The following is a 230,686-nucleotide window of genomic DNA, read 5'->3' as shown; positions in this document are numbered from 1 at the left end:
ATAGAAGTAGCAGAAATAATAGGATTAAAGCATTTAACTGACGAAGAAAAAGATCCATATAGAACAACGACTGCTGGATTAGGAAAACTTATAAAATATTTATTAAAACAAGGAATAAAGCATTATATAATAGGATTAGGTGGATCAGCAACTAATGATTGCGGAATAGGAATGTTAACCGAACTTGGTTATAAATTTACTGATGAAAATGGAAAATACTGTAAACACGGAATCAGTGATTTGAAGAGAATAGTAAGCGTTGAAGAAGATATTAATAATGAATTGAAAGAAGCTAGCTTCACCATAATATGTGATGTCACTAATCCCTTACATGGTAAAAAGGGAGCTACCTATATTTATTCTAAACAAAAAGGATTAAAAGATGATGAATTTGAAATTGTAGATAATTATGTGAAGAATTTTTCAAATATAATTAAGGAAAAATATTCTAAGGACTTGTCTCATATAGCAGGAAGTGGTGCTGCTGGTGGGTTAGGATATGCTTTTCTCATGTTTACTAATTCTAACCTAAAAAAGGGTTCTAATTTTATGATAGATTATCTTAATCTAGAAAAGAAAATATCGGAAGTTGATATTCTTATTACAGGTGAAGGTAAGTTAGACAGACAAAGTTTTATGGGGAAAGCACCTATTGAACTTGCAAAAATTGCAAAAAAATATAATAAAAAAGTAATTTTTTTAGCTGGAAGTATTAGAGATGATGAAATAGATTTACTAAGCCATGAAGAAAAAACTATTATTGATGCATCATTTTCTATACAAAGGGGTATTTGTACACTAGAAAAAGCAATGATAAAAGAGAATGCAGCAAAAAATGTAGAAAGGACTATGGAGCAGCTTTGTGCTTTATTAGGGTTTATTTATGAAAAAACAAAATAATATTTTAATGGGGATTTTTTGCATTATAATGGCAGGGTTTGGATTTTCGCTTATGTCTTTATTTGTAAAACTTTCAGGAGATTTACCTTCTATGCAGAAGGGAATATTCAGAAATATTATAGCAGCTATTATATCTGCAATTCCATTATTTAAACATCGTTTTAATATAACTACACCAAAGAGCAAAGAAGAATGGGCTGTTTTAGTAGGACGCTCTATATTTGGAACTATAGGTTTAGTTTTGAATTTTTATGCAATTACTCATATAAGCTTAGCAGATTCTTCAATAATTCAAAAGTTATCTCCTTTTGTAATTCTAATCTTATCTTATATATTTTTTAAAGAAAAAATGACTAGTTTTCAAATAGGAGCGGTAATAGTAGCTTTTTTGGGAGTAATGTTGGTAATAAAACCTAGTGGAAGTGGATTAATAAGCACAGGTGCATTAGCCGCATTAGTCGGAGCTCTTTTTGCTGGTATGGCATATACTTGTGTAAGATACTTAGGAACACATAATATATCTGGAGAATTTATCATATTCTTTTTTTCATTAACATCAACATTAATGTTATTACCATATTTAATTTTTGATTATCATGTAATGACGTTTTATCAGCTCTCAATGTTGATTTTAGCAGGTGCAAGTGCATCTATTGGACAGTATGGAATAACTTTTGCTTATAGATATGCGGCGGCAAAAAATATAGCAGCTTTTGATTATTCACAAGTTGTATTTTCAGGTATTTTAGGATTTATTGTTTTAGGAGAAATACCTGATTTTCAGAGTTTTATTGGTTATGTTATTGTTATTAGTGTAGGTATAGTTTTAGTTTTAAGATCGAAATAGAAAGGTAACATATGTATGAAGAAAGACAATATTATTAGTATAATTTGCGGAATAGTTTTATTATCGATTATTTTATTTTTTTATCATAATTATAAAAACTTCTTTCAATATAATAATACTCAAACAAATGAAAATTTAGTCAAAAAAAATATGGAAAAAATAAAAGCGAGAGATGGAATACGAGGAGCACAACATCCAACACCGTTTATTGTAAAAAGTGAAGAAGTTGATCAAAATCTTTTTGAAAATACGCATTATAACTTATTAGGTCAACTTATATATTTACAAAAAAATCAATTACCTGATACTGAAAAAAAATTATATGCTAATAACAAAGATACCAAAGAATATATATTAGGATATTTAAATGGCCAGCAGGGGACTCCTTTTGAATATGGAGAAACTGTTGAACTGAAAAGAAAATATCCATATTACGTACAATGGGATAGACGTTGGGCATATGATGCTCTGGGTGGAACTAATGTTGCTATAGGAGGATGTGGACCCACAGTGGTTGCTATGGCATTAAGTGGTATGTTAAAAGATGAAACTATTACACCAAAACAAATTTCAGAAATAGAAAATGCAAATGGATACTTTACATCATTAGGCACGAAATGGAGTTTCTTTGATTTCATAGCAAACAAGTATAATTTAAAATCAATAAAACTATCATTATCAAAAGTATCAATTGATGAGGCTGTTGATAGAAGTAATCCTATAATTACATCCGTTCGGCCTGGAAAATTTACTACTGTTGGACATATTATTTTAATAGTAGGTAAAGATAATAATGGGAATTATATAATAAACGATCCGAATAGCTATAATCGTACGCTAAAGACATGGTCTTATGATGAATTACAAACTGAAATAATAGCAATGTGGGAATTCTCTAAATAGTAATATTTTAAATTATTGGGCCATACCTATGTTATTATGAAAATAGATAATTTTATGAATGAAAATGGTATATTTTGTTTTAATTTAGTTATGAATTTTTAGTTTGTAAAACGCTATATACTTGGTAAACCAATAATTTGATAATTAATACAAAAAAGTTTATAATAAAACATGTTAATATGGAGTAACAATTTAAAATTTTAACTAAAAATTTTATTTGGTGACTAAATTTTATAGAATATGGAGGAATAAACATGTCAGTTCTTGATATTAAAGATTTACAAGTATCAATAAATGAAAAGAATATACTAAAAGGATTAAACTTAGAAATTAAATCTGGAGAGATTCACGCGGTTATGGGACCGAATGGAGCTGGAAAATCAACGTTAGCATCTGCAATAATGGGGCACCCTAAGTATGAAGTAGATGGTGGAAGTATTTTACTAGATGGGGAAGAAGTTCTTGAGATGGAAGTTGATGAAAGAGCACGCGCAGGTCTTTTCTTAGCAATGCAGTACCCATCAGAAGTGCCGGGAGTACCAACCTCTGAATTTATTAAATCAGCTATTAATGCACAACGTGATGAAAATATGCCATTGATGAAATATATTAAAAAATTAGATCAAACAATGGAATTTTTAGAAATGGATTTAAAAATGTCTCAACGTTATGTTAATGATGGTTTTTCTGGTGGAGAGAAAAAACGTAATGAAATCTTACAAATGATGATGATAGAACCAAAATTTGCAATTTTAGATGAAATTGATTCTGGATTAGATATTGATGCTTTGAAAATAGTTTCTAAAGGTGTTAATAAAATGCGTGGAGAAGATTTTGGTTGTCTAATTATTACTCACTATCAACGATTATTAGATTATATCGAACCGGATTTTGTTCATGTACTAATGGATGGCAAAATTGTAAAAACAGGTGGACCTGAGCTTGCACTTCGCTTAGAAAAAGAAGGATATGATTGGTTAAAAGAAGAGGTCAAGTAATATGGAAAATAACAAATTAAAACTTAGTATAAAAACTTTGCAAAATATTTTTTCTAATACAGAAGAACCAACTTGGTTTTTAAACACTAGAAAATTAGCGTTATACAGAAGTTATACATTACCATTTCCTAAATTAGAGTCTATGAATTTAGATAGCTGGAATTTATTTAATATAGATTTTTCTACATTACGTCTAGAAGAGATGAATACACTTGATATTTCTAATTATGGTCTTGAACAAGATGATTTTGCAATAGTTCAAAAAAACAATACAGTAGTTCATGTTAGTATTCCAGAAAAATATAGAGATAAAGTAATTATTAAAGATATTTTTTCTGCAATGAATGATGATCATATAAAAGATAGCTTTATGAGTGTGGTAGATTATGCTGAAAACAAAGTAACAGCTGTTCATTATACATTATTGAATGCGGGATTATTTATTGATGTAAAGGAAAATATTGTTATTGAAGAACCACTTCAATATATTGTGATTTCTGACAAAGAACAAAGTTTATTTAATCATGTTACAATTAATGTAGGAGAAAATTCAACATTCAATTTTATTGAAAATTATATTAATACTACAAAAGAGGATAAAGCACCATTTAGCTTTGTAGCAGAAGTTGTAACACATGAAGGAGCTAAAATAAACTACAGTTCTATTACAAATCAACCTAGAGAAAAACGTGGCACTATTTTACGACGAGGATTAACATTTAAAAATTCTTTAATTAATTGGAATGTGGCTGCAATGGACGAAGCTGATGTTTATCATGATAATACTACAAATATTTTAGGAGATGGCTCAGAAGCTAATCTTAAAATTGTGACATTAGGAGTAAAAGAGCAAAAAACTTACTTTAATAGTGAGGTAGTTAACCAAGGTTTAAGTTCTAAAGGTGATATTCTTCAACATGGTGTACTTTTAGATAAATCACATATTGTTTTTAACGGTGTAGGTTTTATCGTGAAAGGAGCAACTGGTTCTAATGCGTATCAAAGTTCTAGAATGTTAACTTTATCATCTGATGCGAAAGCCGATGCTAATCCAATGTTATTAATTGATGAAAATGACGTTATGGCCGGTCATGGAGCATCATTAGGGCGTATTGATGAAGAACAATTATACTATTTACAAAGTCGAGGTTTAACAAGAAAAGAATCTAGTAGATTACTAGTACATGGTTTTTTATCGCCTGTTATTGCTGAATTAACAGTCGATAAGATTAAAGACTTGGTTACTGTATTAATAGATCAAAAAATCAATAATAACGAGAGTGAATAAAATGAGAAATTTATATAGTTATAGGGAAGATTTTCCTATATTGAAGAGAAAAATTCGTAATAACAATTTAGTATTTTTGGATAACAGTGCTACGACACAAAAACCTATCCAAGTAATTGATGCAATTAGTGATTATTATAAAAATTATAATTCGAATATCCATCGTTCTGTCTATACTTTAGGAGATGAATCTGAAAAAATATATGAAGAATCTAAAGAGTTAGTTAAAAACTTTATAAATGCTCAGAGTTATGAAGAGATAATTTATACAAGTGGGACTACAGAAAGTATAAATTTTATTGTACGTATGTTAGAACAAGATATAAATGAAGGCGATGAAGTTATATTAACATATATGGAACATCATGCAAATATTATTCCTTGGCAACAAATGGCTCTTCGTAAAAATTTGACTTTAAAATATTTAGAGTTTGATAAAGAAGGGAAAATTAACTTAAAACAGTTAGAAGAATATATTACTGAAAAAACAAAAGTAGTTTCGATTTGCCATGCATCAAATGTACTAGGCACTATTAATCCAGTATATAAAATTGGAGATTTACTGAAAGATAAAAATATTTATTTTGTAGTAGACGCTGCCCAATCAGTACCACACTTGAAACTTGATGTATCTGAAATGAATTGTGATTTTCTTGCTTTTAGTGCTCATAAAATGTGTGGGCCTACGGGAATTGGAGTTCTTTATGGTAAAAAATCTTTACTAAAAAAATTCAATCCTGTAGAGTTTGGTGGGGGAATGATAGGCATTGTTGATGAAACTTCAGCTACTTGGGCTCAGCTTCCTGATAAATTTGAAGCAGGTACGCCTCTTTTAGCGCAAGCTGCAGGTTTAAGTGCCACAATTAAATATCTAGAAGCTGTAGGTTTAGATAATATTGAAGAATATACAAAAGAGTTAACAGAATATATGTATTCTGAATTATCTAAAATTGAGAATATAGAAATTTATGGTCCAAAAAATGCAAAAGATAGAGTGTCACTAGTATCATTTAATTTATCAGGTGTTCATCCCCACGATCTTACAAGTTTTTTAGATGAGAAAGGAATTTGTATTCGTGCAGGACATCAATGCACTCAGCCTTTACTAAGAAAATTAGAAGTGTATTCAGTTGCACGTGCTAGTTTATATTTCTATAATACACGTGAAGAAGTTGATTTCTTTATTCAAACTCTAAAAGAAACAAAGGAGTTTTTTGAAAATGAGTTTTAGTAATTTAAAGGATTTATATAAACAAGTAATAATGGATCATAGTAAACATCCGCGTAATAATGGGGAATTAAGTGATAGTTATAAGCTAGAAATGCTGAATCCTTCTTGTGGTGATAAAATTACTGTGAGTATGAAAATAGAAAATAATGTCATTACAGATATTAAATTTACAGGTACAGGATGTTCAATATCATTAGCTTCTGCTTCAATGTTGACAGAAGAGTTAAAAGGTTTATCAGTGCAAAAAGCAAATGAAAAAATTCATGATTTTCTAAATATGATTATGGGAACTGAATTCAATGAAGAAAATCTAGAAGATAGTATTGCTTTGCAAAATATATCGCAACTTCCAGCTAGGGTAAAGTGTGCTACGCTAGCATGGAAGATTACAGAAAAAATATTAGAAGATAATAAGAAATAGAAAAAGGAGTGATAGGATTGAATAAAAATGAAGAAATGTTTACCGAGTATCAGTATGGATTTCATGACAGAGATGTTTCTATATTCAAAACTGAAAAAGGACTTACAAAAGAGATAGTAGAAACTATTTCTAAAAGAAAACAAGAACCACAATGGATGTTAGAATTTCGTCTTAACGCTTTAAAAGAATTTTATAGAATGCCAATGCCGACTTGGGGTGGAGACTTATCGGAAATAGATTTTGAAGATCTGACATATTACGTAAAACCTTCAGAAAAGACAGAACGTTCTTGGGATGAAGTTCCAGAAGAAATCAAAAATACTTTTGAAAAACTTGGTATTCCAGAAGCTGAACAAAAATACTTGGCAGGAGTATCTGCTCAATATGAATCTGAAGTTGTTTACCATAACATGCATAAACAATTTGAAGAGCAAGGTATTATTTTTGAAGATACAGATACAGCGCTTAAAAATCATGAAGAAATTTTTAAACAATATTTCTCAAAAGCGGTTGATTTTAATGACAACAAATTTGCAGCTCTAAATTCTGCAGTTTGGTCAGGTGGTTCATTTATCTATTGCCCTAAAAATGTATCTATAGAAGCACCTCTTCAAGCATATTTCAGGATTAATAGTGAAAAAATGGGACAATTTGAGCGTACATTAATTATCATAGAAGAAAATTCTTCTCTTCATTATGTAGAAGGATGTACAGCTCCTACATATTCTGCAAGTTCACTACATGCTGCTGTAGTAGAAATTTTTATTAAAGAAAATGCTCGCTTTAGATATACAACTATTCAAAACTGGTCAACTAATGTTTATAATTTAGTTACAAAACGTGCAATTGTTGAAAGAAATGGAACAATGGAGTGGGTTGATGGAAACCTAGGTTCTAAACTCACTATGAAATATCCAGCATGTGTATTAGTAGGTGAGGGCGCAAGCGGAAGTACATTGTCTATTGCAATGGCAAGTGAAGGACAAGTTCTTGATGCAGGTTCAAAAATGATTCATTTAGCCCCACGTACATCTTCGACAGTTGTTTCAAAATCTATGTCACGTCGTGGTGGTAAAGTCAACTATCGCGGGTGGATTCACTTTGGAAAAGATTCTGAGGGCTCTCGTTCTAATATAGAATGTGATACATTAATTTTGGATGAATATTCAACCTCTGATACGATACCGTATAATATAATTAAGAACTCTAATGTTTCACTAGAACACGAAGCCAAAGTGTCTAAAGTTTCTGAAGAGCAACTATTTTATTTAATGAGTAGAGGACTTGATGAAGGACAAGCTACTGAAATGATTGTTATGGGATTCATTGAACCATTTACAAAAGAACTTCCAATGGAATATGCTGTTGAATTAAATAGATTAATTTCATTTGAAATGGAAGGATCAATAGGATAAAATAGTCTAAGAATTTTCATAAATACTTTTGTAAAAGAGATAAACAGACTAATATTTTAAAAATCGATAACTAGAATAAAGTAAACGTATTCCAGTTATCGATTTTTATTATTTAATTTAACAAAAAGTCTTGTAATTGTATGTAATTAATGAGATAATAATAAATATAATGTAAAAAAGTAAGAGGAGATATATACTTATGACAAAGATACTTGCTATTAATTCAGGAAGTTCATCATTAAAATTTCAATTATTCGAAATGCCTGAAGAAAAGGTTATTACTAAAGGATTAGTTGAAAGAATAGGAATTGAAAATAGTATGTTTACTATTGAATACAATGGTGAAAAAATTAAAGAAACACTAGATATTCCTAATCATGATGTAGCAATAGAAATGTTACTTGAAAAATTAACTAAACTAGGAATAGTTAATGATGTTAAAGAAATTGAAGGAGTTGGACATCGTGTAGTTCATGGTGGGGAATTTTATGATTCATCAGTATTAGTTACAGATGAAGAATTAGCAAAAGTTGATTCTATAGAGGATTTAGCGCCATTACATAATCCAGCTAATATAAAAGGAGCACGTTCATTCCAAAAAGAACTACCAGGAGTACCAAACGTATTAACATTTGATACAGCATTCCACCAAAGTATGCCAAAAGCAACATATATGTATGCAGTTCCTCGTGAATTTTACGAAAAATACGGTGTTCGTAAATATGGTGCACACGGAACAAGTCACAGATACGTTAGTGAGAAGGTGGCAGAATTATTAGGAAAAGACCCTAAAGAACTTAAAACTATCTCATGCCATATCGGTAATGGAGCTTCAATATGTGCTGTTAAATATGGAAAATCATTTGATACATCAATGGGATTCACACCTCTTTCAGGGCTTGTAATGGGAACTAGAACAGGGGATATTGATCCAGCAACTATACCATATATTGCTAAAAAAACGGGATTATCTTTAGAAGAAATCGTTCGTATTTTCAACTTTGAATCAGGACTTAAAGGTATTTCAGCTTTATCATCTGATTTACGTGATATAGAAGATGTAAGAGATACAAATCCATATGCAGCAGAAGCTGTTGAGGTTTATATTAATAGAATTAAAGAATATATCGGAGCTTATGCAGCAGCAATGAATGGAGTAGATGCCATTGTATTCACAGCAGGTGTTGGAGAAAACGCAACGTGGGTACGTGAAGAAGTATTAGAAGGTCTAACATTCTTAGGAGTAGAAGTAGATAAAGAGAAAAACAACGTTCGAGGCAAAGTTGCAGAAATTTCTACAGAAAATTCTAAAGTAAAAGCATTTGTTATTCCGACTGATGAAGAGGTTATGATCGCTCGCGATACATATAACTTATCTAAATAAATTTTAAAATGATAAGGCTGGGGGATTTTCTCCAGCCTTTTTAAATTAAGAAAGGATAGTATGCAAAATATATTTGAACAAAAATTTGGTAAAGCTATAGATATTTTAAAAATAATTGAAAAAAATGGCTATGAAGCATATTTCGTAGGTGGATGTGTTAGAGATTATTTACTGGATGTAGACTTTTCAGATATAGATGTAACTACCAATGCATTACCCGAACAGGTAAAAGAAATATTTGGGAAAACTATTGATACAGGCTTGCAACATGGGACTGTTACAGTAATATTCAAAGGAGAAGCTTATGAAATTACTACGTTCAGGACTGAATCTGATTATAGTAATCATCGTGTGCCGGATAAAGTAGAATTTGTGAGAAATCTAAAAGAAGATTTAGATAGAAGAGATTTCACCATAAATGCTATGGCAATGGATTCTAGAGGGGGAATATATGATTTTCACAATGGTGTAACTGATTTGAAGAATGGAGTAATTAGAACGGTAAATAACCCAAGTGAGAGATTCTATGAAGATGCGCTTCGTATGTTGCGCGCATTTCGGTTTTCATCGAAACTAAATTTTGAAATAGAAGAAAGTACTTTTTTTGCTATTAAAAAAAATGCAAAGTTAATTGAATTTGTATCAGTAGAGAGAATAGTAAGCGAATTTAAAAAGTTATTAGCTGGTGTGGGATGTAAAAATTCTTTAGAAAAATTGATTTCAAGTGAAATACATAAGTACATTCCTTTTTTAAAATATATAAAAACTTATCAAGACTTATCTCCTTATACTTTTACTCAGAGTTTATATTATTTATCTTATTTTAACAATATTGATTCAGTTGAGCTGAAAAAACTGAAATTATCAAATATTGAAATAAAACAAATTAAGAAATATGAAAATATAAAATATGCTTTAGATAGTAATACGCCTTTAGAACTTATTTTGTATAAACATGAAAAAGAAGATGTTCAATTTGTTTCAGAATTATTTAAATATTATACAACAGAATATATAGCTAATATTAGATTGAAAATACATTCTTTTTATGATGTTGAAATAACTTCAAAAGAGATTATAGATACAATTAATTTAAAACCAGGGCCATGGATTAAAGATATAATAAGTCAAATAGAAAAAAATATACTTTTAAACAAGCTGAATAATAGAAAAGAAGAAATTATAGATTTTCTTTTAAAAATAAAGTGATAATAAATAATTAGCAAGAGAGTGTGGTGAGAGAATTGAAAGGAAAATACTTTTGTATTGTAGATATAGAGCTGACTGAAGAAAAGGAGATTATTCAGTTTGCTGCAAAAAAGATAGATTTTAATTTTAGAGTTATTAATAGTATAAATTATTACATAAAACCTATTCAAAGTGACATAACTAGTTTTGTAACTGATTTAACAGGAATAACAAATGAAATATTAAGGGATAAACCTAGTTTTAGAAAAGTTTCAAAAGTATTATATGAATATATAAAAGATGGTATTTTAGTATGTCATGGACTACAATCAGATTATTTAATACTAAAAAAACATTTTCAAGATATAGGTATTGAATATTCTCCTTCAATGTCTTTGGATACTGTAGAATTAGCTAGATTATTTTTACCAACACAATCAAGCTATAGATTATCAGATTTAGCCGCTTCTCTTAACATTTATTCTAGCGATAATTATCACAATGCAGTTATTGATGTAAAAGCTACCGCTAAACTATTAGAAACAATAGCTTTAAAAATACCATTGATTCAGAAAGAAAACTATAATAAAATTTGTAAATTATTAAAAAAAGTAGATAGTAATATAGCTTTGTTTTTAGAATATTACAAAAATAATAATTTAACATCAGATATTATTTGTGATAAACGGGATTATATAGTTTATGACGGTGTTAAATTTAACAAACTTAAATTAGTAATTAAAGAGAAAAAAAATAACGGTAGAATATTGTTTTCATCAATTGACGTAGATGATTATATAAGTAAGTTTAACATTGATGACTATACAGTTCTTAAGAAAAAAAGTGATTATATATCTTTGGACATTTTTTCTTTATTATCTAAAAAGAAGGATTTAAATCTATACAAATTACTTGTAAAATTATATATATGGATATTAGAAACTACTAACGGAGATTTATCAGAGTTAAATTTGCTTTACCTGGAAAGACTATATTTAGAAGAGTGTAGAGAAGCTTTGGAATTATCTTCTAATTCTTATTATTTTGATGAAAAAAAACAGTTAGCAAAAGGATCGTCTAATGTTATTGTTAATTATAATAATTTAGAATATATACTTAACAATGATGAATTTTCTAATTATACACTAATTTTTGAAAATAAAAAAATACTGGGAAATGAATTAGATTCAAACAATATAAAAGAGTATCGGTATAAATCAGTAATAACTGAGTTAAATATTGCTATTTCTCAAAATCCAAGTGATAAAAAGTTGAAAGTAATTAAAGAAAATTTAGATAGTCTTATTAAATTTTTACACGAAATGTATATTTCAGAAAGTTTAGTTTTATATAATGAAAGCTTAGAGTATATTTTACAAGACATAGCAGTTCTTCAAGATAGTTTAAAAAATATTAAAAGATATCTTCCAATTACACGTGATTTTTGTAAACAATTAACGAATGCTTTATTAAATAATAAAAATAGTTATACATTTGATATTCTCTACCAAGAATCTACACTAGTATTATTGGTAATAGATGACAAAAAAGTTAAAACTCTTATAAATACTATTAATAGACACGACTGTCAATATTTAGATATGCCAAACAAAGTATCTTTGATTTATATTAAAGACGAAAAAGAATTAATGTCTTCAAAATTTTCGGGATCGGTACTTTATGTTTTTGAGAGTACTAAGTATAAAAATCTCTACTTTAGTAAGAGAGAGAGAAAAACGTATGTTAAATATATTAATTTTTCATTAAAAGATAGTTTTGCTCAATTATACATGGATGTTATTAAAAATAATAAAGTAATATGTAGGTGTTATGCCACTAGAGATATTTTAAATTATAAGTATTATCTGAAGAATCTTTTTGATACTATTGTTGTTCTTAAAGATTTAGAATATTAATCAAAAACTTAAAACAGGACCATTTAAAATTCTTTATTTTTGTGGTATAATTTGTGTAGTTTGTATATAACTAATAATATTAAAATTTGTAAAAATTTCTTTTAATCAAAATAATTTAGAAGAAATTGTAATTTAAAAAATATTAATAATGGAGGAGGTATTCTAAGTTGAATATCAGTAACTTAAAAGAGAAATTAGGAGAAAAAGTGACTCTTGGAGCTTGGATTGCTAACAAAAGAAGTAGTGGAAAAATTGCCTTTTTCCAATTACGTTATGGAGCAGGATTTGTTCAAGCTATTGCCTTAAAAGAGAGTCTTGGAGAAGAAAAGTATCAACAATTACGTCATTTACCACAAGAGACATCTTTAAAAGTGACTGGATTAGTTAAAGAAAATGATCGTGAATTATCAGGAATTGAGTTGGAAATCGAAAGTTTTGAGGTCATTTCAGAAGCTATTGATTATCCAATAACTCCAAAAGAGCATGGAGTAGAGTTTTTAGCGGATAATCGTCATATTTGGATTCGTTCTAAAAAACAACACGCTATTTTGACAATAAGAAATCAAATTATAAAAGCAACATATGATTTCTTTGAGAAGGAAGGTTTTATTAAAACAGATCCACCTATCCTTACTTCTTCAGCGCCAGAAGGAACAACAGAACTTTTTAATACTAAATATTTTGATGAGGAAGCCTATCTTTCTCAATCAGGTCAACTGTATCTTGAAGCGACTGCAATGGCGTTTGGAAAAGTCTTTTCATTTGGGCCTACATTTAGAGCTGAAAAATCTAAAACACGTCGCCATTTAATTGAATTTTGGATGATTGAAGCAGAAATGGCATTCTGTAATCATGCAGAAAGTTTAGCTCTACAAGAAGCATATGTAAATTACTTATTAACAGAAGTACTTGAAAAATGTCAAGAACAACTTAAAATTTTAGGACGTGATTTAGAGGCTCTTAACAATGCTCGTGGAGAATTCCCACGTATAAGATATAAAGATGCTATAAAATTATTAAAAGATAATGGTTTTGATGATATAGAGTATGGAGATGATTTCGGTTCACCTCATGAAACATTTATTGCTAATAGCTATAATAAACCAGTATTTATTACTCACTGGCCACTAGATATAAAACCATTTTATATGATAGAAGATCCAGAAGAACCAGGTGTAGTATTATGTGCAGACCTTATTGCACCGGAAGGATATGGTGAAATTATTGGTGGTTCTCAACGTATAGATGATTATGATAAACTATTAGAAAATATTAAAAAACATGACCTTAATCTTGATGCATATGGATGGTATTTAGATTTACGTAAATATGGTTCTGTAGAACATGCAGGATTTGGTTTAGGTCTTGAAAGAACGGTAGCTTGGATTACTGGAAATGGTCACGTTCGCGAAACAGTACCATTCCCTCGTTTATTAAACAGGCTGACACCATAGGAGTATCTAGCTATGATCAATATCAATACAAACGGTTTGTTAGTTGATGCTGATTTTTTAATGAATTATAAGAATTTTAACTTATCTGAAGAAGAGGCTATGTTCCTTCTTCAGATAAATTATTTAACAGAACAGGGAAAAAAACTATTTTCTGTTAATTCCTTTGCGGTCGCGTTAAATTTATCTGAACAAGATATTTTTGAACAAATAAATAATTTATTAAATAAAAAAGTTATCAGATTAGCTAATGATAATAAAATAGAGTTTCTTATTTTTACTAAAGATGATAAGTACTATACGTTAAGAGAACTTTTAAAATTAGTGGAAAGAGTAACAATAAAAGTGTTAACATCAAAGGAATTAGATATAGTTACATCATGGTTTGATAAGAAATATACAAAAAAAGATATAGATGAGGCTCTAAGTATTTCTAGGAATATAAGCTATGTTAATGGAATTTTAAATAATAAGGTATCTCAAATTGATGATGAAGATCAAGGAGGTAGTAAGTTAGGTTATGACTGGTTTAACAAATAAAGAAAAAAAGATAAAAGCACAACAAATTATTGAATATCTCGATAAAGTTTTTCCAAATGTAGATTGCGAACTAGATTTTTCTAATAATTTAGAACTAATTATAGCAGTTCTTTTATCTGCGCAATGTAAAGACGAATATGTAAATAGAGCTACAGTTAGTTTATTTAAGCACTATAAAACAATAGATGATTATGCGGATGCTAGAGTAGAAGATATAGAAAAACACATACGAACACTCGGGCTATATAAAGCTAAATCAAAAAATATTGTGGGTATGGCTAATATGTTAAGAGATGTATATAACTATGATATTCCAAAAACTAGAGAAGAATTAGAAACCCTTCCTGGAGTTGGGAGAAAAACGGCAAATGTTGTACTTGCTGTTGGATTTAATGTACCAGCTATAGCTGTTGATACACATGTAGAGCGTGTAGCGAAGATGTTTGGATTAGCAGACAAAAAAGACAATCCTCTTCAAGTTGAGAAAAAGCTCATGTCAATATTTCCTATGGAAAGTTGGGGACGTATACATCATCAATTAATTCACTTGGGTCGATATAAATTACCTGCAAGAGGTGAAAAAATTATTGACCCTGAATTAGAGAAATTATTAATTTAATTATAATAAGGAGAAGTGAAATTATGCTATATATTTTTATATTCGCGCTTGCTTTTATTTTATTTGATCAAGGAAGTAAGTACTATATTGTAGAAAAAATGACTTTAGGCCAAAGTTCAGAGATTATATCTAATTTTTTTAGTATTACTTCTCATAGAAATAGAGGCGCTGCTTGGGGAATTTTACAAGATAGCAGATTATTTTTTTTAGCGGTAACAGTACTATTTTTAGCAATACTTCTTTACTATGTGTACAATCGAAAAAACATATTAACTAAATTTGATATTTTAACTTTTTCACTTATTATGGGTGGTGCAATCGGTAATTTTATTGATAGACTAATCCGTCATGAAGTGGTAGATTTTTTAGATTTTAGAATTTTTAGTTATGATTTTCCAATATTTAATCTAGCAGATTGTTATATTTGTATTGGGGTAGTATTTTTATTAATAAAAATATATAAAGAAGAAAATTAATTATAAGAAGTGATGTTTATTGAAATAAGTTTCATAAAACATCATTTTTTGATTGAAAGGAAGATATATGTATTATAAAATTTATCATAGTCCAATTGGAAAACTTTATTTAGTTTCTGATGGAGTATATTTAACAGGCTGTTATTTAGAAAATCAGAAATATTTTCCGAATAAATTAAATTACTGGAAAGAAAATAAGGATTTAATGATATTCAAAAATAGCGAAGACTGGTTGAAAAAATATTTTAATAAGGAAAATCCAGATATTGATAATGTTGATATAAAATTTGAAGGAACTGATTTTAGGATATTAGTATGGGAGATATTAAGAAAAATACCGTATGGAAAAACTACAACATATAAAGATATTGCAGATGAGATAGTTAAAATAAAAGATTTGGATAATATGTCAGCTCAAGCAGTGGGAAATGCAGTTGCTCACAATCCACTATTAATATTTATACCATGTCATAGAGTTGTAGCGAAAAATAAGTCTTTAGTAGGATTTGCAGCAGGAATTGAAAATAAAAAAATATTGTTAGATTTAGAAGGAAATAATTAGTATGCATAAATGCTTTTAATACTTCATTATTAGAAGAATAGCTTAAAATATGGTATAATTAATTGATTATACTGTTTATAGGAGAAACAAATGGATAAGAAAAAAATAGTATTTATGGGAACTCCCAAGTTCGCTGTTCCTGTATTAGAAATGTTAATAGAAAAATACGGAGTAGATTTAGTAATAACTCAACCTGATAAAAAAGTAGGAAGAAAAAAAGTTTTAACTGCACCACCAGTTAAGGTTATTGCTGAAGAAAAAGGTATAAAAGTATTACAGCCCGAAAAAATTTCGAATGATGAAAATGTTTTATCAGAATTAAAAGAATTAAATCCAGATATTATTATCACTGCAGCATATGGGCAATTAGTACCAGAGACTATATTAGAAATACCTAAATATAAATGTATAAATGTTCATGGTTCATTGCTTCCAAAATTAAGAGGGGGGGCGCCAATTCAGTATTCAATTTTAGAAGACCATGGAAAAACAGGAATTACTATTATGTATATGGTAAAAAAATTAGATGCTGGAGATATGATATCTAAAGTAGAAGTAGATATATTAGATAGCGATAATTATGAAAGTCTACATGATAAACTTTCAATTGCAGGAAGGGATTTATTAAAAGAAACTTTACCGAATATATTTACAGGAAATATTGCTCCAGAAAAACAAGATGATTCATTAGCAACATTTGCTCGTAATATTCTCAGAGAAGATGAGAAGATAGATTGGAATAAATCAGCAAGACAAATATTTAATCAAATTCGAGCATTAGATCCTACACCAGGAGCATTTACATATTTGGATGAAAATGTACTTAAAATTTGGAATAGTGAAGTAGTTGACTTAGAAGAAAACTTTTCATCGAAAAAAGTAGGAACTATAATTAAACAAGATAAAAAACATATTTACCTTCTTTGCGGAGAAAATACAGTACTTAAAGTTAAAGAATTACAAATATCAGGGAAAAAACGTATGCCAGTTGTTAATTTTTTATCAAATAAAAAAGATTATGTTGGAACAATTTTAGGTGGAATTAATGAGTAATATAAATACAAGAAAGATTTCATATGAAATTCTTTATGATATATTTCAAGAAGATGCCTATAGCAATATTACGTTAAATAAGTATTTTAATAAATATAAACTTGAAGAACAGGATAAACGTTTTATTAGCGAGGTAGTATACGGTACTATCAAAAATAAAATGTACTTGGAACATATATTAAAAAATTATTCAAAAGGTAGGGTTAAGTCTAAGGCTAAAATAATCATAATAATGGCTATTTATCAACTTTTATATATGGATAAAACTCCTAGTTTTGCAATAATAGATGAAGCGGTAAAACTATCAAAAAAAATATTAGGGAATATAACAGGGAATTTTGTTAATGGTATTTTGCGTAACATTGAGCGTAATTTAAATGATTTAGCATTAAAGTATAAAAATAAGGAAGAAAAGTTTTATATAGAGAATAGTTGTCCGGAAGAGTTATACAGTATTTTGAAGCGACAATATGGGAAAGAAAAAGCACAGAGTATTGTAAAATCGTTTAATTCTAAGAGTAAGAATAGTATTCGTTATAATCCTTTAAAAATATCAAAAGAGAGTTTAGTAGAAAAATTAGGTTCTAATGCTTTATCTAGTGATATATGTGAGGATAGCTTATTATTAAATAAATTAGACATAAATAATAAATATTTTAAAGAAGGATATTATATTGTTCAAGATGAGGCTAGTTCACTTGTTGCTTGTGCTATAGGAGAGAATGTTAGTACTAAATATAACATATTAGATACATGCGCTGCTCCAGGTGGAAAAAGTCTACATATTGCAAGTAAGTATTTTAATTCAAGTTTAATTTCATGTGATAAATATATACATAAATTGAAACTAATCCAAGAAAATATAAAGAAACTAGAAATAGATAATATTAAAACGTATGAGCAGGATGCAACAAAATGTAATATCGATTTTTTAAATAATTTTGATATTGTTATTTGTGATGTTCCGTGTTCTGGTATAGGTGTTATCAAAAATAAACCTGAAATTAAGTATAAAATTACTGATAAATACATAGAAAGCATAGCAGCTTTACAATATAAGATTATAGAAAATAGTAAAGGCTACGTAAAAGTAGGTGGGGTTCTTGTCTACTCTACATGCACAATCGATAAGAGAGAAAATATAGAAAATATAGAACGGTTCTTAAATGAAAATAAAGATTTTAGACTAGAGAAAATAACTTTAAATAATAGTAAAGTGAAAGTTCAAGATAATGGTACGATAGAAATATTACCAGATGATTATGAATGCGATGGATTTTTCATCGCTAAATTAAGAAAAATGGAGGAAAAATGTTAATTACAGATTTTAAAGGCTATAAAAAGTCTAGATGGTTAAAAGATTTCGAAAAGATGTCTATATACTCTATACGCCTAGATCAACTAGAAGAGTATTTAGTTAGCATAGGTGAGAAAAAATTCAGAGCAAAACAAATTTATGATTGGTTATATAAAAAACGTATTACTAGTTTTACAGAAATGAAGAATGTTCCAAAATCTTTACAAGAAAAACTAGCAGAAGAGTTTGAGATAACAACCCTTAATACGATTATAAAGCAAGAATCAATAGATGGTACGATGAAGTTTTTATTTGAATTGCAAGATAAGTATACTATTGAAAGTGTTCTTATGAAGAATAAATATGGAAATTCTTTATGTGTTACAACGCAAGTAGGTTGTAGAATTGGATGTACATTTTGCGCTTCAACGTTAGGAGGACTAAAGCGTAATTTAGAAGCGGGTGAGATAGTATCACAAGTTCTGAAAGTTCAACAAGAACTGGATAAAAGAGGAGAAAGAATTTCTAGTATAGTAATTATGGGAATTGGGGAACCTTTTGAGAATTATGATGAAATGATGGACTTTATAAAAATTGTAAATAGTGATGAGAGTTTTAATATTGGTGCTCGCCATATCACAGTTTCTACATCAGGAATAGTTCCTAAAATTTATGATTTTGCAAATGAAAAAATTCAGATTAATTTTGCAGTTTCACTGCATGCACCAACAAATGAATTACGTAGTAAAATAATGCCAGTTAACCGTGCTTATAATATTGACAAACTTATGGAAGCATTAAAATACTATCAAAAAACTACAAATCGCCGTATTACATTTGAATATGGCCTTATGGGTAAAGTAAACGATCAACGAGAACATGCGGAAAAACTATCTGAAATTATTAAAGATTTAAATTGCCATGTAAACCTAATTCCTATAAACTATGTTCCAGAACGTAATTATGTAAGAACGAGTAAAAATGATATTTTCGCATTTGAAAAAGTATTGAAAAAAAATAGAGTAAATGTAACTATAAGAAGAACACAAGGAGATGATATAGATGCAGCTTGTGGACAGCTTAGAGCGAAAGAACGTAAAGACGAGGTAAAAGGAGGAATTCCAGATGCCACTAGTATATTCGTATAATAGTAATAAAGGTAGAAAATTAAAAAATGAAGATGCAGTAAGTGTTGTTAAAAATAAACAAGGCGAGGCACTTGCTATAATTTGTGATGGTGTTGGAAGTCACAGCAATGCAGCATATTCAAGTAATTATATAGTTTCTACTTTGGAAAAAGATTGGCAAAACTTAACATTTGCTAATTTTAATAATATGAAAAATTGGTTGTATGACAAAATTGAAAAATTGAATAAAGAATTATTTGAAAAATCTAAATCTAAAAATAAAAAAATGGGTACAACAATTGTTGCAGTAGCAACTTTTGATGATCAAGTAGTGGTCTATAATATCGGAGATAGTAGAGCATATGGAATTACTAGTGACAATGAAATGAGTGTTGTTACTATCGAAGATTCATTTGTAGGTGCCTTGATTCATGCAGGTGTAATTACAGAAGAGGAAGCCAAAACTCATCCAGAAAAGCATGTACTTACACAAGCACTAGCTACTAGGGAAAGAATAGATTTGCATACTTTCATAGATGATTTATCAAAATATGATTACTTTTTGATTTGTTCAGATGGTTTAACTAACATGTTAGATGAGGAAGAGATTAAAGAAATAATTCGCCAAGAAGAATTATCTATAGCTGTTGAAAAATTAATAAATCTTAGTGTTGAGCGCGGTGGCGTAGATAATATATCTGTAGCGATATTAAAAAATTTAAGGGGTGACAATAGTGATAAATAATATAATATGCAATAGATACAAAATACTAGATCATCTCGGAACTGGTGGGATGGCAACGGTATGGTTAGGGTATGATACGATATTAGATCGTAAAGTAGCTATAAAGACATTTAAAATAGATGCTAATGATACAGATGCGGTAAAAAGGTTTAATAGGGAGGCTAAGGCTGTTACTAGTCTTTCACATCCTAATATTGTTTCAATTTATGATGTTGAAAATGAAGGGGATTTTTATTATCTTATATTAGAATATGTTGAAGGGATGACACTAAAAGACTATATGGCAAAAAATCCTAAAATGCCTGTTGAAACTATTGTCCATATTGCAAAACAGATTGCTGATGGACTTAGTCATGCTCATCAAAATGGTATTATTCATAGAGATATAAAACCTCAAAATATTTTAATGAATAATGATTTAACTTGTAAAATTACAGATTTTGGTATTGCAAGAGCCTATGGAGATACTACTCTGACACAAACTAATCAAATGTTAGGAACTGTTTATTATTTATCTCCAGAACAGGCACGTGGGAATGTTGCAACAGCACAGAGTGATATTTATTCTTTAGGTATTTTAATTTTTGAAATGATTACTGGACAGATTCCATTTAAAGGAGAGTCTGCAGTTGCTATTGCATTAAAACATTTACAAGAAGAATTACCTGATATTGACAGATATAGAGAGAATGTGCCTCAAAGTGTAAAAAATATTGTATTAAAAGCAACTATGAAAAATCCAAATGAACGTTACATTAGTTCTAAAGAATTAGCAGTTGACTTAAGTACAGTTTTAAATCCAGAACGATTGTATGAAAATAAATATACTGGATTTAAGATTTCAGATACTAAATATTCTAACACGCAAAATTATAACCAAACTCAGTATGTTGATGTACGTGATATCGAATCTAGTTATGCAAATACTAGTTATCAAAACCAAGAGTTTTACGATGACTATAATGATAATGAAAAACATACACAGGATAGATATAATAAAAATAAGGGGAGCTATAAAAATAATTATCCAGATAAAAAAGAGAAAGAAAAGACTTCTAGAGCGAAACATATTATTTTAGCAATTTTAGCTATAATAGCGATAGTTGTTGGTTCGTTCTTTGCGTATAATTATATTATAGGAGCAGATAGTGTGTCTGTGCCCGATGTAAAAAATAAAACAGTTGAAGAAGCTAAAGTGTCGATTGTAAAAGCAGGATTAGAAGTGGGGGATATTACTGAAGTCGCAAGTGACGATGTCAAGGAAAATACGGTAATAGAAACAGATCCTAAAGCAGGTAAAAAAATAAGAAAAGGATCTAAAGTAGATTTACGTGTTTCTTCTGGAAAGAAAACAGTTGATATGCCAAATTATATTGGGTTGGATGAAGATACAGCAAAACGAAATGCAGCAAAACTTGGTTTTAAAAATATAACAGTAGAAAAAGTTGAGAGCGATAAGTATGATGCAGGTAAAGTTGTTTCTCAAAATATTACAGCAGGTACAGAAATAGTTCCAAAAGATAGAGAATTAATTATTAAAGTTTCTACAGGTAAGAAAAAAATAACAATGCCTAATCTAATTGGCGAGGATAGAAGCACGGTTGAGAGCTTAGTTTCTTCATATGGTTTTAGAAATGTATCTTATAAAGAGGAATACTCTGATCAAGAAGAAGGAACTGTTATTTCTCAAAGCATTAGAAGTGGAACTAGTATTATTCCTAGTGAGGAATCATTAGAGATAGTTGTGTCTAAAGGAAAAAATAGATTGAAACCATCAAATCCTAACGATAGTAATGGAAATGACTTTGGTAATACAAATAATAATACAGGTGGAAATAGATCAGGAAGAAATAATAATTAGTATTAATGAGTGATGACTGAAAATCACAATTTTCTCATCACTCTCTTTTATATGGTGATTATATGAATATGACATTAAAGAAAAAATTAGAATCTTTACCTAGTAATCCAGGTTGTTATTTATATAAAGATAATATCGGAGAAATTATTTATGTAGGTAAAGCTAAAAATTTAAAAAATAGGGTTAAAAGTTATTTTACAGGCTCTCATAATAAAAAAACTCAAATACTTGTTTCTAAAATAGAGGATTTAGAGTACATTATTGTAAATTCAGAAAAAGAAGCTTTGATTCTCGAAAATAACCTAATTAAAAAATATAGACCTTATTATAATATAAGACTAAAAGATGATAAAAGTTATCCGTATTTAATGATTACAAAAGAAGAACATCCACGACTTGTTTTAACGAGGAAGTATAAAAAAAATAATAAAAATATTTATTTTGGACCTTATGTTGATAGTAAGTCAGCATCTAGGGTAAAGCAAATACTTGATAAAATCTATCCTTTACGTCGATGCAATCCTGTAGAAAAACGCCCATGTATGTATTATCAAATAGGAGAGTGCATAGGACCATGTGCAAAAGAAATATCGCAGGAAGAATATAAAAAACAAATTGCTAAAATTCGTAGTTTTTTAAATGGTGATACTAAAGAAATATTAAATGATCTATCTGAAAAAATGAAAAATCATATAAATAATTTGGAATTTGAATCAGCTGCACAGATTCACAATTTTATAAAATCAATTGAAGTATCAATAGAAAATCAAGTTGTATCAGATAGTGGCAAAATTGATAGAGATTACATAGGTTTTTGTTATAATTCAGAATATATTTGTATACAAATATTTATTTCTAGACTTGGTAATATAATAGAGAGAAAGGTTGAATATTTTTCGCTTTATGATAAGCCAGAACAAATTGTATATTCTTATTTGATGCAATATTATACAGTTAATAAGCTCCCTAAAGAGATTTATATTAATATCGAAAATATTGATTTATTAAGTGAAGTTATTGGTGTTAAAACAATTATACCAAAAAGAGGGACTCATCGTAAAATTTTAGATACAGTTGAAGAAAATGCAAAATACTTCTTAAACAATAATCTTGAGACTGAAGAACTAAAAGAAAGAAAACTTCAAGTTACACTTAATAACATAGCAGAAAAATTAGGGGTGAATTCTATCAATAGTATAGATGCTTTTGATAATTCAAATATAATGGGGGTGGATGCGGTCTCTGTTAAAGTTAATTTTACAAATGGTAAGAAAAATCCCTATAAATATAGAAAATTCAAAGTTAAAGAAACTCAAGGAATTAATGATGTTGGTACTATGAAAGAAGTTCTGTATAGAAATTATAAAAATGGGAAAACTAATACAGAATTACTTATTATAGACGGAGGAAAGAGTCATTTAAATGCTGCGATAGAAATTGTCCATGATAAATTAAAATTATACGATGTGAAGATAATAGGATTGGTTAAAAATGATAAACATATTACAGAATATATAATAACAGATGATTATGAAATCATTGAATTCCCAAAAAAATCTGCAGAATATCTATTTTTCAAACAAATTCAAGATGAGGTGCATAGGTTTGCAATAACATATCATCGTGCTACAAAAACTAAAAATATGTTTACTTCTAGTTTAGATAATATTTCAGGTATAGGAAAAGCAAGGAAACAAGTGCTCCTAAAATCATTCTCATCTATTGAGGAGATAAAGAATGCTCGAGAGGAGAAGTTAATAGAGTTAGGTATTCCTAAAAATATTGTAAAAAAATTAAAAACGGAATTATAATAACAATTCCACTTATAATAAAGTTATCTTAATTTTTTCTAAAAAAAATATACGGATAACTTTATTTTTTTGAAATATTCTATAGTATTATATATAAAAATATGGTATAATAACATAAATGATAATAAAATGAATCGAGGAGGCAACTATGAAATTTTTATCTTTCAGTTATAACGATAAGGAATTATACGGAGTAAAAGTAAAACGTGAAGAAAGTGCTTGGGATTTAATAAAAGTATTAGAAGATTTTGATAATGAAAACATAATTCCGAAGACATTAAGAGAAGCTATAGAAGTATATGGTGTTTCTTTTATTGAAAAAGTAAGAAAAGTATTAAAAGTCGTAGAAGAAAGTGGTAAAGCAAATGATTATAAAGTACCATTTGATAAAATAATTTGGCGTTCACCTATTACAAGAACACCTAAAAATATTTTATGTGTAGGACATAATTATGAAGCTCACGTTAACGAACTAGGGGATGAACTTGCGAAAACTCCAAAAGATGTTCTCATCTTCACAAAAGCTACAACAGCATTGGCAGGAAATAATGAGGTGGTTCCTTCTCATAAAGATATCACTGATAGTTTAGATTATGGAGCAGAACTAGCTGTTGTTATTGCTAAACCAGGGAAAAATATATTAAAACCCCTTGTCCTTGATTATATCTTTGGATATACAATTATGAATGATATCACAGCTACTGATTTACAATATAAACACGGTCAATTTTTCCTAGGAAAATCGTTAGAAAAATCTGCGGTTGTAGGTCCATATTTAGTTACTAAAGATGAAGTTAGTTCTCCGGAATCAATGGGAATTGTTACAAAACTTAATGGGGAAATTAAACAAAACGCAATGACATCAGAAATGTTATTTAGAGTAGATGATGTATTAGCAGAAATTAGTAAAATTGTTCCTTTAGAAGCAGGGGATATTATTGCAACAGGTACACCAGCGGGTGTTGGTGCTGCGCAAAATCCACCTAGATTCTTAAAAAAAGGAGACGAAATAAAAATTACTGTTGAAGGTATAGGTACTTTAACAACAGTTATTGGAGAATAGAAAGGATAAATCATGGCTAAAAAAGCAAAAGATAAATTCGTTACACATATAGAAAAAGATGATATAAAAGCACGTCAAGCAGCCATTAATGAAGCTATAAAAGTAATTGAGAAAGAGTACGGTAAAGGTGCAATAATGGATATTTCATCTGAAAATCCAATTAAAGTTGAAGCTGTATCTTCAGGGTCATTGGCTATTGACTCTGCATTAGGTATTGGTGGATATCCAAAAGGGCGTATAGTAGAAGTATATGGTCCAGAATCATCAGGAAAAACAACTATAGCGTTACATGCTATAGCAGAAGTGCAAAAAACAGGAGGAATTGCAGCATTTATCGATGCTGAAAATGCTCTGGATATTGAATATGCAAAGGCTCTTGGAGTTGACTTTACACCTGGTAAATTTTTCTTATCACAACCAGATAGTGGTGAACAAGCATTAGATATTGCAGAAAAATTAATTTTATCAGGAGCAATTGATATTATCGTAATAGACTCTGTAGCAGCATTAGTACCAAAAGCGGAAATAGACGGTGTAATGGGAGCTAATCATATAGGTCTTCAAGCAAGACTTATGTCTCAAGCACTACGCAAGTTAACAGGACAAATAAATAAAGCTAATACTATAGCATTATTTATCAACCAGCTACGTGAAAAAGTTGGTGTTATGTTTGGAAGCCCTGAAGTAACAACTGGAGGACGTGCATTGAAATTCTATTCTACAGTACGTATCGATGTACGTAAGGGAGAAGCGATTAAAGGCGCTGACAGTGAGATACTTGGTAATAGAACTAAGATTAAAATAGTTAAAAATAAAGTGGCGCCTCCATTCAAGATTGCTGAAGTAGATATTATGTTTGGTGAAGGTATTTCTAAAATCGGAGAAACGCTTGATTTTGCTGTAGATTTAGACATTATTAATAAATCGGGTTCTTGGTTCTCTTACAATGGAGAGAGATTAGGGCAAGGTCGTGAAAACATAAAAAAAGTATTTGAAGAGAACGAAGAATTGTATAACGAAATCTATCATCTTGTCCGTGAAAAAATTATGAATAAGTCTAATAAATCGGATACTGCTGATGAAAATATTAATCATGATATAAATGAGTTAGATTTAGGAATAGAAACTTTAGGTGAGGTAGAATAGTTAGAAGATGAATAAGAGAATTTTTAAAATTGTATTGTGGATTATGATTTTTGCAATTTTAGCAAGTGGTTTTATATCAGCGATTGCAATTTTCTTATAGTGATTTAGAACATAAAAAAGCAAAAACTCAGATTTAATCTGAGTTTTTGTTTTGAAAATATGTTAAAATAAAAGTATATCAAAACTAGGAGAAATATAGTGGAATTAGTACAAAATATGAATGAAAATCAGCTAAAAGCTATTTTAAAAACTCAAGGAGCAGTTATGGTAATAGCGGGTGCTGGTAGTGGAAAAACACGCGTCTTAACTAATAGAATTGCATATTTGATAGCAGAAAAAAATGTTTTAGAAAGTAATATCCTTGCAATTACTTTTACAAATAAAGCTGCTAAAGAAATGAAAGAAAGAGTTTATAGTCTTGTAGGAGAAACTTCTAAATATATTTGGATAAATACATTTCACTCTATGTGTGTAAGAATTTTACGTCAACATATAGATTTGTTAGGTTATAATAAAAACTTTACAATATTAGATACAAGTGAACAAAAAACAATTATTAAAAATATTGTCAAAGAACTTAATTTATCAGAGGATTCTTATCAACCAAATACTATTTTAAAAATTATATCTAATTCAAAAAATAGTATGATAAGTGTTAATGAAATGAAAGCACAAGCAAGATTCGGATTTATGAAAAATGTGGTTGAAATATATGAATATTATCAAAAATATTTGAAAAAAAATAGTGTTCTTGACTTTGATGATTTGATGTTAAAAACTATAGTTCTTTTTGAAAAACATCCAGAAGTACTGGCTATTTATCAAAATAAATTTGAATACATTCATGTTGACGAATATCAAGATACTAATGTTATTCAATATAAACTTATAAAAATGTTATCAGAAGTTCATAAGAATATCTGCATTGTTGGTGATGATGATCAGAGTATTTATAGCTGGCGTGGAGCTTGTAGCGACAATATTATTAATTTCGAAAAAGATTATGAAGATGTAGAAGTTATTTTTTTAGACCAAAATTATCGCTCTAATTCTACAATATTAGATGCTGCTAATGCTGTTATTAAAAATAATACTGATAGAAAAGATAAAGCATTGTGGTCCGAAAATAAAGGTGGAGACAAAATTACAGTATATGCTGCCACAAACGATAAAGATGAAACTGATGATATTGCTAAGAAAATTTTAGATTTAAAAGCTCAGGGTGTCGATTATAAAGATATTGCCATTTTATATCGAGCTAACTATTTATCGCGTTCTATGGAAAATTCATGTATGGTTTTTGGGATTCCTTATAAATTAATAGGTTCTTTAAAATTCTTACAGCGTCAGGAAATTCGTGATTTATTAGCTTATATGAATGTTATTGTAAATAAAAATGATGAATTTAGTTTAAGAAGAATTATAAATGTTCCAAAACGTGGAATTGGAGCGAGTTCAATGGCTAAGATAGATAATTATGCAGAACAATATGGGTTAAGTCTGTTTGAGGCACTTAAAAATATTGATATGATTGGTGTTTCTAAAAAAATTATAACAAATATACATTTATTAACACAATTAATAGAGAAATATTCACAAACAGAACAGTATTCAATTGAAGATTTAATAGTGGGTATATATAAAGATTCTGGTTATGAAAGCATGTTAAAAGAATCAGCAGATGCGTATGCAGAAAGCAGAATTGAAAATATCTCAGAATTAGTATCTTCTGCAAAACAATTTTCAAGTATGAATGACAATTTAATAGATTTTATTTCAGAAATGTCATTAACATCTGATGCTGATGATGAAAATGAAGATGATTCTGTAGTTCTTTCTACAGTACACGCAGCAAAAGGTCTTGAATATAGAGTTGTCTTTATTATGGGATTAGAAGAAAACTTGTTCCCATCTATTCGTGATGCAGAAAGTAGTGAAGATGAACGCAATAAAATGGAAGAGGAGCGTCGTCTAGCGTATGTTGCAATTACACGAGCAAAAGAAAAATTATTTATGTCATACGCTAATCGTCGTATGCAATTTGGTTCTATTAAAAATAATAAACGCTCTCGTTTTTTAGACGAAGTTCCGAATAAACTTATGCACTTTGAGTCTGGATTCGGTGCAACTGCAAATGATAGCGGAGAGTCTCAATTAGAAAGTGTCACAAAATTTATAAGTAGACTTAGTCCGAAAATAAAAATTGCAGATAAGCCTAAAACTGATGTTAGAACGAATTATGTAGTTGGGGATATAGTAGTTCATAAAAAATTTGGTGAAGGTAAAGTTTTAAGTATTGAGAAAGATAGTGTTAAGGTAGACTTTGAAAAAGTTGGACCGAAAATACTACTTATAGAGTATGCAAATCTTACGAGAAAGGAATAATCTGAAGTGGAACACATAAAAGAGGAAATTTTCAAACTGGTTGCACTGTTAAATAAGTATTCGTATGACTATTATGTAGAAGACAATCCACAAATTAGCGATACTGAGTATGATACATTATACAAACAACTAGAAAAATTAGAACAAGAATATCCAGAATTCATTCTAGACAATTCTCCAACACAAAGAGTGGGAGATAGAGTACTAGATGAATTTGAAAAAGTTATACATAAAGTTCCTATGTTGAGTTTATCAAATACTTTTTCAATAGAAGACTTAAGAGACTTTGATAGTAGGATAAGTAAGTTATCTTCAGATAACAGTATAGAGTATATTTGTGAATTGAAGATAGATGGATTGGCAATTTCAATTAATTATGAAAATGGTAAATTGGTGAGTGCCGCTACACGTGGAGATGGTATGGTTGGAGAGAATGTTACAGAAAATATTAAGACTATATTTTCTATTCCAAAAACTCTTAAAACTAAAAAATCATTTGAAGTTCGAGGAGAAGTATATCTCCCTAAAAAGTCATTTGAACTTCTTAATAAAGAACGTGAAGAAAACAATGAAGTTTTATTTGCTAATCCACGTAATGCTGCAGCAGGATCGCTTAGACAATTAGATTCTAAAATAACGGCTAAAAGAAGATTATCGGCATTTATTTATTCTGTTGTTGGTGATGAAAATATTAACTCACAAAAAATGGCATTGACAGTAGCAGCTGATTTAGGTCTACCAGTTAACCCTAATTTTAAGTTGTGTAAAACTATAGATGAAGTAGTAGATTATATTATGTATTGGGAAGAGCATAAACAAGACTTGCCATATGAAATTGATGGGATTGTTATAAAAGTAAATTCTTATTTATTACAAGAAGAGATTGGAAGTACACAAAAAAGTCCGCGTTGGGCAACAGCATATAAGTTTCCAGAAGAAGAACTCGCGACAAAATTACTGGATATAGAACTGAGTGTGGGAAGAACAGGAATTATAACACCAGTAGCAGTCTTAAATCCTATTAATATTTCTGGATCAACTGTATCTAAAGCTTCTCTGCATAATAAGGATATCATAGATGAATTAGATATTCATATAGGAGATATGGTTGTGGTAAAAAAAGCAGGAGAAATTATTCCGAAAGTAGTTCGAGTAGTCGAAGAATTACGTCTTGCTAATAGTGAAAAATATGTTATGCCTAATATATGTCCATCTTGTAAAAGTAAAACTTTTACAAAAGAAGGCGATCCATTTACAAGATGTTTAAATCCGGATTGCCCAGAACAAAATATTAGAAAAATTATTCACTTTGCATCACGAGAAGCATTAAATATTGAAGGTCTAGGCGATAAAGTAGTAGCAACACTGTATGAAAAAGGAATTATAAAACATACTATAGATTTATTTTCTTTAGATCGTAATAAACTTGTCGAATTAGAACGTATGGGAGATAAATCGGTAGATAATCTTTTAAATGCAATAGAGAATTCAAAGCAAAGTTCACTGGATAAAGTTATTTTTGCGTTAGGTATTTTAAATGTAGGTAAAAAAGCAGGTAAAATTCTTGCAGAATATTATAAAAATTTAACTAACTTTTCTAAAGCAACAGTTGATGAATTATTAGAATTACCTGATATAGGGTTAATCACAGCAGAATCAATAGTAGATTACTTATCAAATGATAATAATCTTAGATTTATTAATGAGTTAATTGAAATTGGTATGAATCCACAATACGAGATACAAAATAAAAATACTGACAATATATTTTCAGGGAAGACAATAGTTCTTACTGGTAAATTAGTTGAACTTACTCGTAATGAAGCCAAAGAATATTTAGAACGTTTTGGTGCTAAGGTAACAGGTAGTGTCACTTCAAAGACAGATTATGTAATTGCTGGAGAAAAAGCAGGATCAAAACTTGCTAAAGCAGAACAACTAGGTATTCAAGTGTTAAGTGAAGATGAATTTATAGATATAATGAAGGAGGTACAATAAATGGATAATAAATTACCATATAAAGTATTTGGGATTGTAATAGCATTTGTATCTGTTGTTACATTTTTTATTATGAATTATAACTCTGTGCCGGTATCATTTATATTCTTTACTTTAAAATTACCTTTAACATTGTTATTCTTTATTTGCTTTTTTATGGGGGGGATTGCTGCTAGTTTTTACTGGTATCAACGTTATAAATCTCTTGCAAAAAAATATGAACGAACTGAAAAATTACTATTTACAAAAGAAAAATTAGAGGATGATTCAGAAGAATAGACAGGTGGTGAAATAATGGGGATTAAGTATAAATGGCTCTATCCTATAAATAATGAAAACTTTCTAATGCAGCTTGAGGAGTACAATATTTCAAAAAATATTGCCAAAATTCTTGATTCTAGAGGAATTCATGAAATAAGTGAAGTAAAAAAATTTTTTTCTGACGATTACGAAGAAGGATATGATCCGTTTTTAATGCACGACATGAAACGTGCAGTTGATCGAATCAACGATGCAATAGAAAATGAAGAGAAGATTCTTGTATATGGGGACTATGATGCTGATGGAATCACCTCAACAGTATTATTAGTGGAAACATTGATATCACTTGGTGCTAATGTTTCGTCATATATTCCTAATAGATTTGATGAAGGATATGGTCCTAATAAAGAGGCATTTACAAAAATTATTGAATCTGGTATTACATTAATTATTACAGTTGACAATGGTATTGCAGGTGTGGAAGAAGTAAACCTTGCAAACGAGCTTGGTTGTGATGTTATTATTACTGATCATCACAAAATTCAAGATGTTATCCCTAGCGCTTATGCAGTTATTCATCCAGAGCATCCAGATGGTAATTATCCATTTGGGAAACTTGCTGGAGTAGGAGTTGCATTTAAACTTGCTCATGCTTTATTAGAAATTTTCCCGGATTTTCTTTTGGATTTAGTTGCAATAGGAACAATTGCAGATATGGTATCATTAACTGATGAAAATAGAATCTTTGTTAAACAAGGATTAGAATTAATTAATGAAGATCCTCGTATCGGGATAAAAATGTTACTAGAATTATCAGGTATTACTTCAAAAGTTGATGAACAAACTATTGGTTTTTATATTGCACCTAAGCTGAATTCTATTGGTCGTATGAGTAGCGCTAAGTTAGGTCTATCTTTTTTAATGGCAGAAGATGCTTACGATGCAAAAATTCTTGCGGAAAAAATAGAAGAGTATAATATTCAGAGGAAGTCTGTTACAGAAGATATAGTGAAGGATATTATTTCAAAAATAGAAAATAGTGATAAGAAAAATAAAAATGTTATTATGATTTATGGAGATTATCATGAGGGTGTTTTGGGTATAGTTGCCTCTAATATTGTGGAAAGATATCAAAGACCGGTTCTTATTATGACTAATAAAGATGGAATCTTAAAAGGGTCTGCGAGAAGTATTTTTGATTTTAATATTTATACTGCCGTAAACAAAATTGGAGATAAATTTATTGCTTATGGTGGACATACATTAGCTGCCGGTTTTTCTTTTGAAGAAAATAATTTTGAAACAATTGAAGAAGAACTTAATAAAGATTTTGCAGAATATAAAAATACAAACGAGTTAAAATCAACAAAAACTATTGATATAGTAACTTCATTAGAAGAAATGAGTTATCAATTTTTAAATTCGTTAGATGCATTGAAGCCTTATGGTATGGACTTTGAGAAGCCAACAATTTTATTAGAGAATGCTAAGATTTTAGATAAAGCATATTTTGGCGCAGAGAAACAGTATATGAGATTAACTATTGCAGACGAGGTTGGAAGTTTAGAATGTATAAGTTTTAAAGAGAATTCGGCTTTCAATTCTATAGAAAAGAATGATATTATTGATTTACTTTGTACTTTAGATAAAAATAATTTTAATGGTCGCACTAAATTACAAGCACATATTATTGATATGGAAATTAAAGAATTTTTATTCGAAGACTTACGTGGAATAAACTTTAATATAGATAATATTCCAAATAATTGCTTAAAACTTTCTAAGCACTTAGTAAATAAAGAGAATAATTTTTATAGTTACAAAGATTTAGCAGATATAGATGAGACATTTGAAAACATTTATTTATTAGATATACCACAAAATCGTAAACAAGTAGAAGAATTATTGGAGTTAAAACCTAAAAAAATACACCTAGTTTGTTCAGAAAGTAAAGTAATGTCTGATATTTATAAAATAGATAAAAATAGATTAATAAAGCTATTTAACCTTCTTATAAACTCATCCAACAAACAAATAAATATATCTCAACATTTGGATTCTATATTAAAAGTGCTGGTTACCAATGTTGATAGTCTTAAAATAATGATACAAATTTTTCAAGAGTTAAATTTAGTTACGGTTGAAAATAATACAATTATTTTAAATCCTGATTATGAAATTGTAGACTTAAAAAAATCTTCAAGTTTTGTTAGAATGGAAAATATTTTCGAAATGGAGAGAATTTTCCTAAAAGAAAGTATAGAGAATATTAATAAAGTATTTTCATAACAACAAATTATTGAACGAAAAAACACTCCTTACATGATAACGAGGAGTGTTTTTTACTTATTTAGACGTTTGTTTAACATCATAAGAGACAAAGCTGTTTAGTAAAGAATGGATTTATATTTTTCTACTTTATTTAATATTTCATCTAAACTGAAATATCCGCTTCGTTGAATGAATAGCTTTCCTTCGATATAAACTTCGATAGTAGGGGTAGATAAAATCCCATTTTGAGCAGCGAGTTCTATATTATCTTCAATAGGTATATAATAAACTTCGATATTAGAATTTTCTTTTTGCCACTGAGTGAGTTTATATTTTAGTGAATGACATGGCGCGCAGGTGATAGTTCCATATTGAAAAATCACAATTTTATTATTTTCTAATATTTTATTAAAATCATTTGTTAAATTAAAATTTTTCATTTTATTCTCCTAACTTAAATAATAAATTTTATATAAGATATATATTGAACACCAGAATAAAATTATATTCATATATAATCTAGTTTTACTTCTAAAAATTAAACTTATGATTCCTATAAGGATAGATCCAACTGATCCTCCTAGTGTATTATCTATAATATCAGTTATATCAGGGAAACCTATAACAAAGATGTATTGAGTAAGTTCATATACTAAACTAAGAAGAAAGGCTAAAAAAGTAGTTAAAAGTATACTATTTTTATTTCTTAATAAATATATAAATATACCTAGAGGGATAAAGAATGCAATATTTAATAGAACTTCCATGTAGTCAAAATAAGCATACGGAGTGAGATTAATAGTTTGCCATGTTGTACCTGGATGAAGCAGTAATCTAGGGTTTTCTAGCCAATTAGTATTTATGGTTTTTATTAGTGACCAATCCATTTTTGCAATTATTATCCATGATAAAATACTGATATAAATTATAAATAATAGCCATGATAAAAATTTACTTTCAAAAAACTTCTTCATGATAATTCCTTTCATTTTTTCGAACTATGTAAATAAAGAGAGGTTAATACTTACTGAAATAATTTATTATAATTTTATTATATAATAAATTGTTTAATATATCTATTTAATATACTTTACCTATTTAAAAGAAAGTTAAAACACATAGTATAAATTATAAATGATTAAATAAGTTTATTGATTAAACGTTTTTCCAAAGAGATATTTTTTGAATAATAGAATAAAGCCTTTTTCTAGTTAAAATAATAATGATTTCATAGGGAATAAAGTGCTGTAAAAATTGCTTATTCTCATGAATTATAGTATAATATATGAGTTAAGAAAACTTTTAGGAGATTAGAAAATAAATGAATTTAGAAAAATATATTTCAATTGTACCAGATTGGCCAAAAGAAGGAATTAGTTTCAAAGATATTACAACATTAATGGCTGATGGGGAAGCTTATAAATATGCAACTGATCAAATTGTTAACTATGCTCGTGAAAAAAAAGTTGATGTAGTAGTCGGTCCAGAAGCACGTGGATTTATTATTGGTTGTCCAGTATCGTACTCACTAGGAATAGGTTTTGTACCAGTAAGAAAACCAAATAAACTACCTCGTGAAGTAATTAGCTACAAGTATGATTTAGAATATGGTAGTAACACACTAACAATGCATAAAGACGCAATTAAGCCAGGGCAACGTGTTTTAATCACAGACGATTTACTTGCGACTGGTGGAACTATCGAAGCAACTATTAAATTAGTAGAACAACTAGGAGGAATTGTAGTAGGTATCGCATTTTTAATCGAATTAGATGGTCTAAATGGAAAAGATAAACTAAATGGTTATGATGTGCTTACATTACTAAAAATGTAATCTACTACTAAATTAAATATGACATTTGAACTAAAAGAAACAAAATATCTAAAAAATATAAATACAACTGCTTATTTATATGAGCATGTTAAAACAAAAGCATGTCTAGTATTCTTTAAGAATGATGATATTAATAAAAGTTTTAGCATAAGTTTTAAAACTATTCCGTATAATGACAATGGTATTTTTCATATTTTAGAACATTCTGTTTTATGTGGTTCAGCGAAATATCCAGTGAAAGAACCTTTTGTAGAATTACTTAAAGGTTCTTTTAATACGTTTTTAAATGCAATGACATTTCCTGATAAAACCATGTATCCAGTATCATCTAAAAATGAGAAAGACTTAGAAATTTTAATAGATATTTATTTAGATGCCGTTTTTAATCCTAAACTTGTTGAAAATAAGAATATTCTTGCTCAAGAAGGTTGGCATTATCATTTAGAAAATAAAGATGACGAGCTTATTTATAAAGGTGTTGTATATAATGAGATGAAGGGTGTTTATTCTTCTGTTGATGAAGTTCTTGATCAATATATATCAGAACATCTACTTAGTGAGACACCATATAAATATTCATCTGGTGGGAAACCAGAAGCTATTCCATCAATAACTCATAAAGAATTTATTGAAACGTATGAATATAACTATCACCCAAGTAATAGCTATATTGTTCTTTATGGAGATTTGGATGTAGAAAAATATTTAGAACATATTGATAGTTATCTAGATAATTATGAGTATAAGGATTATAACGATTATAAGCTGGAACGACAAGAAACATTTTCTAGTGATATAGTTAAACATACATATTTTAACGAAGATGTTAAAGATAAATCTTATGTTGCTTATAACTATATACTTGGAGATAGTAGTAATTTTGCTAAAATTGAAAATATTGATATTATTGATGATATTTTATTAGGAAGCAGTAACACAAAATTTAGAAAATACTTTATAGATAATAATATCTGTGAAGATGTATATAGTTATCTGCAAAAAGACCGCAAAGAAGCAGTATATTCAATTATTTTTAAGTATGTAAGAGATGACAAATTAACAGAGCTTGATAAATTATACAAAGAGTTATTAAGTGATATTATTAATACTGGCTTTGATTATGAACAGGTTCAAGCATCTATTAACAAAAAGAATTTTTCAATAAAAGAAGAAGTTAATAAAACATCATCTCCAAAAGGTGTATCTTATGCAATAAGATTACTTCGTACTTGGTTGTACGACGAAGAAAACATATTAAAAGCCTTTGATTTAGATGGTATAGTTAATAGTTTACAGCAAAATTGCAATGAAAAAAACTTTGAGAAATTAGCTAAAAATTTTATTTTGAAAAATAATAAACAAGCTGTTATTCATTTATTGCCGACTACTGAAAAGGAAAATAAGGAAAAAGATTTAATAAGTTATAAGTCAAAACTTAGTGAAAAAGAAGTAGAAGAAATCTTAGAAGAAACTAAGAAACTTCAAGAGTGGCAAGCTAGTACAGATAAAAAAGAAGATTTAGAAAAAATTAAAAGTGTTGATGCCCGTGAAGTAGAGTTGAAAAATCCATTTAACAAAACTAATTTTGAGACTATAAATAATATTAAATACTCGCATTTCAATACAATAACTAATGGAATTTCATATTCCAAACTATTATTTGATATTACAGATTTTAGCGTTAAACAATTGCAATACGCATCATTACTGACATATTTACTGTTTAACTTTAATACAAAAGAAAAGACAGAAGCAGAAGTTGTTAAAGAGATTTCTGCAAACTTAGGTGGACTTAGTTCACATATAGATGTGTTTAGAAAGTATAAAAGTGATAAATGTGAGGTTAAATTTATTGTAGGAGCTAAGAATTTAGTAGAAAAAGCTGAAAAACTTGTTACTATAATGGAAGAGACGACGTTAAATGCTGACTTCGATAATAAAGAAGCATTATATAGCGTTCTTTTAGAAATTAAACTAATGCTAGATAATAAATTCAAAAATTCTGGACATGCTTTTGTAGCCCGTAGAATTAGCAGCTACAACAGTATACATGGTAAACTAACAAGTTATCATAGTGAGTATGATTTTTATCTGTTTATAGAAGGTTTATTAGATAACTTTGAGCAAAATATAACTAATATACAAGATAATTTGTATAAAGTTGTAAAATTAATTTTTAATAGGTCAAGACTATTAGTAAACTTTGTTGGTGATAATGAAGAATATATAAATTACAAAAAAATAATTTTATCATATATTAATAAATTACCAAACGATATTAATAAACAAGATGGATTTAATATAGTGTTAAAAGAAGACAATTATTCAGAAGGCTTCTACTTTGATTCATTAGTTCAATATGTTGGAGTAGGGTATAATGTTGGGCATTATAGTGGAACGCATTTAGTATTACGCCATATATTAAGTCTTGACTACTTATGGAATAATGTTCGTGTAAGAAATGGAGCATATGGCTCAGGTGCTATATTTAGTACTTTTGGTGATTTTACATTATGGTCTTATCGTGATCCAAATCTCACAGAAACACTAGATATTTATTATAATATTGCGGAGTATATTGCTAATTTTGACGCTGATAATAATGAGCTTAATAAATATATCATAGGTGCGCTTAATACATTGGATGTTCTTATGTCACCAAGTGCTCAAGCATCATATTCGCTAGCTCAGTATTTAACAGAAAGTCCATATGAGAAATACGATGTTATTGTATCAGAAATCAAAAATACTACAGTTACTGATTTGAAAAAATTGTGTTCAGAATTTGAAAATAGAAGATTCTCTAGTTTTAAATGTGTTTTAGGTGCGAAAGAAAAAGTACTGGAAAATAAAGAATTATTTACACAAACAATAGAATTAAAATAGAAAGGAACATTAATGAGAGTTCGTAATAGAGCAGACGCTAGAGAGCGTCTTGAAAATAGTCCCGTTGTATTTTTACAACCAAAATACAATAAAGGAAAATGGAAAGAAATTTTTGGTAATAATAACCCGATTCACTTAGAAATAGGAAGTGGAAAAGGGAAGTTTATCCACACACTAGCAGAAAGATATCCTGATATTAATTTTATTGCGATGGAAGCTCAGCCAACAGTGTTAACTTTTTTACTTGATAAAGTAGAAGAAACACATAGACAAAATCTTAAATTAATTTCAGGAAATGCAGAAGACCTTCTTGAATACTTTGCCGACGGAGAAGTAACGCAGCTTTACTTAAACTTCTCAGATCCTTGGCCAAAAACTCGTCATGAAAAACGCCGTTTAACGTTCCATACGTTTTTAGAAAAGTATGAGACTATTTTAAATAATAAGAAGAAAATAGTTCAAAAAACTGATAATCAAGGATTATTTGAATACAGTTTAATGAGTTATGCTAAGTATGGCTTTACATTTAATAAATTATCGCTAGATTTAACTAATAGTATCTACGAAGAAGACAATGTTCATACTGAGTATGAGGACAAGTTTATAAAAAAAGGTAATAGAATTTATATGGTAGAAGCAATAAAAGAAAAATAAGTATTGTTTACATATTTTATATTATGTAAACTAAAACTTAATTTCTTATCTTAAGTAATTAAGTTTTATCTTGATTTTAAAAAAATTTTTATTTATAATAATATTAGTATAAATTAAAGGAGAAATATAAATAATGATATCAGTTAATGATTTTAAAACTGGTGTGACTATCGAAGTTGATGGTAACATCTGGAAAGTTATGGAATTCCAACACGTTAAACCTGGTAAAGGAGCTGCCTTTGTACGTTCTAAATTAAGAAATATGCGTACTGGAGCTGTTAATGATAAAACTTTCAGAGCTGGAGAAAAAGTTGCTAAGGCGCAAATAAATAATCAAAAAATGTCTTATCTATATTCTACAGGTGAAGCATATGTATTTATGGACAATGCTACATATGAACAAATCGAAGTACCAGAAGCACAACTACAATATGAATTAAACTTCTTAAAAGAAAATATGGAAGTTTCAATCTTAATGTTTGGTGATGAAATTTTAGGAATCGATCTACCAACAACGGTAGAACTTGAAGTTACTGAAACAGAACCAGGTGTTAAAGGTGATACTGCACAAGGTGCTACTAAAGCAGCTACAGTAGAAACTGGATACACATTACAAGTACCTTTATTCGTAAAAGAGGGAGATGTATTAGTAATTAATACTTCTGAAGGTACTTATGTTTCAAGAGCATAAGATAAAATACATTAAAAGACTCTCTATTTTTTAGTAGAGAGTTTTTTAAAAAGAGGTGAATAAAATGAAATATGTACTTTTACTTCGTGGGATAAATGTCGGTGGAAAAAATAAAGTCGTAATGAGCGATTTAAAAGATATGATTTCTAAATTAGGATACGAAAATGTCATCACATACATTAATAGTGGAAATATAATATTTGAGTCTAATGACAAAAAAGAAATTGTTAAGGAGAAGATATCGCAAATGTTAGATACTTTTTCTTTTCCTATAAATAAAGTAATACTGACACAAGAAGAATATTTGGACGAGATTTCTAATTTACCTGAATGGTGGTCAGAGGAACTTTTTAGAAGAGATGTCCTTTTTTATAGTGATGAAGTCGACTATTCTACAATGAAAGAGCGAATAAAGATGATGCCATTAAATAATGAAATCGTCTATTTCGGGAAAAAAGCTGTCTTTTTGGGGAAATCCGATGAGAAAAACTATTTATCAACTTCATATCATAAATTACTTATGAAAGAGAGTTTTTATAAATCTATTACTATAAGGAATGCTAGAACATTTGAAAAAATTATAGAATTACTTACTAAATAATAATAGAAAGAAATCCTACAACTGTAGTTGTAGGATTTCTTTCTATTTAAATTTCTTAATTGCTTTAATATAAAGGAATATGCTGATAACTATAATAAAGATATCTATTATTGGAGGGGTTAGCCAAATAGCATTTAGTCCTAAAAACATAGGGAGTATAATCATTGCAGGGACAAAGATAACTATTTGTCTCATTATAACAAGATTACCTGCAGATTTGGCGTCTCCAATTGCTTGAAAGAAAGTTAGTGTCATAATCATAATACCATAGCCTAAAAATACACTATAAAAAATTCTAAAGTATAAAATACCATTTATTAAAGCTGTATTTGATAGGCCAAATAAACTTAATAAGTTTTCTGTAAATAGCATAGCTGGTATCCAAAAAATAGCGGCTAGAAGAATAGAGGATAGAAGAAAAATTTTAAAAATATGTTTAACACGAATATATTCTTTTGCTCCAAAATTAGTTCCAATAGCTGGTTGTAATCCTTGACTCATGCCCCAAAGTGGTATGAATGAAAATGCCATAATTCTTAGAGTTGCTGCCATAATTGACCCAGCTTCATCTCCTCCATACCTAAATGCTTGACTATAAAGAATACTTTGCTGAATAATGGTTAAAACTTGCATAAGCATAGCTGACACACCAACAGCAAAAACCTCTTTGCTTATAGTTATTTCTTTTTTAATTTTTTCTATTTTTATAGTATTGCTTTTATATTTAAAGTAGTAATATGTAACAAACGCTTGAATAATTTGAGCTAAAACGGTCGCTATTGCAGCACCTTCAATACCTCTGTCAATATTTCTCATAGCTATCATTAATAAAGGATCTAGTATAATATTAAGTCCAGCACCTAAGGTCATTATAACCATGGCTTTTTTCATGAGACCTTCACCACGTAGAAGCATATTAGCAGACTGGGCAAAGTTTACAAATAGAGAACCTGTAAAAATAATAGTTAAATATCTATTTGCTAAATCTAGTATTATTCCTTCAGCTCCTATAAGACTAAGTAATTTCTTAGAAAAAATAAAGCCTAATATAGTAATTATTAATGATAATATTAACACCCAAAATAATAAGTTGTTCATTATCTTCTTAAAAGTATCTTTATTATTTTCTCCAATTGCACGAGATAATATAGATGATGAACCTACTCCTATTAATGTAGCGACCCCAGTATTAAAATACGTGAACGGCATTGAAACACCGATAGCAGTCATTGCATCTTGTCCTAAAAGTTGGCCAGCAAATATTCCGTCCATCAATGGATATAATCCTATAACCATCATCCCTATTATTGCTGGAACTGATAATTTAAGCATAATTTTAAATGGAGTTTCAGTAAGTAATTCTTTGCTATTTGTATTCATAATATTTTTCCCCTTAAGTTATTTTTATATATTTTTCTAGTAAAATTTCAATCATTTCTTCAAGTATATTTCGCTCATTTTTAAAATTTTTTCTAGCTTCTAATAATTCACATCCCAAAAGAAAAGAATTTATTATATTGGTAAGAATATCAAACATATCATCAGAATAACAGATGGATTCATCAGCTTTTGATAAAATAGAGTTCAGTTTAATTTTTGATTCAGTTTTTAATTGTTCGTTAAGAGCTCTCAGAGGCTCGTTTTCTTTTATTTGCTTTAAAAACATAATATAAAGAGAAACAAATTCATTGTCAGCCAAGATTTTATCTACAATAATAGAAGAGAGTAGTTGAAGTGTAATTTTATTATTAGTCAGTTTTTGTATTATAGCAATTTCTCTAAGAGTATTGGCTTGTGTCATGATATCATGAAATATTTCTGTTGTATTTTTATAATGATGGTATAAACCACCAATAGACATGTCTGTAGCAGTTACAATATCCTGCATTGTAGTATTTTCAAACCCTTTTTTTAAAAATACATTTTTTGATATATCTTGAATTATTTTTTTTCTTTCTTCTTTTTTTAATCTTTTTTTAACCATAGAATTTACCTCGCTAATTACCGAGTTAACCCTCGGTAATATTATGATAGCATTTTTAAAAACTTTTTTCAAGGTTATAAAAAGCATATAAAAAATCTTAAAAAAATAGTTTTTTATTTTTGAAACGTAATATTATTTGTAAAATCAATATAAAACTAATATCTTTACTTACTCTATTTATCAGTGTTATAATAAACTGATGAGATTATGAGGAGAGAGTGATGAAAGTAGATAAATTATTAATTCACCTAGTTTTTATTGTATATTTTATAATGACAGTTTTTTTAAGTATATATTCTTATAGACTCCTTATCGTATTTTTAGGGATAAGCATATTAATATTTTTTATTACAAAATTACGTTTTGAACCATTTCTTTCTATATTGATAGTGGCATTTATTTTGGGATTATTGTTAGGATTATCTCCTACTAATTTGATTGATTCGATAGAGAAGGGGACCGGGACATTATTAGGTCATTTATCTTTAATATTAGCTTTAGGAGCAATGTTCGGAAAAGTTTTAGAAGAACTAGGGGCAGTTGATATAGCATCAAAAAAATTAATTAATTTATTTGGTGTAAGTAAAATTCAATTAGGTTTATTAGTTGCGGGTATGTGCATTAGTTTTTCATTGTTTTTTGATGTAGCTTTTATTTTGGTTATACCAATAATCTTATCTGTTGCTCGTGAATTAGAATTAAATAAACTGTATCTAGCTCTTCCGACAAGTATTGGAGTTCTTACTGTTCACGCGCTATTTCCACCACATCCAAGTCCAAGTATTATAGTAAGAACTTTTAATTTGAATATGGGGGAAGTCTTTTTATATGGTCTTATAGTAGCAATTCCGACAGCGATTATTGGAGGAATACTGTTAACTAATTCGAAATTAATAGATATAAAACCAAAGAAAAAAACGAAATTTATAGATAAAACCTTATTCGAAATAAAAAATACAGCAATTAGTCCTATATCTTCAATATTATTGATTTTGCTACCAGTTATTTTAATAACTCTACCAACGATATTGTTAAATATACCTAATGTATCACCAAATACAATAGCTTTTTTGACCGTTATTAGTAATCCTGTGACAGCATTGTTGATAAGTTTAGTAGTAACAATTGCTATATTAATGAAATCTAGAGATAAAAAAATCTTTGAGATAACCCCTATATTAAGTTCATCTATCAAGAATATTGCTGTGGTACTTTTGATTAACGGTGCAGCTGGTGGTTTAAAGCAAGTTTTAGTTGATTCAAAAATAACTGACGAAATTGTTACTCTTACAAGTAATTTAAACCTATCGCCTTTAGTTATAAGTTTTATAATAGCTGCAGTTCTTAGAATAGCTTTAGGTAGTGCTACTGTTGCTGCTATAACGACATTAGCAATTGCAGAACCTTTTATTTCAGCTGTTACATATTCTCCAACATTTATTATGTTAAGCATAACTGCTGGAAGTATATTTTGCTCACATGTAAATGATCCCGGCTTTTGGTTATTTAAGCAATACTTGAATCTTGATTTTAAAACTACATTCAAAACATGGACACTAGGTACCTCTGTGGCATCTTTAATAGCATTTTGCATTATTTTAATTATGACATCGATTATTTAAAGATTTTCTAACTTTATTAGCTTTTTTGCTTGATATTTATGTTAAGGTATGTTATATTATATCTTGTGTATGTAGTAAATGTTATGAATAAACTATTTCCAAAAGGAGGATTAATTCATGGCAAAAGTTTGTTACGTTACTGGACGTAAAGCTCGTTCAGGAAATACTCGTTCACACGCGATGAACGCAACTAAAAGAAAATTCAAAGCTAATCTACAAAAAGTAACAATTTTAGTAGACGGACAACCTAAGAAAGTTTGGGTTTCTGCTAGAGCTTTAAAATCTGGAAAAGTTGAGCGTGTATAATTAAAAGCGATGAACTTTAAACTATCTAAGTTTTACTTAGGTAGTTTTTTACTTTATCTTATGGTTTTAAATTATAAAATAAAGACTTTATAAATATTCTATCTGAATTTTATAAAAATTCTTGAAAAGTTATTTGAAAGTGACTAAAAATGGGTAATTTTTAGTAAAAAAAGAAAATTAGACGTTTAAACGGCTTCTGAGCGTTTTGTTTTGAATTTTGAATAATTATACCAAAAATTATTTTAAGCGTCTTATATTTGATTTTATGAGTTGTTTTTTTGATATTTTAAAAATCTATGCTGAAAAATAAAATTTAAGTGATAAGTACTAAGTTATATAAAAAATTTGCAAGTGGAGTATATATGAACGAAATACTCGATTAGAAAATTTAAAATTAATAAGTGTAGTATTAACAATTAGTTAAAATAAGTTTTCTAAAATCAATAATTAAAAAATTACGAAATTTTTAAAAGAGGAGTTAAAGTTAAAATTAAATGTTATTAAATAAATTTATTTTATTTGAAAGAGAAGCTTGTATATGATATAATATATTTGTTCGCATAATACATATTATATGTATAAATAATAAATAGAGGAGAATACTGTAATGGCGATGAATCAACGAGATTATTACAAACAAAAAATAAATAAACTTCTTCCAGAATTCCCAGAATATATTGAAGATTTTGTAGACACTCATTATGATAATTTGTCTCCATTAACATTACATAGATACTTAGAAACATATAAAAACTTTTTGACTTGGACTATTCAAGAAACAATTTCAAGTGCTGAAAATATTAAAGATGTTAAGCTTTCTACTCTGGAAAATATAACTAAAAAAGAAATGGAAAGTTATTTTAAAGATCTTTCACGAGAAGAAGTTAATGGTAAATATAGATCACAAACTACGATAAACAATTATAAAGCTGCTATGCGTTCACTATATAAATTTTTAACTGTTACTAGTGAAACCGAGCAAGGCCACGCTTATTTTGAACGTAATGTAATGCTAAAAATTCCCATCAGTCGTGTAAAAGAAACATTATCTTCACGTTCTAAAAAAATATCAGAAAAAATATTCTTTGATTCTCAAGATGAGGAGTTTTTAAACTTTGTTGAAAGTGAATATGAACAAAGTTTATCTAAACATGCCAAAACGTTTTTCTTGAGAGACAAGGCTCGCGATCTTGCAATACTCACCCTCTTTTTAAAAAGTGGTATTCGGGTTAATGAACTTGCGAATTTAAAAGTAAAGGATATTGATTTTCGTAACAGTGAAATAAATGTAATTCGTAAAGGAAACAAAGTTGATACCGTTATTATAACAAAATCTGCACTAGAGAGAATCAGTGAGTATTTTCAATCACTTCCCTTCTCATTAAAACGCGAGGATTTTGTCTTTGTTACCAAAAATAAAACAGGATTATCAATTCGTGCTATTCAAAAACTTGTTATGAAGTATACAGATGCGTTTAATGTACCTATGTCACCCCATAAATTACGTCATAGCTATGGTACAAAACTTGCCCTTAAAACTAATGGTAATATTCCGATTATTATGACTCAAATGGGACATTCGAACAGCGATACATCAATGCTATATATAAATGAGTCTAAGAAAATTATTAAACAGTCTATTGATAAATTAGATGATTAGAATATGTAGTTTACATACTTTTAATTATGTAAACTACATATTCTTTGTTTTTTAAAATTTCATTAAAATTCATTTTTGATATTTTGTAGAACTGTAACAAGCTTACAAATATATAAGTTGTTAGTGTTAAAATAATAGATAATATTATTGTTTTTGTAGATATATATAGTTCTAAATACCCTGAAAATTTTAGCATAGAATAATACATTATTTCTTTTACTGCATATAATTCAAGTGGTATAAGAACTATTAAACTTATTAATATTGTTATAGTTATAGGATGTATATAAATTTTTGATATTTCGGTATTAGTATATCCAAAAATTTTTAAATATGATATCTGTATTGTATTTTTATCGGTTATTATTTTCATAAGGCTGTATATAAAACCTGCTAAGAAAATGGTAGATAAAAATATAAATGTATTAATAAGAGGCCCCATAATTTCATATAATTGTTTAGAAATATTGGTTATAGAAGTTTCATTTATTGTAGTTACAATATATCTTTCATCAATATCCAACTTTTCTTCACTGAAATATCCATTAAAGAAATCTTTTTCTTGCTCTATTTCTTCATTTAAAAATTCTTTTTTTACAAAAGCAGAAAGATTAGATGATTTATTGTATATATCAACAATCTTATAAGTTTTTCCTTTATCTAATAATTTACTTTTTATGGTTATCTCATCCCCTATATATTTTCTAAGTTTTTTTGAAAGATATTCACTTATAATTATTTCATCTTTATTTTTGGGTAATTTTTTGGTGTTAAAGTATTTTGAATTTTCATTAATTCCTAATAGTAGTATATCTTCATCTGTTTTTCTTACTTTATGATAAACACTAGCAGGTATTGTTGTGTATTTTTCAGCTGTTTTACTTTCAACTTCTGTTGGAGTTTTTAATATGTATTGATAACTACAAATCAAGTTTTCTTTTAATTTATTTCCGTAATCTTCAAATGTTGGTTTTGCCGAAATTCCAAAGATGAACAATATTGAAGTAATAAAGATTCCAAGTACTATTGCTATATAATCACCTTTATTAGATTTTATAATTGATTTTCTAAATTTACTTAAAAAATTTTTATGTGTTTTTAAATTTTTTTCGTTTTTTTGTTTTGTATAATTTTTATAATGTTTTAAATTTTTTCTTAAAAAATCTAATGGAGAAAAATTTAATTTTTTATAAATATATAAGTAATTAAAAATCAATATTATAGAAATGGGTATTATGGTTGTAATTATCAATGCTTCTAGATTAAAAGTAGGAGTAAAGTTTGGTAAATTAAAAGATTTATAATAAACTTCTTTGAAAGAATTTGTAAAGTATGTGTATCCTAAAATATTTCCTAAAATTGCTGCTGAAAAAGTTATTATTATTGGATTTGCTATGTAATTAAAAACAAGTTCCGATTTTTTATATCCATTTGAGAGAAGTATTCCAATTATTATAGATTCTTCTTGTATCTTACTTACAATAGAAAGCGCAAATATAAATCCAATTAAGATTACCATAAGGCATAACATAGCAATCATCATAGGTCTATCTCCACCCATATCACTTATGAGATAATTTATGGAGTTATTATCTTTTCTTGAAATTTGTTCCAAAAGGGTTTTTGATTTATTTGCAGATTTTACTATGTCATTATTTTTTTCATCAATTTTTTGTTCATTGAGATTTCTGTCATTAAATCTGTAAGAAACTTGATACTTTAATTTGCCTTCATTAAAAATATCTTTTTCTCCTTCGGATATCAGTCCTATACCAAAATCTATGGCATTAAACATCAAATCATTATTTTTTTGAAATGATGAGTTATAGTCAGGTAAAGAAACAAGTCCAACTATTTTAAATGTGTGTTCCTTTTTATCTTTAAAATAATCTTTTTCAAATGTAATTGTATCACCTATTTTTAAATTATTATTTTTTGCAAACAATTTATTTAAGGCAATTTCATTTTTGTTTGTTGCAAGAACACCTTCATTTACAACCGGAATATTTATATTTGTTCTGTTTTTATAAATTCTAATTTCTTTGTGAGCTTTATCATTTTTTACTTCTTTGATTTGGGCATCAATATAAGGTGATTTTTCAGTTTTTACATTTGTCTCTTCAATAGATTTTATAATTTCCTCTGTTGGATTAAATGCAAATAATATTTTTCCATCTTCAACGATTCCTTTAGACATAAGGTCATAATATAAAACCTTGATACTCCCTGATGAAACTAACATGCCTGAAGTTATGGAAATCATAGAAAACATAAGGATAAAGAGAAATAAATTTTTGGACCATTGAGCTTTTAAACTACGAAAAATTCTTTTATTTAAGTGTCTCATACTACCACTCCAGTTCTTGTGCATCTATTACTTCAACATTTTCAATATTTTTATATATAATACCATCTTTAAGTCTTATGATTATATTTGCCATTTTAGTTATTTCCTCATTATGTGTTGCTATTATAATGGTAGTTTCATATTTTTTATTTATTTTTTGAAGAAGGGATAAAATGTCTTTTGAGGTTTTATAATCAAGAGCACCTGTAGGTTCATCACAAAGTAATATTTCAGGTTTTTTGATAAGTGCACGTCCTATTGCACATCTTTGCTGTTGTCCTCCTGATAATTGTCTTGGATATTTGTTTCTATGCTCCCATAAACCTAAATCTTTTATCAATTTTTCAATATCCATGGGATTGTTATGTATAAAAGAACCCACCTGAATATTTTCTATTACTGTTAAATCTGGAATTAGATTATAGAACTGAAAAATAAAACCTAAATATTTTCTTCTAAAATTTGAAAGATCTTTTTGCTTAAGATTTGAAATTTCAAATTCATTTATTACAATAGAACCACTATCAATTTTTTCGAGTCCACCAATTGCGTTAAGCAAAGTTGATTTACCAGATCCTGATGGACCTAAAAGTGTACAAAGTGAGCCTTTTTCTAAAGAAAAATTTATATCTTTTAAAACATTAATTTTATTTTCTTTTGTTCCATATGCCTTGTTCAAATCTTTTACAACTAAAAACATAGTTACCTCCTATATATTTGAAATAATAAACAATAACTAGTCAACAGAAAAGAATTCTCATTATCAAGTATATTATAACACAAGATTATCTAAGAAATAAAATTTTTTATAAAACAAATTCTAGGAGGTAAAAAATATCCTTGAGTTTATTTTATAACTTATCATAAAAAAAATTAGTGTAGATATAAATCTATCACTAACTTTTCAAATAATTATTTAAATACATGAATTGAATTTTTAAAATATTCTATTCCTGAAAGAATAGTTAATATTACTGAAATCCATAATAAAATATAATCTAGTTCAAAATGCCACATATTAAATACTGGATTACCTAATAAAATTAATATAATTGCAACCAACTGACTAATAGTCTTTAATTTTCCTAAAATACCTGCAGGGATTACCTCTCCCTTTTCTACAGCAAGTAGTCTAAGCCCTGTAACTGCAAATTCTCTTGCTATTACTATAACGACCATCCAGCTATGCATCATACCTAGTTCAACCATTACAATAAAAGCACTTCCCACTAAAAGTTTATCAGCAAGTGGATCTAAAAATTTGCCCATATTTGTTATTAAATTATATTTTCTCGCAAGATAGCCATCAATGAAATCAGTAACTGATGCAAAAATAAAAATAACAGCAGCTATAAATATATTTATTTTCATCGGACGACTGTTTAATATTGTTATTGTACTATCTCCCATATCAAATAATAAAAAGAAAATAAATACAGGAATTAGAATTGTTCTTAATAAGGTTATTCTATTTGGTAAATTCATTTGTAAATAAAAACCCTTCTATAATTTTTATAACTATGATACATTAATTATATCATAAAGTATGTGAGTGAACAATATAAAGTTTAGACAGATAATGAATAGGTCTTCATTTAAGTTTACATATTTAAAAGTATGCAAACTTAAATGTTGTCTTCGGCAAATTCTTTTTCTAGAAATACTTTTCTTGGTTTGCTTCCATCCACTGGCCCTATATAGCCATCTTCTTCTAACATATCTATAATTCTAGCAGCACGATTGTATCCTATTTTGAACCTCCTTTGTAGCAGTGAAGCAGATGCTTTTTGAGTTTTAGCTATAAACAGTAAAACTTCTTTATATAATGGATCTACTTCTTCAGTTGAAAAATCACCACTTTGTGAACTAACTTCACTTGGAGTCATATTAGGATCGTACTGTGCTTCTGATTGACTTTTAACAAAGTCTACTACCTTTTCTACTTCCTCATCAGAAAGGAATGCGCCTTGAATACGTAATGGTTTGCTTGAATCTGCAGATAAATACAGCATATCTCCTTTTCCTAGTAATGTTTCGGCGCCTGATTTATCTAATATCGTTCTTGAATCTACACTTGAACTTACTGCAAATGCAATACGTGATGGAATATTTGTTTTTATTACACCAGTTATGACATCAACAGATGGTCTTTGTGTAGCTATAATCATGTGAATACCTGCTGCACGAGCTTTTTGAGCAATACGAGCAATAGATTCTTCTACCTCTTTAGAAGAGACCATCATTAAATCTGCGAGCTCATCAATTATGACAACAATATAAGGTAATTCTTTATAATCTGGATCTTGTGCTGCAATCTTATTGAATCCTTCTATATTTCTAACTCTTGCTCGAGCAAATTCTCGGTATCTATTTTCCATTTCCAGTACTACTTTATGAAGAACATCAGCAGCTTTAAGAGGATCTGTTACAACAGATGTTAGTAAGTGTGGAATACCATCATATATAGAAAGTTCAACCATTTTTGGATCTATCATAATTAACTTAACTTTATCTGGTTTATTTTTAAGTAAAATACTTGTTATAATCGTATTAACACAAACAGATTTACCGCTACCTGTAGAGCCTGCAATTAATAAGTGAGGTGTTTTATCAATTCTTGTAAAAATAGCTTCTCCTGCTACATCTTTTCCTAATGCCACAGATAATGGCGAAATATCTTTATCATTGACAAACACTTCTTTCATCGAAACAAGTTCATTTACTTTATTTGGAATTTCAATTCCAATTAGCGATTTACCAGGTATAGGAGCTTCAATTCTGACATCTTTAGCAGCAAGGTTTAATGCTATATCATTGCTTAAGTTTACTATTTTACTCACTTTGGTTCCTGGAGTTGGCAATATTTGAAATTGCGTTATTGATGGACCGACTATAGCTTTTACTATTTTTACTTCTATTCCAAAATTATTAAATGTACTTTGTAATATTTTTGACTTTTCCACAATGTCGCTTTTTGTTATTGTTTGTTTTTTTATAGGGTTATTTAACAATGTTATAGGAGGTAATTTATAATTATCATAAGAAGTATCTTGACTATTATCAAATTTAGTTACTTCTTGCACATCTTTATTTATAGCTTTAGTTACTTTCTTTCTGTTTTTTCGCTCTTCTATAACTTCATTAGCTTCTTCTTTATAGTCTCGAATATCTACAATTAAATCTTTTTCTTTTATATCATTGTAACGTTGTTCATTTGAATTTTCTTCATTTTCAAAAATTTCAAATTCTTTATTATATATATTCTCTTCGTTGTCATCCTCATAAATATTTTTGTCAAAGGCATTCATAACATGATACTTAATTTTTAATACAAAATCACGATGATTTTTATTTAAATATAAAAATATAAGAGTTATGATTGCTGATATAATAACTAATAGTGAACCATAATACGATAATAGATAAATTAGTAATTTCACAGGGTAATATGCAATTAATCCTCCCCCATAATTAACTACATTGTTATTATAGATGCTTGCAAAACTTATATAATCTAAATTTTTGCTACCAATCAAAATTAATTGGAATAAAAAGTCTATAAATAATAAACAACTAGCAACTATTATTGGAGAATTTAATTTTTTATTCATTATATAGTAAATAGGTGCAGCGATAAGCATCAAATATATAATATAACTAAAATTTCCGAATAAGTACTTAAATAATGAATCAAAAAATCTTCCTATAACCCCCATTTGAAGAATAGAAAAAATAACAATGACGATTGCTACAACAAAAAATATCGCATGATAAGCTTCTTTAGTTAGTTTAGGAAGCGATTTTTTATTTATACTTTTTTTTGTTTTTGATTTACTTTTAGCTTTTGTTTTCTTTTTTGTACTCAATGTATTCTCCTTTCTACTAATCTTCTACTATAATAGCCTCAGTTGGGCAATTTTTATATGCATCTAGCACTAAACTTCTAAACTCTTCATCTATCTCTTCAGTCATTTCATTATTATCAATATGACAGTATGCTATCCCATCTTCATCATAATCATATATATCAGGACAAATTGCGTTACAATTTCCGCAAGCTATACAATTATCTCTCACTACTTTAGTTTTCATTGTCTTGCTCTTTTAAAAATTTTGCAAATTTTTCTAAAGATTTTTTACGATGACTTATTGCATTTTTTTCATCAGAAGAGATTTCAGCGAATGTTTTATTTAATTCAGGTACATAAAATATGGGATCATAACCAAAACCATTAGTTCCACGCTTTTCAAAGATAATTTCTCCTTCACATTCACCTCTAAATGTAAATTCATCACCTTCAGGTGTAACCATAGCGATAACCGAAACAAATTTAGCTTTTGATTGTTCACCTGCTAATTCAGTAAGTACTTTTTCAATATTTTTTTCATCTGTCTGTTCTGGAGAATAACGAGCTGAATAAACACCAGGCCGACCATTTAACTTATCAACACTGAGACCACTATCATCTGCAATAGCAGCTTTCCCAGAATATTTCGCTATAGTTCGAGCTTTGATTAGTGCATTTTCTTCAAAACTATCACCATCTTCTATAATATCTTCAGTAAAATTGACTTCTTTCAATGTTAAAATATTATAATCAGTTAAAATTTGTTTAATTTCTTTTACTTTATGAGCATTATTTGATGCTAATATTAAATTTTTCATAATTCTTATTTTTTACTCCTATATATCTACTACTTCAGCTTTAATAGTATGTTTTAACCATTTAGATGCTATATTATTAAAATGTTCACTTTCTTTTGAAATAAAAAATTTATGATCGGTTTTATTAAGTTTTTTCTGAAGTAGTTTTGCATAACCTAATACGGTACTCACATCACGCGCCGCTTCATGTCCTGACGATATGACTTTTATATTGTTTCCATAATATTCTTCAATATCTTTTTTTAAAATTGGATAGTGAGTGCAACCTAATACAACTGTGTCTATATCTAATAATTTTGTATCAAATAATACGTCTTTAAGAAGCTTTTGTGTAGCACCTTCTACTAGATTACCTTCGGCTTCTATAAAAGGACAAAAAGTTGGGCATGCTTTATCATAAACAACTATATCAGAATTAATATTTTTTATTTCTTTATCGTAAACTTTAGAATCTGCTGTAAACTGCGTTCCTAGTACTAAAACATTATTGTTTTCTGTTGCCTGTATCGCACGTCTTGCTCCTGGCTGAACAACCCCTATTATCGGCAAGTTATATCTATCTTGTAAATATTCTAAAGCTGCTGCAGTGGCAGTATTACAAGCAAGAACAATCATTTTAACTCCTTGGTTAATTAGAAATTCAACAGCTTTTTCTGTGTTTTTTATAATTTCATCTTTGGTTTTATCACCATAAGGACAGTTCTTTACATCTCCAAAATAATATATAGTTTCATTTGGAAGTTGTCGCATAATTTCTCTAGCAACGGTTAATCCCCCCACTCCACTATCGAATACGCCTATAGCATTTTTCATTTAAATCCTCTTTCTATTTAGAACTTAACATTTCTTCAAGGTCCATTATTTTTTTATATGATTTAGTTTCGATTCCTATATATTCTTTAAATAAAAGATTAAAGAAAGAAAAAAGTTTAATTAAATCTTTGTTACTTAACTCTAAACCTTCTAAAAAATCTATATTTTTTATACTTATATAATATGTTAGCTTGACAAGATTATCATTAATACCAAAAACACTATAATCGATATTAAATTTATCAACAAAACTGTTTTTTAAAAAACTATAACCTACATACTCATAGTCTGTCTTTTGATATTTAAATATAAAGCCGTGATCTTTTAATATTTGCATAAAAAAATAACAACATACTATTTTTTCGCTTACATCATTATTAATTGAGGTTAAGGCAAGTTTTAATAATTTATATAAATTAAATGAGGAATCAATACCATAATTAAGACATTCTAGCATATTAGCAACATAGCTGTTTTTCAGTACATCATAGACTATATTTTGGTATGTGTTTTCTATTTCTAAATTAGTTATTTTATTCATACCACTTGTAGAGAAAAAGTTAATAGTAACTTCACTCGCTGTACTAACTTTAACTTTTTTTTTGCTTTTATGCACATTTTCATAAAAAAAACTTTCTATTTTTCCATGTTCAGTAAGAACATGAAGTATTTCATGATAATCACGATATCTTATTTTTTTTATGATTATACCTTTGATAAAATTTCTATTAGTCGAAGACATCATCTCTGTAACCTAAATCACGAATTTGGTTTGGTTTAGAGCGCCAATTATCGATTACTTTTACCCAAAGTTCAAGAAATACTTTTTCTCCCAATAAGACTTCAATATCTTTTCGTGCTCGTGTTCCAATTTCTCTAATCATCTTTCCTTGTTTTCCGATAATCATACCTTTTTGAGATTTTCTCTCTACAACAATTGTGGCTATAATATTTTTCTTTTTGCCATCTTGTTTTTCTATTTTATCTATAATCACGGCAATAGAATGTGGTATTTCTTGATTGGTAAGTTGTAAAACTTTTTCTCTAATAAATTCAGAAATTACAAAGTACTCCGGCGAATCAGTAATAACATCATCTGGATACATTTTATAGCTTAATTGCAGGTATTTTTTAGTCACATTTAATAAATTATCTACATTAATAGATTTTAACGCTGAAATAGGAACGATTTCTACGAAGTCATATAAATCTTTATAAAATGATATAATTTCAATCAATTTTTCTGGACTAATTAAATCTATTTTATTAATTAATAAAAATGTTGGCACATTCAATTCTTTAACGATATTAATTAAATGTTGATCCCCTGGACCAAATTTTTCTCCTGCATTGATTATTAGATAAACTATTTCTGATTCTTGAATAGCACTACTAGCAAGCTTCATCATATAATCACCTAAACGATGTTTAGGTTTATGTATTCCTGGTGTATCAATAAAGACAATTTGTGAATCTTGGTCGGTATATACTCCATTTATTATGTTACGTGTAGTTTGAGGTTTATCAGACATTATTGCAATTTTTTGTTTTAATATATTATTTAACAATGTAGACTTTCCTGCATTAGGTCTACCAATAATAGTGACAAACCCTGTTTTTATTTGTTCATCAAACATAATTATCTCCTTAATCCAAATTCTTCAAGAATCGCTTCTTGTTTATCAAACATCTCTTTTTCATCTTCTTCATTCATATGATCATAACCTAATAAATGTAAAAAGCCATGAACTGCTAAAAATCCAATTTCACGATCAAAGCTATGATTATATTCTTGTGCTTGTTCACGAGCAATATCAACACATATTATTATATCCCCAATAGAATTAAATTCATCTTCTAATCCTATAATATGAACTTCATCTTCTATTTCGTCGTTTAAAGCAAATGATATAACATCTGTAGGTACATCTTTTCCTCTGTAATCACGATTTATCTCTTGAATTTCTTCTTTACTTACAAAAGATAAAGACATTTCGGTGATTTCAGTGTTAATATTTTCATGTTTTGCAGCACATTTTAAAAGCTCTACCAACATATCTTTCGTAGTATCTTCAATCAAATTGTTGTCATCAATAATATCAACAAAAGTCATAATTATCTCCTTGTTTTTCAAGTTTATAGGGGATCGTCTAAATAGACTACTCCTATTACTTAATTTAATTTGCTAAAATTTTGTTGCCTAAGTGCTTCATATATTATTAAAGCAGCAGTATTAGATAAGTTAAGTGAACGAACGTTTTCGCTCATAGGGATACGAAGAGCCTGTTCACTATATTTTTCTCTAAATTCTTTAGGTAATCCTTTAGTTTCTCTTCCAAAAATAAAATAGATTTCTTCATCGTTTTTATTAGAAAAGTCAAAATCAGAATAAGTTTTTTGTCCAAATTTAGTTATTAAAAAATAATTTTTATCGCTAGTTGCTTCTAAAAACTCATCAAAACTATCCCAAACTATTAGGTCTAGATGTTCCCAATAATCCAAACCAGCTCGTTTAACGTGTTTATCATCAATAGAAAAACCTAATGGCCTTATTAAATGCAACCTTGTATTTGTACCTACACAAGTACGTGCAATATTCCCTGTATTTGCAGGAATTTCTGGTTGAAATAAAACTATATTATTCATATTACATTAGAATGGAAGTTTGCCACCAAACATTCTCCCAAGACCCTTTCTCTTAGATTTATCATTCATTAAACCACCAAATTGTTTCATCATTTTACGCATTTCTTCAAACTGCTTAATAAGTTTATGAACTTCACTAATTGGGCGTCCACTACCAGCAGCAATACGCTTACGACGTGGTACATTTATAATATCAGGATTTTGACGTTCTTCAATAGTCATAGATTTGATGATAGCTTCAACATAAACAAATTGTTTTTCATCTACAGCATCCAAATTCATGTTTTTCATTTTTCCCATTCCAGGAATCATTCCAAGAATATCTTTAAAGCTACCTAATTTTTTAACCTGTTCTAGTTGTGATAAAAAATCTTCAAATGTGAAACTTTGATTAAGTAACTTTTCTTGCATTTTTTTTGCTTCATCTTCATCGATATTAGCTTGGGCTTTTTCAATCAGGGTAAGAACATCGCCCATACCTAAAATACGTGATGCCATACGTTCTGGGTGGAATAACTCAAGGTCATTCATTTTCTCACCCATACCTACTAACTTAATAGGTTTTCCAGTAATTGATTTAATAGACAATGCTGCTCCACCACGAGTATCACCATCAAGTTTTGTAAGAACAAGACCTGTAATATCCAACTGTTCATCGAATGATGTTGCGATATTGACAGCTTCTTGCCCTATCATTGCATCCACAACAAGTAGAATTTCATCTGGATTTACTGCTGATTTTATATCTTTTAATTCATCCATAAGCAGTTCATCAATATGAAGACGCCCTGCAGTATCTATAATAACATAATTATAGTAATGTTCTCGAGCGAACTCTAAACCTTCTTTAACAATGTCAACTGGATCTTTGTCAACGTAAAAAACTTCTATGTCTAATTGTTTTCCAAGAGTTTTAAGTTGTTGAACAGCAGCAGGACGATAAACATCGGCTGCAATAAGAAGCGGTTTTTTCTTCATAGTTTTTTTAACTTTAAGTGCAAGTTTCCCTGCAGTAGTAGTTTTCCCTGCACCTTGAAGTCCAACCATCATAGTTGTTGTAATTTTCCCACCTTGGTTAAGTTCAACATTAGTACCACCAAGTAATTCTATCAACTCTTCATTAACAATCTTGACAATTTGTTGAGCAGGAGTTAGTGATTTCATAACTTCTGTCCCTACTGCACGTTCACTTATTTTTTTAACAAAGTCTTTTACTACTTTAAAATTAACATCAGCTTCTAATAATGCAAGACGAACTTCTCGCATCATTTCTTTAACATCAGCTTCAGATACCTTTCCTTTTCCTGTTAATTTTGCAATAGTATTTTGCAATCTTTCTGATAAATTTTCAAATGCCATACAACACTCTCCTAGTTTTCTAATTTACTTAACTGCTCAATGTAATCTAATATTTCTTCATTATCAGTTAATTTTCTAATTTCATTTAATAAAAATAACCTTTCATTATTTAATTTAATTAAATTTAATTTTTCTTCAAATTGTTCTAATTCTATTATTGTTCTTTTAATATTATTAGAAACTGCTTGTTTTGATATCTCATAATTTTCCGAAATCTCTGTAAGAGATAAGTCATTAAAAAAGTAATCATTCAAGTACTGTTTTTGTTTTTGACTTAATAATTCAGAGTAAAAGTCATAAAGTTGTGAAACTTTTATAATCTGTTCTATTTCCACAATCTTCCTCCAGTAAAATATAAATCTATATCTTTATATTATACGATAAAACCGCGTTTTTTTCAAACTTTTGAGGTGTTTTATTGTGTGAAAAAGGCGAAGCTAATTTATTAGCTCGCCTTTTTTTATTATTCAGTTAGATATAATCTTGCGCAAAATTGTCAATAGTTATCGTTATTTTTTCAGTAGAAAAACTATCTGCAAAATAATTGTTTATATATTTTAAAAGTGGATACAGTTGTTTATACTCATCCTCTTGATATTTTACAGCTACATTATATTTATATTCATTATTTATTTTATAAAATACATTTCTATTTGGACCTAAGATATCTAAAGTTTTATTTTTTTCTCTTAAAAAATTGTAAATAGTCTTTGCGGCATATTCGACTTTTTTTTCATCGTACCCTTTAATAGTAATAAATGATATTTTACAAAAAGGTGGATAATTTATGAGTTTCCGTCTATTTACTTCATATTTATAAAAATCTAAATAACTTTGCTTGATAGCGTAATCTATGATATTGCTTGATATATTAGTTTGGAAGACCACTTCTCCTTCTTTATCGCTTCTTCCTGCTCGACCTGCTGTTTGCACCAATAATTGAAAGAGTTTTTCGTTTGCTTTAAAGCTTGGAATAGCCATAAGACCATCAATAGATAAGACTCCTACTAAAGTAATATTAGGAAAATCTAATCCCTTAGAAATCATTTGTGTTCCTAGTAATAAATCTGCTTTATGTTCTTTGAAATTTGTTAGTAGTTTTTCATACGAACCTTTTCTGGTTGTTGTATCTGAATCCATACGTATTATTCTTAATTCAGGAATTTTTTCTAGTAAGTACTCTTCTACTTTTTGGATGCCAAAATTCCCGGCAACCAGTTCTGGATTAGAGCAACATTTTTTTATATTTGAAATTTTCTCATGGTACCCACAAAAATGACAATGTAATGAATTATCGTATTTATGATAATTTAAGCTTATATCGCAATTAGGGCATTTGTATAGATGTCCGCATAAGTAACAGCGAATAAAATTGGTATATCCACGTTTGTTAATAAGTAATAAAATTTGCTCTTTTGCGTCTAGCTTTTCACGTATTTTTTCTAATAATTTTAGAGAAATAACTTCCTCTTTGTTATCGTTATGAATAACAGAAATTTTTGGTAACTTATTATTAAATCTATGAGAAAGTGTTAGTATATTATCGACATTTTTTTGTTTAAAGTTGTAATACAAATCAATAGATGGAGTCGCACTAGCATAAATTACACTGCATTTATTGTATACCCCACGCTTTTTAGCTATATCTTTTGCATCATATCTAGGAGAATCTGTTTGTTTATAACTATTTTCATGTTCTTCATCAATAATAATTAAACCAAGATTTTGAAAAGGGGCAAAAATAGCTGAACGTGTTCCTAAACAAATTTTAACTTTCCCGTCACGAATTTTTTTCCACTCGTAGTATTTCTCGCGTGTTGACAAACGCGAATGTAATACGGCGATATTATCTCCGAAGATACCTCTGAATTTTTTTTCTATTTGAGGTGTTAAAATTATTTCTGGGACAAGTACTATAGCTTCTTTATTTTGTATCAAAATATTCTCAACTAATCTAATATATATCTCTGTTTTACCTGATCCAGTAACACCATGTAATAAATACTCATTAAATTTTTTTCCACTAAAATTTCGGGAAATTTTATCATATACATCTTTTTGATAAATACTAAGATTGTTAGTATTAGTCATTATTGAAGAATTAATATGTAATTCTTCATCTTCTTCTATTACGGTTAATGTGCTACTATCTATTAATTTTTTTATGACACTAGTCCCTATATTAAGCTTTTGTTTAACATCAGATATCTTAATTTTATTGTGCGCTAAAAGATAATCGATTAGAATTTTCTGTTTAGTAGTTAATTTCTTATTTTTAAAATCATTTAAGACTAAATAACGTTCAGTAGTTTTATTATTTCTTTCTTTAATTTTACTTATTAGTCTTATTGCCTTTAATGATATTAAGTAGCCTATTTGCTCAACAGTGAAAATTTTTTCAAATTTTTTCTTTTCAATTAAATCTTCAGCATTGAAATATTTTTTGTAATCCAAGAGCAAAGTTTTATTTCCATCTAATAACTCATAGTATTCAATATATTTATTTTTAAAAATAGTTGGTATCATAGTTTCCAACACTTGTATTCTTGTACAAAAAAGTTCTTCTGCCATAATTTTAGATAACAACAACATCTCTTTAGTAAAAACTGGAAAGTTATCTTTTAATTTTTTAATATATTTAAACTTTGATAAATCTGCATTTCCTGTGTATGTTTCAAATATATTCGTTACATATCCTTGTACTATTCTTGTTCCGAACGGTACTTCAACTCGATAACCTACTATATCTTCATTTTCAAATTCTTTTGGAATTATATAATAAAAACTTTGATTAACATTATGATTATTTACATCAACTATAATCTCTGCATACATTTATTATCCTCCTTTCTTAATTTGAAAATTTTATTTTATATTGACTATATTATAGTATCCAATAATTCCTTTGCTATATTTTCTTTGGTAGTTTTCTCTACTTTTTTGATATTTCCATTTTTTGCGATAATATAAACTTCATTATCATCACTACCAAAACCGATGCCTTGCTTAGAAATATCATTGGCAACTATATAATCTAAATTCTTCTTCTTAATCTTTTCTTTAGCATAATCTAATAAATCGTTTGTTTCAGCAGCAAAGCCTACAACTATTTGATTTTCTTTTTTGTGTTCTCCGACATATTTCAAAATATCTGGCGTACGCTTAAATTGAATTGCTAGATCATCAGTTTGTTTTTTCACTTTTTTATCAAAAACTTCTACAGGTGTGTAATCCGAAACAGCAGCGGCTTTTATTATAATATCACAGTCTTTATAATTTTCTTTAACTACTTCATACATATCCTGTGTGCTAACAATTTTTTTAACTTTTATGTTTTCGTGACTTTCTTTTATTCCTACTCCGGTTACTAAAATTACTTCGCCTCCACGTTTTGCTACTTCATTTGCTATTGCTATTCCCATTTTTCCACTCGATGGATTAGTTAAACATCTAAATGGATCTATAAATTCTTTTGTAGGACCAGCTGTAATTAGAACTCTTTTCCCTAAAAGCTCTTTCTTGTCATTATTAAACAGCTCTGCTAGTATTTTTTCAGTTTGAGGAAATTTCCCTTGTCCGACATCTCCACAAGCAAGCAAACCACTGTCGGGTTCTATAAAATTGAAGCCTAATTTAGAAAGCTTAGCAATATTTTCTTGAATAATCAGATTTTCGTACATTGTTGTATTCATAGCAGGAACAATATATACTTTGGAAAAATCTTTTACTGCCAGCATAAGTGATGTAGCTAAATCATCAGCAATACCATTTGCAAATTTAGAAAGGATATTAGCTGTCGTAGGTGCGACTATTATTTTATCAGCCCATTTTACCAGGTCTATATGCTGAATCTCATTCTCATTTAATTCTATAAAAGTATCAGTATATACTCTATTTTTTGTTAAAGTTTGAAATGGCAATTCTGTTACAAATTTTTGTGCATTACTAGTTAAAACAACTTTAACATTATGCCCTTTTTTTACTAAGGAACTAGATAAATCAATAGCTTTATATGCAGCTATTCCCCCTGAAACGATTTGTAATATGTTCATCTTATACTATCTCCTTATAAAACGTTAATAGATTTCATTCTCTTTATTATTTGGACCGAACACAGCAATTTCCAATTTAGACAATCTCTTTAATATATCCAGATTTGTCACTTGGTTAGGTTTTTCATCCTTTGTAACATTTTTTAAAGCATCAATTTTTATTTTTAGATTTTGATTCTCTATTTCTAGCTCTTTAATACGAGTTAATAGTTTATCTAATTTCATATAATCTTCGATAATTAAATCTAAATAGTCATTAACATCGTCTTCGCTATATCCCTTTACCCTACTCTTTTTAAATTCTTTTTCATAAATATTTTTTGCTGTTAAATTCAATTCAACACTCATGTCATAACTCCTTTATTTAAATTCACTAAAATATGATACACAACTTGTCAAATACAAAGGTGCCGTTTCAGCCCTTAATATTCTTTTACCTAAGCTTATAACATCAAACTCAGATGAAGTTAAAGTATTTATTTCTTTTTCTGATAAACCACCTTCGCTGCCGAACACTGCTATAACTGATTTATTCTCTAACGGCCCATTTAAAATTTTTTTTAAATTATAGTTATCTTCATTTATTGATTCTTTTTCATAAGCTACCATTTTATAGTCTAGCGATTTAGAATATTCTATAAGCTTTTCGAAACAATCTATATATGTAATATCAGGTATAAGATTACGTTTTGATTGTTCTGCTGCCTCTTTAATTATTTTTTGCCAACGATTTAATTTAGATTCAACTTTATCTTTTTTAATTTTCGCAATATTTCTTTCAGAATTAAATAATACTATGCTACTAACACCTAATTCAGTTAATTTTTGTATTAAATACTCTGTCTTATCATTTTTTAATGGCGGAATTGCAATTGTAATCTTTATAGGTAACTCATTACTCCCTCTTACTTCTTCATAAGGTTTAACAATAACACTTTCTATGTTGTCGTTTATGATACTACAAATATATTTGATTTCATCAGTAAAAACAACATAAATTTTATCATTTATTTTTTTTCTCATAATTCTAACAATATGATTACTATCGTCTTTGGATAGGTTGTATGTAGAGTTTATATCAAATTTATCATTAACAAAATACTGTTGCATAAAGTCTCCTAAAATATTATTTTCATATATAATTTTACCTTATTCTTTTAAGTAAAGCAATAGCTAGTACTTTTTGGTAAACTAAAAAGAGGTTACTTAAGTAACCTCTTTTTAAATTAACTTCTGCTCGGGATATATCCTTCTATATGCTCCTTAGCTAAGTTTTCATGTTCTTCATAAGTTTTAGAAAAATATGCTTTCCCATCTTTTGAAGCATGTAAGAAATATAAATAATCTGTAGTTTCCGCGTTATTCAGTGCTTCATATGAAGCCACTCCTACTGAAGCAATAGGCCCAGGAGGTAGTCCTACTGTTGTATATGTATTATATGGTGATTGTAGAGATAGTTCTCTTTGTGTAGGTGCACCTGTTAATTTATCGGCTGCATAATTAGCTGACGGATCAGTTTGTAGTTTCATTCCTTTTGCTAAACGATTAAAGAATACACTGGCGATAAGTTTATTTTCATCTGTCTTAGTTGATTCTTTCTCTAAAATACTTGCCATTGTAATGTAGTCATGAATAGAAATTTTTACTTTTTCATTATTAATTATCCATTCTCCACTATTTTTTTTGAACAATGGAACGACTCTTTCATTAGTAGTTTTAACCATTTTTGTAATTAATGATTCTACAGTTTCATTTTCTTCTATGTTGTAAATTGCTGGATATAAATATCCTTCAAGCGCATATTTAATATCTTTGCCATATATATCATCTGTAATAAGTTCAGGAAATTGTTTTTGTAATTTTTTTATAAATTCAGCATCATTAACTTTCTCTAAAAATTCTTTACTACTTAATTTAGTTTTTTCTAGCTTTTGAGCAAGTTTCAAAATACTATCACCTTCAATAACCGCAAAACTATTGGCTGATTTAGCTTTGTCTTTTGAACTAAGTTCATCAATTATTTTAGCCATGCTCATGCTAGGTTTTAGTGAAAAGCTACCAACATAAAATGTATCTGATTTTATTCTTGTATATAGCTTAAAGACTGCCTGATTTCGTATTAGTCCTTTATTCTTTAATTCCTCTGCAATTTTGGCACTACCATAATTTTCTTTAATCTCTATTGTTATATCATTATTATTACTTTTATCTACAGGTGTTGTCATGTAATAAAAGAATGATAATACTGAAATAGCTGCAACTAATATTACTGTTAGAAAAATTGGTAGTATAGGGGCTTTCCCTTTGTTTTCTCTATTTTTTTTTCGCAATTCTTCTCTGCGTTTTCTTACTTGTTCTTCGTTCATTCTTTACTCACTCTCATCATAATAAAAAGTATCTAATACTTCTGAAATCATATCATATTCTTCATCAGTTTCTACTGGTTCAAAACGAATATTATCTTCATCATCTTCTACGCATACCATAGGGAAAATGCTGATTTCCTCTTCATCAATAGTTTCTTCTTCCGCGAAAATATAATATAGGTTACCATTAGTCGGGTTTGTAAACTCTAAAATTTTACGATATTCTTTCTCTTCTCCTTCTAATGTACTAAGCGTGTATACTTCCTCTGTATTATCTATGCTAATATTTTTTAAATCTTTCTCTTGCATCTTGTTATCCTCCATAATTTTTAAAATTTATCTAAATAAGTTTGTAATATAAGAACTGCTGCCATTTTATCAATAACATCTTTACGTTTTTTTCTTGAAACATTAGCTTCAAGAAGTACTCTTTCCGCCCCCATTGTTGTAAGACGTTCATCTTGCAAAATAACTTCAACACTTTTTATTTTTTTCTTAAGAACTTCCACAAAATATAGTGTTGCTTCTCCTCTAAACCCAATACTATTATCCATGTTTTTCGGTAAACCTACAACTATTTTGCCTATATTATATTCATTAACTAGTTCTTTTATACGTTTTATCTTAAAATCTTTTACCTGCTCATTAATATTAATAGTCTCTACTCCTTGTGCAGTCATTCCTAATAAATCACTAACAGCAACTCCAATAGTTTTAGAACCGTAATCTAGGCCCATTATTCTTTTATCTAACATTTATGACTCCTGTATAAAAAAGTATAGTAAGTATTCTAATATATCATCTATTTCTATTAATCTTATTTGTTCTCTTGCATGGTTATCGCGCGGAATATATATAGGATCGCCTGTTTTTATATATCCCATAAGTTGATTAATAGGATCATAGCCACGCTGCTTTATAGTTTCCACAACATTTTTTAGTATGCTATGAATATCATTTTTATCATAAAAATTGTTATCAAATAATCTTGTTTCATCAAAATTTGTCATAATCTTATCCTCCGATTATACTAATTCTATTAAAATACCTACTGCATTTTCACCAGTATGAGTTGAAATTATTGGTGTAGTCGTAAAAATATCATTATCATTCACTGTATAATTATATTCTTCTTGCAATTCCTCTTTGATTAGTTTAATATACTCATCTGCCAAAGTATTAGGGAGACATATGTGTTTAATATTTTTATCACCTTTTTCATCATTAATGTGTTTTATTAATGAGTGTACTAACTTTTTCTTCCCTCTTACTTTATCTATTGCAACAAGTTCAGTTTCTTTTAATTGTGTTAAAACTTTTATATTAAGCAATCCACCAATCAATGCTGCTGACTTGCTAAGTCTTCCACCTTTTACTAAATTGTCTAGATTATCAATAGTAACAAACGTTAAAATATTCTTAGCTTTTTCACGTAAATTTTCAGAAATGGTATTTATATCTAATCCAGTTTTCAATTGTTCAATACAAGAATCTAAAAGATAAACCATCCCTCTTGTTGTTGTTTTAGTATCAACAACTTCAATATTATCAAAACCAGCAGCTGCAGCTAGTGCCGTATTGTAAGTTCCGCTTAATGCTGAAGAAATAGTAAGAACAATTATTTTATACCCTCTATTAGTCCATTTTTCAAATGCTTCTAAAAATTTACCGATAGCCGGTTGACTTGTAGAATATTCATTTGCAGTACGTATACGTAGTATATATTCGTCATTATCCATACTTTGATAATCATATTCTTGTCCATCTATATTAAAAGTCAATGGGACAACTTCGACATCATATTTATTTATTTCTTCATTTGTTAAATCGCTTGATGAATCAATAATGATTTTTACTTTTTCCATATTTTACATCTCTTTCTTTTTTATGTAATGCATAAAAACATAATCGTAATCATTGTTTTCGTCTTTTTTAAATTCTTCACGACTAATGAGTTCCCAATTATTTTCATCGAAATTTGGAAACTTAGTATCCGCCTCCACTATGGTGTCAACTTCAGTTATGAACATTTCATCACATTTATCGAAATATTTTTCATAAATTGTACCACCACCAAAAATAAATACCTTTTGAGTAGTTGTATTTTCTAAAATACTATCATCTGTATAAATTTCAATATCATTGTAATCTTTCAATAATTCTGGATTCTTAGTTAACACCCTATTTATTCTATTTGGAAGAGCTCGCCCTATGCTATCAAGTGTTTTTCTACCCATAATTATAGTTTGATTCGTCGTTAGAGCTTTAACTCTTAACATATCTGCACGAAGGCGCCACGGTATAGTATTCTCATTTCCAATAGATTTATTTTTATCATATGCTACAATTAAAGATAACATAAAATTCATCCTCCTGACTAAACTGCTATAGGAGCTTTTATAAATGGATGGCTTTCGTAATCTATTAGCTCCACATCACTAATTTCTAAATTAAAAATACTATCAAACTCGTTTAGTCTAAGACTAGGAAGTTTAAAGGCATCTCTTGACATTTGTTCTTTAACTTGTTCAAAATGATTTACATAAATATGAGCATCTCCTAGTGTATGAACAAATTCGCCTACTTCTAATCCACATTCCTTAGCAATTAAAATAGTAAGTAACGAGTATGAGGCAATATTAAATGGGACTCCTAAAAAAACATCTGCACTACGTTGATAAAGCTGACAACTAAGCTTACCATCACTTACATAAAATTGAAACATAGTATGACATGGTGGAAGAGCCATAGTATCCACTTCACTTGGATTCCAAGCTGAAACAATTAGGCGACGTGATAAGGGATTTATTTTTATTTGTTCAATAACATTTTTTAATTGATCAATACCATTAAAATTTCGCCATTGTTTACCATAAACATTTCCTAAATCGCCGAATTTTGTAGAAAAATTGTCATCATTAAGGATATTTTCTTTAAAAATATTCATTTGTTTTTTATATTCTTCTGCAAAATCTTTGTCTTTAAGTACTCTATGTCCAAAATCAGTCATGTCAGGGCCTGTATATTCTTCACTTTCAATCCACTTTTTAAACGCCCATTCATTCCAAATATTATTTTTATTTTCTAATAAAAATTTGATGTTTGTATCACCTTTAATAAACCATAGCAATTCAGACCAAACTAAGTTAAAATTGATTTTTTTTGTTGTTAATAAAGGGAATCCCTTATTTAAATCAAACTTCATTTGATATCCAAAAATACTTTTAGTTCCTACGCCTGTTCTATCATCTTTGGTGATTCCATTTTCTAAAATAGTTTTACATAAATTTAAATATTCTTTATCTGCCACGCCATTTCTCCATTATGCTTTATAATTATTTTTTTTAAGATAGTCCATAAGTTCTTTTATTTTTTCAAGAGAACTTCGTCCAAAATGGTGTTCTATACCTTCAACTTCTTCGTAGATTTTATCTTTATCTACCCCTATTAAAAGTAAAAATTCTTCTAATAATTCATGTCTAGTAAGAGCGTATTCTCCCATTTTTTTTCCTATATCAGTTAGTGCTATCCCGCGATATTTTTCGTAGACTATGTACCCTTCAGCATCAAGTTTTTTTAACATTTTTGTTACAGTTGAAGGATAAACTTCTAATTTTTCTGCTATATCCGCACTTCTTGCATAACCTTTAGTTTTTACTAATGAATAAATGACTTCTATATAGTCTTCCATAGTTGGTGTTGCTTTGGCCATGTATGTTCCTCCTTATAGTGTTTTAAATGGCGATTGTTCGACTTTAGATTTTTGTACATTTATAGACAATTCGCCTATGTATTCAAGAAGTAAGTCTTTTACAAGATGTTCTGTAAAATGTCCCACATCTATGATATTTTTTTTCATTTCTAATGTATCTAAAGCTACATGATATCCTACATCACCTGTTAAGTAAATATCTACTTCAGGTAATGTATAGATAAAATCAGCTCCACTTCCACCTAGAAGGGCTACTGTTTTTATATTATCGTTATTTCCTAATACCGCCGAAATAGTCTCCAAATTGAACTTTTCTTTTATATATGTAATAAACTCCTTTTGAGTAAATTCTTCTGATAACTCCCCTATTCTACCTAGTCCAGCATTTTTATATGTTTCATGTTCAAAAAGTATGCGTATATTTTTCAATTCTAATTTTTTCGCGAGAAAATCATTTAAACCATATGTCGCTGAATCTAGATTAGTGTGAAATGAAATAACTGAAATATCATTTTTAACTAAAGATTTTATGATATTAGATTTGAAATCAACTGTAAAATCAAGTGATTTCAGTGGTTTAAATATTAATGGATGATGAGAAATAATTAAATCGATATTATTTGTTATTGCTTCATTAACTACTATTGTTGTTACATCTAGACAGACCAACACATTCTTAACTTCACTATTAAAGTCTCCTAGCATCAAACCGACATTATCCCACTTTTCAGCGAGTTTTATATCTGCGAGTTTATTTAAATGATCAAATACATTCCTTACAGTAATCACAAACCTAATCCTCCTTTTTTATTACCATATAATTATAACACTTTATAAAAAAAATTGCCATAACGAAACTTATTTTGTAATTAAAATAAAATATCTACTTCTCTTTTAAATACTAGAAGTAGATATTTTTTAATTTCAGATTATTTTTTAAATTTTTTATGTAGTTCAGTATAGAATAGCAATCCTATTAATGTTAAACCAATTCCTCCGAGTGCTAATGTAATTTGAGATGTTAATGTACTAATTAAGGTATATAAACCTCCTAAAATAGCTATCATAGGGATAATAGGATATAACGGCACTTTATATGGGCGTTCTAAATCAGGGTCTTTCTTACGTAATATTATAACTGCAAAGAATGTTGCAGTATAGAAGAACCACATTACAAATACTAATAAATCTGTTAACATATCAAAGCTTCCTGTTAACATCATAATTCCAGACATTACTAAAAGTAGTAAACCTGAATTTACAGGAATTGCACTTTTATTTAATTTTGTCCAAACATGTTTAAAAGGTATTTGATCGCTCAATGCCATAGCGTATGGAATACGAATACCAGCCATAGTGAATCCATTTATAGCTCCGTAAACACTTATTAAAATACCAATTGTTAGTATTTTACCACCTAGCCCACCAAACAATTTAGCAGCAACTTCACTGGCTACTGTTTGGTTCCCAGCAACTCTATCTAGAGGTAAACTCATTAAATATGCAATATTTATAAGAACATAGACTGCCATTACGACTGCTAGACCTAAAAAGATAGCTCTAGGTAAGTCTTTTTTAGGATTTTTCATTTCTCCTGCCATGCTTCCTACATTAGTCCAACCTTCATATGCAAACATTGCAGCAAGTAGTGCTCCACCTAAACCTCCAACAAATGAAATATCTTTTCCAGCTTCTATTGGGAATAATTGTAAAGGTTGAGAATTTTCTTGGAATAACCCAAAAATTATAATAGCTCCCAATGGTATCAATTTACAAATGGTAGCTACTGTTTGTATAATTCCCCCCGTTTTCCCACCTAAAAAATTTAAAAACATAAGTGAAGCAGCTGTTATAAATGCAATAGGTATATGCCATGTTTTATCTAAATTTAATAAACTAAGAACTTGAGTAGAAAATATAACAGCTAGCGCTGCTATCATTGCAGGAAAGTAAATAATTGATTGCGCCCATCCAAGAAGAAAGGCAGCTGTTTTCCCGTATGTTTTTTCTATCCAAACAACCATCCCTCCTACTTCAGGAATAGAAGCGGCAAGTTCTGCTACAGTAAGGCCTGCACAAATTGTAATAACTCCAGCCAATACCCATGCAAGTACCCCTAAACTCATAGTTCCGGTAGTTTTATAAATAACAGCGGCTTTAAAAAATACCCCTGCCCCGATTACCGATCCAATAACCGTCATAAATGCAGGCATAAAGCCTATAGTCTTCTTTAATTCATTCATAAAAATATCTCCTTTGAAATCGTTTTATTTGTAATTACATTATATCCTATTTTTATAAAAAAATAAAGAGAAAACAAAATAAATAAACTGTAACAGTTTATTATTTTTTATAAGTTCATTATATTCTTGCGATTATATATAATAACAAAGTAAAAACACATATTTTTTTAATATATATTACAGATATTGAATATAATTGAAAATAAAAAATGTTTATATATAATTTTTTACTAAACTAGACTTTTTCAAAATTATATATTATTATTAATATAATTAAAATGTGTAGGAGTTTATTATGAAGAATGTAGAAGGTTATCTAAGTAAGATTATTTTTCATAACAAAGAAAATAATTATTATATTTTATCAATTTTTTTAAATGATAATTATGATTTCGTAGATGGTGACTATCTTAGTGTCGTAGGAACTTTCGATGATATTGATTTTATTGAAGATGATTTATATTCATTTAAAGGTCAGATAGTTCAACATAGAAAATATGGAACACAACTTTCAGCGATTGTTGCGGAACCTGTAATTGAAAAAGATAAAGATGCGATTGTTTCTTATTTATCTAGTTCCATTTTTCAAGGTATCGGAAGAAAAACCGCAGAATTAATAGTCGATAGTTTAGGTGTAGAAGCATTAGATAAAATTTATGATGATAAAACTACACTATACGATATTAAAGGTATTCCAACTTCAAGAAAAGATATTATCTATAACACAATAATAGCCAACAAACAAACTCAAGATATCATTTTGAAATTAAACGAATATAATCTTAGTAATAATCTTATTTTAAAAATCTATAACTTTTACAAACATAATACACTACGCACAATAACAGAAAATCCATATTCTCTTATTAAAGATATAAAAGGTATTAATTTTAAAACTGTTGACAAAATAGCTGAAATTAATAATATAGAAGCTAACGATCGTGAAAGAATATTATATGGTTTTATTTATACGGTAAATACATTTTGTTTTTCTACTGGAAATACATATATAATGAAAAACGCATTACTTTATAATACATTTAATGTTCTATATTCATCACGTAATATAGCAGTAGATAAAGAAGATATATTAAACGCTCTTACCTATTGTTTAGATACAGGAAAACTAGTAGAACTAGAAGAAAAAATCTTTCTTCCAGAAATTTACTATTCAGAATATGCAATATACAATGATATAGAACGCCGACTTGACAAACAAAATTCTGTAGACATTAGTGATGAACTTTTAGATAAGTATATTGGCGAAATTGAAGAAGAACTTGGAATCGAATATGACATCGTACAAATAGCTGCTATTAAAAACTCTATAATTAATAACTTTTCTATATTAACTGGAGGGCCTGGAACGGGAAAAACAACAATTATTCTTGCAATAATAAAGGTATTTCAAAAACTTAACAATTATAGCCTTTCAGACCTTCAAGATGAAACCAAAAGTATATTGACACTATGTGCTCCGACTGGTAAAGCTGCAAAACGTATGGCAGAAAGCACAGGTCTTTACGCTTCAACAATACATAAGGCTATAGGTTGGACGGTAGAAGATGAGGATATGGAAGAGTTTGTTAGTGAAAAAAGGATAAAATCAGAATTAATCATAATTGATGAAACTAGTATGATTGATGTATTTTTAATGTATAATTTACTTAAAATAATTCACCCTGATGCAAAAATTCTTTTAGTTGGAGACAACGATCAATTACCATCAATTGCTCCAGGAAATGTCCTTAACGATTTAATTAACGCTCAAGTAATTCCAACTGTTAAATTAAATAAAGTTTTTAGACAAAGTGAGCATTCAAGCATAATAAATATTTCCCACTCTATTAGAAATAATATTCCTTTTGATATACTTGAAAATTTTGATGATAAAGAATTTCTATTAGCAACTAAAAATGAAGTACTGGATGTCATTACTACCACATATGATAGTATATTAAAAGAATCAAAAAAGGAAAAAATTCAAATATTAGCACCTATTTATAAAGGAGGCGCTGGTATCAATGAAATCAATAAAACAATTCAAACTCTCTTTAACCAAAATGAACTTCAAGTTGAATATGGAGATTTAATATATAAGGTGGATGATAGAGTTATGCAGCTTGTAAATCGTCCAGAAGACAATATTTTCAACGGGGATATAGGTTATGTTTATGATATTTTTAAAGAGGCTGGAAAAATAAAAATAGTTATTGATTATGATGATAACTTTGTAACATATGAAAAACAAGAACTTAATCAAATAACCCTATCATATGCTTGTTCGATTCATAAAGCCCAAGGTTCGGAATTTGAGAATGTAATTATACCGTTTATTGATAGTTATAACTTTATGTTAAATAAAAATCTAACGTATACCGCTATAACTCGTGCTAAGAAAAAATTAATTTTATGTGGGAATCCAAATGTGTTTTATAAATCAATAGAACCTACTAATACAGTAATAAGGCAAACAGCATTATCTACTTTCTTTACTAATGAGAAAACAAAAAAAATAAATATAGAACTAAATGAAGACTATATTTTAACGTATAAAAACCTTAATACCATTGACCCTATGATAGGAATGAATGACATAAAACCTGAAGATTTTATTTAAAAAAACTTTCGAATTATTTCGAAAGTTTTTTAAATTTTAGCTAATTCACGAGCTAGTCTATCTATATCATTGATAATTAAAAATGCAGAAGCTATCGCTGAACCGTTCTTAGATGCAATTGAACTATTTACTGCATTAATAATTACTGGAGTTAATTTTTCAATTCTTGATAAACGGCTGGTTAATTCGTTGAGTTTATCATATTCAGTGTTTTCAATAGATAATGATTTAAAAAAAGTGATATCTGAGGTTATACGTTCTTTCACTTCATTAAAGCTATTGACTTTATTCTCTAAGCCTCTTCCTTTGTTAAGATCTGTTTCAATCGTTCCTGCAAGTTCATCTAATGCTATCAAATCTTTTGTAAAATTTAATAGTTTATTTTTTATATAGTCAACTGAATATTTTTTGTTATCAACACTATATTTTTTGTTATCAACACCACTAGTATTAAATGATATACTATTGCTATTTTTAGTGACTATCTCTATATTGAAATCTTTATTATCAAATTCTTTTGAATTAATTGATTTTTCAACAAGTTGCTTTCCAGAGAAATTATTAATTTTTAATGTTGATAATAATTTATCTAATTCTTCTTTGGTTACAACCTCTTCATTAGTAGTAATAACCAGTTTATTCTCTCCTACGTTAAATTCAGTTTTTTCTAGCTGGTTAATCGTTACTGAATTTGTAAGATTTTGGAGCTGTTCTGTTGAGAACTTTTCTTTAGGACTACAGCCCTGCAATAAAAGCAAGGCTGTAATCATTATAATTAATTTTTTCATATTCTTAATTAGAATAACTCTGGTGCTGAGATGATGTTTAAGTTTTCATCGATTTCAAATACTAATGGAGTACCTGTTGGTAAATTAAGATCTAAGATTTTTTCGTCCGAGATATTTAATAAGTATTTGATTAACGCTCTTAAACTATTTCCATGAGCAGAAATAAGAACATTTTTACCAGCTTTTATTTGTTTAGATATATCGCTTTCCCAATAAGGAAGCACTCTATCAATAGTAAGTTTTAAACTTTCTCCTGTTGGGATTTCTCCTTCTGGAATATCTTTGTATCTATCAATATTTCCAGGGTACATATCGCTATTTTTATCTACTTGTGGAGGTGCTACATCAAAACTTCTTCTCCAAATGTGTACTTGCTCATCTCCATATTTTTCGGCAGTTTCAGCTTTATTTAATCCTTGAAGAGCTCCATAGTGTCTTTCGTTTAGTCTCCAACTTTTATAAACAGGAATCCATAATAAATCTAATTCCTCTAAAAATAAGTTTAATGTTTTAATTGCACGTTTTTGATATGAAGTATAAGCTACATCAAAAGTAAGACCTAATTCTTTTAAAGTTTGTCCACCTTTAATAGCTTCTTGTCTTCCTTTATCAGTGATATCAACATCAACCCATCCAGTAAATCTATTTTCAAGATTCCATTGACTTTCACCATGTCTAGTTAATACTAATTTCATTTAAGAAATCCTCCTAGTTAATTATTATATTTTTCATTATACAATAATTTTAAACAAGTGTACATACTTTTAAAATAAAAACTATTAAGAAAACGTTATACACTTTTTTGATAAAATAAAAAACAAATAGATATTAGTTCTATACATAACGTAATACAGTATATCTATTTATTTTTTATTCTTTATTGGTATTGTTAAACTATACATAAATTTTTCCGTATAAAGTTTTCTTAATAAACTTTACGATTAATTTTGTTTCTTTTTACAACTTTTAACTTATTAGTTTCAAAGAAAGTAAATACTTTCGCTAATAAAAATACAATAATCACCCAATATATAAACATAAAATTACCTTCTTTCTTTTTGTACGTAAATCTTAATTTATTCTCTATTAATATAATAACATACGGAAAACCGAAAATCAAGTATAAAATTCATATTTCTTAATTTTTTTATAAATATACTTGATTTTTACTACGGATTACTTTATAATTTAAGATAAGAATAAAGTGAAGATTGGATAGATTATTATGACAACTACATTTAGTATCAGATTCAAACAGTGTTTAAAAGAAAAAAATATAAAACAAGCAGAGCTTGCCCGCTCTACTAAAATCACTCCTTCGTCTATTAGTGATTGGTCAAAAGGAAAATATGTTCCTAAAAGAGATAAACTCCTTGCTATTGCTGAGTATTTATCTGTTAATCCTGATTGGTTAGTGGGTGATTGTGATAATATGTTTGTGGAAGAACATATAACTTCCTCTTCTGATGAAGATTCAGATGAGTATATCGACAACACTTCTAAACTTCCAATACTGGGAACTATTTGTGCTGGAGATGGGGTTTATATAGAAGAAGAATATGATGAACATATTTTTATAGATCAAGGAATGGGTGCTGATTTCGCTCTTCGAGTCAAAGGAGATAGTATGATCGAGGCTGGAATTTTTGACGGAGATTTAGTTTTTATCCGTCAACAGTCTTCTGTCCGCAATGGTAAAATTGCAGCTGTTCGTTTGACTGAATGGAATGAAGCATCGTTAAAAAAGATTTTCGTTAAAAATGATAATGTAATTCTTTATCCTTGCAATCCAGATTATGAGCCTATAGTCACTCGAAATGTTGAAATCATAGGGGAATGCGTTGGGGTTTATAGAGAATTATAATAATACACTAATAATATAAAGAATACGAAGTTTGACGCTTAATTTTTAATATGGTCATACTTCGTATTTTTTTATATTTGTGATTTCAATACCGCTATTCTATCTCTACCATTTATATCTTTATAAACGACAGTTTCAAACTTATTATTTTCTCCTAAGGTAATTATTTTTTCTTTTTGATCATAGCCTATCTCGAAAAACATAATTCCTTTTTCATTTAAATATGGTCTAGATTTCTCTATTATATTTCTATAAAAGTACATTCCTTCTTCATCAGCGAATAATGCTAAATGAGGATCATAATTTAAGACATTTTCTTTTATAGTTTTCTTATCATCATGTGCAATATACGGGGGATTAGATACTATTATATCAAACTTATCTTGTATATTAGAAAATAAATCTGATTCAGCAAAAGATATATCTACTTCCAAAGAACTAGCATTTTCTTTTGCGACCGTTAGTGCTCTACTACTAATATCGCTTGCTAAAATTTTGACATCAAATTCTTCTAATTCTTTTTTTAATGTAATACCTATAATTCCACTTCCAGTACAAAGATCTAATATCTTTATATTAGTTAGATTATTTTTTCTAATATAATCAATTACTTTGTAAACAAGTTCTTCTGTTTCCATTCTTGGAGATAATACATCACTTGTTACCTTGAATTTTCTATCATAGAAATATTCAAATCCCACTAAATGACTAAGTGGAGTATCATCTTTTATGTGTTTATTAATTAATTGAAAATATTTTTGTTCATCTTCTTCTGTTAATTCAAGTGCTAAATTCTCATTAAATTCACGCATTTCATCTAACATATACATTAGTAAAAATCGTGCTAAACTCTCTTCTTTTGCTTGTCTTCTCAAAAGAAGACAAGCCTTTGTTATAGCTTGCCTTCTGTTCATTATAGTTCTTCACCTTTATTAAGTTCTGCCATTTTTTCAGCTTGTTCAGCTATACGAAGTGCTTCTAGTATCTCATCAAGTTTGCCTTCCATAATTTGGTCCAGTTTTTGAATTGTTAAACCAATTCTGTGGTCAGTAACACGATTTTGAGGATAGTTATATGTTCTAATGCGTTCAGAACGATCTCCTGTACCTACTTTAGATTTACGTTCCGCATCAAACTTAGCTTGTTCTTCTTGTTGATATTTATCATAAACACGCGCACGAAGTACTTTCATGGCTTTTTCTTTGTTCTTAATTTGAGAACGTTCATCTTGCATTGATACTACTACTCCTGTAGGAATATGCGTTAAACGAACAGCAGACATAGTTGTATTAACAGATTGCCCTCCTGCACCACTAGATGCAAAAGTATCAACACGAATATCATTTTCGTTAATATCTATTTCGATTTCTTCAGCTTCTGGAAGAACAACAACAGTTGCTGTAGAAGTATGAATACGTCCACTTGATTCAGTTGTAGGAACACGTTGAACACGGTGTGCTCCACTTTCAAATTTCATCTTAGAATATACATCCTCACCTGAAATAATAAAGATAGCTTCTTTAATTCCACCAATACCTGTTTCAGAACGTTCTAATACATCAACTTTCCATCCTTGAGATTCTGCGAATCTAGTATACATGCGAAGAAGATCGCCTGCAAATAATTGTGCTTCGTCCCCTCCGGCTGCTCCACGAACCTCAACAACAACGTTTTTACCATCATTCGGATCTTTTGGTAATAATAAGATTTTTAATTCTTCTTCCATAGGAGCAAGACTAGGTTCTAACTCTTTAATCTCCTCCTGCATCATTTCTTTCATTTCTTTATCTTCTTCGATTTCAAGCAGCTCTTTTGTGTCTGCTATTTGTTGGACGATATTTTTATATTCTCTAAATACCGCAACAGTTTTTTCGATAGAACGTTGTTCTTTTGAGTATTCCATAAGTTTTTTCGTATCGCTAACAACATCTGGATCACTTAATAGTTCATTAAGTTTCTCATAACGTTCTTCTACAACTTCCAGTTGTCCTAATATCTCCATCTGGTCCTCCTAATAATTTATTTTCTTATTTCATGACAGTGTCTACATCTTGCTTCGTATGATTCACTAGCCCCTATCACTACTATTGGATCATCAAAACGCGCAGGCTCACCATTAATTAATCTTTGACTACGACTTGCCTCTTGGCCGCACTTATTACAAACAGCATGTAATTTTGTAACCATTTCGCTTATCGCCATAATTTCAGGCATCGGTTGAAATGGTTCAGCTTTAAAATCCATATCTAACCCTGCGACAATTACACGAACACCACTATCAGCAAGTGTATTTATAACACTAACTATTTTGTTATCAAAAAATTGTATTTCATCAATACCTATAATATCATATTTTTTATCTTTTACATAGTCATAAATTTGCTCAGCACTATCTATACTAACAGATTCATAGCTATTTCCATTATGTGTTGAGACTTTGTTTTCATCGTATCTGTTATCGATACTTGGTTTGAATAACAAGACATTTTGTTTTGCTATTACTCCTCGTTTAATCCTTCTTAATAATTCTTCTGATTTACCAGAGAACATACTTCCACAAATGCACTCTATCCAACCAAATTTTCTATTTTCTACCATAAATTATTTCTCCAAATTAGATTAGTATAAATACTTTACTGTTTCAGAATTTTATACGTAATATATAGAATAAAAACAGACAATCCGAAAAGATATGTCTGTTTTATTTTTCTTACTTGATACCGTATTTTTTGTTGAAACGTTCGATACGACCATCTGCTTGAGCGAATCTTTGACGCCCTGTGTAGAATGGGTGTGTGTCTGAACTGATCTCAACTTTTAATAATGGGTATGTATTTCCATCTTCCCACTCGATAGTTTCTTTAGATGGTTTTGTAGAACCACTTAAGAATTTGAAACCACTAGTAGTATCCATGAATACAACTTTACGGTAATCTGGGTGAATTCCTTCTCTCATTATTATCGTCTCCTTCTGCCCTGAACGCTTTTAATACGAACAGAGTTATTTTTGAAGTGATCTAATCACATACCTATTTATTATAAATAATTATTACAAAAAAATCAAGTAGTTTATTAAAAAAATGTCAAGTTTTTTTGTTGACCTCTTTACAAAAATAAATACTGTTTATTTTTTAGAATAAGTTGCACATTTTTAAATTTTATACATTATGTTTTAATAATAAATATTATAACTCCAAAATAAACAAAACCTCTTATTTTACTAAGAGGCTAAATAACTATTATTTATTTAATTTTGAATCGTGGAATTTTTTCATAATTCCTTCTTTTGATAATAAACTTCTAACAGTGTCAGAAGGTTGAGCTCCATTACCTAACCATTTTAATGCTAACTCTTCATCGATTTTAACTTCTGCTGGTTCTTTAACAGCATTGTAAGTACCGATAGTTTCGATAGAACGTCCATCACGTGGAGATCTTGAATCAGCAACAACGATACGGTAGAAAGGTGATTTTTTAGCACCTAATCTTTTTAAACGGATTTTTACTGCCATGTTTGTACTCCTTATGTTTCAACTTTTTATTAATTTTTAATGTGTGTGTTTATGAAGTGTTTAATGAAAAAGTTGAATCTATAACGCTAAGTTTTATAAGCTAGATATTATTCTAACATTAAAATAAATATCTGTCAATACTTTTCAAAGAAAAATGTCAACTTTTTTTCTTGACTCTTCTAATAGCTATTCTACCAGTATATATTAATCATGTAAAGAAAAAATATTTATAAATAATTATTCAGATAAAAGCAAGATATACGATCTTACCTTTATCTGAATATTTTAGTCCTCTAATACCTTTTCGATTTCTTTTAATACTTTATCTTTTCCTAATTTAGTAACTGATGAAAATGGAATTACCGCCATACTATTTGTTAAATCTAGTTCACGTTTTATAATAGCTGTATTTTTAGCAAGTTCATTTTTTGAGATTTTATCTATTTTTGTTAAAACTACAACAAATGGAATTTCATAGTAATTTAAAAATTCATTCATTTCTATATCATCTTGCGATGGTTTATGACGACTATCAATAAGATGTAGAACAAAACCTAGATTTTTACTAGTTGTGAAATATTCTACAATCATATCATATAATTTTTCTTTTTCTGACTTTGATAATTTAGCATAACCATAACCTGGGACATCAACTAGAACTACTTTATCATCAATGTCAAAAAAATTTAATGTACGTGTCTTACCAGGTTTCGCTGAAACACGAGCATAATTTTTACGTTCTAGTATAGTATTAATAAATGATGATTTTCCAACATTAGAGCGTCCGCACATCGCTACTTCTGGCTTAGTATGCTCTGGATATTGTTTCTTTGAAACCGCACTGATTAATAAATCTACATTATGTGTATTTAACTTTGTCATTATTTTTCTCCAAATACTATATTGAATACTTCACTTATATTATCCACAGTATAAATAGTAAGTTTTGCCAAAATATCTTTTGGTATATCTATTAAGTCCTTCTTATTTTTTGTAGGAATAATAATTTTATTAATATTCATTTTTTCTGAACTTAAAATTTTCTCTTTAACTCCACCTATTGGTAATACTTTACCGTGAAGTGTCATCTCGCCTGTCATCGCAATATCATTATTAACTGCTTTTCTAGTTAGAGCAGAATATACTGATGTTGTTATAGTAATCCCTGCTGACGGTCCATCTTTCGGAACTGCACCTTCTGGAACATGAAGATGAATATCTATCTCAGAAAAATTAATTTCAGATAATCCTAAATATTCCGCATTAGAACGTAAATAAGAAATCGCCATTTGAGCTGATTCTTTCATTACATCCCCTAGTTTCCCAGTCAAAATGATTTTACCAGTTCCTTTAGATATACTTGTTTCTATTTCAAGTGTATCCCCTCCAACAACAGTGTACGCTAAACCATTAACCAACCCTATTTCTGGTTGAGAGTTTTTATCTTTTGAACTATATTTTTCAGGACCAGCAAACTCTTCTAAATTATTAACACCGATTTTAATCTTTTCTTCACCTTTAAGTATTTTTAAAGCAACCTTACGACAAATCGAGCCCAGTACACGCTCAAGATTCCTTACTCCTGCTTCATAAGTATAACCATTAATAACTTTATTAATTGCTTGTTTCGTAAAAGAAATTTGTTCTTTTTTAAGCCCATTTTCTTTAATTTGACGTGGAATTAAATATTTAATTGCAATATTTTCTTTTTCTTTTACAGTATAAGATTCCAATTCAATAACTTCCATTCTATCACGTAATGGCGCTGGAATTAGACTTAGATTGTTAGCTGTAGCTATAAATAATACTTTCGATAAATCAAATGGAATATCCAAATAATGATCAACGAATTCATTGTTTTGAGCAGGATCTATTACTTCTAACATTGCAGAAGCTGGATCACCTTTAATATCAGATGCCATTTTATCTATTTCATCTAATAAAATTACTGGGTTTTTTGTCTTTATTTTCTTCAGTGACTGAATAATTTTTCCAGGTAAAGCTCCTAAATATGTTCTTCTATGACCTCGAATTTCCGCCTCGTCTCTTACTCCACCTAAAGAAATACGTACAAAGCTACGCCCCATAGATCTTGCTATAGACTTAGCAAGAGAACTTTTTCCAACTCCAGGAGGTCCAGATAAACATAAAATTGGTGATTTCATATCATCTCTAAGCTTTTTAACAGCAAGAAATTCCAAAATTCTTTCTTTTATTTTATCTAAACCATAATGATCTTCATCGAGTATTTTTTCAGCTGCTTTTATATCAATCTCATCTTTTGTTAATATGTTCCAAGGTAGTGCTACAACTGTATCTAGATATGTTCGTATAATAGAATGCTCTGGACTCATGACAGGAGTTTTTTCTAATCTATCTACTTCTTTTAACAATAGTGTTTTATCTTCATCTGATAATCCAATTTCAATAATTGCTTTTCTAATCTTTTCTACATCATCATCTTCTGGTGAAATTTGTTTCAATTCATCTTGAACTACTTTCATTTGCTCACGTAAAAAGTATTCTTTTTGTTGCAAATCAAGATTTGTTCGAACTTTATCATCAATCTCACGTTTAAAGCTATTTCCTACTAAAAATGCTTCTAGGCTTCTACTTAAGAAAATCGCTTTTTTTTCTAAATCTAATAAATACAAAATACGTTTCTTTAATAATCTATCCAAAGGAAAGAACTTCATATTTTTATTAATAAATTTTTCCAAATTATCTGTTTTATAGTAATCTATTTCAAAATTCTCTCTAGCAAGATATTTCTTAAATAACTCTTCTATATTGTTAAGCATGGTATTTTTATCAAAACCATTATCTTCTGTATTTTTTATAGTAATATCTAAATACTCTACGTGCTTGTCATTATATACGCCGCTTTTCACTTCGGCAACACCATAACAGTGATACTCATATTTATTAGCTTTTTTATCTATTGTAAGTTGACCATATGTTCCAAAGAAAACGTTGAATCCTTGGTTATCAAACATGTCATCTTCTGAAAACTTTTCATCATATGTATCTATTGGTTTTCTTTTACTAGTAACAAATACAGATATTTTATCTTTCTTCAAGCCTTTTATAGTCTTTAAGAATTTTTTGTCTGTTACATCAATATTATATGTATTAGACGGAAAGAATATATCTCTATTTTCTAATAAGTAATATTTTGTCAAAACAAACTCCTTTCGTTATATTATTATTTTAGTTTAGGTGTAGTTTTATTAACTATATTATCCTTGGTTATTGTACAAGTTTTAACACCTTTTGTACTTGGAAGTTCAAACATAACATCTAAAAGAGCTTCTTCTATAATTGAGCGTAATCCGCGCGCTCCAGTTTTTCGTTTTATAGATTCACGAGCAACTTCTTCCAATGCATCTTTTTCAAAAACAAGATTTACTCCATCTAACTTAAATAAATATTCATATTGCTTAACAACTGAATTTTTAGGTTCTGTTAAAACTCTTACTAAATCTTGTTCATCTAATTCTTCTAGGTGGCATAGCACTGGTATACGCCCAATAAATTCGGGTATTATACCGAATTTCACCAAATCTTCATGTTTTACTTTAGAAATAATATCAGAATCATCATTGAGTTCATCACTCTTTGAAAAACCTATTATTTTATCACCTAAACGACGTTTTATTATTTCTTCAATCCCTGAAAAAGCACCACCTATAATAAATAATATATCTTTAGTATTGATTTTTATCATTTCTTCGCCAGGGTGTTTACGTCCACCTTGCGGAGGTACACTGGCTATAGTTCCTTCTAGAATTTTTAGTAATGCCTGTTGCACCCCTTCTCCAGAAACGTCACGCGTAATTGATACATTTTCACCTTTTTTAGCAATTTTATCTATTTCATCAATATATATAATTCCTTTTTCTGCTCTTTCTATATCATAATTAGCATTTTGAATAAGACGTAATAATATGTTCTCAACATCTTCTCCTACATATCCTGCTTCTGTAAGTGTTGTTGCATCAGAAATCGCAAAAGGTACATCTAACATTTTAGCTAAAGTTTGAGCGATTAAAGTTTTTCCTGAACCTGTGCTTCCTATTAATGCTATATTACTCTTTTGTAATTCTATAGTTTCATCATTTTGCTTAGCCATAATACGCTTATAGTGATTATAAACCGCTACAGCTACTGATTTTTTTGCTTTATCTTGACTTATCACATACTCATTAAGGTAATCCATAATTTCTTGAGGTTTTAATAACTTAAATTCTGGTTCCTTTGTTATATTTCTATATTCAATCTCTTCATCTATTATATCTGAGCATAGTTCCACGCATTCATCACAGATAAATACATCGTTTCCTGCTATTAATTTAAATACTTCGTTTGGATTTTTACCACAAAAAGAGCATCTCATATCTTTTTTATCATTTACCATAATTACACCTCACTTGTCTTGAACTTTATTCTATATCTTATTGTTATTTCAATATAAAGCCCAAAAAGATACATTATATTATAACATAAATAGATGTTTTTTTCTAGTAAATGAATTTTTATAAACCTTGATATAAACACTTTTTTAAAATTTATACACTTAGAATTTTTTTTGAAAGAAAAAGAAAAAATATTACCATAATTAGGAGCTACTTTTTCACAATGAAATAATAGGATTTATAATCAAATTAAAATATAAAATGAAAAGTTAATTATAAGTATTAATTTTACTTTTACAGGTTGTAATTTAATGTTATAATTAAAATATAAATTTTAGGAGGAAACATTATGTCATTTTTTTCAAAATTAGGTGAAAACATCATACTTCCGCAAGATGTCCTTATTCAATCAAAAGAAACATCTATTGTTCCAAACGCTGTTAATGCTACGATAGGGATTGCAACAGATAACAAAAAAGCATTATCACTTCCGACAATTAATGAAGTTATAAAGGAACTAAGTACAGCAGAATATTTGCCATATTCTCCTACTCCAGGTTTATTAAAAATAAGGGAGTTATGGAAAGAAAAAATTCTTAAAGAAAATAGCACTATTAACTCAAAATATTTGAGTTTACCTATGGTTACTACTGGTATTACCCAAGGGATTGATATTGTAGCAAATTTATTTAGTGAAAAAGATGATGCGTTGCTATTACCTAACCTATTTTGGCAAAACTACGCCCAAATATTTACTATTAAATTGGGAAATAATATTTATAAATACAATCAATTTGATAACGAAAATAATTTTAATCTAGCTGATTTTAAACATACACTATATAATATTAAAGAAAACAAAATTTCTATAATACTTAATTTTCCCAACAATCCAACTGGTTATACCCCATCAACAGAAGAATTAACACAATTGGTTAGCATCATAGATGTGTTCGCAAAAGAAAATCCAAATAAAAATCTAATAATAATTTCTGATGATGCTTACTTTGGATTATTTTTTGAAGAAAATCACAAAACTCCTACTTTAAGTGCAACATACAAACTTGTAGATAACAACAATTGTCTAGTAGTCAAATTAGACGGAATAACTAAAGAGTACTACGGCTGGGGTCTTCGTGTCGGATTTATAACATATTACACTAGTGATGATGAATTAAGAAAAATTGCATTAGAAAAAACTCAAGGTTACCTTAGAAGTACTACATCATCACCATCAAATCTATCTCAACAAATTGCTCTTAGGTTATTGGAAAGTTCACAAGTAAAACAAGAAAAAACATATAATGACAGTATAATAGAAGGGCGCTATCGCATTTTAAAAGAAGCTATAGCTAAATATAATTTAGATGATGATGTAACTATATTGCCATTTAATTCGGGATACTTTTTCACTATCAAAATGCCAGAACACATTGATGCACATAAATTCAGATTAAAATTCCTTAATGACTATAAATATGGTGTTTACTCTATGGATGATTCTCACATAAGAATAGCTTTTTCATGTCTTGATAAAGAATTAATACCAGATTTAATTAAAAATTTTAAACTTTGTATTAAAGAATTTTCTAAATAACATAAATAACTCCTAAATTAAAACTTTAGGAGTTATTTTATTAAATTCCTTTTTTTAATAGTTCTGCCATAAATTTATTAGCATTATACTCAACCGAATCGTCCAACTTTGGAAAATCATATGAAGAGTATTTGTTATCTAATGCTGCTTTTATTAAATAATCTGTAACACGAGGGTTTTTAGGTAAAATAGGACCATGTAAATAAGTTCCAATTAAATTATTGTATAGTAATCCTTCCTTTTTATCATCATCGTTGTTTCCAAATCCAACAATTACATTACCTAATGTTTCATAATCATGATAAGTTCTTCCTCCATGATTTTCAAAACCAACTATGTTTCCAAATTTCTCTGATTCAAGCAAAATATTACCAATTAAACGAGGTTTATTAGGTAAAGACTCAGTGTAAAAATCGAGAATATTTAAACCCGGTAACTTAATTCCATCGACCGTCTTATAATATTCTCCTAAAAACTGATATCCTCCACAAATTGTTAGTGCAGGAGTCCCATTTTCTATAGCTGCTTTAAATTCATTTTTTATTTTACTAAATTGCTCTGTAGCTATACACTGTTCTCTATCTGAACCACCACCTATAAAGAACATATCGCAATCAGATAACTTTATACCTGATGTAGAGGTGATATTTTCAATTTTTAAATCTATTCCACGCCATTCACAGCGTTTTTTCAAGGAAATCACATTTCCTATATCACCATACAAATTTAATTTATCTGGCATGAAATGATACAATTTTAATTCCATATAACTATTTCTCCAATTCCTTTTGAGTTTCAGTTAACGCTGTATAATTTGGTATAGCAATAGCATATCTCTCAGGGTATTTTTTTAATTCTAAAACTGCCTCTGTAATATTCTCATTGACTGTTATATTAGCTTTAATATCACTATATTTCAAACGTAATGCTAATTCTTTAGCTCGCTTTCCTGAGCAAACAATATTTTTAATATTTTGATTAAGTAAAATATTAAAATCAGTATCCCAAATCCATGATATATCTAAGCCGTCAGCTCCATTATCATTTAATACTAAAAGATAATTTATATCTTCCTTAATCCCATTACCAATTGCTAATGATGCATTAAGTCCTGCTGGATTTTTCGCTAAGTTAAGCAACGCTGTAGCATCTTTTGATATAATAATACTTTGCATACGTCCATTCTTAGATGTATAACTGCTTAATCCCTGCTGAATTTCTTCCTCAGTTAGCCCTAGCTCTTTTAATAGTGAATATGCAGCAAGTAGATTATATATATTATAGTCTCCCGCCAATCTTGTCTCAATGATTTCACCATTATTAACACTAAATTTTATAAATGGTTCAACAACTGCATTGGTTACATTATATTTTGCTTCGGGGTGTTTAAAGCTACACTGTGTACATTTATAAAAACCTAGCTGACTATAATGAATATAATCATAATCTAATTCATGCCCACAATTAGGGCAAAATTTTGATTCTGGAATACCATAATCAACAAAGCTATATGCATCATTATTTATTCCAAAACAAACATTATTTTTGCCATATTTTGATAATCGTGTAACAAAAGGGTCATCACTATTTAAAATAAGCTGTATATCTTTTCCTTCTAATTGATTACCGATTGTTTCAATTAAAGTATCTATTTCTCCAAAACGATCAATTTGATCTCTAAAAAAATTATTAATAACAAATTTTGTTGGTGTTATATAATTCATAACTTTTGGAATAGAGCCCTCATCTATTTCAATGATAGCTAATTTTGTATTGTTTTTTGACTGGATAGCAAACGTAGATATGATCCCATCTAACATATTAGCCCCTTCAAAATTATTAATAAAATTTTTATTACATACTTTTAATGTATGTCCTATTAAATTTGAAGTTGTTGTTTTACCGTTTGTTCCAGTTACAAAAACAATTTCATCATAATTAGTAGCTAGTTTAGAAAGCACATTATTATCAAGTTTTCTCAATACTTTTCCTGGTAAATCTGTTCCTTTTTTACCTGCTACTCTACTGGCTTTTCTTGTCAATTTAGCCAAAAGTTTGTAAAATTCTAACATAACGTCTCCTGTTAAATCTTTTAAAGATTATTTTGTGATGTATCAAATTTATATCCTATTCCCCATACAGTAACAATCATTTTCGAAACTTTTGGAGAAATTTTATCAAATTTTTTCCTTACTCTTTTTATGTGAGTATCTACTGTTCTAAGATCAGAGTAAAAATCGTAATCCCACACAGCTCTAAGAATTTCATTTCTTCTAAACGCTTTATCTGGTGATTTAGCTAAAAACAATAATAAATCAAACTCCTTTGGTGTAAGAAGGACTTCTGTATCTTCAACTATAACTTTATGTGAATTTACATCTATTATCAATCCTGGAAAAACCAATACATCTTTTGTATATAATTCTGGTGTATAAAAAACACTACGTTTAGTTCTTTGTAATATTGCATTTATTCTTAACATAAGTTCTCTAGGACTAAATGGTTTAATTACGTAATCATCTGCACCTAATTCAAATCCTTCTACACGGCTTTGTTCATCGGCCTGTGCTGACATTATTATAACAGGCGTCGCTTTAGTTTTTCTAAGTTCAGCTAATATTGACTTACCATTCAGTATAGGTAAGTGCACATCTAAAAGAACACACGAATAATCCATGTATTTCAAACGTTCTAAACCATCTTGACCATTACTAGCTTCATCAACAATATACCCTTCTTTTTCAAGGTACATTATTAATAGTTTTCTAATTCTCTCCTCATCATCTATTACTAATACTCTCTCTGCCACTAAATATCACTTCCTATAAATTACTTATCTCCATTTTTAGCTTTATTAATTAATCTTTTTACCTCATGAATAGTAAGAACCCTGTACTCACCCTTACGTAATCCATCTAGTGTCAAATCTTCAATAGATTCTCTTTTTAATTTCATTACTTCATAACCTAACGCTTCAAACATTCTACGTACTTGTCTATTTTTACCTTCATGAATTGTTAGTCTTACTAGTGTGTTACCACTCTTATTTTTATTTTTTACAATATTAACCTCTGCTGGAGATGTTTTATAATTATCAATCCTTACACCAGAACGTAATATTTTTAAATGGTGCTCTTCTAGCTTTCCATTAATTTTTGCTACATAGGTTTTCTTTATTTTGTGTTTTGGATGGGTAATCAAGTTTATAAACTCCCCATCATTAGACATAATTAAAGCACCAGATGTATCATAATCAAGACGCCCTACCGGTACTACTCTTTCATTCACTGCTTCAAAGAAATCCTTGACACAAACTCTATCTTTTTCATCAGACATAGATGTAATAACCTTTTCAGGTTTATAAAATAGATAGTATTTTTTATTTTCTTTTAATAAACGTACCCCTTCAACAATTATAACATCGCTTGGTTCAGCCTTAACACCTAATTGCTTAATAACCTCACCATTTACACTAACCTTTCCCTCTAATATTAATTGTTCAGCCTTTCTTCTAGATGTATATCCAGAAGCTGCTATTAACTTTTGCAATCTTTCCGCCATGTCATCCTCCTATTTCTCTAAAAATTTACTTATCTCGCTTTCGCTTATATCATCTGATTTTGGTAACTCATCTAAACTTTCTATACCGAAAACATCTAAAAACATTTCTGTTGTTTCGTAAAGTTTTGGTTTACCTATTGTGTCCAATGTTTTAGTTGATACAATTAATTCTTTAGATATAAGGGAGTGTAATATAGAGTCACTACTTACACCCCTTATTTTATCTATTTGAACTTTTGTTATCGGTTGATTATAAGCAATTATTGCCAGTGTCTCTAATGAAGCTTTAGATAATTTAATAAGATTCTTGGAAACAATAGCTTTTTTTATCATTTCAGACATTTCTTCATTTAAAAGCATTTTATAAGTCATTCCGAATTTCTTTATTATTAGAGGATTATCTCTTAAATTATATTCCTCCAAAAATATATTAAGCATATTTTCTGCTTCATGATACTCTACTTCCATAAAAGTAGAAAAAAATTCAACACTCAAGCCTTCTTCTCCTTTCATAAAAAGTAAGGCTTCAATAGTTTTTTTAATTTTATCTAATAACATAGCTTATTCCTTTAATTTATATTCCAGAATTATTTCATTTTCATTATCTATACATATCAATTCCTGATCTCTAATCATTGTTAAAATACTAACAAATACTAAAACAATTTCATTTCTTTTAGTATAATTTTTTATTAGTCCAGAAAAAGATAATTTTTTATTTTTATTGAATCTTTCAGTCAATTCTTGTTTTATATCTTCAAATGAAATCTCACGACGATAGCCGACGAATGCTTTATCATTCTCATTATTATTAAAAGTTTTTAAAACATTTTCCATAGCTTTCAGCAACTTTATTGAAGGTATTCTTAAAGATCCTATATTATCTTGTATATCTAAATCTATACTTTCTTTTTCTAGGTATTGAGCTCGCTCTTTTTGCAAAATTTCCAATTTAGTACTAAGTTCCTTATAGTTTTTATAATCCAATAACTGTTGTACTAAATCTTCTTCCTCTTCCGCAACATCTTCTTCAAATTTTGGTAGTAGATTTTTACTCTTTATATGGAGTAAAGTTGCTGCCATTACTATATATTCTTCTGCAATTTCAAGAGAAAACTCTTCACTAGTATTTATATACTCTAAATAACTCTCTGTTAATTTTGCAATAGGTATATTATATATGTCTAACTCCATTTTTTCAATTAAATGCAATAATAAATCAAGTGGTCCTTGAAAAATCTCTAAATTAACATTATACATTTACTATTATTCCTTTAATTAATTGTTCTTCTTGGATGATTGATTAGAGTTCTCTTTTGCCCTGGTTTTTTTAGATTATTAAAATACAACTTTAAACTATGAATATTTTTTAATCCTAGAAGTTCTTGTACTTCTTCTGCTGGAACCTTATCTTCTAAAAGATGAATAGCCAATGAGTTTCTAAAATTCATTGTATTGAGTTCTTTCTCAAGCCCTAAATCTTGTTGACGCTTTTTAAAAATTTTCCAAAAGCCTTGACGACTTATTCCTTCACCATCATGATTTAAAAATAACTTACTTTCATCCTCAATATCAGGATATTCTTTTTTCAATTCTTCAATATAGTTTTTAATTGCATCCGTTGATTCTTTATTTAATGCAACTGTTCTATACCCTTCTTTTTTCTTATACTTCAAGTATCCTATTGTTGTATTAACATCCTTCAATTCCAAGTTAATACATTCTGTGGGTTTTATACCTATAGAGTATGATAGTTCAAAAATAGCTTTATCTCTATAATCCATCCAATTTTTTGTATCAATATCTAAAATTTTAGATATTTCTTGCCTTGTAAATATAATAAGATTATGTTGGTCATCTTTATCTACATGTACATCTATGTTTATCTTATTAGAAATTAACCTTGTATTATAAAGATATTCAATAAAAATATGTACTGTTGAAATTGTTCTTGATAATGTCGCAGATGAATAGTCTTTTTCCTTTAGATACCCTAAATATCTTGTAATTAATTCCTCATTCAGCCAAGAATATTCCTCTATTGAATATCCCATTTCAACCAAATACAGAAAGATTTTTCTCAAATCTCTATCATAAGAATTAATTGTATTCATAGAGAATTTTTTCTTGTTTTCTAAATATTCTCTAAAATCATTCAGTAACTTTTCACTCATAAAAATACCCCCTTAGTATTAAAATACTCCCTAAATATTTATCTCTATAATGATTATATCATCTATAAAACTTTATGTAAATGTATTTGTAGCATTTTGACATTCACAATTAAAAAACCTTGAACAGTTTTTTGTAATAAACAAAAATCTCTCAAAGTTTATATTTATTAACTAAATTTATTATACTAAATTCTTTTTTTCCCGAATTTATTTTGAATTCCAATTACAAAAAATAAATTGACTATCATTATTGCGACTGGAGCTAAGATGGCATTATGGAAATAATACTTAGACATTGCTGCTCCAAAAATAACACCAAATAAAAATACTAAAACTACTGTTAAATAAATTAAAAACGGATATCTGCTTTCACTTTTTTTTAGGAAAATATATTTATATAAATGTTCACTCATAGAGCGTAAATTTCCAGTACAAAATACACTAGCAAAAACAAGATTATTAACTTTTCTAAATCCATCAAATTGAATAGCGCAAACAAATGAAATGACAATTGGTCGGATATCTAAAGCAAATAATGAACCTTTAAAAAATATAAATGTTAATGCTATAATTTGAATAAATAATAGCATATAGATATGTTTGAAAATAGACAATTCTTTATACTTTGATTCTATATATTTACTAACTAATACCCCAACTATGAAAGATAATACCGGAATAAGATAATGTCGAACTTCATATAGGTCCCCGTTAATCAAACCTATCCCAACAAAAATTAAATTTCCTGTTTGTGCATTAGCAAAAATTCCCCCACAATTAACAAAAGTATATGCATCAAAAAAACCACCTACCAAGGTCAGTAGCAAACAAAACATCAATTGTTCATGTACAGGCAGATTTTTATTAATCAACGTCTCACGAATATTCATATATTTAGCCTCTCCTACATCATTACAAGTTAATCAAAAATTGTTTCCCAATTATCAGGATTTTCAGAACAAGAAAAACACATTTCTAATTGTTTTTTAGTGGTCCTCTGAACTGAAAGCTCTGGTAGATTATCTAAAGAAAAGAAATCTGCAGCCAGCGTCTCAGTATTTGCTTCAAAATCATGATTGATATATTCGCACAAAACAAAAATTTTAACCATACCAAGCGGAAAGCTGACTGGATGATGTCTATTATAATCCAACACCGCAATAATTTTTTTAGGTTTAATGATAGCTCCTGCTTCTTCTTTCGCTTCTTTTATAACATTTTCCCTCACACTTTTTAAAGCATCTTGATAGCCACCAGGAAGAGCCCATTTCCCATCTAACTGTTCCTTAACTAAAAGAATTTTATTATCCTTGATAATAGCAGCTCTAGTTTCTACCTTAGGAGTTTGATATCCTATTTCACTGGCAAAATGCTCTTTTATTTTTTCTGGAGATATATCATATTTATAAGCAAGCATTTCACAGGAAATTTCTCTAATTCTTTCCGAACGTTCTCTATCAAATTTATCTTTGCTATATGCAAGAGAGCATTGAGCTAAAAATTGCAACTCTTTTGCCCATGATTTCCAGATACCTTCCATATAAACTCTAACCACATCTTCTATTCTTCTTATAAAAATCGCATCTTTAACGTCTAGAAAATCATAATCATTACTCATTAAAAAAACATTAGCCAACTCAGGTTTAATATTATTTTTATCAGCAGTTAAATACAATACGTTATATTGAAAGGAGTCGGCCCCTTCTGAAAAAGTATAGTTAATATTATTATTACTAAATACTTTTTCTAAATCTTTTGATATTTTACATTCTAATTTTTTATCTATTAATAATTTTTGGTACATAAAACTACCTCCACGCTTATCTATATATTATAACATACTTATTTTTATTTTTTCTACTTAATTTTCTTATTAATTACTAACACTTACAAAGTTATGATTAATACAATATATTTTTTATTAATTATTTTATAAAATTATTATTAACGATTAAAAATTTTCTCAAATTTCTTGTAAGTTTTGATTATTAGTTGTATAATTATTATTGTAAGTATACGGTAAGGAGGGAATAGAATGAAATACATTATTTCTTTATTTTGGGCTTTCATTTTTTCATTTGTAACAATATTTATAATTACATCTATTTTAGGGAGTAACTCTGAAGTTAATACGCTTAGGGACTGCGCAATTTTATCTGTAATCTTTACAGTATTTGTTGCTCTACTTGATGCTATTGGTTTGGATAAAAAAAGAAGAGAAAATTAATTTATAAAAATAAAATTTATTATTAAAATAGGAATGGGACTTATGTTGCTTTCCTATTTTTTCTAAATAGGAGCACTACATATATGAATAATTTACTTGCAACTATGTGTTATATTGATAATGGTGACAGTTATCTTATGCTTAAGCGTAATAAAAAAGAAAATGATATTCATGAAGGGCTTACTATCAGTGTTGGCGGTAAGTTTGAAATTGGAGAAAGTCCCGAGGATTGCGTTATTCGAGAAGTAAAAGAAGAAACGAATCTTGATATCATTAAACCTAAACTTCGTGGCATAATCACTTTTCCAAATTTTGATGGAAATAAAGATTGGTATACATATGTATTTACAGCAAAAGAGTATACAGGTAACCTTACAAAAGATTGCAATGAAGGAGATTTAGTTTGGGTTAAAAAGAATGAAATACAAAATATAAAAACTTGGGAAGGTGATTATATATTTCTTGATTGGCTAGTACAAGATAAGCCTTTCTTTTCAGCTAAATTTAATTATAAAGATAATAAATTTATTGATTATGAAGTAACTTTTTACGACTAAAGGAGCAATATTATGAATATTGAATTAAATAAAATTTTTGAAACACACTATACTATCAAAGGTGAAAATAGTGCTAAAAGTATGGGGAGTGGGGATTTGGTAGTATTATCTACACCTAGTCTAGTAGCTTTTATGGAAAATTCTGCAAAAAATTACTTAAATAATTTTCTTAATGAGGAACTAGGTAGTGTTGGTAGTAATATTAATATAAATCATCTTGCTCCAACTCTTATCGGAAAAAGTATAATTGTCAAAGGTACAATTAAAGAAATTATCAAAGAAAAGATAATTATCTTTAGTCTTGAAGCATACGAAGGTGATAAACAAATTGCAACAGCTGATCATACACGTGTAATAATTAATAATAAGAAATTTATGAAAAAATTAATATCTAAATAAGCAAATAAAAACCTCCTAAATAGGAGGTTTTTATTTTACAATTTTACATTTAAAATTCATTAGAAAACATTAATTCTAAAAAATATTCTTTAAGTACTTTTATATAAGTACCTTTCATACCTAATGATTTTGACTCTATAATACCTGCACTTTCTAATTTTCTAAGTGCATTAACAATAACTGAGCGAGTAATTCCTACTCTATCTGCAATTTTACTTGCGATAAGTAGTCCTTCTGTCCCATCTAATTCTCTGAAAATATGTTCAATTGCTTCTTTTTCTGAATATGATAACGAATTAAGAGCCATATTCACCATATCTTTGTCTCTAGCTAGATTTTTTTCTTTATCTTGTTTTTCGTGAAGAATTTCAATTCCTACTACTGTTGACGCATATTCTGCTAACACCAAATCATCATCTTGAAAGTCATTATCCATTCTTCCTATAACAAGAGTTCCAAGGCGTTCTCCCCCGCCTCTTATTGGTAAAATTACAGTATAGGTATTCCCATCAAATCTTTCTTTCTCTTCATCTGGGAAAATAGAAAGCGGATCTTGAAATGGAATATTAACCTTCGTAGCATATACTTTTAATGTTGCATCTAAATAAGCTTTAGGCACTTTCCTCGCACGAATAATTTCTTCCATACGTTCGTTAGAATAATCTACAATAGAATCATACCCAAGAATATTACCTTCTACATCTAAAATATAGACAACAGAATCTAAAATAGGACTTAAGCGCATTGCCATTGCTTCAAAATCGACATTATCATGACGTCCTTCTTGTAAAATTGTACTTATTTTTCTTGTTTTTTGTAATAAACTCGCCATTTTTTTCTCCTTACAAAAATACTTCCTCGACCATTATACCACTATTCAAAGGAAATTGTAAGACTTTTCAACAAAATATTTTAATCAATTCTGAAATTTTCTAAAATTTCTAATGATCTTTTTGCGTATTTTTCATATTTTTCCTTTTTATCTCTAATTTTCTCTGGAAGAGGTTTTATTATACCGAAGTTTGCATTCATAGGTTGGAAGTTTTTACTAGTATTGTCTACTATATAATTTGCCATTGCTCCAATCATAGTTTCAGTTGGGAAAACTACTTCTTTTCCTTCAGTGTTGTATAATGCATTTAGTGCTGCTACAATTCCAGAAGCTGCACTTTCAACATAGCCTTCAACGCCTGTCATTTGCCCTGCAAAATAAATATTTTCCTTATCTTTTAGACGATATGTTTTTTCTAACAATTGAGGAGAATTTAGATATGTATTTCTGTGCATAACTCCATAACGAACAATACTAGCATTTTCTAAACCTGGAATCATATTAATAATTCGTTTTTGTTCACCCCATTTTAAATGTGTTTGGAATCCAACTATATTATATAGTGTTCCCTCACTATTATCTTGGCGAAGTTGCACTACAGCATAAGGGCGTTTATCAGTTTTTGGATCTTCTAGACCTACTGGTTTCATCGGTCCAAATAATAAAGTTTTTTCACCACGTTTAGCCATTTCTTCAAAAGGCATACAACCTTCAAAATAAATTTCTTTTTCAAATTCTTTTAACGGAGCTGCTTCTGCTATAATTAATTCATTATAAAATGCAAAAAATTCATCTTTTGTCATCGGACAATTTAGGTACGCAGCTTCGCCTTTGTCGTAACGCGATTTTAGATATACTTTATTCATATCTATAGAATCTTTTTCAATAATTGGGGCTGCCGCATCATAAAAATACAATCCATCCTGTTTTGTATATTCCTTAATGTTTTCACTCAGTGAATCAGATGTTAAAGGTCCTGTAGCAACAATAACAGGATTTTCTCCTTTAGGAATTTCTGACAACTCTTCTTCTATAACATTGATATTTGGATGGTTTTTAATAGTATTTGTAATCATTTCTGAAAACTTATCTCTATCAACCGCTAACGCTCCTCCTGCAGGAACTTGCGTAGCATCTGCACATTTCATGATTAAAGAATCAAGCATTCTCATTTCTTCTTTCAATAAACCTACAGCATTCGTAATATTATTAGCTCTTAATGAGTTTGAACATACTAACTCAGCAAAATTTTGCGTTTTATGTGCTGGGGTCATCTTTTTCGGACGCATTTCATAAAGATTTACTTTAATTCCACGCTTAGCAAGTTGCCATGCTGCTTCGCTTCCAGCAAGACCGGCTCCAATTATAATTATTTTCTTTTCCATTAACTATCTCTCTTTCTATTTTATAATAAATCCGAAAAATCTTCTTTTTCTTCTTTTTTCTCTTTGTTTTCTTTTATATCTTGTGTAATTATACGACCATTTTTATCAAAAAGATATGTCTCAATACTTGCTAATGTTTCATCAATAAGCTCTGAATAATCATCACGTGATTCATAAGCGACGATTTTTTCTAATCTCGGTTTTGTTTTTGGAGCTTTTGGCGTAAAAATTGTACAGCAATCTTCAAATGGAAGATTAGAAATTTCTAATGTGTCTATTTCTTTTGCAATTTTTATAATATCTACTTTGTCCATAGTCAACAGTGGTCGTAATATAGGTATATTTGTTACATTATTTATGCAATTCATAGACTCCAATGTTTGGCTAGCTACTTGTCCCAGTGATTCTCCAGTTGCAATAGCCAAACATCCCTCTTTTTTTGCTACTTCTTCAGCGATACGAAGCATAAATCTTCTTGTAGAAGTCATTGTATAATTTGATGGGATGCGTTTTACTATTTCAGTTTGTAACTTCGTAAAATTAACAACGTGTAATTTTATTTTCCCTACAACTTCACTAAGTTTAATAGTTAAGTCAAATATCTTTTGCATTGCTTCAGCTGATGTAAACGGTGGAGATTGAAAATGAATCATTTCTAATTCTACACCTTTAACTTGTAACATATGCGCTGCAACAGGTGAGTCTATTCCTCCTGATAAAAGAAGCAGTGCTTTTGATGAGGTGTTGACAGGAAAACCTCCAATACCTTTTACAAAGTCTGTAAAAATAAAAATTCCTTCACTACGAACTTCTATATTAATTATAAAATCTGGTTGTTTTACATTAACTTTTAAGTTTTTATAATTAACAAGAACATGGCTACCAAAAACATTGTTCATCTCGTTAGTATTATACTCAAAATTTTTATTAGCGCGTTTAGTTTGAATCTTAAACGTATATTCTTTATCTAATTTTGTTTTTAATAGATTATCAACTACTTTCTTCGCTTCTTCTATAACCAGTGGTGCACGTAATACTGGAGAAAAATTGTGAATCCCTGGAACATGTTTTAAACGACTCATTATTTCTTCTACATCATCATTATTATCTAAATGGATATACATTCTATCACGTTTTGTTTGAACATGAAATCCTTTTAATCCTTGAAGATTGTAACGAATATTTTTTGTAAGCTTTTTTAAAAATTCATTTCTATTTCCAGACTTCAGAGTAAGTTCTCCATATCTGACTATTATATGACTATATTCCACTTTCAATTACCTCTTTAAATTTTTTATAATATTCATCTTTAAATACTTCGATAAATTTTTTAACTTCTTCTAGTTTTGTCTCATATGAGAAACTAACTCGAATACTTCCTTCAATATTTTCTCTTGATAAACCACGAGCGTATAAAGCTTCATTCAAATGAAAAGTTCTTGACGAACAAGCACTCGTCGTTGAAACCATAATTCCACGTTCATTTAATGCATTGATAATGGCTTCTCCTTTTATTTTCGGAAGACTAATGTTAATTATTGAATCTACAAAATCATTTTGTAACGGAGAATTAATTATTACGTGCTCTATTGCGCTTAATTCATCAACAATTAATTTCTTATATTCATAATGTTTTTCTTTAACATCATTTACTTTCTCTTGAGTTAGTCTCAATGCTTTAGCAAGACTTACTGCTCCAGGAACATTTACAGTACCACTTCGAAGACCGTTTTCTTGCCCTCCTCCAAAAGTAATATTGTGCGTCGTTCTTCGTGATTTTAAATATAATGCTCCTACACCTTTCAAGCCGTGAAACTTATGTGCAGAAATAGAATAACTATCAATCATAGTTAAATCAATTTTTTCTTTCAGTACCCCTTGAACTCCATCAACATGAAAATGAATTTTCGGATATTCTTTTAGTATCTCTACAATTCCTTCAATAGGTTGAATTGCTCCAAAAATATTATTAACATGCATTACACTAACTAGAATAGTTTCTTTTGTTAACAATGATTTTAAATGTTCTAAGTCAATAAATCCATTTTCATCAACATTAACATAGTCTAAAATAAAACCACGATGTTCTAATTCTCTAAACGTCTCTAATACTGAAGGATGTTCTATCCTCGAAACTATAATTCTATTTCCAAAATCTTTTTTATGTTCAACACTTCCTAAAAGAGCTATATTATTACTTTCAGTTGCACAAGATGTGAAATATATTGTATCACTTTCCACACCTAATATATCTGCAACTTGCGTTCTAGCTGCATTAAGAAGTTTATTCACTGTTTTTCCATATTTATTAATACTAGCGGGATTCCCATAATAACTATTATTAACCTCAACAAAAGTTTTCAAAACTTCATCATAAGGTTTTGTAGTCGCACAATTATCTAAGTATATCATTTTTGACACCTTTCAATTACATATTTGTTGTTAACAAATCACTATAAAAGTATATAACAAATAGCTAGTTTTATCAATTGAAATCAATTTAATTTCAATTTTCTTTAATTAGTAAAATTGTATATATCTGGTTAACTTATGTCTATTTTTAATCAATAAATATAAAAACAGCTAAAAATAAATTACTTCCATTTATTTTTAGCTATTTCTTTATTCTCCATTAACTACATCTTTTAAAATCTGATCCCATTTTGGAAGATTTCTATCAATACGAACAGCTCGGTCGCTATCAGTCCCTAAAATATTATGTGATGAAGTTGCAAGTGCTACAACAACACCATCAACAGATAATTCATAAGAAAAAATAGTTTTTATTCCATTATGTTTTTCTATCCACGTCTTAATAAACATATCTTGATTCTCAAATCTGATGTTATTTTTGATAGAATATTTAACCTCTATATCAGAATAATATAGATTATAGTTAATTAGAGAATCTACATCTATCCCCAAACTATTTAGATAGTACTTTTTGGCTAAATTAAGCCAATCGTAAATATACTTATTATCTAAAAAGCCTGCTGAGTTAAAAAATTTTTTTTCTAATTTGAATTTTATAGTTTTTTCGTACATATTACTTCTCCTTTGCTATTATATCAGAAATAGCTTGCATTAAGATAGCTGTAATTTCGTCATGACTTTTTCCTTCTTCTTTCAAACTAGTGGCATCTATTTCATCACCTACAACTATTTTAATTTCTGAAAATAATCTAAAATTTTTACTTGGAATTATTGCAAACGGAATGATTTTCGTTTTAGCTCTTGTTGCAATAAAAGATGCACCGTTATGTAATTGACCTAGATCTAACTCTTTTGAATGGGAACGTGTACCCTCAGGGAAAACACCAACTACTTCTCCTTCTTTTAATAACTTAATACTAGAATTAATAGCTGCTCTATCGAAAGTTCCACGTTTAATAGGAATTGCTCCAGTTGCTTTTAATGATTGCTTTATGAATGGAATTTTAAATAATTCTTCTTTTGCAATAAATTGGATTTTTTTATCAAAAAATGCTGGAAACAATAATGGATCATGATTGCTCAAGTGATTTCCTGAAATAACAACACCTTTTGCATTCTCTATTTTTTCGCCATTAATTACTGTTACTTTATAAAAAATTTTATAAAACAATAATAACAACGTTTTTACAAAGTTATACATTCTTTTCTCCTTATCCTTCTGCCTTCTTAATTAATTCTGTCATCTTTTCTACTACTTCAGTTATAGTTAAATTAGTTGTATCTATCAACACTGCATCATCTACTTTTACAAGTGGTGCTATATCACGTTTTTCATCTTGATAGTCACGCGCCGCTATATCTGCTTTAACCTTATCGAAATCAATATCAACTACCCCTTGTCGTTCAAAATCTAAAACACGACGTCTCGCTCTTTCTTCAACGGATGCTGTCAAGAAAATTTTTACATCCGCGTTAGGTAGCACTACCGATGCTATATCTCGACCATCCATTATTATATTATTACTCATTGCAAGGTTTCTTTGAGTGTCAATTAAAAATTCGCGAACCGCAGGTGATTTAGCAAATAGTGACGTAAATTTTGACACTTCTGCAGTTCGAATTTTTTCACTAACATCTTCATCATTGACAAAAACATATTGAACCCTATCTATAAACTTCACTTCAAACTTTACTTTGCTCAATAGTAACTCTATTTTTTTTTCATCTAATTCTGTTAAATTATTTTTCAAAAAATCATATGTTAATCCACGATACATCGCACCTGTATCAACATAATTATATCCTAAATCTTTTGCTACCATTTTAGTTATTGTGCTTTTACCTGAACCAGCTGGTCCATCTACGGCTACTGATATGTATTTCATTATTTACCTCTCAGTCAAATTTTTTCATGATTAATTATAGCATAAACTCATACTAAACACTAGCTTTTAAAGAGAAAAATTCCATTTATAGTAACTTGAACTATACTCTTAGATTTGTTTTTTAACATCATAGTATAACATTAATTAAATTGTATAAAATCAAATATTTATTTTAATTTAAGTCCTAATAGTTTATCACGTAAGGCATTATTTTCCAAACTTTCCTGCTTCATATATTTTTTCATATCAACACGACTCGCCTTATCTTTTTTATTATTTTTTATACGTTTATCTACTTCTTTTTGTTTTAATGAATTTCCGCATACACATCTATAAGTAGAGTTTTCTCCACTTCCGAATAAAGTCATCTTCTTATGACAATTATCACAGCGAAGATTTGTCAAACGACTTATTACTTTTCTATTTCTACAAGTAGGAGATGAACATTTTAACATCTTTGTTCCTTTTTTATCTACCTCAAGCATATAGCTTCCACACTCTTCACACTTTTTTCCGCTAATATTATCATGTTTAAACTTATCCTGACTATCTTTTATTTCTAAAATACATTCCCTCGTATAATCCTTAATATCTTTTAAAAACTTATCTTTTGATAGTTTGTTTTTAGCAATATTATCTAATTGTTTTTCCCACGTTGCAGTAAGCGAAGGGCTTTTTAGATTTTTCGGTACTAAGTTTAACAGTTGCTTAGCTTTGTTTGTTGTTTTTATCCTACCGTTATCTAAAACCAAATAATCATTAGTAAATAATTTTTCTAGAATATCTGCACGAGTCGCTACTGTTCCGATACCATTAGTTTGTTTTAGAATTTTTCTTTCATTATCATCATCTACAAACTCAAAAGGATTTTCCATCGCATAAATTAAACTACCTTCTGTGTAATAACTCGGTGGCGTTGTTTGTTTTTTATTATACTGCAAACTATCCAAGCTAAATTCTTTAGTAGAAAAACTAATTTTTTTATCCTCAATCTCGCTTCTACTTAACTCTTTAAAACCAAGTTGAATTACTTTTGTACTTTTAGCGGTAAAGACTTTATTATCTAATTTAAAACTATAACTTGTCTCTTCATATTTATAATCAGGTAGAAGGTTTTCAAGGAATCTTGTTACTACTAAATTATAAATCTTAAGCTCTGTATCAGATAAAGACATATAATTTGGCTTTTGCTCCGTTGGAATAATTGCATGATGATCACTAACTTTAGAATTATTTATAATTCTCTTCGTGTTAAAATCTTTTTCACGTAGCAGTTTAGCAGTTATTTCCTTATAATCACCACCAATAGCTCGTAAGCGATCAGCTAAAGTATTTTTCATATCAGTTGTCAAATATCTACTATCAGTACGAGGATATGTCAGTACTTTATGAGATTCGTATAAACGTTGAATAATATTAAGTGTCTGTTTTGGAGACAATCCAAATAATGCACTTGCTGCTTGCTGGATATCAGTTAAATTATATAGTGGTTTCGGGATAGAAGTTTTAATCTTAACCTCTACCTTATCAAAATTAATAGTTTTACTTTTATTATCACTAACAAACTTTTCAGCATTAGTAAAATTATACTCACTTTCTCCACAGTTAAATCTAATACCATCAACTACTGCTTCAAAAGTATAATACTCACGCGGTTTAAAATTCTTAATTTTTTCTTCACGTTCAAACACCATCTGCAATGTTGGAGTTTGAACACGACCACAATTTAATGATGCATTATACTTCAATGTTAACGCTCTTGAAGCATTAATTCCAACTAGCCAGTCAGCGTTAGCTCGGGCAACACCAGAGTAATAAAGTCCAAGATAATCATCACCAGCTTTAAGATTTTTGAATCCATCTTTTATAGCTTTATCTGTAACAGAAGAAATCCATAAACGCTTAACTTTCTTTTTGCAATTTGCTTTTTCAAGAATATAACGTGCAACAAGTTCTCCCTCACGTCCAGCATCTGTTGCTATAATAACTTCATTAACATCTTTTCTATTAACTGCAGTTTCTATTATTTTATATTGTTTAAAAGTTTTCTTTATAATCTCTGTTTTCATATACTTTGGAATCATTGGCAAATTTTCTAAACTTACATTGCTGAACTCCTTATATTTATCAGGAGTTTGCAGCGTTACCAAATGCCCTAATGCCCAAGTAACGATGTACTTATCTCCTTCTAGACAACCATTCTTGTTATTTTTTGCACCAAGATTTCTCGCTATATCACGAGCAACAGATGGTTTTTCACACAATACTACACTTTTCATTATTATTCCTCACAAAATTTTGATAATTCAATTAAAATATTCATATTTTAGTATTTTTTATATTTTCTCTATGTATATTTATTATAATGGAAATTTATTTAAATATCCAGTAGCCACCTGATTAAAAAATTTGTATTTACTCTTATAAATATTAAATAATTAATTTAAATTTCATAAAACATATAATCATTATCAATATATAAAAACTTTAATTGTAAAATTCAAATAAAAATATTATAATTTACTTATATTACTATTGGAGGTCTTTATTTTATGAAACTTTATTTAGCTGGAGCATTATTTAATGAGGGAGAAATTTCTCAACGTTTGAAAGAAGGTCGTTTATTAAAGGAACGTTTTGGAGAAAAGTTATCAGTTTTTAATCCAATTGAACAACCGTTTAATGAAGATAAACAAACTTTACCTACTCCACAAGAAATTTTTCGTGGAGACACAGAAGCTATACATAACTGTGATATATTTTTAGTTGATATTACTAATGAAGATAGTGGTGTTATGGTTGAGTTAGGCTTAGCAATTGCCCTAAAAAAACGAATTATTGCCATCAATTCTGATATCCGTCTAAAATCTGCAAATAAATATGAAATTCCTAGTTATGCAATGAACCATTATGTTCTTGGTGGGATTTTAGAACATGGAAAACTTGTATATTCTTTTGATGAAGCATTAAAAGAATTAGAAGGACTATTTTGCTTAAGTAAATAGTCTTTCTACTGTAACAACATTATAATAAAAAACATCCTTAGCGTTAGTTTTGCTATAACTAACCTTAAGGATGTTTTATTTTAAATATTATCTTTTTCTTTATTATCTATTCTAATTTTAAATCTCATGCCGTGCTCATATGGTTTAAGGCTATATTCTAAATCATAACTTTCTAATATATTTTTTACAATATATAACCCTAGCCCAGTACCATTTTGTGGTTTATTAATTACTTGAGTATGATAGAAAATCTTGAATAAATTTTTTTGTGCTTCTTCGCTTAATGGCTTACACGGATTATCTATATATAAATATTCTTCATCGTCATATATTTGAATACTACTGTCTTCCGAAGAGTATTTAATTGCGTTACTAACAACATTAGATAATACTTTATCTAATGCTTGCTTACTCATAAGTATAGTTGTAGTATCTTTTACACCATTATTTATCTTAATGTTTTTCACCAAATACATTTCTCTATATCTATCAATCATAATTTCAACAGCGTTCTTTATATTTAATATTTGTTTATTTTCAGTCCATTCTTGAAACTTAGAAGATTCTAAAATCTCTCCTAATAATATACTTAGACTATCAATCTTTAAAATAGTTTCAGATAAATATTTATTATGATCTTTATAAACACCCACATTATACTTCATATTTTCTAAAATAATTCTAATTCCTGTTAAAGGTGTTTTTAGTTCATGAGAAGCCGCTCTCAAAAACGCAACTTTTTGTTCTTGCAATTCGATAATATTTTTATTCTTTATTTCCAAATCATTTATAGTAGTTAACAATTTACTGTATACTTTATTAATTTGTGAACCTACCTCTCCCAATTCACCTTTATTCCCTTCGTCAAATCTAGCATCTAACTCCATATTTTGCATTTTTTTAGTGACTTTTGAAATATATAAAAGTGGCTCTGCCAGTCTCTTAGAATAAACATATGAAAATATAAAACTAAATATTAACGTTAATACAAGTGTATATGGAAGATACACCAATACAATGTCTATTGCCTCATCTATTAAATTAGTGCCTGAAATAAACTGTACTGATAAGTTTTTATTATCTTTTGTTTTTAGTGTTCTTTCCTCAATAATAATATATGTAGATTCATTATTTTTATTAATGTTTAAATCCTTTACTATTTGTGAATCATCTTTAGGTGTTTCTTCCTTCAAATGTACAGAAATCCTCAAATTTTTTGAATATGATTCCAATAATAATGGAATCTCATCCGAATTTTTTTCTTCCAAATACTTTATTAAAATATCTGCACTCTCATTTATTTTATTTCTTTGATTCTCCGCGTAAAAAATCGGAAAAGTAAAGTATACTATTGCATGAATAATAATTATAGCTGTACCTAAAATTCCTAATGTCTTGAAAAAATTTCTTGAAAAAATTCCCATATTTTTTATCATAATTGCAACTTATACCCCACATTTTTTACTGTAACTATACAATCCAGTTCTAATTTTTTTCTTAAATTTTTAATATAGACATCTATTACTCTATCATATGGTACATCATCACTATTATTCCATACATAATCTAATATTTGTTCTCTACTCATTACTTGATTAGAATGCTTCAGAAGAAATTTAAGTACATCTATCTCTTTTGGCTTCACATCCACCTCTACATTAGCATATACAGCCTTATAACTTGTAAAATCTACTACAGCTTCTCTATATTTCCAAATTTCATGATTACCATAATGTCTTTTTAATAAGGCGTTTACCCTTTTTGCTAATAAAGGAAGTGAAAAAGGTTTAGTTACATAATCATCTGCTTCTAAATCAAATCCTTTTAATTGAGATATTTCATCTTCCATAGCGCTTAGTATAATAACAGGAATATTACTTTGAGTTCTTATTTCTTCTAATACTTCATAGCCATTTTTTTCTGGCATCATGAGATCTAGAACAATTAAATTTATTTCAATATCATTAAAAATATTTATTGCTTCCACACCATTTCCAGCTGTAAAAACATTATATCCATATTCTTTTAAATATTCTTCTACTCCTGTTAGTATTGTTTGTTCATCATCTACTACTAATATATTCATCGTTATATTTTCCTTTGGTATTATTCTCATATTTAAGAATAACATGTTGACATATTTTTTTCAACACTATTAATTAATTGCTAATCTTAGTAAACTAAAATTAGCAATTAATATGTTTTATATTGTTTTTAATTTTTTATCCTGTAATTGTAATACAACGTCCGCTTCTTTTGCTAGTTGATTACTGTGAGTTACTACAATTACACATTTATTTCTTTTCTTCGCTGAATCTTTTAATATATTAATAATATCCTCAGCCGTTTTTTCATCTAAGTTACCAGTAGGTTCATCTGCTAATATTATTGGTGCTTCTGAAACAAGAGCTCTCGCGATAGCAACACGTTGTTGCTGCCCTCCTGAAAGTTTCATAATATTTCTTTTTATTTGTTCTTCTTCTAATCCTAATTGTAATAAAATATCTTTATTCGCTTTTGAAGATACTAATTTTAAATTTTCTAACGGTGTTAAATAATCAATTAAGTTGTAATTTTGAAATACTAATGATATTTGGTGACTTCTATGGTAATTATATCCTTTCTCACTAATATCTTGATTATTAAACAAAATTTCTCCACTAGTAGGTGTATCTAATCCTGCAAGTAGCGATAATAGTGTAGATTTACCTGCCCCAGATTTACCTACTATTGCATAAAATTTTCCTTCTTCAAATTCAACATTCAAATTTCTTAAAACTTTTTCTTTTCTGTTTTCATATGAATAACTAACATTTTTAATTTTTAAAATTGACATATACTTTGTTCCTCTCTTAGCTCATTTTTGATAAAATTTCTTTTGGCTTCATTCTTAATGTTATTAAAGATGTTATTACAATAGAACACACTATTATTAAGAATAATATAGCTGATACTGTTAGAACATATCCTAACTCTACTTTTACATTTAAAATTTGTTGGGAAATTGCTTCTGGTAAATTATCTACCCCTAGCTTATCTATAGCATTTTTTACTCCATATTTTAAAATAACATTTTCTAAAACACTAGATAAGATTATGCTAAACACAGCGATATATACTAATTCTATTATCTGTTGCAATATAATTTTTGTTTTTGAAGTTCCTATAGATAATAATATCCCTATTTCGTGTAATCTTTCTCTTAGCCAAAATATTAGAACTAATGATAAAATTATCACACTTGCTATAATACTTCCTATTTTTACCATATCTATTATCTTTTCTATACTTTGTAAAGAAGCGATAACTGTTTGGAAATTTTTATTAGATTTTACTATTTCTGTATCTTCTATTGCTAGATTTTCTGCTGATTTGGCAACATCTTCTAACTTCTCTGGATTTTTTACAAAGTAATCTACAGACGTAACCTTTTTATCACTTTCAGAATATCCCATTAATTCTTGACTTGATTTATAATCTGTATAAACTGTGTTTTCTATGAAATCTGAACTCAATCCTTGAAATTCATTATTCTTTGTTCCTGAATAAATACCTACTACTTCATAGTCTTTGTTAGTAGTCTTTTGTTCAGAACTATTTGCTTTTTCTAATTTTATTTTACTTCCAATATCAAGATTATTTAATTTTGCAAATTCTTCATGAACCAGTACTTTATTACGATCTTCAGGACCTATATGTCTTCCTTTTTTCAATTTCAATACTTCGCTTTTAAAGTCTGAATTATCTGCAGTATTAGTATTTGCATTTAACATAACTAAATTGTTTTTATTTTTTTTCTCGTCTAAAATAAGGTTATTTTGTCCCTCAACAACCTTACTCCCTAAAAGATTAACAGGTGTTGCAAATTGATAATTTGCCCCTTTTATATCAGGTAAGTTTGTAATTTTATCCAATTTTTTCACAGATATTTCTTTATCAGTTTTTGATAAATTTTTAACAGTAAATCCGAAATTAGAGCTCTCATATATCTTGTTTGAAATACCCTTTACAGTATGATTTAAAATATTACTACTTAATAATACCGTTGATATAATTGTAAGTAGCATAAACATAATTATACTTCTAACCTTTTTTCTAGTTATATATAGATAGGCTCTTTTAAAAGTTGTCATAGCTATTACTCCTTTCTTTTACCATTTACTCATCTACAAAGTATAACTAGTTAATATTTTGTAACAATTCTTTTGGTTTTTTGTAAATTAATCGAATTGATGTAATACAAATCGCTATTACAATTACCGCTAATCCTATTCCTACAACACTCATCATATCTGTAAGGTTTACACTTACATCTAATGATGTTATCATTTTACTCGCTCCTTCTACCTCTGCATTAGCCCCTAGATTTAGACCTTTTGTTTGATTAGCAACACTCTCTGTAACAGATTTTATAGATTGTGATAAAATTTGATTCCCTATACTTTGACTTACTGCTTTACCTATAAAGTATGAAACGATAAAACTTGGAATACTGATTATAACTAACTCTAAAATAAATTGTCCTACTATTTTCGCCTTAGAAACTCCTAGAGCAAGGTTAACACCAATCTCTTTTCTTCTACCATTAATCCATAGGAATAATATTAGAGATAATATAATAATACTGAATGCTACTGTTCCTATAAATACTCCATTAGTAATACCATATATAGAATCAAGTGATTTTTGTAATACTGGGAAGTTTTGATTACTTTTCACTAGTTCAAATAATTTCCAGTTAATAGGTAACTTCTTAGCTTCTGCTATAACTTTATCTACATTATCTTTACCATCTACTAAAAATATAGCATCTTGATAAATTTCTTTTCCATCTTCGTAATTATATAAAGTCTTAGTCGTTGTTGTATCTGCTATAAATATATTATCATACAACTCCATGTGACTAGATGTGTTTCCTTTGTTTTGACCTGTGAATATACCTACAATAGTTACTTCTGTTTCTTTATCAGATTTTTTCTCGTTATCGGCATCATTCGGATTACCTTTTAATTTAATTTTGTCCCCTAATTTTAAATTATTCTTTTTAGCGAAACCTTCATGTATTAAAACGCTATTTTTATCAGAATCTCGTAAATGTCTTCCTTCTTTTAATTTTAATGTTTCTGCAGAAAATCTATCATCTAGTGAAGAGTCGTTAGTTCCACTTACAATTACTGTTTTACTAAATTTCTTTTTGTTTTCTGATTTATTTTCTTCTAATCTGTGATTAGCTAATTTCAATGGTTCTAATCCAATTAAATCAGCTGACACATTCATTCTTTTTATGTATTTTTTTATACCTGGTATATTTTTAATTTGTTCAATATCCTTACCAACGAGGTTACCAGCACCCCTCGCTGTTCCAGGATTTGTTCTTCTATTTATTTCCATAGAAAAACTACTTGTTATATTTTGGAATGTTTCTTTTGATACCTTATCTGTTGATTTTTTTATAGATATTGTACTTAAAATCATTGTAGACATACTTACTAAAATAAGAAATATGATCAATGTCTTCAATATCTTTCTTGTAATATAAAACCATGCTTTTTTTAATATTGACATACATGTTCACCTCATAAATTATTTTTTTGCTGATTTTAATATAACAAAGCAAAATGAATTGTAAATGAAATAGAGAGAACAAATTAAATTTTTATAATTTGTTCTCTCTATAATTTATTTATACTATTTCCATAAATCTTCTAATAAGTGTGTTTGTGTTCTATCCGGTCCAGTAGAAAAAATAGAAATCTTAACACCAACCAACTCTTCTATTTTACTTAGATAATTACGCGCATTTTCTGGTAATTCTTCTAAAGTTGTAACTCCTGTAATGTCTTCATCGAATCCAGGAAGTGTTTCGTAAATTGGTTTACATTCTTTTATAATATTTTCACTAGCTGGATATTCTGTTAGTATTTCACCTTTATAATCATAAGCTGTACAAATTTTAATTTCTTTTAGACCACTCAATACATCTAAACAGTTAACTGAAAGATTAGTCATACCTGATACACGCGCAGAGTGACGCATTACTACTGTATCAAACCACCCAATACGACGTGGACGTTTTGTAACAGTTCCGTATTCATGACCTACTTCACGAATAGTATCACCAATTTCATCGAATAACTCCGTTGGGAATGGGCCATCTCCTACACGAGAAGTGTAAGCTTTACTAATTCCTAAAACTTTAAGGCCATTTGTTGGGACAAATCCATTACCAACAGTAATTCCCCCAGCACTAGGATTTGATGATGTAACATATGGGTATGTACCATGATCAATATCTAACATAACCCCTTGTGCACCTTCAAATAGTATATTTTTATTCATTTTATGTGCATCTTCTAAAACTTTTGATGTATCTGTTACATATTCAGAAAGTTGTTTTCCATATTCAAAGTATTCATTGAATATTTCCTCAACAGTAAATCCTTCAACACCATAAATTTTCTCAAATACTTCATTTTTTTCTACTAGATTTTGTTCTAATTTTTTCTTAAATAACTCTGCATCTAATAAATCTGCTACACGGACACCACAACGTTTATACTTATCAACGTAAGTGGGTCCTATACCTTTTTTAGTAGTTCCTATCTTATTTTCTCCACGTCGTGCTTCTTCTACCTCATCAAGTTTTAAGTGATATGGTAAAACAATGTGCGCTCTATTAGATATTCTTAATCCTTTACAAGTAACTCCGCTTTCTTTTAATCGATCAATTTCACCACATAACCATTTCGGATCAACTACTAATCCATTACCGATTATTGATAATTTATCTTCATTAAAAATTCCCGATGGAATTAATTGAAGTTTATATGTTTTACCGTCAAATTTAATTGTATGTCCTGCGTTATTACCTCCTTGATAACGCGCAATAACATCAGCTTTTTCTGCTAAGAAATCGGTAATTTTACCTTTTCCTTCATCTCCCCATTGTGATCCAACTACTACTATTGTAGACATAAATTACCCTCCTGTAAAAGTAAGATTTATTTAATTATATTTTTATTTATTCAAGCAAAAAATCATTATGTTTCTTTGATTATTCGGTTAAAACACAAGTTACTTTATTATTCCTACTCAAACATATCCATTATAACATATTTTGCACTGATTTTGTATATTTTTGTGTTAAAAATTCGTAAAAAAAGAAGCCTTTCGGCTTCTTTTATAATTTTAGAATATCCCTAAAATTGTTTCTGTTTCTTCATCAATATCGATATTTAATGCACTAGGTACTTTAGGAAGACCCGGCATCGTTAAGACTTTGTTAGCATATGCAACTACAAAACCTGCCCCACTACGAAGTTTAACATCGTTGATCGTAATTTTGAATCCTGTAGGACGGCCTTTTATTTTTGCATTATCAGTTAATGACGCTGGTGTTTTAGCCATACAAACTGGTAAACTACCAAAACCTAATTTTTCTATTCTAGCAATTTCACCTTTAACTTCATCAGTTAGATTTACACCATCTGCTCCATACATTTCTCGACAGATTATTTCTATTTTTTCTGCAATTGGTGTTTCATCGCTATAAAGAAGTTTTAAATCTTCTTTATTGTTATCTATTGCACGAATCACTTTTTTTGCAAGGTCGAGTCCGCCTGCGCCACCATGTTCCCAAACTTCTGTTCTTGAAAGTTCAATACCTTGGTTAGCCGCCCACTCTTCTAAAAATGCTAATTCTTTTTCAGTATCTGTTACAAAAACATTTAAAGCAACTACAACTGGCAGATTATACTTTTTCATATTTTCTACATGTTTTTCTAAGTTAGCAACACCAGCTGCAAGTGCTTCTATATTCTCTTCTTTAAGATCCTTTTCTTCAATATTTCCATGAAGTTTTAAAGCTTTTACTGTTGCTACTACTACTGCTGCTTTTGGTTTTAACCCAGCTTTACGGCATTTGATATTTAAGAATTTTTCTGCACCAAGGTCTGCACCAAATCCTGCTTCAGTTATAACATAATCAGCATATTTTAAAGCAGTTTTTGTTGCTAAAATTGAGTTGCATCCATGAGCAATATTTGCAAACGGCCCACCATGAATGATGGCTGGATTATTTTCTAAAGTTTGAACTATATTAGGTTTAATAGCATCTTTCAATAAAGAAGTTATAACACCTTCAATTTTTAAATCTTTCAGATAAATAGGTTCACCTTTTGAGTTATAAGCGACAAGAATATTACGAAGTTTTTCTTTTAAATCAGCTATTCCTTCTGATAAACATAGAATTGCCATGATTTCACTAGCAACCGTAATATCAAAACCATCTTCTCGTTCTAACTCTGTTCCTGCATTTACTTTAATGTGACGTAAATCACGTGCATTCATATCCATAACGCGATTGAACACAATTTTATCAATATCAAGTTCGTTGCCTTGGAAAACATGATTGTTTACTAATACAGCAATAGCATTATGTGCCGTTGTAATTGCATGCATATCTCCAGTAAAATGTAAATTAATTTCTTCCATAGGTACTACTTGAGCATACCCACCACCTGCAGCACCACCTTTACGACCAAGTACTGGGCCTAATGATGGTTCGCGAAGCGCAACACATGATTTTTTACCAAGTTTGTTTAGAGCATCTGATAACCCAATAGTTACTGTTGATTTCCCCTCACCACTTGATGTTGGATTGATTGCAGTTACTAAAATTAATTTAGCATCTTCTTTTATATCATGCTTAATATTTTTTGTTTGAATTTTTGCTTTATAATTTCCATAAAGAATTAAATCTTCTTCTCTTAAACCTAATTTTGCAGAAACCTCCGCTATATGTTTTTTCTTACATTCATTTGAAATTTGAAAATCTGACTTCATATTTTACCTCATTGTAACGAAAGTTTCTAGGTAGTTCCTATATATCTTTCGCTTTTCTACTTTTATAATTCTCTGTATAAAACTTTTTAATCTATATATCACTTATTTTAGTCTTCTAAACCTGGAATACGTTTATAAATCTTATCAATATTAACCAAATGTACTTCTAGTGCAAAGCAGCTATCTAGTACTTCTTTAGAAACAGTGTTTTGAATAACTTCGTTTTCCTCTAAAAGTTGTCTAAATGGTATACCTTCGAACCAAGATTTCATGGCAAGTGGTTGAACTAAATCGTATGCTTCTTCACGAGAAAAATCATATTTTTCTATTAAATTACTCATTGTTCTTTGAGCAAAGATAACACCATTAGTCGCATAAATATTTTTTATCATATTATCTGTAAATACTGTTAAGTTTTTAACAACATTTGTAAATCTATTCAACATATAGTCTAATAATGTTGTTGCATCACTACTTAAAATGCGTTCTGCACTTGAGTGAGAAATATCACGTTCATGCCAAAGTGGAATATTTTCATATGAAGCTAACATATATCCACGCATAATTCTTGCACATCCTGCCATATTTTCACTTGAAATTGGATTTCGTTTGTGCGGCATCGCACTAGAACCTTTTTGATTTTTTGAGAAAAATTCTTCCGCTTCACGGACTTCAGTACGCTGTAAGTGACGAATTTCTACACCAATTTTTTCAATAGAACTTGCTATTAAAGCCAACGTTGAATAATAATCGGCATGACGATCACGTTGTAATGTTTGTGTTGAAATGTTACTTGACTGAATTCCTAATTTTTCGCACACATAATCTTGAACTTCAGGTGGAGTGTTAGAGAATGTTCCAACTGCTCCAGAAATTTTACCTACTTCTATTATTTTTCTAACTGCTTTAAAGCGCTCAATATGACGGTTGAATTCATCATAATATAAAGCAAATTTTAATCCGAAACTACTGATATCAGCATGTACCCCATGAGTACGGCCGATACATGGTGTAAATTTATATTCTAAAGCTTTTTCTTTTAATACCTCTTGGAATTTTAGTAAATCTTCCATGATGATATCGTTAGCTTGTTTGTATAAATAACCATATGCTGTATCAACAACATCAGTAGAAGTAAGCCCATAATGAACCCATTTTTTTTCTTCTCCCAAATAACTAGACACATTACGAGTAAATGCGACAATATCATGTTTAGTTTCTTTTTCTAATTCTAAGATTCCTTCTAAATCAAACTTAGCATTTTCAAATAATTTTTTTACATCATTTTCTGGAACAACTCCTAGTTTACTCCATGCTTCAGTTGCAAAAAGTTCTACTTCTAAATATGCTTTAAAACGATTTTCATCACTGAAAATACTACGCATAGGTTCTCTACTATATCTTTCTATCATTAAAGTATCTCCTAGATTCTATATTTTTACTTCATTTACATAATATTATAATGAATGATGACCTATATCTTTACGGAAAAACAAGTCATCGCATTCTATTTTTCCTATTTCATTATATACTTTTTCACGTGCGGCTTGCAAGTTTTCGCCACTAGCACAAACTAATAAGACGCGTCCTCCATTTATTACAATATTATCATCTACTTGTTTTGTTCCCATGTGAAATACCGGTGTTGTTAATTTTTCTAAACCATTTATAACCGCACCTTTTTCACTTTTTTCTGGATAACCTTTAGCTGCCATAACAACCCCAATAAATGCATCTTTATTCCATTTCAACTGAACATCCTTACCGTCGATGATATTGTTAGAAATTTCATATAAACTACTCTCTAGTTTTAATAGCAAGACTTCACTCTCTGGATCTCCGAAACGAACATTAAACTCAATAGTTTTCACACCATCAGCACACTTCATAAGACCAGCATAAAGTATTCCATAAAATGGCATCCCTTCACTACTCATAGCATCAACCATCGGTTGTACTACCTTCTCCAAGCCTTCATTTACATCATCTTGTGTAATCTTTTTAAGTGGACAATATGCTCCCATTCCCCCTGTGTTTAATCCTTCATCATTATCAAAAGTACGTTTATGATCTTGAGCAATTTCCATTGGATAAACTTTTCTATCGGAAACAAAGCACATTAGAGAAAATTCTTCTCCAGAAAGAAACTCTTCAATTACAACATTAGCTCCAGCTGCAGCGAATTTAGAATTACACATCATTTCTTTAAGTTCGTATTGAGCTTCTTCTAAAGTTTCAGCGATAATTACACCTTTACCAGCGGCAAGACCATCAGCTTTCAAAACGATTGGAGCTTTTTGCTGAGATAAATATTCACTTGCTTTTTCATAGTCGCTAAAACTTTCGTGTTTAGCTGTAGGAATATTATATTTTTCCATCATCATTTTGGAAAATACTTTACTTCCTTCTAATTGTGCTGCTTTTTTACTTGGTCCAAAAGCGCGAATACCTTTTTCTTGGAGTTTATCAACCAAACCATTTACCAACGGTACTTCTGGCCCAACAAAAACTAAATCAATATTATTTTCTAATGCATAACTCGGGATATCATCTTCTTTGATGTCAATACAAATCCCAAATTTTTCTACTGCTGGATTAATACCAGCCATATAAACTTCGTGTCCTTCTTGGTTAAACTTGTAGGCGATAGCGTGCTCTCTTCCACCAGCACCCACTACTAATACTTTAGCCATTAGTGTTTAAAGTGGCGTATTTTGCTGAAAAGCATCGCCATACCTTTCTCATTACAAGCATCTATACTTTCCTGATCACGTATTGAACCACCAGGTTGTACGATTGCTGCAATATTATATTCTGCTGCTAAATCAGCGCTATCTCGCATTGGGAAGAAGGCATCTGAAGCAAGAACTGCACCATCTGCAAGAGCACCAGCCTGTTCAAGAGCTATTTTACATGAACCTACTCGATTCATTTGGCCGGCTCCTATTCCTAATGTCTGACCATTTTTAACTACAACAATTGCATTTGATTTGACATGTTTAACTACTTTAAGACCAAATTCTAAATCCGACATTTGTTCTTTAGTTGGCTGTTTATCTGTAACAACTTCATAATTTTCAGCTAAAGCTGAGTTGAAATCTTGAACCAAGATTCCCCCACGAACACTCTTGATTTGTTGTTCATGATTATTATTTTTTTCACCAAGTTTGTAAATACGTAGATTTTTTTTCTTAGTTAGTATTTCTAGCGCTTCATCATCATAATCAACTGCTAAAATAATTTCTAAGAAAATACTATGCATTTTTTCTGCGGTAGCTTTATCTACAACGCCATTAACCGCAACAATCCCTCCAAAGATAGATACAGGATCCGCATCATAAGCGCGTGAATATGCTTCAAAAACATCTTTTCCTATTGCAACACCACATGGGTTCATATGTTTTACAGCGACACATGCAATCTCATCAAACTCTGCAAGAATATCTAATGCAGCAGAAGCGTCTTGAATATTATTGTAAGACATTTCTTTCCCATGCAGTTGTACTGCATTTTGTAAAGCATAGCTTTCATTATTGTCTTGTACATAGTGATATGCTTTTTGATGAGGATTTTCTCCGTAGCGTAAAGTATCTTCTAACGTATAAGATAATGTTAATTTTTCAGGGATCAAGTTATCAGCTTTATTAAAGTAATTTGCAATAGCTGCATCATAACTTGCAGTAGTATTAAACACTTTAATAGCTAATGAACGACGTGTCGCAAGAGTAATTCCACCATTTTCTAACTCATTTAGTATACGATCATAATCTCGAATATCAGTTACAACCGTTACATCATTAAAGTTTTTCGCAGCACTACGCAACATACTCGGTCCACCGATATCAATATTTTCTATAATTTCTTCTTCGCTTACTCCTTCTTTTTTAACAGTAGCTTCAAATGGATATAAATTAACACATACTAAATCAATGTATTCTATATTATTTTCTGCTACATGTTTATTATGAAGTTCATTTCCACGTTTTGAAAGTAATCCACCATGGATTTTAGGATGAAGTGTTTTTACACGACCTTCCAAAATTTCTGGAAAGTGCGTAACATCCTCAATACTAATACAGGCTACACCATTATTTTTCAAATAAGTAAAAGTCCCACCCGTACTGATAATTTCAAATCCATGTTTTTCTAGTCCTTTTGCAAATTCTACAATATTTGTTTTATCACTTACACTTATTAAAGCTCTTTTCGTCATAGTGCCTCCTCAACTAATTTTAAAATAACATTTGGATAAAGTTCATGTTCTAATTCATGAATCCTTGCAGTAACTTCTTTTAGAGTTTCACCATCTTTTACAATTAATGATTTTTGAGCGATAACTTCTCCACCATCTAACTCCTCATTAACATAATGAATACTAATTCCTACTTCACGTTCCTGCGCTTTATATGCTTGTTCTATCGCATCTTTACCTTTATATTTAGGTAAAAGAGATGGATGAAGATTTAAGATTGTTTTTTTGTAATTTTCCAGAAAATACGGAGAAATAATTCTCATATAACCAGCTAAGAAAATATAATCTAAATCTTTAACTTGCTCCAAAATAGCTGCTTCATAATCTTGTTTTGATGCAAAATCTTTTGTTGAAAAAACATAAGTATTTATGTTACGATCTTGCGCCTTTTTTATTACAGCTGCATTTGGTTTATCACAAACTAGAAGTGCAATATCCATTTTTTCTTTAAGTCTATTATCATCTGCAATTTTCTCAAAATTACTTCCGGTTCCAGATGCAAATATTGCTACTTGTTTCTTCATATTATTTCAATTCCACTTTCATTTACTACTTCACCTAGAACAAACGCATCATCTAACAATGATAAAGTTTTTTCTACATCTTCTTTATTAACAACAAGTGCCATTCCTACACCCATGTTAAAGATATTGTACATTTCTGCTTCATCGATGTTTCCTTTTTCTTGTAAGTACTTAAATATTTCTGGTACTTCATATGAATCTTTATTAATTTTCATGCCTAAACCTTCTTTTAGACAACGTGGTAAGTTTTCATGGAATCCTCCACCAGTTATATGAGCAATTCCCGCAACTTTCACTTCTTTTAGCACTTTTAATACTTCTTTAACATAAATTTTTGTCGGTGTTAATAAAGTCTTTCCTATTGTACTATCACCAAACTTTTCATCAAGACTAATATTATTATCACGAATAATTTTTCTTACTAATGAGAATCCATTTGAATGAACACCAGTCGAAGGAAGTCCGATAACTACTTGTCCAGCTTTAGTATTTTCTGGACTTAATAAATCTTCTTTTTCAGCTGCTCCAACACTAAATCCTGCAATATCATATTCTCCATCATCATAAAATCCAGCCATCTCTGCTGTCTCTCCACCAACAATGGCACATCCTGCTTGAACACAACCTTCTGCTACACCCTCAACAATCTGTTCTACTTGTTCAGGATAATTTTTTCCAACAGCTAAATAATCTAAGAAAAATAGTGGTTGAGCTCCTTGAGCAAGAATATCGTTAACGCACATTGCTACTACATCAATCCCAATTGTGTTATGAATATCAAGCTCAAAAGCTAGTTTTAATTTAGTTCCTACACCATCAGTACCACTAATTAAAACAGGATTTTTAAAGTTATAACTGCTTAAGTCAAATGCACCACCGAAGCCTCCAATTGCAGACATCATCCCCAAATTTTTAGTACGTGCTACATGTTTTTTAATAAGTTCTACTGATTTATATCCAGCCTCTAAACTTACTCCACTTTCTTCGTATTTTTTACTCATTATTTTTACCCCTTTCTTGCAAAAATTTCTTTTGGATATTCGTCATTGATTTTAAATAATCTTCTTCATAATCATATAGTCCAGCAGAATAATCACCATTGAAACAATCCATGCAAAGGCCAGTGTAAGGTGCATCATAATCTAAACCTATAGATTCAATTAAACCATCTTCACTCAAATACCCTAATGAATCTGCACCAATTATTTCACAAATCTCATCTTGTGTCTTATTAGCAGCGATTAATTCCTCTGTTGTGGAAATATCTATACCATAAAAACTTGGGAAAATCAAAGGTGGTGCCGAAATTCTCACATGAACTTCACGTGCCCCAGCTTCTTTCAAAAGTTGAACTATACGCTTACTAGTCGTTCCACGAACGATAGAATCATCAACTAGAACAATACTTTTACCACTAACAACACCTTTAACAGCAGATAATTTCATTCTTACACCTTGTTCACGCAACTCTTGCGTAGGTTGAATAAATGTACGTGCAACATACTGATTTTTTATAAGTCCCATTTCGTATGGCAATCCACTTTCTTCTGCATATCCACTTGCAGCTGATAGTGATGAGTTAGGTACACCAATTACCATATCTGCATCAGGTGCTGGTTGTTCAATAGCAAGACGACGTCCTGTTCTTTTACGTGCAGTATGGACGTTAACTCCAGCAATATTAGAGTCAGGTCGTGCAAAATATACGTATTCCATAGCTGCTATTGCAACTTTTGTGTCCTCTGTATATTTTTCAATACGAATACCTTTATCATCTATAATAACTAGCTCTCCTGCACCAACATTACATACAAACTCCGCTCCTACTACATCAATAGCGCATGTTTCACTAGCAGCAACATATGCACCATTTTTCATTTTACCGATAGCAAGTGGACGCAAGCTATTCGGATCAACAGCACCATACATAGTATCTTTTGTTAATACTAAGTAGGTAAAACCACCTTTAATTTTACAAAGGGCATCTTTAAGTTGTGCTTTAAATCCCTTTTCCTTACTTCGTCGAATTAGATGAATAAGTACCTCTGTATCAGATGAAGAATGGAAAATCGCTCCATCTTGTTCTAATTCACGACGTAGTGTTTTTGCATTAATAAGGTTACCGTTATGACATATCCCAACACTCATATCATAAAAATGAAATAAAAATGGCTGAATGTTTTGGATATTATTGCTACCTGACGTCGCATAACGAACATGCCCAATGGCACTACTCCCTAGTAGATTTTCTAACTTTTTTTTATCACGGAAAACCTCAGATATTAATCCAAGATCCCTATGCCCACGTAAAACTTCTTTATCGTTAGAAACGATTCCTCCACCTTCTTGACCACGGTGTTGTAAGCTGTGCAACCCAAAATATGTAACATTACTTGCTTCTGGATGTCCCCAAATTCCAAACACTCCACATTCTTCGTTAAGCCCTCGCATCTTCTAATCTCCTTAAAACTTCTTCGTAAGCTTCCATTACAGAACCTAAATCACGTCTAAATCTATCTTTATCTAATTTCTCATTTGTATCTTTATCCCAAAGTCGGCATGTATCTGGAGAAATTTCATCAGCTAAAATGATTTTACCGTTTTTATCTTTTCCAAATTCAATTTTGAAATCTACTAATACTAAGTTTGCTTTTAAATATAATTTTTGAAGTAAAGAATTAATTTTTAATGCTTGCTCACGTATATTCGCAAGTTCTTCTTCTGTTACTATTTCTAATGCCACAGCGTGGTCATCATTAATAAGAGGATCATTCAAATCATCATTTTTATAGCTAAGTTCAAAAACAGGTTTTGCTAATTTTTTTCCTTCTTCTATACCATACTTTTTAGCCATTGAACCTGCTACTATGTTTCTTACAATAACTTCTAACGGAATTATCGTAACATGTTTACAAAGTTGGTCTGTTTCATTAATTTTTTTTATAAAATGTGTTTCAACACCTTCTTTTTCTAAATACTCAAAGATTAAAGAAGTAATTGTATTGTTAAAAATTCCTTTATGTTCAAATTCTTCTTTTTTAACTCCATTAAATGCTGTCGCACTATTTTTATAATGAACATAAATTTCATCTTTATTTTCACATTCGAATAATTGTTTTGCTTTTCCTTCGTATAGTAATTTCATTTTATTTTTCCCCTTTGAAATAATTTACACCATTTTTAAATATATCTTGTTTGACTTTTATTGTATTTGTTTTATATAAACTTTCTCCAAAACGTTCACTGTGTCCCATCTTACCAAGGATAAGTCCATCTTCACTTATTAAACCTTCTGTTGCTAAGTAAGATCCATTAGGGTTAAATCTACCATTTAATGTTGCATTTCCATTAAAATCACAGTATTGGAAAGCAATTAAGTGTTTGAATTTGTCTATATTAAGACCAACTACTTTTCCTTCTCCATGACTAAATACCACTTCGTGTTCAGTTCCGATTGTAAAATCTTGTAACCAAGGTGAATTTGCATTTGCTACACGAGTAAATGCTGTTGTTGAAATATGTTCATAACTATCATTTCGGTATAACGTAAGGTCATCCTCATTCAATTCACGTATTTCTCCATAAGGAAGTAATCCTGATTTAAGCAATGCCTGGAATCCATTACAGATTCCTAATATAAGTTTTTTCTCAGCTAAATGTTTGTGAATAGCATTTTTTACCTTTTCATTTTTTAAGAAGTTAACAATATACTTAGCACTTCCGTCTGGTTCATCTCCACTAGAAAATCCACCTGGGAACATAATGATATGAGATTCTTTTACTGCATTTACAAACTCTTCTATTGATTCATTAATATCATTTTCTCGAGTATTTCTGATTACTACTGTCGTAGGAGTTGCTCCTGCTTCAATAAATGCTTTCTCACTATCATACTCACAGTTCGTACCAGGGAAGACAGGTATAACTACTTTTACATCCTCTACATATTCTGGATAATATTTTCGTCCTTTATTTTCTGTATGAAGATTTTCTACAGTTCCTTTATCTTCGTTTTGATACATCGGATAAATATCATTTAGAGTAGCTGTATAAGCTTCATATATATCATTATGTGTAAATAATTCATTGTTTATTATAATTCTACTGCTTACTTTACCAATACATTCAAATGGTAATTTTTCTTTTGCTTCCACTACTAATGATGCTGGATCAAAGTTTAAAATATTTTCTTTTTCTACTTCAAATCCTAAATCGTTACCTAATGACATTTTAACTAGAGAAGCGGCTAAGCTACCTTCTTCTTGAACATATGCTGAAACTACTTTACCTTCTTTAATATATTTATGAACAAGTTCATAATTTTCTAAAGTAGCTGCAATATCTGGATATCCTTTTTCATCTTTTACTACTGGCACATAATAAAGTTTGTTACCAACTTCTTTCAACTCTGGAGTTATAACATCATTTATTTTTACAGGCACGCAGGCAAATGAAATTAGTGTTTCTACAACATTAAGATCATTGAACGTTCCTGACATACTATCTTTTCCGCCAATACTTGGACGACCAATTTCACGTTGAGCATAAATACTTCCTAATAAACTTTGAGTAACTTTACCCCATTTAGAGCTATCTTTACCAAGTTTTTCGAAATACTCTTGGAATGAGAAGTAAAGACTTTCTCGTGTACCACCGACTGCATAAACTTTAGCTACTGATTCTAACACTGCGTAGATAGAAGATAAAAATGGTGAATAGTATGAAATTTTCGGAATAAATCCATATGTAAGGATCGTTGCCGTATCGCTTGTTGAGTGCAATGTTGGTAATGCTTGAACACTTGCTTGAACAGGTGTAAGTTTATGACGACCTGCAAATGGCATAAGAACTGTTGAAGCTCCAATTGAAGAGTCGAATTTTGAAGCTAATCCTTTTTGGCAAGTTACATTTAATTCTCCAAGTTCTTTTAACACAGCTTCTCTAGAAAATTCTTTATCTGTAAATGGATTTTTAGCTTTATTATCTACTAATGTTGCTTTAGTATGTTGTCTTACACCACTTGTTTCCAAGAAATCTGCACTCATGTCTACTACTTTTTCATCATTGTAATACATTTCTAAGCGGCGACGGTCTGTTACAGTTGCAACATGTGCATACTCAATATTTTCTTTTTCACATTCACGAACAAATGCATCATAATCTTTTCTGTCAATCGCAACAGACATTCTCTCTTGCGATTCACTAGTAGCAAGTTCCGTTGCATTAAGTCCTTTATATTTTGTTAGAACTTTATCAAGGTGAATTTCAATACCGTCTGATAACTCTCCGATAGAAACACAAACTCCGCCAGCACCAAAGTCATTACATTTTTTAATAAGTCTAGTAACTTCTGGTTTTCTAAACAACCTTTGTAATTTTCTTTCTTCAGGAGCATTACCTTTCTGTACTTGACTTGACATAGTTTCTAAAGAATCATTTGTGTGCTCAACACTTGAACCACTTGCGCCTTGGATACCATCACGACCAGTACGACCACCAATCATCACAACAATATCTCCAGCGACTAAAGTTTCACGTTTATAATCTCCTTCTTTTACAGCTCCTACAACAGCTCCAACTTCCATATGTTTAGCAACATAACTATCATCATAAATTTCACGAACAAACGTTGTTGCTAAACCAATTTGATTCCCATACGATGAGTTACCGTGCGCTGTTCCTTTTGCTATCTCTACCTGTGGAAGTTTATGTGCTAAAGTATCTTCATGTTTTTGGAGAATATTTCCACTTCCAGAGATACGCATAGCTTGATATACATAACTACGTCCTGATAGTGGATCTCGAATAGCTCCTCCTATACAAGTACTTGCCCCACCAAATGGTTCAATTTCACTTGGATGATTATGTGTTTCGTTTTTAAACTGAATTAACCAACGTTCTTCTTTACCTTTATTTTGAATAGTTGTAAAGAATGAACATGCATTAATTTCTTCACTCACTTCGATATTTTCATCATTTAATATACCAACATGATATTTACCAATAATACTTGCCATATCCATAAGTGTTAACGGTTTATCTTCACGATTAAGCTCTCCACGAACTTTTAGATAGTAATCAAACGCATCTTGCATTTCCTTTTTGAAAAGTTCAGACTCAATATTAATTTCATCAAGAACAGTTTCAAATGTTGTATGACGGCAGTGATCACTCCAATAACAATCAAGAACATAAATCTCAGTTTCAGTTGGAATACGTCCTTCTGTTTTAAAATAACTTTGAATAAATTCTAAATCTTCTATATTCATTGCTAGAGAAAACTCTTTTTTTACAGCTTCTAACTGCAAGTGAGAATATTCCAAAAATCCATCCAGTTTTTTAAGAGGTTTAGGTTCAGAATTTAGTGAAAATTCTAATACTGATAAATCCTTAACTCGTGCTTCAATTGGATTTACTAGATAATTTTCCACTAATTTCAATTCATCAGAATTTAATTTTTTATCAAAAATAACTAGCTTACCACTTCTAACAGTTGCTTCGCTTTTCGCATTAAGCAACTTTATACACTGAGTCGCACTATCAGCTCTTTGATCGTATTGAGCAGGGAGCACTTCATAAGCGAAATATTTTCCTTCTTCTAAATCAATACTCTCAAAAACTTCATCAACAACGACTTCAGAAAATACCGAAGTTTTAGCTAGTTTATAAGTTTCTTCATCAATATTGTAAATATCATAAATAACATACACCTGAACATTATCTAAATCTAGATTATACTCTAGATTTAGCGTATTTTTCAGCTGTAATTCTTCCTTATTATATCCTTGACGCTTTTTAATAAAAATTCTTTTGTTACTCATCGTGTCCTCCTAAATGTACATCACCATAAAAGTTAATATGACCTATTTTTCTATTTTCACGAGCTTCCTTTTCATAAAAATGTAAGTAGCCTTGTTTTTTAGTAATTAGATTTTTAAAATAATCTTCATCCTGCCCTAGTATATTGTATAAAGTTGTCTCACGGTTTTTAATCTTACCAACTCTTAAGCCACATATAGCTTCCACATGTGCTCTAAATTGGCTTTTAGTTGCACTTTGCATCGTTATATGTCCAGAGTTATGAACACGAGGAGCAATTTCGTTAAAAACTACTTTCCCATTACTTATAAAAAATTCAACAGTGAGTACACCATAATACTCAATATTATCTAATATTTTTTTTGTATATTCTATAGCAAGATTTTCTTGTTCTGTTGTAGCTGACGTTGGAACTTTCGAACGGTATAAAATATTATTACGATGTTCATTTTCAACAACAGCAATAATTTGAACTTCGTACTTATCTTTAACGGCAACAACCGATATTTCTTTATCAAGCTCTATAAGTTCTTCTAATATAGTTTGTTTTTCTATTTCTTCCTTCTTAGAAATTTTTTTCTGTCCCTTACCGTCATAACCAAAGCGTAAAGTTTTCATCAAATACACTTTATCTATCTCAACATCAGTATTATCTTCTATATGAATATAATCAACAGTTGGTATTTCCAAACTTCTCGCAAATTCTTTTTCATAATACCTATGTTGAGTAATACGCAATACTTCCGAACTTTGAACAAAATTATATTTTTTTTCTAATTTACTTAGTGCATCAGCATCAATGTTTTCGAACTCAAAAGTAATAACATCACTATGCTTACATAGTTCCTCTACTTTTTCGAAATCATCAAAATTTGCTTTAATAAATACATCGCTAAAAATTTTGGCGCAACACATATCACTTGGATCTAAAATAGCAATCTTGTACCCCATCTCTTTTGCACTCATAGCAAGCATTCGCCCAAGTTGTCCGCCACCAATTATTCCTATTGTTTTCCCTGGTAAAATTGTTTTTATCATATCTTCATCTCTTCCAATACTATACGTTCTTGTTCTTTTTTGAAATCTAAATATTTCTGTTCATAATTTTCATTCGTCATTCCCAAAATTGATAATGCGCTAATTGCTGCATTTTTAGCACCAGCAACTCCTATTGCCATAGTAAGAACAGGAACTCCTGCAGGCATCTGTACTATTGAATATAGAGAATCTACTCCACTAAGAGTACTAGACTTAATAGGTACTCCTATTACAGGCAATGTCGTCATTGAAGCTACCATTCCTGGTAGATGAGCCGCACCTCCCGCTGCAGCTATTATAAGAGAATAACCATTTTTTCTAGCATTTTTAGAAAAATCTACTAAAAGATCGGGTGTTCTATGAGCACTAACTACTTTTTTGTCATAAGGGATTTCAAATTGATCTAAAAGATTACACGTTTCCGCCATAGTAGTATAATCCGAATTTGAACCCATTATTACTGCTACTTTCATACATTTAACTCCTTTTTTCGATTGAAAGTTCGTCTTTAAAACTAATTATTATTAATTTTTATTCTAACGTCCGTTTATAATTCCATTATACTCCTTAACCAGTATTTAATCAAGTATTTATATATATTATTTTTGTTATATTCTCTTCGGTGAAATAAGAGTAAATAAAAAACAGTAAATTTTAAATTTACTGTTTTGATTACTTCTGGTTTAAATATATATTATTGTTTTTCCCTAATAAATTTATTTGCTAACATATATACTTGGTTAATTTCTTTATTTTCCAACTTCCAAGTATTTAATTCATCTTTAATTAATTCTGGGAACTTTTTACTTATGTCCCTTAGCGCGTTTCCCACTGATTTTCTTACATATTCACTCTTATCATCTTTTAAATTCGCTATTCTTCTGATAGCCTCTTTGGGATTTTCTTTAAAGTATGGTCTACTTGTCCATATTCTTAAACCTTCCATTACTGCTCTTCTTGTATTAGGATTATCATGATTTAGCCATTCATCAATAACAGTAAGTGTTTTTTCATACCCTATTGATTTACAAAATTCGTCAAACGACTTAGCTAATACTTCCTGAACCCTCCAATTATCATCTTTAGAAACTTCTTCTCTCATAAATGTCAAAATTTCTTTATCTGTAGACAAATAACCAAAAAGGAATACACCGTACATTCTCACTTGATAAACTTCAGAATGAAATGCTAGAAAAGCTAATTCTTTTATATATTCAATACCATTTAGTTTATAATCATTTATCGCTTTTTTTTCTTGCACTTTGAAGCCACTTTTTATTATAGAAAATTCTTTTTCTAAGTTTTTAATGTACTTATTCATTTTAGTCCTCCACTATCTACATCATACTAAATATTTTTTATATACTTATCAATCGCATATGCAACTCCATCATCATTATTAGATTTAGTAATAAAGTCCGCATATTTTTTCACATCATCTGTAGCATTTTCCATAACTACTATATGCCCAACACTTTCAAACATTGGTATATCATTTTGACCATCTCCAAAAGCTGCTAGTTCATTCTTCTCCAATTTTTCAAGTTTTTGTATGTATTCAATACCCTTTGATTTCTTTGCATTAATATGAGTAATTTCTAAATAACCACTTAAAGATTTTTGAATAGTTAACTGTTCTTTAGAATAGTTTTCTTCTACATAATCTATCAATTTTTTAAAAACTTCTTCGTCATGCTCAATAAATGATACTTTATAAATTGTTTTATTTGTATTTTCAAAATAATTTTTAAAATTTACAATCTTGTAACCTACTTTTACTATATAATATTCTCTTTTTATGCCCATAGTTTCTAAATCTGTATTCCAATATGATTCATCATAGAGACTAATACCAATATTTTCAAACTTATTTCTTATATCTAATACCAATCTTCTTGCTAAATTATACTCCAACGGTACACTATGTAATATTGTATTTTTTTTATTATTTTTCTCAAAAATCAAGCCGCCATTAAATGCAACATGAATTCCATCAATACCAAGATTATTTATTATTTCTTCCATTTTTTGCGGAGAACGAGCTGATACTAAAGTAAATAGCAATCCACTTTCCTTTATTGTTTTTATCGTAAATTTGCTCATTTGTCCGTTACTATTCAAAACAGTCCCATCCATATCAGAAAACAAATGTTTAATCATACAAATACCTCCATAACTACTTACAATTATATTTTAATATTATATTAATATTTTTCCAAGTTTTTTAGTAATATTCAAAATATTATTCTTATTTCTATATTCAGCCAAAGATACTTATATCAAAAAAGAACCATAATCTAATAAATTATGATTCCTCTTCTAAATTTTATTTTTCTTTAATTCTTGTTGCAAATATCGTTCCTACTAGCGCGATTCCTGCAGATACATAAAACACTAAGGATGAATTTATATCCCATATTGCCCCCATAATATAAAGACCAATGGTCATGCTAAGTTGGTAGCATATCGCTGTATATAAGATTTGCATATCAATTATTTTTTCTGTATTAAATCTATTATTTAAAATTAAAATAAAAGCTATATGACCAACAGCAAAAGTTATTGCATGAAAAGTTTGCATTACAACAAATACATATATATTATGAAATATCGCTAACATAAGCCATCTTATTATTGCTCCAATCCCGCAAAAAACTAACAGTTGAGTTGGTTTTATCTTCCCTATTATTTTTTTTGAAAAAATAAAAAACAAAATTTCAGCTATTACTGATATATTTAGTATTAGTCCCGACAACCACTTAGCGTTTATGTTCATGCTTTCTAAATATAATGCATTATAATTATTATACGCCGTATGTGATAGCTGATATAAAAATATAACTAGAATAAGTAATAATGCATTCTTATCTTTCAATACCCAACTATATAATCTACCAGTATTTTTATTATCACTTTTATTAACAGTAAGAGTACGAACTAGCTTAGGTTGAGGTAAAAACATAAAAACCACATATAAAACTAATAATATAATAAGTATATAATACAGCGCGACACTTCCTACATATCCTATAATACCACCTGCAGCTATTCCAACCAATGTAAAACTTACAGATCCCCATGTCCTTGCTTTTCCATAATCAATGCCTTCTTCTTTTAAAAATAAAGATGCCAAACTTTCTATAAATGGTGCAACTGTATAATAAACTAGACCAAACATAAATGTTATAAGAGTCAAGATTATTTTGTTATTTGTAATTCCATAGCTCAGTGCAAGTAAGATACCAGCTATCACCGATATCTTTAAAGATAAACTAATATTATATCTCTTTAACAAGTATGGGCTTAGAAAAATTCCACCCAAGAATCTCGCAAGATATAACATCGAAAATATTGAACTCGCCTCTAGTACAGTAAGATTTTTTACACCAGTAAGATATAAAATCCAAAATGGTAAAAATACTCCATTAACTGCAAATTGTAAAAAGTAATTCGTCGATAACCAATTTTTTGATGACATAATGCCTCCTCTACTGTATTGCGAGTTGAACTATTACTACCATCATATTCATAGCAATATGCGCTATCATCGGCGTAATGATACTTTTAGTTTTTAAATATAAAAAGCTAAAAACAAACGACATCATTATATATAATACCATGATTGGAGAAAATCCATCATGTGGAATAGCAAATAATATCCCCGTTATTAGGGCAGGAATAGTAAATCTAATCCATTGCTTACTACCTAACATAACATCATAAAAATATCCAAAAACTGCTTTTCTAAAGAATAATTCTTCCATTATCGGTCCTAAAAAAACAACATATCCTATAAATAACGGATTTAATTTTATTATTTGAACAACATTACTTGTATTTTTACTACTTGCTTGAAACTCAAAAATTTTAGCTAAGTATTGTAATAATCCATTTATAATACCTTGCACTAGCATCATCGCTACAAACCCTGCTAATCCTATTGCTATGATTATTAAAATATTTGATTCTCTTTTTCCTCGATCAATATCATTATGTGATTTAGATGCTATGAAAAACATAATGACAGTTGCTAATGTTGATAATCCTAAAGCAATATTTAATCGCAAATGCACACTTAATGTTTGTGGTAATAGTGTTGGTAGAAAAAATACTGCTGCAAAATAGATAACACCAGTTGTTATAAGGTTTTTTATATCGCCTCTTTGAAATGAAATTCTCATATAACCTCCTCAATAATTTAATATTAGTTTATTATAACACTTATACTTTATACTTACAATAAATCACGAACAATTAAAATATTTTTTTAGTATTATCCTTGAAAGTTTTTAAATAAGATGTTAGAATAAATATATAAACATAGTAGCGAGCTGTTGTTGGTGAAAGTTCAGCAAAATATTTGGCATGATATATATTACATATAAATATTAAAGATGAGTTTTTACTAATCAGGGTGGAACCGCGGAATTTATTTCGTCCCTAGGTATACTTTAGAGTATATCTAGGGATATTTTATTTTAAAGGAGGAATTTAATCATGGAGAAAATTTTATCTCTTGCAAAAAACAGAGGATTTGTATTTCAAGGATCTGAAATTTATGGTGGATTAGCTAATACTTGGGATTACGGTCCATTAGGTATCGAACTAAAAAATAATATAAAAAGAGCATGGTGGAAAAAATTCATTCAAGAGTCACCATATAACGTTGGATTAGATGCTGCTATCTTTATGAATCCGCGTACTTGGGAAGCATCAGGGCACGTTGGAAACTTTTCTGATCCAATGATGGACTGTAAATCATGTAAATCACGTCTTCGCGCTGACAAACTTATTGAAGAATATTACTTCAAAGAAAAAAATGAAGATGTCGTTGTTGATGGACTACCATTTGAAGAATTAGAAAATATTATCGAACGAGAAAATATTAAATGTCCAGAATGTGGTAAACATGATTTTACTAATATTAGACAATTTAACCTTATGTTCAAAACAAATCAAGGTGTTGTAGAAAATTCTACAAGCCAAATTTATCTACGTCCAGAAACTGCACAAGGTATTTTTGTTAACTTCAAAAATGTTCAACGTAGTATGCGTAAAAAACTACCATTCGGTATAGGTCAAATTGGTAAATCATTCCGTAATGAAATTACACCTGGTAACTTTATTTTCCGTACTCGTGAGTTTGAACAAATGGAACTTGAATTCTTCTGTGTGCCAGGGACTGAATTAGACTGGCATAAAACATGGAAAGATACATGTGAAAACTGGCTATTAGATTTAGGTATGACAAAAGAAAATATTCGTCTTCGTGATCATGATCCAGAAGAGCTTTCTCACTACTCTAATGCAACAACTGATATCGAGTTTAAATTCCCATTTGGATGGGGAGAACTTTGGGGAGTTGCTTCAAGAACAGATTACGATTTAAAACAACATATGGAGCACTCAGGGCAAGATATGACTTATCAAGATCTTCTTACTAATGAAAAATATATTCCATATTGTATAGAGCCGTCTGTTGGTGTTGACCGTGTTCTACTAGCATTCTTATGTGACGCATACAATGAAGAAGAAGTAGGAGAAAACGATACTCGTACAGTTCTTAAATTCCATCCAGCACTAGCACCATATAAAGCAGCTATTCTACCACTTTCTAAAAAATTAAGTGACAAAGCTAGTGAAGTTTATTCACAACTTGCAGCTGATTTTATGGTAGATTTTGATGAAACTGGTTCTATCGGTAAACGCTATCGTCGCCAAGATGAAATTGGTACTCCATTCTGTATCACTTATGACTTTGAATCTGAAAATGATGGTATGGTAACTGTCCGTGAACGTGACACAATGGAACAAACTCGTATCGCTATTTCAGAATTAAAACAATATATCGAAGAACGAGTTAAATTCTAATACTAAAACTAAAACCTCTAACTAATAAACTAGTTAGAGGTTTTTTCTACATTTAACATCCCTGCTTGAAGCTGGTACATTTTATAATATGTTCCTTTTTGTTGTAATAACTTAGTGTGTGTCCCACTTTCAATTATCTCACCTTTATCAAGTACATAAATACAGTTTGCATCTTGAATAGTGGATAACCTATGAGCAATTGCAATCGTCGTACGTCCCTTTCTCATTTTCTTTAATGAGTTTTGTATTATTTCTTCTGTTTCAGAATCAATATTTGCTGTAGCTTCATCCAAAATTAAAATCTTAGGTTGTGCTGCTATAGTTCTTGCAAAAGTAAGTAGCTGACGTTGTCCACTTGAAAAAGTTGAACCACGTTCTGTAACTGGACTTTTATATTTTTCAGGTAGCTGCATAATAAACTCATCAGCATCGACAAATTCAGCCGCCACTTTTATATCGCTTTCAGTTAAAGACTTATTATACATTTTTATATTAGATTCAATAGTGCCATGATATAAAAATGGATCTTGTAGTACTAAACCTATTTTATTTCGTAATTCTTTCATTGAATAATCTTTTATATCCCGTCTATCAACCAGAATTTCCCCACGGTCAAATTCATAAAATCTTAAAAATAGATTTATTATTGATGATTTCCCAGAACCAGTTGATCCCACAAATGCAATAGTTTCTCCTTTATTTACCTTAAACGAAATATTTTTCAAAACATCATTCTTCCCATCATAAGAAAAACTCACATTTTTAAATTCAATATTTCCTTCTTCAATTTTATAATTACTATCCTTTTGAGCAGGTTCATATTCCTTATTGTCAATAAGTTCAAAAACACGCCCTGCAGCTATCATAGATGTCTGTAAAACAGAAAAATTTTGCATAAGCTCTATAAGTGGATTGAACAGCTGGTTTGTATATTGAATAAATGCGTAAATTATCCCAGCTGTAAAACCTGCAGTTTGCCAACTAAGCCCAAAATAAGTCAATATTACTCCATAGGCCAAAATTTTTAACAATGCCATGGCTGGGCGAAGTAATAAACTATCCACCGATAAAGAACGACTCATGTAATGTAGATGTTCTTTATTTACTTCTTCAAAACCTTTTATTAAGCGTTCTTCTTGATTAAAAGCTTGAATAATTCGCATACCTTCTATCGATTCCGATAATTTTGTATTTAAATCACTAAGTTTAGCACGAGTAATTTTTACTAGCTTACTAGATAATCTTTGGTACAAATAAACCGAGCCTATCATTATTGGAAGAAACAATATCATTAAAACTGTTAATCCAGGGCTAAGAGAAATCATCGCTCCTATCGTTACAACAAACATCAAAATAGAGTTAAGAAAACTAGAAAAAATTGTTCCAAACATATCAGCAACTGCTTGTGTATCATTTGTTAATCTTGAAACAATCGAACCTACAGGAGTTCTATCAAAATAAGCCATTCTTAATTTTTGAAGATTTGTAAAGCTCTCCTCACGCAAATCGCTGACTATACTATACGCAACTTTTGAAAAGTAATATTCACCTATAAAGGTAGAAATAACTCTAAATAAAAACAACCCATAATAGATGATTAATAAACCAAGCCCTGCACTTGCAATACCTTTTGTTATATAGTTATCAATATAATATTGAGCTAAAAGAGGAATTGCAGTAGCTACAATACTTGTTAAAAGGATAAATGTTAATGCGACTGCTGTAAAAGTTTTATATCTTAGCATATAATTAAGCAATCTTAAAAAAGTATTATTTTTTTTCAACTTATTCTCCTCCTTTTAACTTTTCTTCTAACTGTTGGTTACTGTATGTTTCTTTATACCAACCATCTTGGGCTAACAACTCATCATGCGTTCCACGTTCAATAATTTTTCCGTTATCCATAACGATAATTAAATCAGCATGAACAATAGCTGATAACCTATGGGCAGTAATAATCGTTGTCTTCCCTTTTCTCTCTTCTTTTAGATTTTCTAAAATAATATTTTCCGTTTTTGCATCAACTGCTGATAGAGAATCATCAAGTATTAAAATATCCGGGTTCATAATTAATGCACGGCTCATCGCTATACGTTGCTTTTGACCTCCAGATAATGAAACACCTCTTTCACCAATAATAGTATCAATTCCATCTGGCATACTTTTTATATCATTATATAAGCCACAAAGTTTTGTAACTTCTTCTACTCTTTCATCCGAATATGCTGGATCAGCAAAGCGAATATTTTCTTTTATAGACATCGCAAATAATACTTGATCCTGTGGAACATACCCTATTAAACTACGCAAATCTTTTAATTTATAGTTTTTAATATTTTCACCGTTTAAAAGAATTTCTCCATCTACTACATCATATTCTCGTAGTAATAACTTCAGCAATGTTGTTTTCCCAGAACCTGTAACTCCAACAATACCTAATGTCTGACCCTGCTCTATTGAAAATTTAATTTCTGACAATACTGATTTATCTAAATATACAAAATTAGAAATATTATATTCTAGTCGGCCATTGACTGCTACTAATCCTTCTTTTGCCATTTCTTTTACAGAACTTTCTTCAGCTAGTAATTTTTCAATACGTCCATAAGAAACATCACCACGTTGACCTATATTATACAACCACCCTATTGCTTGAAGTGGCCAAACTAACATATCCAAGTATGTAACAAAGGTTACTAATTCTCCAACGGTCATCTCTCCATTAGAAATAAAGATTCCTCCAAAAATTAAAGTCAAAGTATACGAAAGTCCAATAAAAACAAGCACCATAGGATTAAATAGCGCATTATATTTAGAAGCGATAATGTTTTTAATAAAAACTTTCTTATTAATTTCTTTAAAACTTTCTATTTCATCATTACCATAACCAAATGACTTAGTAACACGAACACCCGAAGCATTTTCTTGAACTTTACTATTTAAATCTGAAAATGATTCCTGTGCCTCTTTAAAACTTTCATAGTTTTTATCACCTAATTTATTAACTGCATATGCCATAAACGGAAATGGTAATATCGCTATAAAACTTAACTTTGGACTTATTAATAACACCATTGTTCCTAAAGTTACCAATGCTGTAATAGACGCATCGACTGCCGACATCACTCCTGCACCTGCAACCATTACAACAGAGTTAATATCATTTGTAGCGTGCGCCATCAAATCACCTGTACGATATTTTTGATAAAACGATGGAGACATCTTTGTAAAATGTTGAAATAGTCTAAAACGCAATAATCTTCCAAGATTATACGCTGCACCAAAGATATAGACACGCCAAACATATCTCAGACCATACATTATTAAAGCTGCTGATACTAAGTAAGCTAGATTTATAAATAAATACTTATTTGTTAACTCTCCTGACGCAATATTATCAACAACATTTCCTATCACTCTTGATGGTATTAAATTAAAAACACTTACTAATGATAATGCAAGTATTCCTACTATATATCGTTTCTTTTCGAGTTTTAAAAACCATCCAATTTTTCTGATAATATTCATAAAATCTCCTTTCTCGTTTAGTTAATTATATTTCACTACTTTACATTATTTATCTTTTCGAAAACTTCCCCTATTTTTCCACTAATAACCAATGTTGCCATTCTGTCTTGAGAAGTTGAAGTTTTGTTTATAACTACTAAATGCTTTCCTCTAAAGTGTCTTATTAAATTTGCGGCTGGATATACACTAAGTGAGGTTCCTCCTATTATTAACACCTCTGCCTGCTCTATATACTTAATCGCAGAACTAAATACCGTCATATCCAATTCTTCTTCATATAATGTAACATACGGTTTTATAATACCACCACACTCACATAGAGGAATAATACTCTCTTTTGATAAAAACTCCTCTAAGTTATAATGCTTTCCACACTTACGGCAGTAGTTACTATCTACCGTACCATGAAGTTTTAAAATGTTTTTGCTTCCTGCTATTTCATGCAAAGTATCAATATTTTGAGTAATAACAGCACGAAGTTTTCCTTTAGTCTCAAGTTCTGCCAAAAAATAATGTGCTTTATTAGGCTTAGCATCTGGATATATCAAATGTTCTTTATAAAATTTAAAAAAATCTTCTGGGTACTTCTCGAACATCGTACGTGATACCAGTTGTTCTGGAGTAAAATGTCGTCCTAATTCTACACTAAATATACCATTAGCACTACGAAAATCTGGTATATTTGACTCGGTAGAAACTCCAGCACCACCAAAGAACACTATATTATTACTTTCTTGAATAATTTTTTTTAATTCCTCTATTTTTTTCATAAAACCACTCCACTTCTATTGCATAATTTAAGATAAGGAAACCTATACTATAAGTTTCCTTATCTGTTAAAATACTATTTCTCTTCTTTTTGCTTTTGAGCTTTTAACTCTTTAATACGTTGTTTTCTCTCAGCAATACGTGCTTTTTTCTCTTCGCGAGATGCACTTCTTACTGGACCACGAGAAATATGCTCTTTACTGTCATTAGTAACAAGATTTGTTTTTTCTTCTTTAAGCTCTATTTCTTCATGACGTTCAACCTTGATACGTAATAAGTTAGCGACTACTTCGCATTCTATCTCGTCTATCATATATTCAAACATTTCATGTCCTTCGTTTTTATATTCACGAAGCGGATCTATTTGACCATATGAACGTAAGAAAATACCTTTGCGCAGTTGATCCATTTGGTCGATATGGTCTGTCCAACGATCATCTATTACATTTAAAAGAATATATCTTTCAAATGAATTCATGGTCTCATCACCAAGAAGCTCGCGTTTTTGTTCATATTCATTATTAATTTTTTCAAGAGCAAGTTGTTTAATTTCTTCATCAGACATAACTTCACTATACTCATCTTCTTTTATAGGACATTGTCCTAAGAATTTTTCATTTAGTGATTTTACAATTTCTTCTGTTTCTTCTTTTTCACTATGTGCTTCTAATGTTTGAGTTGCATATTCAATAGTTTTCTCAACTGCTTCTTCTGTCATTCTATCAATAATATCAGTAACTACTTCATTTTCTAAAACTTCATTTCTTTCAGCATACATAATTTCACGTTGTTTACGTAAAACATCATCATACTGAAGAACTTGTTTACGCGCATCGTAGTTGTTACCTTCTACACGTTTTTGAGCACTTTCTACAGAGCGGCTGACCATTTTACTTTCAAGAGGTGTATCATCTGTTTTACCCATAAGTCTTTGTAATCTGTCAGCACCGAAACGAACCATAAGTTCATCTTCTAATGATAGATAGAATCTACTATATCCTGGGTCACCCTGACGTCCAGAACGCCCACGTAACTGGTTATCAATACGACGTGATTCATGACGTTCTGTACCAATTACAGCTAAACCACCTAGTTCACGAACTCCCTCACCTAGTTTAATATCCGTACCACGTCCAGCCATGTTGGTCGCAATCGTAATAGAACCTTTTTGTCCTGCTTGTTTGATAATTTCTGCTTCACTTTCATTTTGTTTAGCATTCAGTACTTTATGAGGAACTCCATATTTATACAGAAGTCTAGAAACCAATTCACTGGTTTCGATAGATACTGTACCTAAAAGGACCGGTTGTCCTCTATCGTAACATTCTTTAACCTCACGAGCAACCGCATTAAATTTGGCTTCCATAGTAGAGTAAATAAAATCCGGAGCATCTATTCTAATAATAGGTTTATTTGTTGGTATTGTCGTTACATACATATTATAAATATTTCTAAATTCTTCTTCTTCTGTTTTAGCTGTACCCGTCATACCGCTAAGTTTTTTATACATTCTAAAGAAGTTTTGGAATGTAATAGTCGCCATTGTTTTACTTTCTTTTTGGATAGCTACACCTTCTTTAGCCTCAATAGCTTGGTGCAATCCTTCAGAAAAACGACGGCCTGGCATTGTACGCCCTGTAAATTGGTCAACGATTAGAATTTCTCCATCTTCTGCAACCACATAATCTACATCAAGTGCCATAGTATAGTTCGCTTTTAACGCTTGGTTTATGTGGTGTGTTAAATCAACATTTTTCAAATCATAAAGATTTTTTAGTCCGAAGTAACTTTCTGCTTTATCTATACCTTTTTCAGAAAGTTGAATAGCTTTAGTTTTTACATCTAAAGTATAATCTCCATCGCTACCATCTTCTTCCTCGGCACGTTTCAATGTCTTAACAAAAGCATTAGCTACTTGATATAATGATGTAGACTCTTGTCCTTCTCCTGAAATAATAAGAGGTGTTCTGGCTTCGTCAATCAAAACAGAGTCAACCTCATCGATGATTGCATAATTCAGTGGGCGTTGCACACGAGCTTCTACAGATTTCACCATATTATCACGTAAATAGTCAAAACCTAACTCATTATTTGTTGAGTAAGTAATATCCGCATTATACGCAGCTCTTTTTTCTTCAGAATTCATTGAGTTTAGGTTCAATCCTACTGATAATCCTAGATAATTATATAAAACTCCCATTTCTTCTGCGTCACGTTTAGATAAGTATTCATTGACTGTTACTACGTGAACACCATCTCCAGATAAAGCATTTAAATATACAGGCATTGTAGCCGTAAGAGTTTTACCTTCCCCTGTTCTCATCTCTGCGATATCCCCACGATGTAATGCAATACCACCCATAACTTGAACTTTATAAGGTTTCATACCTAATGCACGGAAAGCTCCTTCACGTGCAGTTGCAAATGCATCTACCAATATATCATCTAATATATCAGCAACTGCTCTGCCTTTTTCTTTTTCTTCTTCAATATATTCTTTAAATTCTTCAGCCTTGTTTTGCAACTGTTCATCACTAAAACTAGCATATTCTTCTTCTTTAGCTAATACTTTATCAGCTAATTTTGCTAAACTTTTTACTTCTCTTTTATTAGCATCAAATAATTTTCCTAAAATAGCCATTAAAATTTTCCTTCCGACATATTTTCTGTGAAAATGATATTATATCATTTTTATTCATCATTTAATTATAACACTCATTTCATGGTAACGCAACAACAAAGTAACGATTTTAAGTTGGTATTAAGTACACTTTCAATACCTTAAAATATACCAAATGAATTTATATATTTTCAATTTTATTATCAAAAAATAGGAGTAACTATAAAAATTTAATTCATATGAGAATCAAATTTTCAAAATCACTCCTAATAATCTAAATTCCATTAAAAAATTATTACAAAATATATATACTTCTTAGGCTGTTAACACTAAAATTTTTTTTACAACCGTTCTTTTAGTTAAATTCTCTATTGTACTATCTGTAGTTTTTTAGTAAACCTTCTATTTCTTTCACATATAAATCCCTTACGCTTTGAGGGGCAATTATTTCAATATCACTACCTAAAGAAAAAATCCATCCTAGAAAATGCCTACTACACATCACTTCAACAGAAGTTTGATAAACATCATTTTTTCTATGAATAATAATATCTTTTCCAAATCTATCGACAACAACCCCAATTAATGATTCTTTAAACTCTAAAGTTACTTTTTCCAAAATTCCACCGTACATACCGAATATTTTCTTTGAATAACTAGATATATCTTCTTTTAGAAAATTTTCATGACCAACTCTATCATTTTCATCAATAACAACATGACGCATTTTGTCAACACGATAATGCTTAATCAAATCTTTTTTATTATCATAAGCAACCATATAATAATTTTCATCATTCCACACTAATGCAAATGGACTAATATTATAAACCTCACCATTTTTCCTGTCTATCATCTCTTTTTTATAATTCCATTGCCAATAATTAAAATTAATCTGCTTATTTTCTGCAATCGCATTATGAATTGCATCTACATTATAATAAATATTTTCATTAATATATTTATTTTCTTCAAACGAATATACCTGTCTTTGAATTTTTTGTGCTTGCTTTTTACTTGCTAATTTCTTAAGTTTTATAATTAAATCACGAGATTTTTTAGCAGTTAAAAACTTACTAGCCTGAATAACATCTATTAGCATCTTCACCTCTACAAGTTCAAACTCCCTCTCCACTAGAGCGTAAATATTCTCTCTACCATTTTTTTCGACTACAATATTAAATCCATAGTCTTGTAATAATTCTAAATCTTTATATAACGTTTTCCTCTCTACGACTATTTCATTTTTTAAGAGTAAATCCGTTAACTCCCTAACACTTAAATAAGTATTTTCATCACTATAATCTCTTAATATTTCTAATAAATATAATAACTTTAATTTTTGATATCTTCCTTTTTCCATAAAATTTACTCCTTATATACACTTATGTATATAATAACAATTATTTATGAATTTTTCTATTATTTTTGTGATTATTTTCATCTCTTTTTAATACTTCAACTATTACAGAAGTACCAGTAACAAAACATACTTTCGCATAGAACTTATCTCCTACTTTATCATAAATTCTTCCTGCACTTTTCGTACCTTTAGCTACTGTACGACTTGAATTAGCTACGTATCCAACTTTACCAAAAGTTTTTATCATAACTTTTATCGCTTCTTCATCATAGTCGTTATCAAATTCTTTTTCACAACTAATAACATCTCCTACTTTAAAAACTATATTTCCGAAGTAGTATTCCGTCCCTGTAATAGTAATATAATCTTTTTCCATTTTAAATCACCTCTTTGTTTTGTGATTTAATAATAACAAACTATCTGTACATTTTTTTGGACTCTTTTAAAAATATAAAAAGAACTTAGATCAAAATTTCAATCTAAGTTCATTAAAATATAATCTATTATTTATTTAAAATACCGTGACATCTGTGGCAAAGACTTTCTTCAGTCACTTCTTCCACAATGTTCCAACAACGTTCACAACGGTGTCCTTGGGCTTTTGTTACTTTTACAGTAGCTAAATCATAAGTTGCTCCGTCATTTTCTTTTACCTCTACACTACTTACGATAAATAATTGATGTAAGTTATCAACAGAGTTCAATAGTTCCACTACTTCACTATCGTTACTGTAAATTTCCACAGCAGCTTCTAATGATTTACCGATAACTTTTTCATTACGACTTTCTTCTAACGCTTTGTTAACATCATCACGTACTTCTAAAAGTTTGTCCCATTTTGCTTCTAATACAGCATCTTCAATTACATTTTTCTCAGGGAAGTCTAATAAATGTACAGACTCAGCATCTTCGTATGGCATATTGTCATAAATTTCTTCTGCAGTAAATGACAAGATTGGTGCGAATAATCTAACAGACTTGCTTAAGATAGCATAAAGAACTGTCAGCATACTACGACGTTTAGGTGAATCTTCACCTTCGATATAAAGAATATCTTTACCGTAGTCTAAGTAGAATGAAGATAATTCAACGTTGAAGAAGTTAGTAAGCTCACTAGTAATACTATTGAATTGGTAGTTTTCATAGTAATCAAGAACATTTGCTACAACTTTTTCAAACTTAATCATCATGTACTTATCTAATTCTTCTAAATCAGCATATTCTACCAAGTCTTTTCTGTTATCAAAACTTCCGTTGAATAAGTTTCCTAATAAGAAACGATAAGTATTTCTGATTTTTCTATAAGTTTCTGATACTTGTTTCAAGATATCATTAGAAATACGAACGTCTTGTGTATAATCAACACTTGCAGACCATAGACGGATAATCTCTGCTCCTAATTGTTTACCAACATCATTAGGTGAAATAACATTACCTAGTGATTTACTCATCTTGTTACCATTACCGTCCATAACAAATCCTGCAGATACTAACTCTTTATAAGGAGCAGCACCAGAGACCGCTACTGATGTAATTAACGAAGAGTTAAACCAACCACGATATTGGTCACTTCCTTCTAAGTAAAGGTCAGCTGGGTAAGTTAGATCATCACGAACTGCACAACATCCTTGGTGAGATGTTCCAGAGTCAAACCACACGTCCATGATATCCATTTCTTTAGTGAATTCACCATTTGGACTTCCTGGATGAGTATATCCTTCAGGTAATAATTCTTTAGCTTCTTTGTAGAACCAAACATTTGAACCTTCTACTTCGAAGATTTTCGCTACATGTTCGATTAATTCGTTATCAAGGATAGCTTCACCATTTTCAGCATAGAATACTGGAATTGGTACACCCCAAACACGTTGACGACTGATTACCCAGTCACCACGGTCACGAATCATGTTATATAATCTCGGTTTACCCCATTCACTGTAGAATTTAGTGTTATCTACAGCTTCTAACAATTCAGAGCGGAATGCATCTACAGAACAGAACCATTGTGGTGTCGATCTGAAGATAATTGGCTTTTTACTACGCCAGTCATGTGGGTATGAATGTGTAATATTTTCTTGTTTTAATAATGCTCCTGTTTCAGCTAAGTAAGCAATAATATCTTTGTTTGCATCAAATACGAATTTACCAGCAAATTGTCCAGCTTCTTCTGTAAGTACACCTTGGTTATCAACTGGTGATAATACACCAAGTTTGTATTTCCCTTGACCAACAAGATAGTCATCAACCCCGTGTCCAGGTGCTGTATGAACTAATCCAGTCCCCGAGTCAAGTGTTACATAATCAGCTAAGATTAATGTAGATGTTCTATCTAAGAATGGGTGTTGACATAAAAGATATTCAAGTTCTTTACCAAAAATTACTTTACCTTCTTCATAATTTTCCCAACCAAATTGTTCAGCTAAGAAGTTTACTCTTTCTTTTGCTAATAAATAGCTTTCTCCGTTATATTTAACTACTTGATATTCAAAATCAGGATGAACAGCAATACCTAAGTTAGCTGGTAATGTCCAAGGAGTAGTTGTCCAAATAACAAACTTAGTTCCTTTTTCTACGACTCCATCTTCACTTACTAAATCAAATGCAACATAAATAGATGGCGAAGTATGATCGCGGTATTCAATTTCTGCTTCTGCAAGAGCTGATTCAGAAGATGGTGACCAATAAATTGGTTTTAATCCTTTGTAGATATATCCTTTGTCTACCATTTTTCCAAATACACGGATTTGTTCTGCCTCAAATTTCGGGTCAAGTGTTAAATATGGGTTATCCCAATCACCAATAACTCCAAGTTTTTTGAAGTCTTCACGTTGTTTATCAACTTGTTTAAGAGCGTAGTCTTTACATTTATTTCTAAACTTAGTTGCTGGCATAGATTTTCTATCTACTCCATTGTTTACTAATACCTGCTCGATTGGAAGACCGTGTGTATCCCAACCTGGAACATAATTAGAAACAAAACCATTCATATTTTTATATTTAACGATAAAGTCTTTTAAAATTTTATTTAATGCATGCCCAATGTGGATATTCCCATTTGCATATGGAGGTCCATCATGAAGAACATATGTAGGTTTACCCGCATTTTTTTCTAATACTTTTCTGTATAAATCCATCTCTTCCCAACGTTTTAAAAAGTTAGGTTCTTTATTTGGAAGATTTCCACGCATTGGAAAATCAGTTTTTGGCATTAATAATGTATCTTTTAATTCTACCATTGTTTCTCCTTTCAATATAAAAAAGCTCCTAGTAAAAGTTATAGAGGGCGAACGATGTCCACGGTACCACCTCTGTTAACTCTTACTAAGAGCACTCGTTAAGTCATATTTTATTTTTAAATAAAGTGATAACTATCTATGCTTTTATGAAGCTTTTCACCTACCAGCTTCTCTCTAAATAATCCACATATTAGCCTTGTCTTTACTCACGATAGACTTATTATATTACATTAGTAATAAACTTTCAAGTGTTTTATGTGAATTTTATAGCAAATTATCAGAAAATAATTTATATAACTATAAATAATATTACGCTAACTAAATTTTTCATCTTCCAAAACGTCTTTTATTTTATTACCTATAAGCTAGCAACTGAGCATTATTAAGCGAAGCTGTGACAGTTATCTTTCCGCCGACTGTTTCTATTCCTTCAACTTTTAAAGGTAGTCCCGGTGATTTTATAGTAATTGTATTTCCGTTTATACTTACCCCTGTTCCTGTTAATACTTCTTTTAAATATTTTTCTAAAGCAAAATCAGGTATCGGAACCTTACCAATTTTCGCATCTTCTAAAATTAGTTCTACCTTATTATTAGCTCCTAGCACTCTTATTTTAGTAGATATTTGAGTATTCCACAGACCTAACTTGACTGGCAATTTAGCTTCTATTGCATTTCCTACCAACTTATAACTTCCTTCTAGTAATTGGGAATCTTTCCCAACAGAGTTTTGAAGAATTGATGCCAATAAATCATCATCAATTTTGGCAGTCGCTAATGCCTTTGAATTTTTGTAACTAACATTTCTCGCGAACTCACTATTCAAATCATTTATAGTTTTTGTTGATTTTATATTTTCTAGTTTTTCTGGTTTTTTTATATCTTCACTTGGCGTTAAAGCATATGTTACCCCTCCACCTATAAGTGCTAATACTATCACCAGAGATAGCAATTTTCTTAGTACTTTCATTTTTAGTATCTCCTTATTTCCATTACACTCTACACTATACTAAAACAAGTTAAAACATGGTTAATAAATACAAAAAATAAACCTAAAGTATTAGATAAAAACTAACACTCTAGGTATTTTTCGCTATTAATATTTTAATCTTAAAGTCATTATTTAAAATGGTAGAAAGGCAAATATTACCGCTATTATTATTGCTGGTAGCATATTAGCTATTCTTATTTTTAATTTCCAAATAATATTAGCACCTACACAAAATATTAAAACTGAACCAACTAATGACAAATTAGTTAATGCTGCTGGTGTCATAATAGGCTCTATAAACTTCGCAAGAACAGTTATTCCTCCTTGGAATATAACTAACGGAACTACAGAGAAAATACTTCCACGACCATTTGCAGCGGTGAATATTAAGATTGTTATCCCATCTAAAACCGTTTTTGCCATAAGAACGGAATAATCATGAAATAGCGCATCTTGAATAGCTCCCAATATTGACATCGCACCAATACAAATAGTTAATGACGCCATAATAAATGAATCCACAAATCTATTATCTTTACCACTCTTCGTAATTTTTTTTAAATAAATTCCTAACTTTTCAAAAAGGTGCTCAATGTTTAGCAGCTCGCCTATCAAAGTACCTAATGTTAAACTTACAACTAACATCATCGCCCCTTGAGAAACAACCTTATTTTCACTAATTCTAAGAGCATGTTCACACGCACCAATTATTCCTAAAAATATAACCGAAATAGCCGCAGCTTTCATAATAGCTTCTTGCATGTTTTTTGATATTCTATGCCCTATAAGCATACCGACGAAACCACCTGCTAGCACACCTAATGCGTTAATTAGAGTCCCTAATCCCATTAAATTATCCTCTTTTCTTAGTTTTATAATAAATATAAAATCATACTTCCCTAAAACTAACTATATCTTGCTTTGACAACTAATGTTTTATTTGTTATACAAGACATCCCTTATTTTCTATACACTATAATTTTATCATGCTTGGCATTTTCTCGCAATATATTTTGAAAATTGAAAAAACTTTTTATATAAGTTACTGCTAAAAAAACTAACTAAAAATGTACTTCTAGTTAGTTTTTTAGCTATTTACTTTTTAAGCTTTCTATCATAAAAATACCAACATCAATTATTGATAATTTTGTAATTTTTTCCAGTTCTTCTTTTATATATGGGAAATGTGTGCAACCTAAAACTACAGCTTCTACTTTTGTTTGTTCAAAATAATTAAATAGATTTTTAAAATCAAAATCAGCAACTATTTTATCTGGACTATTTTTATCCTCAATAGCTTTTACCAAGTCTAACATCGACAGGCCAAAAACTTTTAACTCTGGATTAGATAAATATAAATTATTTTCTACACCAGTCAGACCATGAGAATTCGCAGCCATAACAGCCAAATATTTATACTCTAATCCCAAATTTCTATACATCTGCATCGGTGTAATAATATTTATTTTGCTTTCAAGAGCTAATCTGTCAAAATCAACAACAGAACTCAAAGAATTACAATAAACAAAAATTGCACTACATTGCTGCTCTTTTATTTTATTTATAATTTCTACTATTATATCTTCTCGCTCACTGTCATCTAAGGCTTGAAACGTAGTTTGTTCTACAGGATTTTTCGAAATAGGTATTTTTACTATATCTTTATAACCATATTTTTTTAGCAAATCTTCACCAAGTTGCGAATCAATTGGCGTTCCAGCCATAACCGCTATTTTCATCAACCTTCCTCCTCATAACCAAAATTCAATTACATTTAATTATACTATAAACAAATCTAATAAAAAAGAGAATTCTATACAACATTATTATAAACCCATAAAAAGTAAACCTCGAACACTTTGATTTACTCATACTATATACCAAAGAATTCGAGGTTTATCTTAAAACTATTTTATATCAATTTTTAATTGGTCATCTACGTAATCAAGATGTATTTTCATTCCGTCTTCTATACCGTGACGTATTAATTCAACTGATAGTTTATTTTCGATTTGACTTTGGATAAATCGTTTAAGTGGACGAGCACCAAATTTCATATCGAATCCTGCAGTTGCCACCCAAGTAGAAACTTTTTCATCATATGTTAATTCAATATTTCTACTTGCAACACGTCTTACTAATTCATCAAGAAGTTTATTAGCAATTCCTTTAATATTATCTTCTGTTAATGGTTTAAAGATAATTATATCATCCATACGGTTAAGTATTTCTGGTTTGAAGTAACCGTAAAGTTGGTTAGTAACATTTTTACGAGTTTCTTCAGAAATAACACCGTCTTTTACTTCTTCTAATAGTTCTAATGAACCAATGTTAGAAGTCATAATGATAATTGTATTTTTGAAGTCTACTACTACACCTTTAGAATCAGTTAAAGTACCTTCATCTAATAGTTGTAATAAGATGTTAAATACATCTGGATGAGCTTTTTCTATTTCGTCCATTAAGATAATACTATATGGATTACGTCTTACACTTTCAGTAAGTTGTCCACCTTCTTCATAACCGATGTATCCTGGAGGGGCACCGATTAAACGGCTGACTGAGTGTTTTTCCATATATTCACTCATATCTATTCTAACGATATTGCGTTCATCATCAAATAAGTTAAGTGCTAAAGCTTTAGCAAGCTCAGTTTTACCTACACCAGTAGGTCCTAAGAATAGGAAGCTACCGATTGGTCTATTTGGATCGGCAATACCAGCACGAGAACGTAATATTGCATTAGTTACACTCTCAACAGCTTCATCTTGACCTATCACTTTTTCATGAATAGTATCCGCTAAGTTAAGAAGTTTTTCTTTTTCTGTTTCTACTAATCTAGTAACTGGGATACCTGTCATTTGACTTACGATAAAGCCAATTTCATCTTCAGTTACTTCTTGTTTTAGTAATTTATAATCTTCATGTTTAGATTTTTCTTCTAGTTCTTCTAACTCACGTTTTAATTTTGGTAAAGTTGAGTATTGTAATTCTGAAGCTTTTTCTAAGTTATAGTTATTTTGAGCTTGTTCTAATTCTAATTTAACTCTATCGATTTTTTCGCGAAGATCTTTTACCGCAGATAATTTTTCTTTTTCACTATCTACTTGCAATTGAAGTTTATTTTGTTCTTCTTTTAAGTTTGCAAGCTCTTCTTTTAAGTTTTCTAAACGACGTTGTGATACTTCGTCATCTTCGCTACTTAAAGCTTTTTCTTCGATTTCAAGTTGCATTACTTTACGATTGATTGTATCTAACTCTGCGGGGTTAGATGAGTTTTCAGTTTTAATAGTAGCACAAGCTTGGTCGATTAAGTCTATAGCTTTATCTGGTAAGAATCTGTCAGTGATATATCTGTTAGATAATTCTGCAGCTTCTACGATAGCACGGTCAGAAATTTTAACACCGTGATAAACTTCGAATCTTTCTTTAAGACCACGCAGGATAGATATTGTATCTTCCACAGTTGGTTCTTTAACTAGAACTTTTTGGAAACGACGTTCTAACGCAGAGTCTTTTTCGATATATTGACGATATTCATTAAGTGTAGTTGCGCCGATACAGTGAAGCTCACCACGAGCAAGCATTGGTTTTAAGATATTACCAGCATCCATTGCTCCATCAGTTTTACCTGCACCAACAAGCATATGAATTTCATCGATAAATAGAATTATTTTTCCTTCTTTTTCTTTTACCTCTTTTAGAACAGCTTTTAACCTTTCCTCAAACTCACCACGGTATTTCGCACCCGCTACTAAACTAGTAAGATCAAGTTCGAATACTGTTTTGTCTTTTAAGCTTTCTGGTACGTCACCACGAACTATACGTTGAGCTAATGCTTCAACAATAGCAGTTTTACCTACACCAGGTTCCCCGATTAATACCGGATTATTTTTTGTTTTTCTAGATAATATTCTAATTACATTTCTTATTTCTTCATCACGACCAATTACTGGATCGATTTTACCACTACGTGCAGCTTCTACTAAGTCACGTCCGTATTTTTCTAATACTTCGTAGTTGTTTTCTGGATTTTCATTCATAACTTTCTTACCTCCTCTTATACCATCGATAACTTCAGTTACGTGTTTAAGTGTAGTAACTTTATCGACATATTTTTTCACTATACTATTTTTTACATAACTTGCAAGAACAATATGCTCGCAAGAAATAAATTTATCTTCATATTTATCTTTATACTTATTAGCTTCTATTAATAAAGCATTTAAATCGTTACTCAAGTAACTGGCATAATTGATATTATCTCCTTCTACTCCACTTACTTTGTTGATTTCATTGTCTAACTCAGCTAGCAATGCAGCTTTATCAACATTTATTCTTCCCAATATATCACTATATAAATTACTACCAGTAAGCGCCGCTTTTATAAACATCTCACTAGTAATATTTTGACTTTTTTTCTCAGTTGCAAATTCGGAAGATTTCGCTAAGATTTCTTTCACACTATTTGTAAAACTATTAATATCCATTGTAAATCTCCTTTGTCTTTTTTGTAGGTCTATGCCCGTCTAATTAGTATTTTAATGTCAAATTTCATTTGACCTTTTTTGACCTTGAATAAATTATAACATGTTTGACCTTTTTTGACAATAGTTTTTTGAAAAAAATTTTAGAATATAATTTATCTTTTAAAAATAAAAGAAAAAGCATCTAGAATTAGATACTTAATACTATGATTTTCTTAATTGACTAATAAATTTTTCTTTTGAAATTGAAATACCCAATTCAGAATGGAAATTTCTAAGCGTACTATATTGATATGGCTGCAAAGTTCGTTTCGTTATTGGTTTCTCCAATTCAATCTTAGAACAAATGTTTATATATGTTTGAACATAATTTTTTACCCTTGTGAAAATACGATTTGAATTTTTTAAATAAAATTTCTTCTCCTCTATATCACTAAAGTGATAAATTCTTAAATAATCTATATGTTTTTTTTCTATGATAGTTAGCTTACTAAAGTCTAATGCTTTTAAACACTGTCTACCATCATTCCTTTCATACGTAACATAAGGAAATATATGCCTAGCATTTCTTAAATTTGCAGAAATTCTCGATCGTAGTGGTATAGCAATCAATAAATTCTTGATATCTAAAATCATAACTCCATAATCTCTCGCTACATCTTCTTGAAATTCATCTAAATTTTTATATGTATTAAAATAATCCTCCGTTAACAGATGAAAATATAAGCTGTTTTTATTTATATTTGCCATAATATATCCCCATTATTATATGAAAAAAGAGTCTTTATTTTTAGAGTCGCGACTCCTACGACTACATCAACTTTAGAGTATTTTCTTTTTAGAGTCGGTATTACTCTCCGACTTCCTCTACTATTATTATATAGAAAAAAATAATTTATGTCAAATATCTCTTTACTGATACTTATTGCTATTTCTTGCTCACAAATCCATTTTTCTCTAATAGTTTTCTTGTTACAGCTTCTATTCCTGAAGGTTGTGCATAGAAGTCTGCGAATTTCTTAGTCCATGTTTTAGTTTCGCGAGCTTCTGCAAAGTCAATCATAGTTTGACGATATTGTTTTAATACCTCTTCATTTGATTTTGGAAACTCATTATACCCAACATTAGCTTCATGCGGTAATCTTGGTTTAACTTTTTCTGTAGACTTTTCTTCATCTATTACACCAATACTTAGTCCACATAAGAATAATGCATTTTCTGGAATGTTTAGAAGTTCAGAAATACCCTTAGCAAAACCTCGCACTCCACCACAGTAAACTATGCCATATCCTAAAGACTCAGCAGCCAAAGCAGCATTTTGCATCGCAATACCAACATCCATAGAACCTATTAATAATGGTTCGTATTGATTAGAAATATCAAAATCTCCACCTTCAATATCAAATGACAACTTAATATTGCTAAAGTCAATACAATATACCAAAAATGCTGCAGAACTTTCAATGTGAGCTGCATTACCTGGTGCCTTATCTTTAATTAAATCAGCGATCTTTTGTTTTGTGTCCCCTGTTGCTACTATAATGCTGTAGTGTTGTCCATTCATCCAGCTTGATCCTTGCTTAGAACATGCGATAATTTGCTCAAGATGTTCTTTTGGAAGTTCTTTACCCTTTACAAAACTTCTTCTTGTACGGTGTTCCATCATTGTTTCTATTACTTTATTCATAATTGACCTCCGAATCTAATTAGTAATTATATTATATCGCGAAAAAAGCCAAAATAAAAGAAAGAAGATAATAAATATATAATTAATATATTTTAGACTCTTACATTTGAATTATTCGAAATCCATTTTGTTTATAGACATCTTCATTACATTATCACATATCTTTGCTAGTAGACGATGAATAAAATGAATATCAGAAAAATCTATATTTACAATATGGCAAATCCCATTATCACAAGCTTTTCCTGTCTCATCTAAGCCACAACCAAGATTTACAATTGTTGCTTCAGGGTATTTTTCAAGTACTCTTTTATCTCCCACATAATATCCAACTACATCAAATCCCTCATCAACTATACTATCCTCAAAATGTCCATCATGATCAAAAGACGAGAAAAAAAGCAGGTGATTTTTTCTATCCACCTGCTTCAAATATTTTTCATGATTTTTTTCTTGCCAGTAGACTTTATAAATCTCTTCACTAACCTCCACTTTTTTTCCATCTACAAACAAGAAATAATTTTTTTGTATTTTTATTTTCCTCCATTTCTTTGTTTCTTGTTTAAAACAAAAAAGGAGGACTTCGGCATTTATGCATACCGAATCCTCCATAATGGATGAAAAATATTAAATTATTTACATGGTAATCCTTATGATTTACTAAATTGAAAATATAAAAAAGGCCTTATATTAAGATATGTATCGTATTTAGTTCTTTGTGACACCATCTTTAAAAGTTCTCCTTAACCTTTTGTATTATTTCTATTTTCTAAAAATCAAATATACTAAGTTGCCTAGTTATCTCTCTTTCTTCAAATTCTTTCAAGTAGTCAAAAATAATATCATTATCATGCATTATTTTCTCTTTATCGCAAAAATCATGAAAGATCTTCATTAATTTAGAATTATTCTTGCTGTTAGCAATATAGCTATTTCCAAATGTTTTAATATATTTATCTTTAACCTTGGGGAATTTTTTATCTAATGCACAATAGAAATACTCCCTATTCCCTTCTCTTAGAGTGAGACCTATACCAAAGCAAATTATCCCCTTTACTTCTGCTTTCTTGCAATAATTTAAAATGCCTGTTAAATTCTCTTCAGTGTCATTGATGAAAGGTAAAATTGGACTTAACCATACAATTGTAGGTATTCCTTCATCTCTTAAAGCAAGCAAGGTCTCAAATCTTTCCTTCGTTGTAGAAACATTTGGTTCAAGCAATTTACATAGCTTTTCATCATAAGTAGTAAGTGTCATTTGAACAACACACTTAGTCTTGGCATTTATTTCTTTCAATAAATCTAAATCCCTTAACACATTTGCTGATTTTGTTATAAGCGTTATGCCGAATCTATATTTGTTCACTAACTCAAGTGCCTGCCTTGTATAATTTAATCTAAGCTCTTCTTTAATGTATGGATCTGTCATAGAACCTAATCCAATCATACATTTTTTGCGTTTTCTTCTTAAAGAATCTTCTAAAAGTTGTAGGGCATTTTCTTTAACTTCTACATCTTCAAATCTATGGTTTATCTGATAGCATTTACTCCTTGAGTCACAATAAATACAACCATGTGTACAGCCTCTGAATAAATTCATTCCATTTTTTGAAGATAATATTCCTTTTACCTTCGTAAAATGCATTCTATCATCTCCATATCTGCTTATTTTTTATTACAATTTTTTTGATGTGCTTTTAATTTCTTCATCGCCCAATCATAATGGCTTGAAGTAGTGCTTACAAAATACGAACCGAGTGCACTTCCTCCTACCCACTTATAGACATCTTTTGAAAACAATTCTTTGTTTGTAAATCTCTCAGCTAATTCTAAAATATCTTTATGGGATTTCTGAAACATTTCTTTTGCATCTTCAAGAGAAGTATTTTGATGTTTTTTCCAAAACTCTACATTCATATCTCCATAAGTTTTCCAATTATATGGAGCTGGAATAAAAGGTTTTGCCACTCCCTTTAAATTTGTATTTACCCAATTCAAAAGAAGCTGGTGCCATTCATATAAATGGATCAAAATATCTCTTAGATTTTTATCTCTTTTCCAATGAGCCTCTTTCTTTTTTTCATCACTTGAAAAGTCAAAAGGTGTGTTTAATTCTTCGTCAGATAGCTTAGCAATTAATACATTCAACTTATCATAGTTTTCTTTCGCTGCAATCATTAAATCTTCTTTTGTTCTTGGTCTTGGCATAATATTTCCTCCTACTTTACGCTATATCTCAATATGGTTTTTAAGTTTTCTTCTGATGTTCTATTCTTGTTGCTCAAATAGATTTCTGTATGACAATCAAATTTTCTTAAAAGACCATGTTTTTCCATAAAACTTTCTAGTTTTTCAAATGAATATGGTTCTGTGTCAAAACTTCCAATATGTAAAATCTGTACTGCTTTGCCACCTTCTACATTATCAAAAATGATTTCATCATATAATTTATTCGATTTTTTCTCTCTAACATTCTTAATAACTAAATCAAAAATATCTCTTGTAATAAAATCTGGCTGTTTAATCATAATTGCATATTTCAATTTATTTTTATCAAATTGTTCTCCAGAGTTTTTTCTCCAGATGCCTTCGAGTGGAAATACAGCAAAGTCTTTGTAAGAAGAATTATTTTCATCTATATTCGTCTTTTTAAATAACATTTTTATACCATATGCTAATGTAAACAATGCCGAAACTCTATCTGAAAAATCAGCTAAATTGGGATTACCTTCTCCATCTATCATAATGAACTTCTGATTAGGAACATCTATTATCTCCGCTTTTTGCTTTGCTCCATATAAGTATTTTTCTTCTTTTTTCCATTCATATTTCATAGCAAAATTCTCCTTTGTACTGATAAATATATTATACAAAAGTTAACTTGACACCATCTGTCATATTCTATATTTTTTAGCCATAATGTTTATTATGTTTTTAATTTTATCTCGAATTTCTTTCGGTTCTAACACCTCTGCCGCATCTCCATAGGAAAATATATAGTTATATAAATTGTAATCGTTGGGAAGTTCTACTGTAGCATATAAATTTCCATCTTCATCTTCTTCAATAGCACTGGATACTTCATCATATACTCTAAAAGCCATTTTTCTATCAAATTTTACTTTAACAAATACAGTTTCCTCATACTCGATTTCTTTTTTTAAGACAATACTATCAAAATCATCTTCAAAGGTATTTGGTAAAATTTCAAATTCTTTTATGCGTGACAGCTTAAAATATCTAAAATCATTTCTTGACAAACAAAATGCATACACATACCAATCCCATCCTTTAAATAGGAGTCTTATTGGCTTTACTTTTCTGCTTGTTTCTTTTTTATTACTGGAAAAATATATAAAACGAACAATATTTTTATTGATGATTGCTGATTTTATATCTTTAAATAATTCATCATAAGATTTACTTCGTTGCCAATTTGTAAAATCAACTTCTATCCAGTTAGTATTTTTCGTTTTAAATAAAGCGGTTAATTTGGTTAAAAGTTCATTTTCGTACTCCTTATTTGTCAGTTCTAAACCTTTTAAGGCAATCAAAATCTGTTCTTGTTCGTTCTCAGAAAGAAATGATTTTTTCAACACAAAATCATCCGCTATTTCTATTCCACCACCTTTCCCTTGGGTGGCGTAGATGGGAATTCCGGCACTGCTAAGGACATCAATATCTCTATAAATTGTCCTTATTGATACTTCATATTTTTCCGCAAGTTCATTTGCCGTTACTTTTCCTTTTTCCAGTACATAATACAAAATTTTAAACAATCTATTGTTTTTCATTATTTAACCACTCCTAGTAGTTACTATTATACCATAAATATGACATTTTTTGTCATGTTATAAATGTGTTTTAGATAAAACGCTGACATTAACTTCTATACTTGGTATAATTAAGACACAAACTCATATCTCGCTTAACGCTTGCTTTACAAATCATTCTTATGTAGCAAGCACAGTAAGTGTGTACCCACTTACGAAAAATCGATGAAGCAGCCCCTCGTGGAGTTGCTTCTTTTTTTATCAATTTTAACTTGTTAGGGAGAACCCTAAGACCCCAAATACATTAAGAAAGGAAGTTATAGAAATGGCAAATAGACTAAGAAATGTACAACTGAAAATAAACTTAACAGAAGATGAAAAGGCTCTTTTTGAAAAGAAAATGAAGATGGCAAGGTGTAAAGCAATGAACCATTTTTTAAGAAAAATAGTATCTGAATCAGATATTTATGTTGTCAATTTACAGCCATTTAGAGAAATACAAGGATTACTTTTTAGGTATGCAAGTAGTGTAAACCAAATTGCTAAACGAGTTAATTCTACTGGTGTTATCTATAGCGATGACATCAAAGATATGCAGTCCCAAATTGAACATCTATCAAAAGAAATATGGCAAATACATTCCCTACTGCTCAATAAAACTACCAACAAAGGAGATGACATATAAGTGGCAATTACAAAGATACATCCAATTAAATCTACTCTTAATCTTGCTATTGCTTATATAACAAATGAAGAAAAGACAGATGAAAAGATATTGGTAAGCACAAATAAGTGCTTTGCCTCAACTGCCCATACTGCTTTTATGAAGACTAGAGAAGATAATAAAGTTAATGGAACTGTACTTGCAAGGCACCTCATTCAATCATTTATGCCTAGTGAAGCTACGCCAGAAATAGCACATCAAATCGGAATGGAACTTTGCAATAGAATACTTAAGGATCAGTACGAGTTCGTACTTACTACCCATATAGACAAAGGTCATGTCCATAACCATATCATCTTCAATAATGTAAATATGATTACAGGCAAGTGCTACCAGTCCAACAAGAGAAGCTATCATCAAATTAGGTATCAAAGCGATAAATTGTGCAAAGAAAACAACCTATCTGTTATTGATGAGTTCTACGAAACATATAGAAAGAAATATAAGACTAATGGTAAGTCATGGTATGAAAATGACCAATTTAAGAAAGGTACTTCTTGGAAAAGCAGGCTTCAATTTGATATAGATAGAGCTATTAAACAATCCAACGATTGGGATAATTTTATAAAGAGAATGACTGCCATTGATTATGAGATTAAGTATGGAAAATACATTGCATTTAAGCACAAGGACAAAGAAAGATTTACAAGAGCTAAGACTATTGGAGAAGATTATACTGAGGATAGATTAAAAGAGCGTATCTTAGATAATACTAATCAAAGAACACATACTGTTAAAAAACGTGTAAGAAATATTATAGATACTGCAAATAACGAAAAGATAAAATCAAGCAAAGGCTATGAGTATTGGGCTACAAAACATAATTTGAAAACTGCTACCGATACTGTACTTTTGATGCGTGAAAAAGGATTTAAGTCTATATCCCAGCTTGATGAATCCATTAAGGGTAGTGCATTAAATAGACAAAATATACAGGATGAAATCAAAGTCATAGATAACAAAATTTCAGCTCTATCAAATACTATGGAACAAGTTCATACCGTAAAATTGTATCGCCAAATCTATCTGGAATATAAGAAAGATCCGTCTGATAAGGCTTTTTGGGAAGAACATAAATCAGAAATAACACTGTATCAAAACGCCCTTTCAGACCTAAAAAACTCTTACTCAAAACTTCCAAATTCCAAGGATATTTTGAAAGAGCTTGATTCATTGCATGAAAAAAAGAATACCCTAATGCAAGAGTATTCTTCCTCAAAATCCGATATGACCGAACTGTATCAAATCAGAAAAAATTATGAGAAATATATGGGTAAGGAGATGGAGAGGTAATTCATTCTCCTTTTTGTCCTCTCAAAAAATCTATAATGGCCATTGCAATTTTTTTAGATAGAATTGGTGGAACAGCATTTCCTATCTGTTTAAATGCAGCTGTTCGTGAATGTTCAAAATAAAAATCATCTGGAAATCCTTGTATTCTAGCTGCTTCTCTTACTGTAATTGAACGATTCTGTCTTAAATCTGGATGAATATAGTAATGTCCATCCTTCGCAATATGAGCAACAACTGTATGACTAACAGAGCCATAATCCAAAGCTTTATATCTATCTAAAAAAGATGTTGTATTAGAATGCGTTTGTAGTTCTTCAGGTATATCGATATACCTTAAATTCTTACCTTTTTTCTTAGCTTTTAGTACCAATTTATATATCTTCAAATCATTTTCATTATGAGGTCTCGCAGTATGTTGTGTTAAAATATCATCTTTTTTACGAATATATTTTTCAACGAACTGACTCGAAACATCACAACGATACTTATGAGAACTTCCTCCAGACTTTATACTTGACAAGTCCTCAAACAATTCTTTTATAGTTGGGGCAGCCTCAACATATTCAGCCAAACAGTCAAAAAATGAGTTATCGAACACTAAATCTTTTCGATGTCCGACAAGTATTAAACGTTCTCTTTTTTGTACTATACCATAATTACTTGCATCTACTATTTGATAATCTACCTCATATCCGCACTTATCAAATTCGCAAATTATTTTTGGCAAGAGTAATTCTCCTGATAAATCCTTAAAAGAAAGCAACCCTTTAACATTTTCAAAAACAAAGAACTTTGGTTTATATTTATCCAGAAAATCTAAGTAATGTTTATATAGATAAATTCTTTTATCAGTAGATTTTTTCGACTTGTTATTGGCTCTACCGATTGTAGAATATGCCTGACATGGTGGCCCGCCAATAATACCATCTAACTTATTATTGCCTAATCTTTGGTCAATAAATTCAAAAATCGAAGGTATGGTATCTTTACTGATTTCCTTATTCAATATATCTTTAGTTAGATCTCTTGGTATAATTGAATATAAATCATCTCTTGAGATTTTACCTTGAATATATTCAAAATATGGAAATAGGTTATTTTCTTTTTTTAAATAGTAATATATGTTTCTTAATTCTAAAGAAGAGCAAGCATCTTTGTCCATTTCTATATGACAAATAAAATTATAATAGTCTTTATACCTAAATCCTTCGGTTAATCCACCTGCTCCCGAAAACACATCTACTATATTTAGCATAACCACATCTCCTTTCAAGTTGTTTTATCACTATACTTCTTTATCTGGTTTATAAATGCTCTCAATCTCTTTATACCTAGTTATATAATCTTTATTGTATTGCTTTGCCTGCTGCAGTAAATCTGAATACGATTTAATATACAGTTTACCTGTATCTTCCAAAGACGAATAAAAATCTGTCGTCTCATCGTCCATTACAAAACTATCTGAGATTAAAAATGTTTTAACACCGTTTGCAATACTCTCTTTATGATTTTTCAGCAAAAATCTTTCGTATTCCCTTGCTTGTCTAATTTCTTTTAGCGAAATTTTTATTCTCGGTCTCTTTAATTCAATTATTATCAATTCGCCATTTACTAAATTGCAAAGAAAATCTAGTCTTCTATTTTTTTCTTCAAGTTCTGTATCTGGAAAATTTTCTTTTAATATCTTCTTGAAGGTAACTTCTCGTTCAAATGTTGTAATCCTTGGATCCAATATCCATGGAAATTTTTCCAAGAAAGGTTGAATAACTTTTGTTTCACTTGCATCATTTCTTACATACTTTTCGAACTGTTCAATTGCCTTAATACGTCCAATTGATATTTTAGCCAACTCTTTAGATTCTATATATTCCCAATCTGTAGTAATTTTTTCCACTTTATCAATCGTTAAATCTTCATCATCTAACTCAGCGATATAATTTTGAAAACTTTCAAATTTATATAATGTTTTCATGCTATCTAAGATTCGTCTCAACGAGTCAATATTGTCGGTTTCTATGGAGTTAGTAATTAAAGTATTTTTAACTTTATTTATACTAGATATTTCGAGTTTTGACATTCCTTCAAAAAAATTTTCAGGAAGTTGCAACTGTTCTTCTTTTTTATCTTTTCTCTTTTTTCTCCAAGAATTTGAAACTTTAGATACTAATTTATTAAGATATTGTTTTAATTTAGCTGTATCTTCATCCGCTTCCCATAAAATGTTTTTTCTATCTGTGGATATAAAATCAGCTTCATTTGAATCATCAATAAAATCTATATTAAAATATCCAGTAACATATCCATTAAACGTATCATTCGCTCTATCATCAAAAAAATCATTCTCAGCAGCAAGTTTATTTCTTACATAAATGTAAAAACCTGCTTCTGATTTGTTCAATGGTGTTTTTTTGGTAAAAATTTTGCCTGAAACATTATGAGATTTCAGCCATTCAAACCATTCCGTTTGACTTAACTCGCTTTCAAAATCATCTGGAAATGTCCAGTCAAATTCTTTGTCTAATTTCTCAAAATATATGGATTTAGTTATTTCAATGCGTCTATCCGATGTTAAATCAACTAACTCCACTTTAAAATCAGAATCATAGAACGAAAATCTTTTTGATAAATTATATGCTAGTGTGTCTATATCCATAATATTTTTTTGAGTTATCTCTTTAATAATTACTTGAGTTTGAGATAGCTCATCTGTTTTTTCATTTTCATATAATGCCTTTGGCTTATATTCATCCCTAATTTCGGCCTTAAGTTCATCGTAGTTCATACTAAATGCGTTTTTTATTCCTTCTTTTATCGAATGAACTTCAATTGTGTTTGCTATTCCAAATACTGCTAATTTCCCAAGTCCCTTTTTACCGGTTACTTTTCTTCCTTTAATTTTGGATAATCCAGTTCCCTCGGCTTTTCTTCTATTCCTACCAATTTTCAAGAAATTTTCATTCAATTCCTCGTGATTCATTCCAATCCCATCATCTGTAACTGTAACAATTTTATTATTGTAATCTATTTCTATTACAACATTTTCAGCATCTGCATCATATGAGTTAGAAATAAGTTCAGCAATTACTGGGGGGAATTTGCTATACAACTTAATACCTAGATGATCAATTGTATTCTTATCAAATTTTATTTTAAATCCACTATTTTCCATAACATTACATCTGATAAAACTATCAGACCCTCCTAGCATTCCTATTTCCATCTACAATCTATCGATATAATTGTTGTAGGCATACCTATGATTTGTATATCAAACTTCAAACTTGATTCAACCTTAGTCGAAGCATTATGAATTCTGAAACTAAATTGCCAACCACCATCAAGGTATAGTTCCAATGTATTCTTACTGTCTGGTTTATATTCCAAGCTAACAATCCTTGTTGGAAGTGTTGATATTGGCAATTCAACACTTCTTTTACGCTTTTTACCCTGTCTATTCAATGTTCCTCTCAAATTGTAGCTTTGAATTTGAGTTATCTTTTTATTATCAATCCCAATTACTTTATAAAAATCAAATTCTCCAAGCAAATACTCAACCATCAATCTAGGAATATCTTTACCAAACAAGCAATTTTGTCTCTCCAGTTCCCCTTTAAATGCATTTAATAAAGGAACATATACATCGTCTTCTTTGTTAGGTAATTCACTCCACTTAGAACCCTTTTGTTTTTCAGAATCAAGATATTCAAATATTGATTTAATATCCTTCCAATATTGTTCAGAACATTCTATTCCATACCACTTTTTCCCAAAATCTAAATTCTTAGATAATCTACTATGTTTTACAGCAAAATGGTTGTGTTTTACGCTAAGACCGATTTCCCACTCAATACCTCGTCTAATAATCAGTACATCTCTTACATCGCCTTCTTTGCCCTTGTCATCTGATTGAATTTTCAATTCCAGCTCATCTAATCCATCATCTAAAATCAAAGGTTCAAGTTCAAATATAGTATTTACTCCAGCTAATGCACTAATCTTGTATATAGCTTTTTCAGAATCGGTTAAAGTATTCCATGCACGTTCTGCAGCATAAAAACTACTGTTTTTTTCTATTTTTACCGGACGAACTTTTGATATTTCTTCAAACAATGTAGTTAAATAAGAAAACTCATATGCCCTTCCTTGATTATTACTTTTTTCACTCATAAATTACCTCCGCCTAATTATCTGTGCCTGTTTTTAGGCGACTCAAATTTGAACTAGAATTACGCAAAACTTCTATAATGGATTCAGCCATAACATACGCTAAGTTCACAGGAACAGCATTACCAATCATTTTATATGCATCGTTCAAATTCGTATAATAAAATTTAAAATTGTCCGGAAATCCTTGTATTCTTGCACACTCTCTCACGGTTAATCTTCTATATAGTGCTTCCTTACCAGGTTCAAATATATTTTTATTTTTTTCTACTTTAGGCATAACTGGTGCTTGTGGATGTAGTTGACACTGTCTACCAGATGCCTGGACCGTAAATGCCTGTTCATCCCATTGTCTAACTCTATTTCTACTCATAAATATTGGCGAATAGGCACCAATAAAGTATTCATGATTCAAAACTTTACATTTATCACCATTTGTCTTATTTTTTTCTAATGCTGGAATTGCCGAATCTTTTAAATCAAATATCGCATCTTTAAAAGTCAACTTTGACTCGTATGGTTTAGGCGGTTCAAATTTGATGTTTAAATCCTTCCTAAATCCAACATAGAAAACTCTTTTTCTATCCTGAGGAACACCATAATCACTAGCATTTAACAAATGACTGAAAACATCATAGCCAGCTTCCTCAAATTGAGAAACAATATTTTCAACCGCACTATTATGCCTTTTCGCCATCATTCCCTTAACATTTTCTGCCAAGAAGAACTTTGGTTTTTTATCTTTCAAAATGCGTATGTACTGATAAAATAATTGTCCTCTAGGATCGTCAATCCCCTTTAATGACCCCGCCTCACTCCAAGACTGGCATGGGGGACCTCCTATAATACCATCACATTCAGGAAACATCTCTGAAGGAATACCACAAATATCTCCCTTAATAAGTTTTGTATCATGATTTTTTTCATATGTTTCCCAAATTGTTTTATCGTATTCATTAGCAGCTACCACATTAAACCCTGCTTTTTCAAAGCCCAAGTCTAATCCCCCTGCTCCTGAAAATAAACTAATTAAATTCATTTTATATTTCCTCCGAAGAATCATTAACACATTCTACAATCTCTGAAATATCACATTCCAATACATTACAGATTCTTAGTAACACATCAGTTGTGACATTATCGCCATTTTTAATTTTATAGAATGTACTTTTACTTACTTTTGCTTTTTTCATCAGTTCAGTATTTTTCATATCTTTATCTATCAATTTTTTAAACAATTTTTTATAGCTGAATTTTGACATGACTAACCTCCAGTTATTTTCTTGTTAAAATCATATCGTTTCTATTATACCACAAAACTAGTACTTATAGTACACTTTTATTCTCTTTTCTCGAACCGATTTTACAAAAAAAATTAATCGGTGCAGCCCTAAGACCACACCGACATATTCTATCTCTCAGTTTCCTTTGAAGATTCTTTCTTCTCAATAGGTTTTGCTTTTTCTTCAGCCTTATATTTCTTTATTGCTCCAAGTACAGATTCTTTCTTTTCTTCTTGGTTCTTCATCTGTTCCTTTGCTTTTAAAAGCTTAGAAGATAGGATTCTGACATTAGTATGTTCCTTTCCGTTATCATCAATGGATGTTCTCACCTGACCAAAAAGCTTTACAAAGTCACCTTGCTTAAAATCCTTTGGTATATCTCCCTTATCTCCATAAGCCGAACAATTTGTATAAATCTTATTTCCCTCATCATCTTTTGACACAACCGAGAAATTAACTACTTTAAAGGCTCCTCCATTTTTATTTTCTCTTTCAATTGTTTCAACCTTACCTACGATATTCCCAACAATGTTCATCAGATTATTATATTATTTTTCGATGGCTGCACTTTCTTTAATCTGTCCATTTTCTCTAAGTTCGTCAATCAAGTAATCAAACTCATCATTGAGCAAGCTCATACTGTCGTTATCCATATACTTGTGGTATAACTTGTCCAAGGCATCTTTATCATTGATTCCTTTTTCAAAACTAATTAGTGCCTTAGCAAAATCTTCGTGATTTTCGTTTGCCATTTGTTCAAGTGTATTTCTCATTTCTTTGTAGTTCATAATATTCCTCCATATTTTCTACTAAAATTGAAAAGGAGCTTGAAATAAGCTCCTTAACGTTCATCATGCTCTTTTGATTTATTTTCTTTTATTTCTGTTTGTTTTTCTTCTGACTGATATGACCTAATCTGCCCCAGGATAGATGCTTTTTCAGATACCTTATCTTTGCTTTCTGCCTTTGTATTAAGGTTCTCCTCTACATCATAAGTAGTTTCAAAGTAGTCACTATCTCTAAAGTCATTATCGCATCTATCTGGCACACCATCATTGTCCAAATCTTTTGCAAGCGGATCATAGATATTACCATCGCCATCTCTTTCAAGACCTAATGCTTTTTTAAGGTCATTATCATCAATAGATACAAACTCTCCAAAGTCTCCATATTCCATTTCTTGTTTTAGAAATTCCAATGCCTTTTCTTTACTACCAAGGTCTTTGAGATAATCAATCTTTGTAATAGGTTCTCCATTGATATATTGAGTAGCTGTAAAGTCTTTTAAACTAATTTCATATTGAATTTCATGCTTTTCATCTGGTGTAGTTGTATATGCAATTCCAATATGAGCAATATCAGGAAATAAATTATTAAAGTTTTCATAGGTATAACTGTCTTCTTCATATTCCCTTTTACAAAAATCTACAATAGCTCTTTTTACATCTTCAATTAGTGGATTAGAATTTTCTTTTTCTTCCACTTCTCCCATATCAAGTAGCTTGTTTAATTCTGCAAGTCTTAATACTTTTGTCTTTAGCTCATCTACTTTTTCAAAAGGCTTTTTCAGTTCCTCTTTGGCATTTTCCAGTTGTTCCTTTGTGATAATGAGTTTTTCTTCAAGACGATTTAACCTTTCAGGCATTTTATCAATAGCATTATCTAGTCTTGTAATATTACCATCTGCACTTGTACCAAGCTCTCCTGAATGGTTTGTAGCACCTCTTAAAGTAAAATTATGTTCATTGGTGAAGAAATTATAGCTTACCTCTAAGTCCATATTTCGGTACTGTCCTATAACCTTACTTTCATTAATTTTTATGCTTTTAGTCGCTTCTAAGAGCTTTTCTCCAGCTATCTTTTTATCTCGAATTATCTCACCATTAATCATGATAGAAGTGAATTTATTTTCACCACTTCCTTGTGGTTCAACATTTTTAATATCTTTTTTCACTGCTTCAATTAGCTTTTCAGTCCTTGCTATTTCTTCAGGATATGTCTTTGCAACCTTATCCTCTAATCTATATCGATTGGACTTGTAGTTTGCTTCAAGCATTTTAAGTTTCGTGACTTCATTATCCAAATCCATCTTTTCTTTTATCTTTGGATCACCAGTAGCAAGTGCCTTAATCTCAGCATAGTTCAGACTACTTTCATCTACATCTTCTACAACACGAACAGGAGTCTTTGAAGTCATAATTTGTGAAATAAATTTCTGCTTATTCTCTATCGTCTGCCAAAGGTAAGCATCGAATGTATTCTCAGTGATGTAACGATAAATATTAACCTCTTTGTTTTCGTTACCCTGGCGAACAATTCTACCACTTCTCTGCTCAAGGTCAGCAGGTCTCCATGGTACGTCTAAATCGTGCATTGCAATTAGTTTATTTTGCACATTTGTGCCAGCACCCATCTTCTGAGTAGAACCCATTAAAATACGAATTTCACCTTTTCTTACCTTTGCAAAGAGTTCATCTTTTTGTTTATCAGTATTGGCTTCATGGATAAAAGCAATTTCTTCCTTTGGTATTCCTAAATCTACAAGTTTATCTCTAATATCATCATAGTTTTTACTAAGTCATCTTTGACAAAACTTGTTCTATTATCAATTAATACCACTCTTCATTCCCTCTCTTTTTAATAGATTTTCCTCTTGTATAATTTTTCTTTATTTATAATTTTCTATTTCTTTTTATCTATAGGAGCATCTTTTTTTATTTCAAGTGGGAATGGAATGCCATTGTGCATAATAATTTGTCTATAAAATAAATCTATCGCAGTTGCCCTTGTTAAACCTAATTTCTTAAGTATCGCTTCCGCTTCTACTTTAACATTTTCTTGTATTCTTACATTTACAGTTGCTGTCTTTATACTCGTCATAATCAACACCTCCGTGCGTCTCTTTTAATTATACACTTATGTATCTCTATTAGCAATACAAATGAGGTACAAAATACAATAAATCTAAAGATGGATATATTATTATTATCACAAAATATTAGTCTAGTATTTCTTCTATACTTGGATCAATTCCTCGTATTTTTAATTCCCTTATCATATCTTGTGCCGAAAATCTATTTATATCCTTCGCTACATATCTTAATATTCTAGCAGCAACTTCTTTTACTGAATAAGAATATTCAGGGTTATTTTCATTTAGTGCCGAGTAGCCCAATTCACCAAAAGGATCCCAAGCGATATATCCACCACTAATTCTCCAAATATAATTCTGGTAATTTTCTTCTATGCTTCTTATGATATCAAACGCTTTCGACTCATCATTTTTCATCATAGTTAATACAGCAATAGAAAAACCTTCCCTTCTCTCTACTAAATATTTACAAAGATCATCCCCAGATAATCCATAAATAAATTCCTCCACTTCAGTAGTTAGATTTCCTTTTTTTATTTCTTCAAATATTTTCAACTTATAACTTTCGTTCATATTAATTTCAATTCTATTTTGTAATGCATCATACATTTCTCCTGCATCTTTATATCTATATTCAGGAAGCTTATGTGTAGCTTTTTCTGAAATATATTTCAATTCATGAGACGCGTTTTCAGAATCTTTTGTGAATATATAATTAATTATTTTTCCCAACGAATATACATCACTTTTTTTATCACTATTTTTTAACCCGCTCATTTGCTCCGGAGAACAATATAAGTATTGTCCAACACCTAAAGTTTCGTTTGTTTGATGTGAATGAATAATATTTATATTTTTCCCTAAACCAAAATCTCCAATCTTCAATTTACTTCCCACTTTAAATATATTAGTAGGACTTAAATCCCTATGCAATATGTTTCTTTCATGTACTAACTTCATAATTTTTACTAATTTATTCACTATCCAAACTTTATTCTCAATTGAATAATCCTTATCTAAATCAATAAATTCTTTCAAAGCACAATCTGCTTTTTCCATTCTATAACTAAATGAATTCTCATTAAAATCTACTACTTTAATTACTCCTTCTATATTGCCTATAGATTTAGTTATTTCGAACTCCCTCTTAAATCTACTTCTATCTGCGCTATTTTTCAAATAATCTTTTCTCAATTTCTTTACTACATAACCTGTAGATTTTTGGATAAATACTTCTGCAAAACCACCTTCACCTATTTTTTGGAGATCCTCATCTATATTTTCTAATATATAATTCCCTTGAAATTCAACTAACTCAGATCCGTCTATTCTTAGTATTCTATTAAATTCTAGAAATAATTTTTGTTTTAAATCTAAAGCATCTATTTCTGCTATATCTGAATCGTTCATAATATATATTTCATCTAGTATTATATTAAAAAATATATTGATTCTTTTAAGATTTATTAATTCTTCTAATCTATCTGACACGTATATATATCGTGTTGGAAATCCTTCTGTACTTGGGTTTTCAGGAGAAACTCCATACTCATGATTATATCCAAAGTTCTTATTGAAAAATTTTACAAGTTCATATCCACTTTTTCTCTTATAATATCTCGCTTCGTCACCTATAAAAATCTTTGATATTCTTTCAATTGTCTTTCTTTTAATCAACTTTTATCTCCTAATTTTTTAATTTATTTTCATCTGATAATTTAGGTATTTCTCTAAATTTTATTCTATTATTTAAATTCAAGTCTTTTAATATATACTTTCTCTCATAATTCTCTTTTTCGTATCTTCCAAATAACCTTGAAATTCCTTCTCTTAATTTTATAATTTCATTCTTCTCTGTAGTTCCTTCAAATACTGTATAGCAAAATTCAAAACATACATTTTCTTTTTTTACATATTCATCAAATATCATCCGAAAATATCCATAGTCAGCATCAGATAAAGAATGGCCATAAAATACTACTCTACTTACACTTTTATCTAATATAACATTTATTGGAGTAGACATACTTTCTTTAATAGTATTCATTTCCATTATTCTAGATACTTTTGTAAATCTATAACTTTCACTATCAGCATCAATTATATTATCATCAACTCCAAAGATTATATTTTTATTCTTTAAAGTTCCATGAATATTTCTAACCAGATTTACATGTATAAAATTATCTCTAAAATTAAATTTTTGTCCCCATGGTTCAGTATAATTAAATGATAAAATATTACAATTTATATTTTTATTATTTGTTTTACTATTCTTCAACAAATTGCTAGCTAAAATATTTGAATTATTTAAGTAGGGATTATGCGTATTAATTTTATTATCTAAATACATAATAAAATCACTTTCTACTTCTTTTAATTCTTCTAATAAAAGCTCTGCAACACAGTTTAGTAAATCTCTTAATTTATCAACTTCTACTTTAACTTTTTCATTTGAATACTCACTAGATAATAATATATCTTCTATCTTTTTATCGATACCTCCCTTCCACTCATTTAACCCATTAATTATATTTTTATATACTATATTATTATTTTGCTTACTCTTAATTTTACTATATAAGTTATAAGCCAATGCATTATATATATTTGGTAATAAATTATAATCTAGATTACTAAAAACTAATTTTATATTACTCTCTAAATTATTGTCAAATATGTATCTGGTTAAAATTCCAAATGCGACCTTAGAAAATATGTTTAGACCAAAATTATCTACAGTTATCTCCTGCAAAATTTGTGCTTCTATAAAATTCCAATCTTTTTTCATTAATAATTTTTTATATAAAAAGATTAAATACCAAATGTTTAGTTCTTCAATTTGATAATTTCTTCTATAATTTTGACTAAGATTATTAATTTTAAATACGTCCGAACAGAATTCTATATAATCTAAATATTTATTTAATATCTCATTTTCTGGATTTTCATTTTCTTCATTACTTTTTAATATATACATTAAAAAATCGTAATATGAGCTTTTTAATTCACATTGACGATCAAATCCATTTCCTATCACCAGCAAAACATCTGGAGTTATTAAATGTTCCATTTTACACCTCTTGTTCTCTTATAATTCCCTTCTATCCAAAGCTTTCTACCCCTATATTTATTTATATTCCAAATTTTTATCCATCTTAATTTCTAACTCCCCCACTCTCAACATAACTATAAAACTGATTATGTAACACCCTCATTTCATCTAAAGCTTTCATTGAGTGTTGATACATAAATGTATTACCGAATTCACTTCGGAATGTAAAACGCAGTCCAATACTCAATATTTGTACTGGTAGCATGTGTAACACTTTCATTTTTTTAGGAGTTAGCATTACTCCTAATTTACATAGAGAGTCCAAATTTTTCTTTATACTTATTGCCGTTTTTTTCATTAGCTCTTTGTCTTCTCCTGCTTTTTCTGGAACACCAGCTTCATAATAGGCATCTGCAATCGGAACTATCATAGCCAAATGACACAATTGCCATGCATGCATATCTTTTTCTATTTTATAAGGTATATGAGATTTTTTAAAGAGAATAGCTAATTGCGATAATCTTTTTGATTTATTACCATTTATTTCACCAAAAGTCGTCGCTTGGATAATACTAGGCGTAAGAGCAGCTTTTAGTATATTTCCTTCAAAACTACCTCCTGCTCCTGGAAATGCAGGTATTATTCTCCCTTTACCGCATATTTTCCCCCACACATCATATTTTTCTAATGTATTAACCATTGTCACAATATTAGGACTATTATTATTTTTTAGTTCCTCTAATGCTACATGGATTTGATTTGTTTTTACTGTCAAAAATACAAAATCATAAATATCATTATCTTCTAGCTTATGAATAATATTCACATTTGCTTTTTTTATATTTTTATTTTTAAAATATAATAACCCATTTTGTTTAAAAGATTCTAACCTCCTACCTCTTGCATATATAGTTGTATCAAATCCCACTTTACTAAATAGTGTCGCATATAAACATCCAATTACTCCTGCTCCATATATTAAGATTCTCATTATCTTATCTCCCTATTTAAAATTACTCTATTGTTATTATATCAAATATATTCAGCAGTATGTGACTAAAAAAGCAATATTAAATTAAAAATTTCATCTTTCATATTCACTCCTCCATATATTAGCCATTTTATTAGCATCTATTTATTTCCACTATAAAAACCTCAGAACACTTATGATGTTCTGAGGCTATTTTTATATTTTATTATCTTTTCACTATTTCTTCTAATAGCATTTTGTTAATCATTTGTGGGTTGGCTTGTCCTTTAGAAGCTTTCATAATTTGTCCTACTAAGAAACCAATAGCACGGTCGCGTCCGTTTTTGTAGTCTTCGATAGATTTTGGATTGTTATCTAATGCTTCGTTAACCCAAGCAAGTAGTTGTCCGCTATCTGATACTTGTACAAGACCTTTTTCTTTAACGATTTGTGCAGCATCTCCACCGTGTTCGATAAGTTCTGCAAATACTTTTTTCGCGATTTTACTTGAGATTGTTCCATCAGTAATTAGTTTAATCATTCCTGCTAAACCTTCTGCAGTAAGTTCAGTTTCGCTAAGTTCTTTTTGAACTTTATTTAAATAAGCATTCACATCTACCATTAGATAGTTAGATGCTAATTTTGCATCAGCTCCTAATGATACAGTTTTTTCAAACATATCTGACATTTCTTTTGTTAGCGTCAGTACGTGTGCGTCATATGCTGGTAGTCCAAGTTCTTCTTGGTATCTTTTTTGACGAGCATCTGGAAGTTCTGGGATAGTTTTTCTTACTTCTTCCATCCATTCATCAGAGATAATCATAGGTACGATATCTGGCTCTGGGAAGTAACGGTAATCATCAGAACCTTCTTTAACACGCATTAGTTTTGTAGTTCCTGTTGTTTCATCGAAACGACGTGTTTCTTGCTCGATTTTTCCTCCTGATAGGATTACTTGTTCTTGACGTTTTTCTTCATACTCAAGACCTTTTCTTACGAAAGTAAATGAGTTTAAGTTTTTAAGCTCTGTTTTTGTACCAAATTTATCTTGACCATAAGGACGAATAGAAATATTCGCGTCACAACGCATAGATCCTTCTTCCATCTTAACGTCTGATACTTCGATATATTGAATAATTGAACGTAGTTTTTCTAAGTAAGCATATGCTTCTTCTGGTGTTCTAATATCTGGCTCAGATACGATTTCGATAAGAGGTGTTCCTTGACGGTTAAGGTCTACTAGTGAATAACCATTTTTGTGAGTTAGTTTACCAGCATCTTCTTCAAGGTGAGCACGTGTAATACCGATACGTTTTGTTTCTCCGTTTACTTCGATATCAATCCATCCGTTTTCCCCGATTGGTTGATCGAATTGAGAGATTTGGTATGCTTTCGGGTTATCTGGATAGAAGTAGTTTTTTCTATCAAATTTTGACTCGCGAGCTACTGTCATGTTAAGAGCCATTGCAGCTTTCATTCCCCATTCTACCGCTCTTTTGTTTACCACTGGAAGTACCCCAGGGTATCCTAAGTCGATTACGTTAGTGTTAGTATTCGGTTCTGCACCAAAGTGAGCTGGAGATGGTGAAAATATTTTTGAATCTGTTTTTAATTCTACATGGACTTCTAGTCCAATTACTGTTTCAAAATGCATCTTGTTTCTCCTATTATAATTCTATTTTTTTATCGTGTAAGTTGTAGTGTTGTTCGAAGTTGTACGCTACATCATACAATGTTGATTCTGCGAATGGTTTTGCGATTAATTGCATACCGATTGGACGTTTACCTTTAAATCCACATGGAATGCTTAATCCTGGTAGTCCAGCCATGTTAACTGGAATAGTCAGTATATCATTTGCGTACATTGTAACTGGGTCTCCGATTTCTTCTCCGATATTGAATGCAACTGTTGGAGCTGTTGGTCCGATGATTACATCATATTCTTTGAATACTCTATCGAAATCTTCTTTGATTAAAGTACGAACCTGTTGTGCTTTTTTGTAGTATGCATCGTAATATCCTGAAGATAATACATATGTTCCTAACATAATACGACGTTTAACCTCAGCACCGAATCCCTCTCCACGAGTTTTTTTGTAGATTTCTTCTAAGTTAGTTGCATTTGGACTTCTGTATCCATAGCGAATTCCGTCAAAACGTGAAAGGTTCGAACTTGCTTCAGCTGATGCGATAATGTAGTATGTTGAGATAGCATAGTCTGTATTTGGAAGGCTTACTTCTTCTACTATTGCTCCCTGACTTTCTAGGTATTTTACACCATCAAGAACTGCTTTTTTAACATCTTCATCAATTCCTGCACCAAAGTATTCTTTCGGAAGGGCAATTTTTTTACCTTTAATATCTCCAGTAATAATTTTGCTGAATTCTGGTACTTCTACTGGTGCACTCGTCATATCATGAGCATCTAATCCAGAGATGATTTCTAATACGCGTGCATTGTCTTTTACTGTACGTGTCATTGGCCCGATTTGGTCAAGAGATGATGCAAAGGCAACAAGACCAAAACGTGATACACGTCCGTATGTTGGTTTAAGTCCAACAACACCACAGTATGATGCTGGTTGACGTACTGATCCACCAGTATCACTTCCTAGTGTAAAGCTAACTTGCCCTGCAGCTATAGCTGTCGCACTACCACCACTTGATCCTCCAGGTACTGCATCTAAGTCATGCGGGTTACGAGTAAGTTTGTAATAAGAGTTTTCTGTAGATCCTCCCATCGCGAACTCGTCCATGTTTAGTTTCCCCATAAGGATTGGATTTTCCGCATTAAGTTTATTCATTACTGTCGCATCATAAATTGGATTAAATCCTTCCAAAATTTTTGATGCACATGTTGTTTGGATATCTTTTGTTACGATATTATCTTTGATTCCCATAGGAATACCGAATAATTTTCCAGTTGCTTGCCCACTTTCTTGGAGTTTATCCATAGCTTCTGCTTGTTTAAGTGCAATCTCTTCTGTAACTGTAATAAAAGATCCAACTTTTTCTTCAGTTGCTTTAATTCTGTCTAATGATTCTTTTACTAAATCACTTGGTTTAATTTCTTTGTTTTTCAGTTTAAGTTCTAAACTTTCTATTGATTCATGTATTAAACTCATCAAATTATCTCCTTATTATTAATCTATGATAGTAGGTACTTTGAATTGTCCTGCTTCTGTTTCGTGAGCATTTTTAAGAACTTCTTCTCTATCCATTCCAGGCTCTGCTACATCCTCACGGAAAACATTCACTAAGTCTAAAACGTGATATGTTGGTTTTACATTTTCTGTTGGTGCACTGTTTACTTCGTTGAATAAATCTACAACTTTTTCTAATTTTTCAATGTATCCTGCAACTTCCTCTTCTTTGATTTCTAATCTTGAAAGATGTGCAATATGATTTACTTGTTCTCTTGTAATTGTTGACATATATGTTCCTCCAATTTTGTATTGTTTTTCATTTACTTTATTTTAGCATAAAGTCTATTATTAATTAGGTAATGCTATCAAGATTTTTTCCATTTATATAAATTAAAAAGTCCCACATAGTTAATTAAAACTATATGGGACGATTACTAATTTCGTGGTGCCACCCTAATTCATATCAGAATACCGATACCTCAATAAAGTATATTTTATTTTATAAAAAGTGTTGCTTATTTCAATCATTTATATTTAATCTTTCAGCCTACGGATTAAACTCTCTTCTATAATAGAAACATGAAATAAAAGTCTTTTTACTAAATTTGTTACGGTTATCTTATAATAATATACTATACAGCCTATAATGTCAAGGAAATTACAGAACTTACACAAATATCATTTATAGTTTACTTTTATATTTTTATTAAACTTAGTTTTTACATAAAACGTATTAGTTTCTAAGTGTATATATTTTCCAAAATTATTTAGTTATTTATATTGAAACATTAATATTATTTTCTCCTTATTCATTAAGGTTATTCATTCTTTTAGAAACAACACACAAAATTATTTTGTCAAGCTGTTTTCGTAAAGTTAATTACATATAAAAATCTTCTATAAGTACGTCTGAGTGTTGATAAATTACTTAATATTTATCATAGTTAATTAATTTTTTACTAATTTTATTTTTTAGTACTTAATATACTTCCTTATACATTATTTCTTTAATTTAGAAGCTTTTTTACATCTTCAATATCTAGAACTTTCGCAAAGCGATTATTCCAAATATAATCTTGATAAAAGTCAATAATTTGCTGTGCTTTTAAATGATTATTATCAAAAGTTGTGATAGCATCTCTCACTAAAACTTGTTCAAAGCCATACTCAAAACCAATTTTTAATGAGGTATCAATACAAAACTCTGCTTGCATCCCCACCATAGTATAACTCTTAATTCCTTTACTATCAAGGTAAGCTTTTACATCTGTTTTTTTGAATATAGAGTTAAAATTTTTATTAAAAATTTTGTCCTGAGGTCGTGGACTTAATTCGTGATATATTAACCAGCTTTGGTCCCCTTCTGAAAGAAAACCTTCAGATTCTGTATGGCGGATATAAATAATATCTCTACCAGCTTCTTCAAAACTCGAAATAGTTTCCTTCACTTTCTTAATATAATTCTCTTTATTAGCAGGGCCAAGGTTAATTAATCCTTCCTGAATATCAATAACAATCAATGCTTCCATCATATTTATTCTCCTTTGGAGTCCATTATTTGTAAAAATTATAACAACTTTTACAATACCTGTCAATCAACATATTTTTAAATTTTTTGTTTGATTAAAAAGTATAAATAGTGTAATATATGTAGATATATTACATAGAATTTAATAACAAAATTATATTATTTTATATTCTAATTAACCCTATTAATAGTTTGATTCTTTTTAATTTTAGACTATAATATAAAATTTAAAATATTTGTGAGGTATAAAATGGAAAATTGGATTGAAATTACAATTCACACTACTAACGAAGCTAGTGAAATAGTTGAATCTATTTTGTTAGATTATGGTTCTACTGGTGTTGCTATCGAAGACCCTACTACACTAGAAGAAAATCTACACGATGACTTTGGTACTATTGTTGAACTTAGTCCAACTGATTATCCAGAAATTGGAGTTATAGTTAAAGGATATATTAATGAACTAAACTTTGATGATGAAACTTTTAATCGTTTTAAAGATGAATTAGAACAATTAGGAAAAAATATTAATATTGGAGAATTCTTCAAAATCGAAACTACTACTATTCAAGATAGCGATTGGGAAAATTCTTGGAAGGATTATTTCGATATTCTTAATATCGGAGAAAAATTTGTAATTGTACCAACTTGGCGCAAGTATGAGAATGAGGAAGATAAATATGTAATCAATATTGATCCTGGTATGGCTTTTGGTACTGGTGGGCATGAGACTACTTCTCTTTGTATTAAAAACTTAGAAAAATATGTTAAACCTCATGATAATGTTATCGATGTAGGTTGCGGAAGTGGTATTCTAAGTATTGCAGCCAGTTACCTAACTGACGGTAGTCTTAAAGCTGTTGATCTTGATAAACTTGCTGTTGACGTTTCTCGTGAAAATTTCGCCCTTAATAATCTTGAAAATCGTATTGAAGTTGAGGAAGCTAGCCTTCTTACTAAAGAAACAAAAAAATATGATGTTATAGTTGCTAATATATTAGCTCATATTATTGAACTTATGTTGAAAGATGCTTATAAACTACTTGAAGATGGCGGATACTTCATCACTTCTGGAATCATCAAAGATAAAAAAGATGAATTACTAGAAAAAATGTTAGAACAAGGTTTTAAACTTGTTGAAGAAACTTCAGATAACGAATGGTACTCATTTGTTGTAACTAAATAAAGTTAATTAGAAAGAGACTAAAAATAATTTTTTAGTCTCTTTTGTTTATTATTTTGCTTCTGGTAGTTCAATAGCGTTGCATGTTGAACCTTTAGTTAAGTCATTGTTTACATCTATAAAATGTTTTTATAGTATATGTTTAAAATATAACTAAACTTATATAATAATATTAAAAATTTATTCTTCTTAGCTATGTTTTGCACTTAATTATGAATTGATATTTACACATTGTTTTCATTATTTTCATGTTAATATTATTGCTTATTTTCAAGGACTTAATTATTGAAATATTACCATATAATATCAATAATATTACTTGAATATTTCAATATATTGTGCTAATATTATTTTTGCGGATAACGCAAAAAATAAAAATTAAATATATACAGGAGGAAAATTATTATGGAGAAAGAAGCTAAAAAGATATTTTGGTATACATTAGCTTTTATGGCCTTCTCTACTGTTTGGGCATTTGGTAACATCGTTAACGGTTACTCGGAATTTGGCGGGCTTAAATCTATTTTCTCATGGGTTTTAATATTTGCTATTTACTTTATTCCATATTCACTTATTGTTGGGGAACTAGGATCTACATTCAAAGACGCTGGTGGAGGTGTTAGTTCTTGGATTAGCGAAACACACAGTAAATTATTAGCTTACTATGCAGGTTGGACAATATGGGTAGTTCATATGCCTTATATTTCTCAAAAACCATCACGTATTATTGCGGCATTCAGTTGGGCTATATACAGAGATAACCGCATTAGTAAAATGGATATTACATTTGTGCAAATTATTTCACTTGTAATATTCTTAGTAGCGTTATTTTTAGCTGCAAGAGGAATCAACTTCATTAAAAAACTTGCAACATTAGCAGGTTCGTCAATGTTTATTATGTCGTTATTATTCATATTTATGGCTATTTCTGCACCATCTATTACGGGTGCAAAAACTTATAATATCGATTGGTCTTTAGATACATTTATGCCAACATTCGATGTTAAGTATGTAACCTCAATAGCTATCTTAGTCTTTGCCGTCGGTGGCTGTGAGAAAATTTCGCCTTATGTTAATAAGATGAAAAAACCTTCAACTGATTTCCCGAAAGGAATGATGACTTTAGTTCTTATGGTTGTAACAACAGCTATTTTAGGAACATTCGCACTTGCTTTAATGTTTGATACTAATAATATTCCAAAAGATTTACTAACTAATGGTACTTATTACGCATTCCAAACATTAGGTAACTACTACGGCGTTGGTAACTTGTTCTTAGTTATTTATGCAGTAGTTGATTTTATCGGGCAAGTTTCTATCGTTATTATCTCGATCGATGCTCCATTACGTATGCTATTAGGAAGCGCTGATGAGCAATATATACCTAAAAAATTACTAGTTAAAAATGAAAACGATGTTTACACTAATGGTCTAAAACTAGTTGGTGTAATCGTATCTATCCTTATCATAATTCCGATGTTTGGGATTAAAGAGGTAAATGAGCTGTTCAGATGGTTAGTTAAATTAAACGCTGTTTGTATGCCTCTACGTTATTTATGGGTATTTGCCGCTTATATTTTCTTGAAAAAAGCAGCAGAGAAATTCCAATCAGAATACAAATTTGTTAAAAATAAATATGTTGGTATTGGTTTAGGAGCATGGTGTTTCTTCCTTACTGCATTCGCTTGTATCACTGGAATGTATACACCAGGAAGTCCATTCCAAACAGCAATGAACATTATTACACCAATAGTTCTTATCTCACTTGGTTTAATTATGCCTCTTCTTGCGAAAAAAAATAATAGTAAATAAGTATATTTATCTCCCTACAACGTATGGAGTCCAAGATATACAATTATAAAATGCTAAGTAACGTTTAGATACTTAGCATTTTCTTTTTATTATTAGTTATTATATTTAAAATACTTCCTTCTTTTAATCCACCCTATTACACTTATACTAAATCTTATAATTATCATTATAGCAGTTAATACTAATAAAACTATATTTAATTTGAAATAAAATAATGTACTTCCATCATCTGTCGTAAAAATACTAACAAAAAAGCCAAGAGATGCCCACGGCATCACAATAAAACATTCTAACAATAAACTTACTATATTATATATTTTCCACTTTTTTGATAACCATATTTTTTCTTGTTTGTTTTTTCTTTTTATCAACATACGGATTAATATTAAAAAAAGTACTAACTCTATTAAAAAATATCCATTTAAAGCAAATAAAAGTACAACCTCTTCTTTTATATTCATAATTTCCTTAATCTCCAATACCCAATTTAAATTTCCAATTACCCTACATTATAATTTATATTAATATACTTTTCAAGAAATATTGAACTACTCATTTCTTATTAAAATCAAAGCACTTTTACTATTTGTACTTCTATTATATAATTATATAGAAATATATTTTAAAACACCTCAATTATTTGAAAGGAGTGAATTTTTTGGAAGTTAATAGATTACATGTTGACTTTGATCTTCAAAGTAGTTATGAACCAAAAGGAGACCAAGTAAATGCTATTCGTGAACTTACCGAGGGACTTAATAATGGTGAAAAATATCAAACTCTTCTTGGGGCTACAGGTACTGGTAAAACTTTTACAATTGCTAACATTGTAAAAAATGTTGGTAAACCTACTCTTGTCCTTGCTCATAACAAAACATTAGCTGGTCAGTTATACAATGAATTAAAAGAATTTTTCCCAAATAATCGTGTTGAATATTTTGTATCTTACTATGATTATTTCCAACCAGAAGCATATGTTCCATCAACTGACACATATATCGAGAAAGATTCTTCTGTCAATGATGAAATAGATAAACTACGCCACAGTGCCACATCTTCATTATTCGACCGTGATGATGTTATTATTGTTTCTAGTGTCAGCTGTATCTATGGTCTTGGATCTCCAGAGGAATATTCTTCACTTGTCCTGTCATTACGTGTTGGAGACGAAATTAATCGCAATAAAATATTAGAAAAATTAATTAATATTCAATATATGCGTAATGATATAGATTTTACCCGTGGAACTTTTAGAGTACGTGGTGATGTTATTGAAATCTTCCCTGCATCACGAAGCGAAAATTCAGTTCGTATAGAAATGTTTGGTGATGAGATAGAACGTATCCGCGAAATCAATTCTCTTACTGGAGAAGTTCTTTCTGAACTTAATCATATAGCTATTTATCCTGCGAGCCACTTCGTTGCAGGTGAGGAAAAAACTAAAGAAGCTATCAAACGTATTCGTGCTGAACTAGAAGATAGACTAAAAGTTTTTAATTTAGAAAACAAACTGTTAGAAGCACAACGTTTAGAACAACGTACTAACTATGACCTAGAAATGATGGAGGAAATGGGATTTTGTTCAGGAATAGAGAACTATTCACTACATTTAACATTGCGTGAACCTGGTTCTACTCCTTATACATTGTTAGACTATTTCCCTAAAGATTGGTTACTTGTTGTTGATGAATCTCACGTTACCCTACCTCAAGTAAGAGGAATGTTTAATGGAGACCGCGCTCGTAAACAAGTCCTTGTAGATTATGGGTTTAGATTACCTACTGCTTTAGACAATCGCCCACTAAACTTTACAGAATTCGAAAACAAATTAAACCAAGCTATTTTTGTTTCAGCTACGCCTGGTGATTATGAATTAGAACATAGTTCTAAAATTACTGAACAAATTATTCGACCTACTGGGTTACTTGATCCGATAATTGATGTCCGACCAGTTAGTGATCAAGTGTTTGATATAACTAAAGAAGCGGAGAAAATCATCGAAAAAGGTGAACGTGTTCTTATTACTACACTTACTAAAAAAATGGCAGAAGCACTTACCGCTTATCTTAAAGAAAATGGTCTTAAAGTAGAATATCTTCATTCTGATATTAAAACTTTGGAGCGTACAGAAATAATTCGAAACTTGCGTCTTGGAAAATTTGATATTCTTGTCGGAATAAACCTATTACGTGAAGGTCTTGATATTCCAGAAGTATCGCTAGTTGCTATATTAGATGCCGATAAAGAAGGGTTTTTACGTGGTGATAAGGCATTATTACAAACAATCGGACGTGCCGCTCGTAACGCTAATGGGCGTGTAATAATGTATGCTGATAATATTACACGAAGTATGCGTAAAGCGATAGATGAAACTAATCGTCGTCGAGAAATTCAAATGGCTTATAATGAAGAACATGGAATTACTCCACAAACAATTATTAAAGGTATTCGAGATAGCATTAGTGCGAAAAAAGAAGTTCTTCCAGATGAGTCTGTAGAACTTGTACAAGATACAAATATTACTGATGATAATATAGAAGAACACTTAGCAGAACTAGAGCAAGAAATGTTCGCTGCTGCTGGGAAATTCGACTTTGAGCGTGCAGCAGTTCTTCGTGATACTATCGCAGAGCTAAAAGAAAAATACAAAATTTAAAATAACAGCTAGATACTAATTTAAACATTATATCTAGCTGTTATTTATTATAACTTTATTCAAATTTATAAAATTTCAATTCCCACTGTTTATTTTTTAATCTCAACTAAATGCCCATCTTCCATGCGATAGACTCTATCTACTTTATCCAATAAACGTGTATCATGAGTAATCATAACAACACCTTTATTTTGTTTATGAGCAATTTCAGCTAATAAATCTGCCACCTGATGAGCACGATTAGTATCTAAACTCGCCGTTGGTTCATCTGCCAAAATAACTCTAGGATTATTGTATAGCGCACGTGCTATAGCTGCTCTTTGACGTTCTCCTCCTGATAATTCTTTCGGATAAGAATTTTTTAGCTTTTCTAGTCCTAACATATCAAATAGTTCTTTACGATTCATCTTATCTTTTTCTAGAGTGCCCAACTTATCTATCAAGTCTAATTGTTCTCCTACTTTCAGAAATGGAATTAGATTAGACGCCTGTAATATAAATCCAAATTCTTCAAAGCGAAGTTCTGTTTTTCTCTTTTCATTAAGATTAGTTATATTTTCTCCACAAAATGTTATTTCTCCACTTGTTGCTTCTTGTAAATTTCCAAGAATAGTTAAAAAAGTCGTTTTCCCAGAACCTGAAGGACCTATAATAGCAACAAATTCTCCTTCATTTAGATAAAATTCAGTTGGATATAATGCTGTAAATTGCATATCTCCATCATTATATACCTTAGTTATATTAGTCATTGTTATTAGATTCATTATATTCCTCCTATTCAGCTATTGCTTTAATTGGCGATATTTTTAAAATTTTTGGTAGTGAGATTAATCCACCAATTAATGATACTAAAATAATAGAAATACTAAGTATCGAATAAGCTAGCCAATTCACTTCAAAAAATAGTGTTTTAGGAATAATATATTTTGTTCCTAATACAGCAAGTAGAGCAGTTCCTACGCCAACACTTGATAAAATAAGAATCTGCCAAAATAACGCTGACACAATATCTTTAACTTTTATACCTTGGGCTCTCATAATCCCGTAAAGCCCTAATTTTTGGATAGTGATAATGTAAATAAAGATACCAATAACTAAACTTGTGATTAACACTAATGCTCCTATCATTCCTGCAAAAACACTCTTTTGCGCCGAGTACCCTGGTATACTCTTAATTACTTCATCTGTATTTAGTTGTAACAAGCCATCTCCAGCTACTTCCCCATCATTAACTTTTACTATCGCTGATATCACCTTACTACCATTTATAGTTCCTTTTATAGTCCAATATGTTTCCAAGTTTGTATATATTATAGTAGATGTTAAAAATTTATTATTTTTTGTTATTCCAACGATTGTATATTCATCTTTACTACCATTAATAAATATTTTACTTCCTAACTGTATTCCATAATTATTAATAGATTTATCTGCAACTATTTCATTATTGCTAGTAGGATACCTTCCCTCTTCTAATTTCGGAATAATTTTAGTATCCCATTCTTGTGCAAAGACAGAAACATTAATTTTTTTATCATTATTTTCTAAGTTCACTACAGCCGGAGTATATCCCAAAGGAATAGTATTTTCATCCAAATTATTTTCATATTGATTTTTAGGAATGAACGATGCCGTTAAATTTTTGTTAGCATATTCCGATAGTACTACAGAACGTGCTTGCCAACTGTCAATTGCTGACCTATTATCTTTCATTAGCCCTAACGCTAGACTTGTCATGAAAAAAACCATGTACGTTATAAGAAAGGTGATTGCCACAACTAATAAATAACGCAACTTATTGTATAATATTTCTTTTAATGCTAAATACATATATCAATAACCTCTTCTATTTTTATTTGTTTCTTAACATTAACATAAACCCATTCATTCAGCAATTAATTGAATTTTATATTTTAAAAAAATATTCCATTTTTATTTTTTATGGTATAATGTAATAATAGACTATTACTTTAGTCAACCTCATTTTTAGTTAGGAGATGTTAAAATGATAAAACAAAATATTGGAATTATATATGGTGGGAAAAGTGCTGAGCATTCTGTATCACTATTAACAGCAAAATCAATTATTAATGCAATCAACAAAGAAAAATATAACGTATTCCCTATCTTTATATCTTTAAATGGAGAATGGGCTCGCGGAGAACAAATAACATCTGAAATAAAAGATCACAAAGAACTTATCTTCTCTAACTTTGATAATGATATAAGTGGATTACTATTTGAAGATAATCATAAATTTGATATTGTGTTCCCTGTTTTACATGGACCAAACGGAGAAGATGGAACAATTCAAGGTTTACTAGAAATAATGGATATTGCTTATGTTGGCAATAATGTACTATCTAGTGCAGCTGGTATGGATAAAGTAATTATGAAGCAATTATTTGCAGCATATGATTTACCACAATTACCATACACTCACTTTATCGAGTATAACTGGAAAAAGAACAAAAATAAAATTATTAAAGAAATTAATGACAATCTAAAATATCCCGTTTTTGTTAAACCTGCAAACTTAGGATCATCTGTAGGTATCAGTCGTTGTAATGATGAAAAACAATTAATAAAAGGTATTGAAGAAGCTCTTAAATTCGACAAGAAAATTGTTATTGAACAAGGTGCTGTTGGAGCAAAAGAGATTGAAGTAGCTGTTCTTGGATACAATGAAGTAAGGACTACTGATCCTGGAGAAATCGTAAACATTTCTACAACTGAGTTCTATGATTATGAAACTAAATATACTGATGGCCAATCTCGTATGGATATTCCTGCTCCTATTGATACAGCTTTATACTCAGAATTTAGAGAAATGGCAGAAACTGCATTCCGTGCAATTAGTGGTTCTGGTTTAGTACGTGCCGACTTCTTCTATACTAAAGAAGGAAAAATCTTTATTAACGAAGTAAACACAATGCCTGGTTTCACTCCATTTTCTATGTTCCCATCACTTTGGGCAAATATGAATGTTACCTACCCTGAAATAATCGAAGAGTTATTCGATTTAGCATTAGAGCGTTACGAAGACCGCAAAAACTTATTAACAGAAGAATAGGAAATTACTATGAAATATTTTGTTAAAGACTTAGAAAATATATTAAATGCTAAAAAAATAAATTTAGTAGATAATAAAGAAATCACAGGAATTGCTATTGATAGCCGAAAAGTAAAAGAAGGAGACTTATTTATTCCTTTCTTAGGAGAAAATGTTGATGGCCATGATTATATCGAAAGTGCATTTGAAAAAGGTGCTGTCGCTTCATTATCTCTAAAAGATGATTTTGAAAGTGACAATAATATAATTTATGTGAATGATAGCTATGAGGCTATTCAAACACTGGCTAAACATTATTTAGAATGCTTAAATGTAAAAATTGTTGCTATAACTGGAAGCAACGGAAAAACTACGACAAAAGATATAGTTACAAGTATTTTAGAAACAAAATTCAAAGTTCATAAAACACAAGGTAATTTCAACAATGAATTAGGTGTTCCGCTGACTATTCTTGCTGCGCCAGAAGATAGTGACATTCTTGTACTTGAAATGGGAGCTGATAACTTTGGTCAACTTGACTTCTTGTCAAAATTAGTAAAACCAGATTATACGATAATTACTAATATCGGAGAAAGTCATATCGAATTTTTCGGCTCACGAGCAGGTATAGCCAAAGCAAAATTTGAAATTACAAATGGTATGAAAAAAGATGGCTTCTTCGTCTACAATGGGGACGAACCATTATTAAAAGAATTAGTAGAAAATTCTAGTATAAATGCTACTTCGTGCGGAGAAAATTCTTACAACCATATTATTCTAGAAAACTATACTATCACCCGTGATAAGATAGATTTCAAACTTAATATCGATAAGAATAGTTTTTTTACTACATTAAAAGGTAAGCATAACCTATTTAATATAATGTTTGCAGTAGCAATAGCTAAAAAAATTGGTCTAACGAATGAAGAAATTCGTCACGCAATAGATAATATTTCTAAAATTACTAATATGCGTTTAGAAAGTATCCCATACGCAGAAGATTCGTTAATTATTAACGATGCTTATAATGCCAGTCCTACTTCTATGAAAGCTGCTGTTGATGTTATTAGTGATTTGAATGATTTTGAATTCAAAACGCTTGTCCTTGGTAGCATGTTCGAACTTGGGCCAAATGAAGTTGAGTATCATAGTGGAGTTGGTACTTATATAAATAACAATTCTCGTGGTATTAATCTTGTTATTAGTGTTGGCGACCTTGCAAAAAATATTACAGACAATATTAATAATAAAGATATAAACACCCTTCACTTTTCAACTGTTGAAGAAGTTACTGATTATCTAAAAGCTAATAAACACAAAAACGAAGTAATCTTGTTTAAAGCAAGCCGTTCTATGAAACTAGAAACAATTATTAACGATATTAAATAAAAATAAAAGTTGAATACAGATAGCTTTTTATGGGCTATGTATTCAACTTTTTTATTTTGTCAGTTTTACTTATAACAAAATATTTTTTTAGATTCAAAATTTACATATCTCTCAAACAATAAAATACCGTATTTATGCTTTTAAACTAATTCTCTTTATTTGACAATGTAATTATTAAAACTTTAATAATTAGTTATAATGAATCGACACCGATTCAGCCAATGGCAATGAAGATAAATCTTTATTTGAACTTGATTGTAAAAATTAAACTCTTATATTTATTATAAAATTAGTTTTTAGAAAAATCAAGATTAAAAATATTATTACTATTATTAGTTAACTAAATCTACTAACTATAAAATTCCCTCTTTTTTCTTCTCTATTATTAACTTTTCTTTTTCATAAACTCCCGTCACAGATTGCTCTATTATTGAAAACTGAGATTGATTTGATAGATTAAAACTACATACTCCTCGACTGGCCGTTATACCAATTTCATTTAATTTAGATGTAAATTTTTTATTGGTTAAAAGATTTAAAATCTCTAACAATAATTTCACTTGTTCATCTATATCAATATTAATAAACTTATTCTTTACCTCTAATGTCAATAACTCAGTATATTTATTAGGTGTTTTTCTAATAAATATCCCAGTGTTCATTTTTTTCACGAGAGAATCATATAATTGAATATTTTTATCTTCAGTTATACTTTCCCATAATTTTCCATCTTTATTTTCTTTTTTCCAATTTAAATATTTAGCTAACTCTTTTATATATGACTCACTATCTTTATCTAATATCACTTGAACTGCACTATCGAAAGTGAAATTATTATTAGTCTTCCCACCTATATAGTAATTAAAGTTATTTATTTTTACTAGACTACCTATACATAATTTTCTGTATTTTATTTTCAAATCTTTTCCTGGCAATCCTATCTGTGCATATTCCAATAGAGCTTTGTCATCTTTAATATTTTGCGAAATATATATAGGAATTGGTACTATTCTAGTGATTTTTTGTTTCCCTTTTTTCCCATCTAGAGTGTACTCAAAAATAGAATAATATGCTATCTTTACTTTGGTGAATCCTCCATACTTACTAACATCTTTAATCTTGCTATCAGTTGTTTTTAATGGATAATATGTACCTTCTTTTGCCTTAGTAGCTATTTTTGCTTTATAGATTGTAGCATCGTATAATGCACCTTTTTGTTCGACAGCTCTTCTTGTTATTAAAATATTGTTATTGTTCATTGTTTTTTCTACTACGTAAACAGTTTTATCCATTTCCCACGCTATTGTATTAGCGTTTTTTACATCTGTATAGAATAAGCTATTTAGTGAATATTTTCGTACATCTTTTTTATTTTTTATAAAATTATAAACATTTTGCGTGAATTTAACATCATAGACATTTCCTACCACTATGTTTAAATAAGCGTCCTTTGCTCTGTGATAGTCATTAATTTCTTGAACTCTAATTAATTTTTCGTTATTTCCAGATTTTCTATTACCTTCTTTTATTTTTCCAAAGTTTTGTCTAAATGAACTTACATTTTCTGACTTTGAATAACAAACAGTAGTTTTTGGATTTAATTCTCCTAAAATATTTGACATTACTTTTATCGTTTGTGATGTTTCTCCAAATTGACGTTTGATAAATCCTGTTAATTCATCATCACTAAATTCTTCTGTTCTTACTAAGCGATTATATTTTTCTTCGGTTATTAATTTTTTCTCTTTTAAGAAGCGCCAAAGTCTCTTGTTTTCTTTTGTTTGGAACTTGCTTTTGAGAGGAAATACATCTGCTTTCATCTCATTACTAGCTTTGGTTACTAAAACTATATTATTAAAACTACCGTCCTTCACTTTGCTTTGCGGATAAATATGATCTATATCATATTTATTATTATCAAATAATTCACCTAGGTCTATTTTTTTACCAGTATACATACAACGGCCTAATTGTGTATAATATAAATATAATTTCGTTGCTTTAAGTTTTGAAGCTTCTTCATTAATCAACCTGTTTTTATTAAGAGTAAAATCTAATGAGTTATTTATTTCTTTTTCTAATTCAAAAATTTCTTGCTCTTTTATACATTTGTACTTAACGACTAAATCATTTCGATTTAGAGTTGGTACTTTATAAGGAGCATTACTTCTCTTTGTTGTTTCAACAAAGATTTTAGTAGGTGCACAGCCAATTATAGTTTTTAATTCTTCTACTATCCTAACTGTTTGCCAAATTGAACGTTTAACAGATGGGCTTGCATAAAGATTTTCTAAAATGTCTGGAGTTATTTCAGTTATATCATCTTTATTTTCTTTATTATGATTTTTGATTTTGCTCATATAATCGAACTTATCAGCCAACAATTCCATAAAAAGAATTGTACTTTGTCTCATAGCTCCTATTATATTTAAACATTCACCTGTTTCTTCATTATATAATTTTTCACTTACTAATCCTGTTAAAAGTTTTCTACTTAAAGTTCCCCAATCTTTATAAGTTAAGCGTGACATTTTTTCTATTTCATCAACTGTATAAAAATCCCCATAAACTTTTATTATTTTTTCTTTTATTAGCTTGCGTGATTCTCCATACAATGTAATCCACAAAATAATATTTTCTACACGTTCTTTGTCAAATTTATCCCCAAGAATTTTTTTGAAATCATGATATGATTTCAGGTCATTTTTCACAATATTATCTATTCCTGCAATTTCTCCCTTACCATCAATAAATCCTTCAGTTTTCAAAAGTTCTTTTATAGTTTTTTTAGTAACTTTTTTTCCTTGTTCTTTGAATAGCTTTGTTACTATAATATCACGTGCTTCTACACTGATTCTATTTCCTTCATATCTAAGCGCATTTAGTTCATTTAGTAAAGCATATTCAGAATACAATAATGAATTTTTTGGAAGAACATCTTCTCCGGAAAGATAAGTACACTTGTTTGTTAGGTTATTAACAAACGCCTCTGTGCTGGCACTTTCATCTATCACATCTTTGAAATTCCACGGAGTTACTGGTACGCTCTCCATACCTTTCTTACGGATTGCCCATGAATATCCTCCATTTTCCGTATTATGATGTGTATTCAACGGTCCTATATAATATGGTATTCTAAATTCGAATAATTGAACAACTTTTTCTCGTGTACTGTAGCCACTACCATCTTTTTCATCTAAAAAGCTATGGTATTTAGTTGCATTATCTAAAATTTTCACAAGTTCTTCTTTATGTATTTGATAAGGAACTACCGAATTATCTTTTGTTCTTTGTAGTGGTAAAAAAGTTTCTAAGTCAAGTTCTTCTAAAATTGTAGTTTTAGTAGGGCTATCTTCTAATTTTTCTAATTCTTTTTTCAAGAATTTCTTGAAATCCTCATATGAGCAACTTTTTCCTTCTTGGCTTCTATGTGTATAATTTACATAGTTTGTTCCTTTTTCCTTATCTTCTTTAAAAATTTCAAAATAAACTTCTTTTTTCTTATCCTCGGACAATTTGCTATCAGTTTTTACTAATTTTTTTAGATTTACTAAATCATCTTTATGTTTATTATATAATTCTACTTTTGATTCTGATATTGTTTTCCCTTCTTTTTTTATATCAGCTAAAACTATACTATCATATACTAATTTTGCTAAATCTAGCAACTCTATATAATTTGATAAGATTTGTTCATAATCCGGGCGTACTTCTTCATAGACTTTTTCTTTAAATGAAATACTTTTTACACTATTATCTAATTCTTTATATTCTTCTATATCATATAGTTTATCTAGTGATGTTTTACCACCAAAAACTAATTTAAAAATCTCTTGAAGTTGTTTTTCTTTTGGATAAAGTTTTTTTACATCATTGTTTTTATCTGATAAATTTTTCTTTTGTAAAGCAATTTCTTTCAAACTTTGTATAACTTCATCAGTAACTTCAATATTAGTCTTAACTATACTTAAATCCAATAGTTCTTTAATTACACTATCAATATTGCTATCGCTAAAACTTTGACCTTGAAGCAAAAAATGCCCACGGTTTTTTAGCATACTATGTATTGCCAAATATACTTTTCTTATATCTGGATTTTCCTCTGTCATAAGACTTGAACGAAGATGATAAATGGTTGGATACTCTTTATAATAGTCCTTATCTGTATAATCTTTATCATTAAAAAGTATATATTCATTCATTAAACTCTTATCTTCGAAATTATATTTACTTTCTTTTAGTCTTAAGAAGAAATTAGGATCATTTTTAGAAATTTCTTTAACAAAAAGTTCTTGTAGTAAATTAATTCGCCATTTCCTTCTTGCCAAGCGTCTGCGACCAGCTCTAAATGATCGTCTATCAGCAGCAGTTTTTGCTTCTTCAAACAAACGAGCTCCCCATAATCTCTTTTTATTTTTTCTCAACAATTTATAATTGCTGTCTGTGGCCGCCCATCCTATACTTGTCGGCCCAACTTCTAGTCCTAAATACCATGTTATATTTTTCATTTTTCTCTTCCTTTAGCTTGATAAGGATATTACTTATTATTTTAGCATATTTTGTTAAATAATTATACAAATTTTATCATATAAAAAACAATAATCCATAAAATTATGATATCGCATAACAATAATGTATTATGTCGTGTATCTATTTTTATGGATTATTATAAATTTACGCTTTATTTTATGATTTTATTAATTATAGAATCCTGAAACATCATCAGTTAAATCAATTAAAATATTTTTCATTTGTGAATAATGTTCTAAAATTACTTTGTGAGTTTCTCGTCCTATACCAGATTTTTTATATCCACCGAATGGAGCGTGCTCAGGAATTTGATTATAAGTATTTACCCACACTCTTCCTGTTTCTACTTTACGTGCGATATTTAATGCTCTTGTAATATTTTTAGAGAAGACCGCTCCTGCAAGACCATATTCACTGTCATTTGCTTGTTCAATAACTTCTTCATCATTTTTAAATTTAATCACAACTGATACTGGTCCAAATACTTCTTCTTGAGATATACGGCATCCATTGTGTACACCTGTTATAAGTGTTGGTTTAACAAATGCTCCTTTGTCACAACCATTTTCTGTATATCGTTCTCCCCCAACGAGTACTTCTCCACCTTCTTTTTTAGCAATCTCAATGTATTTAATAATTTTTTCTGCTTGTTTTTCATCAATTTGGCTTCCCATTTGTGTTTCTGGATTTAATGGATCACCAATTTTTAATTTATTGAAACGTTCTTTAATTTTTTCAACAAATTCATCGTAAATTCCTTCTTGAACAAAAATTCTAGATCCTGCGCAACATACTTGACCTTGGTTAAATAGAATACCTAATTGCGCTCCATCAAGGGCTTTTTCTATATCCGCATCATCTAATACTATATTTGCAGATTTTCCTCCTAATTCTAAAGTAGCAGGAATTAGTTTTTCTGCTGCTGCTATAGCGATTTTTCTTCCAACTTCTGTAGAACCAGTAAACGCTAGTTTATCTAATCCTGTATGATTTTTTAAGAATTCTCCCGATTTACTTCCACGTCCTGTAACAACATTTAAAACCCCTTTAGGAAGTACATCTTGGATTAACTCTACAAATGTTAATAAACTTAATGATGTTAAGCTAGATGGTTTTATAACAATAGTATTTCCTGCTGCTAAAGCTGGTGCAAGTTTCCAAGCTGCCATTAAAAATGGAAAGTTCCAAGGAATTATTTGTCCAACTACCCCAATAGGTTCTCTTAATACTATACTTAAAAATTTTTCTTCTAAGACTGTTGCTTGTCCTTCATCTGCTAGAATACATCCTGCAAAGTATCTAAAGTGTTTAGCACTAAGCGGTACATCTACTGCCATAGTTTCGCGTATTGGTTTACCATTATCTAGACTTTCAGTAGTAGCTAAAAGTTCTGTGTTTTCATCTATAATATCTGCTATTTTATTTAAAATAGTAGCACGTTCACTTACTGTTGTTTTTCTCCAAGCTTTAAATGCCTCCCTGGCAGCATCTACAGCCTTATTTACATCACTTTCGCTTGCATCTGGAAAATTTGCTAAATATTCTGAATTAGCTGGATTATATGCTTCAAGGATAGCTTTATCTTCTGCATTTACCCACTCTCCGTTTATAAACATTTTAAAATTATCTTTTTTTAATTTTATCATATTGTTTTCTCCTTTTTTTGGTTTATATATATACTACCATCTAGAGTTAACGTTTACAATAATTCTGTTTGACTCTTTAACATCTAACTCAAATATCATTTTATTTTAAAATTTTTCTATACTAAAAATAATTCTTCAACTTTATTTTTTTTCTAATTATTTCATGTTTTTACTAATAATAGGATTTATTATTTAAAATTATATTTCAATATTTTTTTATAATAAGTCTATAATTTTTTTGGATAATTCAATACTAAAATAAAATTAATTAAGGATTAAATTTTTTTATTAATACTTAGTTTTCTAAATAGTATCAATGATATTATATCTTTCAAATTATAAAAATACATGTTAAACTTAAAGTAAGAAATAAAGGGAGTATATATCATGAATAAAAAGAAAGTCTTTATAATCTGTTTTATTAGTTTTACAATTTTACTATCTAGTCTAATTGCTATATTCAACTATAAACAAGAAAAATATAATATAGTTAATATAAATGGTATACAAATAAAAGGGGATACTACACGTTATCCTGTAAAATTAGTAGAAAAAGTTGATGGAGATACTATTGTAGTGCTGTTTAATAATAAACAGTTAAAAGTTCGGTACTTACTTGTCGATACTCCTGAAACTGTAAAACCTGGAGTCTCCGTTCAAAAATATGGACCAGAAGCAAGTGAATTAAATGGAGAAATCCTAAAAAAAGCTAAAAATATAGAGTTAGAATTTGATGTGTATCAAAAAGAAGATAAATATCATCGAGCCCTCTGCTATGTGTATGCTAATGGTAAATCCGTTCAAGAACAGCTACTTATAGCTGGTTTAGCTGAAATAAAATATGTTAAAGAACCTGATACCAGATACTTGAAAACTTTTAAAAAAGCTCAAAATATAGCAAAAAGTAACAAGAGAAATCTATGGTCATAACTTTAAAAGCATATTTTAAGTATTAAAAAAACGACTACAATTTAACTTGTAGTCGTTCTTCTATTTACTTATTTTAATTTACTATTCTTATATGAGAAAGCAAAGTACACAACTATACCTATAATTACCCAAACGATGAAGATAATCCATGTTGTTAATTTAATACTGTATAATAATGCTGCGAATAGTACTATTGATATCATAGGTAATACTGGCATTCCTGGAACTTTGAATCCACGTTTTAAATCTGGATATTTTTTGTAGAATACAATTGTTGTATAACTTACTAAAGCAAATGCTATAATAGAAGCCACGTTAGCTAAGTCAGCTAATTGTCCTAATGGTAGGAATCCGGCTAGGATCGCTGTTGTTATTCCTAATCCCCATGTTACAGTTCCTGGAACATGGCTCTTGTTAACTTTTGTAAGGTTGTTTGGTAGTAAACCATCACGTGCGATTGTATAAGTAATACGAATACCTGCATAAATGAATGATAGAATACCTGCCATTAATCCAATTACTGCTCCAAGTGAAACAATACCTGCTACTCTATTTTGACCAACTTCCTCCAGTACGAATGCAAGAGCATCCCCTGTTCCTAATCTAGAATATTCAACAACACCTGTTAATACTAAACATACTAAGATATAGAATGCAGTACAAACAATCATAGTTATAATGATAGCTTTTGGTAATGCTTTTTCAGGATTAATAGTTTCTTCTGCTGATGTAGAAATAGCATCAAATCCAAGATATGCAAAGAATACCGTAGTTGCTGCAAGCATTACACCAGAAAATCCAGTTGGAGCAAAGTTATTTGTCCAATTAGTAGGTTCAACATAAAATGATCCTACAACTATAAATAAAATTACTATCCCCACTTTAGCAACTACCATTAGGTTATTTACAAGTTTACTACTAGATGTTCCTTTTGACAGAATAAATGTAATTAATAATACAACTATTACCGCTGGAATATTACCATATCCTCCTGCTGAAGGTAAAGTATAAATTTCCTTCGGAAGATTTAATCCTAATCCCGCTAATAGGCGAGAGAAATAACTAGACCATCCATTAGCGATTGTTGCCGCAGTAAGAACATATCCACCAATAAGTACCCAACCAATAGCATAAGCAACTATTTCACCTACTGACACATAAAGATAAGTATATGTACTACCACTAGATGGAATTGTAGAAGCTAATTCCGCATAGCATAGGGCCGCTAAACAACACGCTAACCCTGCGATTAAAAATGAAAATATCACGGCTGGTCCTGCTTCTGATGAAGCTTTCCCTGTTAATACCAAAATTCCCGAACCTATAATGGCTCCAATACCAAATAGAACCAAATCCATAGTTTTCATCGTTGGAGTTAACGTTTTATTTCTTGATTCAGCTAATATCGATTCAATTGATTTTTTTCTAAAAATATTCATGATGTCCTCCTCAATGTATTAATAAATATTATTCACTATTAATGCTATTTATATATTATAACATAATTATATATTATACACCAAAAGTGAGTTTTATACTATAGACATTTTATATAGTAAATAATAAATATATTAATAAAGTGTTAAAAATATTTTATATATCCCTAATGTAATTGACACTTTAAAAGAGGAAGTAGATAAACCATAGAGACTATTTTCTACTTCCTCAATAACATAACTATTTATGTTTGTTTATATTATATAATCCTATAAAGCTTCTTCTACTGGAGTATATTCATATCCTAAGTCATCTGCAATAGCTTTGAATGTAACTTTTCCGTTAGCTACGTTAATACCAGGTACTAATTCTGGGAATCTAGCAACAGCTTCTTTAACACCTAAATTAGCGATAACTTTAACATATTTTGCAGTAGCATTACATAATGCGAAAGTAGCTGTTTGTGCTACTGCTCCTGGGATATTAGCTACAGAGTAGTGAAGAACTCCTTCTTCTACGAAGATTGGGTTGTCGTGGCTTGTTGGACGGCCTTCTGTATATTCAGTTGTACCACCTTGGTCAATTGCTACGTCCACGATAACACCACCATCTGGCATATCTTTAATCATTTCTTTAGTTACAAGTTTAGGTGCTTTTGCTCCTGGAATTAATACTGTACTTACTACTAAATCAGCTGTTTTAATTGCATTAGCAATGTTTAATTTGTTTGAGTAAACTGTTTCTACTTTACCACCAAAGATATGTGATAATTCAGTTAAACGATCTAAGTTTACATCTAACATAGTTACACGAGCACCTAATCCAGATGCTGCAGTAGCCGCAGCTGTTCCTGCTACACCGGCCCCAATAACTACAACATGTCCTGGTTGAACTCCTGGAACACCTTGTAATAATTTACCTTTACCACCTTGTACTTTAGATAAGAATCTAGTACCTTCTTGAATAGCCATACGTCCTGCAATTTCACTCATAGGTCTTAATAATGGTAATGTTCTACCAACTTTAACTGTTTCAAATGCAATACCGATAGTTCCTGTTTCTACCATTGCTTTTGTTAATTCTTCGGCAGCAGCTAAGTGTAAATATGTATAAATAATTAACCCTTTTCTAAAATATTTATACTCAGATGGAATTGGTTCTTTAACTTTGTAAATTAAGTCTGATTTATTCCATACGTCTTCTGCTTTATCTAATAAAACAGCTCCTACTTTTTCATATTCAGCATCTGAAATACCAGAAGCAAGCCCTGCTCCTTTTTCCACGTATACAGTGTGCCCATCGTGCACTAATTCAGCAACAACTCCCGGAATTGCTGAAACCCTACTTTCATTATTTTTTATTTCTGTTGGTACTCCGATTATCATTTCCCTAACCTCCTAATTTTTTTTCTGTACTATTATCATAACATACATCGTTTCATAATGAAAGCGGTTTTCGAATGAAAGTCTTATTGAAAGTATTTTCTATGATTAAATACCATTTCACAATTTTTAAACACGCTGTATTATAAGGATTCAGCCTTTATTTTACTATATTTTAATAATTAATTTTATTTAATTTTCTTAATGAAAAGAATGATGAAAAACAGATGCTTTTCATAACAAAGTAATTGTTATAACTATATTTGCAAATCAGATATATACAAATTTATTTTTAGTTAAACACCCTTTTAATAACTTTTTAGAAAATTATATAAAAATTAATTTCTACTAATTTTAATATTTATCCCTTATTTTTTTTCAAATTTGTATTAATTTATATAATACAAAATTTATAAATGTGTTATAATAGTGCCATTATTATTTTTTATAATAAATAGCTTAATTATGGATATAATAATCGTCTTTTTTATTTTATCCTATAAAATTTATACTCAATTTCATACACTAGCATTCTGTACAATGCCAATAGATAATATGTTTAGAAAAAGATATATTAAATTTAAAAACTAAAACATAAAAAAACTTCACTGATATAAAATTATCAGTGAAGTTTTTTTATTAACGGCTATAGTACTCAACAATAAGTTGTTCGTTGATTTCTGGGTGTAATTCACTTCTTTCTGGTAGTCTTACTAATGATCCTTCTAATTTATCAGCATCAAAAGTTAAGTATTCAGGTACGAAGTTAGTTACTTCTACAGCTTCCTTAATAATTTCAAGGTTTCTAGATTTTTCTCTTACTGAAACTACTTGACCTGGTTTAACAGCGTAAGAAGCGATGTCCACTTTTTTACCATCTACAAGAACGTGTCCGTGGTTAACTAATTGTCTAGCTTGACGGTTAGTTCTTGCTAATCCTAAGCTATAAACTACTGAATCTAAACGTGTAGCAAGTAATGCCATGAAATTTTCACCGTGTAGACCTTGTAATTTACCAGCTTTATCGAATAATTTACGGAATTGTTTTTCATTCATACCGTGTAGGTAACGAAGTTTTTGTTTCTCCTGTAATTGTAAACCATACTCAGATAGTTTTTTTCTTAAGTTGGGACCATGTTGTCCTGGTGCGTAAGGGCGTTTTGCTAACTCCTTACCAGTACCGCTTAGTGAGATTCCTAAACGACGAGATTTTTTCCAAGTTGAACCTGTAAAACGAGCCATTGTTGTGCTCCTCCTTTTTCTTTTTGTTTTTATTTTGAGTAAAACAAAAAGCACGATTATCGTTGTTGTATATGTTATAAAACTGGAACTTCGCCTAGCAGCATAGGCTACGAGTTGCCACATTATAAAATGTATAACATAGAGGCAATAACAATTAATCCACTGCTATTATTTTACATAAGTAATAGTTTATCATTAATTCTAGTATTAGTCAACTATAAACTAGTGTTTTTTATTGTTTTTTCTATGCTTTCTGCTCTTACTAATATACATTTTATAATAAGCTATTCTTAAATATATTAAATAGAAGTATTTCTACACTAAAATTAAAACTGTAACTGTATATATAAAAAGACACCAAAGAATGTTCTTTGATGTCTTGACGTATTTGGTATATAAGACCAATATTAACGTTTTGAGAATTGAGGAGCACGTCTCGCACCACGAAGACCGTATTTTTTACGTTCTTTCATACGAGGGTCACGAGTTAGTAATCCTGCTGGTTTTAAATCTTTACGGTATTCTGGATTTACTTCTAGTAAAGCACGTGCAATTCCGTGACGGATTGCTTGAGCTTGTCCTGTATATCCTCCACCACTAACGTTAACTAAAACGTCATAGTTACCTGTAGTAGATGTAACTTCTAAAGGTTGCATTAAGTCTAATACTAATGATTCTAATGGTAAGTATTCACGCATTTCTCTGTTGTTGATAACAACTTTCCCTGTTCCAGGTACTAATCTTACACGTGCTACTGAGCTTTTACGGCGTCCTGTACCGCGATATTCTACTTGTGCCATTTAATTATTTCCTCCTATATTATCCACGTAATTCGTATTTTTCCGGTTTTTGTGCTGCATGTGGGTGTTCAGCTCCACGGTAAACGTGAAGTTTCATTCCTTGAGCTCTACCTAAAGTATTTTTTGGTAACATACCTTTAATAGATAACTCTAAAAGTTCTTCTGGATATTTTTCTACCATTAATCCAGCAGTTCTTTCTTTTAACCCACCTGGGTGCATTGTGTGACGACGATAAACTTTATCAGATAATTTTTTACCAGTTAACACAATTTTTTCAGCATTGATAATGATAACATTATCCCCAGTATCGATGTGTGGTGTATAAGTAGGTTTGTGTTTCCCTCTTAAAATTGAAGCTACCTCTGATGATAAGCGACCTAAAGTTTGTCCTTCAGCATCGATTACATACCATTTTTTTTCTACAGTTGATGGCTTTGCCATATATGTTTGACGCATGTCTTTTTTCCTCCTAGATGTTGTTTTTAATCTGTCATAACGACTAAGTTTTCCGGGGCTTACTCGTGAAGATATATAAACAATATCGTAAATAATAATACATTATTTGCGTGTAATTGTCAAGTTTTTTTCTTTACTTTAAGCTATTTTTCTAAGAAAAAAGTGAGATTAAATCATATTGAATTAATAGTAGATTTAATCTCCTTTTTTTCGATAGTTTTTATTATTTAATTAGCTCTAATGCTGCTTTTACACGAGCTACTACTCGATCACGACCTAATAATTCTAAACTTGTGTTTAACTCAGGTCCGTGCATAGAACCAGTCGAAGCTATTCTTATTGGCATAAATAGGTTTTTACCTTTCACACCTGTATCTTTTTGAATAGTTTTTATTAAAGTTTTAATGTTTTCAGAAGTAAAGTCTCCTGCTACTTCTAATTTCTCTAAGAAATCTTCAAATACAGCTACTGTTGTATCTTGTTTTAAAATTTCTAGTTCTTCTTCATCAAATTTAATTTCTTCAACAAAGAATTGTTTAGTTAATTCTACGATTTCAGCACCATAACTCATTTGAGGTTGATATAGAGAAATTAATTTTTCAAACCACGCTCTATTATTATCAACTTCTTCTTGAGTCGCAACACCTTCTTTTACGAAGAATGGTAAAGCTAAGTTTACGATTCTTTCTAAAGGTTGAGCTTTAATATATTGGTTGTTAATCCATGTAAGTTTATTATTATCAAAGAACGCTGGTGACTTACTTAAGCGTTTCTCATCAAAAATCTTAACAAATTCTTCTCTTGTAAAGATTTCTTGCTCTCCTTCAGGAGACCATCCTAATAGTGTAATAAAATTGAATAGCGCCTCTGGTAAGTACCCTAAATCATCATATTGTTCGATAAATTGAATAATTGTTTCATCACGTTTAGATAATTTTTTCTTGTTTTCATTAACTATAAGTGTCATATGACCAAAAATTGGTGGTTTAAAACCTAATGCTTCATAAACTACCAGTTGTTTTGGTGTATTTGAAACGTGGTCATCTCCACGAAGAACGTGAGAAATTTCCATTAGGTGATCATCGATTGCTACTGCAAAGTTGTATGTAGCTACCCCATCATTTTTAACGATAACGAAATCTCCGAAATCTTTTCCTTCGAATGATAGTTCACCTTTTACCATGTCATTAAAGCTATATGTTCTATCTTGCGGTACACGAATACGGATAGATGGCTTACGTCCTTCTTTTTCAAATTGCTCTTGTTCTTCTTTTGTAAGGTGAGCATGTTTTCCACTATAACGTGGTGGTAGCCCATTTGCAACTTGCTCTTCTCTTTCCGCTTCTAACTCTTCTGCTGTCATGTAGCATTTGTATGCTTTATCTTCTGCTAAAAGTTGCTCTGCATATTTTTGGTAGATTTCTATTCTTTCTGATTGACGATATGGACCAAATTCTTTTTCTTTTCCTATACCTTCATCATAATCAAGACCTAACCAATCCATATATTTAAGTTGGCTACGTTCTCCTTCTTCTTTATTACGTTTGAAATCAGTATCTTCAATTCTTAAAACGAAGTCTCCTCCATAATGTTTTGCAAATAAATAATTAAATAATGCTGTTCTTGCATTTCCGATATGTAGGTTTCCTGTTGGAGATGGTGCATATCTTACTCTTACTTTTGTCATAGTTATCTCCTTTTAATCTTTTAAAATTTATACACTTAATAATTATACCATATATTACATTTGTTTTTCAATGGAAGAATAAAACTTCCACCATTCTTAATTAAAAATATAAGACTTTGAGTTCTATTGTCTCAAAGCCTTATATTTTATTTTATCTCTACTGGATGTTTTAAACTCTTTTCAATAGAATTTATCATTTCTGCTATTCCATTTTGGTTTAAATGAACTCTATCTGGTTCGAAATAATCCCCTTGTGAATTCGCTACAGTATACCAGTCCACTATAGTAATATTTTGGTGCTTTTCTTTAAGGTCATTTAGAGCTGTATTAACCGTTTTTTCCCATGCACGTGGTACTTTTACATTAACAAAATAAATATCTGATTTATCAAAGAGTTTAATCAACTCTTCGGCTTGCGCTTCTGTAAATGGACCATTAGTTCCTAATTGGAATATAACGGCTGTGTTTTCACTATTATACTTAGTATAATTTTGAGCGGTTGTTGTTGCTGCTGTTAGTTGACGGCTAATCTTCCCATCAATAATAGCTCCTGGGTATTTTTCTTTTACTTTTTCCCCTATATCAACTGTTAGAGAATCACCAATAATTAATAATGTGCTATATTTTTTTTCTTCTTTATTATTTTCCTCATTCTCTTTTTTCTCTTCTGATTGATTAGGATTATTTTCTGCGTTATTATCATTATTTAAAAACTGACTTTCTTTATTTGCATCCATTTTTTTTACAAAAGCTGTAGAAAGGAATGGAACACCTTTTCCGAATAATCCCATCACAGATAATATTAATACGACTGCAAAACTTGAAACTATTCCACGTTTTACATTTAAACGAAGTTTTCGTATTCTCTTGCATAGTAAATTAATATAGTTTACGAATCCCAGTTTTCGAATCGGTGTTTCTACAAATAAATAACTTAGTGTGGCTGCTATTACCGTTAGAATAATTCTTAAAGTAACGTAAAATAAGTTTGGGTTTCCTATTTCTGAAACTGGTGTTGTTAATACGATAATTGGGAAATGCCATAAGTATAAACTATACGAAATTTTCCCTATAAAAACTATCGGTCTGAATGATAGCGCTTTTGAAATAAATGTATGCTGCTTGCCACTACTTATAATTATTATTAATCCCAAAACAGCAACTAATAAAAAACCTCCCCTATACAACCATGTATTATATTCACTTGCATAAAACATTATTGCTATTAATGTAGAAATCGAAGTAAGAGAGGCTACACTATATAGTACACTTTCTTTAGCATTTGTTGGACTCGATAACTTATCCATTGGATAAACTAATGCTCCTACCACTCCTACTAATAACGAAAACGCTCGTGTATCAGTTCCAAAATAAATTCTATTTATATTATTAATATCAAATAACAAGATATGTGTTACTAATGATATTAAAATTAATCCTAATACAATATATATAAAGTTTTTATTTAATGAAGATAATTGCCCCTCTTCTTTTTTTCGACGATTGAATATTAAGAATATTAGTGGGAAAAACATATAAAATTGTTCTTCTATCGCAAGTGACCATAAATGTTTAAATGGACTTTGCGCACCAAAACTATCAAAATAATCAAGTTTATGAAAAATATACCACCAGTTACTTGAATATATGTAACCAAATACCGCATCAAGATGACTTTTTCGAAGTAAAACTCCATTAAACAATACCATGAATAGCAAACAAACTGTTATCATAAAATAAACAGCTGGTAGTAGTCGACGCGCCCTTCTCATATAAAAATTATATAAATTAAGAGTTCCTGTTTTTTTATATTCTTTTATTATTAATGAACTAATTAAATACCCTGATAAGACAAAGAATAAATCAACTCCTAAAAATCCACCAGGTAAATAATTTACATCAATATGATAAATAATAACCGCTAAAACTGCTAATGCTCTCAAACTATCTATACTAGGAAGGTATCTTGTTTTATTATTACTCATTTTTACCTCCTTAATCTTTAAACATTGCTAGTGCAACACGGCCTCTTTGTTTATCTATGTCTATAACGTAAACATCAACAATTTGCCCTACACTAAGAACATCTAGTGGATTTTTAATATAGTTTTTGCTAATTTTAGAAACATGAACCATTGCATCCTGTTTTAATCCAATATCAATAAACGCTCCAAATTGTGTAATATTTCTCACTGTTCCTGCCAACTTGACACCAACTTGAAGATCGTCAATTGTAAGTATATCTGATTTTAATAATGGTTTAGCAAAAGATTCACGCTCATCTCGAAGAGGCTGTTTTAAATCTTTTATAATATCTTCAAGAGTTTCTATACCAATACCAATTTTTTCAGCCAGCTGTTTTTTATCAACACTATCTACAATACTAGAAAATTCTTCTGTACCTACTTCTTTTGTAGATAGATTTAGCTCTTTAAGTAATGCCTCTGCTGCTTTATAACTCTCTGGGTGAATACCTGTTGCATCGAATATATTTTTACTATCTGGTATTCTAAAGAAACCTACACATTGCTCAAAAGTTTTTTTACCTAACCTTGGAACTTTAGCAATTTCTTTAATAGTTTCTATTTTCCCATTTTCTTGACGATATGCCACGATATTTTTTGCAATTTGTTTATTAACTCCTGATACATAAGATAGTAGCGAAACTGATGCTGTATTTACATTAACTCCAACTTTATTAACGGCCGTTTCTACAACAAACGTTAATTCTTTTTCTAAGTACTTCGGAGTTATATCGTGTTGATATTGTCCTACACCTATTGATTTCGGATCAATTTTTACTAACTCACTAAGTGGATCTTGAATACGACGTGCAATTGATATCGCACTTCGTTCTTCCACATTAAAATCTGGAAATTCTTCACGAGCTACCTCACTAGCAGAATAAACACTTGCTCCTGCTTCATTAACTATTACGTAGTCTAATTTTAATCCCGCTTCTTTTAAAGTATCAACTACAAATTTTTCAGTTTCTCGTGAGGCTGTCCCGTTACCGATAGCAATCAAATTAATATTGTGTTTATTAATAAATTTAATTAAATCTTTTTTTGATTTTTCTTGTTTTTCAGCTGAAGCAGGCTTATGTGGATAAATAACCATTTTATCTATAAAATTACCATATTCATCTACTATCGCCATTTTGCACCCTGTTCTAAATGCCGGATCTATACCTAGAACTTTTTTGTTTTTTAGTGGGCTTTGCATTAACAGTTGCTTTAGATTTTCAGAGAAAATGACCACTGAATCTTCCTCAGCTTTTTTAGTTAAATCGCTACGAATTTCTCTTTCAATCGATGGATAAATTAAACGTTTCATACTATCAGCAATACACTCTAATAATAGTTCATTTATTTCCGTTGGATAATTTCTTGTTAACCCACGAAGGATGTAATTGTATAATCTTTCTTTGTCATTTTCTATGCTAACTCGGATAATACCTTCTTTTTCTGCCCTATTTAGTGCTAATATCCTATGTGAAGCTATTTTTAAAACTTGTTCACCATATTCATAATAATTTTTATATGTACCATTTTCATCTTTTTTCTCACCATCTTTTTTTACACTAGCTGTAATTTGGCCGAATTTTCTTGTGTTTTCTAATACATATTCTCGGTATTTTGCATTATCTGAAATATTCTCTGCAATAATATCTAAAGCATAAGTAATAGCATCTTCAATGCTATTTACTTCTTTTTCTTCACTTATATACTTCTCCGCTTCTTTATTTAAATCTGCTAATTTCTTAGGTAATTTCAATATAAAGTTAGCTAAATTTTCTAAACCTTTTTCTTTTGCTATTGTCGCTTTAGTTCGTTTTTTCTCTTTAAATGGGCGATATAAATCTTCTACTCTTTGTAATTTTTCTTGAGCTAAAATATCTTTTTTTAGTTCATCCGTTAATAAACCTTTTTCTGATATTAATCTAATTACTTCTTCTTTTCTTTCTTCAAGTGACTTTAAATAATTAAATTCATCTTGAATTTGCTTTATAGCAACTTCATCTAAAGAATTAGTTAGCTCCTTTCGATACCTCGCTATAAAAGCTATTGTATTACCCTCTTCAAGTAAATTAAGTACATTAGTAACATACTTTTCATTTATCTTTAGCTTATTAGCTAAATTTTTTGTAATAATTCCGTACATTCTATAACTCCGTATTGTTTAAGTAATATTTTCTTGGTACTCTACGATTTATACAACAAAATATCTCATAACTAATAGTTTTTTGATAATCAGCAAAATCATCTACTGAAATTTTTTGATTATTGTATTCACCGAAGACAAGAACATCATCCCCCACTTTAATATTTTCTGAGCATCTAACCATCAGTTGATCCATACATACTCTTCCTACAATTTCACATTCTTCTCCCGCTACATTCAGTTTAAAGCCTTGTGCTCTTCTTAATAGACCATCTGCATAGCCTATTGGAATTGTAGCAATATACTCATCTTCTTGAGTTTCATAAGAAATCCCGTATCCAATTTTTGTTCCTTTAGGTACTTTTTTCACATGAGTAACCTTACTAACTAATGAAGCTACTGGCTCTAATGATAACTTATTCAGTCTTTCTATATTTGAACTTGGGTAACATCCATATAAAGCTATACCTATTCTTGACAAATTACAAATATCATTTCTATCACTATATTTTATTGTTCCCGCTGAATTTTCAATATGAATATACTTCGGTTTAAGTTTAAATAGCTTAACCAAACTATTAAAATTAGCTGTTTGATAATCGTCATATTCATTATCTTCACCATCTGCATTAGAGTAATGGGAGAATATTCCTTCAAACTCCACTTTCTCAGAGTAGAAAAGATTATGAATTTCCATAAGCTCCTCCACCTCAGACGTTCCTATTCTATTCATACCTGTTTCAAGTTTAATATGAAGCTTTAACTTGCCATCAATTTTTTCAAGTTCTTTGAGTGCTTCCTCAAACCATTCTTTTGAAGGGCAAGTTAAAGAAATATTATTTTCTACTGCATATTTTACATTTTTTGGATTAGTTACACCTAATACTAAAAGTAAACTTTCTTTAATATATTTTTTTAATTCAAGTGCTTCCTCAAGTGTTGCAACCGCAAAATGTCTTACCCCATTTTTATATAAATAATCTGCAATAACTTTTGCTCCTAGTCCATAAGAATCGGCTTTAACTACTGCTAAACCAGTTTTTAATCCATTAAGTTTATCTAGTTTTCTATAGTTATTTAATACTGCATCTAAATTCACTCGTAAATGTGTTGGTCTATCATTAATCATTGTTTTGTCCCCCTTTTTCTAAAATAACAAATGCAACCACAGTTGAATCAGTATGACTTATCGTAAGGTGTGTGTGAAAGCCCTTATATTCTATATAAGGTTTTCCAAATTCATCTTTTTTTACCTCTACATCATGAAAAGAAAAGTCTTTCGAAATTCCAACTCCTAATGCCTTTGACATTGCTTCTTTCACTGCAAAACGTCCTGCTAAAAATTCCAATTTTCTTCTATGATTAGATATTTTATAAAACTCATCTAATTCTCTTTTTGTATATAATTTTTCTAGTCGTTTATTATTATCAACATACTTTTCGAAGCGATGAATATCGACTATATCACAACCTATCCCGTAAATCATTTTACACCTCTTCACTTATATGTTCTTCTGATATTATAACATTAATATAGTTTTTATGAAAGTAACGCACATAAAAAAATAATAAATTCTAATTATATTAGAATTTATTATAGTATTCCTTATTTAATCTATGAACAAGGTTTTTAATTTATCTTTTTTTAAATCTGTACCAATAATTACAACATTATTACCAAATGTCTCTTCACTTCCAGTAATCTCATAGTTAGTTCCAACTAAATCAAATTTATAGTTGTTATTTTTTATTGTTAGGTATCCTTTAACTCTTTCTATATTACCTAATCTTTTAGACATCAGATAAAGAAGTAAATAACTAAGCTTATCTAGTGAATTTATTTGTATATTTTCAATAGTATACTGGTCTAATTTTTTCTCAATTTTATTTTTATTTACCTTCAGCCTTAATGATAGCTCGTTTCCTATTTTCTCAATTGTACCACTTGTATTAAATATATATTCCCAAATATCATCTTCCCATTTAGAATAGTGCGCTAATGGAAATACCGATTTATTATTAATATTTAGTTCACTTTTAATTTTTAAAAACTGTTGGTCTGTCATACTTTCAGATTTACTAACTGCTACTAATCCATTATATTTAAGCTCATCATCTAAATACTCGCTATAATTATTAAAGATATTATCTAAATTTTTTGAATCAATTATTAGTATCGGTAACCCTAATTCAATTCTTTCATAGCTAATAACTTTTATTTTTTCTATAATATTTTTAATTTTTGCTACTCCACTAGGTTCAATAATTAAAAATTCCGGATTTATAGTATTTGCTATTGTAAGTATAGAGTGTGTAAAATCAAGATTAGTTGAACAACATATACATCCATTAGTCAATTCACAAACCTTAATATCATCTTGATTGTTATTATTATTTTTTAAATATTCACCATCAAGATTTAAATCACCAAACTCATTTTCTAAAATAACAATACTTTTAGTTGTTTTTTCAACTAATGTTTTAATAAATCGCGTTTTCCCTGCTCCTAAAAACCCAGTAATTAAAATAATTTTCATAAAAACACCACCAAATAGAGGAAAAGCCAACTAGCTTTTCCTCTTAAATTTTATTTTTCTTCTAAAATAACTATTGGTTTAATTAAATCAGCTGGTTTGTCTTTCATAAGTAATAAAGCATCTTCAACTTTATCAAATCCGTAAAATTTATGTGTTAATAAATGAGTAACATCTAATTTTCCACATTGAATTAATTTTGCAAGTTTTTCTAAACGCAAACGACCTCCAGGCATTAATCCTCCTAAGATTTGTTTATGCCCCATACCTACTCCCCACTCAACACGAGGAATATTTATATAAGTACCTTCACCTAAGTAGTTTACATTCCCTACTTTACCACCTGGTTTTAAACATTTAATTACTGGCTCTAAAGTTTCTACAGTACCACCAGCAATAATAGCTTTATCAACACCAGCACCATTAGTAAGTTTTAATACTTGCTCATCAATAGGCCCTTCTTTATATCCAATAAAATCAGTTGCTCCATATTTTTTAGCAGCCTCACGACAAACTGGTCTAGTACCTACTGCAATGATTCTTGAAGCACCTCTTAAGTTTGCTCCTGCAACAGCCATTAAACCTACAGGTCCAATACCCACTACTAATACAGTATCTCCAAACTGAACATCTGCCAATTCTACACCGTGAAACCCTGTTGGAACCATATCAGATAACATACATGCTTCTTCTATACTCACTCCTTCTGGTATAAGAGCTAAATTTCCATCTGCATCATTAACATGGAAGTACTCCCCAAACATTCCATCTTTAAAATTAGAAAATTTCCACCCTGCTAGCATCCCCCCTGAATGCATCGCAAAACCAGCTTGTGCTTCTAGTGAATTCCAATCTGGAGTTATAGCAGCAACCATTACTCTATCCCCAACCTTGAAGTCTTTAACTTGATCCCCAACTTCAGCTACGATTCCACAGCCCTCATGCCCTAGAATCATATCTTTTCTTTCTCCAATTGCACCTTCCCATACTGTATGCACATCAGATGTACATGGAGATAATGCTAATGGTTTAATTAAAGCATCATTTGGGCCACAATATGGTTTCTCTTTTTCTACCCAACCAATTTCCCCTATCTTCTTCATTGCTAATCCTCTCATAATGTTTTCCTCCTTTTTAATTTTATATATTAATTATATTATTATTTTACTTATTTATCAACAACTTAATCTAGAAAAAATATGTCTGGTACAAATATATTTTTACTATTTATATGACTCAACTATAAATAAATATATTATAATTTTATCTATAATATTTGTACAGTTAATATATAAATATTAATTTATATTTATAAGATTAAATTATTTTGCTAAAAAAGTTCAATAATAGATTGTTATATATAAATTCATATGAGAATATCTCTTTACGCTAATATTCTATATTTATATAAACAATAATTTACATACATAAAAAAGCTATGCTATATTACATACATAAAAAAGCTATGCTATATAATATAGCATAGCTTTTATTCTTATTTTTTATATTATATTAAATTAATCTCTACTATTAAGTAAAATGAAAATAAATCTTAACATTTCCATTAAAGCTACTAGTGCTGCGGCTACGTAAGTTAAAGCTGCGGCAGTAAGAACTTTGCGACAATGTCTATTTTCTTGTTCATCTACTATATTTAAATCTACAACTTGTTCTAGTGCTCGTTTTGAAGCATCAAATTCCACTGGCAATGTAACTATCTGAAATAACACTGCAAAAAACATGAAACCTACCCCTACCCAAGCAATAGTATATCCAAATTGACTGAATTGGCTGATTAAAGTTGTTAATAGCAGTCCTACTATGATTAAAATTGTTGATAAGTTTCCTCCAAGATTTGCTAAAGGAACAAGAGAATGTCTCCATCTCATCGGCTTATAATCTGCAACTTTGTCTTGAATAACATGTCCGATTTCATGAGCAGCTATTGCTACTGATGCTACAGTTGGTTGCGAATAAACAATTGGTGATAATACAACACGATTACTCGTTGGATCATAATGATCTGATAGTTCTACTTCACCTTTTACTACTTCCACACCTGTTATTCCATTAGCTTGCATAATAATCTCTGCAACTTCTTTTCCTGTTAATCCTGATTTTGTTCTTACTTTTTTATATCTTTCATATGTACGTTTCACTTTAAATTGTGCCCATAAAGGAATCAACATTATCAATAAAAAGTAAAATATATATGTACCTGACATTCCATAATATCCTATTGGCATACCATCTACCTCCTAATTACTAAAGTATATAAGAAAGATTATACCATGTTCTAAATTTATTTGCTAGTATTTTGACTATTTTTTACTATTAATATTTATTAACTTTATGTTTTCTTTCAATATATAAAACAGGAAAAAGTAAACTTTACTTTATACCTGTTTTACAAAATCATTTTCAACCTCTAGCCTATAATATTTTATATTTGAAGTTAAATCGCAGATAAGTTCTAATAGTTAATTATTAGTTTCTTTGTCTAGCTAATAGCTTAATTGGTGTACCCTCAAAATTAAATGAATCACGAATTCTATTTTCTAAAAATCTTTCATAAGAGAAATGCATAAGTTCCGGATAATTCACAAAGAATACAAATGTTGGTGGATTAATTGCAACTTGTGATGCATAGAAAATATTAAGTCTCTTACCTTTATCTTGTGGTGTTGGATTCATCGATACCGCATCAACAACAATTTCATTCAATGTAGAACTTTGAATACGTCGTTGTCTATTTTCGTAAGATTCTTTGATTAATGGGAATATATTGAAAACACGCTGTTTTGTTTTTGCTGATACATAAACTATTTTTGCATAATCTAAGTATGCAAAACTATCACGAATTTTCTCATCAAATTCTTTCATAGTTTTATCATCTTTTGCTATAGCATCCCATTTATTAACAACGATAATTACACCTTTACCAGACTCATGAGCATATCCTGCAACTTTTTTGTCTTGTTCAATAATACCTTCTTCGGCATTAAGAACAACCAAAACAACATCTGAACGTTCAATAGCTTTTAGTGAACGTAAAACAGAATATTTCTCACATGCTTCATATACTTTACCACGTTTTCTAATCCCCGCAGTATCAATTACAACATACTCATCACCATTATGTTTAAAGTCAGTATCAATAGCATCACGTGTGGTTCCAGCTATATCCGAAGCAATAACACGTTCTTCCCCTAGTATAGTGTTGATTAAACTTGATTTACCAACATTAGGTCTTCCAATAAGAGAAAATCTAATTTTTTCGTCTTCCTCTTCTTCATCCAATACTTTAAAGTTTTTACACACTTCATCTAGTAAATCTCCAATACCTAGTCCATGAGATCCTGAAATAGGGAATGGATCCCCAAAACCTAATGAGTAAAAGTCATAAATCATATGATTCATATCAAAATTATCAATTTTATTAACCGCAAGCACTACAGGTTTATCTGTTTTATATAGAAGTTTTGCTACTTCTTCATCATCACTAGTAACACCATCACGACCATTAGTTAAAAAGATAATAACATCTGCTTCATCTATAGCCAGTTCTGCTTGTGCACGAATTTGTTTTTGGAATGGTGTATCTTCTAATTCTATTCCACCTGTATCAATCATAAAGAATGAATAGTTTAGCCATTCTGCTTTTGAATATATTCTATCACGAGTAACTCCCGCAACATCCTCTACTATAGAAAGTCTATCTCCAATTATTTTATTAAAAATTGTCGATTTTCCTACATTAGGTCTTCCTATAATAGCTACTGTTGGTTTTGCCATTTTAGTTCCTCCTTATATATTTGTTTTAACTCTCATACCTACTTAAAAAATAAAAGCAATAGACCAGTTAATCTACTGCCTTTATTTTATTTCTGAATTAAAGTTCGATATCTTTAAATTTATCAGCCATGCTAAATGAAGTATCTTCATCTTTTAAATAAGAAGTGTCAAATTCTGGTTCTTCTTTTACCTCTACTTCTTCTTTGACTGGTTTTTCTTGTAATTCTTTAATAGATAGAGATAATCTTTCATTTTCAAAGTCAATGTCTAATACTTTAACAGTTACTTTATCTCCTTTTTTAAGCACATCTTCTACATTATCAACACGCTCATGAGATAGTTGAGAAATGTGTACTAATCCTTCTACATCATCCATTACTTCAACAAAAGCACCGAATGCTGTTGTATTACGAACAACTCCCTCTAATACATCTCCTACTTTGATTGTTGCACGAGCTACTTCCCATTGTGTTGGTAATAAAGTTTTTGCAGATAATGAAATTTTTTCGTTTTCTTTATCTACTGAAATTACAGCAACTTTTACTATATCTCCTACTGCTAAAACATCTGAAACTTTAGAAACACGAGCATGAGAAATTTCTGAAATATGTAATAGTCCATCTACTTCTCCAAGGTTAATAAATGCACCAAAGTCTGTAATACGACTTACTTTACCTTCAATTACATCACCTTCGTTAATGTTTCCATAAACTTCAGCTAATTTTTTCGCTCTTTCTTCTTCTAAGATTACGCGTCTGTTTAAGATAATTTTATTTTTATCTTTGTCTACTTCTTCAATCTTGAATGTATATTCTTGACCTACAAATTTTGATAAATCTTTTCTGAATTTTGTATCAATATAAGAACCTGGGATAAACGCGCGTAATCCTTCTACATCAGCAAGTAATCCACCTTTAGTTTGTCCAGATACTGTTGCAGTGATAAATTCACCTTTTTCAAATTTTTCAATTAATTGTGTCCAAGATAATTCCATTAATTTTCTGAATTCAGCATTTTCTAAAATTTTATGTGATAAGTAAATTACACCTGGAACATCTTCAGATCTTTTTTCACGATCTGCACGAATACCTGTTACTTGTGCTTCTATTTCGTCACCTACAGATAATACTTCCTCAATATTTTCAAATGGTTTTCTTGTAATTTGATTACGTAAAATTACGCAATCATATTGTGCTCCTGCTACATCTACATATACTTTATCGTTTTCTATTTTTGATACAGTACCTGTTACTTTGTCTCCTTTTTTTAGCATTTCTGAGCTGTTTAATAATTCCTCAAATGAAGTTGTCATTACTTCTAATCCTCCTGTGCTTGCAAATACATACTATAATATTATTATACATTAAAATTTTAAATATGTCATTTATTTTATGTTAATTTTTTAATTCTTTTTTTATTTCAGTAAGAAGTTTCTCTTCTTGTTCACTTAGTTCATAGTTTTCTAGTAAATCTGGTCGTCTTAAATATGTTCTTCTTAGGCTTTCTTTCATTCTATAGATTTCAATATTTTTATGATGACCAGATGTTAATACATCAGGAACTAACATCCCTCTAAAATCTTTAGGACGAGTATACTGTGGATATTCCAATAAACCCGTTGAAAACGAATCATCTTTGTGAGATTCTTCTTTCCCAAGAACTTCAGGAACTAGCCTAGCTATACTGTCAACCATAGTCATAGCAGCAAACTCTCCACCTGTCAAAATAAAATCTCCTATTGATAACTCATCTGTTACAAGATATTCACGAATTCTTTCATCATAACCTTCATAGTGACCGCAAATAAAAACTAAATGCTCTTCTTTTGATAATTCTTCAGCTTTCTTTTGGCTAAACCTTTCTCCTTGTGGACAAAGTAGAATAATTCTTGTTTTATCAGTTTTATTCAAACTTTCTACTGCATTAAATATCGGTTCTGGTTTTAGTACCATTCCTTGACCGCCTCCAAAAGGATAGTCATCTACCTGGTTATGCCTATTTTCAGAAAATTTTCTATAATCAACAATATTTATATCAATAAGGTCCTTATCTTTTGCTTTTCCCAAAATAGAATGATTAAGTGCATCAAACATATCAGGAAATAATGTCAAAATATCTATTTTCATTAATCAATTAACCCTTCCATAACCTCAATATTAACTTTTTTACTTGTAATATCGATTTTTTTCACTACATCCTCTATGTACGGAATTAAAATCTCTTTACCATTTTCTCCTTTTATCACCCATACATCATTAGCACCAGGCGTTAAAATATCGATAATCTCTCCAAGATTTTTATCATTTTCATCAAACACTTCACATCCTATAATTTGATGGAAGTAAAACTCATTTTCTTCTAACTCTCCTACTTCATCTGAATCAATTTTTATTTGTAGATTTTTTAATTTTTCTGCTTCCTCAACTGAATCAATCCCTTCAAACTTAACAAGAAGAAAATTTTTATGGTTACGATAACTTTGAACAACAACTTCTCTTATTAGCTGATTACCTCGAGTTATTAATAATTTACTCCCTTTTTTAAAGCGCTCTTCTTCAAAATCTGTTGAAGATATAACTTTTACCTCTCCTTTTAAAGAATGAGTATTTACTATTTTTCCTACTTTTAAACGCATCCTAATCTCCTTCTATTTTTTTACTTTAACTCGTATTAAATATGATATATTTTCTATGATTATTATAGAAATACATAGTCCTATTAGCAACATAGAAATTCTATTCCAATTTCTGTATTCTATATTATTAACTAGCAGATGCCCTATTCCTCCTGCACCTACCATACCAAGTATTGTTGAGTTTTTTATATTTGCTTCCAAGCGATACAGTGCTATAGTAATAAACTCTGGAAAATATCCATTAAATATTATTTTTATATAACTTGTAAAATTACCTAGTCCCAAACTTTTTGTAGTAAGCAAAATATTATCATTAATCCCTTCTAGTACTTCATTATACATTTTCGTCATAACTCCAACTGTATAAATATATAAGGCAAAGAAGCTGCTTATCGCACCTGGACCAAATCCTCTAAAAAATATTAATGCAACAATAATTGGTGGAAATGTTCTAAATATATTAATAATTACTTTTCCTACTATTGCTTTATATTTACCAAAAAGATTCGCTGATGATAAGTATGAAGTAAATATTGCTGTTAAAGCCGCAAAAATTGTTGAACTAAAAGCTATTTCTATACTCACTAGAAGCGCTGCACTCATCTTGCCGCTATATGCCCAATCTGGATTTAATATACCTGTTATTAAGGCATTTAATTGTTTTATTCCTAAAACAAATCGTTCCCCTGTGATATCAATAAAATTACTAACATATATAATACTAAAAATTATAATTCCTAATAATAAACTTCTGAAAATATTTTTCTTTAAAATAAACGATTTATATGTTGTATTTATATTATTTTCTAGATTTCTAAAGTAGAAGCTAATCAAATCAATAATAAAAATTAAAATTACTAATATTAAAATTATTAATGATACACGATCATAGCGCAGATGATTAAGCTCTTGCCATAACCTTTGCCCTATTCCTCCTGCACCGACTAATCCCAAAACACTAGCTCCTCTTATACTCGATTCTAGCATTAAGAAATAAACTGATATTATAAATGGCTTTAAGTTAGATAAGATTCCATTTTTGTAAATAATAAATTTTGATACACCTAGCGACTCCATTGCTTCTAGATGTTTTGTATCTATTTCTTCTGCGTACTCTTTTAATAGCTTCGAAGCTGTTAATAGATTTATAATATACATACTTACAAAGCCACTAAATACTCCTGTACTAAATAAACTTACTAATATTGCTGCAATAATTAGAAATGGAATAGTTCTAAATATAGAAAAGACTCCACTTATAACTTTTGGAATTATTTTAAATTTAAATAAAATATTAGTTAAGATAGGTAATAAAAATAACGCGGTAATTAGTGCTAAAACTGATGAAAATAACGCAATATTTATTGTTTCAATAATTGGTGGATATAGTTCTTTAATTATTGTAAAGTCTAACGGATACATCCTTAATAATAAATTATGAATTCTTGAAAATCCTGTAGAAAAATTTTCCACATGATATGAGTCATATCCTATAATAAAAACTAAAAGTATAAAAATACATATAACTAATCTTTTCAGCTGTCTTTTAACTATAAAGCTCTTCAAATTCATCGTCGCTCACCTTATCAGAATCTTTATAAAATAAAATCTTTCCATCTTTTAAACCAAGTATTTTTGTGCTATATTTTCTAGCCAAATTAACATCATGTAAATTGATTAATACTGTTATTTTATTTTCTTTGTTTAGTCTTTTAAAAGTATCCATTATTAAAGTTGTATTCTTTTCATCCAAACTACTTACCGGTTCATCAGCCAGTAACAATTTAGGATTTTGTGCTAAAGCCTTAGCTATAGCCACTCTTTGTTTTTGTCCACCTGATAAATACTTAGATTTTCTAAATGCTTCTTCTTCTAGACCTACTTGTCTCAAATATTCTAAACCTTCCAGATAATCTTTTTTTGTATATCCCGCTAATAATCCAAAGAATGACTTTTTAGCTAAATATGGTGTTAGAACATTTTCTACAGTATATAAATTATCTAAAACATTATAATCTTGAAATATAAATGCTATTTCTCTTCTTACCAAGTTTAATTGTTTTTTTCCATATTTTAAAATATTATCCGTACCAAATATTATTTCACCTTGTTTAGGTTTATTCAAAACATTAAGGCATCTTAATAATGTCGATTTCCCAGCTCCACTTTTTCCAACTATAGCAACGAAATCTCCACTTTCCACTTTAAAAGATATATCATCTAAAACATTTTTATCTGCATAATTAAAAACTAGATTATTAATCTCTAATTTTTCACTTTTCATTCTATATCCCCCATATATCTATAGCAATGCATAAAACAAACTACTACACAATAGTAATATTTCATAAACACTATTATATCACTTTATATTATTTTTTTCAGCAATTAATCAAATAAAACTTGCTATTAGTAAATAGCAAGTCAATAAGATTATGCATTTATAAATGATAAAATTTCATCTACAGTTAAACTAGAATTACATACTACTCTAACTTCACCGTTTTCTGAAACTAGTAATCCTGGAACTGTTTTTACGCCATATTTTTCACGTAATACCTCTATACCTTGTAAATCTTCAAAGTTTTCTGTGTTAATAAAATATGCTTCTATATTATTTTTTTCAACAACTTCACTTAACTTTGGCATGAATTTTTGACAAAATGGACACGTTGCTCTACCTAAAAATAAAACAAACTTATCTTCTTGTTCTAATTTTTCAAATGCAATTTTTGAATCAATTATCTTATAATTTTCTAGATTTTCTTCAAATGTTTTTACCATAATTTTATCTCCTATACCTATAACTTATTATAATTATCTACTATTTTACTCTTCTTTAGTGTAAGAAGCTATTTTTTTGCTTGAAAATAACTCAAAAATAAAAAAGTAACATGCAAAACTGCATATTACTTCTACTTACTTTTCAATAAAATGGGGCGGCTGATGGGAATCGAACCCACGAATGTCGGAACCACAATCCGATGCGTTAACCACTTCGCCACAACCGCCAAAATGCTATAAAAATAAAAAAATGCCTTGAGACAGAGTCGAACTGCCGACACATGGAGCTTCAATCCATTGCTCTACCAACTGAGCTATCAAGGCAAAATGGCGGTCCCGACGGGAATCGAACCCGCGATCTCCTGCGTGACAGGCAGGCGTGATAACCGCTACACCACGGGACCTAACTCTTATTCTCAAATGGTGACCCGTACGGGATTCGAACCCGTGTTACCGCCGTGAAAGGGCGGTGTCTTAACCACTTGACCAACGGGCCAATAAAAAAAACGGAGCAGGAGGGATTTGAACCCTCGCGCCGGTTTCCCGACCTACACCCTTAGCAGGGGCGCCTCTTCAGCCTCTTGAGTACTACTCCAACTCCACAGGCAGGACTCGAACCTGCGACCCTCTGATTAACAGTCAGATGCTACTACCAACTGAGCTACTGTGGATAAATATTCACTTTACAATGAACATTACTTATTATACAAAAGTATTAACATAAAGTCAATACTTTTATATAATTTTTTATTTTTTATTACTAGAAACTACAATCATATATTTTTAAATAAAGTTAATGTAGTAAATATATGTAAAACCAATGTTAATCTAAAATAAAAACAACTTCTAAAGAAGTTGCTTTTATTGAAAATTAAATTTATAATTATTAAAAAAATATTTAATATTCCTATTTAATTATTATATTCATTATCTAACACTTTATAATTTGATAGTACAAGAAAATCAACTATAAATAATACTACTTAATAATGTTATTAAGTTTATTTTACTTTTTTCAAATCTATATTCATTTTCTCAGATATTTTCTCAACAGCTTTATATGTATTATCATCTGGTTCTTCAAAACCTGTTATATTGAATAAATTTGTTAATATTCCTAATGTCTCTTTTTCTTTTTGTATTTCTAATAATGCCTGTTTTATTTTACTTTTTAGCTGTTCATCAACATTATTTGAAACTACAACTGTCACTCCAGGTATCAACTCACTCTTTGCTAAGCCTCGTACGTCTTCTTTAAGTGTAGGGAATTCTTTAGTATATTTTTTTATTACATTCTCATAACTTGCTATTGCATCAACATCTTTATTTAGCAATAATTGTATACTTTTATCATGACCACCACTGAATTGATATTTTATATCTTTATTTAAATCAATACCCGCATCTTTTAACATTGCCCCAGGATAGACATACCCTGAAGCTGAAGATGGATCAACAAAGGCTACTTTTTTTCCTTTTAAATCTTCTAAACTTTTTATATTCGAGTCTTTTCTCACAAAAATTTCAGCGTGATAACCTGGTTTACCATTCAAACTTTTCCCTACAAGTAAATTTTTTGTATTACTTTGTTTATTTGAAAGTACCGCTGAGAACGGTGGAACAATACCAAAGTCAACACTTCCGCTACCAATCCCCTCAATTACCCCTATGTAGCTACTTGCAGTGAAGACTTCAACTTTCACACCAAGTTTTTCTCCTAGTGCTTTAGCGAATGGTTCTAAATCATCGACTAGCTTTTCGCTGTTACTACTAGGTACAACACCAAGTTTTAATACTTTTTCTTCTTTAGTCGAACTTTTTTGAGAACAAGCAGCTAAAGAAAATATCAAAATAATAGAAAAAATAGTTAAAAATATTTTTTTCATTTATTTACTCACCTCGTATTTTTTATATTTTAATTTACATTTTTTAGTATACCACAATGTTTACCAAAGAAAAATGAAAACGCTCATAATTATAAACATAAAAAATATAACTGGCATTATAATGCCAGTTATTCTATACAAGTTTTAATACTTTTATTCTATATTTTAAGCTCTTTTTATTTTGAGTATACTCTTTTAAAATAAATCTCCCATATTTTCTTATGGAAATCACGTCCCCATTGACACAATTTTTTTCTCCATTTTTTATTACAGAATGATTTAATTTTATAAACTCTTGTTCTAGAAATTCTTTAACTTTACTTCTTGATTTATTAGTAATTTTGGCCACTAATGAATCTAACCTGAATGAAGAACTTACAATATCAAATTCCTCGTATTCTTTTTCAATATTAACTTCTACTAAATCTATTTTTTCGAATTGTAAATTTATCCTACCTATTTTAGTTAATTGCATCATAATATAGTCGGCAATCTCATAATCCACAAAAATATAGATTTCTCTTTCAAGAACTACTATATCTCCAATTCTATTAAAATTAATCCCCATATTATGAACCGCACCAAGTACATCACGATGTTGAATTTTATCAAACTTATTATTATAATTTGCCCTCAAACAAGTTATTTCATAATCAATGTCATAATACTCATTAGCGATTATCTTAGCTTTTTTTCGTTCAGCATCTGCTGTTCCGCCAAAAAAGTCAATACTCATATCACTGTAATTATACATAATAATTTTTTTTAATATAACCTGTTCAAAATTTGTTAAAAATTTAGTCACTGTATTCCTATTATCAGAAATACTAACGCTTTGTAATAATTTTTCTGTGGCATCTCTTTCTTCTTGTGTTAAAAAGGATAACGCATTTATCTTTTTCATAATTAAATTAAACCGTGAATAATAAGCTAATCAATACTCTTTGGATAATATTAAGTCCAATAAACGCTATAATTGGAGAGATATCTAACATACCAAAAGGTGGAATAATTTTTCTGAAAATTTTTAAATATGGTTCACAGATAGCTGCTAAAAACTCAACTATAATATTATTCCTAATTTGCGGAACCCATGAAGTAAGAATATAAGCTAATATGCTATATTCATAAAAAGAAAATAAATAATGAATAAACTTATAAACCCAATAATACTCTGTTATATTCAGCAATATTAATACTCTCCTTCGTAAAAATCTCCAGATACTTCTACACCATTCGGTACACATAGATAAATATCTTCACCGATAGTTTTTAATCTAGCTCCTAATGCGTAAATACCACCAGAAATAAAGTCTAATAATCTATCCGCTGTTTCTAAATCTAATTTACTCAAATTGATTATTACTACTTTATTTCGTTTAATATCATCAATAATATCCTTGCTATCAGCAAAAACTAAAGGTTCTGTTAAAATTACATTATTTGTTTTAGCTTGTGGTACAGCAGTTTCCATAGTTTTGCTAACCGGTACTTCTTTTTTTACATTTTTTATTTTTTGTTTTTCAATCGAAGCTGAATTTTTTTCTACAATTTCATCTCCAAAATCATCCTCATTTACAAATAAATTATTAAATTTCTTCATCATACTCATAATTCTAAACCTCAATCACTTTATTTAATTATACAATTATATCATAAAAAACTAGCTTTTAAAACTAATATACAAACTCTATATTATATACTAAAAAAACAACCTTAAAACTAATTAAATTTTAAGGCTATTTTTGTAATTATCCATAGTATTTATCATATCTATTTTTTAATGATGTTAATAATTTAACTATTAATACTTTTAAAATAGAATATACTGGAATTCCTAAGATTGCACCTACAACCCCAGCCATGTTTACTCCGATTAAAATAACAAAGATTACAGTCAGAGGATGCATTTTCATGCTTCTCCCCATAATATTTGGAGAAATAATATTTCCCTCTAAAAATTGAACAATTCCCCAAACAACTAGCATTTTAATAACCATTACCCAACTTGTTGATGCTGCCACCAACATTGCTGGTGTTATGGCAATAACAGGTCCTAGATAAGGAACAATACTTAAAAATGCTGCTATAGTTGCTAATGAAAAAGCATAATGTAATCCTATAATGTTGTATCCTATAAATAACATTACCCCTATACATAATGATACAAGCATCTGTCCTTGAATATATGATCCTACTTTATCATCTATTTCTTCAATAGTTTCAGCTACAGGTTTCTCTAATTTTTTAGGTAAAATACTTATAAAATACTTATTAAATGTAGTAGCATCTTTTAGTAAAAAGAACAATACAAACGGCATTGTGATAAGTACTGATGCAGTCGAAGATAAAGATGACGCTATATTTTGCGCTACTAATGTTGCAACTTCTACTGCTTTTGAACTAAGCTGGGAAATATTCAGATTGTTGTTTATATACTCTATCACTACTTGAACATAAGCGTTGTCTGAATAAGTATCTAGATACCCTTTTACTATTTCGATATATCTAGGTAATGAAGTTATTAAATTTTTTGTTTGTTCCACTACTATTGGAACCATACCTATTATAACGACTAAAATAACGATAACTCCAACTACAATGGCTAATAAACTCGCTAAAAATCGAGGCATCTTTTTTGAAAAGAAATTTACCAACGGATTTAAAATATAGTAAAATATATACGCTACAATAATAGGCGTCATAATACTTGATACTATAGCATTTATTGGCGTGAAAATATAAGAAATTTCTGTATATAAGTAAATTGCTATCCCTAATAAAATAACGATTAGTAATATGTATATTATAAACTTACCACCAAGAAATGCTAGTAGTTTATCTTCTTTTGTTATTTCAGATTCTTTATTTAATTCTTTTTTGCTATTTTCTTTCATAGGCTCTCCTCTCTAAATATTTATTTTACTAATGTGAGCGATAACTCATATATAGTAATTATAGTCATATAAGAAATATACCCTATTACCAACGATAACAGACTAACTAGTATCTTTATCTCTCGAGTACTATTTCTTTTGAAAAACTTACTAAAATCAATTTTTAACATTGAATAGTTGGCAAGTATAATCATTGTAAACAGTATTGTTAATTTAAAAATATTCATAAGTATATCCTTTTTGTTGATATTATTTAAACATATCAAGCCAACCTTTTTTCTTGAAGAACCATAGCATTCCTACAGCTACTCCTAACATTAACGCACAAACAATAAAATAGCCATACTTCCACTTTAGTTCTGGCATATAGTCAAAGTTCATTCCATAAAGTCCTACTATAAATGTCAATGGTAAGAATATCGTAGATATAACAGTAAGTGTCATCATAATGTTATTAGATTTCAGCGAGTTATATGTCATGAAATTTTCTCGAATATCACTGGCAAGTTCCCTATTAGCTTCAATTATCTCTGTTTGTTGCACAAGGTCATCATAGATATCGTGAAAATATTTTCTATCGTTATCTGTCATTTCCACACGACGAGAAACTAAAAATCTATGAATAAGCTCGCGCATAGGAAGTAACCCACGGCGTAGTTTAAGCAAGTCACTGCGCAAATCAAATACCTCATCCATAATCTTGCTACCTGATGTATATGAGTCAGTTTCTTCAATTTCATCTAAACGATTTTCTATTTTAGAAATGATTGGAATATACCCTTCCACGATTTCTGATACCAACATATGCATTACATGCAATGGTGAGTATTGTTCACCTTTTTGCAAAATTTTAGGAATTATTTTATTAATGTAACGAATATGAGAGAGGTGAAACGTTACAATATAATTTTTCCCAACAAACATGTTAATAGTTTCATAATCGGCATCAATATTTTTTAAAACATGTGATACCAAAAATATTTGTTGTCTTGTTATTTCTATTTTCGGTCTTTGTAAAAGTGTTAGACAGTCTTCTATTAATAATTCGTGGAATTTAAAAAAAGTTGATAGTAAATTTATTTCACTACGAGTTGGATTATCAAAATCTACCCAGTACCAAGCTATATCTTGATCTTTAAGTCGTTCTAAATTAACATCTGTTAAAATATTTCCTCTTTTATCAACAGCTAGTGTTTTTAACATTAGATTTCACCTCTCTTAATTTTTTTACATCTACAATAATACCATAATTAACTAAAATAGTAAATTTATTATTTCAAAATACTAGAAATATAATGCATGACAATTCCTGCTGCTATAGAGACATTTAAACTTTCGGCACGACCTGGCATATTTATTTTCAGTAAATTATTTACTTCATCTAATATTTCATCAGCAACACCTGAACCTTCATTACCAAAAATAATCACCACACGACCTGTTATATTATCTAACTCTTCTAAGTATTTATCAGCTTTTAGCGATGTTGCATAAATGTTAAATTCTTTCATTTCTGTAACTAATTGCTTAATATCTATATTTTCAAAACAATCTATGTGAAAATTACTTCCTTGCGTACTTCTGATAACTTTTTGACCATAAAGACTTGTTGTCCCTTTTCCTAAAATAATACAATCAAAAGCAAAGGCGTCTGCTGTTCTTATTATAGTTCCAAGGTTCCCAGGATCTTGTATTCTATCAAGAATCAATACTTTTTTGTATTTAGTTATATCTAATTGTTTTTCTTCTATTCTGCATACACCAATAATACCTTGTGTAGTAATAGTCTCTGTAATAGACTTCATTATACTTTCTGATACTACGGTTAATTCTCCAGTAAAGTATGTTAATAAACTTTCATCAGAAAAATTTTCTCCGATAATTATTTCTTCTACAACACCTACTTTTAGTGCTTCTTCTATCAGATGTTTACCTTCTATGAGATATTTTTTATATTTTCTTATATTTTTATTTTCTTTTAATTTTTTTAAATCTTTTATTTTTTTGTTACTAACCGATGTAATCATTTTTTCTCCATATTAATTTATTTTATTCATACTTCAAAATACACATTAAAACCATAGTATAATTTTTTCAAAAGTGTTGCTATTTCGAACATAGGTGGCGTTTACTCTTATAATTATAATCAATATTGAACAAAATTACAAATTATGATATAATGCTTTTATTAATTAATAATTATACAAAGGAGTACATTATGTCATCATTTTTAGTATCATCTTTAATAATACTAGCTCTTTTTGGTGCTGTTGCATTATTTAATTACTTCAGATTAAAAGGGGCCGTTACAAAGCTTCCTTATGAGGAATTCAGAAAAGATCTTAGAAAAGTTCAATTGATAGACGTCAGAGAAAAGGAAGATTTTAAATACGCTCATATTAACGGGGCTAGAAATATGCCTAGTTCTCAATTTAATTTCCTATATTCTTCACTTAGAAAAGACCAACCTATTTATCTTTGTGATAAAAACGGAACATTAGCTCCTCGTGCTGCTCTTACGCTAAAAAAACATGGGTACACTAATGTCTACATGTTAAAAAATGGTCTACAAGATTGGAAAGAAAATTTAAAAACAAAAAGATAATAATTATTAAGAGGATATTTGCTTAAATTTAAAATTATTAAAGCAAAATCCTCTTTAATTATTTTATGTTCTAAATTGTATTATGCTAAAAAGATTTCGAAGGAAAATTTATGTCTATCCAATATTATAATTCAAATACTGATACAGAATATATACCTTGAAGATATGTGAATAAAGTAATTAATTTACTTTTAATTTTATTCTTAGGTGCATGGGGAATTCAATATTTCTTTGCCGAGAAAAATACAAAAGGAATATTAAGTATTTTATTTTTTTGGACATTTATTCCAACAATCATAGCATTTATATAATTTTTTGTAATACTTTTTAGACCAGCTAATCAAAACGGTGATATTTTTATAAGATATTAATAAAAAGGCGCAACGTTTATGTTGCTTTTTTATTTGGTTTATAAATATTAAATATTATGATATTCTTTTTAATCTACTACATTCTATTATCTATGTACTACATATTATCACTTCTTCTCTTCTTTTCAAAACATTAGTTTACAACTTCAATTTCTTGCGTTTTTGCAATTTAAATGTTAAAATAAGCGTCATAGAAGGAGGAGTTAATAATGAATAAAAATACTATAGGATATAGAATATTTGAATTAAGAAAAAATAAAAAAATGTCAAGAAGAAAATTAGCTGAATTTTTAGGAGTGCATGAAACTACAATCAAAAGATATGAAGATGGAGATACCAAAAAAATACCTATTGATAATCTCGAAAAAATAGCTAAATACCTTGATACTTCGATGGAATATCTTATGGGCTGCAAAGATAATATCTCAAAACAATCACAAAATACTAAAACTTCAACCTGTATCCCGATATCTGTTGTGGAAAATATATTTAATTTTGAAGAAATATCATCATTATGTCTCAATCAAGGAGAGTTGTTTGCTTTAAAAATTAAAGATAACAGTATGGAACCCCGTATGAAAATCGATGATATTATCATAGTAAGACGACAATCAGATGCTGATAGTGGTGATAGCGTTATAGTTTCAATTAACGGAAATATCGCTACTTGTAAGAAATTAGAAAAAACTGATGATGGCATTATTTTAATTTCTACTAACTTAAAATATCCTCCTATGTTTTACTCAAAAAAAGATATAAAATCTAAACCCGTAGTTATCATTGGAAAAGTTATAGAGCTAAGACATAGATTTTAAATGTTTAAAATGTAATAATTCATAATAAAAGCTATCTAGAAGAAAAAATAAAATGTATATAAATAATTACCACCTTAGATTATATACACTCTCCTTACTGCAAAAAATATTATCCTGTAAGGAGAGTATATATCTAAAAGGGGTAGTTTTTTGCTTCTAAAACTCTCTGCATCTTCAAGCAGCCTAAAGTCATTAATTTAAAAAGGCAGTTATTCACTGCCTTAAATTTTTTCTATATTTCTGTATGTTTTTCTAGCTAAATTTTTGTACACACTAATATGCCCAAATAACAATTTTTATCTTCTAAAACCTATTATATCAATATTCATAAAATTTACTCCATAAACCCTTTTAATTTATTTAATTTAGAAGGGTGTTTTAATTTTCTTATCGCCTTAGCCTCTATTTGACGAATACGTTCGCGTGTTACTCCGAAGGCACTTCCTACTTCTTCTAAAGTATGTGTTTTCCCATCTTTTAAGCCAAAACGAAGTTTTAGAACATTTTCTTCTCTATCTGTTAATGTTTCTAAAATCTCTTCTAATTGTTCTTTTAACAATTCATTAGCAGCATGTTCCACTGGAGATTGAGCATCTTTATCTTCGATAAAATCTCCTAAATGTGAATCATCTTCTTCTCCTATTGGTGTTTCAAGTGATACTGGTTCTTGAGCGATTTTTAAAATTTCTCTAACCTTATCTGGTGTCATATTCATTTTTTTAGCAATTTCTTCTGGTTTAGGTTCACGCCCTAAATCTTGAAGTAATTGACGTTGTACACGAATAAGTCGGTTAATCGTTTCAACCATATGTACTGGAATACGGATTGTTCTTGCTTGGTCAGCAATAGCACGTGTTATTGCTTGACGAATCCACCATGTAGCGTATGTACTAAATTTAAACCCTTTAGAATAATCAAATTTTTCTACGGCTTTAATTAATCCCATATTCCCCTCTTGGATAAGGTCTAAGAATAACATTCCACGTCCAACATATCTTTTAGCGATACTAACTACAAGACGTAAGTTTGCTTCTGCTAAATCTTTTTTAGCTTGTTCCTTTTCTGATTCTGTTCCACTTTCAATTATTTTTGATAATTCTAATTCTTTTTCTTTTGATAAAAGAGGTACTTTCCCAATTTCTTTAAGATACATTCTTACTGGGTCATTAGTTCTAATCCCAGCAGGCACTGATAAATCTTCTAAATCTAGTTCTTCCTCTTCTTCCTCATGATTTTCATTAATTAAAATAATATCTTCATTATTTAATTCTTCATAAAAATCATCCATTGTTTCTGAAGAAATGTCTAATTTAGATAAAGCTTCTATAATTTCTTCTTGAGTAAGCTCACCTTGTTTTTTACCTTTTTCCAATAATTCTTTTCTTATTGTTTCAAAATCTTTTATCTTTTTATTAGCCATCTTCTTCTCCTTACTTTTTATACTTTTTCAATTGCTCTAGCAATTCTTTTTGTGCTTCTACATCCATTTCTTGAATAGCAACTTTTAGTAATTCTTTTAACTTCTCAATACTAATCTCTTTTTTCTTGAAATATGCTATATAATCTATAACAATTTCATTCGTTGGATTTTCTTCTATTAAAAAGTCTGTTTCATCTATATAAGTCGCTAATCGTGCAACCTCTTCATCATCAATACTATGAATAAATTTATAAATTTGAAATTCTAGATTATTGTTGTAGTAAATAATTAAATAATCTACTAATCTTTCAAATATCTCTTGTGAAAACTGACATTGTTCCAATTTCGAATAATTATCAATAAAAATATTTCTACTTGTAAAGAAGTATTTAAATAGTTTACACATTTTTTTATCATAATTTAATGCCTTAAACAACAACTTTGGATTTTCTGGTGCTACCCATTGCGAGGTTTGTTTTTTTCTTTTTGTCTGTAATTGATTTAATTCTCTATTAAGGACTTGACGTTCTATTCCAAATTCCTCAGCTAAGTATGTTAATAATATGTATTTTAATGACTCATCTTCTACATAAGAAATATTAGTTAAAATTTCATTTTTAAACTTAATTCTTTGCTCAATGTTGGTCTTAGCTACATCTTTACAATACTCTATTTTAAAATTAATAAAATGTTCTTTGTTATTAGTGACGTAACTTTGTGCATCGAAATTTGTATTTTTCAAATTTTTATCCGTTAAAAATTCATCTAAATCCTTAGCTCCAGAAAATTTTAATTTATAAACATTGTCTGTTTTCTTTATTATTCTATTTCCTATTTCTATTTGCGCTTCTGTTCCTGCAACATCATTATCAAGGCTTAAAGTGACTTTGTTAACTAAATTTAAAATTTCATGTAGCTTATTATTATCAATATTAGTTCCCATTAAGGCTACTACATTTTTTATACCATTTTGGTACGCTTTTATAACATCCATGTATCCTTCACACAAAATAATTTCATTCTCTTTTGCTATAAAAGATCTAGCATCTGAAAAATTGTATAATACCGTTCGTTTTTCAAAAATTTTTGTTTCATGAGTATTATAGTATTTAGGTACATTTTTATCCTGAGACATTGTTCTTCCTGAAAATGCAACAACTTGATTTTTATTATCTTTTATAGGAATCATTATTCTATCCTTAAAAACATCATAGTAATCGTTATTATCATTTTTCCCCAATAAGCCTGCTTCTACCATTAAATCTAAATTTAAGTTATTAGATTTAAAAAAATTTAACGCGATATTATTGTCTCGTGGTGCATATCCCAAATTAAAATATTTTATTACATCAATACTTAAGCCTCTATCTAATAAATACTTCAACGCTCCTTCAGCTTCTTTTGTATTTAATAGAATATAATTGTAATAGTCTGCTAAAAGTAAATGACCATAATACATAGAATCAAGCTCATTATTCAAATCATAGCTAACTTCTTTTCTTTCATTCGACTCTAAATTTAGTCCTAATCTTGTCCCCAATTTTACAATTGCTTGATTATATGTAATATTTTCTATTAATGATATAAACTGAAAAATATTACCACCTTTCCCACATCCAAAACAATGGGCAATTTTTTTGTCAGGAGATACAGTAAATGATGGAGTTTTTTCATTATGAAAAGGACATAATCCTAAATAGTTTTGTCCTCGTTTTTCCAACTTTATATACTCACTAACTAAACTAACTATATCTATATTTTCAAAAATATAATCTATGTCTTGTTTAGAAATTTTTGCCATTTTACTCCTCCTTCATCACAAATTTATTACTTAATTAGATGAAAAGCGATAAAATTTCCCTTTTACAATTATATCACAAATTCATGAATTTTGGTATAGTTTATCAAAATATTGTTATACTTTTCTTTTTATTTTTCCCTTTGAACTTCACACTTATTCTATGTTTATGGACAGCTTTATATTATATATTATAATTTTTTACTTTAAAGTATGAAACTTTTTTACATTAAAATTGACTTTGTTTGATAATAATTTTATAATATGATTATCACTCAAAAAAGGAGTTTTATTCGTGAAAGTAGTTATAGTGGGTGGTGGAAAAGTTGGTGAGTTACTTTGTGCCGATTTTTCTAACATCTTTAAAGAAGTAACAATTATTGATACTAATGAATTACGTGTTGAAAAACTTGTTGAAACATATGACATTAATGGAATATTAGGTAATGGCGCTAACTATGAAGTGCTAACAAGAGCAGATTCAGCGGAGGCGGATATGTTTATTTCTGTTACAGCAAGTGATGAAATTAATATGATTTGTTGTATTGCTGCTAAACAGATGGGAGCAAAATATACAATAGCAAGAATTAGAAATCCTGAGTACTCAAAAACAAAAGAATTCTTACGTGAATCACTAGGTATAGATCTTATGGTAAACCCTGAGTATGAAGCTGCTAAACAGATCTCTCATATGTTAAAGTATCCAACTGCAATAAAAGTTGAAAGTTTTTTTGGTGGAAAATTCAATATATTAGAAGTTATCATCAATAGTAACAGTATATTAAATGGTGTCTCTTTAATAGATAGTAAAAAAATAATTGATTTTCCTTCATTAGTTTGTTTAGTAGAAAGACAAGGAGAAGTTTTTGTACCACGTGGTAATTATGTTTTCAACGTAGGCGATAAAGTTCATATTACAGCCGCAAACAAAAACTTGAAAAAGTTCTACAAACTATTAGGTAATCAAGATAATATGGAGAAAAAAATTACATCGTCTCTTGTTATTGGTGGTGGAAAAATAGCTTATTACCTTGTTGAATTTTTACAAATAGCTAATTTTTATGTAAAAGTCATAGAAATCGATAAAAATAAAGCTATCGCCCTTAGCGAAACCTTTCCTGATATTGATGTTATTTGGGCTGATGGTAGTGATCGTGATACTCTTATAGAAGAGGGAATCCAAACTTTTGATAGTTGTATTTCTCTAACTGGTTTTGATGAGGAAAACATCATTATAAATCTTTATGCAGACAAGCTTGGTATTAAAAAGACTGTTGCAAAAGTTAATCGCGCTTCTCTTAAACAAATTGCTGAAGATATTGGACAATATTCTTATATTACCCCTAAAGAAATCGTTGGTAATATTATTACAAAATACACAAAATCTCTGCAATGTAGCAAACATTCTGATATTGAAAACTTTTATCGTATAGCTAATAACCAAGCAGAAGTAATAGAGTTTAAAATCACAAATAATAGCGCTAAAATCCTCGGCATAAAACTAAAAGATTTAGCTATAAACCCTAATATGTTAATAGCATTTATAATAAGAAACAATAAACAAATTTTCCCTAATGGTGATGATGAAATCAAATTAGATGACAACGTTGTTGTCGTTAGTTATAAACATAAAATTGAGCATATCGATGATATTATTTCTAGGGGGCAATAAGTATGAACTATAAAATGATTTTTTACGTTCTTGCTAGGATGCTAAAATTGTTAGCTGGATTATTAGTTGTCCCTATGATAGTATCTTTAATTTACAAAGAGCCTTCGAATGTTACAGTAGCTTTTCTTGCTGCATCCATAATTAGTTTTGTTTTGTATTCTACTATTAATACAATTACTGATGATGACAGTGAACGTGATTTCTACAAAAGAGAAGGATTTGTTATTGTAACTCTGACTTGGATTGCATTTTCTCTTATAGGTGCATTACCTTTTTACCTATCTGGGGAAATTCCTAGTTATATCGATAGTCTTTTTGAAACAGTTAGTGGTTTTACAACGACAGGTTCTACTATTCTGCAAGATATAGAAAGTTTAAGTAAAAGTCTCCTATTTTGGAGAAGTTTCACCCACTTTATAGGAGGTATGGGGGTTATTGTTTTTGCGTTAGCTATTCTACCGCGTTCTCCTCATACAATTCATATTGCGAAAGCTGAAGTTCCTGGACCATATTTTGGGAAAGTAGTATCATCTATGAAACAAACCGCAAGATATTTATACGGAATTTATATAGCTTTAACAGCAATTTTGTTTGTTCTGTTATTATCTGGTGGTATTGGTATATTTGATAGTATTAATCTAGCATTTTCTACTGCTGGAACTGGTGGATTTGCTCCAAGAAACCTTGGTATTGGTTATTACAATAGTACTTACATAACTGTAGTTATTGCTATATTCATGCTTATATTTTCAATGAATTTAAGTTTAATATATTTTATTATCTTTAAACATTATTTTAAAGTTTTAAAAAGTGAAGAATTACGTTGGTTTTTAGGGATGATAAGTATTTTATTTGTAATTATGTTTTTAGATATTTATCGTTCTTATGATACTCCTAACCACAGTTTATTAGATGTTTTCTTTACAGTATCATCTATAGTTTCTACAACCGGGTTTACTTATAATGATTTTAATATCTGGCCAGTTTTTTCTAAAATGATTATTCTTATTTTAATGCTTGTTGGAGGATGTACAGGAGGTACAGCAGGTGGAATTAAGATACCTCGTCTAATATTCTTTATAAAAAACGCCAAACAATCTATTGGTAAGGCACTTAACCCAAGGAAAATATCAATGTTTAAAATAGATGGTAAAGTTATAAAAGATACTACACCGCTTGCTAATTATTTATTATTATTTGGATTTATTTTTGTTATTATATTATTTTTAGTAACATTCCAAATAAATGATTTTGAAGATGCAATTTCATTAACCGTTACTTCTATTAGTAATGCTGGACCAGCCTTTAATCATTTTGGTCCGATGAGTAACTTTTCAGCAATACCCTACTTTACAAAAGTAATTCTATGTTTTTCTATGCTACTTGGTCGTTTAGAATTGATACCATTGGTTGTATTCTTCTCTGCTAAAACGTGGACAAAACGAAGAAAAAAAGCAAAAACTACCAATTTTCATAAATAAAGAAGAGATTTTATTTATAAATCTCTTCTTTTATTATCGCTACTATTTCTGCTATTTCTTCATTTATTTTTTCATCCATATCGTTTTTAGAAATCATACCATCATTATGTGCTTCTGAATATCCCAATATAATGGATAAAGAATTTTTCACTTTATGCAATACTATTTTTTTCTTTTGTTCATTTTTATCTAATGTTGAACTTTTTATATAAATAGCTATTATATTTAATATTAATAAAATAGATACGGGTATAAAAAATACTTTATACCAAAATGATAAAATAAAAAATAATATTATTAAGATATTAATTATAAATAAACTAATCATACTTTTCATGATACAAACTATAGACCTCTTTCTTATTTATACCAAATTCTTTTGCAATATTTTTTATAGCTTCAGATTTCTTTACCCCACTTTGAACTTTTTGGTAAATAAGTTCTACTAACTCATCAACATTAACTTCTTCTGACTTCTCATCTTTATTTGGAGAAATTATAACAACAAACTCTCCTTTTTCTTTTATCTTATTTCCTAACATCTCTAGAATTTCTTCTGCTGAAGAAGTTTCTATTTGCTCAAACATTTTTGTTAATTCTCGAGCCACGGAAATCTTTCTAGTTGGGGAAATTTTTGAAATCTCTTCTACTAGATTTTTCACTCGATAAGGTGATTCGTATAAAATAGAAGTAGTATTCATTTTTAAAATTTCTTCTAATTTCAGCTTTAAATCTTTTGATTTTCTAGGTAAAAATCCATAAAATGTATAATTATAAGATTCAATACCACTAGCTACTAAGGCTGTTAATCCAGCATTCGCTCCAGGTAATGTCGTAATAGGAAGCCCTGCCTTTTTTATTTTTTCTACCAAAATATATCCGGGATCAGAAATACAAGGCATTCCCGCGTCTGTAACAAGTGCTACTTCCCTTCCCTCTTCTAAATAACTTATAATTTTTTCACTCGTTTTTTCTTCATTATGCTCATGATAACTTATTAACTTTTTACCTGTTATTTCATAATGATTTAGCAATTTTTGCGTATTTCTTGTGTCTTCGCATGCTAAAATTTCTACGCTTTTTAAAACTTTTAACGCTCTTAAAGTTATATCCTCAAGATTACCTATAGGAGTTGCCACTAAATATAACATGTTAATCCTCCTTTATTTTTTTATTATAGTTTTTTATCTTCTCTTTTTTTTCCTTATTAGTATTCACTAAAATATATTTTTCTTTTTGCATACGAGTTAGTTTCTTAAACGAACTTTCTGCTTTTGTCGCTTCACTTTTTGTTTCATACTCCTCAAAGTATACCAAAGTGACAGGGCCTCTTGCCCTAGTGTACTTAGCTCCTTTTTTAGCATTATGCAATTTTATTCTACGCACTATATCTGTAGTATATCCTGTATAAAAACTTTTATCTGCACATTCTACTACATATATATAACTAACTGTCAATTCCGTACACCTTCTTCATTTCTTCTGTATATGTATCATCTTCTTTATAGATATATAAAGGTTGTTCGACTTTTATGTCACTTACGTTAGAAATACTTCCCTCTACTAACACTATTTTGCTGTTATCACTAGATTCTTTACTATAAACAAATCTTATTCTCTTTATTGCTAAACTATTTTTTCCACATTCTGATATTATATCAGAAATACGATATGTGCGATGAACTAGACTAAATTTACCATTTTGCTTCAATAAATACTTTATAGATTTTATAACATCACTAAGATTACATAATATTTCATGACGTGAGATATTATGATTAAACTTTTCCCTTTGGTTAGGCATATTTTTCACTGGAAAATAAGGCGGATTACATATTACATAATCAAACGATGATGGCTTATAATAATCTTTTATTTTCTTTATATCTCCATTTTTAACATTTATTCCAGTTAGTTTATTAAGTTCAATACTTCTTCTACTTAATTCTACCAAATCTTCTTGAATTTCTAACATTTCTATCTGTGCTTGACTTTTCTCACGTAAAATAATAGAAATTCCTCCATTCCCACTACAAAGCTCTATTATCTTCTTTTTAGAACTTTTAGGAACATTGGAAAAATAAGGTAATAAAAAAGAATCTGTCGACATACTATAATGGTCTATTTTTTGTAAAATTTTATAATTTTTAGATACTATATCTTCTCTTATGTTCTCAGTCATTTTCTCTACTCTCCAAGAAAATCTAGCCTATTTTCATCAAGGATAAGTGAAAATAAAAATTTTTCTAACACTAATACTGAATTTACATTAGCTTTTATATCATAAATTGCCTGTAACACTTTTTCATGAACTCGACTGATATTCTTTATATTTTCTAAAGAAGAGGACATAGTATAGCTAATTTCTATTTTCTTATTAACTGTTTCAAAAAAATCAAGTATCTCTTCCTTATTTTTTAATTCGTTTAAAAGATAAATATTTGCAAAGTGTTTTTTATACTCAAATTTATTTTTAAATTCAAAAATTATTTTTTCTAAAAATTCTTTACCTTCTAGTTTTTCCTCTTTTTTTCCTACAAGCTTAATTTGCTGGCAACGTGAAATTATTGTTGGTAAAACTGCACTTGTATTTTTACAACTCAAAATAGCTATTATGTCTTCTTCTGGCTCTTCTAAAAATTTAAGCAGACTATTAGCTGCTTGATCAGTCATTTTCTCTATGTCTTTTATCCAATATATCTTTTTTCCATAGTAGGACTTAATACTAAATTCTTTTTTTAGTAATTGTATCTCTTCTTTTTTTATTGACGTTTCAGTATCTACTTTATAGAAGTCTACATAGTTATTATGTTCTATGCTAGTGCAATTTTTACATTTCCCACAATTTTTAAAGTCTTTAGAATTATTATCTAAACAAAAAACTGCTTTAACAAATTGTAAAATAAACTCATCACAATATAAACTATCCTCACTTACTACTAGATAGGCATGGGATAGTTTATTATTTTTTAATGAATTTGTTAAAGATTTTACAGCAATATCGTCTTTATTAAAATTCATTGTTTAAAAATCCTTCCAATATTTTAAATGCGTCTTTCTCTACTTTTTCATAATCTTGATTTGCATCGATAACCTTTATACGTTTTTTATAATCATTAGAAAGTTCATCATATCCACGTTTTACATCTTTATAAAACTTCAAACTTTCATTGTCCATTCGATTATTTTCATCACGACCTTTTGTACGAGATAACCCTATTTCCACATCTACATTAAAATATAGAGTTAAATCAGGCTCTAAACCATCAGTAGTATATTTATTAATATCAATTATATCTTGTTTATTAAGTCCTCTACCGTAGCTTTGATATGCTATAGAACTATCAACAAAACGGTCACAAATAACTATATATCCTTCTTCTACATATGGAATTATTTTTTTTATAATATGATCACGTCTACTTACGCAAAACAGTAAACTCTCTGTTTTAGCATCTATTTCATTTGAACTATCAAATAAAAGTTCACGAACTTTTTCACTAAATACTGTACCCCCAGGTTCACGAGTAGTTATCACTTTATAACCTTTTTTTATTAAATATTCAGTTGCAGAATTAATAAATGTAGTTTTCCCTGAACCATCAGATCCTTCTACAGTTATGAATTTTCCTTTCATGAGTATAAACCTCTCTACTATTATTTATAAACGATCAACTTATCATCAACGCTTATTTAGCATTTTTTATATTTCATAATAAATATGTATTTAATCCAATAAACACCATATTTTTTTCAATTATAATATTGATAATATTGTAACATAATTTGGATAAAAATAAAAATGCTATTAATTATAATGAATTGTTTTTAGACTATTATTAGTTAATTTTTCAATCCTCACACATAAAATATCCGATTTTTCATTTAAAATTTCAGAAAATTTAAATAAAAGTATTGAAAAATTCTTTTTTTAGTA

Annotated in this window: 212 protein-coding genes and 6 tRNA genes (1 of these 218 only partly in view); 58 read left to right on the top strand and 160 right to left on the bottom strand. The window is 29.5% G+C overall.

Annotated elements, in window-relative coordinates; translation table 11 throughout:
• The 29 genes from DQN46_RS04500 to recJ form a co-directional block, all read left to right on the top strand.
• A protein-coding gene (locus DQN46_RS04500; protein ID WP_111743171.1) for a glycerate kinase family protein crosses the window boundary here: on the top strand, nt 1–900 show its 3' portion. Its footprint begins 252 nt before the window's first position; only the last 900 of its 1,152 coding nucleotides appear in the window; the start codon falls outside the window, past its left edge; the stop codon is at nt 898–900.
• Nucleotides 884–1,747 carry a DMT family transporter gene (locus DQN46_RS04495; protein ID WP_111743170.1) on the top strand — a complete coding sequence of 288 codons (864 nt, stop codon included), beginning with the start codon at nt 884–886 and terminating at the stop codon, nt 1,745–1,747. Before DQN46_RS04500 ends, DQN46_RS04495 begins: the two co-directional genes overlap by 17 nt.
• Nucleotides 1,748–1,897: 150 nt before the next feature.
• Nucleotides 1,898–2,650 (top strand): C39 family peptidase, encoded by a 753-nt coding sequence (locus tag DQN46_RS04490; RefSeq protein ID WP_224207391.1) that lies wholly within the window; start codon nt 1,898–1,900, stop codon nt 2,648–2,650.
• A 254-nt stretch (nt 2,651–2,904) separates the two neighbouring features.
• Nucleotides 2,905–3,648, top strand: coding sequence for a Fe-S cluster assembly ATPase SufC (gene sufC / locus DQN46_RS04485; protein ID WP_111743168.1), 744 nt, complete (start codon nt 2,905–2,907; stop codon nt 3,646–3,648).
• A 1-nt stretch (nt 3,649) separates the two neighbouring features.
• Nucleotides 3,650–4,936: a Fe-S cluster assembly protein SufD gene (gene sufD / locus DQN46_RS04480; protein WP_111743167.1), complete on the top strand. Its 1,287-nt coding sequence runs from the start codon at nt 3,650–3,652 to the stop codon at nt 4,934–4,936.
• Nucleotide 4,937: 1 nt separating this feature from the next.
• Nucleotides 4,938–6,167, top strand: a complete 1,230-nt coding sequence (locus tag DQN46_RS04475) for an aminotransferase class V-fold PLP-dependent enzyme (protein WP_111743166.1) — start codon at nt 4,938–4,940, stop codon at nt 6,165–6,167.
• Nucleotides 6,157–6,588, top strand: coding sequence for a Fe-S cluster assembly sulfur transfer protein SufU (gene sufU / locus DQN46_RS04470; RefSeq protein ID WP_111743165.1), 432 nt, complete (start codon nt 6,157–6,159; stop codon nt 6,586–6,588). Before DQN46_RS04475 ends, sufU begins: the two co-directional genes overlap by 11 nt.
• A gap of 35 nt (nt 6,589–6,623) precedes the next feature.
• The gene (sufB, locus tag DQN46_RS04465) at nt 6,624–8,003 is read left to right on the top strand and encodes a Fe-S cluster assembly protein SufB (RefSeq protein WP_111743734.1); all 1,380 of its coding nucleotides are present in this window, start codon (nt 6,624–6,626) and stop codon (nt 8,001–8,003) included.
• A gap of 199 nt (nt 8,004–8,202) precedes the next feature.
• Complete coding sequence (locus DQN46_RS04460) at nt 8,203–9,387, top strand: acetate/propionate family kinase (RefSeq protein ID WP_004631942.1); 1,185 nt, start codon at nt 8,203–8,205, stop codon at nt 9,385–9,387.
• 60 nt (nt 9,388–9,447) lie between these two features.
• On the top strand, nt 9,448–10,596 hold the full coding sequence (locus DQN46_RS04455) for a CCA tRNA nucleotidyltransferase (RefSeq protein WP_111743164.1): 1,149 nt from the start codon (nt 9,448–9,450) through the stop codon (nt 10,594–10,596).
• Between the two features lie 26 nt (nt 10,597–10,622).
• Nucleotides 10,623–12,491, top strand: coding sequence for an exonuclease domain-containing protein (locus DQN46_RS04450; protein ID WP_224207390.1), 1,869 nt, complete (start codon nt 10,623–10,625; stop codon nt 12,489–12,491).
• 167 nt (nt 12,492–12,658) lie between these two features.
• The gene (asnS, locus tag DQN46_RS04445; protein WP_004631948.1) at nt 12,659–13,945 is read left to right on the top strand and encodes an asparagine--tRNA ligase; all 1,287 of its coding nucleotides are present in this window, start codon (nt 12,659–12,661) and stop codon (nt 13,943–13,945) included.
• A 12-nt stretch (nt 13,946–13,957) separates the two neighbouring features.
• Entirely contained in the window at nt 13,958–14,482 is a 525-nt protein-coding gene (locus DQN46_RS04440) for a hypothetical protein (RefSeq protein ID WP_111743162.1), read from the top strand.
• Nucleotides 14,463–15,101, top strand: coding sequence for an endonuclease III (nth, locus tag DQN46_RS04435; RefSeq protein WP_111743161.1), 639 nt, complete (start codon nt 14,463–14,465; stop codon nt 15,099–15,101). The genes DQN46_RS04440 and nth overlap by 20 nt, the downstream gene beginning before the upstream one ends.
• A gap of 23 nt (nt 15,102–15,124) precedes the next feature.
• Entirely contained in the window at nt 15,125–15,577 is a 453-nt protein-coding gene (lspA, locus tag DQN46_RS04430) for a signal peptidase II (RefSeq protein WP_004631952.1), read from the top strand.
• A gap of 67 nt (nt 15,578–15,644) precedes the next feature.
• Nucleotides 15,645–16,139 (top strand): methylated-DNA--[protein]-cysteine S-methyltransferase, encoded by a 495-nt coding sequence (locus tag DQN46_RS04425; protein WP_111743160.1) that lies wholly within the window; start codon nt 15,645–15,647, stop codon nt 16,137–16,139.
• A 90-nt stretch (nt 16,140–16,229) separates the two neighbouring features.
• On the top strand, nt 16,230–17,192 hold the full coding sequence (gene fmt, locus DQN46_RS04420; RefSeq protein ID WP_111743159.1) for a methionyl-tRNA formyltransferase: 963 nt from the start codon (nt 16,230–16,232) through the stop codon (nt 17,190–17,192).
• Complete coding sequence (rsmB, locus tag DQN46_RS04415) at nt 17,185–18,510, top strand: 16S rRNA (cytosine(967)-C(5))-methyltransferase RsmB (RefSeq protein WP_111743158.1); 1,326 nt, start codon at nt 17,185–17,187, stop codon at nt 18,508–18,510. The genes fmt and rsmB overlap by 8 nt, the downstream gene beginning before the upstream one ends.
• Nucleotides 18,504–19,637: a dual-specificity RNA methyltransferase RlmN gene (gene rlmN / locus DQN46_RS04410; protein WP_004631960.1), complete on the top strand. Its 1,134-nt coding sequence runs from the start codon at nt 18,504–18,506 to the stop codon at nt 19,635–19,637. The genes rsmB and rlmN overlap by 7 nt, the downstream gene beginning before the upstream one ends.
• Nucleotides 19,615–20,361 carry a protein phosphatase 2C domain-containing protein gene (locus DQN46_RS04405; RefSeq protein ID WP_004631962.1) on the top strand — a complete coding sequence of 249 codons (747 nt, stop codon included), beginning with the start codon at nt 19,615–19,617 and terminating at the stop codon, nt 20,359–20,361. Before rlmN ends, DQN46_RS04405 begins: the two co-directional genes overlap by 23 nt.
• Nucleotides 20,351–22,222 carry a Stk1 family PASTA domain-containing Ser/Thr kinase gene (gene pknB, locus DQN46_RS04400; protein ID WP_111743157.1) on the top strand — a complete coding sequence of 624 codons (1,872 nt, stop codon included), beginning with the start codon at nt 20,351–20,353 and terminating at the stop codon, nt 22,220–22,222. Before DQN46_RS04405 ends, pknB begins: the two co-directional genes overlap by 11 nt.
• A 62-nt stretch (nt 22,223–22,284) precedes the next feature.
• A complete protein-coding gene (uvrC, locus tag DQN46_RS04395) occupies nt 22,285–24,033 on the top strand; it encodes an excinuclease ABC subunit UvrC (RefSeq protein WP_111743156.1) in 1,749 nt (582 codons plus the stop codon).
• Between the two features lie 148 nt (nt 24,034–24,181).
• Nucleotides 24,182–25,096, top strand: a complete 915-nt coding sequence (locus DQN46_RS04390) for a fumarylacetoacetate hydrolase family protein (RefSeq protein WP_111743155.1) — start codon at nt 24,182–24,184, stop codon at nt 25,094–25,096.
• Nucleotides 25,097–25,108: 12 nt separating this feature from the next.
• Complete coding sequence (recA, locus tag DQN46_RS04385) at nt 25,109–26,242, top strand: recombinase RecA (protein ID WP_111743154.1); 1,134 nt, start codon at nt 25,109–25,111, stop codon at nt 26,240–26,242.
• A gap of 7 nt (nt 26,243–26,249) precedes the next feature.
• Nucleotides 26,250–26,342: a DUF4044 domain-containing protein gene (locus DQN46_RS04380; protein WP_111743153.1), complete on the top strand. Its 93-nt coding sequence runs from the start codon at nt 26,250–26,252 to the stop codon at nt 26,340–26,342.
• A 98-nt stretch (nt 26,343–26,440) separates the two neighbouring features.
• Nucleotides 26,441–28,627, top strand: coding sequence for an ATP-dependent helicase (locus tag DQN46_RS04375; protein ID WP_111743152.1), 2,187 nt, complete (start codon nt 26,441–26,443; stop codon nt 28,625–28,627).
• 6 nt (nt 28,628–28,633) lie between these two features.
• The gene (gene ligA / locus DQN46_RS04370; RefSeq protein WP_111743151.1) at nt 28,634–30,625 is read left to right on the top strand and encodes an NAD-dependent DNA ligase LigA; all 1,992 of its coding nucleotides are present in this window, start codon (nt 28,634–28,636) and stop codon (nt 30,623–30,625) included.
• Nucleotides 30,626–30,904, top strand: a complete 279-nt coding sequence (locus DQN46_RS04365; RefSeq protein ID WP_004631977.1) for a LapA family protein — start codon at nt 30,626–30,628, stop codon at nt 30,902–30,904.
• 15 nt (nt 30,905–30,919) lie between these two features.
• Nucleotides 30,920–33,175, top strand: coding sequence for a single-stranded-DNA-specific exonuclease RecJ (recJ, locus tag DQN46_RS04360; RefSeq protein ID WP_111743150.1), 2,256 nt, complete (start codon nt 30,920–30,922; stop codon nt 33,173–33,175).
• A gap of 98 nt (nt 33,176–33,273) precedes the next feature.
• Here recJ and DQN46_RS04355 read toward each other — a convergent pair whose 3' ends face one another.
• Both DQN46_RS04355 and DQN46_RS04350 read right to left on the bottom strand, forming a co-directional pair.
• Complete coding sequence (locus tag DQN46_RS04355) at nt 33,274–33,597, bottom strand: thioredoxin family protein (protein WP_111743149.1); 324 nt, start codon at nt 33,595–33,597, stop codon at nt 33,274–33,276.
• Between the two features lie 9 nt (nt 33,598–33,606).
• Nucleotides 33,607–34,131, bottom strand: a complete 525-nt coding sequence (locus tag DQN46_RS04350; protein WP_224207389.1) for a VanZ family protein — start codon at nt 34,129–34,131, stop codon at nt 33,607–33,609.
• A 347-nt stretch (nt 34,132–34,478) separates the two neighbouring features.
• Here DQN46_RS04350 and DQN46_RS04345 point away from each other — a divergent pair, with 347 nt between their 5' ends.
• From DQN46_RS04345 to DQN46_RS04325, 5 genes are all read left to right on the top strand, one after another.
• Nucleotides 34,479–34,991, top strand: a complete 513-nt coding sequence (locus DQN46_RS04345) for an adenine phosphoribosyltransferase (RefSeq protein WP_111743147.1) — start codon at nt 34,479–34,481, stop codon at nt 34,989–34,991.
• Nucleotides 34,992–35,009: 18 nt separating this feature from the next.
• Entirely contained in the window at nt 35,010–37,877 is a 2,868-nt protein-coding gene (locus DQN46_RS04340; protein WP_111743146.1) for an insulinase family protein, read from the top strand.
• A gap of 12 nt (nt 37,878–37,889) precedes the next feature.
• Nucleotides 37,890–38,531: a tRNA (guanosine(46)-N7)-methyltransferase TrmB gene (gene trmB / locus DQN46_RS04335; RefSeq protein WP_111743145.1), complete on the top strand. Its 642-nt coding sequence runs from the start codon at nt 37,890–37,892 to the stop codon at nt 38,529–38,531.
• 133 nt (nt 38,532–38,664) lie between these two features.
• Nucleotides 38,665–39,222, top strand: coding sequence for an elongation factor P (efp, locus tag DQN46_RS04330; RefSeq protein ID WP_004631989.1), 558 nt, complete (start codon nt 38,665–38,667; stop codon nt 39,220–39,222).
• Between the two features lie 64 nt (nt 39,223–39,286).
• Nucleotides 39,287–39,823, top strand: a complete 537-nt coding sequence (locus DQN46_RS04325) for a DUF1697 domain-containing protein (protein ID WP_111743144.1) — start codon at nt 39,287–39,289, stop codon at nt 39,821–39,823.
• Nucleotides 39,824–39,865: 42 nt separating this feature from the next.
• On the opposite strand, the gene DQN46_RS04320 is transcribed toward DQN46_RS04325, so the two are convergent.
• Both DQN46_RS04320 and DQN46_RS04315 read right to left on the bottom strand, forming a co-directional pair.
• Nucleotides 39,866–41,203, bottom strand: a complete 1,338-nt coding sequence (locus DQN46_RS04320) for an MATE family efflux transporter (RefSeq protein ID WP_111743143.1) — start codon at nt 41,201–41,203, stop codon at nt 39,866–39,868.
• A 13-nt stretch (nt 41,204–41,216) separates the two neighbouring features.
• Nucleotides 41,217–41,807, bottom strand: a complete 591-nt coding sequence (locus tag DQN46_RS04315) for a TetR/AcrR family transcriptional regulator (protein ID WP_170120633.1) — start codon at nt 41,805–41,807, stop codon at nt 41,217–41,219.
• 221 nt (nt 41,808–42,028) lie between these two features.
• On the opposite strand from DQN46_RS04315, the gene DQN46_RS04310 reads away from it, so the two are divergent.
• The 3 genes from DQN46_RS04310 to xerS all read left to right on the top strand — a co-directional run bounded on the left by DQN46_RS04310 (nt 42,029) and on the right by xerS (nt 45,395).
• Nucleotides 42,029–43,429, top strand: coding sequence for a GntP family permease (locus DQN46_RS04310; protein ID WP_111743141.1), 1,401 nt, complete (start codon nt 42,029–42,031; stop codon nt 43,427–43,429).
• 117 nt (nt 43,430–43,546) lie between these two features.
• Nucleotides 43,547–43,735, top strand: a complete 189-nt coding sequence (gene rpmB / locus DQN46_RS04305) for a 50S ribosomal protein L28 (RefSeq protein ID WP_004631997.1) — start codon at nt 43,547–43,549, stop codon at nt 43,733–43,735.
• 607 nt (nt 43,736–44,342) lie between these two features.
• Nucleotides 44,343–45,395, top strand: a complete 1,053-nt coding sequence (xerS, locus tag DQN46_RS04300; protein WP_224207388.1) for a tyrosine recombinase XerS — start codon at nt 44,343–44,345, stop codon at nt 45,393–45,395.
• 10 nt (nt 45,396–45,405) lie between these two features.
• Here xerS and DQN46_RS04295 read toward each other — a convergent pair whose 3' ends face one another.
• The 27 genes from DQN46_RS04295 to DQN46_RS04165 all read right to left on the bottom strand — a co-directional run bounded on the left by DQN46_RS04295 (nt 45,406) and on the right by DQN46_RS04165 (nt 69,599).
• On the bottom strand, nt 45,406–47,742 hold the full coding sequence (locus DQN46_RS04295; protein WP_111743140.1) for an ABC transporter permease: 2,337 nt from the start codon (nt 47,740–47,742) through the stop codon (nt 45,406–45,408).
• A gap of 1 nt (nt 47,743) precedes the next feature.
• A complete protein-coding gene (locus DQN46_RS04290) occupies nt 47,744–48,442 on the bottom strand; it encodes an ABC transporter ATP-binding protein (protein WP_004632004.1) in 699 nt (232 codons plus the stop codon).
• Nucleotides 48,443–48,654: 212 nt separating this feature from the next.
• A complete protein-coding gene (pgsA, locus tag DQN46_RS04285; RefSeq protein WP_111743139.1) occupies nt 48,655–49,227 on the bottom strand; it encodes a CDP-diacylglycerol--glycerol-3-phosphate 3-phosphatidyltransferase in 573 nt (190 codons plus the stop codon).
• Nucleotides 49,228–49,367: 140 nt separating this feature from the next.
• On the bottom strand, nt 49,368–51,458 hold the full coding sequence (locus DQN46_RS04280; RefSeq protein WP_111743732.1) for a DNA translocase FtsK: 2,091 nt from the start codon (nt 51,456–51,458) through the stop codon (nt 49,368–49,370).
• A 166-nt stretch (nt 51,459–51,624) separates the two neighbouring features.
• Entirely contained in the window at nt 51,625–51,834 is a 210-nt protein-coding gene (locus DQN46_RS04275) for a ferredoxin (RefSeq protein ID WP_111743138.1), read from the bottom strand.
• Nucleotides 51,824–52,408, bottom strand: a complete 585-nt coding sequence (locus tag DQN46_RS04270) for an XTP/dITP diphosphatase (protein WP_111743137.1) — start codon at nt 52,406–52,408, stop codon at nt 51,824–51,826. The genes DQN46_RS04275 and DQN46_RS04270 overlap by 11 nt, the downstream gene beginning before the upstream one ends.
• 18 nt (nt 52,409–52,426) lie before the next feature.
• Nucleotides 52,427–53,221, bottom strand: coding sequence for a glutamate racemase (gene racE / locus DQN46_RS04265; RefSeq protein WP_111743136.1), 795 nt, complete (start codon nt 53,219–53,221; stop codon nt 52,427–52,429).
• A gap of 13 nt (nt 53,222–53,234) precedes the next feature.
• Nucleotides 53,235–53,966 (bottom strand): DNA repair protein RecO, encoded by a 732-nt coding sequence (recO, locus tag DQN46_RS04260; protein WP_111743135.1) that lies wholly within the window; start codon nt 53,964–53,966, stop codon nt 53,235–53,237.
• Nucleotides 53,950–54,858 (bottom strand): GTPase Era, encoded by a 909-nt coding sequence (gene era, locus DQN46_RS04255; RefSeq protein WP_111743134.1) that lies wholly within the window; start codon nt 54,856–54,858, stop codon nt 53,950–53,952. The genes recO and era overlap by 17 nt, the downstream gene beginning before the upstream one ends.
• A gap of 2 nt (nt 54,859–54,860) precedes the next feature.
• Nucleotides 54,861–55,334, bottom strand: coding sequence for an rRNA maturation RNase YbeY (ybeY, locus tag DQN46_RS04250; RefSeq protein ID WP_111743133.1), 474 nt, complete (start codon nt 55,332–55,334; stop codon nt 54,861–54,863).
• 59 nt (nt 55,335–55,393) lie between these two features.
• A complete protein-coding gene (trmL, locus tag DQN46_RS04245; protein ID WP_111743132.1) occupies nt 55,394–55,867 on the bottom strand; it encodes a tRNA (uridine(34)/cytosine(34)/5-carboxymethylaminomethyluridine(34)-2'-O)-methyltransferase TrmL in 474 nt (157 codons plus the stop codon).
• 6 nt (nt 55,868–55,873) lie between these two features.
• Complete coding sequence (ffh, locus tag DQN46_RS04240; protein WP_111743131.1) at nt 55,874–57,226, bottom strand: signal recognition particle protein; 1,353 nt, start codon at nt 57,224–57,226, stop codon at nt 55,874–55,876.
• 11 nt (nt 57,227–57,237) lie between these two features.
• Nucleotides 57,238–57,561, bottom strand: coding sequence for a YlxM family DNA-binding protein (gene ylxM, locus DQN46_RS04235; protein ID WP_004632025.1), 324 nt, complete (start codon nt 57,559–57,561; stop codon nt 57,238–57,240).
• 136 nt (nt 57,562–57,697) lie between these two features.
• Entirely contained in the window at nt 57,698–60,061 is a 2,364-nt protein-coding gene (gene priA / locus DQN46_RS04230) for a replication restart helicase PriA (protein WP_111743130.1), read from the bottom strand.
• Between the two features lie 44 nt (nt 60,062–60,105).
• Nucleotides 60,106–61,278 carry a bifunctional phosphopantothenoylcysteine decarboxylase/phosphopantothenate--cysteine ligase CoaBC gene (coaBC, locus tag DQN46_RS04225; RefSeq protein ID WP_111743129.1) on the bottom strand — a complete coding sequence of 391 codons (1,173 nt, stop codon included), beginning with the start codon at nt 61,276–61,278 and terminating at the stop codon, nt 60,106–60,108.
• A gap of 24 nt (nt 61,279–61,302) precedes the next feature.
• On the bottom strand, nt 61,303–61,626 hold the full coding sequence (locus DQN46_RS04220) for a DivIVA domain-containing protein (RefSeq protein WP_004632031.1): 324 nt from the start codon (nt 61,624–61,626) through the stop codon (nt 61,303–61,305).
• A 12-nt stretch (nt 61,627–61,638) separates the two neighbouring features.
• On the bottom strand, nt 61,639–62,388 hold the full coding sequence (locus DQN46_RS04215; RefSeq protein ID WP_111743128.1) for an RsmE family RNA methyltransferase: 750 nt from the start codon (nt 62,386–62,388) through the stop codon (nt 61,639–61,641).
• Between the two features lie 116 nt (nt 62,389–62,504).
• A complete protein-coding gene (mltG, locus tag DQN46_RS04210) occupies nt 62,505–63,644 on the bottom strand; it encodes an endolytic transglycosylase MltG (protein WP_111743127.1) in 1,140 nt (379 codons plus the stop codon).
• 3 nt (nt 63,645–63,647) lie between these two features.
• Entirely contained in the window at nt 63,648–63,953 is a 306-nt protein-coding gene (locus DQN46_RS04205) for a DUF1292 domain-containing protein (protein WP_111743126.1), read from the bottom strand.
• 20 nt (nt 63,954–63,973) lie between these two features.
• On the bottom strand, nt 63,974–64,399 hold the full coding sequence (gene ruvX, locus DQN46_RS04200) for a Holliday junction resolvase RuvX (RefSeq protein ID WP_004632039.1): 426 nt from the start codon (nt 64,397–64,399) through the stop codon (nt 63,974–63,976).
• The gene (locus DQN46_RS04195; RefSeq protein ID WP_111743125.1) at nt 64,400–64,654 is read right to left on the bottom strand and encodes an IreB family regulatory phosphoprotein; all 255 of its coding nucleotides are present in this window, start codon (nt 64,652–64,654) and stop codon (nt 64,400–64,402) included.
• 15 nt (nt 64,655–64,669) lie between these two features.
• On the bottom strand, nt 64,670–65,509 hold the full coding sequence (locus tag DQN46_RS04190; RefSeq protein ID WP_111743124.1) for a DegV family protein: 840 nt from the start codon (nt 65,507–65,509) through the stop codon (nt 64,670–64,672).
• A 3-nt stretch (nt 65,510–65,512) separates the two neighbouring features.
• Nucleotides 65,513–66,004, bottom strand: a complete 492-nt coding sequence (locus tag DQN46_RS04185) for a dihydrofolate reductase (protein ID WP_111743123.1) — start codon at nt 66,002–66,004, stop codon at nt 65,513–65,515.
• A 17-nt stretch (nt 66,005–66,021) separates the two neighbouring features.
• The gene (locus DQN46_RS04180; protein ID WP_111743122.1) at nt 66,022–66,954 is read right to left on the bottom strand and encodes a thymidylate synthase; all 933 of its coding nucleotides are present in this window, start codon (nt 66,952–66,954) and stop codon (nt 66,022–66,024) included.
• A gap of 12 nt (nt 66,955–66,966) precedes the next feature.
• Nucleotides 66,967–67,356: a transcriptional regulator MntR gene (gene mntR / locus DQN46_RS04175; RefSeq protein ID WP_004632049.1), complete on the bottom strand. Its 390-nt coding sequence runs from the start codon at nt 67,354–67,356 to the stop codon at nt 66,967–66,969.
• A 12-nt stretch (nt 67,357–67,368) separates the two neighbouring features.
• Nucleotides 67,369–68,145 (bottom strand): Nif3-like dinuclear metal center hexameric protein, encoded by a 777-nt coding sequence (locus DQN46_RS04170; RefSeq protein ID WP_111743121.1) that lies wholly within the window; start codon nt 68,143–68,145, stop codon nt 67,369–67,371.
• A gap of 140 nt (nt 68,146–68,285) precedes the next feature.
• Complete coding sequence (locus DQN46_RS04165) at nt 68,286–69,599, bottom strand: APC family permease (protein WP_004632052.1); 1,314 nt, start codon at nt 69,597–69,599, stop codon at nt 68,286–68,288.
• A 295-nt stretch (nt 69,600–69,894) separates the two neighbouring features.
• Here DQN46_RS04165 and recD2 point away from each other — a divergent pair, with 295 nt between their 5' ends.
• The gene (gene recD2, locus DQN46_RS04160) at nt 69,895–72,219 is read left to right on the top strand and encodes an SF1B family DNA helicase RecD2 (RefSeq protein ID WP_111743120.1); all 2,325 of its coding nucleotides are present in this window, start codon (nt 69,895–69,897) and stop codon (nt 72,217–72,219) included.
• A gap of 29 nt (nt 72,220–72,248) precedes the next feature.
• Here the strand turns inward: recD2 and DQN46_RS04155 are convergent, their stop codons facing one another.
• Together DQN46_RS04155 and gpmA are read right to left on the bottom strand one after the other, a co-directional pair.
• Nucleotides 72,249–73,007 carry a hypothetical protein gene (locus DQN46_RS04155; protein WP_224207386.1) on the bottom strand — a complete coding sequence of 253 codons (759 nt, stop codon included), beginning with the start codon at nt 73,005–73,007 and terminating at the stop codon, nt 72,249–72,251.
• 8 nt (nt 73,008–73,015) lie between these two features.
• Nucleotides 73,016–73,702, bottom strand: a complete 687-nt coding sequence (gpmA, locus tag DQN46_RS04150) for a 2,3-diphosphoglycerate-dependent phosphoglycerate mutase (RefSeq protein ID WP_004632058.1) — start codon at nt 73,700–73,702, stop codon at nt 73,016–73,018.
• Nucleotides 73,703–74,232: 530 nt separating this feature from the next.
• On the opposite strand from gpmA, the gene DQN46_RS04145 reads away from it, so the two are divergent.
• Nucleotides 74,233–74,871: a LexA family protein gene (locus DQN46_RS04145; RefSeq protein WP_111743119.1), complete on the top strand. Its 639-nt coding sequence runs from the start codon at nt 74,233–74,235 to the stop codon at nt 74,869–74,871.
• Nucleotides 74,872–74,942: 71 nt separating this feature from the next.
• Here the strand turns inward: DQN46_RS04145 and prmC are convergent, their stop codons facing one another.
• The 8 genes from prmC to clpX all read right to left on the bottom strand — a co-directional run bounded on the left by prmC (nt 74,943) and on the right by clpX (nt 82,800).
• On the bottom strand, nt 74,943–75,785 hold the full coding sequence (prmC, locus tag DQN46_RS04140; protein ID WP_111743118.1) for a peptide chain release factor N(5)-glutamine methyltransferase: 843 nt from the start codon (nt 75,783–75,785) through the stop codon (nt 74,943–74,945).
• Complete coding sequence (gene prfA / locus DQN46_RS04135; protein WP_111743117.1) at nt 75,785–76,873, bottom strand: peptide chain release factor 1; 1,089 nt, start codon at nt 76,871–76,873, stop codon at nt 75,785–75,787. Before prfA ends, prmC begins: the two co-directional genes overlap by 1 nt.
• Before the next feature lie 17 nt (nt 76,874–76,890).
• Nucleotides 76,891–77,469, bottom strand: a complete 579-nt coding sequence (locus DQN46_RS04130) for a thymidine kinase (RefSeq protein WP_004632065.1) — start codon at nt 77,467–77,469, stop codon at nt 76,891–76,893.
• Between the two features lie 112 nt (nt 77,470–77,581).
• On the bottom strand, nt 77,582–77,827 hold the full coding sequence (locus DQN46_RS04125) for a type B 50S ribosomal protein L31 (protein WP_003145327.1): 246 nt from the start codon (nt 77,825–77,827) through the stop codon (nt 77,582–77,584).
• 283 nt (nt 77,828–78,110) lie between these two features.
• On the bottom strand, nt 78,111–78,383 hold the full coding sequence (gene rpsP / locus DQN46_RS04120; RefSeq protein WP_003145074.1) for a 30S ribosomal protein S16: 273 nt from the start codon (nt 78,381–78,383) through the stop codon (nt 78,111–78,113).
• A 285-nt stretch (nt 78,384–78,668) separates the two neighbouring features.
• On the bottom strand, nt 78,669–79,265 hold the full coding sequence (yihA, locus tag DQN46_RS04115) for a ribosome biogenesis GTP-binding protein YihA/YsxC (protein WP_111743116.1): 597 nt from the start codon (nt 79,263–79,265) through the stop codon (nt 78,669–78,671).
• Nucleotides 79,265–81,565, bottom strand: a complete 2,301-nt coding sequence (lon, locus tag DQN46_RS04110) for an endopeptidase La (protein WP_111743115.1) — start codon at nt 81,563–81,565, stop codon at nt 79,265–79,267. The genes yihA and lon overlap by 1 nt, the downstream gene beginning before the upstream one ends.
• 23 nt (nt 81,566–81,588) lie before the next feature.
• Nucleotides 81,589–82,800 (bottom strand): ATP-dependent Clp protease ATP-binding subunit ClpX, encoded by a 1,212-nt coding sequence (clpX, locus tag DQN46_RS04105; protein ID WP_111743114.1) that lies wholly within the window; start codon nt 82,798–82,800, stop codon nt 81,589–81,591.
• A gap of 347 nt (nt 82,801–83,147) precedes the next feature.
• On the opposite strand from clpX, the gene DQN46_RS04100 reads away from it, so the two are divergent.
• Nucleotides 83,148–84,395 (top strand): aminotransferase class I/II-fold pyridoxal phosphate-dependent enzyme, encoded by a 1,248-nt coding sequence (locus DQN46_RS04100; protein ID WP_111743113.1) that lies wholly within the window; start codon nt 83,148–83,150, stop codon nt 84,393–84,395.
• A gap of 40 nt (nt 84,396–84,435) precedes the next feature.
• Here the strand turns inward: DQN46_RS04100 and DQN46_RS04095 are convergent, their stop codons facing one another.
• The 9 genes from DQN46_RS04095 to DQN46_RS04055 form a co-directional block, all read right to left on the bottom strand.
• Entirely contained in the window at nt 84,436–85,161 is a 726-nt protein-coding gene (locus tag DQN46_RS04095; protein WP_004632078.1) for a type 1 glutamine amidotransferase, read from the bottom strand.
• A gap of 4 nt (nt 85,162–85,165) precedes the next feature.
• Nucleotides 85,166–86,467 (bottom strand): MurT ligase domain-containing protein, encoded by a 1,302-nt coding sequence (locus tag DQN46_RS04090; protein ID WP_111743112.1) that lies wholly within the window; start codon nt 86,465–86,467, stop codon nt 85,166–85,168.
• Between the two features lie 20 nt (nt 86,468–86,487).
• Nucleotides 86,488–87,204 carry a response regulator transcription factor gene (locus DQN46_RS04085; RefSeq protein WP_111743111.1) on the bottom strand — a complete coding sequence of 239 codons (717 nt, stop codon included), beginning with the start codon at nt 87,202–87,204 and terminating at the stop codon, nt 86,488–86,490.
• 20 nt (nt 87,205–87,224) lie between these two features.
• On the bottom strand, nt 87,225–87,956 hold the full coding sequence (locus tag DQN46_RS04080; RefSeq protein ID WP_111743110.1) for a pseudouridine synthase: 732 nt from the start codon (nt 87,954–87,956) through the stop codon (nt 87,225–87,227).
• Nucleotides 87,957–87,965: 9 nt separating this feature from the next.
• Nucleotides 87,966–88,514, bottom strand: coding sequence for an SMC-Scp complex subunit ScpB (gene scpB / locus DQN46_RS04075; protein ID WP_004632086.1), 549 nt, complete (start codon nt 88,512–88,514; stop codon nt 87,966–87,968).
• 3 nt (nt 88,515–88,517) lie between these two features.
• On the bottom strand, nt 88,518–89,216 hold the full coding sequence (locus DQN46_RS04070) for a segregation and condensation protein A (RefSeq protein WP_111743109.1): 699 nt from the start codon (nt 89,214–89,216) through the stop codon (nt 88,518–88,520).
• Between the two features lie 14 nt (nt 89,217–89,230).
• Nucleotides 89,231–90,130: a tyrosine-type recombinase/integrase gene (locus tag DQN46_RS04065; protein ID WP_111743108.1), complete on the bottom strand. Its 900-nt coding sequence runs from the start codon at nt 90,128–90,130 to the stop codon at nt 89,231–89,233.
• A gap of 185 nt (nt 90,131–90,315) precedes the next feature.
• A complete protein-coding gene (locus DQN46_RS04060) occupies nt 90,316–91,020 on the bottom strand; it encodes a YoaK family protein (RefSeq protein ID WP_111743107.1) in 705 nt (234 codons plus the stop codon).
• Nucleotides 91,021–91,049: 29 nt separating this feature from the next.
• Nucleotides 91,050–91,934 (bottom strand): NUDIX hydrolase N-terminal domain-containing protein, encoded by an 885-nt coding sequence (locus tag DQN46_RS04055; RefSeq protein WP_197712533.1) that lies wholly within the window; start codon nt 91,932–91,934, stop codon nt 91,050–91,052.
• A 231-nt stretch (nt 91,935–92,165) separates the two neighbouring features.
• On the opposite strand from DQN46_RS04055, the gene DQN46_RS04050 reads away from it, so the two are divergent.
• The 3 genes from DQN46_RS04050 (at nt 92,166) to DQN46_RS04040 (ending at nt 93,313) form a co-directional block, all read left to right on the top strand.
• Nucleotides 92,166–92,357 (top strand): DUF2929 family protein, encoded by a 192-nt coding sequence (locus DQN46_RS04050; RefSeq protein WP_004632096.1) that lies wholly within the window; start codon nt 92,166–92,168, stop codon nt 92,355–92,357.
• An 83-nt stretch (nt 92,358–92,440) separates the two neighbouring features.
• Nucleotides 92,441–92,914, top strand: a complete 474-nt coding sequence (locus DQN46_RS04045) for an NUDIX hydrolase (protein ID WP_111743106.1) — start codon at nt 92,441–92,443, stop codon at nt 92,912–92,914.
• Nucleotides 92,915–92,926: 12 nt separating this feature from the next.
• The gene (locus DQN46_RS04040) at nt 92,927–93,313 is read left to right on the top strand and encodes a thioesterase family protein (RefSeq protein ID WP_111743105.1); all 387 of its coding nucleotides are present in this window, start codon (nt 92,927–92,929) and stop codon (nt 93,311–93,313) included.
• Nucleotides 93,314–93,362: 49 nt separating this feature from the next.
• Here DQN46_RS04040 and codY read toward each other — a convergent pair whose 3' ends face one another.
• The 8 genes from codY to DQN46_RS04000 form a co-directional block, all read right to left on the bottom strand.
• A complete protein-coding gene (gene codY, locus DQN46_RS04035) occupies nt 93,363–94,145 on the bottom strand; it encodes a GTP-sensing pleiotropic transcriptional regulator CodY (protein WP_004632101.1) in 783 nt (260 codons plus the stop codon).
• An 80-nt stretch (nt 94,146–94,225) separates the two neighbouring features.
• Entirely contained in the window at nt 94,226–95,530 is a 1,305-nt protein-coding gene (gene trmFO / locus DQN46_RS04030; RefSeq protein ID WP_111743104.1) for an FADH(2)-oxidizing methylenetetrahydrofolate--tRNA-(uracil(54)-C(5))-methyltransferase TrmFO, read from the bottom strand.
• 20 nt (nt 95,531–95,550) lie between these two features.
• A complete protein-coding gene (thiI, locus tag DQN46_RS04025; RefSeq protein ID WP_111743103.1) occupies nt 95,551–96,801 on the bottom strand; it encodes a tRNA uracil 4-sulfurtransferase ThiI in 1,251 nt (416 codons plus the stop codon).
• Entirely contained in the window at nt 96,791–97,942 is a 1,152-nt protein-coding gene (locus DQN46_RS04020) for a cysteine desulfurase family protein (protein WP_111743102.1), read from the bottom strand. Before DQN46_RS04020 ends, thiI begins: the two co-directional genes overlap by 11 nt.
• Before the next feature lie 210 nt (nt 97,943–98,152).
• Complete coding sequence (locus tag DQN46_RS04015; RefSeq protein ID WP_111743101.1) at nt 98,153–98,575, bottom strand: acyl-CoA thioesterase family protein; 423 nt, start codon at nt 98,573–98,575, stop codon at nt 98,153–98,155.
• A gap of 1 nt (nt 98,576) precedes the next feature.
• On the bottom strand, nt 98,577–99,164 hold the full coding sequence (locus tag DQN46_RS04010) for a lysophospholipid acyltransferase family protein (RefSeq protein ID WP_111743100.1): 588 nt from the start codon (nt 99,162–99,164) through the stop codon (nt 98,577–98,579).
• Nucleotides 99,165–99,174: 10 nt separating this feature from the next.
• A complete protein-coding gene (gene cmk, locus DQN46_RS04005; protein WP_111743099.1) occupies nt 99,175–99,849 on the bottom strand; it encodes a (d)CMP kinase in 675 nt (224 codons plus the stop codon).
• Nucleotides 99,850–100,016: 167 nt separating this feature from the next.
• A complete protein-coding gene (locus DQN46_RS04000) occupies nt 100,017–102,128 on the bottom strand; it encodes a DNA topoisomerase III (RefSeq protein WP_111743098.1) in 2,112 nt (703 codons plus the stop codon).
• Nucleotides 102,129–102,401: 273 nt separating this feature from the next.
• On the opposite strand from DQN46_RS04000, the gene DQN46_RS03995 reads away from it, so the two are divergent.
• Entirely contained in the window at nt 102,402–102,854 is a 453-nt protein-coding gene (locus DQN46_RS03995; protein WP_004632116.1) for a nucleoside 2-deoxyribosyltransferase, read from the top strand.
• A gap of 80 nt (nt 102,855–102,934) precedes the next feature.
• On the opposite strand, the gene DQN46_RS08740 is transcribed toward DQN46_RS03995, so the two are convergent.
• The 21 genes from DQN46_RS08740 to DQN46_RS03890 form a co-directional block, all read right to left on the bottom strand.
• Complete coding sequence (locus DQN46_RS08740; RefSeq protein WP_111743097.1) at nt 102,935–104,290, bottom strand: sensor histidine kinase; 1,356 nt, start codon at nt 104,288–104,290, stop codon at nt 102,935–102,937.
• Nucleotides 104,287–104,940 carry a response regulator transcription factor gene (locus DQN46_RS03985; RefSeq protein WP_170120632.1) on the bottom strand — a complete coding sequence of 218 codons (654 nt, stop codon included), beginning with the start codon at nt 104,938–104,940 and terminating at the stop codon, nt 104,287–104,289. Before DQN46_RS03985 ends, DQN46_RS08740 begins: the two co-directional genes overlap by 4 nt.
• Nucleotides 104,941–105,057: 117 nt before the next feature.
• The gene (locus DQN46_RS03980; RefSeq protein ID WP_004632123.1) at nt 105,058–105,690 is read right to left on the bottom strand and encodes an ABC transporter ATP-binding protein; all 633 of its coding nucleotides are present in this window, start codon (nt 105,688–105,690) and stop codon (nt 105,058–105,060) included.
• 16 nt (nt 105,691–105,706) lie between these two features.
• Entirely contained in the window at nt 105,707–106,987 is a 1,281-nt protein-coding gene (locus tag DQN46_RS03975; RefSeq protein WP_004632124.1) for an ABC transporter permease, read from the bottom strand.
• A gap of 46 nt (nt 106,988–107,033) precedes the next feature.
• Nucleotides 107,034–108,419, bottom strand: coding sequence for an ABC transporter permease (locus DQN46_RS03970; RefSeq protein ID WP_004632128.1), 1,386 nt, complete (start codon nt 108,417–108,419; stop codon nt 107,034–107,036).
• 123 nt (nt 108,420–108,542) lie between these two features.
• Entirely contained in the window at nt 108,543–109,829 is a 1,287-nt protein-coding gene (locus DQN46_RS03965) for an adenylosuccinate synthase (protein WP_111743095.1), read from the bottom strand.
• A 213-nt stretch (nt 109,830–110,042) separates the two neighbouring features.
• Nucleotides 110,043–111,698, bottom strand: coding sequence for a formate--tetrahydrofolate ligase (locus DQN46_RS03960; RefSeq protein ID WP_111743094.1), 1,656 nt, complete (start codon nt 111,696–111,698; stop codon nt 110,043–110,045).
• Between the two features lie 107 nt (nt 111,699–111,805).
• The gene (purB, locus tag DQN46_RS03955; protein ID WP_004632134.1) at nt 111,806–113,110 is read right to left on the bottom strand and encodes an adenylosuccinate lyase; all 1,305 of its coding nucleotides are present in this window, start codon (nt 113,108–113,110) and stop codon (nt 111,806–111,808) included.
• A gap of 45 nt (nt 113,111–113,155) precedes the next feature.
• Nucleotides 113,156–114,391 (bottom strand): phosphoribosylamine--glycine ligase, encoded by a 1,236-nt coding sequence (gene purD / locus DQN46_RS03950; RefSeq protein ID WP_111743093.1) that lies wholly within the window; start codon nt 114,389–114,391, stop codon nt 113,156–113,158.
• Nucleotides 114,391–115,911 (bottom strand): bifunctional phosphoribosylaminoimidazolecarboxamide formyltransferase/IMP cyclohydrolase, encoded by a 1,521-nt coding sequence (gene purH / locus DQN46_RS03945; protein WP_111743092.1) that lies wholly within the window; start codon nt 115,909–115,911, stop codon nt 114,391–114,393. Before purH ends, purD begins: the two co-directional genes overlap by 1 nt.
• Nucleotides 115,908–116,474 (bottom strand): phosphoribosylglycinamide formyltransferase, encoded by a 567-nt coding sequence (purN, locus tag DQN46_RS03940; protein WP_111743091.1) that lies wholly within the window; start codon nt 116,472–116,474, stop codon nt 115,908–115,910. The genes purH and purN overlap by 4 nt, the downstream gene beginning before the upstream one ends.
• On the bottom strand, nt 116,471–117,475 hold the full coding sequence (gene purM, locus DQN46_RS03935; protein WP_004632142.1) for a phosphoribosylformylglycinamidine cyclo-ligase: 1,005 nt from the start codon (nt 117,473–117,475) through the stop codon (nt 116,471–116,473). The genes purN and purM overlap by 4 nt, the downstream gene beginning before the upstream one ends.
• Nucleotides 117,468–118,925 carry an amidophosphoribosyltransferase gene (purF, locus tag DQN46_RS03930; RefSeq protein ID WP_004632144.1) on the bottom strand — a complete coding sequence of 486 codons (1,458 nt, stop codon included), beginning with the start codon at nt 118,923–118,925 and terminating at the stop codon, nt 117,468–117,470. The genes purM and purF overlap by 8 nt, the downstream gene beginning before the upstream one ends.
• Nucleotides 118,912–119,619: a phosphoribosylaminoimidazolesuccinocarboxamide synthase gene (gene purC / locus DQN46_RS03925; protein WP_004632146.1), complete on the bottom strand. Its 708-nt coding sequence runs from the start codon at nt 119,617–119,619 to the stop codon at nt 118,912–118,914. Before purC ends, purF begins: the two co-directional genes overlap by 14 nt.
• Before the next feature lies 1 nt (nt 119,620).
• A complete protein-coding gene (locus DQN46_RS03920; protein WP_111743090.1) occupies nt 119,621–123,295 on the bottom strand; it encodes a phosphoribosylformylglycinamidine synthase in 3,675 nt (1,224 codons plus the stop codon).
• Nucleotides 123,288–124,331, bottom strand: a complete 1,044-nt coding sequence (locus DQN46_RS03915) for a 5-(carboxyamino)imidazole ribonucleotide synthase (protein WP_111743089.1) — start codon at nt 124,329–124,331, stop codon at nt 123,288–123,290. The genes DQN46_RS03920 and DQN46_RS03915 overlap by 8 nt, the downstream gene beginning before the upstream one ends.
• Nucleotides 124,328–124,804, bottom strand: coding sequence for a 5-(carboxyamino)imidazole ribonucleotide mutase (gene purE / locus DQN46_RS03910; protein WP_111743088.1), 477 nt, complete (start codon nt 124,802–124,804; stop codon nt 124,328–124,330). Before purE ends, DQN46_RS03915 begins: the two co-directional genes overlap by 4 nt.
• 221 nt (nt 124,805–125,025) lie before the next feature.
• A complete protein-coding gene (locus DQN46_RS03905; RefSeq protein WP_111743087.1) occupies nt 125,026–125,652 on the bottom strand; it encodes a DNA alkylation repair protein in 627 nt (208 codons plus the stop codon).
• 26 nt (nt 125,653–125,678) lie between these two features.
• Nucleotides 125,679–126,491, bottom strand: coding sequence for an HAD family hydrolase (locus tag DQN46_RS03900; protein ID WP_111743086.1), 813 nt, complete (start codon nt 126,489–126,491; stop codon nt 125,679–125,681).
• 166 nt (nt 126,492–126,657) lie between these two features.
• Nucleotides 126,658–127,809, bottom strand: a complete 1,152-nt coding sequence (locus DQN46_RS03895; protein ID WP_111743085.1) for an MFS transporter — start codon at nt 127,807–127,809, stop codon at nt 126,658–126,660.
• Nucleotides 127,810–127,819: 10 nt separating this feature from the next.
• Entirely contained in the window at nt 127,820–128,512 is a 693-nt protein-coding gene (locus DQN46_RS03890; RefSeq protein ID WP_111743084.1) for a CPBP family intramembrane glutamic endopeptidase, read from the bottom strand.
• Between the two features lie 316 nt (nt 128,513–128,828).
• Between DQN46_RS03890 and DQN46_RS03885 the strand changes: the two genes are divergently transcribed.
• Complete coding sequence (locus DQN46_RS03885) at nt 128,829–130,202, top strand: glycine--tRNA ligase (RefSeq protein ID WP_111743083.1); 1,374 nt, start codon at nt 128,829–128,831, stop codon at nt 130,200–130,202.
• Between the two features lie 29 nt (nt 130,203–130,231).
• Here the strand turns inward: DQN46_RS03885 and DQN46_RS03880 are convergent, their stop codons facing one another.
• The 18 genes from DQN46_RS03880 to DQN46_RS03795 all read right to left on the bottom strand — a co-directional run bounded on the left by DQN46_RS03880 (nt 130,232) and on the right by DQN46_RS03795 (nt 152,675).
• Complete coding sequence (locus DQN46_RS03880) at nt 130,232–131,986, bottom strand: ABC transporter ATP-binding protein (protein ID WP_111743082.1); 1,755 nt, start codon at nt 131,984–131,986, stop codon at nt 130,232–130,234.
• 1 nt (nt 131,987) lies between these two features.
• Nucleotides 131,988–133,730 carry an ABC transporter ATP-binding protein gene (locus tag DQN46_RS03875; protein ID WP_111743081.1) on the bottom strand — a complete coding sequence of 581 codons (1,743 nt, stop codon included), beginning with the start codon at nt 133,728–133,730 and terminating at the stop codon, nt 131,988–131,990.
• Nucleotides 133,731–133,765: 35 nt separating this feature from the next.
• Complete coding sequence (locus DQN46_RS03870; protein ID WP_111743080.1) at nt 133,766–134,500, bottom strand: NAD-dependent protein deacylase; 735 nt, start codon at nt 134,498–134,500, stop codon at nt 133,766–133,768.
• A 74-nt stretch (nt 134,501–134,574) separates the two neighbouring features.
• Nucleotides 134,575–137,139: a preprotein translocase subunit SecA gene (secA, locus tag DQN46_RS03865; RefSeq protein ID WP_111743079.1), complete on the bottom strand. Its 2,565-nt coding sequence runs from the start codon at nt 137,137–137,139 to the stop codon at nt 134,575–134,577.
• A gap of 355 nt (nt 137,140–137,494) precedes the next feature.
• Nucleotides 137,495–138,481, bottom strand: a complete 987-nt coding sequence (locus tag DQN46_RS03860; RefSeq protein WP_111743078.1) for a helix-turn-helix transcriptional regulator — start codon at nt 138,479–138,481, stop codon at nt 137,495–137,497.
• A gap of 40 nt (nt 138,482–138,521) precedes the next feature.
• A complete protein-coding gene (locus DQN46_RS03855) occupies nt 138,522–138,857 on the bottom strand; it encodes an HIRAN domain-containing protein (RefSeq protein ID WP_004632166.1) in 336 nt (111 codons plus the stop codon).
• Nucleotides 138,858–138,984: 127 nt separating this feature from the next.
• Nucleotides 138,985–141,717 carry an isoleucine--tRNA ligase gene (gene ileS / locus DQN46_RS03850; RefSeq protein ID WP_111743077.1) on the bottom strand — a complete coding sequence of 911 codons (2,733 nt, stop codon included), beginning with the start codon at nt 141,715–141,717 and terminating at the stop codon, nt 138,985–138,987.
• Nucleotides 141,718–142,071: 354 nt separating this feature from the next.
• Nucleotides 142,072–142,686, bottom strand: a complete 615-nt coding sequence (locus DQN46_RS03845; protein ID WP_111743076.1) for a hypothetical protein — start codon at nt 142,684–142,686, stop codon at nt 142,072–142,074.
• 153 nt (nt 142,687–142,839) lie between these two features.
• Nucleotides 142,840–143,556, bottom strand: coding sequence for a DUF554 domain-containing protein (locus DQN46_RS03840; protein ID WP_111743075.1), 717 nt, complete (start codon nt 143,554–143,556; stop codon nt 142,840–142,842).
• Between the two features lie 242 nt (nt 143,557–143,798).
• Nucleotides 143,799–144,446: an aspartate/glutamate racemase family protein gene (locus tag DQN46_RS03835; RefSeq protein ID WP_111743074.1), complete on the bottom strand. Its 648-nt coding sequence runs from the start codon at nt 144,444–144,446 to the stop codon at nt 143,799–143,801.
• Nucleotides 144,447–144,614: 168 nt separating this feature from the next.
• On the bottom strand, nt 144,615–147,197 hold the full coding sequence (gene clpB / locus DQN46_RS03830; protein ID WP_111743073.1) for an ATP-dependent chaperone ClpB: 2,583 nt from the start codon (nt 147,195–147,197) through the stop codon (nt 144,615–144,617).
• 201 nt (nt 147,198–147,398) lie between these two features.
• Complete coding sequence (locus DQN46_RS03825) at nt 147,399–147,944, bottom strand: hypothetical protein (protein WP_111743072.1); 546 nt, start codon at nt 147,942–147,944, stop codon at nt 147,399–147,401.
• A 178-nt stretch (nt 147,945–148,122) separates the two neighbouring features.
• Entirely contained in the window at nt 148,123–148,881 is a 759-nt protein-coding gene (locus DQN46_RS03820) for a nitroreductase family protein (RefSeq protein ID WP_111743071.1), read from the bottom strand.
• 111 nt (nt 148,882–148,992) lie between these two features.
• Nucleotides 148,993–149,493 (bottom strand): hypothetical protein, encoded by a 501-nt coding sequence (locus DQN46_RS08915; RefSeq protein ID WP_455331807.1) that lies wholly within the window; start codon nt 149,491–149,493, stop codon nt 148,993–148,995.
• Nucleotides 149,494–149,650: 157 nt separating this feature from the next.
• Nucleotides 149,651–150,526 (bottom strand): SPL family radical SAM protein, encoded by an 876-nt coding sequence (locus DQN46_RS03810; protein ID WP_111743070.1) that lies wholly within the window; start codon nt 150,524–150,526, stop codon nt 149,651–149,653.
• Nucleotides 150,527–150,546: 20 nt separating this feature from the next.
• Nucleotides 150,547–151,089 carry a ClbS/DfsB family four-helix bundle protein gene (locus DQN46_RS03805; protein ID WP_111743069.1) on the bottom strand — a complete coding sequence of 181 codons (543 nt, stop codon included), beginning with the start codon at nt 151,087–151,089 and terminating at the stop codon, nt 150,547–150,549.
• A gap of 11 nt (nt 151,090–151,100) precedes the next feature.
• A complete protein-coding gene (locus DQN46_RS03800; protein ID WP_111743068.1) occupies nt 151,101–151,715 on the bottom strand; it encodes a GyrI-like domain-containing protein in 615 nt (204 codons plus the stop codon).
• Nucleotides 151,716–151,775: 60 nt separating this feature from the next.
• On the bottom strand, nt 151,776–152,675 hold the full coding sequence (locus DQN46_RS03795; protein WP_111743067.1) for a helix-turn-helix transcriptional regulator: 900 nt from the start codon (nt 152,673–152,675) through the stop codon (nt 151,776–151,778).
• A gap of 304 nt (nt 152,676–152,979) precedes the next feature.
• On the opposite strand from DQN46_RS03795, the gene DQN46_RS03790 reads away from it, so the two are divergent.
• Entirely contained in the window at nt 152,980–153,339 is a 360-nt protein-coding gene (locus DQN46_RS03790; RefSeq protein ID WP_111743066.1) for a plasmid mobilization protein, read from the top strand.
• Complete coding sequence (locus DQN46_RS03785; protein ID WP_111743065.1) at nt 153,340–154,671, top strand: relaxase/mobilization nuclease domain-containing protein; 1,332 nt, start codon at nt 153,340–153,342, stop codon at nt 154,669–154,671. It begins immediately after the preceding gene.
• A 1-nt stretch (nt 154,672) separates the two neighbouring features.
• Here the strand turns inward: DQN46_RS03785 and DQN46_RS03780 are convergent, their stop codons facing one another.
• From DQN46_RS03780 to DQN46_RS03710, 16 genes are all read right to left on the bottom strand, one after another.
• Nucleotides 154,673–155,926, bottom strand: a complete 1,254-nt coding sequence (locus DQN46_RS03780; RefSeq protein ID WP_111743064.1) for a DNA cytosine methyltransferase — start codon at nt 155,924–155,926, stop codon at nt 154,673–154,675.
• Between the two features lie 30 nt (nt 155,927–155,956).
• Complete coding sequence (locus tag DQN46_RS03775; RefSeq protein WP_197712532.1) at nt 155,957–157,891, bottom strand: ATP-binding protein; 1,935 nt, start codon at nt 157,889–157,891, stop codon at nt 155,957–155,959.
• Nucleotides 157,882–158,838, bottom strand: a complete 957-nt coding sequence (locus tag DQN46_RS03770; protein WP_111743062.1) for a HaeIII family restriction endonuclease — start codon at nt 158,836–158,838, stop codon at nt 157,882–157,884. The genes DQN46_RS03775 and DQN46_RS03770 overlap by 10 nt, the downstream gene beginning before the upstream one ends.
• 13 nt (nt 158,839–158,851) lie before the next feature.
• The gene (locus DQN46_RS03765) at nt 158,852–159,874 is read right to left on the bottom strand and encodes a DNA cytosine methyltransferase (RefSeq protein WP_111743061.1); all 1,023 of its coding nucleotides are present in this window, start codon (nt 159,872–159,874) and stop codon (nt 158,852–158,854) included.
• 1 nt (nt 159,875) lies between these two features.
• Nucleotides 159,876–160,097, bottom strand: coding sequence for a helix-turn-helix domain-containing protein (locus DQN46_RS03760; RefSeq protein ID WP_000033212.1), 222 nt, complete (start codon nt 160,095–160,097; stop codon nt 159,876–159,878).
• Nucleotides 160,098–160,246: 149 nt separating this feature from the next.
• Nucleotides 160,247–160,654: a hypothetical protein gene (locus DQN46_RS08945; protein WP_455331808.1), complete on the bottom strand. Its 408-nt coding sequence runs from the start codon at nt 160,652–160,654 to the stop codon at nt 160,247–160,249.
• Nucleotides 160,655–160,666: 12 nt separating this feature from the next.
• The gene (locus tag DQN46_RS08940) at nt 160,667–160,891 is read right to left on the bottom strand and encodes a hypothetical protein (protein ID WP_455331809.1); all 225 of its coding nucleotides are present in this window, start codon (nt 160,889–160,891) and stop codon (nt 160,667–160,669) included.
• 68 nt (nt 160,892–160,959) lie between these two features.
• Complete coding sequence (locus tag DQN46_RS03750) at nt 160,960–162,624, bottom strand: helicase C-terminal domain-containing protein (protein WP_224207444.1); 1,665 nt, start codon at nt 162,622–162,624, stop codon at nt 160,960–160,962.
• Nucleotides 162,625–162,800: 176 nt separating this feature from the next.
• The gene (locus DQN46_RS03745) at nt 162,801–162,998 is read right to left on the bottom strand and encodes a type II toxin-antitoxin system RelB/DinJ family antitoxin (protein ID WP_111743060.1); all 198 of its coding nucleotides are present in this window, start codon (nt 162,996–162,998) and stop codon (nt 162,801–162,803) included.
• Nucleotides 162,999–163,116: 118 nt separating this feature from the next.
• Nucleotides 163,117–164,667: a protein kinase domain-containing protein gene (locus DQN46_RS03740; protein ID WP_111743059.1), complete on the bottom strand. Its 1,551-nt coding sequence runs from the start codon at nt 164,665–164,667 to the stop codon at nt 163,117–163,119.
• A 10-nt stretch (nt 164,668–164,677) separates the two neighbouring features.
• Nucleotides 164,678–166,063, bottom strand: a complete 1,386-nt coding sequence (locus tag DQN46_RS03735) for an AbiH family protein (protein ID WP_111743058.1) — start codon at nt 166,061–166,063, stop codon at nt 164,678–164,680.
• Between the two features lie 85 nt (nt 166,064–166,148).
• The gene (locus DQN46_RS03730) at nt 166,149–167,036 is read right to left on the bottom strand and encodes a ketopantoate reductase family protein (RefSeq protein WP_111743057.1); all 888 of its coding nucleotides are present in this window, start codon (nt 167,034–167,036) and stop codon (nt 166,149–166,151) included.
• A 205-nt stretch (nt 167,037–167,241) separates the two neighbouring features.
• Nucleotides 167,242–168,669 carry an Asp-tRNA(Asn)/Glu-tRNA(Gln) amidotransferase subunit GatB gene (gene gatB, locus DQN46_RS03725; RefSeq protein ID WP_111743056.1) on the bottom strand — a complete coding sequence of 476 codons (1,428 nt, stop codon included), beginning with the start codon at nt 168,667–168,669 and terminating at the stop codon, nt 167,242–167,244.
• A 13-nt stretch (nt 168,670–168,682) separates the two neighbouring features.
• Nucleotides 168,683–170,140, bottom strand: coding sequence for an Asp-tRNA(Asn)/Glu-tRNA(Gln) amidotransferase subunit GatA (gene gatA / locus DQN46_RS03720; protein ID WP_111743055.1), 1,458 nt, complete (start codon nt 170,138–170,140; stop codon nt 168,683–168,685).
• An 18-nt stretch (nt 170,141–170,158) separates the two neighbouring features.
• The gene (gene gatC / locus DQN46_RS03715) at nt 170,159–170,449 is read right to left on the bottom strand and encodes an Asp-tRNA(Asn)/Glu-tRNA(Gln) amidotransferase subunit GatC (RefSeq protein WP_004632186.1); all 291 of its coding nucleotides are present in this window, start codon (nt 170,447–170,449) and stop codon (nt 170,159–170,161) included.
• Between the two features lie 719 nt (nt 170,450–171,168).
• On the bottom strand, nt 171,169–171,690 hold the full coding sequence (locus tag DQN46_RS03710; RefSeq protein ID WP_197712531.1) for a cysteine hydrolase family protein: 522 nt from the start codon (nt 171,688–171,690) through the stop codon (nt 171,169–171,171).
• 249 nt (nt 171,691–171,939) lie between these two features.
• Here DQN46_RS03710 and prmA point away from each other — a divergent pair, with 249 nt between their 5' ends.
• Nucleotides 171,940–172,875: a 50S ribosomal protein L11 methyltransferase gene (gene prmA / locus DQN46_RS03705; RefSeq protein ID WP_111743054.1), complete on the top strand. Its 936-nt coding sequence runs from the start codon at nt 171,940–171,942 to the stop codon at nt 172,873–172,875.
• Nucleotides 172,876–173,277: 402 nt separating this feature from the next.
• Nucleotides 173,278–174,684 carry an APC family permease gene (locus DQN46_RS03700; protein ID WP_004632189.1) on the top strand — a complete coding sequence of 469 codons (1,407 nt, stop codon included), beginning with the start codon at nt 173,278–173,280 and terminating at the stop codon, nt 174,682–174,684.
• 92 nt (nt 174,685–174,776) lie between these two features.
• Here DQN46_RS03700 and DQN46_RS03695 read toward each other — a convergent pair whose 3' ends face one another.
• On the bottom strand, nt 174,777–175,145 hold the full coding sequence (locus tag DQN46_RS03695) for a hypothetical protein (protein ID WP_111743053.1): 369 nt from the start codon (nt 175,143–175,145) through the stop codon (nt 174,777–174,779).
• 197 nt (nt 175,146–175,342) lie between these two features.
• Between DQN46_RS03695 and uvrB the strand changes: the two genes are divergently transcribed.
• Entirely contained in the window at nt 175,343–177,340 is a 1,998-nt protein-coding gene (gene uvrB / locus DQN46_RS03690) for an excinuclease ABC subunit UvrB (RefSeq protein ID WP_111743052.1), read from the top strand.
• 89 nt (nt 177,341–177,429) lie between these two features.
• On the opposite strand, the gene DQN46_RS03685 is transcribed toward uvrB, so the two are convergent.
• The gene (locus DQN46_RS03685) at nt 177,430–178,104 is read right to left on the bottom strand and encodes an ABC transporter ATP-binding protein (protein ID WP_004632192.1); all 675 of its coding nucleotides are present in this window, start codon (nt 178,102–178,104) and stop codon (nt 177,430–177,432) included.
• A 10-nt stretch (nt 178,105–178,114) separates the two neighbouring features.
• Nucleotides 178,115–179,170, bottom strand: a complete 1,056-nt coding sequence (locus DQN46_RS03680; RefSeq protein ID WP_111743050.1) for an ABC transporter permease — start codon at nt 179,168–179,170, stop codon at nt 178,115–178,117.
• 175 nt (nt 179,171–179,345) lie between these two features.
• Here DQN46_RS03680 and DQN46_RS03675 point away from each other — a divergent pair, with 175 nt between their 5' ends.
• The gene (locus DQN46_RS03675; protein WP_111743049.1) at nt 179,346–180,413 is read left to right on the top strand and encodes a D-alanine--D-alanine ligase; all 1,068 of its coding nucleotides are present in this window, start codon (nt 179,346–179,348) and stop codon (nt 180,411–180,413) included.
• A gap of 9 nt (nt 180,414–180,422) precedes the next feature.
• Entirely contained in the window at nt 180,423–181,781 is a 1,359-nt protein-coding gene (locus tag DQN46_RS03670; protein WP_111743048.1) for a UDP-N-acetylmuramoyl-tripeptide--D-alanyl-D-alanine ligase, read from the top strand.
• A 353-nt stretch (nt 181,782–182,134) separates the two neighbouring features.
• Here DQN46_RS03670 and cas9 read toward each other — a convergent pair whose 3' ends face one another.
• The gene (cas9, locus tag DQN46_RS03665; RefSeq protein WP_111743047.1) at nt 182,135–186,289 is read right to left on the bottom strand and encodes a type II CRISPR RNA-guided endonuclease Cas9; all 4,155 of its coding nucleotides are present in this window, start codon (nt 186,287–186,289) and stop codon (nt 182,135–182,137) included.
• A 189-nt stretch (nt 186,290–186,478) separates the two neighbouring features.
• Nucleotides 186,479–187,957 (bottom strand): aldehyde dehydrogenase family protein, encoded by a 1,479-nt coding sequence (locus tag DQN46_RS03660; protein WP_004632197.1) that lies wholly within the window; start codon nt 187,955–187,957, stop codon nt 186,479–186,481.
• A 387-nt stretch (nt 187,958–188,344) separates the two neighbouring features.
• Here DQN46_RS03660 and DQN46_RS03655 point away from each other — a divergent pair, with 387 nt between their 5' ends.
• Nucleotides 188,345–188,887, top strand: a complete 543-nt coding sequence (locus tag DQN46_RS03655) for a thermonuclease family protein (RefSeq protein ID WP_111743046.1) — start codon at nt 188,345–188,347, stop codon at nt 188,885–188,887.
• A gap of 68 nt (nt 188,888–188,955) precedes the next feature.
• Here the strand turns inward: DQN46_RS03655 and DQN46_RS03650 are convergent, their stop codons facing one another.
• From DQN46_RS03650 to DQN46_RS03485, 34 genes are all read right to left on the bottom strand, one after another.
• Complete coding sequence (locus tag DQN46_RS03650) at nt 188,956–190,329, bottom strand: amino acid permease (RefSeq protein WP_040461404.1); 1,374 nt, start codon at nt 190,327–190,329, stop codon at nt 188,956–188,958.
• A gap of 264 nt (nt 190,330–190,593) precedes the next feature.
• Nucleotides 190,594–191,709 carry an alanine dehydrogenase gene (ald, locus tag DQN46_RS03645; RefSeq protein WP_111743045.1) on the bottom strand — a complete coding sequence of 372 codons (1,116 nt, stop codon included), beginning with the start codon at nt 191,707–191,709 and terminating at the stop codon, nt 190,594–190,596.
• A gap of 636 nt (nt 191,710–192,345) precedes the next feature.
• Complete coding sequence (gene rpsD / locus DQN46_RS03640; protein WP_004632201.1) at nt 192,346–192,948, bottom strand: 30S ribosomal protein S4; 603 nt, start codon at nt 192,946–192,948, stop codon at nt 192,346–192,348.
• Nucleotides 192,949–193,355: 407 nt separating this feature from the next.
• Complete coding sequence (gene rpsI / locus DQN46_RS03635) at nt 193,356–193,748, bottom strand: 30S ribosomal protein S9 (protein ID WP_004632202.1); 393 nt, start codon at nt 193,746–193,748, stop codon at nt 193,356–193,358.
• Between the two features lie 19 nt (nt 193,749–193,767).
• Nucleotides 193,768–194,205, bottom strand: coding sequence for a 50S ribosomal protein L13 (rplM, locus tag DQN46_RS03630; protein ID WP_040461052.1), 438 nt, complete (start codon nt 194,203–194,205; stop codon nt 193,768–193,770).
• Nucleotides 194,206–194,428: 223 nt separating this feature from the next.
• Nucleotides 194,429–195,892, bottom strand: a complete 1,464-nt coding sequence (gene gltX / locus DQN46_RS03625; RefSeq protein ID WP_111743044.1) for a glutamate--tRNA ligase — start codon at nt 195,890–195,892, stop codon at nt 194,429–194,431.
• Between the two features lie 146 nt (nt 195,893–196,038).
• Nucleotides 196,039–197,877 (bottom strand): acyltransferase family protein, encoded by a 1,839-nt coding sequence (locus DQN46_RS03620; protein WP_111743043.1) that lies wholly within the window; start codon nt 197,875–197,877, stop codon nt 196,039–196,041.
• 10 nt (nt 197,878–197,887) lie between these two features.
• On the bottom strand, nt 197,888–200,056 hold the full coding sequence (locus DQN46_RS03615; protein ID WP_111743042.1) for a Tex family protein: 2,169 nt from the start codon (nt 200,054–200,056) through the stop codon (nt 197,888–197,890).
• A gap of 1 nt (nt 200,057) precedes the next feature.
• Complete coding sequence (gene alr / locus DQN46_RS03610) at nt 200,058–201,185, bottom strand: alanine racemase (protein WP_111743041.1); 1,128 nt, start codon at nt 201,183–201,185, stop codon at nt 200,058–200,060.
• Entirely contained in the window at nt 201,178–201,543 is a 366-nt protein-coding gene (gene acpS, locus DQN46_RS03605) for a holo-ACP synthase (RefSeq protein WP_111743040.1), read from the bottom strand. Before acpS ends, alr begins: the two co-directional genes overlap by 8 nt.
• A 123-nt stretch (nt 201,544–201,666) precedes the next feature.
• Entirely contained in the window at nt 201,667–202,593 is a 927-nt protein-coding gene (locus DQN46_RS03600; protein WP_145961394.1) for a GTP-binding protein, read from the bottom strand.
• A gap of 50 nt (nt 202,594–202,643) precedes the next feature.
• Nucleotides 202,644–203,708 (bottom strand): NAD(P)-dependent alcohol dehydrogenase, encoded by a 1,065-nt coding sequence (locus DQN46_RS03595; protein ID WP_004632210.1) that lies wholly within the window; start codon nt 203,706–203,708, stop codon nt 202,644–202,646.
• Between the two features lie 399 nt (nt 203,709–204,107).
• Nucleotides 204,108–204,836 carry a zinc metallopeptidase gene (locus DQN46_RS03590; RefSeq protein WP_425250632.1) on the bottom strand — a complete coding sequence of 243 codons (729 nt, stop codon included), beginning with the start codon at nt 204,834–204,836 and terminating at the stop codon, nt 204,108–204,110.
• Nucleotides 204,837–205,077: 241 nt separating this feature from the next.
• Entirely contained in the window at nt 205,078–206,385 is a 1,308-nt protein-coding gene (gene der / locus DQN46_RS03585; protein WP_004632212.1) for a ribosome biogenesis GTPase Der, read from the bottom strand.
• Between the two features lie 97 nt (nt 206,386–206,482).
• Nucleotides 206,483–207,697 carry a 30S ribosomal protein S1 gene (rpsA, locus tag DQN46_RS03580; protein WP_111743038.1) on the bottom strand — a complete coding sequence of 405 codons (1,215 nt, stop codon included), beginning with the start codon at nt 207,695–207,697 and terminating at the stop codon, nt 206,483–206,485.
• An 82-nt stretch (nt 207,698–207,779) separates the two neighbouring features.
• Complete coding sequence (trmD, locus tag DQN46_RS03575) at nt 207,780–208,511, bottom strand: tRNA (guanosine(37)-N1)-methyltransferase TrmD (protein WP_111743037.1); 732 nt, start codon at nt 208,509–208,511, stop codon at nt 207,780–207,782.
• The gene (gene rimM, locus DQN46_RS03570; RefSeq protein WP_111743036.1) at nt 208,511–209,020 is read right to left on the bottom strand and encodes a ribosome maturation factor RimM; all 510 of its coding nucleotides are present in this window, start codon (nt 209,018–209,020) and stop codon (nt 208,511–208,513) included. Before rimM ends, trmD begins: the two co-directional genes overlap by 1 nt.
• A 12-nt stretch (nt 209,021–209,032) precedes the next feature.
• The gene (locus DQN46_RS03565; protein WP_111743035.1) at nt 209,033–210,592 is read right to left on the bottom strand and encodes a PhnE/PtxC family ABC transporter permease; all 1,560 of its coding nucleotides are present in this window, start codon (nt 210,590–210,592) and stop codon (nt 209,033–209,035) included.
• Nucleotides 210,567–211,304, bottom strand: coding sequence for a phosphonate ABC transporter ATP-binding protein (gene phnC / locus DQN46_RS03560; RefSeq protein ID WP_004632217.1), 738 nt, complete (start codon nt 211,302–211,304; stop codon nt 210,567–210,569). The genes DQN46_RS03565 and phnC overlap by 26 nt, the downstream gene beginning before the upstream one ends.
• Nucleotides 211,305–211,453: 149 nt before the next feature.
• Nucleotides 211,454–211,804 carry a DUF6568 family protein gene (locus tag DQN46_RS03555; RefSeq protein ID WP_004632218.1) on the bottom strand — a complete coding sequence of 117 codons (351 nt, stop codon included), beginning with the start codon at nt 211,802–211,804 and terminating at the stop codon, nt 211,454–211,456.
• Nucleotides 211,805–211,955: 151 nt separating this feature from the next.
• A tRNA-His gene (locus DQN46_RS03550) sits at nt 211,956–212,031 on the bottom strand.
• 24 nt (nt 212,032–212,055) lie between these two features.
• Nucleotides 212,056–212,128, bottom strand: a tRNA-Phe gene (locus DQN46_RS03545).
• Nucleotides 212,129–212,132: 4 nt separating this feature from the next.
• Nucleotides 212,133–212,208 (bottom strand) — tRNA-Asp (locus tag DQN46_RS03540).
• 17 nt (nt 212,209–212,225) lie between these two features.
• Nucleotides 212,226–212,300: transfer RNA gene (locus tag DQN46_RS03535), tRNA-Glu, on the bottom strand.
• 11 nt (nt 212,301–212,311) lie between these two features.
• Nucleotides 212,312–212,399: transfer RNA gene (locus DQN46_RS03530), tRNA-Ser, on the bottom strand.
• Between the two features lie 2 nt (nt 212,400–212,401).
• Nucleotides 212,402–212,475 (bottom strand) — tRNA-Asn (locus tag DQN46_RS03525).
• 330 nt (nt 212,476–212,805) lie between these two features.
• Nucleotides 212,806–213,690, bottom strand: coding sequence for a phosphate/phosphite/phosphonate ABC transporter substrate-binding protein (gene phnD / locus DQN46_RS03520; RefSeq protein ID WP_111743034.1), 885 nt, complete (start codon nt 213,688–213,690; stop codon nt 212,806–212,808).
• Nucleotides 213,691–213,823: 133 nt separating this feature from the next.
• Nucleotides 213,824–214,594, bottom strand: a complete 771-nt coding sequence (locus DQN46_RS03515) for a YlmH family RNA-binding protein (RefSeq protein WP_004632220.1) — start codon at nt 214,592–214,594, stop codon at nt 213,824–213,826.
• Nucleotides 214,595–214,601: 7 nt separating this feature from the next.
• A complete protein-coding gene (locus DQN46_RS03510; RefSeq protein ID WP_004632221.1) occupies nt 214,602–214,880 on the bottom strand; it encodes a YggT family protein in 279 nt (92 codons plus the stop codon).
• 2 nt (nt 214,881–214,882) lie between these two features.
• A complete protein-coding gene (locus DQN46_RS03505; protein ID WP_231120305.1) occupies nt 214,883–215,296 on the bottom strand; it encodes a cell division protein SepF in 414 nt (137 codons plus the stop codon).
• Nucleotides 215,297–215,441: 145 nt separating this feature from the next.
• Nucleotides 215,442–216,587: an AI-2E family transporter gene (locus DQN46_RS03500; RefSeq protein ID WP_004632223.1), complete on the bottom strand. Its 1,146-nt coding sequence runs from the start codon at nt 216,585–216,587 to the stop codon at nt 215,442–215,444.
• Nucleotides 216,588–216,607: 20 nt separating this feature from the next.
• Nucleotides 216,608–216,757: a DUF1146 family protein gene (locus DQN46_RS03495; protein WP_231941216.1), complete on the bottom strand. Its 150-nt coding sequence runs from the start codon at nt 216,755–216,757 to the stop codon at nt 216,608–216,610.
• 79 nt (nt 216,758–216,836) lie between these two features.
• Nucleotides 216,837–217,790, bottom strand: a complete 954-nt coding sequence (gene corA / locus DQN46_RS03490) for a magnesium/cobalt transporter CorA (RefSeq protein WP_004632225.1) — start codon at nt 217,788–217,790, stop codon at nt 216,837–216,839.
• A gap of 68 nt (nt 217,791–217,858) precedes the next feature.
• The gene (locus DQN46_RS03485) at nt 217,859–218,614 is read right to left on the bottom strand and encodes a TrmH family RNA methyltransferase (RefSeq protein WP_111743032.1); all 756 of its coding nucleotides are present in this window, start codon (nt 218,612–218,614) and stop codon (nt 217,859–217,861) included.
• A 191-nt stretch (nt 218,615–218,805) separates the two neighbouring features.
• Between DQN46_RS03485 and DQN46_RS03480 the strand changes: the two genes are divergently transcribed.
• The 3 genes from DQN46_RS03480 to DQN46_RS03470 all read left to right on the top strand — a co-directional run bounded on the left by DQN46_RS03480 (nt 218,806) and on the right by DQN46_RS03470 (nt 220,378).
• Nucleotides 218,806–219,192, top strand: a complete 387-nt coding sequence (locus DQN46_RS03480) for a rhodanese-like domain-containing protein (protein WP_004632227.1) — start codon at nt 218,806–218,808, stop codon at nt 219,190–219,192.
• 167 nt (nt 219,193–219,359) lie between these two features.
• Nucleotides 219,360–219,503: an NINE protein gene (locus DQN46_RS08885; RefSeq protein WP_170120630.1), complete on the top strand. Its 144-nt coding sequence runs from the start codon at nt 219,360–219,362 to the stop codon at nt 219,501–219,503.
• 269 nt (nt 219,504–219,772) lie between these two features.
• Complete coding sequence (locus DQN46_RS03470; protein ID WP_111743031.1) at nt 219,773–220,378, top strand: helix-turn-helix domain-containing protein; 606 nt, start codon at nt 219,773–219,775, stop codon at nt 220,376–220,378.
• Nucleotides 220,379–220,712: 334 nt separating this feature from the next.
• Here the strand turns inward: DQN46_RS03470 and rpoD are convergent, their stop codons facing one another.
• Together rpoD and dnaG are read right to left on the bottom strand one after the other, a co-directional pair.
• Nucleotides 220,713–221,798 (bottom strand): RNA polymerase sigma factor RpoD, encoded by a 1,086-nt coding sequence (rpoD, locus tag DQN46_RS03465; protein WP_111743030.1) that lies wholly within the window; start codon nt 221,796–221,798, stop codon nt 220,713–220,715.
• 10 nt (nt 221,799–221,808) lie between these two features.
• On the bottom strand, nt 221,809–223,599 hold the full coding sequence (gene dnaG, locus DQN46_RS03460; RefSeq protein ID WP_111743029.1) for a DNA primase: 1,791 nt from the start codon (nt 223,597–223,599) through the stop codon (nt 221,809–221,811).
• A 292-nt stretch (nt 223,600–223,891) separates the two neighbouring features.
• Between dnaG and trkA the strand changes: the two genes are divergently transcribed.
• A complete protein-coding gene (trkA, locus tag DQN46_RS03455) occupies nt 223,892–225,268 on the top strand; it encodes a Trk system potassium transporter TrkA (RefSeq protein WP_004632230.1) in 1,377 nt (458 codons plus the stop codon).
• 2 nt (nt 225,269–225,270) lie between these two features.
• A complete protein-coding gene (locus DQN46_RS03450) occupies nt 225,271–226,749 on the top strand; it encodes a TrkH family potassium uptake protein (RefSeq protein WP_111743028.1) in 1,479 nt (492 codons plus the stop codon).
• Nucleotides 226,750–226,759: 10 nt separating this feature from the next.
• Here the strand turns inward: DQN46_RS03450 and DQN46_RS03445 are convergent, their stop codons facing one another.
• Genes DQN46_RS03445 through tmk form a run of 6 tightly spaced genes read right to left on the bottom strand, consistent with a single transcriptional unit; the run spans nt 226,760 to nt 230,386 of the window.
• Nucleotides 226,760–227,077, bottom strand: a complete 318-nt coding sequence (locus tag DQN46_RS03445) for a hypothetical protein (RefSeq protein WP_231120306.1) — start codon at nt 227,075–227,077, stop codon at nt 226,760–226,762.
• Nucleotides 227,070–227,900 carry a 16S rRNA (cytidine(1402)-2'-O)-methyltransferase gene (rsmI, locus tag DQN46_RS03440; protein ID WP_004632232.1) on the bottom strand — a complete coding sequence of 277 codons (831 nt, stop codon included), beginning with the start codon at nt 227,898–227,900 and terminating at the stop codon, nt 227,070–227,072. The genes DQN46_RS03445 and rsmI overlap by 8 nt, the downstream gene beginning before the upstream one ends.
• Before the next feature lies 1 nt (nt 227,901).
• Complete coding sequence (locus DQN46_RS03435) at nt 227,902–228,207, bottom strand: GIY-YIG nuclease family protein (RefSeq protein WP_111743027.1); 306 nt, start codon at nt 228,205–228,207, stop codon at nt 227,902–227,904.
• Nucleotides 228,197–228,931, bottom strand: a complete 735-nt coding sequence (locus DQN46_RS03430) for a tRNA1(Val) (adenine(37)-N6)-methyltransferase (RefSeq protein WP_004632234.1) — start codon at nt 228,929–228,931, stop codon at nt 228,197–228,199. Before DQN46_RS03430 ends, DQN46_RS03435 begins: the two co-directional genes overlap by 11 nt.
• A 5-nt stretch (nt 228,932–228,936) precedes the next feature.
• Complete coding sequence (locus DQN46_RS03425; protein ID WP_111743026.1) at nt 228,937–229,770, bottom strand: DNA polymerase III subunit delta'; 834 nt, start codon at nt 229,768–229,770, stop codon at nt 228,937–228,939.
• Nucleotides 229,760–230,386, bottom strand: coding sequence for a dTMP kinase (tmk, locus tag DQN46_RS03420; RefSeq protein ID WP_004632237.1), 627 nt, complete (start codon nt 230,384–230,386; stop codon nt 229,760–229,762). The genes DQN46_RS03425 and tmk overlap by 11 nt, the downstream gene beginning before the upstream one ends.
• Nucleotides 230,387–230,686 lie beyond the last annotated feature (300 nt).

Source organism: Gemella morbillorum, from assembly GCF_900476045.1.
GTDB classification, from domain to species: domain Bacteria; phylum Bacillota; class Bacilli; order Staphylococcales; family Gemellaceae; genus Gemella; species Gemella morbillorum.
The sequence above is the reverse complement of the archived record's forward strand: the minus strand, read 5'-3'. Positions and strand labels throughout refer to the sequence as shown.

Bases quoted from the DNA above. Each gene is read 5' to 3' on its own strand.
- DQN46_RS04495 (WP_111743170.1), top strand. From the start codon at position 884: ATGAAAAAACAAAATAATATTTTAATGGGGATTTTTTGCATTATAATG.
- DQN46_RS04490 (WP_224207391.1), top strand. From the start codon at position 1,898: ATGGAAAAAATAAAAGCGAGAGATGGAATACGAGGAGCACAACATCCA.
- sufC (WP_111743168.1), top strand. From the start codon at position 2,905: ATGTCAGTTCTTGATATTAAAGATTTACAAGTATCAATAAATGAAAAG.
- sufD (WP_111743167.1), top strand. From the start codon at position 3,650: ATGGAAAATAACAAATTAAAACTTAGTATAAAAACTTTGCAAAATATT.
- DQN46_RS04475 (WP_111743166.1), top strand. From the start codon at position 4,938: ATGAGAAATTTATATAGTTATAGGGAAGATTTTCCTATATTGAAGAGA.
- sufU (WP_111743165.1), top strand. From the start codon at position 6,157: ATGAGTTTTAGTAATTTAAAGGATTTATATAAACAAGTAATAATGGAT.
- sufB (WP_111743734.1), top strand. From the start codon at position 6,624: ATGTTTACCGAGTATCAGTATGGATTTCATGACAGAGATGTTTCTATA.
- DQN46_RS04460 (WP_004631942.1), top strand. From the start codon at position 8,203: ATGACAAAGATACTTGCTATTAATTCAGGAAGTTCATCATTAAAATTT.
- DQN46_RS04455 (WP_111743164.1), top strand. From the start codon at position 9,448: ATGCAAAATATATTTGAACAAAAATTTGGTAAAGCTATAGATATTTTA.
- DQN46_RS04440 (WP_111743162.1), top strand. From the start codon at position 13,958: ATGATCAATATCAATACAAACGGTTTGTTAGTTGATGCTGATTTTTTA.
- nth (WP_111743161.1), top strand. From the start codon at position 14,463: ATGACTGGTTTAACAAATAAAGAAAAAAAGATAAAAGCACAACAAATT.
- lspA (WP_004631952.1), top strand. From the start codon at position 15,125: ATGCTATATATTTTTATATTCGCGCTTGCTTTTATTTTATTTGATCAA.
- DQN46_RS04425 (WP_111743160.1), top strand. From the start codon at position 15,645: ATGTATTATAAAATTTATCATAGTCCAATTGGAAAACTTTATTTAGTT.
- fmt (WP_111743159.1), top strand. From the start codon at position 16,230: ATGGATAAGAAAAAAATAGTATTTATGGGAACTCCCAAGTTCGCTGTT.
- rsmB (WP_111743158.1), top strand. From the start codon at position 17,185: ATGAGTAATATAAATACAAGAAAGATTTCATATGAAATTCTTTATGAT.
- rlmN (WP_004631960.1), top strand. From the start codon at position 18,504: ATGTTAATTACAGATTTTAAAGGCTATAAAAAGTCTAGATGGTTAAAA.
- DQN46_RS04405 (WP_004631962.1), top strand. From the start codon at position 19,615: ATGCCACTAGTATATTCGTATAATAGTAATAAAGGTAGAAAATTAAAA.
- uvrC (WP_111743156.1), top strand. From the start codon at position 22,285: ATGAATATGACATTAAAGAAAAAATTAGAATCTTTACCTAGTAATCCA.
- DQN46_RS04390 (WP_111743155.1), top strand. From the start codon at position 24,182: ATGAAATTTTTATCTTTCAGTTATAACGATAAGGAATTATACGGAGTA.
- recA (WP_111743154.1), top strand. From the start codon at position 25,109: ATGGCTAAAAAAGCAAAAGATAAATTCGTTACACATATAGAAAAAGAT.
- DQN46_RS04380 (WP_111743153.1), top strand. From the start codon at position 26,250: ATGAATAAGAGAATTTTTAAAATTGTATTGTGGATTATGATTTTTGCA.
- DQN46_RS04365 (WP_004631977.1), top strand. From the start codon at position 30,626: ATGGATAATAAATTACCATATAAAGTATTTGGGATTGTAATAGCATTT.
- recJ (WP_111743150.1), top strand. From the start codon at position 30,920: ATGGGGATTAAGTATAAATGGCTCTATCCTATAAATAATGAAAACTTT.
- DQN46_RS04355 (WP_111743149.1), bottom strand. From the start codon at position 33,597: ATGAAAAATTTTAATTTAACAAATGATTTTAATAAAATATTAGAAAAT.
- DQN46_RS04350 (WP_224207389.1), bottom strand. From the start codon at position 34,131: ATGAAGAAGTTTTTTGAAAGTAAATTTTTATCATGGCTATTATTTATA.
- DQN46_RS04345 (WP_111743147.1), top strand. From the start codon at position 34,479: ATGAATTTAGAAAAATATATTTCAATTGTACCAGATTGGCCAAAAGAA.
- DQN46_RS04340 (WP_111743146.1), top strand. From the start codon at position 35,010: ATGACATTTGAACTAAAAGAAACAAAATATCTAAAAAATATAAATACA.
- trmB (WP_111743145.1), top strand. From the start codon at position 37,890: ATGAGAGTTCGTAATAGAGCAGACGCTAGAGAGCGTCTTGAAAATAGT.
- efp (WP_004631989.1), top strand. From the start codon at position 38,665: ATGATATCAGTTAATGATTTTAAAACTGGTGTGACTATCGAAGTTGAT.
- DQN46_RS04325 (WP_111743144.1), top strand. From the start codon at position 39,287: ATGAAATATGTACTTTTACTTCGTGGGATAAATGTCGGTGGAAAAAAT.
- DQN46_RS04320 (WP_111743143.1), bottom strand. From the start codon at position 41,203: ATGAATACAAATAGCAAAGAATTACTTACTGAAACTCCATTTAAAATT.
- DQN46_RS04315 (WP_170120633.1), bottom strand. From the start codon at position 41,807: ATGGTTAAAAAAAGATTAAAAAAAGAAGAAAGAAAAAAAATAATTCAA.
- DQN46_RS04310 (WP_111743141.1), top strand. From the start codon at position 42,029: ATGAAAGTAGATAAATTATTAATTCACCTAGTTTTTATTGTATATTTT.
- rpmB (WP_004631997.1), top strand. From the start codon at position 43,547: ATGGCAAAAGTTTGTTACGTTACTGGACGTAAAGCTCGTTCAGGAAAT.
- xerS (WP_224207388.1), top strand. From the start codon at position 44,343: ATGGCGATGAATCAACGAGATTATTACAAACAAAAAATAAATAAACTT.
- DQN46_RS04295 (WP_111743140.1), bottom strand. From the start codon at position 47,742: ATGAGACACTTAAATAAAAGAATTTTTCGTAGTTTAAAAGCTCAATGG.
- DQN46_RS04290 (WP_004632004.1), bottom strand. From the start codon at position 48,442: ATGTTTTTAGTTGTAAAAGATTTGAACAAGGCATATGGAACAAAAGAA.
- pgsA (WP_111743139.1), bottom strand. From the start codon at position 49,227: ATGAATTTACCAAATAGAATAACCTTATTAAGAACAATTCTAATTCCT.
- DQN46_RS04280 (WP_111743732.1), bottom strand. From the start codon at position 51,458: ATGGGGGTTATAGGAAGATTTTTTGATTCATTATTTAAGTACTTATTC.
- DQN46_RS04275 (WP_111743138.1), bottom strand. From the start codon at position 51,834: ATGAAAACTAAAGTAGTGAGAGATAATTGTATAGCTTGCGGAAATTGT.
- DQN46_RS04270 (WP_111743137.1), bottom strand. From the start codon at position 52,408: ATGAAAAATTTAATATTAGCATCAAATAATGCTCATAAAGTAAAAGAA.
- racE (WP_111743136.1), bottom strand. From the start codon at position 53,221: ATGAAAAATGCTATAGGCGTATTCGATAGTGGAGTGGGGGGATTAACC.
- recO (WP_111743135.1), bottom strand. From the start codon at position 53,966: ATGATGTCTTCGACTAATAGAAATTTTATCAAAGGTATAATCATAAAA.
- era (WP_111743134.1), bottom strand. From the start codon at position 54,858: ATGTTTGATGAACAAATAAAAACAGGGTTTGTCACTATTATTGGTAGA.
- ybeY (WP_111743133.1), bottom strand. From the start codon at position 55,334: ATGACTTTTGTTGATATTATTGATGACAACAATTTGATTGAAGATACT.
- trmL (WP_111743132.1), bottom strand. From the start codon at position 55,867: ATGAATAATATAGTTTTATTTCAACCAGAAATTCCTGCAAATACAGGG.
- ffh (WP_111743131.1), bottom strand. From the start codon at position 57,226: ATGGCATTTGAAAATTTATCAGAAAGATTGCAAAATACTATTGCAAAA.
- priA (WP_111743130.1), bottom strand. From the start codon at position 60,061: ATGTATGCAGAGATTATAGTTGATGTAAATAATCATAATGTTAATCAA.
- coaBC (WP_111743129.1), bottom strand. From the start codon at position 61,278: ATGAACATATTACAAATCGTTTCAGGGGGAATAGCTGCATATAAAGCT.
- DQN46_RS04220 (WP_004632031.1), bottom strand. From the start codon at position 61,626: ATGAGTGTTGAATTGAATTTAACAGCAAAAAATATTTATGAAAAAGAA.
- DQN46_RS04215 (WP_111743128.1), bottom strand. From the start codon at position 62,388: ATGCAACAGTATTTTGTTAATGATAAATTTGATATAAACTCTACATAC.
- mltG (WP_111743127.1), bottom strand. From the start codon at position 63,644: ATGAACGAAGAACAAGTAAGAAAACGCAGAGAAGAATTGCGAAAAAAA.
- DQN46_RS04205 (WP_111743126.1), bottom strand. From the start codon at position 63,953: ATGCAAGAGAAAGATTTAAAAAATATTAGCATAGATAATACAGAGGAA.
- ruvX (WP_004632039.1), bottom strand. From the start codon at position 64,399: ATGTTAGATAAAAGAATAATGGGCCTAGATTACGGTTCTAAAACTATT.
- DQN46_RS04195 (WP_111743125.1), bottom strand. From the start codon at position 64,654: ATGACAAATTTTGATGAAACAAGATTATTTGATAACAATTTTTATGAT.
- DQN46_RS04190 (WP_111743124.1), bottom strand. From the start codon at position 65,509: ATGGAAAAAGTAAAAATCATTATTGATTCATCAAGCGATTTAACAAAT.
- DQN46_RS04185 (WP_111743123.1), bottom strand. From the start codon at position 66,004: ATGTTATCTTTAATTGTAGCATATGATAAAAATAAATCTATTGGAAAT.
- mntR (WP_004632049.1), bottom strand. From the start codon at position 67,356: ATGGCCAAAGCAACACCAACTATGGAAGACTATATAGAAGTCATTTAT.
- DQN46_RS04165 (WP_004632052.1), bottom strand. From the start codon at position 69,599: ATGAATGAATTAAAGAAGACTATAGGCTTTATGCCTGCATTTATGACG.
- recD2 (WP_111743120.1), top strand. From the start codon at position 69,895: ATGAAGAATGTAGAAGGTTATCTAAGTAAGATTATTTTTCATAACAAA.
- DQN46_RS04155 (WP_224207386.1), bottom strand. From the start codon at position 73,007: ATGAAAAAATTAATTATAATGATTACAGCCTTGCTTTTATTGCAGGGC.
- gpmA (WP_004632058.1), bottom strand. From the start codon at position 73,702: ATGAAATTAGTATTAACTAGACATGGTGAAAGTCAATGGAATCTTGAA.
- DQN46_RS04145 (WP_111743119.1), top strand. From the start codon at position 74,233: ATGACAACTACATTTAGTATCAGATTCAAACAGTGTTTAAAAGAAAAA.
- prmC (WP_111743118.1), bottom strand. From the start codon at position 75,785: ATGAACAGAAGGCAAGCTATAACAAAGGCTTGTCTTCTTTTGAGAAGA.
- prfA (WP_111743117.1), bottom strand. From the start codon at position 76,873: ATGGAGATATTAGGACAACTGGAAGTTGTAGAAGAACGTTATGAGAAA.
- DQN46_RS04130 (WP_004632065.1), bottom strand. From the start codon at position 77,469: ATGGTAGAAAATAGAAAATTTGGTTGGATAGAGTGCATTTGTGGAAGT.
- DQN46_RS04125 (WP_003145327.1), bottom strand. From the start codon at position 77,827: ATGAGAGAAGGAATTCACCCAGATTACCGTAAAGTTGTATTCATGGAT.
- rpsP (WP_003145074.1), bottom strand. From the start codon at position 78,383: ATGGCAGTAAAAATCCGTTTAAAAAGATTAGGTGCTAAAAAATCACCT.
- yihA (WP_111743116.1), bottom strand. From the start codon at position 79,265: ATGACAAAGTTAAATACACATAATGTAGATTTATTAATCAGTGCGGTT.
- clpX (WP_111743114.1), bottom strand. From the start codon at position 82,800: ATGGTAAATGATAAAAAAGATATGAGATGCTCTTTTTGTGGTAAAAAT.
- DQN46_RS04100 (WP_111743113.1), top strand. From the start codon at position 83,148: ATGTCATTTTTTTCAAAATTAGGTGAAAACATCATACTTCCGCAAGAT.
- DQN46_RS04095 (WP_004632078.1), bottom strand. From the start codon at position 85,161: ATGGAATTAAAATTGTATCATTTCATGCCAGATAAATTAAATTTGTAT.
- DQN46_RS04090 (WP_111743112.1), bottom strand. From the start codon at position 86,467: ATGTTAGAATTTTACAAACTTTTGGCTAAATTGACAAGAAAAGCCAGT.
- DQN46_RS04080 (WP_111743110.1), bottom strand. From the start codon at position 87,956: ATGGCGGAAAGATTGCAAAAGTTAATAGCAGCTTCTGGATATACATCT.
- scpB (WP_004632086.1), bottom strand. From the start codon at position 88,514: ATGTTATTAGATAAAATTAAAAAAACTATTGAAGCCTTACTTTTTATG.
- DQN46_RS04070 (WP_111743109.1), bottom strand. From the start codon at position 89,216: ATGTATAATGTTAATTTAGAGATTTTTCAAGGACCACTTGATTTATTA.
- DQN46_RS04065 (WP_111743108.1), bottom strand. From the start codon at position 90,130: ATGAGTGAAAAGTTACTGAATGATTTTAGAGAATATTTAGAAAACAAG.
- DQN46_RS04060 (WP_111743107.1), bottom strand. From the start codon at position 91,020: ATGAATATTCGTGAGACGTTGATTAATAAAAATCTGCCTGTACATGAA.
- DQN46_RS04055 (WP_197712533.1), bottom strand. From the start codon at position 91,934: ATGTACCAAAAATTATTAATAGATAAAAAATTAGAATGTAAAATATCA.
- DQN46_RS04050 (WP_004632096.1), top strand. From the start codon at position 92,166: ATGAAATACATTATTTCTTTATTTTGGGCTTTCATTTTTTCATTTGTA.
- DQN46_RS04045 (WP_111743106.1), top strand. From the start codon at position 92,441: ATGAATAATTTACTTGCAACTATGTGTTATATTGATAATGGTGACAGT.
- DQN46_RS04040 (WP_111743105.1), top strand. From the start codon at position 92,927: ATGAATATTGAATTAAATAAAATTTTTGAAACACACTATACTATCAAA.
- codY (WP_004632101.1), bottom strand. From the start codon at position 94,145: ATGGCGAGTTTATTACAAAAAACAAGAAAAATAAGTACAATTTTACAA.
- trmFO (WP_111743104.1), bottom strand. From the start codon at position 95,530: ATGGAAAAGAAAATAATTATAATTGGAGCCGGTCTTGCTGGAAGCGAA.
- DQN46_RS04020 (WP_111743102.1), bottom strand. From the start codon at position 97,942: ATGATATACTTAGATAATTGTGCGACTACAAAACCTTATGATGAAGTT.
- DQN46_RS04015 (WP_111743101.1), bottom strand. From the start codon at position 98,575: ATGTACGAAAAAACTATAAAATTCAAATTAGAAAAAAAATTTTTTAAC.
- DQN46_RS04010 (WP_111743100.1), bottom strand. From the start codon at position 99,164: ATGTATAACTTTGTAAAAACGTTGTTATTATTGTTTTATAAAATTTTT.
- cmk (WP_111743099.1), bottom strand. From the start codon at position 99,849: ATGAAATACATATCAGTAGCCGTAGATGGACCAGCTGGTTCAGGTAAA.
- DQN46_RS04000 (WP_111743098.1), bottom strand. From the start codon at position 102,128: ATGAAAAGTGTAGTATTGTGTGAAAAACCATCTGTTGCTCGTGATATA.
- DQN46_RS03995 (WP_004632116.1), top strand. From the start codon at position 102,402: ATGAAACTTTATTTAGCTGGAGCATTATTTAATGAGGGAGAAATTTCT.
- DQN46_RS08740 (WP_111743097.1), bottom strand. From the start codon at position 104,290: ATGATAAAAAATATGGGAATTTTTTCAAGAAATTTTTTCAAGACATTA.
- DQN46_RS03985 (WP_170120632.1), bottom strand. From the start codon at position 104,940: ATGAATATATTAGTAGTAGATGATGAACAAACAATACTAACAGGAGTA.
- DQN46_RS03980 (WP_004632123.1), bottom strand. From the start codon at position 105,690: ATGTCAATTTTAAAAATTAAAAATGTTAGTTATTCATATGAAAACAGA.
- DQN46_RS03975 (WP_004632124.1), bottom strand. From the start codon at position 106,987: ATGACAACTTTTAAAAGAGCCTATCTATATATAACTAGAAAAAAGGTT.
- DQN46_RS03970 (WP_004632128.1), bottom strand. From the start codon at position 108,419: ATGTCAATATTAAAAAAAGCATGGTTTTATATTACAAGAAAGATATTG.
- DQN46_RS03965 (WP_111743095.1), bottom strand. From the start codon at position 109,829: ATGTCTACAATAGTAGTAGTTGGATCACAATGGGGAGATGAAGGAAAA.
- DQN46_RS03960 (WP_111743094.1), bottom strand. From the start codon at position 111,698: ATGAAGTCAGATTTTCAAATTTCAAATGAATGTAAGAAAAAACATATA.
- purB (WP_004632134.1), bottom strand. From the start codon at position 113,110: ATGATAGAAAGATATAGTAGAGAACCTATGCGTAGTATTTTCAGTGAT.
- purD (WP_111743093.1), bottom strand. From the start codon at position 114,391: ATGGCTAAAGTATTAGTAGTGGGTGCTGGTGGAAGAGAGCACGCTATC.
- purH (WP_111743092.1), bottom strand. From the start codon at position 115,911: ATGACGAAAAGAGCTTTAATAAGTGTAAGTGATAAAACAAATATTGTA.
- purN (WP_111743091.1), bottom strand. From the start codon at position 116,474: ATGAAGAAACAAGTAGCAATATTTGCATCTGGAACCGGAAGTAATTTT.
- purM (WP_004632142.1), bottom strand. From the start codon at position 117,475: ATGAGTAAAAAATACGAAGAAAGTGGAGTAAGTTTAGAGGCTGGATAT.
- purF (WP_004632144.1), bottom strand. From the start codon at position 118,925: ATGCGAGGGCTTAACGAAGAATGTGGAGTGTTTGGAATTTGGGGACAT.
- purC (WP_004632146.1), bottom strand. From the start codon at position 119,619: ATGAAATTACTATACGAAGGAAAAGCAAAACAATTATTCGAATGTGAA.
- DQN46_RS03920 (WP_111743090.1), bottom strand. From the start codon at position 123,295: ATGAGTAACAAAAGAATTTTTATTAAAAAGCGTCAAGGATATAATAAG.
- DQN46_RS03915 (WP_111743089.1), bottom strand. From the start codon at position 124,331: ATGATAAAAACAATTTTACCAGGGAAAACAATAGGAATAATTGGTGGC.
- purE (WP_111743088.1), bottom strand. From the start codon at position 124,804: ATGAAAGTAGCAGTAATAATGGGTTCAAATTCGGATTATACTACTATG.
- DQN46_RS03905 (WP_111743087.1), bottom strand. From the start codon at position 125,652: ATGAATAAGTACATTAAAAACTTAGAAAAAGAATTTTCTATAATAAAA.
- DQN46_RS03900 (WP_111743086.1), bottom strand. From the start codon at position 126,491: ATGATTAAACATTTGTTTTCTGATATGGATGGGACTGTTTTGAATAGT.
- DQN46_RS03895 (WP_111743085.1), bottom strand. From the start codon at position 127,809: ATGTCATCAAAAAATTGGTTATCGACGAATTACTTTTTACAATTTGCA.
- DQN46_RS03890 (WP_111743084.1), bottom strand. From the start codon at position 128,512: ATGAGAATTTCATTTCAAAGAGGCGATATAAAAAACCTTATAACAACT.
- DQN46_RS03885 (WP_111743083.1), top strand. From the start codon at position 128,829: ATGGAGAAAATTTTATCTCTTGCAAAAAACAGAGGATTTGTATTTCAA.
- DQN46_RS03875 (WP_111743081.1), bottom strand. From the start codon at position 133,730: ATGAATATTATCAGAAAAATTGGATGGTTTTTAAAACTCGAAAAGAAA.
- DQN46_RS03870 (WP_111743080.1), bottom strand. From the start codon at position 134,500: ATGAAAAAAATAGAGGAATTAAAAAAAATTATTCAAGAAAGTAATAAT.
- secA (WP_111743079.1), bottom strand. From the start codon at position 137,139: ATGGCTATTTTAGGAAAATTATTTGATGCTAATAAAAGAGAAGTAAAA.
- DQN46_RS03860 (WP_111743078.1), bottom strand. From the start codon at position 138,481: ATGGAAAAAGGAAGATATCAAAAATTAAAGTTATTATATTTATTAGAA.
- DQN46_RS03855 (WP_004632166.1), bottom strand. From the start codon at position 138,857: ATGGAAAAAGATTATATTACTATTACAGGGACGGAATACTACTTCGGA.
- ileS (WP_111743077.1), bottom strand. From the start codon at position 141,717: ATGGTAGAATTAAAAGATACATTATTAATGCCAAAAACTGATTTTCCA.
- DQN46_RS03845 (WP_111743076.1), bottom strand. From the start codon at position 142,686: ATGAAAGTACTAAGAAAATTGCTATCTCTGGTGATAGTATTAGCACTT.
- DQN46_RS03840 (WP_111743075.1), bottom strand. From the start codon at position 143,556: ATGGGATTAGGGACTCTAATTAACGCATTAGGTGTGCTAGCAGGTGGT.
- DQN46_RS03835 (WP_111743074.1), bottom strand. From the start codon at position 144,446: ATGAAAATAGCGGTTATGGCTGGAACGCCAATTGATTCGCAACTTGGT.
- clpB (WP_111743073.1), bottom strand. From the start codon at position 147,197: ATGGATATTAATAGTTTTACAAATAGTGTGAAAGAAATCTTAGCGAAA.
- DQN46_RS03825 (WP_111743072.1), bottom strand. From the start codon at position 147,944: ATGGCAAATATAAATAAAAACAGCTTATATTTTCATCTGTTAACGGAG.
- DQN46_RS03820 (WP_111743071.1), bottom strand. From the start codon at position 148,881: ATGAATAAAGTAATAGAAACAATGATGGAACACCGTACAAGAAGAAGT.
- DQN46_RS08915 (WP_455331807.1), bottom strand. From the start codon at position 149,493: ATGGAGGATTCGGTATGCATAAATGCCGAAGTCCTCCTTTTTTGTTTT.
- DQN46_RS03810 (WP_111743070.1), bottom strand. From the start codon at position 150,526: ATGCATTTTACGAAGGTAAAAGGAATATTATCTTCAAAAAATGGAATG.
- DQN46_RS03805 (WP_111743069.1), bottom strand. From the start codon at position 151,089: ATGCCAAGACCAAGAACAAAAGAAGATTTAATGATTGCAGCGAAAGAA.
- DQN46_RS03800 (WP_111743068.1), bottom strand. From the start codon at position 151,715: ATGAAATATGAATGGAAAAAAGAAGAAAAATACTTATATGGAGCAAAG.
- DQN46_RS03795 (WP_111743067.1), bottom strand. From the start codon at position 152,675: ATGAAAAACAATAGATTGTTTAAAATTTTGTATTATGTACTGGAAAAA.
- DQN46_RS03790 (WP_111743066.1), top strand. From the start codon at position 152,980: ATGGCAAATAGACTAAGAAATGTACAACTGAAAATAAACTTAACAGAA.
- DQN46_RS03780 (WP_111743064.1), bottom strand. From the start codon at position 155,926: ATGCTAAATATAGTAGATGTGTTTTCGGGAGCAGGTGGATTAACCGAA.
- DQN46_RS03775 (WP_197712532.1), bottom strand. From the start codon at position 157,891: ATGGAAATAGGAATGCTAGGAGGGTCTGATAGTTTTATCAGATGTAAT.
- DQN46_RS03770 (WP_111743062.1), bottom strand. From the start codon at position 158,838: ATGAGTGAAAAAAGTAATAATCAAGGAAGGGCATATGAGTTTTCTTAT.
- DQN46_RS03765 (WP_111743061.1), bottom strand. From the start codon at position 159,874: ATGAATTTAATTAGTTTATTTTCAGGAGCAGGGGGATTAGACTTGGGC.
- DQN46_RS03760 (WP_000033212.1), bottom strand. From the start codon at position 160,097: ATGTCAAAATTCAGCTATAAAAAATTGTTTAAAAAATTGATAGATAAA.
- DQN46_RS08945 (WP_455331808.1), bottom strand. From the start codon at position 160,654: ATGAACATTGTTGGGAATATCGTAGGTAAGGTTGAAACAATTGAAAGA.
- DQN46_RS08940 (WP_455331809.1), bottom strand. From the start codon at position 160,891: ATGAGAAATACACTTGAACAAATGGCAAACGAAAATCACGAAGATTTT.
- DQN46_RS03745 (WP_111743060.1), bottom strand. From the start codon at position 162,998: ATGACGAGTATAAAGACAGCAACTGTAAATGTAAGAATACAAGAAAAT.
- DQN46_RS03735 (WP_111743058.1), bottom strand. From the start codon at position 166,063: ATGGAACATTTAATAACTCCAGATGTTTTGCTGGTGATAGGAAATGGA.
- DQN46_RS03730 (WP_111743057.1), bottom strand. From the start codon at position 167,036: ATGAGAATCTTAATATATGGAGCAGGAGTAATTGGATGTTTATATGCG.
- gatB (WP_111743056.1), bottom strand. From the start codon at position 168,669: ATGCATTTTGAAACAGTAATTGGACTAGAAGTCCATGTAGAATTAAAA.
- gatA (WP_111743055.1), bottom strand. From the start codon at position 170,140: ATGAGTTTAATACATGAATCAATAGAAAGTTTAGAACTTAAACTGAAA.
- gatC (WP_004632186.1), bottom strand. From the start codon at position 170,449: ATGTCAACAATTACAAGAGAACAAGTAAATCATATTGCACATCTTTCA.
- DQN46_RS03710 (WP_197712531.1), bottom strand. From the start codon at position 171,690: ATGGAAGCATTGATTGTTATTGATATTCAGGAAGGATTAATTAACCTT.
- prmA (WP_111743054.1), top strand. From the start codon at position 171,940: ATGGAAAATTGGATTGAAATTACAATTCACACTACTAACGAAGCTAGT.
- DQN46_RS03700 (WP_004632189.1), top strand. From the start codon at position 173,278: ATGGAGAAAGAAGCTAAAAAGATATTTTGGTATACATTAGCTTTTATG.
- DQN46_RS03695 (WP_111743053.1), bottom strand. From the start codon at position 175,145: ATGAATATAAAAGAAGAGGTTGTACTTTTATTTGCTTTAAATGGATAT.
- DQN46_RS03685 (WP_004632192.1), bottom strand. From the start codon at position 178,104: ATGAATCTAATAACAATGACTAATATAACTAAGGTATATAATGATGGA.
- DQN46_RS03680 (WP_111743050.1), bottom strand. From the start codon at position 179,170: ATGTATTTAGCATTAAAAGAAATATTATACAATAAGTTGCGTTATTTA.
- DQN46_RS03675 (WP_111743049.1), top strand. From the start codon at position 179,346: ATGATAAAACAAAATATTGGAATTATATATGGTGGGAAAAGTGCTGAG.
- DQN46_RS03670 (WP_111743048.1), top strand. From the start codon at position 180,423: ATGAAATATTTTGTTAAAGACTTAGAAAATATATTAAATGCTAAAAAA.
- cas9 (WP_111743047.1), bottom strand. From the start codon at position 186,289: ATGAAAAATATAACATGGTATTTAGGACTAGAAGTTGGGCCGACAAGT.
- DQN46_RS03660 (WP_004632197.1), bottom strand. From the start codon at position 187,957: ATGATAAAATTAAAAAAAGATAATTTTAAAATGTTTATAAACGGAGAG.
- DQN46_RS03655 (WP_111743046.1), top strand. From the start codon at position 188,345: ATGAATAAAAAGAAAGTCTTTATAATCTGTTTTATTAGTTTTACAATT.
- ald (WP_111743045.1), bottom strand. From the start codon at position 191,709: ATGATAATCGGAGTACCAACAGAAATAAAAAATAATGAAAGTAGGGTT.
- rpsD (WP_004632201.1), bottom strand. From the start codon at position 192,948: ATGGCTCGTTTTACAGGTTCAACTTGGAAAAAATCTCGTCGTTTAGGA.
- rpsI (WP_004632202.1), bottom strand. From the start codon at position 193,748: ATGGCACAAGTAGAATATCGCGGTACAGGACGCCGTAAAAGCTCAGTA.
- rplM (WP_040461052.1), bottom strand. From the start codon at position 194,205: ATGCGTCAAACATATATGGCAAAGCCATCAACTGTAGAAAAAAAATGG.
- gltX (WP_111743044.1), bottom strand. From the start codon at position 195,892: ATGACAAAAGTAAGAGTAAGATATGCACCATCTCCAACAGGAAACCTA.
- DQN46_RS03620 (WP_111743043.1), bottom strand. From the start codon at position 197,877: ATGAGTAATAATAAAACAAGATACCTTCCTAGTATAGATAGTTTGAGA.
- DQN46_RS03615 (WP_111743042.1), bottom strand. From the start codon at position 200,056: ATGTACGGAATTATTACAAAAAATTTAGCTAATAAGCTAAAGATAAAT.
- alr (WP_111743041.1), bottom strand. From the start codon at position 201,185: ATGATTAATGATAGACCAACACATTTACGAGTGAATTTAGATGCAGTA.
- acpS (WP_111743040.1), bottom strand. From the start codon at position 201,543: ATGATTTACGGGATAGGTTGTGATATAGTCGATATTCATCGCTTCGAA.
- DQN46_RS03600 (WP_145961394.1), bottom strand. From the start codon at position 202,593: ATGAAAATTATTTTAATTACTGGGTTTTTAGGAGCAGGGAAAACGCGA.
- DQN46_RS03595 (WP_004632210.1), bottom strand. From the start codon at position 203,708: ATGAGAGGATTAGCAATGAAGAAGATAGGGGAAATTGGTTGGGTAGAA.
- DQN46_RS03590 (WP_425250632.1), bottom strand. From the start codon at position 204,836: ATGCCAATAGGATATTATGGAATGTCAGGTACATATATATTTTACTTT.
- der (WP_004632212.1), bottom strand. From the start codon at position 206,385: ATGGCAAAACCAACAGTAGCTATTATAGGAAGACCTAATGTAGGAAAA.
- rpsA (WP_111743038.1), bottom strand. From the start codon at position 207,697: ATGACAACTTCATTTGAGGAATTATTAAACAGCTCAGAAATGCTAAAA.
- trmD (WP_111743037.1), bottom strand. From the start codon at position 208,511: ATGAAAATAGATATTTTGACATTATTTCCTGATATGTTTGATGCACTT.
- rimM (WP_111743036.1), bottom strand. From the start codon at position 209,020: ATGCGTTTAAAAGTAGGAAAAATAGTAAATACTCATTCTTTAAAAGGA.
- DQN46_RS03565 (WP_111743035.1), bottom strand. From the start codon at position 210,592: ATGAATTTGAAGAGCTTTATAGTTAAAAGACAGCTGAAAAGATTAGTT.
- phnC (WP_004632217.1), bottom strand. From the start codon at position 211,304: ATGAAAAGTGAAAAATTAGAGATTAATAATCTAGTTTTTAATTATGCA.
- DQN46_RS03555 (WP_004632218.1), bottom strand. From the start codon at position 211,804: ATGGTAAAAACATTTGAAGAAAATCTAGAAAATTATAAGATAATTGAT.
- phnD (WP_111743034.1), bottom strand. From the start codon at position 213,690: ATGAAAAAAATATTTTTAACTATTTTTTCTATTATTTTGATATTTTCT.
- DQN46_RS03515 (WP_004632220.1), bottom strand. From the start codon at position 214,594: ATGAAAAAGATAAATGCGTTATCCTTTTTAACACAAGAAGAAAGAGAT.
- DQN46_RS03505 (WP_231120305.1), bottom strand. From the start codon at position 215,296: ATGATGAAGAAATTTAATAATTTATTTGTAAATGAGGATGATTTTGGA.
- DQN46_RS03500 (WP_004632223.1), bottom strand. From the start codon at position 216,587: ATGAAAGAAAATAGCAAAAAAGAATTAAATAAAGAATCTGAAATAACA.
- DQN46_RS03495 (WP_231941216.1), bottom strand. From the start codon at position 216,757: ATGTTAAAAATTGATTTTAGTAAGTTTTTCAAAAGAAATAGTACTCGA.
- corA (WP_004632225.1), bottom strand. From the start codon at position 217,790: ATGTTAAAAACACTAGCTGTTGATAAAAGAGGAAATATTTTAACAGAT.
- DQN46_RS03485 (WP_111743032.1), bottom strand. From the start codon at position 218,614: ATGATTACATCGGTTAGTAACAAAAAAATAAAAGATTTAAAAAAATTA.
- DQN46_RS03480 (WP_004632227.1), top strand. From the start codon at position 218,806: ATGTCATCATTTTTAGTATCATCTTTAATAATACTAGCTCTTTTTGGT.
- DQN46_RS03470 (WP_111743031.1), top strand. From the start codon at position 219,773: ATGAATAAAAATACTATAGGATATAGAATATTTGAATTAAGAAAAAAT.
- rpoD (WP_111743030.1), bottom strand. From the start codon at position 221,798: ATGGCTAATAAAAAGATAAAAGATTTTGAAACAATAAGAAAAGAATTA.
- dnaG (WP_111743029.1), bottom strand. From the start codon at position 223,599: ATGGCAAAAATTTCTAAACAAGACATAGATTATATTTTTGAAAATATA.
- DQN46_RS03450 (WP_111743028.1), top strand. From the start codon at position 225,271: ATGAACTATAAAATGATTTTTTACGTTCTTGCTAGGATGCTAAAATTG.
- DQN46_RS03445 (WP_231120306.1), bottom strand. From the start codon at position 227,077: ATGATTAGTTTATTTATAATTAATATCTTAATAATATTATTTTTTATT.
- rsmI (WP_004632232.1), bottom strand. From the start codon at position 227,900: ATGTTATATTTAGTGGCAACTCCTATAGGTAATCTTGAGGATATAACT.
- DQN46_RS03430 (WP_004632234.1), bottom strand. From the start codon at position 228,931: ATGACTGAGAACATAAGAGAAGATATAGTATCTAAAAATTATAAAATT.
- DQN46_RS03425 (WP_111743026.1), bottom strand. From the start codon at position 229,770: ATGAATTTTAATAAAGACGATATTGCTGTAAAATCTTTAACAAATTCA.
- tmk (WP_004632237.1), bottom strand. From the start codon at position 230,386: ATGAAAGGAAAATTCATAACTGTAGAAGGATCTGATGGTTCAGGGAAA.